Origin of the sequence: Rhodococcus sp. OK611 (assembly GCF_003050885.1) — a bacterium.
GTDB classification, from domain to species: Bacteria; Actinomycetota; Actinomycetes; order Mycobacteriales; family Mycobacteriaceae; genus Rhodococcus_G; species Rhodococcus_G oryzae.
The window spans coordinates 1-230,686 of the sequence record NZ_QAOZ01000004.1 but is presented as its reverse complement, the minus strand read 5'-3'; the positions used below and the strand labels follow the sequence as shown (position 1 = coordinate 230,686).

Here is a 230,686-nt window from a genome sequence, read left to right as displayed (position 1 = left end):
CCCACACCCACATGGTCAAGTCCGGTGTGGCCCACTACGTCGCCTCCGGCGAGCAGGACGCCCTCGACTACGTCAAGGACCTGCTCAGCTACCTGCCGAGCAACAACCAGGCCGCCGCGCCGCGACTGGCCCCGTCCGACCCGATCGTCGGCTCCATCGAGGACTCGCTGACCTCCGAGGACATCGAGCTCGACACCCTGATCCCGGACTCGCCGAACCAGCCGTACGACATGCACGAGGTCATCCGGCGCATCCTCGACGACGACGAGTTCCTCGAGGTCCAGGCCGAGCGTGCCGCGAACATCATCTGTGGCTTCGGTCGCGTCGACGGCCGCAGCGTCGGCATCGTCGCGAACCAGCCCACCCAGTTCGCCGGCTGCCTCGACATCAACGCCTCCGAGAAGGCCGCCCGCTTCGTGCGCACCTGCGACGCCTTCAACGTCCCGATCATCACCCTGGTCGACGTGCCCGGCTTCCTTCCCGGCACCGAGCAGGAGTACAACGGCATCATCCGCCGCGGCGCCAAGCTGCTCTACGCGTACGGCGAGGCCACGGTCGGAAAGATCACCGTCATCACCCGCAAGGCGTACGGCGGCGCGTACGACGTCATGGGCTCCAAGCACATGGGCGCCGACCTGAACCTCGCCTGGCCGAGCGCGCAGATCGCGGTCATGGGCGCCTCCGGCGCCGTCGGCTTCGTCTACCGCAAGCAGCTCAAGGAGGCCGAGGCCTCGGGCGCCGACGTCGACGCGCTGCGCCTCAAGCTGCAGAACGAGTACGAGGACACTCTGGTGAACCCGTACGTCGCTGCCGAGCGCGGTTACATCGACGCGGTCATCCCGCCGTCGCACACCCGCGGTCAGATCGTGGCGGCCCTTCGCCTGCTCGAACGCAAGCAGGTTTCCCTTCCGCCCAAGAAGCATGGGAACATCCCGCTATGACAGCGACGAGGGAAACGACACTCGAAGACGTCGAGGTGCTCTCCGCAGCCGCGGAGGCCATCGACTCCGCTACGGTCGAGGACGTGGCTGCCGACAGCAAGGGCTCTCAATTGCCGGTCATCACGGTGGTCAAGGGCAAACCAACCGACATCGAGGTGGCGGCACTGGTGACCGTCTTCGCCGCCGCTGCAGGCGCCGAGGAAACACCGGCCGACACTCGTCCGGCCGAGCGGTGGGGCGACCCCGCAGGCATGCACCGGGGCGCCGCCCCCCTGTCCCCGTACGCGTACTCGAACCGTCGGTGACCACGCTCGTTCTGGCCTCGGCCTCGCCGGCACGGTTGACCGTGCTGCGCAAGGCCGGGGTCGAGCCATTCGTACGGGTCTCCGGAGTCGACGAGGACGCGGTGCAGGAAGCGCTCGGCCCCTCGGCAGCGCCATCGCGGGTGGTCACCGAGCTCGCGCGGGCGAAGGCCACCGCCGTGCTCCCCGGGCTGCCGGCGGAGGTCTCCGCCGACGCGGTGGTGATCGGCTGCGATTCGATGCTGCTGATCGACGGCACCCTGCAGGGCAAGCCGCACACCGCCGACGTGGCCCGGGCCCGCTGGCGTTCGATGATGGGTCGCAGCGGCACCCTGCTCACCGGGCACTGCGTGCTGCGGGTGCGCGACGGGGTGACCGTCGGCGAGGCCGGCGCGGACAGCGCGACGATCGTGCACTTCGGGACCCCGTCCGGGGACGATCTCGAGGCCTACCTCGAGTCCGGCGAACCCATGCAGGTCGCGGGCGCGTTCACGCTCGACGGGCTCGGCGGGTGGTTCATCGACCGGATCGAGGGTGATCCCTCCAGCGTGATCGGCATCGGCCTGCCGTTGGTCCGCCGACTGCTCGGCGAGGTCGGCGTCGGCATCTCCGAGCTCTGGGCCGCGACCCCGGCCACCTGAACTCGAAGCCCCGCCCACTGAAAGTCATCGCCCACCGAGACCGCGATCGCGGTGTCGGTGGGCGACTTCATGTCCCGACCGAGGCCCGTCCCTACCGGACCCGGTTCCCGCCGGTGTGCTCCTTCAGGACGGGTCCGACGACACGCAGTGCGGCCGGCGACGTCATTCCCCAGTGGGTGCTGGCGATGCGATGGTTCTGGACATCGCCACTGACGTACGACTGCCAGCCGGTGGCCGCGAACCGACCCGTGGGGTCGTCCTCGGCAGCGGTGAAGAACAGCAGGTCGCCCTCGAACACTCCGGGCCGGTACGACGCGGTGAGGCCCGCATTGTGCTCGGCAGCCGCGAGCAGGCGCCCGACGACCTCGGCGGCCTGCTCCTCGCTCTGCCCGGTCAGCTGACCGAACATGGCCACCGCCTGGGGCAGGGTGACGTCCGCGACCAGCTGATCACCGGCTCCATCCATTCCCATGCCGCTGAGGACCTCGGCCATGGTCACCGAGCCGTTCGGCGAGGTCGGCAGGGTCTCCGCGGTGAAGCTGTCGAGCATCGCCAGCAGTTCCACCACCTCGCCCTGTTCCTGCAGTTGCACCGCGATCGCATGGCTGATCGTGCCACCGAGGGACCACCCGAGCAGGTGATACGGGCCGGAGGGCTGCACCCGACGGATCTCGCGGAGGTAGAGCTCGGCGACGGCCTCGATCGAACCGGGCAGCTCACCGTCGCCCTGTGCCGCCGGGGTCTGCAGGCCGTAGATCGGACGATCCGCATCGATGTGCTGGGCCATTCCCACGTAGCACCACGCCAGCCCGACGATCGGGTGGACGCAGAACACCGGCGGCTTCGACCCCGCCGCGCGGATCGGGAACAGCATGTCGAAGGCCTGCCCGACGACATCGTCGGCGCCACGCTCGATCTGCCGGGCCAACGCCTCCGGCGTGGCATCGGAGAACAGCCACGGCAGCTGGACCACGGTCTCGAGTTCGGTCCGCAGCCGCCCGACCACCCGCATGCCGATCAGCGAATTGCCACCGAGCTCGAAGAAGTTGTCGTCCAACCCCACTCGCTCCACACCGAGCAGCTCCGCGAACACCGCCGCGACCGCCTGCTCCGTGGCGGACACGGGGGCCCGGTACTCGCGTGCCGCGATCTCCGGAACCGGCAGCGCTCGACGCTCCAGCTTGCCGTTCGCGCTGAGCGGGAACTCGTCGAGCACCATGATCGTCTCCGGGATCATGTACGACGGCAGTGCCGCGGACAGACCCCGGCGAAGCGCCGCGGTGTCGATCTCACCCTCGCCGACCACATAGCCGATCAGCTGCTGGCCCGAGGTCCCCGAGTGCACGACGACCACCGCCGCCCGCACCGACGGGTCCGCCACCAGCGCGGCCTCGATCTCGCCTAGTTCGATCCGCAGACCGCGCAGCTTCACCTGGAAGTCGGTGCGGCCGAGGAATTCCAGCTCGCCGCCGGAGTTCCACCGGACAAGGTCGCCGGTTCGGTACAGGCGCTCGCCGGGACCACCGCACGGATCGGCGACGAACCGTTCCGCGGTCAGGTCCGCCCGGTCGTGATAGCCGCGGGCCAGCTGTGCGCCCGCCAGGTAGAGCTCACCCGGCACCCCAACCGGCACCGGCCTCAGCCGTGAGTCGAGCACATGCGCCCGGGTGTTCCACACCCCGCGACCGATGGGCACCACCGCACCGACGTCGGGCCCGATCCGATGCGCGGTCGAGGTCACGGTGACCTCGGTGGGTCCGTAGGTGTTGTCGAGCACAGCGATGGACCGGGCCGCGAAGCGACGAGCCAGCTCGGCCGGGAGTTCCTCACCACCGGCCAGGACGTAGCGAAGCGACGCAGGCAGCTGCAGCTGCGGATCGGCAAGGAAGACGTCGAGCATCGACGGCACGAACTCCATGATCGTGACCGACTGTTCCTCCGCGACGGCCACCAGGTACTCGGGGTCCCGATGTCCGCCCGGCTTCGCGATCACCGTGCGGGCACCCACCTGCAGGGGCATGAACAGCTCCCACACCGACACGTCGAAGGTGACGGGGGCCTTCTGGAGCACGGTGTCGGACGGACCCAGTGGGTACTGGCCCTTCATCCAGGCGATCTGGTTCACCACCGAACCGTGTGTGACGGTCACGCCCTTCGGTCGACCGGTGGACCCCGACGTGAACATCGCGTACGCGACGTTGGCCGGCCGCAACGGTCGGAGACGATCCGCATCCGTCAACGCGGTGTCGGCGAAGCCGGACAGGTCGAGCCCGTCGATCTCCATCACGTCGACCGAGGCCGGCAGGTCACCGGCGTCCTGTGATCTCGACAGCACCACAACCGGATTCGCGGTCGCCACGACATACTCGGTGCGCTCGTCCGGATGCTCCGGATCGATGGGCAGGTAGCCGCCGCCGGCCTTGAGGATGGCGTACATGGCCACCATCAGGTCGACCGAGCGATACATGCCGAGCCCGACCAGCGTCTCGGGCCCGACACCGATCGAGACCAGGTGGCGCGCCAGCCTGTTCGCCTCGCGGTCGAACTCCCGGTAGGTCAGCTCCTGCTCGCCGAAGATCAGCGCGGTGGCATCGGGCGTGCGTTCGACCTGTGCCTCGAAGGCATCGGCGAGCGTGAGTGCGGGTACGACGACATCGGTCTCGTTCCAGCGTTCCATCTCGGAACGTTCCGTGTCGCTGCGCAGTTCGATCGCGTCGACACTCACCGTGGCGTCCTTGGTGACCGCCTCGAGGATCGCGGTGAACTTCTCCGTGAAGCCGACCACCGTCGACTCGTCGAAGAGGTCACGCGCGTAGTTGAACACCCCCCGGATCCCGGTGCGCCGCGCCTCCTGATCGAACTCGGTCGACAGCGTCACCTGAAGGTCCAGCTTCGCCCCGTCGGGTACCGCGTCGAGCGGGGTGACAGTCAGCCCGGGCAGCGCGACCTCCGCTCGGGCGAAGTTCTGCACCACGAGCAGCACCTGGAACAGCGCCGAGTAGGCGGTCGACCGCCTCGGGTTGAGCACCTCGATCAACTGCTCGACCTGGGTGTCGGCGTGGGCGAAACCGTCGATGTCGTTCGCGCGGACCTCGTCCAGGAAGTCGGTGAACGCGGTCGCGGCCTCGACCCGGTTGCGCAGAACCAACGTGTTGCCGAACATGCCGATCAGGTCGTCGAGGGCCTCCTCACCTCGGCCGGCGACCTGCACTCCGATCACGATGTCATCGCTGCCGGAGAGCCTCGACAACAGCACCGCGAGTGCGGCGTGGGCCACCATGAAGAAGGTCGAGTTGTGTTCCCGCGCCATGCGGTCGATCCGATCCGCGAGATCCGCCGACAGCACGAAGTCGACGTAGCCGCCGCGGTTCGACGCGACCGCGGGACGCGGCCGATCGGTCGGGAGCTCCAACAGGTCGGGAGCCCCATCGAGGTGCTGTGTCCAGTAGCCGATCTGCTTGGCGGACAAGCTGTTCGGATCGTCCTGATCGCCGAGCAACGCTCGCTGCCACAGTGCATAGTCCGCGTACTGCACCGCCAATGGCGCCCAACCGGGCTCGAGGCCCATGCGTCGCGCCTCGTAGGCGACGAGTATGTCCCTCGACATGGGCGCCATGGACCCACCGTCGCTGGAGATGTGGTGCAGGACGATGGCGAGCACGAACTCGTCCTCGTCGAGCTGGAACAGGCCGGCCCGCAACGGGACCGCCGCGGCGACGTCGAACCCGCCGCCGACGATCCCGATCAGCCGAGACCACATCTGATCCTCGTCGATGCGCTCCGGCTCGAGCGGCGGCACCACGTCGGCAGCGGGCAGGATCACCTGCTGCGGTCCCTCCGCCGAGTCCGGGAAGACCGTGCGCAGCGCCTCGTGACGCTCCACCACGTCGGCGATGGCCGCGCGCAGCGCCGCGGTGTCCAGCGCGCCGCTCAGGCGCACCACGAGGGGGATGTTGAACGCGGGCGAACTGGTGTCGAACTGGTTGAAGAACCACATCCGCTGCTGTGCATGTGACAGCGGGATACGTTCCGGCCGAGGACCCGCAACCAGCGCGGGGCGCCCGCCCTCGCCTGCGTGACGCTCCACCGCAACTGCGAGCGCGCCGACCGTCGACGCCTCGAAGAGCACTCGAACCGGCACCTGCGCGTCCAGCGCAGCACCCAACCGCGAGATCACCTGGGTGGCGATCAGCGAGTTGCCACCGAGGGCGAAGAAGTCGTCGTCGACGCCGACGCGTTCGACCCCGAGCACATCGGCGAACACGCCCGCCACGATCTCCTCGATCGGCGTCGACGGCGCCCGGTATGCGACGGCCTCGAAGGCAGGCACCGGCAGCGCCTTTCGGTCGAGCTTGCCGTTGACCGTCACCGGCAGCGCGTCGAGGACCACCAACTGGGCCGGCACCATGTACGCCGGCATCGATCCCGACAGCTGGGTGCGCAGTTCCTGCGGGTCGAGTGCGATCTCCTGGTCGGCGACGACGTAGCCGAGCAGACGCTGTCCGGTGTGCGGGTCCTCGTGCACCGTCACCACGGCCTGCGCCACCCCGGCGCAGGCCAGGAGGGCGGACTCGATCTCGCCGAGCTCGATCCGCAGACCGCGAAGCTTGACCTGCGAATCGGCGCGGCCCATGAAGTCGAGCTCGCCGTCGGACGTCCAGCGCACCAGGTCGCCGGTCGCGTACATCCGCGTACCTGCCTCGCCGAACGGGTTGGCCACGAACTTGCCCGCGGTGAGCTCGGCGCGGTCGTGGTAGCCGCGCGCCAGCCCGGCGCCGGAGGTATAGAGCTCACCGACCACGCCGATCGGCACCGGCCGCAGCCGAGTGTCGAGGACCACCGCACCGACGCCGCCGATCGGCGCGCCGATGGTGATCGGGTCACCGGCGGCCAACGCCCCCGTCAGCGTGACGACGATGGTGGTCTCGGTCGGGCCGTAACCGTTGAAGAACCGTCGTCCCGGCGCCAGCCGCGCGACCAGCTCCGGCGGGCAGACGTCGCCGCCGACGCCCACCATCTCCAGGTCGGGCAGATCCTCGGCGCGCATGGTCCCCATCGCGGCGGGCGCGCTCATCAGGTGGCTGACCCGCTGCTCGCGCACCAGCCCCGCGAGTTCGTCACCACCGACGACCTCCGGCGGCGCCACCACCATCGTGGCGCCTGCGCTGAAGGAGGTCAGCATCTCGAACATCGAGGCGTCGAAGCTGGCCGAGGCCAGGCGCAGCACCCGCGACTTGGCGGTGATGACCATCTCCGGGTGGGCGTCCGCGGAGAATGCGGACAGCCCGGTGTGGGTGACCACCACGCCCTTCGGCAGGCCGGTGGAACCCGAGGTGTAGATCATGTACGCGCCGTTGCCCGCGGACAGCGGCGCCGTCCGGTCGCGGTCGGTGACCGGGGCGGACGAGAGCCCGTCGGCCGTCGCGCCGTCGAGCTCGAGCCAGTCGGTGGTGCCCGGCAGATCCTCGCGGACCCCGGCGACCGTCAGCCCCAGGACCGCGGCGGAATCGGTGAGGATGTGCTCGATCCGTGCGAGCGGCAGCGCCGGGTCCACCGGCACGAACGCGGCCCCGCTCTTGGCGACCGCCCACATCGCGACCACCGACTCGAGCGACCGCGGGAACGCCAACGCCACGAACGTCTCCGGCCCGATACCCCGCGAGATCAACAGCCGCGCAATACGGTTCGACGTCGCATCGAGCTCCGCATAGGTCATCTCGGTGCCACTCGCGGCCAGCGCGACCTTCTGCGGGTCCACTGCCGCGCCGGCGGCGAGCATCTCCGGCAGCAGTCGCGCCTGCAGCGGTCGTGCGAGCGCGCGCTGCGCCAGGGTCGCCCGCTCGCCCTCGTCGAGCAGGTCCAGCTCGCCGACCACCACGGCCGGTTCGGCCACGATCGATCCCAGCAAGCGCACCAGGCGCTCGACGAAGACTCGTGCCGTGCACTCGTCGAACAGGTCCGCCGCGTAGGTGAGCGAACCGGCCAGGCCGTCCGCGCTCTCCCGGAAGGTCAGCTCGAGGTCCATCTTCGCGACCGCGGCGTCCGCCTCGAGCGGCGACACCTCGATGCCCGGCAGCTCGAACGAGGCCAACCCCTGGTTCTGCAGCGACAGGGCCACCTGGGCCAGCGGCGGGTGCGCCTGCGATCGAGGCGGGTTCACCACCTCCACGACCCGCTCGAACGGCACGTCGGCATTGCCGAACGCGGCCAGGTCCACCGCGCGGGTGCGCGCCAGCAACTCGGCGAAGGTCAGGGTCGGGTCGACCTGCGTGCGCAGCACCAGGGTGTTGACGAACATGCCGACCACGTCGTCGAGCTCGGCATCACCCCGACCGGCGATCGGGCTGCCGATGGTGATGTCGGTGGACCCGCTCAGGCGGGCCAGCTGCACCGTCAGTGCCGCGTGCAGCACCATGAACAGCGTGGACTGACGCTCCCGAGCCAGCTCCGTCAGCTGCCCCAGCAGCTCCGCGTCGATTGTGAAGTCGGTACGCGCGCCGCGCATCGACGCCACCGGCGGCCGCGGGCGGTCCGTCGGCAGTTCCAGGAGTGCGGGCACCCCTGCCAGCTGCTCGACCCAGTAGCCGAGCTGGACTGCCGCAGGCGACTCCGGGTCGTCCTCCGACCCGAGCACCTCGTGCTGCCACAGCGCGAAGTCCGCGTACTGCACCGTCAGGGGCGCCCACGTCGGGGCCTGACCCTCGGTCCGCGCCAGGTACGCCACCATCAGATCCCGCGCCAACGGCCCCGCCGAGAATCCGTCGGACGAGATGTGGTGCACCACGAACGCGAAGACATGCTCCGTCTCCGAAACGCGGAACAGGCTTGCCCGCAACGGGATCTCCGCAGACACGTCGAAGCCCCGCAGCGCGAAACCGGTGAACGCGGCCATCAAGCCGTCCGCAGACACCGCCACCTCGTCCAGCTCCAACCGGACGTCGTCGATGCCGACGACCACCTGGGACGGGCCGTCCGCCGAGTTCGGGAACACCGTCCGCAGCGACTCGTGCCGCTCGACAACGTCACCGACGGCCGCCCGCAGGGCCGCGACGTCCAGCTCGCCCGACAGCCGCACCGCGACCGGAATGTTGTAGGCAGGCGAGGCGGTGTCGAACTGGTTGATGAACCACATCCGGGACTGCGCGGGCGAGAGCGGGATCCGCTCCGGCCGGGGGCCCGCCACCAGCGCGGGGCGCCCACCGGAGCCCGCGTGCTGTTCGAGGGCCACGGCGAGGGCCGCTACCGACGACGCCTCGAAGAGCACCCGCACCGGAACCTGGGCATCCAACTCCGCGCCCAGCCGCGAAACCACCTGTGTGGCGATCAGCGAGTTGCCACCCAACTCGAAGAAGTCGTCGTCTGCGCCGACCCGCTCCACGCCGAGCACATCCGCGAACACCCCGGCCACGATCTCCTCGATCGGCGTCGACGGCGCCCGGAAGGCCCGCACCTCGAACACCGGGGCCGGTAGCGCCGTCCGATCCACCTTGCCGTTGGCACTCAACGGAATCCGATCGAGCACCGTCACCGACGAGGGCACCATGTACGCGGGCAACCGCGTCGCCAGCGCCGACCTCAGGTCGTCTGCCGAGACGGTCTCACCCGGCACCGCCACCACATAGCCCACCAGCCGGTCACCGAGGTGTCGGTCGTGGTGCAGTACGACCACAGCCTGTCCGACCGAGCCGTGTTCGACCAGCGCGGCCTCGATCTCTCCGAGCTCGATCCTCTGACCGCGCAACTTCACCTGGAAGTCCGACCGCCCGATGTACTCCAGGTTGCCGTCACCGTTCCACCGCACCAGGTCACCGGTGCGGTACATCCGGGAACCGTTGTCCCCGAAGGGGTTGGCCACGAACCGGTCCGCCGTCAACCCGAACCGGCCACCGTAGCCGCGACCCACGCCGATGCCGCCGACGTAGAGTTCGCCCTCCACACCGGTCGGGACCGGCTGCATCCGCCGGTCCAGCACGAACAGGTCGATGTTCGCGATCGGGGATCCGATCGGTACGCCGGAGCCGTCGGAGACCGCCGCGTCGAACGCGGAGACCACGTCCGAGGCCTCGGTCGGTCCGTAGCTGTTGACCACCCGCAGACCGGAATTCATCAGCGTCTCGAACTTGCCGATCCGGATCGCCTCGCCACCGAGGAAGACCACCTCAAGGGCGGACAGGATCCCGTCGGCGTCGGTGTCGACGACCGCCTCGAACGCGCTTGGCGACATGTTCGCCACCCTGACACCCGACCCGACCGCGGCGCCGGCCTCGACAATCCGCAGGATGTCCCGCGCGTCGAAGCCGTCGGCGGCGAGATGGATCGCGCGCCCCTCCGTCAGCGCCGCCCACACGTTCTTCTGCGTCAGGTCGAAGCTCGGCGAGGAGGCGATCAACAGTCCACCGACGGCGGGCAGTTCACGTCGGTACCAGGCCAGGGTGTTCTCAATGCCTGCCATCGGCACCAGCGTCGGCTTCGGCTTGCCCGTCGACCCGGATGTCGAGATGACGTAGCCCAGCCGCAGCCCCGCCGCGGGCTCACGCCACCGGTCGACAGGACGCGCGGAAACCTCACCGGCCCCTACGAACTCGTCCATTGCGACGACCGGGATCGGCAGGTCCCTGGCCGACGCACTCACCACGCACCGCGCACCGGTGTCGTCGAGGATCGACTCGATCCGATCCGCCGGGTACGTCGGATCGATCGGCGCGTAGGCCGCACCGGCCTTCCACGCCGCCAGCATCGCGACGACCCACTCCACCGACCGCGGCAGCACCAGCGCCACCACATCGTCGACGCCGACACCCAGCCGGACCAGTTCGGCCGACAACGCCGTCGATCGTGTGTCGAGCTCCGCGTAGGTCACCGATTCGTCACCGGCCGCCACCGCGACCGCGTCGGGGAACCGGTCCACCCGGTCACCGAACAGCGACACCGGAGACGTCACCGACACCGCCGAGCGCCTGCCCCGCGACCACCCGAGCACGCGGGCGCTCTCGACCTCGTCGAGAATCTTGACGTCGCCGACGGCGACGGACATGTCGGCCGCCATCGCGGACAGGATCCGCTGAAGCATCTCGGCGAACGACGCGACCGTCGACTCGTCGAAAAGATCTGTCGCGTACTCGAACTCGGCCTGCATTCCCCCGCCCGCCGCGTCAACCTCAGACATCGTCAGCTGCAGGTCGACCTTCGCTGCCGCTGCGTCGTAGTCGACTCCCGAGATCGTCAGTCCCGGCAGCTCGAACGAGGCCTCCGCGAAGTTCTGGAACACCAGCATCACCTGGAACAACGGGTGACGGGCCTGCGAGCGAGCCGGGTTGAGCACCTCGACCAGCCGCTCGAACGGTACATCGGCATGCCCGAAGGCCTGCAGATCCGACTCCCGGGCGCGCACGAGCAGCGCTGCGAGGGACTCGGACTGGTCCAGCTCCGTCCGCAACACCAGCGTGTTGACGAACATGCCGACGAGGTCGTCGAGGGCCGCGTCGCCGCGACCCGCCACCGGGGTGCCGACAGCGATGTCGTCCGTACCGGACAGACGCGAGAGCAGGACCGCCAAGGCCGCGTGCACGACCATGAACAGCGTGACGTGGTTCTCCCGCGCCACCCGGTTCAGCCCGCGCTGCAGGTCGGCATCGAGCGAGAAGCGATGCCGCGCACCACGGTACGAGGCGACACTCGGCCGAGGCCGGTCACCCGGGAGGTTCAGCTGGTCCGGCAGACCCTCCAGCGCGTCCCGCCAGTGGGTGAGCTGACCGGCGATCAGGGACGTCGGATCGTCTTCGGAGCCGAGGACCTCACGCTGCCACAGAGCGAAGTCCGCGTACTGCACGGCCAGCGGTGCCCAGCCCGGTGCCTGTCCGCGACTGCGGGCCTCGTAGGCGACCATGACGTCGCGGGCCAGCGGCCCGACGGAGAACCCGTCGGCCGCGATGTGGTGCACGACGACGACGAGAACGTGCTCGGCGTCGGAGAGCTCGAACAGCCGCGCCCGCACCGGAGCGCCGGTCGTGACGTCGAATCCGGCCGAGGCCACCTCGGTCAGTGCCGGGATCAGCGTGTCCGGGGTGAGCGGGAGGCCGACAATGTCGATTCCGGCCTCGGAGGAGGTCAGGATCCGCTGCCGCGGGCCGTCGTCCGAGCCGGGGAAGACTGTCCGCAGGGACTCGTGCCGCTCGAGCACGTCAGCCAACGCGGCCCGCAGCGCATCGACGTCCAACTCGCCCGACAGACGCAGCGCGATCGGCACGTTGTACGCCGACGACTGCGGATCGAACCGGTTGAGGAACCACATTCGTTGCTGCGCAAGCGACAACGGGATTCGCTCCGGGCGCGGAGCCGCGACCAGCGCCGTGCGTCCGCCCGCACCGGCGTGCCGCTCGACGGCCACCGCCAGTGCCGCCACCGACGACGCCTCGAACAGGAGGCGTACCGGAACCCGGGCATCCAGCGCCGCACCCAACCGCGAAACCACCTGCGTGGCGATCAGCGAGTTGCCACCCAACTCGAAGAAGTCGTCGTCTGCGCCGACCCGCTCCACGCCGAGCACATCCGCGAACACCCCGGCCACGATCTCCTCGATCGGCGTCGACGGCGCCCGGAAGGCCCGCACCTCCAACTCCGGCACAGGCAAGGACTTCCGGTCCAACTTGCCCACCACCGTGCGCGGGAGCTCGTCGAGCACCACCACCTGCGCAGGCACCATGTACGTCGGCAGCACAGCGGACAGCCCATCGCGCAACACCTGCGGTTCGAGCGCCGAATCCGCCTCACCCACCACGTAACCGAGCAACCGCTGTCCGGTGTGCGGGTCCTCGTGCACCATCACGACCGCCTGCGCCACTCCGTCGCAGCCGGCCAGTGCCGCCTCGATCTCGCCGAGCTCGATCCGCAACCCGCGGAGCTTGACCTGCGAATCCGCACGCCCCACGAAGTCCAGTTGGCCGTCTACGGTCCAGCGAACCAGGTCGCCAGTCGCATACATCCGACTCCCAGGGGCGCCGAACGGATTCGCCAAGAACCGGCTCGCCGTCAGCGCGGAACTGCCGTGGTAACCCCGCGCCAGCCCGGCACCCGACAGGTACAGCTCTCCCACCACCCCGAGAGGGACCGGCCGCAGCCGCGCATCGAGCACCGCGGCGCCCGCTCCCCCGATGGGTGCACCGATGGTGATCCGGTCGTCCACCGACAGCGGCGCCGTCAAGGTGATGACGATGGAGGTCTCCGTCGGACCATAGCCGTTGAAGAACCGGCGCCCCGGCGCCAACCGCTCCACCAACTCCGGCGGGCACACGTCACCGCCGACGCCCACCATCTCGAGATCCGGCAGGTCCTCGCCGCGCATGGTTCCCAACGCCGCGGGCGCGCTCATCAGATGGCTCACCCGCTCGTCCCGCAACAGCACCGCGAGCTCGTCGCCACCCATGACCTCCGGCGGCGCCACCACCATGGTGGCGCCGGTGCTGAACGCGGACAGCATCTCGAACAGCGACGCGTCGAAGCTCGCCGACGACAGTCGCAGCACGCGCGACGCGGCCGTGATCGCCAGCTCCGGACGTGCCTCGGCCATGAACGTCGCGAGACCGGTGTGGGTCACCACCACGCCCTTCGGCGTGCCCGTCGACCCTGACGTGTAGATCATGTACGCGGCGGTGTTCGCGGACACCTGCGCCGTCCGGTCCCGATCCGAGACCGGGCCGTCCGGCAGCCCCTCGGCCACCTCGCCGTCCAACTCGAGCCACTCGACGAGGCCGGGCAGCCCATCACGGACCCGGGTCATCGTCAGCCCCAGCACCGCACCGGAATCGGTCAACATGTGCTCGATCCGCGCGTCCGGCAGCGCAGGATCCACCGGCACGAACGCGGCCCCGGTCTTGACGACCGCCCACATCGCGACCACCGACTCCACCGTCCGCGGGAACGCCAACGCCACAAACGTCTCCGGCCCCACACCCCGCGAGATCAAAAGCCGGGCAAGACGATTGGACGACCCGTCCAACTCCGCATAGGACATCTCGGTGCCGCTCGCGGTCAGCGCGACCGCCGCCGGGTCGACGGCCGCTCCGAAGCCGAGGATCTCCGGCAGCAGCCGCACCGGCAGCGGCGCCGCGATCGCGCGCTCCGCGAGCACCGACCGCTCCCGAGGGTCGAGCAGATCGGCCTCGCCGACCAGGACCGACGGGTCGGCCGAGACCGCACCCAGCACCCGCACCAAGCGGTCGACGAACCGCTGGGCGGTGCCGCCGTCGAACAGGTCCGCCGCGTAGATGAGCGAGCCCGACATGCCCGCCTCGCTCTCGCGGAAGGTCAACTCGAGATCGGTCTTCGCGAGGTCGGTCTCCTGGTCGAGCATCGTCACGCGGACGTCCGGCAGCTCGAGCGAGCCGACGCCCTGACTCTGCAGCGACAGCGCCACCTGGAACAACGGCGAATACGCCTGCGAGCGAGGCGGGTTGGCGACCTCGACGACGCGTTCGAACGGCACGTCTGCGTGCCCGAACGCGGCCAGGTCGACCCCGCGGGTCTGGGCCAGCAGGTCCGCGAAAGTCGCGGTCGGATCGACCTCGGTGCGCAGCACCAGGGTGTTGACGAACATTCCGACCACGTCGTCCAGCGCCGCCTCGCCGCGGCCGGCGATCGGGCTGCCGACGGTGATGTCGGTGGAGCCGCTGAGCCGAGCGAGCTGGAGCGAGAGCGCCGCGTGCAGGACCATGAACAGGGTCACGCGGTGCTCGAGCGCGAGCCCACGCAGACGATCGGTCAACTCGGCGTCGACGACGAAGTCGACGCGGGCACCGCGATAGGAGGCGACCGCAGGCCGGGGTCGGTCGGCGGGCAGGTCGAGCACGGCAGGCACGCCTGCCAGTCGCTCGGCCCAGTAGGCGAGCTGGACCGATGCCAGCGAGTCCATGCGGTCCTCGGACCCGAGTACCTCACGCTGCCACAGCGCGTAGTCCGCGTACTGGACCGCCAGTGGCGCCCAGGCCGGGCACTCGCCGCGGGTCCGGGCCGCATAGGCGGTGACCAGGTCGCGGGCCAGCGGCAGCGTCGAGAATCCGTCGGCGCTGATGTGGTGGACCACGAGCACCAACACGTAGTCGCCTGCGTCGAGGCGGAAGAGGCCGCCGCGCAGCGGGATGGCGGCGGTGACGTCGAATCCACCGGAGACGAGCTCGACGATCGCCGTCCGTAGCGCGTCCTCGCCGTCGACGTCGACGGGACTGAGGTCGACGGGCACCTCGGTCGCCGGCAGGATCCGCTGTTGCGGACCGTCAGCGGAATCCGGGAACACCGTGCGGAGGGATTCGTGCCGGTCGATCACGTCGTGCACGGCGGCGGCGAGCGCGGCGGCGTCCAACTCGCCGGTCAGGCGCACCGCCAGCGGGATGTTGTAGACCGCGGACGTGGGGTCGAATCGGTTGAGGAACCACATCCGCTGCTGTGCCAGCGACAGCGGGATCCGGTCCGGCCGGGTCCCGGCCACGAGCGGGATCCGGTCCGCGGCCTCGTGTGTGTCCACCAGGGCGGCGAGGCCTGCCACGGTCGAGCTACCGAAGATCTCCCGAACCCGCAGGCCGGTGCCCGCGGTGGCGTTGAGCCGCGCGACAACCTGGGTGGCGCTGAGCGAGTTGCCGCCGAGCGCGAAGAAGTCGTCGTCCGCGCCGACCCGCTCGCTCCCGAGCACCTCGGCGAAGATGTCGGCCACCACCTGCTCGGTGGCCGTGCGCGGCGGCAGGTACTCGCGCACCTCGAACACCGGCGCAGGCAATGCCTTCCGATCCAGCTTGCCACCCGGTGTCAACGGCACCGCCTCGAGCACCGTCACCGATGCCGGCACCATGTACTCCGGCAACCGATCGCGCACGAAGCTCGTCAACGCGGAGGTCTCCACCGGGGCGCCTGCCCGCGGCAACACATACGCGACCAGCGACCGGCCACCGGCCGGGCCGTCGAACCCGACCGTCGCCGCGAAATCGACGTCCGGATGAGCGGACAGCACGGCGTCGATCTCACCCAACTCGATCCGGTGGCCACGGATCTTCACCTGGGCATCGGTCCGTCCGAGGTACTCGAGCGTCCCCTCCCGAGACCACCGCACCAGGTCACCGGTCCGGTACAGCCGCGACCCCGCGCCTCCGAACGGGTTGGCCACGAACCGCTCCGCGGTCAGCGGCAGCCGCGCGTGGTAGCCGCGTGCCAGCCCGGCTCCCGACAGATAGAGCTCTCCCGCGACGCCGACCGGCACCGGGTGAAGCCGGGCGTCGAGCACCACGACGTCGGTGCCAACGACGGGACCGCCAAGCACCACCGGCCGACCCGCGACCATCGGGTCCGAGTGCACCGCGACAACCGTCGACTCGGTCGGCCCGTATGCGTTGAACATCCGTCGGCCCGGCGCCCACCGCTCGACCAGTGAGGCCTCGCAGGCGTCACCGCCGACGACGACGACCTCGAGCTGCTCGAGCCCGGCCGGATCGACCGTCGCCAAGGCCGCGGGGGTCACGAACGCGTGTGTCACCCGCTGCTCGCGCAGCAGGTCGGCGAGGGCTTCGCCGCCGTAGACGTGCGTCGGCGCCACCACCATCGTGGCCGCGCCGCCCGCCGCCATCATCAGTTCCAGGATCGACGCGTCGAAGCTCGGCGACGCGAAGTGCAGGGTCCGCGAATCGGTCCGCACCCCGTACCGGTCGCGCTGGTCGTCCACGAACGCACCGAGACCGGCGTGGCTCACCACCACGCCCTTCGGGACACCCGTCGACCCGGACGTGTAGATCACGTAGGCCGGGTTCTCCGGCCGCACCACGCCCGACAGCTCGCCGCCGGTGACCGCCGCCGAGCTCCGGTCCGCGACCCGAGCCGCAGCACTGGCGTCGTCGAGCACCAACCAGTGCACCGAGTCTCCCAGCGCGGGCCGGTTCTGCCCGACGGTCACACCGACCCGCGCGCCGGAGTCGGAGAGCATGTGCTCGATCCGGTCGGCCGGATACGTCGGATCCACCGGCAGGAATGCGGCACCCGTCTTCGCCACCGCCCACACCGCGGTGACGGACTCGACGGACCGTTCCAGGGCCACGGCCACGCAGGACTCGGGCCCGGCGCCCATGCCGATCAGCTCACGCGCGAGACGATTCGAGCGCACATCCAGCTCGGCGTAGGACAGAGCTGTCCCCTCGAACACGATCGCGTCCCCGCCCGGGTTGCGGTCCGCCGCCTCCGCCAGCAGCGCCGCCAGGGTCACCCCCGGCCGCTCGGACCGCGACGGCGCGCCGCCCAGCGATCGCAACGCCGTCCGTTCGGACTCGTCGAGAATCTCGACGTCACCGACGGCTCCGTCGGGCCGTTCCACCGCAGCGGCCAGGATCCGCAGGAAGCGCGCCGCGAACTCGAGCACGGTGGCCTCGTCGAACAGGTCACTCGCATAGACGAACTCGGCTGCGGCGCCCTCCCCGTCAACCAGCTCGCCGACCGTCAGCTGCAGGTCGAACTTCGCGACCCCGAAGTCGAGGGGTTCACGGTGGATCTGCAGTCCGGGCAGGGCGAAACCGTCGACCTGCAGGTCCTCGAACGCCAGCACCACCTGGAACAGCGGGTGGTACGCGGTGGATCGGGCCGGGGCCACCACCTCGACCAGTCGCTCGAACGGCACGTCCGCCTGTCCGAACGCGGCGAGGTCGACATCCCGGATCTCACGGAGCAGTTCGTCGAAGGGCAGCGCGCCGTCGACCTCGGAGCGCAGCACCAGCGTGTTGACGAACATGCCCACGACGTCGTCGAGCGCCGACTCGCCGCGGCCGGCGACCGGGGTGCCGATCGCGATGTCGGTGGACTCGCTCAGCCTGGCCAGCAGAACCGCGAGCGCGGCGTGCAGCACCATGAACGGCGTCGCGTTGGCGCGGCGGGCGAGCTCGCGGACGCCGTGGTAGACGTCGGCGTCGATGCTGAACGGCACTCCGGCGCCGCGGTAGGTCGGGGTCGCCGGACGCCGGTGGTCGTGGGGCAGGGCCAGCAGGTCCGGCAGACCCGCCAACTGCTGCGACCAGTACCCGAGCTGCCGCGCGGCCAGCGACTGCGGGTCTGACTCCGATCCGAGGATCTCCTGCTTCCACAGCGCGTAGTCGGCGTACTGGACCGGCAGCGGCTCCCATCCGGGCGCCGTGCCGTGCGCGCGAGCACTGAACGCGGACATGACATCACGCGCCAACGCCTGCATCGACCACCCGTCGATGCTGATGTGGTGCACGACCATCGACAGGACGTGCTCGTCACCGGCCACCCGGAACAGGCGCAGCCGGATCGGCAGTTCGGTGGTGACGTCGAAGCCGCCCGCGACCTCCTCGCGGAGTCGGTCCGCGAGCTCGGCCGGCGCCATCGCCGCGACCGGCAGGTCGACCGCGACCTCGCCGACCGCCAGGATCTGCTGGCTTGGACCGTCGACCGAGTCGGGGTAGCGGGTGCGCAGGGACTCGTGCCGGCCCGTCACGTCCGCGACCGCGTCCCGCAACGCCGCGACGTCGAGGGTGCCGCTCAGCCGCAGTGCCACGGCGACGTTGTAGGCGCCGGAGCTGGTGTCGAACTGGTTGAGGAACCACATCCGGGACTGCGCCGGCGAGAGCGGGACCCGGTCCGGACGGACCGCCGGCACCAGGGGCGGCCGCACGCCGGCGCCGTTGGCGTCGTCGAGCCGGGCAGCCAGTGCCCCGACCGTCGGCGACTCGAACAGATCCCGCACGCTCACCCGCACACCCAGCTCCGAGTCGAGCCGTGCGAGCAGACGGGTGGCGAGCAACGAGTTGCCGCCGAGGTCGAAGAAGTTGTCGGACGCGCCGACCTGAGGCTTCCCGAGCAACTCCGCACTGATCCGCGCGACCACGATCTCGGTGGCGGTGGCGGGGGCGACGAATTCTGCGCCCGTGAACTCGGGTTCCGGCAGCGCCTTCCGATCGAGCTTGCCGTTCGCGTTCAGCGGAAACGCGTCGAGGACGATGAGGACCGAGGGCACCATGTACGCCGGCACGTCGCGCCCGACGGACTCGAGCAACGCCGCGCGGTCGATCTCCGCGCCGGCCGCCGGCACCACGTATCCGGCGAGGAACTCGCCGCCGGCGCCGCCGCGCAGCAGCACCGCGGCCTGGCCGACCGAGTCGTCACGCGTGAGCGCCGACTCGATCTCGCCCAGCTCGATGCGTTGGCCGCGCAGCTTCACCTGGAAGTCGGTGCGCCCCAGGTACTCCAACTCACCCTGAGAGTTCCACCGGGCCAGGTCGCCGGTCCGGTACATCCGCGCGCCCGGGCGGCCGAAGGGGTCCGCCACGAAACGGTCCGCCGTCAGGTCCGGCCTCTGGACGTACCCGCGCGCCAGCTGGACGCCCGCGAGGTAGAGCTCTCCCGCGGCACCGACCGGGAGCGGACGCAGCCTGGCGTCCAGCACGTAGGTCTGGGTGTTCCACACCGGTGCGCCGATCGGGACGACCGGCTCCGCTCGGTGCGTCTCGTGGAAGGTGACGTCGACCGACGCCTCGGTCGGGCCGTACAGGTTGTGTAGCCGCGCCCGGCTGCGCCGGTGGAACTCGGCGACCGCGCTGGGCGGGAGCGCCTCGCCGCTGGCGAACACGTGGCGCAGGGACTCACACCGGGACAGGTCGGCGTCGGCGAGGAACAGTTCGAGCATCGACGGCACGAAGTGCAGCGTCGTGATCCGCTGGTCGTGGATCACCGCCTCGAGGTACCGCGGGTCGCGGTGGCCGTCGGGTTCCGCGATGACCATGCGGGCGCCGGTCTGCAACGGCCAGAACAGCTCCCACACCGAAACGTCGAAGGTGACCGGCGTCTTCTGCAGCACCGCGTCGTCGCCGCCGAGCGGGTACCTGCTCTGCATCCACAGCAGTCGGTTCACGATGCCGGCGTGCGGGACCGCGACGCCCTTGGGCCGCCCGGTCGAGCCGGACGTGTAGATCACGTAGGCGGTGTTGTGACCGCGCAACTGCGCCCGCTCGGACTCCTGCAGCGGGGCATCGCCCTGGCCGGACAGGTCCATGGTGTCCACCGCCACCGTCGTCGCGGCGTCGGGCATGGCGGCGGCGTCGGCCGAGGTGGTCAGCACCAGCACCGGCCGGGCCTGGGACAGCACGTAGTCCGTCCGCTCGGCGGGCTGGTCGGGATCGATCGGCACGTACGCGCCGCCCGCGGCGAGGACCGCGTAGATGCTCACCATCAGGTCGACGGACCGTCGCATCGACACCGCGACGAACGACTCCGGCCCCACCCCGGCGGCGAGCAGGTACCGCGCCAGTCGATTGACCCGGCGGTCGAATTCGCGGTACGAGACGCACTCGTCCCCGGCCACCAACGCGACCGCGTCCGGGGTCGAGGCGACCTGCGCGGCGAACAGGTCGACCAGGGTGGCCGGGGCCACTGGGTGGTCGGTGTCGTTCCACTCCGCGACCACGAGGTCCCGCTCGCCCGGGGCGAGGATGTCGATCTCCTCGACCGCGAGGCCGGGCTGCGCCGCCATCGTGTCCAAGATGCGGATCAGCCGGGAAGCCAACAGCGTCACGGCATCCCGATCAAAGGATTGCGGGCTGTACCGCAGGTTCAGTCGCAGCCGCGGGTCGAGGATCGACATCAGCGTCAGCGGGAAGTGCGTCGCGTCGTGTGCGTCGAGGTCGAGCACCCGCATTCCGCCGATGTCGGTGTTCTCGTCGAATCCGGACTTGTCGACCGGATACGACTCGAACACCGTCAAGGTGTCGAAGAGCTCCCCCAGACCGACCGCAGCCTGGATGTCACCGAGTCCGACGTGATGGTGATCGAGCAGGTCCGCCTGGTCGGCCTGCAGCCGGGACAGGAAGTCCGAGACCGACTCGTCCTGGTCGACGCGGACGCGGACGGGCACGGTGTTGATGAACAGGCCCAGCATGGACTCGACGCCTGCCAGCTGCGGCGGGCGTCCGGATACGGTGGCGCCGAAGGTGACGTCGTCGCGGGAGAGCAGCCGGGCAAGCAGCAGCCCCCACGCCGCCTGGATCACCGTGTTCACGGTCACCCCGAGCTCGCGGGCCATCCGGCCGATCCCGTCCTCCAGCCCGGCGGGCAGATCGACGACCAACTCCTCGGGCAGCGGTCCCTGCTCCCCCGGCAGCCGGGCAGGCGCGAGCAGGGTCGGTTCGGTGACGCCGTCGAGTGCGCGACCCCAGGCCGCGTGTGCGGCCGCGGTGTCACAATCGGCCAGCCAGGCGAGGTACTCGCGATAGGAGCGCGGCCGGGCCAGGCCCGCGATGTCGGCGCCCGCGGCATAGGAGATCAACAGTTCCCGCACCAGCAGCGGCATCGACCAACCGTCGAGCAGGATGTGGTGATTGGTGATGGCGAGCACGTACCGCTCGGGCGCCGTGCGCACCAACAGGATCCGTAGCAGCGGCGGGCTGTCCATCGGGAACCGAGCGGTCCGCTCGTCGTCCAGTAGCTTCTCCAGGCGCACGTCCCGCTCGTGCTCGGGCAGCGCCCGGACGTCCACCTCCCGCCACGGCAGGTCGACGCGCTCGACCACGATCTGCACGGCGGAACCGTCCTCCGCGTAGCCGAACGCGGTACGCAGATTCTCGTGGCGCCGAACCAGATCCGTTGCGGCGGAACGCAACCTGCTCGAATCGACGACCCCCGCCAGGTTGAGCCTCAGCTGCGCGGTGTACACGTCCACCGTCTGCTCCGACAGCTCGGCGTGGAAGAGCAGGCCACGCTGCAGCGGCGAGAGCGGCCACACGTCGGACAGCAGCGGGTACCGGCTCTCCCACCGCTCGATCTCGGCCTGACCCACCCGGACCAGCGGGAAGTCCGAGGGCGTGAACCCGCCCGCGGCGGGCAGCTCGGCGCGCGCCGCAAGCCCCACCAGTGCACGCTGCCAGAGTCCGGCGAGCTCGGCGACGTCGTCGGCGGTCAGCAGTCCGGTCGGGAAGGCGAAGATCGCCGAGAGCCGCGGCCCGTCGACTCCGTCGTCGACCACCGCGTTGACGTCCACCACCGCCCCGACGGTCAGATCGGAACCGCTGGCGGCGTTGAGGTCCGGTGCGTCCGGGTCCGGGATCCACCCGAGACCCCGCATCGACTCGGGCACCTGGGCCGCGCCGGTGCGTCCGAGATAGTTGAAACTGACCTGAGGCACGCGCAACGACGCGAGCACCGGAGAGGTCGCGTCGTCGAGGTACCGCAGCACGCCGAATCCGACACCGCGATTCGGAACCGCGTGTAGTTGCTCCTTGACGGCCTTCATCACTGCGCCCGCCGCGGTGCCCCCGTCCACGGCGTCGGCGAGATCGACCCCGGTCAGGTCCAATCGCACCGGGAACAGGCTGGTGAACCAACCCACCGTCCTCGACAGGTCCGCGCCGGCGACGGCCTCGTCCTCGCGGCCGTGACCCTCGAGGTTGAGCAGGAGCGAGGGCAACTCGAGCCCGCGATCGCGGCGCCATGCCGACACCGCCACGGCGAGTGCGGAGATCAGCCCCTCGCTGACTCCGCACCGGAAGGCAGCAGGCAGGGTGGTCAGCAGGGATTCGGTGACGGCGGTGGTCAGCTCCACCCGCACCCGGCCCGCGGTCTCCACCGTGTCCAGATCCGGGTCGAGGTCCCTGGTGCCGAGCGCCGGGTCCGGACCCGAGAGAACACCCGTCCAGTAGTCCATTTCGCCGGCGAACGTCTTCGCGGCGGCGGAATCGGCGACGCCGTGGGCCCACCTACGCAGCGAGGTCCCGATCGGCGTGAGTTCCGGCGTGGCGCCAGCGGAAGCCTGCATCCACGCCTGCGCGAGGTCGGGGACGATGGTGCGCCACGACACCCCGTCGACGACGAGGTGGTGGGCGACTATCAGGAGCCGTTCCGCCGATTCCGTTGTCAGCCATACGAACTGGATCATGATTCCGCCGGCGGGGTCGAGTCGGCCCGCGGCCGTCTCGCACTCCTCGAGCAGGGCTTCGGTCATGCCGGCCTGGGTCACGGTGACAGTGCGCAGCAGCCGTTCCGGGTCGAGCGAGTCGGCCCTGGTCTCGAAGACCCAGCCATCTCCGTCGGGCAGGAACCGCGCGCGCAGCGCGTCGTGACGATCGGTCAGCGCGGCGACGGCGGCGGTCAGCGAGGCGTGGTCGATGCCGTCGGGCAGGGTGAGGGCGATCGCCTGGAAGAACGTGCCCGGTCCTCCGCGGTCGAGCATCGAGTGCACGATCGGCGTCAGCGGCACCGCTCCGATGCCCCCGCCCGCGAGCTCCTCGAGCGCAGTGTTCTCCGCGCCCTCTGCCTGGACTGCGATCTTCGCGATCTCGGCGATTGTCTTGCGCTCGAAGACGTCCCGCGCCGAGAACCGCAGTCCACGTGCCTTGGCCCGCGCGACGAGCTGGATGGCGATGATGCTGTCGCCGCCGACCGCGAAGAAGGACTCGTCGACACCGATGCGCTGGACGCCGAGCAGCTCCGAGACCACCTCCGCGATCAGCTTCTCGGCCTCGGTGACCGGTTCGCGGTACTCCGCCGTGGCGGTGCCGAACACGGGGATGGGCAACGCGCGCCGATCCAGTTTGCCGGCGGTGGTCAGCGGGACGTGGTCGATCACCATCACCGCGGACGGCAGCATGTGACCGGGCAGGAACTCCCCGGCGCGGGTGATGACAGCGGCCGGATCCACCGCGTGACCGGTCCGGGGACGTACGTAGGACACCAGCGCGATCGCGCCGTTGCTGCGCTCGTGCGCGATGGTGACCGCGAAGTCGATCCCGTCCTGCGACGTCAACGCGGCGTCGATCTCGCCGAGCTCGATCCGGAATCCGCGGATCTTGACCTGGTGGTCGGCGCGTCCGACGAACATCAGCTCGTGATCGGGAGTCCACCTGACCTCGTCGCCGGTCCGGTACATCCGAGAACCGGGCTCCGCGAAGGGATTCGCGACGAAACGGTCGGAGGTCAGCCCCCGCCGGTCGTGGTATCCGCGGGCGAGCGCGGGGCCGGCCAGGTACAGCTCACCAATGGCCCCCACCGGCACCGGGCGGAGCAGGCGATCGAGCACAAGGGCGCTCGCACCCTGGATCGGCGCACCGATGGTGATCCGATCGTCCACCGAGAGCGGGCGGCCGGTCGTGATGACGATCGTCGTCTCGGTCGGCCCATAGCTGTTGGTGAACCTGCAGACGTCGGCGAACTTCCCGACCAGGTCCGGGGTGCAGACGTCGCCACCCACGACCACCGCCTGCAGGTCGACGAGACCCTTCGGGTCGACCGACCCGAGCACGGTCGGCGCCGAGATGATGTGGGTGACCCGCTCCGATCGCAGCAGGTCCACGAGGTCCTCGCCGCCGTACACCTCGGGCGGGGCGACCACCATCGTCGCGCCTGCGGTGAAGGCCTGCAGCATCTCGAAGACCGAGGCGTCGAAGCTGGCGGACGAGAAACGCAGCACCCGGGAGGCCGAGGTGATCCCCAGCTCCTGGCGCGCCGCAGCCGCGAAGTTGACCAGACCGGCGTGGGTGACCACCACGCCCTTGGGCAGCCCCGTCGATCCCGAGGTGTAGATGACGAACGCCGGGTTTCCGGTGCGCAGCGGACGTCGCCGGTCCGCGTCGGTGACGGGATCCGTCGGCAGCACCGAGTACCGGGCGGTCGTCTCCTCGTCGTCCGTGATCAGCCAGTCGACCGAGGACGGCAACACACCCCGCTGCGCCGCCGTGGTGAGCCCGACCAGGACGCCGGAGTCGGTGACCATGTGCAACTTGCGATCGACGGGCAGTTCCGGGTCGATGGGCAGGAAGGCCGCACCGGACTTCGCCACGGCCCACACGGCCACCAGCGCCTCGACCGACCGGGCGAAGGAGAGGGCCACGAACGACTCCGGGCCGACGCCGCTGTCGATCAGCAGCCGAGCGAGCTGGTTGGACCGGGTATCGAGTTCGCGGTAGCTGACCCGATCCTCGCCTGCGACGATCGCGAGGCCGTCCGGATTTGCCGTCGCACCGTCCGCGAACAGGTCCGGCAGGAGTCGGGCATCGGAGGCCGCGGGCCCACGCAGCGGCACCAACTCCGCGCGCTCGTCGTCGTGCAGCACGTCCAGATCGGACACCAGCGCGGCACGATCGGCCGCGGCGAACTGCGTGAGGTACTCCAGGAACCGCGCGTGGTGCCCATCCAGGTCCTCGGCGGTGTACAGGTTCGGGTTCGCCTCGAAGTCGATGTGGGGCCGGCTCCCGGCGACGCTCGGATAGATGTTGACGGACAGGTCCTCGACCGGCCCGGTGGTCAGGACCCGCATCTGCCCGGTCAGGGTGCCAAGGCGGATCTCGCTGTGGAACATCATGATGTTGATCGCGGGACCGAAGAATCCACGCTGTCCCGCACCCGAGCCGAGTCCGCGCCGGATGTCCTCGTGGCGATAGCGCTGGTGGCGCAGCGCCCCGGTCAATTCCAACTGCACCTGGGAGACGAGGTCCGAGACGGTCGTCTCGTTGCCGACCTGCACCCGCAGCGGGATCACGTTGGAGACCATGCCGCCGGATCGGCGCATCCGGGCGGTCGTCCGTGCCGACACGGGCAGGCTCAGCGCGACATCGCTCTCGCCGGTCAGCCGGGAGAGGAAGGCCGCGACCGCGGCGATGGCGGTCGGGGTGAACTGGGAGTCCTGTCCCTCCATGGCCGCCTCGGTCGCAGCGGCCATCGGCCCTCCGGCCACCAGCGAGAAGGCGCCGACCGCCGCGGTGCTGGCGGCGAGGCTGATCGGCTCGGGCAGGTCCCGGGTCCGCTCTGTCCAGTACTCGCGGTCCTTGGCGAACCGGGTGGACTCCCGGTAGCGAGCCTCGTCCTCGCAGATCTCACGGACGGGACTGGCGGTGAGCTCGGCGGCGGGCCTGCCCTCGGCGGTCGCCGTGTACAGCTCGGCCACGCGGTTCATGTACGTCATCGCGCCGAATCCGTCGAGCACGATGTGGTGGATGCGGGCGTACCAGTAGTAGTGGTCGTCCCCGAGCCGAAGGACGGCGGATTCGATCAACCGGTCCGTGAGCAGGTCGATCGGAGCGCTGTACTCGGCACGCATCCAGTCCTCGGCCGCCTGGGCCGGATCGGCCGCGGACCGCAGGTCGATGACCTTCATCTGGTCGTTGAGCGTCGCGTCGACGACCTGGGCGGGATCACCCTCGTGTTCGACGATCCGCAGCATGCCGGTGCCCATCTCCCGCGAACCAAGGGCCCCCGCGGCCCGCAGGGTCTCGACGTCGAGGTCACCGACCACCTCGACACACTGGGCGATCGTGATCGGCACATCCGGCAGCAGGTGCTGCGCGAACCAGATCCCGCGCTGCGCAGCCGACAGCGGGAACGCTTCGGCACTGCGGTCCGCATCCAGCTGCGGATGCGAGTGGCGGGGATCGGACTCACGGACAGCGTCGCGTGCAGGAACCACGGGTAGAACCTCTCGAGATGATTGCTAAGCCCGAAGAGACTCGGCGATTAGGCAAGTGTCCAGTTGATGGGGCGATGCGTGGGCAATGTGTGGTTTGCGGCGGGGTCCTTCAGTGCCGATGGCGAGTGCTGGGCACGCGAATTACGCACGCGGATCGGCGCGTGTCTGTGCGGGAGACTACGAGACACCGCGGGCATCGCGCATGCGAATGGTCCAATTGTCCGACAAATTACAAGGGAGCCCCCGGATCGATTCGACATCGAATCGATGCAGGTCAACGTGCCACAAGGCGGCTAACGACGATTCCCCTACCGGCGTTGTCCGGAGTCCGAAACCGCGAACTATACACTTCATCCCGCGCGAGGCCCGCGCCGATCGACGTCGGCGCGGGCGGCACACCCGGCGCCGTCAGCTTAGAATCGACGGCGACCCATTTGCCGCCTCGTCAGGAGATCCCCAGTGCCCGTAGCGCCCGACCCGAACCCCTCCTTCGCGGCGTACGCCCATCCCGAACGACTGGTCACCTCCGAATGGTTGGGCGCTCACATCGGCGCACCGGGCGTCAAGATCGTGGAGTCGGACGAGGACGTGCTGCTCTACGACGTGGGCCACATCCCGGGCGCGGTGAAGATCGACTGGCACCTCGACCTCAACGATCCGGTGACCCGCGACTACATCGATGGCGAGGCCTTCGCGGACCTGATGAGCCGCAAGGGCATCAGCCGCGATGACACCGTCGTGATCTACGGCGACAAGAGCAACTGGTGGGCCGCCTACGCGCTGTGGGTGTTCACCCTCTTCGGCCACGAGGACGTGCGACTGCTGGACGGCGGCCGGGACGCGTGGATCGCGGAGGACCGGGGCACCACGCTCGACGTGCCGGAGAACCCTCGCACCGACTACCCGGTGGTCGAGCGCGACGATGCCGCCATCCGCGCCTTCAAGGACGACGTCCTCGGGCACCTGGGCAAGGGACCGCTGATCGACGTCCGCTCGCCCCAGGAGTACACCGGCGAGCGCACCCACATGCCCGACTACCCGGAGGAGGGCGCCCTCCGCGGCGGCCACATCCCGACCGCGGCATCGATCCCGTGGGCAAAGGCCGCGGCGCCGGACAGCCGGTTCCGCTCCCGCACGGAGCTGGAAGAGATCTACGCCGCCTACGCGCCGACCGACGACGTGGTCGCGTACTGCCGTATCGGCGAGCGGTCGAGCCACACCTGGTTCGTGCTCACCCACCTGCTCGGCTTCGACAAGGTGCGCAACTACGACGGTTCCTGGACCGAGTGGGGCAACGCGGTGCGGGTCCCGATCGCCAAGGGTGAGGAGCCCGGAGAGGTCCCGGCGACCGCATGAGCCTGCCCGAACCGCTCGCCGAGATCGTCGACGACTTCGCCGCCGTCGACGGTCAGCAGAAGCTGCAGTTGTTGCTCGAGTTCAGCCGCGAACTCCCCGATCTGCCCGCCGAGCTCGAGCAGGCGGCGATGGAACCGGTCCCCGAGTGCCAGTCGCCGCTGTTCCTCTCGGTCGACGCCGCCGACAGGGAGCACGTGCGGTTGTACTTCAGCGCCCCACCCGAGGCGCCGACGACAAGAGGCTTCGCGTCGATCCTGCACCAGGGCCTCGACGGCCAGAGCGCCAAGGCAATTCTCGATGTCCCCGCCGACTTCTATTCGGCGCTTGGCCTCGCGGAGGCGGTGAGCCCGCTCCGGCTACGCGGGATGTCCGCGATGCTGACGCGCATCAAGCGACACCTCACGGACTGATCGAGACCTGCACACCGACCCGCCCGCCGGTAGACTCCCGGACGGGCGGGTCAGTGTTGTCCTCCCCATCCATCAGCACACCACTCGCAAGAATTGGATGTTGCCAATGGAATTCACCGAACTCTCCGATTACCCCATCTCCGCGGGCACCCTCACCGAGTGGCTCCCGTCCGCGCCCTTCGACGACGGATCGTCGCCCTGGTTCGACGATCCCCGGCCCGCGTCGTACGTGCACGAGGCTCGCCTGCGTCAGGCCACCCGCACCACCGGTCCCGAACACGGATCGTGGCTCGGGACAGCATTCGAGATCACCGGACAGCTCGACACCGCGGCCCTCGCACACGCGCTGAACGAGTGGATCGATCGGCACGAGGCGCTGCGAAGTCACGCGAGCATCAGCCCGACCACAGGCGCGGTCAGCCGTCACACGATCGAGACGGGGCGGGTTCGGGTCACCGCCCGCAGCCACGGCTACCGGACCAGCGGTGCAGAGAACCACGCCGACCTGGCCGAGCTGTTCGACGGCTGCACGTCCCCGCTGTCCTGGCCCTCGTATGCCTTCGCCACGCTGGTGCCGCCCGGCCCCGACGATCGCTTCACCGTGTTCCTCGCGGCCGACCACGCGATCATCGACGGCCTGTCCGTCGTGATCGTCGCGCAGGAGATCGAGGCGCTGTACCGGCAGGCCCGCGGCGGCATCGACGCCGACCTGTTCCCGGTGGGCAGCTACGTGGACTTCGGGGCCCGTGAACGGGACACCGCGGCCGAGCTGGACCCCGGCCACCCGGTGGTCGAACTGTGGCGGTCGACCCTCGATCACTGCGGCGGGACCCTGCCCGAGTTCCCGCTCGACATCGGCGCCGCCGACCCCGGCCCGGTGCCGCAGAGCGGCGTGTCCGCGTGGGCGCTCGACGCCGACGGCGCGGACGCGTTCACGCTCGCCTGCCGCAAGCTCGGTCACAGCTTCTTCGCGGGCACCCTCGCGTGCCTCGGCATCGTCGGAGCCGAGCTCGCGGGCGAGCCGCGATTCGAGGCGGTCACCCCGATGCACACCAGGAACGACCCGCAGCTGGCCGCGTCGGTCGGCTGGTATGTGGGACTCGGCCCGATCTGCTTCGACGTGTACGGCGCCCAGTCGTTCGGCGAACTGGCGGCGCGCGCGCAGGCGCAGATCGCGGCGGCGAAGCCCGCGGCCCGGTATCCCTACGAACGGGTCAGTGAGGTCCTCACCACCGCGGCCAGGCCGCGATTCGTCGTCTCCTACATGGATCTGCGCTTCGTTCCTGCGGCGACGCAGTGGCCGGAATGGAACGCGCGGGCCCTGCGGAGCAAGCAGTACGAGCACGACGTGCACATCTGGGTGAACCGAACCCCTCGAGGTGTGAACATCGCCGCCCGGTACCCCGACACCGGTGAGGCGGCGGCCAACGTCCACCGCTATCTCGGCCGGCTCCGGAACCTGATGGAGGAGGTCGTGGGCACCGGTACCTGCACGCTCGCGGACCAGATCACCCGGTGACCGGAAGAATTACTGGTCAGTAGGGTTTGGCCGCCCCACGGGGCCTTCGCGACGAATTCGCTATCCGATTACATAGGGCCGGTGGGCGATGCCTACACTCCGATGTGATGCCCGTAACCACCCCGCCGGGTACGACCCCCGGAAGGGGATCGAACAGCGGGTACCCCTTGCGACAAACAGGAGGCTCAGTGCCCAGTCATGCCAGCGCGCACATCACCAAGGTGCTCGTCGCCAACCGCGGCGAAATCGCCGTGCGTGTGATCCGGGCGGCAGCGGACGCAGGCCTGGCCAGCGTCGCCGTGTACGCCGAGCCGGATGCCGACGCGCCGTTCGTGCGCCTTGCCGACGAGGCCTTCGCCCTCGGCGGCCAGACATCCGCCGAGTCGTACCTCGTGTTCGACAAGATCCTCGACGCAGCGAAGCGGTCCGGTGCCGACGCGATCCACCCCGGCTACGGCTTCCTGTCCGAGAACGCCGACTTCGCCCAGGCCGTCATCGACGCCGGGCTGATCTGGATCGGTCCCTCGCCGCAGTCCATCCGCGACCTCGGAGACAAGGTCACCGCCCGGCACATCGCCGAGCGCGCCAAGGCCCCGATGGCCGCAGGCACCAAGGACCCGGTCAAGAACGCCGACGAGGTCGTGGAGTTCGCCAAGCAGTACGGCGTCCCGGTCGCGATCAAGGCCGCCTTCGGTGGCGGTGGCCGCGGCATGAAGGTCGCCCACACCATCGAGGAGATCCCCGAGCTCTTCGACTCCGCCACCCGCGAGGCGATCGCCGCCTTCGGCCGCGGCGAGTGCTTCGTCGAGCAGTACCTCGACAAGGCCCGCCACGTCGAGGCCCAGGTCATCGCCGACCAGCACGGCAACGTCATCGTCGCGGGCACCCGCGACTGCTCGCTGCAGCGCCGCTTCCAGAAGCTGGTCGAGGAGGCGCCCGCGCCGTTCCTCACCGACGACCAGCGCGCCCGCATCCACTCCAGCTCCAAGGCCATCTGCAAGGAGGCCGGCTACTACGGCGCGGGCACGGTCGAGTTCCTGGTGCAGGGCGACACCGTCTCGTTCCTCGAGGTCAACACCCGCCTGCAGGTCGAGCACCCCGTCACCGAGGAGACCGCCGGCATCGACCTCGTCCTCCAGCAGTTCAAGATCGCCAACGGCGAGGAGCTGGAGTTCACCGAGGATCCGGCACCGCGTGGCCACTCCTTCGAGTTCCGGATCAACGGCGAGGACGCGGGCCGCGGCTTCCTGCCCGCCCCCGGGCCGGTCACCAAGTTCGTCCCCCCGACCGGCCCCGGCGTCCGCATGGACTCCGGCGTCGAGTCCGGCTCCGTCATCGGCGGCCAGTTCGACTCGATGCTGGCCAAGCTGATCGTCACCGGCGCCACCCGCGACCAGGCGCTCGCCCGCGCCCGCCGCGCGCTGGCCGAGTTCCACGTCGAGGGCCTCGCGACGGTCATCCCGTTCCACCGCGCCATCGTCGAGGACCCCGCGTTCATCGGCAACGGCGAGAGCTTCGACGTCTACACCAAGTGGATCGAGAACGAGTGGAAGAACACCGTCGAGCCGTTCACCGCCGGTGAGGCGCTCGACGAGGACGAGGCGCTGCCGCGTCAGTCCGTCGTGGTCGAGGTCGGCGGACGCCGCGTCGAGGTGTCGCTGCCCGGGCAGTTCTCGCTCGGCGGCGGCGGGTCCACCAACGGTGCCACCCGCAAGAAGCCGAAGCCGCGCAAGCGTGGCGGCGGCGCGGGCGGAGCCGCGTCCGGTGACGCCGTCACGGCCCCCATGCAGGGCACTGTCGTCAAGGTCGCCGTCGAGGAGGGCCAGGAGGTCGCCGAGGGCGATCTGATCGCCGTGCTCGAGGCCATGAAGATGGAGAACCCCGTCAACGCGCACAAGGCCGGCATCGTGACCGGACTGGCCGTCGAGCCGGGCGCCGCCATCACCCAGGGCACCGTCCTGGCCGAGCTCAAGTAGCTCGCAATCCAACGACGAACGCCCCGACCGCATCAGCGGTCGGGGCGTTCGTCATTACATCGAGAGACGGGAACGGCGAGTAGATGGAACCGATCGAGGTCAACGCGGGCGCCTGGTACCTGCGCGCGCTGCGCGCCGACGAGCGGGTCGACGACCGGCCCGCCCTCGCCGACGGCGGGATCGACGACCCTGACTACGTCGCCACCCGCACCGCGCAGTGGGCGTCCGACGAGCACTACTCGTGGGCGGTGTGCCAGCCGAACACCGGAGAGCTGCTCGCCGAGGTGGGCCTGACCCTGGACGGACCCAGGGCCGTGCTGGCCGGCTGGGCCCGTCCAGGGCACGAGGATGCGCTCGGTACTGCGACGACCGTCATCCGCCGGTTCGCCGAGGGCGCGTTGGAGCTGACTGTTACGTGAGCAGGTTCGTGCGCAGCGCGTCCCGGTCGGCCGCCGAGATCCCGAGGCCGTCCGCGAAGTAGCCCTCGAAGTCGCCGAAGCCGGAGCGAACCTGCTCGATCGCGGCCTCGAGGTAGGGCCTGCGCACGCCGAGGATCGGCAGGAGGAGGTCGGGGTTGCCGCCCGCGGCACGGAACTTGTCGAAGACCGGCTCGAACGAGGGCAGCAGCTGCTCGTTGGTCAGCAGGTAGTCCGCGAACGCGTCCTCCTCGCTGACCCCGAGGAACAGCAGCAGCGACGCCGACGCCCAGCCCGTCCGGTCCTTGCCGGTGGTGCAGTGGATCAGCGCGGGCGCGCCCTCCGCGCGCGCCAGGTCCGTGAACAGCATGCGGTAGGACGAGACCGCGCTGGGCAGGGTGACGAACTCTCCGTAGACCTTGAGCAGGAATTCGTTGGTGTCGCCGGTGCCGAGCAGCTGCTCCGCCACCTTCGGGTCGGTGAGGATGTGCTGCATCATCGCCGGGGCCGCGCTCGGGTCGGTGTCCGCGAGGACGTCCAGCGCCACCTCCTTCGCGCCGCTCGGGGCCCGGTCGGGCAGCAGCTCCCGCTCGGATTCGGTCCGCAGGTCGAAGACCGTGGTGATCCCCAGGGCGTCCAACGCGGCGACGTCACCGTCGGCCACGCGCCCGAGGTCGGTCGACCGGTAGACGACGCCGGTCCTGACCCGGGCCCCTTCTGCCGCCGGGTAGCCGCCGATGTCGCGTAGGTTGGGCACCGAAGGGATGGGAATGCCGGCGCCGACCGTGGAAGAAGTGCTCATATCAGCACGGTAGACCACGATCCCGCGCCGCTCTCAGGCCCGCCCGTAATTTCGTTCGATGTTTGAACGGATTTCATGGATGCTCGCCTTCTCGGCGAGCAGACGCGCGATACCCGCGTCCAACTGGCGACTGCGCTCGTCGAGCTTGGCCAGAGCGGCCTCGCGCTCGTCGTCCGATGGGTTCGGCTCGTCGCCGCACACGATGTGCAGCATCGCGGCCGCCTCGGACAACGTCAGACCCGATGCCAGCAGGCATCGGACATCGTCGACCGTCTTCGCGTCCTCGAGCGCGTAGCGGCGATAGCCGTTGAGGTCGCGGCCGGGCGAGAGCAGGCCGGCGCTCTCGTAGTGACGAAGCATCCGGGCACTCGCGCCCGTCACGGCACTCAGCTCACTGATCCGCATCAGCCCTCCACCCTTGACATTGACGTTAATGTCATACTTTACGTTGGCCGCATGACAAACGAAACGACTCGACCGAACGTGGTTCTCGTGGTTGCCCATCCGGACAACGACTCGGCCACCTGGGCCATCGGCCGCGCAATCGAGCAGGGCATCGAGACCGACGGGAACGCGACCGTCACGACGCACGACCTCTCTCGAGCGGGATTCGATCCCGTCTTCGGCGAGCAGGATCTCGCGCACTACCGGCAGGCCGGTGCCGTCCCCGCCGACGTGCTGCGGGAGCAGCGACTCCTCGATTCCGCGGACGTGGTCGTCGTCCTCTTCCCCGTGTACTGGTGGGCCATGCCCGCCCTCGCCAAGGGCTGGATCGACCGCGTGTTCACCCGCGGCTGGGCCTACGACGACGGCCCGGACGGCGGTCCGAGCGCGATCGACCAGCTGCACTTCGTCGGGGTCGCCGCCGTCGACGGCGGAACCTACGATCGGCGCGGCTACCGCGAGGCGATGACCACCCAGCTACAGCACGGCATCGCGGGATACTCCCGAATCGAGGAGTCGTCCGTGCGGCTGCTCTTCGGAGCGGAAACCGATGACCCGCAGGTGCACGAGCACCTGATCGCCGAGGGCTACAAGATCGGCGCCGACATGGCGCAGCGTGCGCAGCTCGTCTTCGATCGGGCCGGCGAATCCTGAGCTGGGCGCCTACTACCCCCAAGCCCCCGCGACCTGCCGGGTGGCGGCGTTCACCCGATTCCAGACGTTCACCGTGGCGATCGACAGGATCAGCGACGCCAACTCCTGCTCGTCGTAGAGGTCCGCGGCCTCGTCCCACACCTGGTCCGGCACCGCGTCCGCCCGATCGCTGAGCCGGGTGACCGCCTCGGCCAGCGCCAGTGCAGCGCGTTCGGCGTCGGTGAAGTACGGAGTCTCCCGCCACGCCGCGACGGCGAACACCCGCTCGTCCGACTCGCCGCCCTTCTTCAGCTCGCGGGCGTGCATGTCGACACAGACGCTGCAGCCGTTGATCTGGCTGGCCCGCAGGTGGACCAGCTCGTGTGTGGTCTTCGGAACGGTGCCGCTCTCGCTCGCCTTGCCCAGCGCCAGCAACGCTTCCATCGCGCCTGGAACCACCATTGCCGGGTTGCCCATTCGTGCCTGCATAATGACCCCTCCAGTGTTGTCCGGGTTTTCGTCCGTCACAGTGATGACGGAACGCGACGGGAGAATGTGACAGATGGACGAGAACGACTCCTTGGCGCTGCGTTTCGAGGACCACCGCACCCATCTGCTGGCGGTGGGCTACCGAATGCTCGGCTCGTTCAGCGATGCCGACGACGCGATCCAGGAGACCTGGCTGCGACTGAGCCGGTCCGAGGCCGAGAGCCTCACGAATCTCGGCGGGTGGCTGACGACGGTCATGGGACGGGTCTGCCTGGACATGCTGCGCTCTCGCAAGGTCCGCCGCGAGGACTCCATCGACGACCAGCAGCTGCCCGATCCGATCGTCAGCGCGGTGGAGGGCACCGACCCCGAACACGAGGCGCTGCTCGGCGATTCCGTCGGCCTCGCACTGCTCGTGGTCCTGGACACCCTGACCCCCGCCGAGCGCCTCGCCTTCGTGCTGCACGACATGTTCGCGGTGCCCTTCGAGGAGGTGGCGGCCGTCGTGGGGAAGACCACCGCCACCACCCGGCAGCTCGCCAGCCGCGCCCGCCGCCGCGTCCAGGACTCGACCCCGGTACCCGATCCCGACCTCGCCCGACAGCGGGAGGTCGTGGACGCGTTCCTCGCCGCATCCAGGGGCGGCGACTTCGACGCCCTCGTCGCCGTCCTCGACCCCGACGTGGTGCTCAGGGCCGACACCGGCGTCGGAATCCTGAAGGTGGTTCGCGGGGCGGAGGCGGTGTCCGCGCAGGCGCTCAGCTTCGCGCGGTTCGCCCACTCGTCCGTGCCCGCGCTCGTCAACGGCACGGTCGGAATGGTCAACGCACCGGACGGCCTGCTGCAGTCGGTCATGGCCGTGACCATCACGAACGGCCGGATCGTCGAGATCCACATCCTCGCCGATCGCCCTCGTCTGGAGCGCCTCGAGCGGGAGGCAGCCAGGGGCTGACGCGCTACCGGCTCAGCAGCCGATCGAGCGCATCGACTGCGGCGTCGAGTTCGGCCACCGTCACCGTGAGCGGTGGCCGGAACCGGATGCCGCGCTCCCCCGTCGCCAGGATCAGAACGCGCTCGCGTTCGCGCATCTGGGTGACGAGGGCATCGCGCCTGGCGGTCGAGTCCAGGGTGCATGCGCACATCAGCCCCCGCCCGCGGGGGTCGGTCACGGTCGGGTGCCGCTCGGCCAGTTCGACGAGCCGCGAGAGCAGGTGCGCGCCGAGCAGCCGGGCCCGGTCGATCAGCCGGTCCCGTTCGATCACCTCGAGGATGCGGCGGGCCCGGACCATGTCGGCCAGGTTGCCGCCCCAGGTCGAGTTGATCCGCGAGGCCACCCGAAACACGTTGTCGGGCACCTCGTCCACGCGACCACCGGCCATGATCCCGCACACCTGCGACTTCTTCCCGAACGCGACCACGTCGGGCGCGAGCCCGAGCTGCTGGTACGCCCACGCGGTCCCGGTCAGTCCGACGCCGGTCTGCACCTCGTCGAGCAGGAAGAGGGCGTCGCGCTCGTGGCACAGCGCCGCCATCTGCTGGAGGAACTCGGGCCTGAAGTGGTGGTCCCCGCCCTCGCCCTGGATCGGCTCCGCGATGAAGCAGGCGATGTCGTCGGGATGTCGATCGAACGCCAGTCGCGCCTGTGCCAGCGCCCGCTCGTCGGCCTCGTCCGCGTCGCGGCCGGGCTCGAGGAAGGGGGCGTCGATGCGAGGCCAGTCGAACTTCGGGAACCGCGCGACCTTGTTCGGGTCGGTGTTGGTCAGCGACAGCGTGTACCCGCTCCGGCCATGGAAGGCGTGGGTCAGGTGCAGCACCCTGGTGCCGAGCGCCGGATCGAGCCCGCGGGCCTCGTTCGTCCGGCTCTTCCAGTCGAACGCCACCTTGAGCGCGTTCTCGACGGCGAGCGCCCCGCCGTCGACGAAGAACAGGTGTGGCAGTGCCGGGTCGCCGAGGACCCGGACGAAGGTGCGCACGAACTCTGCCATCGGCACGGTGTAGATGTCGGAGTTGCTCGGCTTGTTCACCGCGGCGGTGGTGAGCTCCGCCAGGAAGGTCTCGTCCGCCGCGAGGTCGGGGTGGTTCATCCCGAGCGCCGAGGACGCGAAGAAGCCGAACATGTCCAGGTAGGTGGTGCCGTCGCGCTGATCGACGAGCCGCCGCCCGTGCGATCGCTCCAGATCCAGGACCAGGTCGAAGCCGTCGACCAGCAGGCTCGCCCGCAGCACCTCGTGCACCTCGTCAGGGGCGAGGCCGGGGACGGGCCGAGAACGCCGGATCGCGGTGCTCATACCCCAAGATTATGTTAATAATCCTGTCAGAGTCACTAGTATGTGGAAAATTGTTCGGCACTTAGCTAGTCACCGTAAAATGTTTGCAGAATGATGGTGCTGCGCGTCCGTACGTTCGCGGTCGACCGGATCTCCTGCAGCAGCGCCTCGAGCGCCCGCGGCGACGCCACTCGCACCAGCAGGACGTAGCTCTCCTCCCCTGCGACCGAATGACAGGCCTCGATCCCCGGGATGTGCTCGAGGCGGGCAGGCGCGTCATCGGGACTGGACGGGTCGAGAGGGGTGATCGCGACGAACGCCGAGAGCTGGTTGCCCAGCGCTTCCGGATCGACCTTCGCGGCGTAACCCCGGATCACCTGACGGGCCTCCAGCCTGCGCACCCGGGTCTGGACGGCCGACACCGACAACCCCGCCTTCTCGGCAAGCGTCGCCAGCGTGGCCCTGCCATCGGCGATCAGTTCACGCACCAACAGGGTGTCGATCTCGTCCAGTGTGTCCGGCACCAAGGCAGGCTAACTCAGCGGACACTGGAGCAGGCACCGACAGGAGGAACACCATGGACCTTCCCGACACCGAGACCCTGCGGACGATGGCCGAGACGGCGTTGCGCGCATGCGGTGCCCGTGACGAGCACCCGTCGTCCGATGGCACCCTGCTCGCCCGCACCCCGATCACCGGCGGAGTCCTGTGCCGGCTGACGCCGTCCACACCGGCGCAGGTCGCCGACGCCATCACCGACGCGCACGACGGATTCCTCCAGTGGCGGACGGTGCCGGCACCGCAGCGTGGCGCGCTGATCCGACGGCTCGGCGAACTGCTGACCGAGCACAAGTCGGACCTCGCCACCCTCGTCACGCTCGAGGCGGGAAAGATCACCTCCGAGGCGCTCGGTGAGGTCCAGGAAATGATCGACATCTGCGAGTTCGCGGTCGGCCTGTCCCGCCAGCTGTACGGCAGGACCATGGCGTCCGAGCGCCCCGGACACCGCCTGATGGAGACCTGGCATCCGCTGGGCGTGGTCGCGGTGATCTCCGCGTTCAACTTCCCTGTGGCGGTGTGGTCCTGGAACACCGCGATCGCCCTGGTGTGCGGGGACACCGTGGTGTGGAAGCCGTCGGAGCTGACGCCGCTGACCGCGATCGCGTGTGATGCATTGCTGCGCAGGGCCGCCGAGGACGTGGGCGCGCCCGCCGGGGTCCATCGCCTTGTCCTCGGCGCCGGTCCCGTCGGTGAGCAGCTCGTCGACGACCCGCGGGTCGCCCTTGTCAGCGCGACCGGGTCGGTCCGGATGGGCAGGGAGGTCGGACCGCGGGTCGCGCAGCGCTTCGGCCGGTGCCTGCTCGAGCTCGGCGGAAACAACGCGGCCGTGATCGCGCCGTCTGCAGACCTCGACCTGGCCGTGCGGGGGATCGTGTTCTCCGCGGCAGGCACGGCAGGCCAGCGGTGCACCAGCCTGCGCAGGCTGATCGTGCACTCCTCGATCGCCGAGGAGACGATCGAGCGGGTCGCAGCCGCCTACCGGCAACTCCGCGTCGGCAACCCACTCGAGGCGGACACCCTCGTCGGTCCGTTGATCCGCGAACGATCCTGGGAGGCCATGACGGTCGCGCTGGACAAGGCCAGGGCGGACGGCGGCACCCTGGTATGGGGCGGCGAACGGGTGGAGTCGGACGGCGGCCACTACGTCTCCCCCGCGCTGGTCCGGATGCCCGCGCAGACCTCGGTGGTGCGCGAGGAGACCTTCGCCCCCATCCTCTACGTGCTCACCTACGAGGCCCTCGACGAGGCGATCGCGCTGCACAACGATGTGCCGCAGGGGCTTTCGTCCGCGATCTTCACCACCGACCAGCGCGAGGCCGAACGGTTCCTCGCGGCGGACGGCTCCGATTGCGGGATCGCCAACGTGAACATCGGCACCTCAGGAGCGGAGATCGGCGGTGCATTCGGCGGCGAGAAGGAAACCGGGGGCGGCCGCGAGTCGGGATCCGATTCGTGGAAGGCCTACATGCGGCGCGCCACCAACACCGTCAACTACTCCGATCAGCTTCCGCTCGCGCAGGGGGTGAAGTTCGGCTGATCGACTTCACCCGTTCGTCATAGTCTGCTCGCCCTGCCGGGTCGACGGACGTCACCGCCCGGTTCCCGCCGATCACCCGGCGCACCAGGGTGATCAGCGCTTCGGGGGCCAGCGCCAGGCCGACATCCAGTGCGGCCAGGTAGCCGGGCACCGGGGTCTGCGCGCGCCGCGTCGACACCGTGCGCACGACCGCCGCCGCGATGTCCTCGGGGTCGACGGTCGGCAGCCCCTTGCCGAGCGGGAGCCCAGAGGTCAACGTCGTCCGCACGGCACTGGGCAGCACCGTGGACACGCTGACGCCCGCCTCCGCGAACTCGAGGCGGGCCGTCGAGGAGAGTCCGACGGCGGCGAACTTGCTGGCGTTGTACACGGCCAGCCCCGGGATCGCGATCTTGCCCGCGAGCGAGGCGACGTTGACGATGTGGCCGCGGCCGCGTGCGACCATCGCGGGGGCCACCGTCCGCATGCCGTGGATCAGCCCCCACACGTTCACGTCGAGGGTGGTCTCGCCGATCTCGTCCGGTTCGTCCAGGAAGGCGGCCACCGGCATCACGCCTGCGTTGCCGACCAGGATGTCGATCGGGCCAAGATCGGCGATGACGCCTGCGACGCAGGCATCCCACGACGCCCGGGTCCGCACGTCGAGCGTGTAGGCCCGTGCCGCCGAACCGATCTCGGCCGCGACCTCGTCGGCCGCGCCGCGATCGAGGTCGGCGACCGCGATCAAGGCGCCGCGCGCGGCCATGGCGTGTGCGGTCGCACGGCCGATGCCACGGCCCGCTCCGGTGATGAGGACGACCGCACCGCGCAGATCGATCTCGGGATACTTCATCGCGTCTCCATCTCGTATGCACGCTCGTCGAACTCGCCGAGCCTGGTCTTCATCCGCGCCGTGGACCACGGCCAGTTGAAACTGTTGCGCCCGTTCACGTCCAGGAAGTAGCTCTGGCATCCGCCGGCGTTGTAGACGGTGGTGGCCAACGCCTGCTGCACCTCGGCATTGAAGGCCGCCTGCACCTGCTGGCGGGTCTCCATCCGGGTCCAGTTGCCGTCCTTGGCCGCGGCGATCGCCTTCGCCAGGTATCCCAGCTGCGCCTCGAGGATCATGAACGCCGAGGTGTGGCCGGTGCCGAGCGCCGGGCCCAGCAGCACATAGGCATTGGGAAAGCCGGCGATCGTGGTGCCGAGGTAGGCCTGCGGGCTGCCCTTCCAGTGCTCGTCGAGGCTGCGGCCCTCACCGTCGAAGATCTTGCCGCCGATCGGCATGTCGAGGATGTGGAAGCCGGTGCCGAAGATGATCGCGTCGACCTCCCGCTCGGCACCGTCGGCCCCGACCACGGTGTTGCCCCGGACGGAGGCGACCGCGTTGGCGTGCACCTCGACATTGGGGCGGGTCAGCGCCGGGTAGTAGGTGTTCGACAGCAGCATGCGCTTGCAGCCGAGGGTGTAGTCGGGCGTGAGTGCCTTCCGCAGCTCCGGGTCGCGCACCTGGGCACGCAGCTGCGCCTTGCCGATCTGCTGCACGATCCGCAGGATCCACGGGTGCCGGAATCCGAGCCCGAGCGCCTCCATGATCGAGTACTCGATCGCGCGCAGGGCGCGATGCGCGCCCGGGACACGGCGCATCACCCAGCGTTCAGCCTTCGGCACGTGATGGTCCGGCTTCGGCAGCACCCATTGCGCCGTGCGCTGGTAGAGGTGTAGCTCCCCCACGGTCGGTGCGATCGCGGGCACGAACTGCACCGCGGAGGCGCCGGTGCCGACGACCGCGACGCGCTTGCCTGCCAGGTCGTAGTCGTGATCCCAGCGCGAGGAGTGGAACACCTTGCCGCCGAAGGTGTCCAGGCCGGGGATCGGCGGCACCAGCGGCTCGTTCCATGGCCCGACGGCCGCGACGACGGAGTTCGCGGTGAGCGTGCCCGTCGAGGTCTGCAGCACCCAGCGGTGGGCGGGCTCGTCCCAGTCCGCGCGGATCAGCTCGGTGCCGAATCGAACGTGCGCGTCGACCCCGTGTTCAGCGGCGGTGCGGTCGATGTAGCCGCGGATCTCGTCCTGACCCGCGAACAGCCTGGTCCACTCCGGATTCGGCGCGAACGAGAACGAGTACAGGCCGGACGGGACGTCGCAGGCGCACCCGGGGTAGTCGTTGTCGCGCCAGGTGCCACCGACCGAGTCGCCCTTCTCGAGGATCGCGAAGTCCGTGATCCCCATCCGTCGCAGGGTGATCCCGGCGCCGATGCCGGAGATGCCGGCCCCGACGATGAGGACCTCGAAGTGCTGTTCCTGTGTCATGCGAGCGCCTTTCGGGTCGTGCGGAGGGCGGCCTCCAGCGTGGCCAGACGCCTGCGGTCGTCCATGAAGTTCGGGCCCATCACGGCCAGGTCCTCGGCGGTGGCGTCGAGCCGGATGACCCGGGTGCCGGCCGCCTCGACGGTGGTGATCTCCGCGTCCAGGCCCGCGCTCATCCAGCTCCGCAGGACCAGTCGTTCCGCGCGGGCGGCTCCCCTGGCGCGGACGGGGCCGGTGGAGGCCATCGGCGCCAGCACCACCAGTTCGTCGAGTTCGAGCGGGGCGAGGACGTCCGCGGACGCGGTCGAGGCGGCGCCGCCGTCGACGTAGCGGCGGCCCTTGATCCGGACGGGTGGCATCCAGCCCGGGATCGCCCAGGACGCGCGGAGCGCCTGCGACAGTGTCGCTTCCGGCGCACCGGGCGAGCCGAACGCGACGCGGGCTCCGGTGTCGTAGTCCATCGCGACGAGCCAGGTCGCGGGGTGCGGGACCCAGGAACGGTCGGGGTTCAGTCCCACCGCGAGCCGGTGCAGCCAGGACGCGTCACCCCCGCCGGGCGGCAGCAACCCGCTCAGTGCCGTCACCGGCGCCACCTCATGGCGCAGGCCCGCGCGCACCAGCTTCGGCGAGCCGAGCCCGAGTCGAGGCAGCGGCGGCACCCGGCCGGGGGCGTCCGCCAGGTGATCGCGCAGCGCCGGATGGGTCGGCTGCTCCCCCAGCTGCATGGCCAGGATCTCGTCCACGCCAACCCCGCTGCCGAGCATGGTGACCAGTTCCGCGCCCGCCGAGGTGCCGACGAGAACGTCCGCCTCGCGGGGGTCCCAGCCGAGGCTGTCGCGCACCGCCACCAGCGCGGCAACGGTCCAGGCCGCGCCGAGAGTTCCGCCGCAACCGATGACGAGGCCGCGACGGAGTTGTCTGTCACTCGAAGTCATATTCAGAAACTAGCAGTATTTGGATACGATGGGTATACCAAGAGTGAGAATATTCGAGAGGACCGCAAATGGCACGCTTGACCAGGTCGGAGAGCCAGGCCCAGACCAGGACCAATCTGATCGCGACCGCCCGCGACCTGTTCCTCGCCGACGGGTTCGCCGCGACCTCGCTCGAGAAGGTCGCCGAGGAGGCCGGCTACTCCAAGGGCGCGGTGTACTCGAACTTCCGCAACAAGAACGAGCTGTGCCTGGAGGTGCTCCAGCTGATCCACGTCACCAAGGGCGCCGAGGTGGCCGAGGTGATGTCGCGGCAGGCGCCGCTGGAGGAACGGCTGACGGCGTTCGAGGACTGGGCGCAGCGCACCCTCGGCGATGTCGGCTGGACGACGCTCGAGTTCGAGTTCATCGTGCTGGCGCGCCACGCCCCGGAGCTGCGGGCCGCGCTCGTGGCCAGTCTCGACATGGCGCGTGGCATCGTGGCGGCCCTGCTCGATGCGCTCACGGCGTCCGGGGAGGTCACGCTCCCGATGTCGGTGGACGACGCCGCGACCAGCGTGCTGAGTATGGGCGTCGGCCTCGGCATCCAGCGCGCCATCGACCCCACGATCTCGACCGGCATCGTCACCCGAAACCTCCGCGCGCTTCTCACTGCTGCCGGCCCCGCGGATCTACCCTCACAGGCGTGACGAACTGGCCCGAGCTCGCACGCGAGATCGCCGACGACGTGCTGTACCCCGCCGCCGACAGCGTCGATGCCGACGGCGAGATCCCGCTCAGTCACTTCGAGGCGCTGGCCGCGGAGGGCTTCTACGGCCTCGCCGCCCCGCCCGAGTTCGGCGGACCCGGTCTCGGTATCGACGACCTGGTGGCGGTGGTGGAGACGCTGTGCGGCGGCTGCCTCGCCACCTGTTTCACGTGGATGCAGCACCACAGCGTGGTCGCGGGGCTGGCTTCGAGCCCGAATCATGATCTGCGCGATGAATATTGGGACGGGTTGATGGACGGGTCGGTCCGGGCAGGCGTCGCCTTCGCAGGCGCCATCCCGCAGCCGCCGCTCCTGTACGCGCGCCGCGTCGAGGGCGGGTACGTGCTCGACGGCGTCGCGCCGTTCGTGACCGGCTTGGGCATCGTCGACATCCTGCAGCTGAGCGCCCGCGACGAGTTCGACGATTCGATCGTGCACGCCATCGTCGACGCGGCCCCCGGCCAGGGCGTGTCGGTGGAGGAGCTGCCGCTGATCGCCGCGCGCGGGAGCAACACCGTCCGGATGCGGTTCGACGGCTTCGAGGTGCCAGACGAGCGGGTGAGCACGGTGGTGCCCCAGGAGGAGTTCGCGGCCGGTCAGGGATTCGGGTCCTGGCTCAACGCGTGCATGGCGATGGGCGTCGCCCGGCGCTGCCTCACCGAGCTCGGCGAGCGGGGCGTGGACACCACCGGATTCGCGTCGGAGGCGACGGCGGTCCGGGCGAATCTCGATGCCGCACTCGGCGGCCGGTTCGACCTCTTCGCGGCGCGGGCCCAGGCCTCCGAGCTCGCGATCCGGGCCGCCGCCGCGCTGGTGACCGCGACGGGCAGCCCCGCGGCCGTCAGCGGCGCCACCGCCGAACGGCTGATGCGCGAGGCCACATTCACACTGGTGGCGGCGTCGAGGCCGCAGATGCGAGCGGCCTTGCTTGGCGAGCTCGGGGCTGACGCCGCCGGCGTCTGAACCGTCTCGACGCGGCGGCCGATCGCCACTACCCGCCGGTGCCGATGACGGTCCTGAGGGTGGCGAGCTGCTCGCCAGTGAGATCCACGGGCTGCAGCACCGCGTTCCATCCGTCGACGTACTCGGACGTGTACTTGTGGCCGTGACCGCCGGGAACGCCGGTGGAAAACGGCAAGTCTGCGGTGATCTGCCAGAACGTCACGAACGGTATCCAGACCATTTCCTCGAGCACGTCCCGCCCCGGCGGCTGACCGATCCAGTCCGGCTCACTCAAGATCAGGTTCGGACTCCACCAGACGATCGGGTCCGAGGGATGCATCAGGTACAGAACGCGGCTGCCGTCCCAGGGGCTCCCCTCGGGGGGAATCCCGGCCTCGGGGTCGTTGCTGAATCGCACCGTTCGCCCGTCCTTGTAGACGGGCTCGACCTCCGGGCTCCCCGGCTCACGCCGGTCGCTGAACTCGCGGAACAGCGTGTTGAAGTTGGGAGGGCCGGCGAACAACGTTCCCGAGGTCCGGTTGCGCAGGTCGTACTCACCGCTGAAGGCGGTCTCGCCGCCGAACGAGCCAAGGCTCTCCCCCGCCACGAACAGCCGGGGACGGGCATCCTGCGGCAATTTCGACCACACGTCGTAGACCGCGTCGAACAGATCGCGGCCCGCCTCCCTGGCCTTCGATTGATCGACCAGGTAGGAAATCCACGACGGCAGGTACGAGTACTGGATCGCCACGGTCGCCGCGTCGCCACCGGTGAGGTACTCGAAGCTGTCCACCAGGGCCGGATCCACCCAGCCGCTCCCGGTCGTCGTCACCACGAGCAGGTTGGCGCGCTGGAAGCCTCCGGCACGGCCGAGGTCCTCGACCGCCAACGCCGCCCTCGACTCGGAATCGTCCGACGACGCCAGACCGGCGTAGCTGCGAATCGGTTCCAGGGCCGGGTGGTCGACGAACTGGCCGATCTGATCGGTGGTCGGACCTGCGCCGATGAAGCTGCGCCCCTGCCATCCAAGCGAATCCCACGGCACCACTGAGCCGGGGCCGCCTGACCGGAGGCCGGTCGCGGGCTGCTGGACACCTTCCGGAGTCATCGTGTCGCGCAACGAGAACGCCCCGTTCGCGACGCTGACGAGGCCTCCGAGCAGCACTCCCGAGACCACCGCGTAGACGATTCCGGCAATCAGGAACCACCCGACAACGCTCGCCGCCCGCTGGCCGATCCACCGGTCGAGCCGCCGCGCGCTCCAGCGATACATGCCGCGAATGCCGCGCGCGATCGCAATGAGGAGACAGAACACCACCGCCGCGACGACGGGCGCGAGCACCACCAGCGGAACGTTGTACTCGGTGACACCCATCAACGCGCGGATCTGGTGCTGCCAGTACTGCCCTGCCGCGAACGAGACTGCGAACAGCACCACCGCACTGACGAGGAAGACCAGCCACGAGCGACGTCCCGGGCGCCGAGCAGCTCTATCCGCGAACGCGCGCCACACGAAGGCCGCGAACACGCCCAGCCCGTACCCGATCGCGGCGGTGATTCCACAGACCACCCCTTGCAGCACACCCCCGCGCGGGAGCAGCGACGGCGTGAACGACAGGCACGCGAAAACGAGTGCACCCCAGCACCCGGGCAGCGTGACATACAGCAGCTTCCTGTGCTCACCGGACTCGGGCGTATCCACGACCGTCGACACCATGGCCACCTCCGCCTACCGCAACGGCTTCTCCCAGCCGGAGCTCGGAATCCAGGTCCATACCGCCCAGATGACGAATACATCGAGGACGATGATCAGGCCGGCCCACCCCGGGGCGTAGGGAAGCCACAGGAAGTTGACCACGATCGACAGTGCCGCGATGACGATCGCCAACGTCCGCGCCCATATCCCGGCCCGGAACAAGGCGACACCCACCAGCGCGATCACCACACCGAGGGCGATGTGGATCCAGCCCCACGCGGTCAGATCGAGCTCGTAGGTGTAATCGACGCCGACGGTGAAGACCTCGTCGGTGCCGACCGCAGCCAACCCCTGAAGAACCTGGAGCACGCCGACGGCAACCAGAAGCACCGCGGCCCCGATCGAGGTGCCGGCGGCGACCTCCTGCTTGACGCTCGACTTCTCGGACACGACGGTTCACCTCTCCGGACTCGGATGCAGTACGCCTCCCTCAGTGTGCGCCCAGTGTCGGGGGCCCGAGGCACTATGGACACCATGGACACGGTGCTCGGCAGGTTCTCCGCCCCCACCCGGGAGTGGTTCGCCGGCGCCTTCCCCGCGCCCACCGCCGCCCAGCTCGGGGCCTGGGACGCCATCGCCGACGGCTCGCACGCGCTGGTCGTCGCGCCGACCGGATCCGGCAAGACACTCTCCGCGTTCCTGTGGGCGCTCGACCAGCTGGCCGCCCGCCCGCACGACGATCAGCGCCCGCCTGGCACCACCGTCCTGTACGTCTCGCCGCTCAAGGCGCTCGCGGTGGACGTCGAGCGGAACCTGCGCGCCCCGCTGGTCGGCATCACCCAGACCGCCAAGCGCCTTGGCCTGACGCCGCCGGAGATCACCGTCGGCGTCCGTTCCGGCGACACCAGCCCCGCGGATCGCCGTGCCCTGGTGCGCACACCCCCCGACATCCTCATCACCACGCCCGAGTCGCTGTTCCTCATGCTCACCTCGGCGGCCCGCGAATCGCTCGCCACCGTGCAGACCGTGATCGTCGACGAGGTGCACGCCGTCGCGGCGACCAAACGCGGTGCACACCTGGCTCTCTCGCTCGAGCGGCTCGACATGCTGCTCCCCCGTCCTGCGCAACGGATCGGGCTGTCCGCGACGGTCCGCCCGCACGAGGAGGTGGGCCGCTTCCTCACCGGGTCCGCGCCCATCCACATCGTCTGCCCACCCTCCCCGAAGACCTTCGACCTGACCGTGCGGGTACCGGTCGAGGACATGACCGAACTGGGGGTCACGACACCGGACGAGAATTCCGTTTCCCCGGCCCCACAACAGGGTTCGATCTGGCCGCATGTGGAGGAGCAGATCGTCGACCTGGTCCTCGAGCACCGGTCCTCGATCGTGTTCGCCAATTCCCGCCGGCTCGCGGAGCGGCTCACCGCCAGGCTCAACGAGGTCTATGCCGACCGCCTCGGCGCCCCGGTCGAGACCGTGCACAAGCCGGCCTCGCTGATCGGCTCCACCGCCGAGGTGGGGCACGGCGCCGAGGCGCTGCTCGCCCGCGCCCACCACGGCTCGGTGAGCAAGGACCAGCGCGCGCTCATCGAGGACGACCTCAAATCCGGGCGGCTACGCTGCGTGGTGGCCACCAGCAGCCTCGAGCTCGGAATCGACATGGGCGCGGTCGATCTCGTCGTGCAGGTGGAGGCGCCGCCCTCGGTGGCGAGCGGGCTGCAGCGGGTCGGGCGAGCCGGGCACCAGGTCGGGGAGATCTCCAGGGGGGTGCTCTTCCCCAAGCACCGCACCGACCTCATCCACTGCGCGGTCACCGTGGAACGGATGACCGCGGGCCGGATCGAGGCGCTCGCGGTCCCGGCGAACCCGCTCGACATCCTGGCCCAGCACACCGTGGCCGCCTGCGCCCTCGACCAGCTCGACGTCCAGTCCTGGTTCGACGCGGTCCGCCGCACCGGGAACTTCGCGACACTGCCCCGGTCCGCGTTCGACGCCACCCTCGACCTGCTGGCGGGCCGCTACCCGTCCGACGAGTTCGCCGAGCTGCGCCCGAGACTCGTCTGGGATCGCGACGCCGATGTCCTCACCGGCAGGCCCGGCTCACAGCGGCTGGCCGTCACCTCCGGCGGAGCGATCCCGGACCGCGGACTGTTCGCCGTGTACATGGTGGGTGAGAAGGCCTCCCGGGTCGGCGAGCTCGACGAGGAGATGGTCTACGAGTCGCGGGTGGGCGACGTCTTCGCGCTCGGCGCCACCAGCTGGCGGATCGAGGAGATCACCCACGACCGGGTCCTCGTCAGCCCCGCCTACGGCCTGCCCGGCCGGCTCCCGTTCTGGCACGGTGACGGCCTCGGCAGGCCCGCCGAGCTCGGCGCGGCTCTGGGCGAGTTCCTGCGCGAGATGTCACTCGGCGCGGACACGGATCTGCGGGCCCGCCTGGCCGACCAGGGCCTCGACACCAACGCCACCCAGAACCTGCTCGCCCTCGTCGAGGAGCAGCGCACCGCCACCGGACAGGTCCCCACCGACCGCACCCTCGTGGTCGAGCGGTTCCGCGACGAGCTCGGCGACTGGCGACTCGTGCTGCACTCGCCCTACGGGCTGCCGGTGCATGCGCCCTGGGCCCTCGCGGTCGGCGCCCGGCTGCAGGAGCGGTACGGGATCGACTCCGCGCCGACCGCATCCGACGACGGCATCATCGTCCGGCTACCGGACACCGAGGACGCCCCGCCCGGCTCGGAGCTGTTCGTCTTCGATCGCGACGAGATCGCGGACATCGTCACCGAGCAGGTCAGCAACTCCGCGCTGTTCGCGTCCCGATTCCGCGAGTGCGCCGCCCGTGCCCTGCTGCTGCCGCGGCGCAATCCGGGCAAGCGGGCGCCGCTCTGGCAGCAGCGACAGCGCTCCGCCCAGCTGCTCGACGTCGCGCGCAAGTTCCCGACCTTCCCGATCCTGCTCGAGACCGTCCGCGAATGCCTGCAGGACGTCTACGACCTGCCCTCCCTCACCGCCCTGTTCGACGGCATCGGCCGCAAGCAGATCAGGCTCGTCGAGGTCGAGACGCCGTCGCCGTCGCCCTTCGCGGGGGCGCTCCTCTTCGACTACGTCGGAGCGTTCATGTACGAGGGCGACAGCCCGCTCGCCGAGCGACGGGCCGCCGCCCTGTCCCTCGACTCCACCCTGCTCGCCGAGCTGCTCGGCCGGGTGGAGCTGCGCGAACTGCTCGATGCCGACGTCATCGACCTCACCGAACGCGAACTACAACGCCTCGTCCCCGATCGCAGGGCAAAGGATCTCGAAGGGGTCGCGGACCTGCTGCGCCTGCTCGGGCCGCTGACCGACGCGGAGATCGCGAACCGGACGCACGGTGATGCCGCGCTCTGGGTCCGCGAGCTCGAAGCGCAACGTCGGGCCATGCGGGTCGGCTTCGCCGGCGAGCAGTGGTGGGTGGCGATCGAGGACGCGAGCCGGATGCGCGACGCGCTCGGCGTGCCGCTGCCGATCGGCACCCCCGCCGCGTTCATCGAACCGGTCGACGACCCGCTCGGCGACCTCGTCGCGCGCTACGCCCGCACCCACGGACCGTTCTCCCTCGCCGACGCGGCCGCCCGCTTCGGACTCGGGACCTCCGTGGTCCGGGACGTGTTGCGCCGCCTCGCCGCCGACAAGCGCGTGCTGGAGGGCGAGTTCCGGCCCGCAGCCGCGGGCAGCGAGTGGTGTGACGCCGAGGTGCTGCGGCGGCTCCGGCGCCGCTCCCTCGCCGCCGCCCGCAAGGAGGTCGAGCCGGTCGAGCCGTCCGCGCTCGGCCGCTTCCTGCCCGACTGGCAGCACATCGGCGGCGGCCTGCGCGGAATCGACGGGGTGGCCGCGGTGATCGAACAGCTTGCGGGCGTACCGATCCCCGCCTCCGCCTGGGAACCGATGATCCTGAGTTCGCGGGTGCGCGACTACCAGCCGGCGATGCTCGACGAGCTGACCGCCACGGGCGAGGTGCTGTGGTCGGGCGCAGGCGCGATCTCCGGCAGCGACGGCTGGGTGTGCCTGCACCCGGCCGATGCGGCGCCGCTGACGCTGGCCCCGCCCGTCGACACGGAGCTGTCCGAGCAGCAACGCCAGATCCTCGACGCGCTCGCGCCGGGTGGCGCCTACTTCTTCCGGAACCTCTCGGACCTGATCGGCGGGACCGACGACGCCGGCCTCGCGGCCTCGCTGTGGGAGCTGGTGTGGGCCGGCCACCTCAGCAACGACACCTTCGCTCCCCTGCGTGCCCTGTTGTCGGGGCCCTCGCGCTCGACGCCGAGCCACCGGGCGCCGCGCCGGGCACCGCGAGCCCGGCCCTACCGCGCCCTCGCCCGTCCGGCGTTGCCGAGCCGGACCGGGCCGCCCACCGTCGGCGGACGGTGGTCGCTGCTGCCCGAACTCGAACCCGACCCGACCATCCGGGCACACGCGCGCGCGGACGTGCTGCTGGACCGGTACGGCGTGCTCACGCGGGGATCGGTGGTCAGCGAATCGGTCCCCGGTGGCTTCGCCCTGATGTACAAGGTGCTGCGGGGTTTCGAGGACAGCGGGCGGTGCAGACGTGGGTACTTCGTCAACACCCTTGGCGCCGCACAGTTCTCGACCTCCGAGGTGGTCGACCGGCTGCGGGCCTACGGCGACCGGGTCGGCCCGGCCAACGCACCAGCCGCCGTGACCCTCGCCGCGACGGACCCGGCGAACCCGTTCGGCGCCGCGCTGGCCTGGCCCGCCACCACGGGCGGGCACCGGCCCGGCCGCAAGGCGGGCGCCCTGGTGGTGCTCATCGATGGGGAGCTCGCGCTGTACGTCGAGCGCGGCGGCAAGACCGTGCTCACCTTCACCGATGATCCCGGCGCATTGCACGGTGCGGCCGGATCGCTGGCCGCCGTGGTGGACCACGGCGGCGTCGACAAGATCGTCATCGAGAAGGTCGACGGCGAGTCCGTGCACACCAGCCCCCTCTCGCCGGTCCTCGTCGAGGCCGGTTTCGCGGCGACTCCGCGCGGCCTCCGCAAGCGGGCCCTCCATGCCCGAGGGTGACACCGTCTGGCAGGTCGCGGGGCAGCTCCGCGCCGCGCTCGCGGGCCGGCCGCTCACCGTCTGCGACATCCGGGTGCCGCGCTTCGCGACCGTCGACCTCACCCCTGGACCGGTCGACGAGGTGGTCAGCAGGGGCAAGCACCTGCTGATCCGGGTGAGCGGGCAGACCGTGCACACCCATCTGAAGATGGAGGGCGCCTGGCACGTCTATCCCGAGGGCGGACGCTGGCGGAGGCCCGCGTGGCAGGCGCGGATCCTGCTGGGCACCACCGACTTCCTCGCGGTCGGGTTCCAGCTCGGCATCGTCGAGGTCCTCGCCAGGGACGAAGAGGAGCGGGCGGTCGGTCATCTCGGGCCGGACCTGCTCGGCCCCGACTGGGACCCCGACCGCGCCGCGACGAATCTCGCCGCCGACCCCGCCCGCACGATCGGCCTGGCCCTGCTGGACCAGCGCGTGATGGCGGGCATCGGCAACGTCTACCGCAACGAGCTGTGTTTCCTGCGCGGAGTGCACCCGGCGACCCCGGTGGCCGCCGCAGGTGAGCCGCACGCGTGGGCCGAACTCGCGCACCGACTACTGGTGGCGAACCGGGACCGCGTCGTGCGCATCACCACCGGAGACCGCCGGCGCGGCCGCAGCACCTGGGTGTACGGCCGTTCCGGCAGGCCCTGCCTGCGCTGCGGCACCCTCGTCAGGGGCGGGGTCCTCGGCGACGGAACCCACGTAAGCGAACGGCAGATCTTCTGGTGTCCGCGCTGCCAACCGTCCGTCTGAGCTAGTGCCTCGTGCCCGAAGTCAATTGATGGTTGCCGGGGATCCACGTGGATGCATCGCCAGGCGGAGGAGTCCCAGGTAGCGGGGTTCTACCTGGGACTTCGACAACGCAGCGAGGCGCCGCGTGGGCCCCGGCAACCGCGAGAAGACTTCGGGCGCGAGGCACTAGGGACGGCTCGCCCGGTCCAGCAGGCCGAGGCAGTGCCGGATCAGCGTCTCGCGGGGCACGGTGACCGTGCCGTCGAGGTAACCGATGAACAGACTCGTCAGGGCCCCGACGAGACCGAGCGCACGCAGGGTCCGTTCGTCGGGATCGGCGACGCCTTGCAGTTGATCCTGCACCAGCACAACGAAACTCGGGGCGAGTTCCAGGCCGCGCCCGCCCAGTGCGGGTTCCCGCAGCGGCGCCAGCAGCAGGACCCGGCCTGCTTCGGGGTGGTCGAGGACGAGGGCAACGAACGCGCGGACGGCGAGTTCCGCGATCTCCGTCGGCGTCTCGGCGCCCGCGACCGCGGACACCAACGCGTCGCGGGCCCGCTCACCGACCTCCGCGTACACACCGCGGATGTAGGCGTCGCGGTCGTCGAAGCTCTCGTAGAAATACCGCTCGGTGACCCCGGCCGCGCGGCACGCCGCGCGCACGCTCACCGCGGGCCCGCCTGCCGCACCGAGCAGATCCACCCCGACCTCGAGCAGGCGCGTCCGTCGCTGCAGACGGCGCTGATCGAGGCCGGGGCGGTCGGTGGTGCTCATCGGACCCAGTGTATTCGGGCCCGGTCGATCACATGTGGGTGCCGCCGTCGATGCGAATCTCGGTGCCGGTGACGAACTTTCCGTCGTCGGAGGCGAGCATCGCGATCACGCCTGCGACGTCCTCCGGCGGCGCGAAGCCCTCGCCGATCCACGGGTAGAGCTTGCCGATCAGAGTCGGGTCCAGGTCGTGCTCCGGGAAGCCCGGGTTGCTGGTCATGCCGGAGGCGATGCTGCCGGGCTCGACCGCGACAGCGCGCAGGCCGGCCTTGGCGTACTCGAGGGCGATGGCATGGGTGAAGGACCGGATGCCGCCCTTGGTGGCCGCGTACGCCGCCATGTACGGGTGCGCGAACGACGCCGAGGTGGAGCTGAAGTTCACCACGACACCCTGACCGTTCTCGACCAGCGCGGGCAAGGCCTCGCGGGTGACCAGGAAGGTGCCCGTGAGGTTGACGCCGATCACCTTGTTCCAGAAGTCGAGGCTGGTCTCGTGCGTGTGCGAGGCGCGCAGGATGCCCGCGGCGTTGATCAGCACCTGCAGCCCGCCGAGGTCCTTGATCGCGCCGCCGATGGCCTCCTGTACCGACGCCTCGTTCGAGATGTCGACGACGACGGTGGTCAGGCGGTCCGCGGCCCCGGCCTCCTCGGCGCGGGCGCGCGTGACCGCGAGCCCCTCCTCGGACACATCGGCGGCGGCGACCACGCCGCCCTCCGCGAGAATCCGGGCGACCGTCGCCTGACCGATGCCGGATCCGGCCCCGGTGATGAGCGTCTTGCGGCCCTCGAAGCGGTTCATGAACTGATCTCCTTCTACTGGGTAGTGGTGTGTTCCCGGTCTCAGCTGCACGTTACGCCGAGATGGCACAACGTGCCATGATGGTGTCCATGGCGGACCCCGGCGCACAAGCCCCCCTCCCTCTCACCGAGCGACGGCGACTCCAGACCCAGCTCGAGATCGCACACTGCGCGGCCGAGCTGTTCGCCGCGCGGGGCGCGTCCGCGGTCACCGCCGAGGACATCGCGACCGCCGCCGGAATCAGCTTGCGGACCTTCTACCGGTACTTCCGGACAAAGGAAGAGGCGGTCACCCCGATGCTCGCCGGCGGGGTCCGGGATTGGATCCACGACCTGGCCCGTGGCCCCCGCGACCTCCCGGCGGCCGAGGCACTCGAGCGGTCCGCGCGCCGCGCCCTCTCCCGGACCGACCGGGCAGGCGTCGATTCACTGCGGCTGACGCACGAGCTCTTCCGGGCGATTCCCGGCGACCCCGGACTCGAGTCCGTCTGGTTCCGGATCGTCCACGACACGGAGGAGTCGCTCGTCGAGGTCCTGCGCGACCTGATGGGCCCCGAGGCCGACCCGCTGGACGTGCGGCTGATGGCGGTGGCAGGCAACACCGCGATGCGCATCGCCATCCAGACCTGGGCGGATTCGGATGTGGCCGCCGGAAGCGACGGCACTCCCGCCGAGATCGTCGCGCGATGCATCCGGACGCTCACCGCCGGTCTGCGTACTCCTCAGGGATGACACGACTCTCAGCGAGTTCACACCTGGCGCTGATGTGTGTCAAGGGTTCGCTCGTGATCCTTGAGACATGATCACATTCCCGCTCGTCTTCATCGTCCTGACCGCCATGGCCGTGTCCGGCCTCGCCGCTCGTTCGGTTCCCTCGACCGTGGTCCGCACGCGTTGACCCGGACGGACGTGGAAAGCTCTACGTCCATGGAGCGAACACCCCTGGACGTCGAGGACTCGGCGAGTCGGATCAGCGCGTACGTCTACGGCAACGTCCTGGTGCTCGCCGCCCTCATCCCGTTGCACGACGCCAGCACCTCGCACGCCGCCATGGTGGTCATCGGCACCGTGCTGTCGACCTTCATCGCGCACGCCTTCGCCGAGTCGGTCGGCAGGAGCGCCCGAATCGGGCGCCCGCTGACCCGATCCGAGCATTTCGAGGAGCTCCGCGACTCGGTGCCGGTGCTGACCTCCGGGCTCGTCCCGGCGGCGGTGGTCGGGCTCGACGCCCTCGGCGTGCTCGAGGGGCAGACCGCGCTGTTGCTCGCCGAAATCTGGGTGGTCAGCCGCATCGCCGGCCTCGGCATCGTCATGACCCGCCTGCGCGGCGAGAAGCTCAGCAGGCACACCCTGGTGGCCTGCAGCCTGCTGGCCTTCGTCGCGATCGCCGTGGTCGCAGTGAAGCTCGTGCTGACGCACTGACCCCCGGCGCAACCGATCAGCGCGAGATCGGCACCGGCTCCAGGATCTCCGCCCTCGCCTCGGGCGCGGCGGCCCGCAGGGCGTCCGCCGCGGAGTCGTCGGGCTCCGCCTGCGAGTGGACCTCCGCCTCGACCCGCGCGCGATAGGTCTCCACCTCCCGGTCCACGGTGGCCGCGTCCCAGCCGAGGACCGGCGCCACCAGCTGCGCGACCTGCTCGGCGCAGTTCACCCCGCGGTGCGCGTACTCGATCGAGATCCGGGTGCGCCGCGCGAGGATGTCCTCGAGGTGCAGCGCGCCCTCGGCTGCGGCCGCGTACACCGCCTCGACCTGAAGGTAGTCGGGCGCATCGGTGATCGGTTGCAGCAGTTCCGGGGTATCCGTCGCGAGCCCGAGCACCTCGTGGATCAGCGAACCGTACCGGTCGAGCAGGTGCTTGACCCGGTACGGGTGCAGCCCGTACTGCTCACCGACCGCTGTCGTCTGGTTCACCAACGCGAAGTATCCGTCCGCCCCGACCAGCGGCACCTTCTCGGTGATCGAGGGCGCGACGCGGGCCGGAATGTCCTCGGAGGCCATGTCGACGGCGTCCTCCGCCATCACCCGGTAAGTCGTGTACTTGCCACCGGCGATCGCCACCAGTCCCGGCGCGACCCGCGCCACGGCGTGCTCACGCGAGAGCTTGGACGTCTCGTCGCTCTCCCCCGCGAGCAACGGCCGCAGCCCGGCGTACACGCCGTCGATGTCGTCGTGGGTAAGCGGCGTGACCAGCACCTTGTTCACGTGGCCCAGGATGTAGTCGATGTCCGCCTTGGTGGCGGCCGGATGGGCGAGGTCGAGATTCCAGTCGGTGTCGGTGGTTCCGATGATCCAGTGGTTTCCCCACGGGATCACGAACAGCACCGACTTCTCCGTGCGCAGGATGATCGCCGCCTCGCTGACCACCCGGTCGCGGGGCACCACGATGTGCACGCCCTTGCTCGCACGCACGCGGAACCGCCCACGCTGGTTGGAGAGCGCCTGGATCTCGTCGGTCCACACACCGGTCGCGTTGATGACGACGTGACCGCGGACCTCCGTGGTGCTGCCGTCCTCCGAATCCCGCACCCGCACACCGGAAACCCGGTCGGCCTCGCGCAGGAATCCGACCACCTGCGTCGAGGTGCGGACCACCGCGCCGTAGTGCGCGGCGGTGCGGGCCACGGTCATGGTGTGGCGGGCATCGTCGACGACGGTGTCGTAGTAGCGGATCCCACCGACCATCGAGTTCCGCTTGAGGCCGGGTGCCAGGCGGAGCGCGCCCGAGCGGGTGAGGTGCTTCTGCGCAGGCACCGACTTGGCGCCGCCCATCGTGTCGTAGAGGAAGATCCCGGCCGCCATGTACGGACGCTCCCACACCCGGTGGGTGATCGGGAACAGGAACTTCAACGGCTTGACGAGGTGCGGGGCCAGCGTCGACAGCGAGAGCTCGCGCTCGCGCAAAGCCTCACGCACCAGTCCGAATTCGAGCTGCTCGAGGTAGCGCAGGCCGCCGTGGAACATCTTCGACGACCGCGAGGAGGTGCCGGAGGCGTAGTCGCGCGCCTCGACAAGGGCGACACGCAGCCCCCGGGTGGCGGCGTCGAGCGCGATGCCCGAGCCCACGACTCCGCCACCGACGACGACGATGTCGAATTGCTCGGATCCCAGCTGGTCCCACGCATCCTTGCGCTGTTGCGGGCCCAGAAACTGTGCTCCCGATTGCTTGCTCAACGCATGCTCCTGTGAGTTGTCGACGAATCAGCACCAAGGCTAGGCCATGTCGACCGGTCTTCGCTGCCTCGAACGGGTGGTATGCAGCACCGGGACGACGCTTGGGAAGGGCGCCGTCTCACGATCGACGTGAATTGTGAGGCGCGCTTTAGTAGCTTTTAGCCGTGTATGTCGCCGCGATCGACCAGGGCACCACCTCGAGCCGATGCATGATCTTCGATCATGACGGGCTGGTGGTCGCCTCCGCTCAGAAGGAACACGAGCAGATCTTCCCTCGTGCGGGGTGGGTCGAGCACGATCCGGAGGAGATCTGGCGGGCCACCCGCGAGGTCGTCGCGGCCGCCCTGGCCAAGAAGGATCTGACCCGGCACGACATCGCCGCGGTTGGCATCACGAACCAGCGCGAGACCACCGTGGTCTGGGACCGCCGCACCGGCAAGCCGGTGTACAACGCGATCGTCTGGCAGGACACCCGCACCGACGAACTCTGCACCGAACTCGCCGGCGACGAGGGCCCGGGACGCTACCGCGAGCGCACCGGGCTGCCCCTGTCCACCTACTTCTCCGGCCCCAAGATCCGCTGGATCCTCGACAACGTCGAGGGGGCCCGCGAGCGAGCCGAGGCGGGCGAGCTCTGCTTCGGCACGATGGACACCTGGATCCTGTGGCACCTCACCGGCGGCGCGGACGGTGGGCTGCACGTCACGGATCCGACCAACGCGTCCAGGACCATGCTGATGGACCTGCGGACGCTCGAATGGGATGAACAGATCTGCGCCGAGTTCCGGATCCCGACCTCGATGCTGCCGCAGATCCGCAGCTCCTCCGAGGTGTACGCGCAGGTTCGCGAGCGCGGCATCCTGGCCGGGGTGCCGATCGCGGGCATCCTCGGCGACCAGCAGGCCGCCACCTTCGGGCAGGCCTGCCTGAGCGTCGGTGAGGCCAAGAACACGTACGGCACCGGCAACTTCCTGCTGCTCAACACCGGCACCACCCCGATGCCGAGCAGCAACGGGCTCCTCACCACCGTCTGCTACCGGATCGGCGACGCGCCCGCCGTGTACGCGCTCGAGGGTTCGGTGGCGGTCACCGGATCGCTCATCCAGTGGCTGCGCGACAACCTCGAGATCATCAACTCCGCCAAGGAGATCGAGGGACTCGCCGCCAGCGTGGAGGACAACGGTGGGGCATACTTCGTGCCCGCGTTCTCCGGTCTGTTCGCGCCGAGGTGGCGCCCCGACGCACGCGGGGCGATCGTGGGGCTGACCAGGTTCGTCAACAAGGGGCACCTCGCGCGGGCCGCGCTGGAGGCCACCGCCTTTCAGACCCGCGAGGTCCTCGAGGCGTGCCTCGCCGACTCCGGTGTCGAGCTGACCGCCCTGAAGGTGGACGGCGGCATGGTGCTCAACGAGATCCTGATGCAGTTCCAGTCCGACATCCTCGACGTCCCGGTGATCCGGCCGGTGGTCAACGAGACCACCGCCCTCGGCGCCGCCTACGCCGCGGGGCTCGCGGTCGGGTTCTGGGCGGGCGAGGACGACATCCGCAAGAACTGGGCCGTCGGGCGCACCTGGAAGCCCACCATGGCCGCGGCCGAGCGTGATCGGCTGTACCGGGAGTGGAACAAGGCCGTCGAGCGGACCTACGACTGGGTCGACTAGGCCCCCCTGCGCTCAGCGGCCTCTGTGCGCCGCCGCCAGCCGGCCGACCGCATCGCTCAGGGTCGACTCGTCGTTGGTGGTGAAGCACAACCGCGCGGTGCCCCGATGGTCACCACCGACGGCAAAGGCCGATCCGGGCACGAACGCGACGCCGTGGTCGAGTGCGGCAGGCAGCAGCAGCCCGGTGTCGGTGCCGTCGCGGAACTCGAGCCAGCAGAACATGCCGCCGCCGATCTCGGTCGCGGACACGGCGTCACCGAACGCGCCGGTGACCGCGGAGGCGAGCGCCCCGGCGCGGGCGCCGTACACGGCGCGGATCCGCGCCAGGTGCCCGGCCAGCCACGGTCCGTCGGCCAGCATGGTCGCCGCGATCTGCTGGGTCAACGCCCCGCCGCACAGGTCCGCGCCCTGCTTGACCAACTCGACGGCGTCGCAGACCGCGCGCGGGCCGCGCAGCCACCCGACCCGTAGCGCGGGTGCCAGGATCTTCGACGCGCTCGAGAGCCGGATGACCCGGTCGGAGTGGTCCGCGACCGGTGCGGGCGGCGCGCCGTCGAACCAGATCTCGCCGTACGGGTCGTCCTCGATCACCCAGAATCCGTACGCCTCGGCGAGTGCGGCGAGGTGCCGCCTGCGCGCGACGGACATCGTCGCGCTTCCGGGGTTGTGGAAGTTGCTCACCGTGTGCACCAGCGTGGGCCGTTCGCCCGCGGCGAGGAGCTCCTCCAGGTGGTCGGTGCGCATTCCGTCCGCGTCGAGCGGCACCGTCAGGATCCTCGCCTCGGCGAGGCGGAGCACCTGGAGGGCCCCCGTGTAGGCGGGTTCCTCGACGACGACCGTGGCGCCGGGGTCGAGCAGCACCTGGGCGAGCAGGCTCAGCGCCTGCTGGGACCCGTGGGTCACCACCACCTCACGCGGGTCCACCGAGCGCGATCCGACTGCGGACTCCCGCGCCGCGATCACCTCGCGCAGGCCGAACCAGCCCGCGGTCTCGGTGTACTGGACCGCGTCGGGTCGCGCGAGCACCGCCTCGCTCGCCTCGCGGATCCGCTCCCGAGGGATGAGCTCTGGGTCGGGCAGCCCGCCTGCCAGGCTGACGATCTCCGGGCGGGCGGTGATGGTGAGCAGATCCCGGATCGCCGAGCTGCGCAGCCCGTTCATGCGGCGTGCGAACACGGGGTGCGGGGACGGGGACATGAGACCTCCCGGGGCAGGCGGGGACAGGACGAGGCAGAAACACCTGGTCGTCCCGGGTCTGCGGGGCGGGAGGCGCCGAAGCGGGGGGCCGATGGTCGCGGCCGGCACCATCGACTATCGCACAGGCGGGCCCACGATATGAACCCTCTGTTTCATATCGTGGGACCAGCGAGGTCAGTCGAGGTCGTCGTGGCGCATCAACTGGCGGGCGGCCTCGGTGATGGATCCGGTCAGCGACGGGTACACCGAGAAGGTCTGCGCCAGGTCGTTCACCGACAGGTTGTTCTGGACCGCGATGGCGATCGGGAGGATCAACTCCGACGCGGTCGGGGCGACCACGACCCCGCCGATCACCACGCCGGTGGCCGGGCGGCAGAAGATCTTCACGAAGCCGCGGCGCAGTCCCGACATCTTGGCCCGCGGGTTGGTGTTCAGCGGGAGCATCACGGTGCGCGCCGGCACCTCGCCGTCGTCGATCGAGGCCTGGCTGACACCGACGGTGGCGATCTCGGGACGGGTGAACACCGCGGAGGCAACGGTCTTGAGCTTGATGGGGCTGACCCCCTCGCCCAGGGCGTGGTACATCGCGATCCGGCCCTGCATCGCCGCGACGGAGGCCAGCGGCAGCAGTCCGGTGCAGTCGCCTGCCGCATAGATCCCCGACACCGAGGTTCGCGAGACGCGGTCCACCCGCAGGTAGCCGCCCGGGTCGAGCTCGATGCCCACCCGCTCGAGTCCGAGATCGTTGGTGTTGGGGATGGAACCGACCGTCATCAGGGCGTGGCTTCCTGTGACCACCCGACCGTCGGCCAGCGTCACCGCGATGCCGTCCGCGGTGCGCTCGACGGAGTCGGCGCGGGCGTGCTTGACCAGCGTCACACCACGCTCGGACAGCGCATCCTCGAGGACGAGGGCCGCGTCCGCGTCCTCGTGCGGCAGCACCCGGTCGCGACTGGAGACCATCGTCACCTTGACGCCCATCTCGGTGTAGGCGGAGACGAACTCGGCGCCGGTGACGCCTGAACCGACCACCACCAGGTGCTCGGGCAGCGAATCGAGGTCGTAGAGCTGACGCCAGTTCAGGATGCGCTCGCCGTCCGGCTTGGCGGTCGGCAGAATGCGGGGGCTCGCGCCGGTGGCGATCAGCACCACGTCGGCGTCGAGTACCTGCTCGCCGCCGCCGTGCAGCGTCGCCTTCACCTGGTGCGCCGCCATCCCGAGCTCCTGGTCGATCAGCTCCCCGTGCCCCGCGAGCAGCTCGACGCCGACGGTCTGGAGCCGATCCCTGATGTCCGAGGACTGGGCCTGCGCGAGGCTCTTGACCCGGGAGTGGATCTGCGGCAGCGAGATGGTGGCCTGGGACGGCTCGAGGCTGATGCCCAGGTCGGTGGCCCGGCGCATGTCCGTGCGCACCCCGGTCGAGGCGATGAACGTCTTCGACGGCACACAGTCCCACAGCACGCAGGCACCGCCGACCCCGTCGCAATCGATCAGCGAAACCGACGCACCGTGCTGGGCGGCGACGAGCGCCGCCTCATACCCGGCCGGTCCGCCGCCAATGATCACGATCCGGGTCATTCATCCTCCAGTTGTTCGGGAGCTGTTACGCAGGGTGTCGGTGCGTTCCACGCTATTGCACCGGCCCCTTCCGACGCACGTTGGCACCGGTTCCCTGCGGCGAACGGGTTTCGTTTTGCTGTGTGCGGTTCTGCAGTCACCCCGACACGGTTTAGGCTTTCGCCGTGCCGATCTACGCCGCTTACGGATCCAACATGCATCCGGAGCAGATGCTCAAGCGCTGCCCGCACTCGCCGATGGCGGGAACGGGCTGGCTGCACGGTTGGCGATTGACCTTCAGCGGCGGCGACATCGGCTGGGAAGGCGCACTGGCCACCGTCGTCGAGGACCCCGACTCCAGCGTCTTCGTGGTGCTCTACGACGTCCCCGACGAGGACGAGGTGAGCCTCGACCGGTGGGAGGGCTCCGAGCTCGGCATCCACCGCAAGATACGGCTCCGCGTCGACACCGACGGCGAACCGGTGCTGGCCTGGCTCTACGTCCTCGACGCCTACGAGGGCGGGCTGCCCTCCGCGCGCTACCTCGGCGTGATGGCCGAGGCCGCCGAGATCGCGGGAGCGCCCGCCGAGTACGTCCGCGATCTGCGAACCCGCAACAGCCGCAACGTGGGCCCCGGGACTCCCGGCTACCCCAGCTAGAGAACGCCCGCCGCGGCCAGCGGCAGGTTGGCCAACACCCGGACACCGACCCCGAGCGCGCGCTCGTCCAGATCGAAGGTCGGCTGATGGATGTCGAGCTGCGGCCCGACTCCCGACCACACCCCCAGGCGGGCCATGGCGCCGGGAACCTCCTCGAGATACCAGGAGAAGTCCTCGCCGCCGCCCGACTGCGGGGTGTCCGATCTCGCGTCCGGTCCGATCGCGGCGATCGCGCTCTCGAAGATCCGGGTGGAGTCCTCGTCGTTCACCACCGGCGGCACGCCGCGCCGGTAGTTGAGCTGATAGCGCACCCCCGTCGGCGCCAGCAGACCGTCCACGATCTCGTGGACCATCGGTTCGAGCAGCGCCCAGGTGTCGTGGTCGCCGGTCCGGACGGTCCCGATCAGCCTGCCCGACTGAGGAATCGCGTTCGGTGCCTGACCCGCGGTGACCGCGCCCCACACCATCACGGTGCTCGTGCGCGGATCGATCCGCCTGCTCAGCATTCCCGGCAGTCCGGTGATGACCGTGCCGAGGGCGTACACCAGGTCGGTGGTCAGGTGCGGTCGGGACGTGTGCCCGCCCGGGGAATCGAGGATCAGTTCGACGGTGTCCGCCGCGGAGGTGATCGCACCGAGCCGGACGCCGACGCGGCCCGCCTCCAGCCGTGGGTCACAGTGCAGCGCAAAGATTCTCGACACCCCCTTGAGGGCTCCGGCGGCGACCGCCTCCAGCGCGCCGCCGGGCATCACCTCCTCGGCGGGCTGGAAGATCAGCCGCACCCCGACCGGCAGGTCCGGCGCCTGGGCGAGCGCAAGGCCCGCGCCGAGCAGGATGGTGGTGTGTGCGTCGTGGCCACACGCATGGGAGACCCCGGTGACCGTGGACGCGTAGGGCGCTCCGGTGGCCTCCTGGAGCGGCAGCGCGTCCATGTCGGCCCGAAGCGCGACCCGCGGGCCGTCCGGGCCGATGTCACAGGTCAAACCGGTTCCGCCGGGAAGGATCTCGGGTGCCAGGCCGGCCGCGATCAGGCGGGTCGCGACGAACTCGGTGGTGGCGTACTCGTGCCGGGCCAACTCCGGGTGCGCGTGGATGTGACGCCGCCACGACGAGAGGTCCGCGGTGTGGTCGGCGACCCAGCGGTCGATCCACTCGGTCATCGACCGCCCACCCCCCGCCGCTGTGCGCCGTCGAGCAGACGCGCCCGCTGTTCGGGGTCGGTCGCCGCACGGATCGCGGTGCCCGCCAGCGCGACCGCGCCGTCGGTGACCGCGCGGTCGGCGGACTCGGTCACGCACGCCGCGGCGAACGCCGGTTGATGGGTGGCCGCACCGCCCGACTCGATCCCGATCACGGGGTGGATCCCCGGCAACACGTGCGTGACGTTGCCCATATCTGTGCTGCCCAAGGGACGCGATCCTTCCAATGCCGGGGCCAACGGACTGCGCCCCATCTCCACTATCAGTTCACGATAGGACCGGACCAGCCACGGATCGGGCCGTAGTTCGGTGTAGTTCGGTGAGACGGTACGAATCTCGTGCGTGCACCCGGCCGCGAGCGCGCCGGCCTCGAAGCAGGCCAGCGCCCGTTCCGTCAGTTCGGTGAGCGAATCCGCGGTCTGCGCCCTCAGGTAGTAGTGCATCTCGGTCCTGGCGGGCACGATATTCGGCGCGATCCCGCCGTCGCTGACGATCCCGTGCATCTGCTGGCCCGCCGACAGGTGCTGACGGAGCAGTCCGAGACCCACCTGCGCGATGGTGGCCGCATCGGCCGCATTGCGCCCGAGCTGCGGCGATGCCGAGGCGTGTGCCTCGCGGCCGCTGAAGACAACGGCCAGATCGGCCATCGCGAGAGAGGTGGCACCCGCGATGTCCTCGGGGCCAGGGTGGACCATCATCGCCGCACCGAGGTCGTCGAAGACACCGCGCTCGAGCATCAGCACCTTGCCGCCGCCGCTCTCCTCCGCGGGGGTGCCGAGCACCCGGACGGTGATTCCGAGGCGGTCCGCGAGCGGCGCGAGCGCAAGGCCCGCGCCGACCGCGGACGCCGCGATGATGTTGTGCCCGCAGGCGTGTCCGATCTCCGGCAGCGCGTCGTATTCCGCGAGGATCCCGATGACCAGGTCTCCGCTGCCATAGCTGGCGGTGAACGCGGTCGGTAGTTCGGCAACCGGCGACTCGACGTCAAAACCCCGCTGCGAGAGCAGTTCCGCGACCTTTGCGGCGCTGCGATGCTCCTCGAAAGCGAGCTCCGGCTCCGCCTGGATCGAATGCGACAGCGCGACGAGGTCGGACGCCGCTGTCGCGACCGTACCGACCACTTCCGAATTCACGGCTCCAGTATCTCATCCGTGTCCGGCGTCACCCGCCGCTCGAGCCCGATGGCTACCCGAAGCTGAGGTTCGACGGATCCGTCGGCACGGCGAAGGCCTCGAGGACCGGCCGGTGGATACCGGACTTGATCCCGGCGAGGTTCGGCCCGTGCAGCGCCGTCGACGCCGCCGCCCGCGCCACCGCGGCGGCCAGCACGCCGTCGCCGTCCGCCGTCTGGTTCACGATCCCGGCCGCCAGCGCGTCCGGACCGCCGTACCTGCGGCTGGTGGTCATCGCCTCGACCGCGGTCTGGCGGGGCAGGGCGGTCGTCATCAGCGCGTTCATGCCGATGGTGAACGGCATGTTCAGTGCCGCCTCCGGCAGGCTGTAGAAGCCCCGGTCCGCGCGCATCACGCGCAGGTCCTGCGAGGTGGCGAGCATGGCGCCCGCCCCGAACGCGTGGCCCTGCACGGCGGCGACCGTGACCATCGGGAAGTTCAGCAGCCGGGTGAACACGGTGTGCACCTGGTCCAGGTACCAGTGCGACTTGTCGAGGTTGCCGAACAGCCAATCGGTGTCGAGACCATTGCTGTAGAACTTGCCGGTGGCATAGGTGACCAGGGCAGCGGGACCCTCGTGGGCCTCGACCTCGTCCAGCTTCGCGTGGATCTCGGTGATCCAGTCCGGATGGAAGCGGTTCTCGCTGTCCGTCTGACCCTCGGCACCGAGGTACAGGATGAATACGTCGCCGTCGCGCTCAAGAAATGGCATATGGGCACAATAGCGGCCATGGACGATTCCGATTTGGTCGCCGACCCGTTCGGCACCGCGGCGCGGGCCGCGAGTGTGCTCGCCGAACGCACCGGTGTAACCGCCCACGACGTGGCGGTGGTGCTCGGCTCCGGTTGGCAGGCCGCCGCGGATGCGTTCGGTGTCCCGACCGCCACGGTGCCGATGGCGGAACTGCCCGGCTTCGCCGCTCCGTCCGCGTCCGGGCACGCCGGGCAGGTGCGCTCGGTGCGCGTCGGCGACACCCGGGTGCTGCTGCTGCTCGGTCGCACCCACGCGTACGAGGGGCACGACCTGACCCGGGTGGTGCACCCGGTCCGGACGGCCTGCGCCGCGGGCGCGGGGACCGTGATCCTGACCAACGCGGCGGGTGGGATCCGGGAGGGCATGAGTGTCGGTACACCGGTCCTGATCTCCGACCATCTGAACCTGACGGCCAGGTCGCCGCTGGTCGGCGCCGAGTTCGTGAACATGGTGGACGCGTACTCCCCCGATCTGCGCGCGCTCGCCAGGCGGATCGACCCGACACTGGCCGAGGGCGTGTACGCGGGCCTGCCGGGACCGCATTACGAGACCCCCGCCGAGATCCGGATGCTGCGGGTGCTCGGCGCCGATCTGGTCGGGATGTCGACCGTGCACGAGGCGATCGCGGTCCGGGCGATCGGCGCACGGGTGCTGGGGCTGTCGCTGGTGACCAACCTGGCCGCAGGCATCACCGGCGAACCGCTCGACCACTCCGAGGTGCTCGCGGCGGGTGCCGCGTCCGCCGCCCGGATCGGCGAACTGCTCCGCGACCTGGTCGCCCGGCTGTGACGGACCAGACAGTGACGGACGAGAGCGGGACGCCGCTGACCTTCGGCACCGCCGGACTGCGCGGACCGCTGGGGCCAGGGCCGGGCGCGATGAACGTCGACACCGTCGTCCGGACCACCGCCGGGCTGGCGTCCTGGTTGCAGGCCCGCTGCCTCGGCGGGTCCACCGTGGTGGTCGGCCGGGACGCGCGGCACGGTTCGCGGGAGTTCGCCGCCGCGACCGCGGAGGTGCTCGCGGCCGCCGGATTCGACGTGGTGGTGCTGCCCCGACCGCTGCCGACGCCGGTGCTGGCGTTCGCCGTCCGCAGGCTCCGCGCCGCCGCGGGGGTCCAGATCACCGCCTCGCACAATCCCGCAACGGACAACGGATACAAGGTGTACACGGACGGCGGGGCACAGCTCATCGCGCCCGCCGACCGCGAGATCGAGCAGGCCATCGCGGCGGTCGGTCCCGCCCTCGCGGTTCGCAGGGCCCCCGCCACTCCCACCGACGACGCGCTGCTCACCGAGTACCTCGCGCGGGTGGCGGCGCTCCCACACGGGAGCAACCGGGACCTGCGCATCGCGCTGACCCCGCTGCACGGAGTCGGCGGGGACACCGCGATCGCCGCCCTGACCGCGGCCGGATTCACCGATCTGCACACCGTGACAAGCCAATTCGAACCCGACCCCGACTTTCCCACCGTGCGGTTCCCCAATCCCGAGGAGGACGGGGCCACCGACGCCCTGCTCGAGCTCGCCGAGAGCGTCGGCGCAGACCTCGCGATCGCGCTCGACCCGGACGCGGATCGGTGCGCGGTCGGCGTCCCAGGACCCGACGGGTGGCGGATGCTGCGCGGCGACGAGACCGGCGTCCTGCTGGGCGACCACGTGCTGGCCACCGCGGGGCCTGATCCCCTCCTGGCGACCACGATCGTGTCCTCGCAACTGCTCGCGAAGGTCGCGGCGGCACGAGGGGCTCGGTTCGCCGAGACGCTCACCGGCTTCAAGTGGCTGGTCCGGGCGGGCTCGGGCCTGGTCTACGCCTACGAGGAGGCGCTCGGGCACTGCGTCGACCCGGAGGCGGTCCGCGACAAGGACGGGATCTCCGCTGCCGTGCTGATGGCCGATCTGGCGGCGGGGCTCAAGGCGCGGGGCCGATCCCTGCCCGACGTCCTCGACGACTACGCGGTCGAGTTCGGGGTGCACGCGGGCGACCAGGTGTCGCGGCGGGTCGGGCACCAGGGTGAGCTCGCGGACCTGATGGCCCGCCTGCGTGCCGACCTGCCGCGGTCGCTGGCCGGCGACGTGGTCACCGCCGAGGACCTGCTGGCCCGGCGCGGCGCGCTGCGCACCGACGCGGTCGTGCTGCGCGGTGAACGCACCCGAATGGTGGTGCGGCCGTCCGGAACCGAGCCCAAGCTCAAGTGCTACCTCGAGGTCGTCGTGGACGTCGACGACCGCGCCGGCCTGGACCGAGCGCGGGCCGAGGCCGCGCGCCGACTGAGCGAGCTGCGCGACTACGCGCGCGAACTGTGACGCTCAGATCCAGCGCGGGCCGAACTGCCGGTCGCCCGCATCGCCGAGACCGGGGACGATGTACGCGTCGTCGTTGAGTCCCTCGTCGATGCTCGCGGTGACCAACCGGACCGGGAATCCCGAGTCCTTCAGGGCCGTGACGCCTTCCGGGGCGGCGACAACGCACACCGCGGTGATGTCGACCGCTCCCCTGGTGACGAGGAGTTCGATGGTGCGCACCATCGAGCCGCCGGTGGCGAGCATCGGGTCGAGCACGTACACGGGGATCCCGGACAGGTCGTCGGGCAGCGATTCGAGGTACGGCACGGGCTGATGGGTCTGCTCGTCGCGGGCCATGCCGACGAAGCCGACCTGCGACTGCGGGATCAACGAACTCGCCTGCTCGACCATGCCGAGCCCGGCACGCAGCACCGGCACCAGCAATGGCGGCGTGGCCAGCCGGACCCCGCGGGCGGGTGCGACCGGGGTCTGCACCTCGAACACCTCGATCTCGGCGTCGCGGATGGCCTCGTAGATGAGCATCTGGGTCAGCTCGCGCAGCGCGGAGCGGAAGGTCGGGTTGTCGGTGCCCGCGTCGCGCATCGTGGTCAGCAGCGAGGCGGCGAGCGGGTGATCAACCACATGGGTGTCCATGGCGAAAAGAATATGCGGGGAATTCGCGTCGATGGAACCGGAACGACGTCGGCGGCGTCCAACCATGTAACGCACAGTTCTGACCCCGGGGGAACGACATGAGTGAATTTTCGGCCGTGACCGAGGGCATCCGCGCCTACGGCGCGACGGCCTCGTCGATGGCGGCGCAGGTCGAGACCGCCGCGATGGGGACGGCGGCGGCTGGCCCCGTTCTGCTCGGACCCGCCTTCGGGCTGATCGGCGGCGATTTCGTCGCCGCCTTCGCGACGGCGCACGGCGGCCACGCGGCCGCGCTGACGAACCTCGCGCGGACACTCGGCAGCATGAGCGAGGCCGCGCACGCGTCGGCCGCGGCGTACGACTCCGCGGACCTGGGCGCGGCCACCGGCCTCGGCGCCACGGGCAACGGACTGGAGGCCTGAGCATGATCGGGATCGACCTCCTCGCCCGCCCCATCATCGAACTCGTGGAGACGTTCGGCACCGGCGTGATGCCGTCCGGCGGACCGGCCGATGCCATGAAGATCGCCTCGATCGCGCTGGACTCCGCGTACGCGGTCGGCAAACTCGGCATCGCCGAACTCGGCGGCGTGTGGACCGGTATCGCGTCCGATGCCGCCGTGGCGAAGGCGGACCAGGCCCAGGCCCAGCAGGTTCAGCTCTCCGACCGGGGCAACGAGATCGCCGGGGTCCTCACGGTCGCCTCCCGCGACGTGAACACCGGGATGGTCGAACTCGAGGACATCCTGCAATCGTTCATCTCGGTCGCCGTCGCGGCGGGCCCCACGCTCACCACCCCGCCCGGCCAGATCATGATCATCGCCGCCGCGATCGATCACCTCTCCCGTGGGCTGACGGTCGTTGCCCGCGTCCGTGCCGAGCTGACCGCGCACACCGCGAAGATGACGGCGCTGACCGCACCCGAGCACTCAACGGATCCCGCGGACCCCGGTGCCGCGCAGGCCCCGATCCGCCCCACGGCATCCGCGGGCGCCGGCACCACTCCCGCGTCCTCCCTGCAGCAGCGCGGCGACGCCTTCAGCGGCTTCGGCAACAGCTTCGGCAACGCCGCCTCGTCCGCCCCGAGCAACGCCTACTCCGGCTTCAGCGGCGCGATGGGTCAGCCCGGACGCGGGCTCGGCGGCGGCAACCCGCTCGGGCGGGGCGCGGGCACCGCTCCCCCCGAGATCGGCAAGGCCCCCACCCGCCAGCGAACCGGCAGCAGCTCGGACCCGCTGGGCAGCAGCGAGGGCGTCGAGATCTTCCTGCCCGACGGCAGCACCGCGATGGCACCGAACCGGGAGGCCGCGGACGCGGTCCGCAACGCGCTCAGCCAGCAGGGCGTGCCCTACGAGTGGGGTGGCACCACTCCCGGCCAGGGCCTGGACTGCTCCGGGCTCACCCAGTGGGCGTACGGCGAAGCAGGCGTGGAGATCCCCCGGCTCGCCCAGGAACAGAACGTGGGCGTCCCGGTGAGCCAATCCGACCTGCAGCCCGGCGACCTCGCCGTCTGGGACGGCCACGTCGCGATGGTGATCGGAAACGGTCAGATGGTCGAGGCCGGGGATCCAGTGCAGGTGAGTTCGGTCCGCACCGAGAACATCGGCATGGGCTTCCATGGCTTCTACAGGCCGACCGAATGAACGCCGACGAGGTCGCGGTCGCGACGGCCGAGGAGGTCGCTGTCGCGACGGTGGGAAACCGCGCGGGAACCGTCACCGTGCGCGCCACCGATCAGGGCATGCCCCTGGCGATCCACATCGACCAGCGCGAACTCCGTTATGGCGGAACGCAACTTGCCGCCTCGATCCTCGAGGTCTGCACGCGCGCCACGGCGGAGGCGAAGGTCCGCAGACGCGCCGACCTGACCGAGCAGGGCGTGCCCGCCGAGGTGCTCGACGCGCTCGGCCTGCCGACCAGGAACGAGTTGGCCGCCGCCGCGTACCAGGAGGACGAGGAAGAAGCCGCCCCCACGAGTTGGATGCGGCAGCTGTGAACGAACGAAGGACAACGCCGTGAACAGCGGACACCAGATGGACCTCGTGGTCGAGCGTGCCACCGGCCTGGCCAACAGCCTCGAGGACGCGCTGCACGACCTCACCCGCGCGCGGGCCCGGGTGACCCACGAATCGGGTCTGGTCAGCGTCGAGGTCGACCAGAACGGCGGGATGAGCGGCCTGTGGATCTCCGAGTCGATCGCCCATGTCGACTCCCGCGAGCTCGCGGCGATGATCACCGCCACCGCGGCAAGGGCAGCCCAGATGGTGGCCGACCGCCGGGAACGGATACTGGCGTCGCTGCAGGCCGCGTTCACCGACTAGGCTGCCAGCCATGGCAGGAGACATCGTCCCGATCCAGCTCGGTCTCACCGATGGTGACCTCGTCACGCTGTGGGCTCCCCAGTGGCGCGAGGGGGACGACGAGTGGGAGGCGTTCCTCGGTCACGACGAGGACCTCTACGCCTTCGAATCGGTCGGCGAACTGGCCGCGTTCACCCGCACCAACTCGGACAACGACCTGGTCGAGCACCCGTCCTGGTCGACGTTGTCGGCCTTGGGGGCCTCCGAGCTGGAACCCGACGAGACGCACGTCTACGACCTGGTCGGCGTGCCCGAGCTCGCCGCGGGGGATCCGGACGCCCTGACCATCGCCGAGCTCGAGGAGACCCTCGAGATGGTGCGCACCATCGGCGAGGTGTGCGAGCTCGACGCCGTCACCAAGTTCTTCGGCGGCCATCCCGTCCTCGGGGCACTGCCCGGCGGGGTGAACGCGTTCGCGGGCCGCGACGGCGAGGAGCTGTGGGTCCAGATCGGCACCGCGGTCGCGAGCGGTTGGGACGACGTGCTCGACGCGATCGATGCGATCGTCGCGACCCCAGAGGTCGACAAGGCCGCCGTCGCGGTCGCCGAGGCCGAAATCCTTGCCGCCGAGGAGAACATCGTCGACGCAGAGGACGCCGCGGAGGAATCCGACGAGGACGAGGACGACCTCGAGTTCATGACGGTCGACCTCGACGACGACACCGCCGACCCGATCGCCCTTGCCGCGGAGGACGAGTCGTTCTGGGCGTCCGTCGGCATCGACCCGATCAAGATCATCACCTCGGGCGCGGAGTACTACACGCTGCGGTGCTACCTCGACGACGATCCGATCTTCCTCGGCAGGTCGGGCCGCATCCTGGTCTTCACCTCGGAGCGCGCGCTGGCCCGCTACCTGGCCGACAACCACGACCACGACCTCGCACAGGTGAGCACCTACTCGGACGTGCAGACCGCGGCGGTCGACGGCGCGCTCGAGATCGAGGTCACCGACGAAAACGTCTACGTGTTGCCGGGCCTCGCGGACGATCTCGCGCAGGGACCCCAGTCGGTCGACGCGGACCAGCTCGACCTCGCGGTCGAACTGTTCACCGACGCAGCCGATTACGCGGACGACGACTCCACCGAGCAGGGCCTCGCCGCGTCCACGCCGCTCGGCTGGTACGTCTCGTACACGCTCAACCCCGACCCCACCCGAATGGCACCGAACCCGCCGTTCGACGCCGAGTCGGAGGCCTGGCGGGTGCTCGAGCGCGAGTTCGAGGCGCGCCTGCGGGTCGAGTGATCGACTAGCCGATCAGCACCGCGTAGCCGGGTTTGACCACCTCGTCGATCAGGCGCAGGCGCTCGGGGAACGGGATGAACGCGGACTTCATCGCGTTGATCGTGAACCGCTCCAGGTCGCTCCAGCCGTAGCCGAACGTCGTGACCAGCTTCAGCATCTCCTCACTCATGCTGGTCGCGCTCATCAGCCGGTTGTCGGTGTTCACCGTGACGCGGAAGCGCTCCCTCGCCAGCAGGTCGAAGGGGTGCTTCTCCAGGCTCTCCACCGCACCGGTCTGCACGTTCGAACTCGGGCACAGCTCCAACGGGATGCGCTTGTCCCGCACGTAGTTCGCGAGCCGGCCGAGGCTCGCGGTGCCGTCCGAGGCCACGGTGATGTCGTCCGTGATCCGCACCCCGTGGCCCAGCCGATCCGCGCCGCAGAACGCGATGGCCTCGTGGATGGACGGTAGCCCGAACGCCTCGCCCGCGTGGATGGTGAAGTGCGCGTTGCTCGTCCGCATGTACTCGAATGCGTCAAGGTGCCTGCTCGGCGGATGCCCGGCCTCGGCGCCCGCGATGTCGAATCCGACCACCCCGCGATCCCGGAACCGCACGGCCAGTTCGGCGATCTCCCGCGACCTGGCGGCGTGCCGCATGGCGGTGAGCAGACAGCCGATCCGGAGCTCGCGTCCGAGTTCGCGTGCCGCGGCCACACCCTCCTCGAACCCGAGCAGCGTGTGGTGCACCACCTCGTCCAGGCTCAGCCCCGCCTCCAGGTGCTGCTCCGGGGCGAACCTCACCTCGGCGTAGACCACCGAGTCCGCGGCCAGGTCCTCGGCACACTCCCTTGCGACCCGGGCGAGCCCCTCCTGCGTCTGCATCACCGCGACCGTGTGCTCGAAGGTCTCCAGATAGCGCACCAGGGAGCCGCTGCCCGCGGCCTCGGCGAACCACTCCGCCAGCGAGTCGGCGTCGTCGGCGGGCAGGGCGTTGTAGCCGACCTGCTGAGCCAGCTCGAGCACGGTCGCCGGCCGCAGTCCGCCGTCGAGGTGATCGTGCAGGAGTGCCTTGGGCGCGGTCCTGATGTGGGCGAGATCGAGCGGTGTCGGGCTCATGCTCCGACGCTAGACCCGCTCAGGCCGATCCGCTCGAAGACCAGCGGCGTCGACGGCGGCGTGTCGCCGACGCTCCACGCGTCCGCAAGGGCGGCCAGCGCCGGGTCGAACAGCCGCGGCGTGTCGCTGTACAGCGTGAACAGCGGCTGACCAGCGGCGACGGTCTCACCGGGTTTGGCGTGCCAGCGCACCCCCGCACCTGCCTGGACGGCCTGACCCTGACGCTCGCGGCCCGCGCCGAGCCGCCAGGCCGCGACACCGACGGCCATCGCGTCGAGCCGGCTCAGCACGCCGGACTCGGTCGCCCGCACGACCTCGTGATGGCGGGCGGTCGGCAGGGCGGCGCGTGGGTCCCCGCCCTGTGCGCGGACCATCGACCGCCAGCGATCCATCGCCCGCCCGTCGCGCAGCGCCCGCTCCGGGTCGATCCCGTCGATGCCTGCCGCCGCGAGCATCTCGCGAGCGAGTGTCAGCGTCAGTTCCACGACATCGGCGGGCCCGCCGCCCGCGAGCACCTCCAGTGACTCCGCCACCTCGAGGGCGTTGCCCGCGGTGTTGCCGAGCGGGCTGTCCATCGCGGTGAGGAGGGCGACCGTGCGGACCCCGGCATCAGCGCCGAGATCGACCATGGTGGACGCCAATTCCCGCGCGTCGTCGAGGTTCTTCATGAAGGCACCGGAGCCGACCTTCACATCGAGCACCAGCGCCCCGGTCCCCTCCGCGATCTTCTTGCTCATGATCGAGCTGGCGATCAGCGGGATGGACTCGACGGTGCCGGTCACATCGCGGAGCGCGTAGAGCTTGCGGTCGGCGGGCGCCAGGCCCGAGCCCGCGGCGCACACCACCGCGCCGACGTCGGGGTCCGACAGGATCGAGTGGATCTCCTCGGCACCGAGGTCGGCTCGCCAGCCCGGAATCGACTCAAGCTTGTCGAGGGTGCCCCCGGTGTGGCCGAGGCCGCGCCCGGACAGTTGCGGGACGGCCGCCCCGCAGGCCGCCACCAGCGGGGCCAGCGGCAGGGTGATCTTGTCGCCGACACCGCCGGTCGAGTGCTTGTCCACGGTCGGCCTGCGCAGGCGCGAGAAGTCCATCCGGCCGCCCGAGGCGACCATCGCATCCGTCCATGCGGCGGTTTCCGCCCTGGTGAGTCCACGGAAGACGATCGCCATGGCCAGCGCCGACATCTGCTCGTCCGCGACCTCGCCCCTGGTGTACGCGTCGATCACCCAGTGGATCTGCGCCGCGCTGAGCTCACCGCCGTCCCGCTTGGCTGTGATGACGGAGACGGGATCGGTCATGACCTCGCCCCTCCGTCCTGCCGCACCCGGTCCAGGTCCTGCGGCCCGAACGCCGCAGGTAAGAGCTCTGCGAGCGGCACGGCTCCGCCGGGAGCATCGACCAGGAGGTCGCCGCCACCGTGCTCGAGCAGTAGTTGCCTGCAGCGTCCGCACGGCATCAGCGTCTGCCCGCTGCCGTCCCGGCAACTGAAGGCGACGAGGGTCCCGCCGCCCGTAGAGTGCAAGTTACTGACCAGTCCACATTCGGCGCACAGGCCGAGTCCGTATGAGACATTTTCCACATTGCATCCGACGACGATTCGTCCATCGTCGACCAGCGCCGCCGCGCCCACCGGGAACCCCGAGTAGGGCGCGTAGGCGGATCTCATGGCGCGATCAGCATTGTCGCGCAACGTTTTCCAATCGATTTGGGCCACGGTGAGCCATCCTGGCACGCCCACTGAATGGATGCAGAAGATCCCCGAGATGGCCCCTCGGGCCATTGGACAGGCAAACCTAAGAAGGTCGCCACCTCGTCGTACGAACCGCCTCTCGAATTAGTTCCCCGATTGGACGGGGATTACAGTTCAGTCAGTCGGTTCAGGTACACGTCGCGCCAAGGCTGAAAACTCCAGGGTCGTCCCAGATGAAACAGCCAAACGGGGTGCGGCACGTCCACCAAAGACGTTGGAGGCACAGCACTCGATGAGTAGCACGACTGAAGCCGCTCCGGCGAAGGAGCGCACACGGTCGCTATACCGGGGCGACCCCGGCATGTGGTCCTGGGTTCTACACCGGATCACCGGAGTCGCGACATTCTTCTTTCTCTTCGTTCACGTTCTCGACACCGCACTGGTGCGAGTCAACCCGGACACCTACGACCGGGTCATCGAGACCTACAAGAACCCGCTCGTCGGGCTCATGGAGCTCGCCCTGGTCGCGATGGTTCTCTACCACGCACTCAACGGCGTCCGCGTGATGCTCGTCGATTTCTGGTCGAAGGGTCCGCAGTACCAGCGCCCGATGCTCTGGATCATCATCGCGATCTGGTTCGTCGTGATGATTCCCGGCGCCGGTCGCATCTTCTACAACATGTTTGCGGGGCACTGACATGACTGAAGCCAAGACTCTCGGCACGTCCTACGACCGTCCCGCCAGCCTGGAGAACCCGCGTTCGCCGCGCCGCGTCGCGAAGAACAACTTCGAGCTCTACGCCTGGCTGTTCATGCGCCTGTCCGGACTCGCGCTGATCGTGCTGGTCCTGGGGCACCTGTTCATCATGCTGATGGTTGACAACGGCGTGCACCGCATCAACTTCGCGTTCGTCGCGGGTCGCTGGTCCAGCCCGTTCTGGCAGTTCTGGGACCTCACCATGCTCTGGCTCGCCCAGCTGCACGGCGGCAACGGCCTGCGCACCGTGATCGCGGACTACTCGCGCAAGGATTCGACGCGCTTCTGGCTCAACACGGTTCTCGTGGTGTCGATGATCCTGATCATGGGCCTGGGCACCTACGTCATCTTCACCTTCGACCCCAATATCGTCGCGAGCTAGGGGAGCAGAAACTTCATGCAGGAACATCGTTATGACGTGGTCATCGTCGGTGCCGGCGGCGCCGGCATGCGCGCAGCCATCGAGGCCGGCCCTCGGGTGCGCACCGCGGTCCTGACCAAGCTCTACCCCACCCGCAGCCACACCGGCGCGGCCCAGGGCGGCATGTGCGCCGCGCTGGCGAACGTGGAGGAAGACAACTGGGAGTGGCACACCTTCGACACCGTCAAGGGCGGCGACTACCTCGCCGACCAGGACGCGGTCGAGATCATGGCCAAGGAAGCCATCGACGCGGTCCTCGACCTCGAGAAGATGGGTCTGCCGTTCAACCGGACCCCCGAGGGCAAGATCGACCAGCGCCGCTTCGGTGGGCACACCCGTGACCACGGCAAGGCGCCCGTGCGCCGTGCGTGTTACGCCGCGGACCGCACCGGTCACATGATCCTGCAGACGCTCTACCAGAACTGCGTCAAGCACGACGTCGAGTTCTTCAACGAGTTCTACGCGCTCGACATCGCGCTGACGGAGACCGAGGAGGGCCCCGTCGCGACGGGCGTCATCGCCTACGAGCTCTCCACCGGCGAGATCCACGTCTTCCATGCCAAGTCCATCGTGTTCGCCACCGGCGGCTCGGGACGCATGTACAAGACCACCTCCAACGCCCACACCCTCACCGGTGACGGCATGGGCATCATCTTCCGCAAGGGCCTGCCCCTGGAGGACATGGAGTTCCACCAGTTCCATCCGACAGGCCTCGCGGGCCTCGGCATCCTGATCTCGGAGGCCGTCCGAGGCGAGGGCGGCATCCTCCGCAACGCGGACGGTGAGCGCTTCATGGAGCGCTACGCCCCCACCATCAAGGACCTCGCGCCCCGCGACATCGTGGCCCGTTCCATGGTGCTCGAGGTGCTCGAGGGCCGCGGCGCAGGCCCGAACAAGGACTACGTCTACATCGACGTGACCCACCTCGGCGAGGAGGTGCTCGAGGAGAAGCTCCCCGACATCACCGAGTTCGCCCGCACCTACCTGGGCGTCGACCCGGTCACCGAGCTGGTGCCCGTGTACCCGACCTGCCACTACGTGATGGGCGGCATCCCCACCAAGATCCGCGGTGAGGTGCTGCGCAACAACGACGACATCGTTCCCGGCCTGTACGCCGCGGGCGAGTGCGCCTGCGTCTCCGTGCACGGCGCGAACCGTCTCGGCACCAACTCGCTGCTCGACATCAACGTGTTCGGCCGTCGCGCCGGCATAGCGGCCGCCGAGCACGCCGAGAACACCGACTTCGTGCCGCTGCCGGAGAACCCGGCGAAGATGGTCGAGGAGTGGCTCGCGGTCATCCTCTCCGACCACGGCAGCGAGCGGGTCGCGGACATCCGCACCGAGCTGCAGCAGACCATGGACAACAACGCGTCCGTGTTCCGCACCGAGACCACGCTGAGCAACGCACTCAAGGACGTCCGCGCCCTCAAGGAGCGGTACAACCACATCACCGTGCAGGACAAGGGCAAGCGCTACAACAGCGACCTGCTCGAGGCCGTCGAGCTCGGCTTCCTGCTGGAGATGGCGGAGGTGACCGTCGTCGGCGCGCTCAACCGCAAGGAGTCCCGCGGCGGCCACGCGCGCGAGGACTACCCGGACCGCAACGACGCCGAGTACATGCAGCACACCATGGCCTACAAGGAAGGCGACGGTCTGCTCTCCGACATCCGTCTCGACTACAAGCCGGTAGTCATGACCCGCTACGAGCCGATGGAGCGTAAGTACTGATGTCCGCACCCGTTGTAGACAAGGACGCCCCCGCGCTGCCGCCCGTTCCCGAGGGCGCCGTGATGGTGACCCTCAAGATCGCCCGTTTCAACCCCGAGGACGGCGAGGGCCAGCACTGGGACAGCTTCCAGGTCCCGACCCTGCCGACCGACCGCCTGCTGAACCTGCTGCTCTACGTGAAGGGCTACCTGGACGGCACGCTGACGTTCCGTCGCTCCTGCGCGCACGGCGTCTGCGGTTCCGATGCCATGCGCATCAACGGCGTGAACCGGCTCGCCTGCAAGGTCCTGATGCGCGACATGCTGCCGAAGGACCCCAGCAAGACCCTCACCATCACGGTCGAGCCCATCAAGGGCCTGCCGGTGGAGAAGGACCTGCTCGTGGACATGGAGCCCTTCTTCGACGCGTTCCGCGCCGTGAAGCCGTTCCTCATGACCACCGGCAACGAGCCGACCCGCGAGCGCATCCAGTCGCAGGCCGACCGCGCGCGCTTCGATGACACCACCAAGTGCATCCTCTGCGCGTGCTGCACCACCTCGTGCCCGGTGTACTGGAGCGACGGCAGCTACTTCGGCCCCGCCGCGATCGTCAACGCGCACCGGTTCATCTTCGACAGCCGCGACGAGGGTGCCTCGGAGCGTCTGGACATCCTGAACGACAAGGATGGCGTGTGGCGCTGCCGCACCACCTTCAACTGCACCGACGCGTGCCCCCGTGGCATCCAGGTGACGAAGGCGATCCAGGAAGTCAAGCGCGCTCTGCTGTTCGCGCGCTAAGCGATTCAGACACCGAAGGCGCGGTTCCCGGCAACGGGAACCGCGCCTTTTGTCATTCCCTCCCCCGGTCCGGACGGGCGAGGAGGGCGCCGCCGCCTGCCGCGTCCACCCGGGTTCCGAGGTCGCGACCGAGTCCGTCGAGGACCCCGCGTAGCCATTCGGTGTCGGCCGCGCAGGCACGGCGCAGCCGCATCCGCCGAGATTGCATCGGCACGATCCGGAACTCGCGAAGCTCGTGCGTCCCGGCATCGAGAGTGACCAGATACAGCGGCCTGAGGTCGTCGCGGAACCGTTCGTATCCACCGATCCCCTCGTAGTCGTTGATCAGGTCACCGCAGCCGTACAGGATCGGCCTGCCTCGGTAGATCTCGACGGGGCGCGGGTGGTGCGACGAATGACCGTGGACGATGTCGACGCCGCCGTCGACCAGCCGGTGTGCGAATCGCACCTGCGCCCCTGGCACACCGAAACCCCAGTTCGACCCCCAATGCACCGAGGCCACCACCAGGTCGCCTTCGCGGCGCGCCCGCAGCACCCGGTTGATCACGGCGTCGGCGCCGCTGTTCGACAAGTCCGCGAGCAGCGCCAGACCCGGGCGGCCGCCCCTCGCCGCGTCCAGGGGCGAGACACCGGCGGACTCGGCGCCCATCGACCAGATCAGCGCGCGGCCCGCCGCGGTGTGAACCGCAACCGGAGCCCACGCCTGCCGGGCCGTCCGGCCCGCGCCCGCGTGCCGGACACCCGCGCGGCGAAGCGTGCGCAGTGTCTCCTCGAGACCGCGGACGCCGAAGTCCAGGATGTGGTTGTTCGCCAGGACGCAGACATCGATGTCGGCGGCGGTGAGCACCCCGACATTCGATGGGTGCATCCGATAGTTGATCCCCTTGGGCGCGTAGTCCTCGGAGGTGGTGACGGCGGTCTCCAGGTTGATCACCCGAAGGTCGGGCCCTGACTCCTCGAGGACCTTCAGCGCCGCACCCCATGGCCAGTCGTAGTCGACCGGTGCGGCGATCGCGCCGCTCACCCGCTCGGCCAACGAGACATACTCGCGCGCGTCGCGAACGCAGCGCTCCCGCAGCGCAGGCGAGCCCGGACACGGCAGGATCTGGTCCACGCCCCTGCCGGTCATCACGTCCCCGGCGAGGAACAGCGTGATCGTCTCGGCCATTCGTCCATCACCCAGATCCACGGTAGTCACCTCGGACCACCGCGGTCGGCGGCTACCGGTCGACCACGGTCATGTCGAAGTGATACATGGTCGCGCGGTAGACGTGGCTGCCGAATTCCACCACCCGGCCCTCGTCGTCGAACGCGGTGCGGTTCATCGTCAGCAACGGCGCCCTGATCTTCTCGTCGAGCAGCGCGGCCTCGGCCCGGTCGGCGGCCTTGGCCCCGATCCGTTGCCGCGCGAGGCGGATGTGCACCCCGCGGGTGCGCAGCGACTGGTACAGCCCGTGCGTCTCCAGTTCCTCGGGGCCGGGCGCGAGGGCCGCGGGCAGGTGGTTGGTCATCAGCGCGAGCGGCTCGCCGTTGCTCAGCCGCAGCCGGCGGATGGTCGCGACCTCTTCCTGGCCGAGCAGGTTCAGCTCCCGCGCGACGTCCTCGGTCGGCGCGCCGACCCGATACTCGAGCAGCGTGGTGGTCGGGTTCTGGCCGGCCTTGGCGAGGTCGTCGAAGAGGCTGGTCAGCTCGATCGGCCGGTGTACCGGGCCCTGCACCACCTGGGTTCCGACGCCGCGCTTGCGCACCAGCAGCCCCTTGTCGACCAGTTCCGCGATGGCGCGCCTGGCGGTGGGCCGGGACAGGTTCAGCCGCTTGGCGAGATCCAGCTCGTTCTCGAACCGGTCCCCCGGCCCCAGGTCACCGACAAGGATGGCGCCCTCGATCGCCTGCGCCAGCTGGAAGTACAGCGGCACCGGACTCGACCGGTCGAGTTCAACGGCAAGCGGTGCAGCCACTCTCGGCTCCGATCATCGACGGCGACCGCGCCCGTGCGGCCACCGAAAGGCAGGCTGAGGCGAAGATTAACACCAGTCGACCGAAAGTTAGAATGTCAGGACAAATGGTTGACATTCCCCCGCGGAGTGGCGCAGAGTTTGCATCAGAGATCAGTCTCCATCAACGTCGGGAGTCCCTCTTGGCAAACACGGGAAATCGACTGTTCGACGTGCTCGCCATCGGGCGATGCGGCGTCGATCTCTACCCGATGCAGACCGGTGTCGGCCTCGAGGACGCTCAGCTCTTCGGCAAGTTCCTGGGCGGCAGCGCGGCAAACGTGGCCGTCGCGGCGGCCCGCCTCGGCCTCCGCAGCGCGCTGATCTCCGGCGTCGGCAGTGATCCGTTCGGCGCGTTCGTGCGCGCGGAACTCGCCCGCCTCGGTGTCGACAACCGGTACGTCCGCACGGATCAGGAGTACCCGACACCGATCACGTTCTGCGAGGTCTTCCCGCCCGACCGGTTCCCGCTGTACTTCTACCGCCGCCCCGCCGCGCCGGATCTGCAGCTGCGCGCGGACGAGATCGACACCGCGGCCGTCCGGTCCGTGGCGCTGTACTGGTCGACGCTGACCGGCCTGTCCGAACAGCCAAGCCGCGACGCTCATTTCGCCGCGTGGCTGGCGCGGGGCCGCTCTCGGCACACGGTGCTCGACCTCGACTACCGGCCGATGTTCTGGGACTCCCCCGCGGCGGCCACCGCCGTGGCGCGGCGGGCGCTACAACAGGTCAGCGTGGCGGTGGGAAATCTCGAGGAGTGCGAGATCGCGGTCGGCGAGTGCGATCCACGCCGGGCGGCCGACGCGCTGCTCGACCTCGGCGTCGAGCTCGCGGTCGTCAAACGCGGGCCTGCAGGCGTGCTCGCCAGGACGCGGGACGAGACGGTGACCGTGCCGCCCGTCACGGTCGAGGTGGTCAACGGGCTCGGCGCGGGTGACGGCTTCGGCGGCAGCCTCTGTCACGGCCTGCTCGCCGGCTGGCCGCTGGAGAAGACGCTGCGCCATGCCAACGCGGCGGGTGCCATCGTCGCCTCGCGCCTGGAATGCTCCACCGCGATGCCGACCTCGGACGAGGTCGCGGCCCTCGCCGAACAGTCCGCCGTGGGTGCCGTCGATGCCTGACCCGAACCACCTCCCCGCGGGCACCGCCGCCGACGGCCCGTTCGCGCTGGCCATCACCCCGGAGTCGGCGGGCTGGAGCGCGTCGAGCCTGTGGATCCTCGAGCTACCGCCGGGCGGGCGGGTCGACCTCGACTCCGGCGACGACGAGATCATCGTGCTGCCGCTGTCCGGGTCCGCCGCGGTGGGCTGCGAGAGTCGCGAGATCACCCTCGCCGGTCGGCGATCGGTGTTCGACGGACCGAGCGATTTCGGCTACGTGGGGCGGGGACGTCCGTACGCGGTGGGCAGCGTCGACGGCGGGCGCTTCGCCCTGTGCGGCGCGCGGGCGGCAACCGACCTCCCGTTCCGCCACGTCGCGGCGGCCGCGGTCCCGGTCGAGCTGCGCGGCGCCGGGCACTGCAGTCGTCAGGTGCACAACTTCGCGATGACCGACACCTTCGACGCCGATTCGATCCTCGCCTGCGAGGTGATCACCCCGGCGGGCAACTGGTCCTCGTACCCCAGCCACAAGCACGACGAGGACACCGCACACGAGTCCGCACTCGAGGAGATCTACTACTTCGAGTTCGGCGAGACCGGAGGGCGGGCGGTGGATCGGGGCCGTCGCGGGTTCGGGTTCCACCGGGTGTACGGCACGCCGGACCGACCGATCGACGTGCTGGCCGAGGTGCGTACCGGGGACGCCGTGCTGGTGCCGCACGGCTACCACGGACCGTCCGTGGCCGCGCCCGGCTACGACATGTACTACCTGAACGTGATGTCCGGGGCCGGCACCGGGCGGTCCTGGCGGATCGTCGACGATCCCGCCCATGCCTGGGTCAGGCAGACCTGGCTCGGCCAGGACGTCGACCCCCGGCTGCCCATCCCCCGGACCACAGGAGCGTGAGCGTGGCTGAGCGACAGGACGTAGCGAACACCGAAGCGACGGTGCGGCTCTCGGTCGGCCAGGCCGCCGTGCGGTTCCTGGCGAACCAGTTCACCGAGCGCGACGGCGACCGCGTCCGGCTGTTCGCTGGCTTTCTCGGGATCTTCGGCCACGGCAACGTCGCAGGACTCGGGCAGGCGCTGCTGGAGGCCGAGCTCGAGGATCCGGGCCTGATGCCGTACGTGCTCGGGCGCAATGAACAGGCGATGGTGCACACCGCCGCCGCGTACGCCCGGGCGCGCGGCCGGCTACAGACATGGGCGGTGACGACGAGCGTCGGACCGGGCGCGACGAACATGGTCACCGGCGCCGCGCTCGCCACCATCAACCGCCTGCCGGTGCTGCTGCTGCCCGCCGACACCTTCGCCACCCGGGTCGGCGGGCCGGTCCTGCAGGAGCTGGAGCTGCCGTCCAGCGGCGACGTCACGGTGAACGACGCCTTCCGGCCGGTGTCGCGGTACTTCGACCGGGTGTGGCGGCCCGAGCAGCTGCCCGCGGCACTGCTCGGCGCGATGCGGGTGCTCACCGATCCGGTCGAGACCGGCGCGGTGACGGTGGCGATCCCGCAGGACGTGCAGACCCAGGCGCACGACTGGCCCGAATCGCTTTTCGCGGAGCGGGTCTGGCACATCGGACGTACCCTGCCGCAGCGCGCCGCGCTGGCGCGCGCGGTCGAGGCCATCCGTGCCGGACACAGACCGCTCATCGTCGCCGGCGGCGGCGTCCTCTACTCGGACGCGTCCGAGTCGCTGGCCCGGTTCGCCGGGCTCACCGGGATCCCGGTGGCGGTGACCCAGTCCGGCAAGGGCGCTCTGGCGTCGGAGCACCCACAGTCCGTCGGTGCGATCGGCGCCACCGGGACCACCGCCGCGAACGAGCTCGCCGCCGCGGCGGACGTGGTGATCGGGATCGGCACCCGGTACACCGACTTCACCACCGCCTCCCGATCCGCGTTCGCCCATCCGGACGTGCGGTTCGTCAACATCAACGTCGCCTCCGCGGACACCGCCAAGCTGTCCGGCGTGAGCGTGGTCGCGGACGCCAGGGAGGCGCTCGATGCCCTCACCGCGGAACTGCACGATCACCGGGTGCCGCAGGAATACCGGATGCGGGCAACCGAATTGGTGACGATCTGGGATGCCGCCGTCGACGCGACCTATCGGTCCACGGGCGCGGGTCTCACCCAGACCGAGGTGATCGAGCTGGTGAACACGCTCTCGGACTCGACGGATGTGGTCGTGTGCGCGGCGGGCTCGCTACCCGGTGACCTGCACAAGCTGTGGCGGGTGCGCGACCGCGCGGGCTATCAGGTGGAGTACGGCTACTCCTGCATGGGATACGAGGTGGCAGGCGGTCTCGGCGTCGCGATGGCATGCCCCGGGCGCGATGTGTTCGTGATGGTCGGCGACGGTTCGTATCTGATGATGGCCACCGAACTGGTGACGGCGGTCCAGGAAGGGATCAAGGTGATCGTCGTGCTGGTCGACAACCACGGGTTCGCCTCGATCGGAGCGCTGTCGGAATCGGTTGGCTCGCAGCGCTTCGGCACCCGATACCGGTACCGGTCGCCGGACGGCCGACTCGACGGCGGCCCGCTGCCGGTCGACCTCGCGGCGAACGCCGCCAGTCTCGGCGTCGACGTCATCTCGGCCCGCACCGCGAGCGAGTTCACCGACGCCGTCAAGACCGCCAAGGCGAGCGCGCGCAGCACGGTGTTGTATGTCGAGACCGACCCGCTGGCCTCCGCGCCCGACAGCCGGTCCTGGTGGGATGTACCGGTTTCCGAGGTCTCGACCCTGCCGTCCGCCCGGCAGGCCCGCGCGGGGTACGAATCCCGCAAGCGGGCCCAGCGGCACCACCTGCGTCCGTCCGAGAGCTGAGAGAGTCGCACCGAGCGGCTGGAGAGGAGCCATGATGAGCGTGATCCGGGTCGGATCGGCGCCCGTCTCCTGGGGTGTGTGGTTCGGTGCGGACCCGCGACAGGTGCCGTACGGGCGGTTCCTGGACGAGGTGTCCGCGGCCGGCTACCGGTGGATCGAGCTGGGCCCCTTCGGGTACCTGCCCACCGACCCGCAGCGGCTCCGTGACGAACTCGGCGCCCGCGACCTCCTGCTGTCCGCCGGGACCGTCTTCGAGCGCCTGCACCAGCCGGGTTCATGGGATGCGGTGTGGGATGCGGTCCGCCGAGTGGCCGCGCTGACGGCCGGGGCCGGCGGGCGTCAGGTGGTGGTGATACCCGAGATGTGGCGCGATCCCGCGACCGGGACCGTGCGCGAGGACAGCCACCTCACCCCGGAGCAGTGGCGCGCCAAGATGTCAGGGGTCGACCGGCTCGGCCGGGCGATGTTCGAGGAGTTCGGGGTGTCGCTGCGTTACCACCCCCATGCCGACAGTCACGTCGGCAGACAGGACGAGGTGGTCCGGTTTCTCGAGGACACCGACCCGAGGTTCGTGACCCTGTGCCTGGACACCGGCCACATCAGCTACTGCGGCGGCGACAACCTCGCGATCATCGGAGACCATCCCGACCGCATCGGCTACCTGCATCTCAAGCAGGTCGATCCGGCCATCGTCGCCAAGGCCGCCGAGCAGGATCTGACGTTCGGCGAGGCCGTCATGCTCGGGGTGATGGTCGAACCGCCGCGCGGCGTCCCCGAACTGCCCCCGCTGCTCGCCGCGGTGGAGAAGCTGGACGTGGACCTGTTCGCGATCGTCGAGCAGGACCTGTATCCGTGTGCGGGCGACGTGCCGCTACCCATTGCCGCGCGCACCCAGAAGTACCTGTCGGGATGCGGTGTCCCGGCTCTCCGGTTCGACTGATCAGGAGGAGCACACCATGTCTGGTACCGAGGACCTGCGGGTGGCCGTGCTGGGAGTCGGCGTCATGGGGGCCGATCACGTGGACCGGATCAACCGGCGGATCAGCGGCGCGCGGGTCACGGTGATCAGCGACACCTCCGCCGAACGGGCCGCGGAGGTCGGTGCGAGCGCACCGGATGCGCAACTGGTGGCCGATCCGTTCGAGGCCATCGCCGTCGAGGACGTGGACGCGGTCCTGCTCACCACGCCGAGTGCCGTGCATGCAGAGCAGGCACTCGCCTGCGTGAACGCGGGCAAGCCGGTGCTCTGCGAGAAGCCGATGGCCACCGACGCGGAGGGCGCACTCGCGATCGTCAGGCGGGAAGCGGAACTCGGTCGGCGGCTCGTGCAGGTCGGGTTCATGCGCCGGTTCGATCACGAGCACCAGCGGCTCAAGTCCCTGATCGATGCGGGCGAGCTCGGCCAGCCCCTCGTGATGCACTGCGTCCATCGGAACCCGGCGGTGCCGCCGCAGTGCGACAGCGCGGCGGTGATCTGGAACTCGGTGGTGCACGAGATCGACGCGACGCGGTACCTGCTGGGCGAGGAGATCATGGCGATCACGGTGCTGCGGCCGACGCCGAGCTCCCATGCGGCGGAAGGACTTCAGGATCCACAGCTGGTGATCCTGGAGACCGAGACCGGCCGGATGGTGGACATCGAGGCCTTCGTCACCAGCGGCGTCGGCTACGAGGTGCGAACCGAGGTCGTCGGCGACCGGGGCAGCGCCATGATCGGCCTCGACGTCGGGCTGGTGCGGCGGACCGACTCCGGACGGTGGGGCGGTCAGATCACGCCCGGCTTCCGGGAGCGGTTCGGGCAGGCCTACGACAGCGAAGTCCAGCGCTGGGTGGACGCCGTCCGGGCAGGCGGCGGATCCGGCGACTGTGTCGACGGCCCCGGCGCCTGGGATGGCTATGCCTCCACCGCGGTGTGCACGGCCGGGATCCGATCGCTGGAGACCTGGGACCGGATCGAGGTGGACATGGTTCCCCGCTCGACCGTCGACGGCTTGTGAGGATCGTCGCCAGGTCAGCCGCGTGTCGCGCTGATCTGCAGCCGAACGTAATCGACGACCGGCTCGGGCAGCCGTTCGGCAACGGCGTGCACGAACGGCCTGCGTTCGTCGTCGGGTAGCTCACGCAGCTGGGCGCCGAGCAGAACGGTGGCGACGAATGCTTCCAGTTGTTCGCCGCGCTCCAGGGTCGCCGGGTCCTCGACCAGGCGGACGTCGATGTCGGTGAATCCCGCGTCCCGTAGGCGATCGGTCGTTTCGGCGGCACCGGCGAAGTTCCAGATCTCGCTGCCGTCGGCGCCGCTCACGGCTCGCAGGGCAGTACGGAATGTCGCGAGGTTGCCTGCGCCTCCCGCCTCGGCGACGAACCTCCCACCTGGCCGCAGCACCGCGGCCACAGTGCGAAACACCGCCGCGTGGTCCGGCAGCCAGTGCAGGGTGGCCACGCTCAGCGCCGCATCCGCCGGTCGCGGCAGGACCATCGGTTCGCGGACGTCCGCATGAAGGACGTCGATTCGATCCAGCTGCGATTCCAGCCGGGTGCGCAGCTCCCGCAGCATCTGCGCGGAGCCGTCCACGGCGATCACCCGGCCTTGCGGGAGCAATCCGAGAAGCCGTTCGGCATCCCGTCCCGTCCCGCAGCCGAGATCGAGAACGGTCTCGCCGCCGTCCAGCTCCAGCCGCGCGATCGCGGCGGCGCCCCACCGCTTGTGCGGCAGCGGTAGCGCGTCGTAGGTTCGGGCGTCCCACTCCAGCAGCTCCACAACAGCCCCTCCCTGTTGCCTACATTCCAACACAGTCGAGTCCATTATTTAAGAAATTGAATCCATATATTGGGATGCGATGTAGATCCATTGCACACTTGTCAGGCCCGCCGGCCTCTCAAGCCAGGATGCCGTGCAGCAGCAAGTCCGTCAGCGAGGTGGCGAGGCGTTCGAGGTCGTCGACCTCGCGGATCGACAGTGCAACGATTGCCGCACCCGCCAACGTGTCGAGCAGAGTTCCCGCGTCGATTCCCGGTCGCACCTGCCCAGCCCTTGCCCCGTCGGCGAGGGTCTGCGCGAGGCCTTCGCGGGCCCCCGCAAGCAGGCGCTCGGCCAGGACCTTCTTCAGGGCAGGATCCGACCGCATGTCGCACATCAAGCCCGGGACTGCCTCTCGGGTGACCGGGTCACCGAAAAGCGCCACCGCACCGAAAACCAGTCTCCTGACTTCATTTTCGACCTGATCGTCAGACACCCACTCAGCCGTCAACGGGGGAAACACAGCCTCGTGAACGATGTGAACCTTGGCCGGCCACCGGCGGTAGACGGCGGGTCGACCGACACCGGCGGCCGCCGCGATCGAGTTGATCGTGATATCGGAATAGCCGACTTCGACCAGCAATCGGCGAGTCGCGGAGAGTATCGCGGCGTCGACCGCCGGGTCTTGATGCGGCCCCAACTTGTGCGTAGTGCTTCCCCGCGCCACCCAACTTCCCCCTTGACGTCGATGTGACTGGCGTTACATGCTGTCACGGCTTCAGGCGATACACCATGTAACGCCTAATTGTACGGGAGGTGCTAGTTGCTGAAATCGACATGGATCACTCGCAGGTCCGCCACCGTCCTCGCCTGCGCCGCGCTTGCGGCTACGGGAGTTGGCGCACCGAACGCGGCCGCGGACACACCTGGCATCGATGCGTACTACGCGCAGACCGGCTGGGCGACCCTGCACGGCGACGCCGGCAACCGGAAATCGGTCCCGGTCTCGCCGAGTGATGAGTACAAGTCCGCATGGTCCGGGCTGGCGAACGCTTCGGTGCTCACAGCCCCCGTGGTCGGCCCGGATGGGACGACCTATGTCACCACCGGACTCGGACCGGGTCAATCCAATCTGTACGCGTACGCACCCGACGGAACGCTGAGATGGAAGTCTGCCGAGTGGCAGAACTCCGAGGACTTCGACAGCTGCGCCGTCCTTCAGAGCCCGCTGGTAGCCCGCAACGGCGAGCTCTATGTCAGCGACTGCAATCAGCTGTGGGCGTTCCGCCCGGATGGTCAGGTGAAGTGGAAGATTCCGCTGCCCGATGCGGTCCCGGGCGCCCCCTGGCAGGAACCCGCCCGGGCAACCCCGTTCCGACCACTGGTCACCGCCCAGTTCCTCGCTGACGGCTCCGTCATGGGTGTCACGACGTGGAACAAGGTGGTGGTGGTCGACCCGGCGACCGGAGCGTTGCGGGCACCCGTGACGCAGTTGCCTGCCACCGCGGCGCCGGCGGCGAGCCAACCCCAACCGCCCACTCTCCTCGGCGGCGGACTACTCGATCCCGAACTCAAAGCCCCGGCATGGGAACTGTTCTGGGGCGGCACCATGCCGCAGGCCAACACGCCGTCGGTGTCGAACAAGACCGGCCGGATCTTCACCGTCGCATCGGACATGACGAAGGGGTACGTCTACGGAATCGACTACGCCCCCGGCGCGGACGGTGCGCAGGGCACGATCACACTCGCCTTCAGCGCACCCGTCGGCAGCGGCAGCGGCTCGAGCCCGTCGATCTCGGCGGACGGAAGCGCTGCCTACGTCACCGACAACACCGGAATCCTCTACGCGGTCGGGGCCAACGACGGGGCGATCCGCTGCACCGCAGATGCCGGCAGTAACGGGGGCTCACCGACCGCAGGTCCTGACGGACACATCTACCTGCTCGGCGATCAGGGCGCGAGCCTGACCTCCTACGATGCTCAGTGCCAACGGCGTTGGAGTGGTGACTATTCGGCGCTCGCGAAAGATGTCCTCCCGGTCAGCCCGACGGTCGGGGAACCCACCTGGAGCGCGGGAGGCCCTCCGACCATCACCCGCGACGGACTGCTCGCACCGATCTCACTCGGCTACAAAGTCCCGCTGGGGCCCGGCCGCGCTCCATTCGTGGCAACAGATTTCCGGCTCGTGAAGATCGACCCAGCGAACGGCATGGTCGAGAAGGTTCTCGCAGCCGAAACCGGCGAGAGCGACGGATTCACGGTGCCGAACACGATGAACGACCTCGTCGTCGCCGGGTACGGCGCGATAGGCACCTCTGCACTCGAACCGGCCCGTGGCGCAATCGATCCGCGGTTGCCTGACGGGCACAAGATGCCCCCGCTCCGCGGTGGGATCGAGGCCTTCCTCCCCGCAGGCGCCCCAGGGGCCGGATCCTCGGGATCGAGTGGCTCCTCCAGTAGTTCAGGACAAGGCATCGGCAGCGTTTTCGGGAGCTGAGGACCGATACATACGGAAGGACTCGTCGGCGACCACAGAGGACCTCGCGGCCGGTCTGGCGCGGGGTCCTCTGCGCTGACGATGTCCTGCATCGACGACATCGTTCGTGGCTTCTGCGTCAAGAATCGGCGACTGCGGCACCCGACCCCAGACGGGGAAAGGGCTCCGTGGAGAACACGACCTCCACCGCCACCTCGAAGTACGCCGCGATCCGCAACGCCAGGTGCAGGCTGGGGCTGTATTCGCCGCGCTCGAGGTAGCCAACGGTCTGATAGTGGACCCCCAGCGCCTCGGCCAGTTCCCGCCGCGAGATGCCCCGCTCGGCGCGGAGCATCGCGATGCGGTTGTAGATGACCTCAGAAGGCACGCTGCATCGCCTTGTCCCGCCGCTCGGCCATGCTCGATCCTGATTCGTGACGCGCCATGCGTCGCAACACTACCGGCGCGATCATCAGGCCTACGACGGCCCAAACACCCAGCACCGCCGCGGTCTCGAGGTGCCGCCAGGACTGGCCGATCTCGATTGCGGCCGCCTCCTCGGGCAGCAGCGCCGAGCGCATGCCGAGGCCGAGCCAGTACATCGGGAAGGACTGGCCGACGGCCTGCAGCCAGCCCGGCAACGCGGTGATCGGGTAGAAGATGCCCGAGATGGCGATCAATCCCATCAGCGGCATCGTCAGCAGAAAGGCCGTCCGCGTGTCGAGCACGCTGCCCAGGATCGCGCCGAATGGCAGCACGGCCAGCAGCCCCAAGGCCACCACCCACACGAAAGTCACCACCGCGCCCGGTCCGGACAGCGAGGAGCCACCGATGATCACCATGCCCACCCCGAGCACGACAACCACCTGCACGATCACCGACCCGGCGGAGGCCACGATCTTGCCGACGAAGTAGCCGGTCATGCCCCGCGGCACCGCCTTGGCGCGCAACAGCGTCCCGTCCTCGCGGTCCAGCACCAGCACGTTGAGCAGGGCATACATGCCGTTGAACGCGATGATGCTGCCGAGCAGACCCGGCACGGCCAGCTCGGCGACGGACAGCCCGCTGTCGCCGTACATACGGCCACGCAACAGGAACAGTACGGCGAGCGCGATTGCGGGCGTGAGGAACTGGCCGATCAGGTCGGGGCCGTTGGTGTACAACTGCCGCAGTTCGATGCCGCCGCGGGCGAGACCGGCGCGGGTGGCAGTGGCGTTCATCGGGTGACCTCCGCGAGGGTGTGGACGGGCTCGGTCGCTTCGCCGGACTCGGCGCGCTTGACCAGGGTCATGTAGGTGTCTTCCAGCGAGGCTCGGCGCACCTCGAGGTCGGCGATGCTCTCGCCGTGCTGCTTGAACAACTCGTGCACGTACTTGGTCGACTCGGTGGTGGTGTGGACGAAGCGCCGACCGTCGACGGTCCAGCTCACCTGGGCTTCGCCTGCGATCGACCGGGAGAGTTCGTCGGGTGAGCCGTCGGCGATGATCCGGCCGCCGGCCAGGATCAGGATCCGGTCGGCCAGGATCTCGGCCTCGTCGAGGTCGTGCGTGGTCAGCAGCACGGTGGTGTCCTCGAGGTCGGCGAGCCGGTGCACCAGATCGTGGAAGTCGCGCCGTGCCGCCGGGTCGAAGCCCGCGGTCGGTTCGTCCATGAACAGCAACTCGGGCCTGCCGACGACGCCGATCGCCACGTCCAGCCTGCGCCGTTGACCGCCGGACAGCGTGGAGATCTTGGCGTCGGCCTGCTCGGCGAGGCCGACCAGCTCGATGAGTTCGTCGGTGTCCCACGGGCGTTGGACCTGGTCGGTGGAGAAGGGGCGGTAGTACGAGCCGAGATGGGCGAGCAGTTCACGCACCCGCCACTTCGCGTGATCGCGCCAGGACTGCAGCACGACGCCGATCCGAGCGCGCCACTGTTCGTCGCCCTGTTCGGGGTCGACACCCAGGACCGCGACGCGGCCGGCCGAGCGGCCACGGAAGCCCTCCAGGATTTCGATGGTGGTGGTCTTGCCCGCCCCGTTGGGGCCGAGCATGACCAGCACCTCGCCGCGCCGTGCCTGGAATGTCACGTCACGCAGAACCTCGTTCGTGTCGTACTGCATTCGCAGCGTGTCGACATCGAGAACAACCCCATTGTGCGAAGTCATGAACCCTCCCTGTCATTGGTCTTCGATGATTTGTAGCATACCTACTACATTTCAGGGCAGCAATGCTCCACCACTACGGTGTCAAACGCGTTTGGGAGGCTTCGTCCCGGAGCGACCGCTCCCTCGCCTCCTTGGCGCGTTCGACGAAGGCGGCGAAGGCCGGGATCTGCGCGGCAGGCACCCTGAACGGCAACACCTGGAACGGAATGCTCACCCCCGTGGTCTGGAGCCTCACCTTCCAGTCCTCCCCCTTGGGGACGACGTGCACCTCGAGGAGCTCCGCGTGCACGAAGAAGATCCCCGGTGCGAATCGGGGCGTCGCGATGGTGACGATGTCGCCGTCGAGCGTCAGCAGAATGTCCCCGTCGATGCGCACCCGGTGCCGGTTCGTGGTCATGACGCTCATTCGAGCACGACCACGGCCGGCACGGCCGCTCTCGACCCGATTCGATCACGGGCCGGTGTGGAAACTTGGACCCCAGCACCGGGTCGAATACCCTGCATCCTCGATGAACGCGCCCGCACGAGCCCTGACCGCACTGGCCGCCGTCGCCTCGATCGCCCTGGTCGGCGCGCCGGCGGTCGCGCAGCCCTCCCCCATGCCGCCGGATTCGAGCACGACCACCACCACGCCGTTCACCACCCCGAACACCGACCACTGCCCGCAGCGCAACTCCCCGCCGCAGGCCATCGATCTCTCCGAGGTGCCTGCCCCCGGACAGACCGCGCCCGCCGCGCTACCCGTCCCCGCCCGGCCGGTCGGCGGCGCCCGCCTCGGCGAGTGCGGCGCCATCGCTCCCGACGGCGCACCCGGTCTGCCCGCCGAGATCTCCGCGACCGGGTGGGTGCTCGCCGACCTCGACTCGGGCGCCGTGATCGCGGCCAAGGACCCACACGGGCGCTACCGCCCCGCGAGCACCATCAAGGTGCTCCTCGCGATCCTCGCCCTGCGCGAGCTCGACCTCGACACCACCGTCACCGCCACCGCCGACGACGCGAACGCCGAGGGCAGCGCGGTCGGCCTCGGCAAGGACGGGCGATACACCAACCGCCAGCTCATGCAGGGCCTGGTGATGGCCTCGGGCAACGATGCCGCGCACGCGCTCGCCGCGCAGCTCGGCGGCGACGAGCGCACCGTGGAGAAGATGAACGAGCTGGCCCGCTCGCTCGGCGCCCTCGACACCCGCACCGCCACCCCGTCCGGCCTGGACGGGCCCGGAATGTCCAGCTCCGCATACGATCTCGCCGTCATCTTCCGTGAGGCCATGCGGGACAAGACCTTCGCCGATTTCATCCATACCGAGTCGGTACCGTTCCCTGGATTCCCGAAGGACCCCACCGACCCGGAGGACAAGGACCACCCCGGGTTCACCCTCGCCAATGACAACAAGCTGCTCTACAACTACGACGGAGCACTCGGAGGCAAGACCGGGTACACCGACGATGCGCGGCAGACCTTCGTCGGTGCCGCCGAACGCAACGGCCGAACGCTCGTGGTGACCCTGATGGCGGGTGACGTCAAACCGATTCGCCCGTGGGAACAGGCCGCCCGACTCCTCGACTACGGTTTCGCGCTCCCGGCGTCGGAAACGGTCGGCACCCTCACGGACTCGACCGAGGCGCAGACAGCCGCACCGGTGACCCTGGCCGCACCACCGTCCAGTCCGGTCGGCGGTCCGATCGCCGCGGCCGCGCCTGCGGACTCCAGCCCCGGGTTGTCGAGAACAGCTGTCGCGGTGGTCGGTTCGGCAATCGTCGGCATGCTCCTCGTCGCGGCCGCGCGGCTCCGACGTCGGCGCTGACCGGGCCGAGACCGAAGGTCAGTCGCGGCGCCTGCGCCGACGAATCAATCCGCCGAGTCCGACCGCGGCCGCCGCGCCCACCCCGACCAGGGCGAGGGCCTCGGACATCGTCGGCCCCCTCGCCGGCGCCTGCTTCACCTCGATGATCGCCGGATCCGGCGGCGGCACAAACGCCTTCACCTCGTTCTCGTGCGCCGTCGCCGCCCATGCTGTGGAGAAGAGCACCAACCTCGCAGTGAAGTAGATGAACACCAGGAGGCCGATGATCGGGCCGAAGGCGGAGCCCGCCGGACCGTTGGTGACCGCCTTCAGGTAGATCGCGCCCAGCCGCTTGAACAGCTCGAACCCCACCGCCGCGAACAACGCCGCCTTTGCCGCACTGCGCAGGGTGATGGGCTCGCGGGGCAACCGTGAGATGACCCAGACGAACAGTGCCCACGTCGCCACCACTGCGAGCAGGCTCGACAGGACCCGCACCAGGGTGCCCACCCAGCCGATGTCGTCGATGCCGAGCCATCCCAGGACCCGCCCGGTGGTGCTGCCCTCACCGATCACCGACAGACCGACCGAAACGATCAGGGCCAGTACCAGACCCACCAGCTTCGCGAGGTCCTTCAGCTTGGTCCGCAGGAACCCTGCAGTGGGATGGCGCTGGTCCCACATCGCGCTGAGCGCCTCGCGCAGGTTCGCCATCCAGCCCAGGCCCGAGTACGCAGCGACGACCAGACCGATGACACCCACCGTGGTGCGTGCGGCGATCGCGGCATCGATCAGCTGGTTGATCTGGACGCCCAGGTCTCCCGGCATCGCCTTGCTGACCGCATCGTGGATCGTGGTCAGCAGCTCGGGGTGTCCGACCAGGATGAAACCGGTGACCGCGAAGCCGACCATCAACAGCGGGAACAGCGCGAACACGCTGAAATAGGTGATCCCGGCCGCGAAGTAGTCGCCCTTCTGCGCCTGGTACCGCCCGCCCGCACGGATCAGGTGATCAAGCCACGGCCGCGTCGCACGGAGACGCTCGAGAAGCGCTTTGACGTCCGGCACCGCGGATCACCCCTTGTACTTCAGGAACCCCACCTTGTCATAGACCGTCGCCAGAGTCCGCTCGGACACCTCGCGGGCCCGTTGCGCGCCCGCATCCAGGATGCGGTCCAGCTCGGCCGGGTCGGCCATGTACGCGTCGACCTTCGCGCGGAGCGGGGTCACGAACTCCACCAGTACCTCGGCGGTATCGGACTTCAGGTCGCCATAGCCCTTGCCCTCGTAGCCCTTTTCCAGGTCCTCGACGCTGGTGCCGGACAGTGCGGACTGAATGGTCAGCAGGTTGCTCACGCCCGGCTTGGTCTCCCGGTCGAAGCGGATCTCGCGCTCGTTGTCGGTGACGGCGGACTTGATCTTCTTCGCCGACACCTTCGGGTCGTCGAGCAGATTGATCAGTCCGGCGGCCGACGCCGCCGACTTGCTCATCTTCGACGTGGGGTCCTGCAGGTCGTAGATCTTGGAGGTGCCCTTGATCATCTGCGCCTCGGGGATCACGAACGCCTTGCCGAACCGCGTGTTGAACCGCTGCGCCAGGTCACGCGCCATCTCCAGGTGCTGGCGCTGGTCCTCGCCCACCGGTACCCGCTGCGGGCGGTACAGCAGGATGTCGGCGGCCATCAGCACCGGATACGTGAACAGGCCCACCGTCGCGGACTCGGTGCCCTGCTTGGCGGACTTGTCCTTGAACTGCGTCATCCGGCTGGCCTCGCCGAAGCCGGTGATGCAGTTCAGCACCCACGCGAGCTGCGCGTGCTCGGGCACCTGGCTCTGCACGAACAGCGTCGACCGATCCGGGTCGATGCCGAGCGCCAGCAGCTGGGCGGCGGCGATCTTCGTGCGGCGCCGCAGCTCCTTGGGCTCCTGCGGGACCGTGATCGCGTGCAGGTCGGGAATGAAGTAGAAGGCGTCGAAATCATCCTGCAGGGGCACCCACTGCTGCAGCGCCCCGAGAAAGTTGCCGAGATGGAACGAGTCGGCGGTGGGCTGGATGCCCGAGAGCACCCGCTGGCGGGCGGCGGTGCCGGGCGCGGCGGGGGCGGTGTTCACCGGGGCGGTGTCCGATGACGGTGCGGACGGCGACGATGCGGAACTCGACATGGCCCCGATCCTTTCATGCCCGGTCACCCACCTGGAATTCGATTACGGCTCCACCCACGCGAGCTCCCCGCCCGCCGACGTCCAGCGGCGGGCCAACGCGCTCGCCGACGGTCGATCCGCCTGCAGGATCACCCGCAGCAGACCGTCGGTCCGGTCCTTCGCGCCGTCCTCGACGGCGTCGACGAACCAGCCCAACTCGCCGGGCTCGTCGGCCAGCAGGTCCGCCGCGTCGCGGATCATCAGCACCAGTCCCGGCGACTCGCCCAGCCAGTCGTCGGCGTCGCGCAGGCACTCGTCGAACGCGTCCTTGTTGGCACCGAAGTAGTACGGGAACTGCAGGGCCGCGGCGAATTCGTCGAACAGGGCGTCGGTCGTCCGCATCTTCGGGGCTCGCACCACCCGCACGGTGTAGCCGCGCTCGGAGAGCGCGTAGGCGAGGGTGTCGCCGACCGGCGCGGTACCGGTCAGCATGCCCGCCACCGGACCGGTTCGATCGGTGATGAATCCGTCCACCGTTGTCATCAGCGCATCCTCACAAATGTCGTGTAGTGATCACCGGTGTACCAGGCCGAACCGTCACTGCCGGTGACGATGCGCTGCGCGTCCCTCGGTTTTCCGCGCTGCTTCGGGTTCACGTCCCACTCGCGGTAACCGACCGCCCGACCCGACCCATCCGTGGTGGGCAGTTGCCGCTCCCTGTTGCCGAAGCGGTCACCGCCCTTGGTGCCCGGCGCCACGGCCGAGTCCGGCCAGGTGCCCTCGTCGATCTTCTGCAGGGTCGCGACGGCTGCCGCGGGAACCCCGGTCTGCGCCGACGAGCCCGGTTTGTCCTGGCCGGTGGTCAGCAGCAGTGCCGCCACGATGGCGACCAGCACCAGCACCGCCGCGGCGATCACACCGCGGGACCTAGTGGACATTGACCCGCTCCCTCAACCGGACCATCGACGCGGGCGCCCACCAGTTGGCCTCGCCCATCAGCTTCACCAGCGCGGGCACCAGCAACATCCGGACCACGGTGGCGTCGATGATCAGCGCGACGATCATCCCGACCCCGATGAACCGCATCACGGACAGGTCGGAGAGGGTGAAGGCACCGGTCACCAAGATCAGCAGGGTCGCGGCCGCGGTCACCACCCGCCCCGTCTTGGCCGCGCCGATGCGCACCGCCTCCTCGGTGGTCGCCCCGGCCCGCCGCGCCTCGACCATCCGCGAGATCAGGAACACCTCGTAGTCGGTGGAGAGACCGAAGACCATCGCGATGATCAGTACGACCATCCCCGAGATCAACGGTCCAGGGGTGACGTTGAGCAGGCCCGCCAGGTGGCCGTCGTAGAAGATCCAGGTGAGGATGCCGAAGGTCGCGCCCAGGCTCAACGCCGCCATCAGCACGGCCTTGATCGGCAGCACGATCGACCCGAACGCGAAGAACATCAGCACCAGCGTCGCGATCACCATCACCGCGATCATCACCGGCAGATAGTGCAGGACCGAATTCACGCTGTCGACCGACAACGCGGTGATCCCGCCGAGCAGCAACTCGGTGCCCGCGGGCGCCTCGATCTCGTCGAGTCTGCGGACCGTGTCGACCGCGGCGACCGAGCGGTCCGGGTCCTCCAGAACCGCGCGGACCGCGACCATCCCATCGGCGGTACCCACGGTGATCGCCTGCTGGACGCCGTCGGTCGCCCCGATCGCCGCGATCACCTCGGTGACCGCCGCATCGTCGGGTGGCGCGCCGTCCTCGCCGCGGATCACGACGGTCGCGCCGCTGCTCGCGATCGGGAACTGCGCGGTGAGCTGCTCCACCGTCGTGCGCGTCTCGTTGCCCGGCGGCAGCGCTGTGTGGTCCACATCGCCGAAACGGGTCCCCAACAGCGGCAGCGTCAACAGCAACAGCACGGTCACGATGGTGACGGCGATGACGACCGGCCTGCGCATCACGGCGGTCGCGAGCGCGCCCCAGAAACGTTGCGCGCGAGCCTCACCCCGCTCGAACGCCCCGCGGCGCCAGGTCAGCGCGTCGATCCGAGGGCCCAGGATGGCGAGCAGCGCGGGCAGCGCCGTCAACGAGAGCACCGCGGCCAGCGCGACCGCGGCCATCGCGCCGAACCCGAGCGATTTGAGCATCTGCTGCGGGAACACCAGGGTGCCCGCGAACGCACACAGCAGCAGCACCGCGGAGAACGCGACCGTGCGGCCCGCGGAGGCCATGGTCCTGGTGACCGCCTCGTCGGTGCCCGCGCCTGCCGCCAACTCCTCGCGATAGCGGCTGACGATGAAGAGTCCGTAGTCGATCGCCATGCCGAGCCCGAGCAGCGAGGCGATGTTCACCGAGAACACGCTGACCTCGAGGAACATCGAGAGCAGGCGCAGCGCGGCCAGCGCGCCGAACATCGAGAGCGCGCCGATCGCGACCGGGATCGCCGCGCCGACCAGCCCGCCGAAGACCAGCACCAGCACCAGCAGGGTGACCGGCAACGAGACCATCTCCGCGACCACCAGGTCGCGCTTGGACTCCTTGTTGACCTCGTCCGCGATCGCGCTGAACCCGGACAGCTCGGTCGACACCCCCGGCACGGTCAGCTGCGGTTCGAGTTCCGTGAACGACTCGATCCGCTCGCTCTCGCTGCCCGCCACGAAAACCACTGCCAGCGCGGTGGATCCGTCGGCGCTGCGCAGCAACGACCGGATCGGGCCCGTCGCGCTCCAGTAGTCCTCGATCGGCTCCGCCAGCAGGCCCCGATCGACCTCGGCGAGCCGGGCCGACACCGCGGGGCCGATGTCGTCGACGGTCTTACCGTCGGGGGCACGGTAGATCGCGACGATGTCCGGGCTGCGGATCCCGAAATGGTCGGCCAGCAACTCGTCGACGAGCGCCGCCTCACTGGACGGGTCGATGTCACCGCCCTGGCTGAGCCGGTCCAGCACACCGGATCCCCACAGGCCCCCGAGGAGCATGGCGCCGACCACGACCGTCAGCACGGCCCAACGGCGCCCCAGCACGAACGATGTCCACCGCGTCACGGTGGAAGACTAGCGGTATCGGACTGGCGGTATCGGACTAGCGATACTGGACGGTGACCGGCGCGTGGTCCGACCACCGCAGGTCGTAGGACGCGGCCCGCTCGACGACGGCCTGCTTCGCCCGCTCGGCGAGCACGGGCGTCGAGACCTGGTAGTCGATCCGCCAGCCAGAGTCGTTGTCGAATGCCTTGCCGCGGTAGGACCACCAGGTGTAGGGACCCTCGAGGTCCGGGTGCAGCCGGCGCATCACGTCCACCCAGCCGAACTCGCCGAACACCGAGCCCATCCACTCGCGCTCGTTCGGCAGGAAGCCGGAGTTCTTCTTGTTTCCCTTGTGGTTCTTCAGGTCCAGCTCGGTGTGCGCGATGTTCCAGTCGCCGCACACCACCACGTGCCGGTCCGCCCGCTCGGCCGCCGCTGCCGTCGCGGCCAGATACGGTCCGAAGGATCCGAGGAACCGTTCCTTCTCCACCTGCCGCTCGGTCTCCACCTCCCCGGAGGGGAGGTACAGGCTGGCCACCGTGAGGTCGTCGAAGTCGGCCTCGATGTATCGCCCGGCCTCGGCGAACTCCTCGTCCCCGTGCCCGATCCGCACCGCGTCCGCCTGCCTACGCGACAGGATCGCCACCCCGTTGCGGCCCTTGGCCGACGGCTGGGCGGAGGCCAGGTGCCAGCCGGCCTCGAGGGCAGCGGCCAGGGTGGTGGCGAGTTGCTTGTCGTCGGCGCGGGTCTCCTGCAGGCAGATGACGTCCGCCTCGGTGGACTCGATCCACTCCAGCATGCCCTTCTTGGCTGCGGCGCGGATCCCGTTGACGTTGACGGTGGTGATGATGTGCGGCACGGGTAGGAACCGTAGCCCAACCGGCCGACAGCGCCGCTATCGCAGCGGGGCCGCCAGCGCCTCGAGTCCGCCCTGCTCGTCCACCCAGTCCTTGAAGGCGGCGAGCCCCTTGTCCCGGTCCACCACCGGCCGGTAGCCGAGGTCGCGCCTCGCGGCGCCGGTGTCGAAGGTCGCGCTGCGCGTCATCAGCGCGATCACGTACCGCGACAGCGGCGGCGACCAGCGCTTCGCGATGTAGGGCACCCGCCAGATCGCCTCCGCGATCGTCACCACGGCGGCCAGCACCCGAGGGTTGGGTCTGCGGCTGGGCGGGGCGAACCCGAACATCCGTGACACCACCCCGACGAACTCCCACACGTTGGTGGTCTCGGCGTCCGCGATGTAGTACGGCCTGCCCCCGACCTGGTCCGAGCCCGCGGCCCGCACGCACGCGTCGACGATGTTGTCGACGTGGCAGAGCGAGGCGTAGACGTCCTTGCCGCCGGAGATGTCCGGCAGGGAGCCCTCGGATGCCTTCGCGAGCAGCCGGACGATCGGACCGGACCGGTCGCCCGCACCCCAGATCGCCCGCGGCCGCAGCGCGCAGGTGATCAGGTCGGGGCCGTTCGCCTCCAGCACGAGCCGCTCGGCGGCGGCCTTCGTCTCGGAATACAGGTTGAGGTACCTGCTCGGGTACGGGACCGACTCGTCGACGTCGATCTGATCGCCGCCGTCGTACTCCATCAACGCGCTCGGGCTGGAGATGAACACGAAGCGCGACACACCGTTTCGGTGGGACGCCTCCAGCAGGTCGACGGTCGCCTGCACGTTCTCTTTCCAGAATTGTTCGCGGACACCACGTTCGTCCACCCTCGCGGCGCTGTGGAACACCACGTCCACTCCCCGCGTCGCCTCGAACAGGGAGTCACGGTCGGTGAGGTCGCCGTAGACGAGGGTCAGCTTCGAGGTGTCGCCGAGATCGGTGAGGTTGCTGCTGCGGCGCACCAACACGGAGACGTCCATCTCGCCGTCCGCGACCAGTCGACGGGCGAGTGCGCCACCGAGGAATCCGCTCGCACCGGTCACCAGTGCCCTCACTGGGTCCGCCACCAGGTCGCACCGAGCAGCATCGTCATCGCGGCGATCTTCACATCCGAATGCCCCCGTGCGCGGCCTTCCTTCAGTGCGGCCGGGATCTGCGCGGCGTGCGCTCCGACACTGAGCACCACGTCGATCCACCACAGCGCCCGCGCGACACGGTTGCCGGAGGGCCGGATGAGCCCGGCCACCAGGTAGATCCATCCCAAGACCGGGATGGCACGCAGCAGCATGACCTTCGTATTCATCGTTCCGCCTTCACCAATTGCGATGCCGCCCAGACCGTCAGCTTCTCGCGCCCGATCTTCGCGTTGTGCCGGATGTCGACCGGGAAGCCGGGATGGAAGAGGAAGTCGTGGATTCGATCGGTGGTGTGGCTCTGTCCCCCGAGCTCACGCAGTTCCTCCTCGATCCGCGCCCGTTCGCTCTTCCTGACCCCGGGCATCAGCTCGACACAGAGCACCGGGCGGGTGTCGCTGTCACCACGGACACCGACCAGCGCGGTCCGGAACACCTCCGGGACCGTGTTGAAGATCTGCTCGCACTGGACGGTGAACAGCGCTCCGTCCGCGGTGCGGACCCGCTGACTCTTGCGCCCGCAGAACCAGATCCGGCCACCCTCGTCGATCCAGCCCAGGTCACCCGTCCGGTGCCAGGTACGGTCACCGTCCCTGATCTTGCCGAGCGCGTTCGCCGCCTCCGGCCAGGCGTAGCTGGTGCTGACGTTCGGCCCGGCCACCACGATCTCGCCAATCCCACCCGCGGCCGTCTCGTCGGACCTGGTGGGGATCGGCTCGTCGGTGATGCCGACGACCCTCGCCTCGAGGCCGAGCGCCGGTCGCCCGATGCACGTTCCCGCGCCTGCGTGGGCCCGGGCGACGAACTCGCCGAGCAGCTCGCGTGACTCGATCGCCGACATCGGCAGGGCCTCCGTCGACCCGTAGCCGGCGGTCACCTCGGCCTCGGCTGGCAGGATCGCGCGGAGCGCCGCGATGGCGTGGTCCGGCACCGGTGCGCCACCGGAGTAGATAGACCGCACGGACGGCAGCCGCACGTCGTGCGTCTGCGCGTACCGCACCAGCGGAACCAGCACGGCAGGCGAGGCGAACATCGTCCGGATGTCGAACCGGTGGATCGCGTCGACCACGTGCGCGGGATCCGTCGAGCCCACCTCCCCCGGCACGATCGGCGGCAGCACGCAACGGGAGCCGAGCATCAGGTCGAGCACCCCGAAAATCGGCAACGTGATCAGGGACGTCTCGGGCGGCACCCGCTTGCGGGCGTCGTCTACCTGGTCCAGCATCGCGGCGAGGTTGCCGTGGGTGAGGTTGACGGCCTTGGCGGGGCCGGTACTGCCCGTGGTGAAGGCGATCATCATCACCTCGTCGGCCGGTGCCTCCTGGCTCGGGGCCACCGGGCGGTCCGGCGTCCGGCCCCAGGCCCGAAGGGAATGGCCGCCCCACAGCTTGCGCCCGACGGTGACCATGACCCCCACCGTCGCGAACGACGAACGGAACACCAATCGCAGCAGGTGCGCCTTCGAGATGCCGATGAACGCCTGTGGGGAAACGGATTTCAGGCAGGTGAGCATCGGGCGTAGCCCCATGCCCGGGTCGATCACAACGGGCACCGCCGCCACCTTCAGCAAACCGATCATGATGGCGTAGAACTCGGGCCCAGGGGTGACCAGCAGCAGGGTTCGCACCCCACGCCGGATCCCGATCTCCTCGAACCGCTGGGCGAGCAGATCGGACCAGTCATCGAGCTCCCGATAGGTCAGCCGACCGTACGTCGGCACACCCGCCTCGCCCTTGCCGTCCGGTGAGATCACCGCCTCCAGATCCGGGTGCGCCCGCGCGATCGCCCGGATCCGTTCCACCGATCCGCAGTGCGCCGCCGGGCGGGCGGGCACCGCGGTCGTGGTCGTCGCCCTGCTCACGCCGTCGGTGCCAGCCGGTACACGGTGGCGGCCGCGCTCGGCCCGGCGCCCGCGGCCACGAACAGCACGGTGTCGTAGCCGGCCAGGATCGCCTCGTCCACCTGGTGATACGCCGCCGTCAGCGCGGCGGTGTGCGCGTCACCCTCGACCACACCGCTGCCGAGCACCGCCTCCGGTGCGATACCGAGCTGCGCGGCCAGGGCGGCCGGGAACCCCGCGGTCGGCCGCGAGCTGATCAGCGCGGTCCGAGACAGGTCCAGCCCGCCCTCGTGCGCTCCGATCGCCTTACCCGCCGCGACACCTGCCACCTCGAGCAGACGCTCCTCGAACCCGTCCTCGCGCTCCACGGTCACCAGCGAGCGACCGTGGACACCCATCTCGGCGATATTGGCGAACCCCCTCGTCGCCGGGGTCCCCTCCAACTCCGCGACGTGCACGGGGCCGAATCCCGATGGGGTGTCGGTCTTCTCGAGCAACATCGCCGCCCCCGCCGTGACGAACGGGAAGTCCGCGGCGGGCCTGCGTCGCTGGAGCGAGGGGTGGGTGTCCCCGGAGACGACGAGAACGTACTGCGCACTGTCGGTTTCGAGAAGGGCGGTCGCCACCTGCACCGCGTTGAGCACACCACAGGCCCCGTTCATCAGGTCGAACGAGAACGACCTGCTCACGCCCTCCGGATACTCGAGGCCGATGCCCGCCGCCCGCTGGATGAGCGCCGCGATCGCCGGCTCGAACAGGTTCGAGTCGCGGTAGACGCCGGTGTTGATGAGCACGCCCACCTGCTCGGGCTCGATGCCCGCACTGCTCATGGCGCCGCGCGCCGCGCGCGCGGAATGCTCGATGGCGCTCGTCGTCGCCGTGGCCACGCTCATCCCGGTGGACTTGATCGAGATACCCATGTTGCTCAGACCTCCAGGGACGTGATCGTGGCGGACACGTAGCCGGTCACGATGCCGGATGCCGCAGGAACCATCAGGATCTTCGATCCCTTCGGGACCGCCTTGTCCTTCAGATGGTCGTGCAGCACGATGAAATGCGAAGTGCTGGAGGTGTTGCCGTACTTCTCCACCACGTTGAGCGCGGGCGGCATCGGGGTGCCAAACTCCTTCTCACCGAGCGCGTTCATGTACACGACGGCCGAGGCGCCGAACTGGTGGTGGATGACGAAGTCGAACTCCTCGTCGGCGAAGGTCTGGCCGCGGGCAGCGAGGAACTCCCGCTGCGCGTTCGTCCACAGCAGGAACCGTGATTCGTTGTGCATCTTGCGGTTGTCGGTGTACAGCGCGATGCCCGGCGACTGGTCACTCGGCATACCCATGCACAGGTCGGAGTACTCCGACGCCGTCATCAGCTCGATGTAGTCGATCTTGTCGGCGTCGTCGACGGATCGGTCCATGATCACGGCAGCGCCCGAATCGCCCACGGACAGCGAGGCGAACTGCAGGTCGTACTTCTCCGAGATCTCGCGCACCGCGGTCTCCGAGATCGGGGTGATGTGCTCGCCGCTCACGACCATCCCGTTGCGGACCGCGCCGGAGCGGATCATCCGGTCGAGCACGTAGACGCCACTGAGCATCCCCGCGCAGGCGTTGGACAGATCGAAATGGATGGCGCCCTTGACGCCCAGCTCCTTGCCGAGCATCGACGCGAAGGACGGCTCCAGGTACATGAAGTCCCTGTCCTTGCTCCGCGAGATCGAGGTCGAGATGATCACGTCGAGATCGCCCGCCTCGTAGCTCGATCGGGACAGCGCGTCACGGGCGGCGTTGCAGGCCAGCGTGAACGAATCCTCGTAGTTGTCCGCGCTGGAGTCGTACACCCGGCGGTCCACAACTCCCGTGATCGCCTGCAGATCGAAGCTCGGCGGCACGGCGAGCTTGGCGAGCAGGTCCTTCGTGCTGAGTACCGCGGACGGGAGGTACGCGCCTATCGATTCGAACCTCGACTGGGTCATCTTGGATCCTCTTGGGGGTCGGTAGATCTGGCTGGTGGTTCGGCGTTCTCTTGGTGGAGCGTCACATCAGTGCGGCGGCCTCGAGATCCGGCACGGCGCCGCCTGCCGCCGCGGCCGCGATCGCCGGGTAGCGAGGAGCAAAGACCCCGAGCGCGGTTGCCCGCTCGAAGTTCGCGTCGCCGCGGTGCCCCGGCAGCTCGCGAATGCTCGCCGCACCGTAGTAACCGCCGGGGACGACGGCTGCGGGCGCCGACGGTGCCGGCCCGGTCATCACCGCGTCCAGGCTCCGCTCGAACAACTCGTGGCAGGCGCGCAATCCGTTCATCATGACATCCTGGAAGCGGTCGTCGGGTGCGATCGCGAACCGCTCGACGTCGACCACAGCTCCGGTGTCGATGCCGGAGTCGACCCGGTGCAGCGTCGCCGCGTACTCGTCGCGGCCCTGGAGAATCGCGTGCACGATCGCGGCGGCGGGCAGTCCACGGAACTCCGGCAAGGGGCCGTTGTGGATGTTGTAGATCCGCAGGTCGGAGTTCACGAGCGCGGGACCGAAGATCATGGGGTTGTTGATCGACCACACCACCGAGTCGGTGCACGCCTCCGCAAGCACTGCTGCCTCGGCGTCGACATCCGTGGTCTCGAGGTGCGCTAGTCCCTCGAGCCCAGCAGGCGCGGCATCGCCGGGCCCGGTGCACACCAGGTCAACCGTGAAATCCGATGCGGACGCGAATCGCGCAGCGCGCCAGAGCAATGCGCCGCTTCCCACCAGGATCATCCGAGCTCCCCCGCCCGCTTCGCATAAACGGCGGCGGCGCACACCCTGCCGAGGGTGAGCTGGTGCACCAAGTCCTCGAGCTCGGCGACGAACGCCGCTTCGCCTGCGCGTCCGACCACCGTGCGCGAGACCTGCGAGAGCATCTCCACCGACGCCAGTGAATCCCCGCCGAGGGCGAAGAAATCCGAATCCGCGCGCAGGGTGCTCACATCGACCATGAGGACCTTCGCCCAGATCGCGGCGATCTCGTCCTCGATCCGCCGGTCGGGCTCGGCCGATCCGGGGCCCTTCGCGGTGTCGGTCGCCTGCTCCGGGATCACCGCGTCGGCGACGCTCAGTCCCGCGCTGTCGAGCTTCCCGTTGGCGGTCAGTGGAATCGCGTCGACGATGTGGATCTCGGCCGGGATCATGTAGGCGGGCACCTTCTGTGCCAGGAAGTCCCGGAGCTGCTGTGCATCTGGCGCGTCCGTCTCGCCAGCGCCCACCACGTACGCGGCCAGGACGTTGTCGCCGCGCTCCGCGCGCCGGACCGCCGCCACCGCGGCCCTGCCGACCAGGGGATGCTGCTCGATGGCGGCCTGGACCTCGCCGGGCTCCACGCGATTGCCCCTGATCTTCACCTGGCTGTCGACGCGACCCGCGAACTCGAGCGCACCGCCGGGAAGTCGGCGGCCGAGGTCACCGGTCCGATAGCACCGTTCGCCCGTGGACAGGGTGACGAAGCGTTCGGCGGTGACGTCCGGCCGGTTCAGGTAGCCGCGCGCCACCTGGGGGCCGCCGAAGTACAGCTCACCGATCTCTCCGTCGGGCACCGGCAGGCGATCCGGGTCGAGCAGATGAACCGTGGTGTCTGCGGCAGGCCCACCGATCGGTACCGGCTGGGGCGCGGCCGACGGCTCGTCGTCGAGGACAAGGGCGGTACACACGATCGACATCTCCGCGGGCCCGTAGCTGTTGAGCAGCCGGCAGTCCGGGCCGAACAGTTCGCGGGCACGCGCGGCCAGCGGCCCGTGCAGCGCCTCGCCTCCGATGCTGACCGCCCGCATCCCCACCGGCCGCAGCTCCAGCCGGACCATCACTTCCAGCAGGCTCGGCGTCACCATCATCGTGTTCACCGTGGAACCCTCGAGCATCTCCGACAAGACCAGGTGATTGATGTCGTCCGGCACCAACACCACCGCACCGCCGCTGAGCAGCGGGAGCAGCAGCGCCGCGCACGCCATGTCCGCCGCCTGCGTGTGATAGTGCGCGTAGCGGGTCTCGGGCCCGAGCCGGTACCAGTCGGTGGCCGAGCGCATCAGGTTCACGATGCCCCGGTGTTCGACCTGGACGCCCTTGGGCCGTCCCGTCGAGCCCGAGGTGTAGGTGACGTAGACCAGATCGTCGGCAGTGGCGAGGTCCGGCAGCTTGTCGGCGCCGGAATGGGGCAGGTCGTCGACCACCAGGACATCGGTTTCGCCGAACGCGGCCCGCCCCTTCGACGCCCGCTCGGTCACGCAGTGGCGCACACCGGAATCCGCGAGGATTCCGAGAATCCGCTCGTCCGGGTGCTTGGGGTCGAGCGAGAGAAAAGCGGCGCCCGCCTTGAGGATTCCCAGATGTCCCACCACTGCGTCGAGCGACCGACGCGCCAGCACCGCGACGACGTCGCCGTGCCGCACACCCCGGCCGCGCAGTTCCGCTGCCACCACGTCGGCACGGGCGTCGAGCTCCGCATAGCTGAGCTGACCGTCCGGGCCGATCGCGGCAGGCGCGTCCGGCGCGCTCCGGACCAGGCCGTCGAAGATGCTCGTCACCGTTCGCCCCGGCCCGGGGGCCTGTGCCCCGATCGGCCCCGGCTGCACCTGGGCTCCGAGTGCGGTGGCGATATCGTCCAGCAGTCGCTCGAGTCGAGACGCGATCCCCGCACCGTTGCGGCAGGAGACCACGAGTTCGGTTCGCCCGCGAGCCTCCAGCACCGCGATCGAGAGCGGCACCATGCCCGTGTGGACCGGCAGGCCCCACACCTCGGTGGCGGCGAATCCGGGAAAGCTCAACTCGTCGAGATCGACTGTCCCCGTATGGGAGACGATCGCCGACACCAGGTTTCCCCCGGTACGGGTGCCGATGGACATGCCGGCGCGCAGGATGGACCGTGCCATCCACACCGGCATCTGCTGCAGCCCACCGTTGTTCATCTCACCGAGCTCGCGGGACTCCACCATCCCGCGCAGCAGTTGGGCATGGATGCGCGACCAACCGTCCCCCGGCGTCGCGTCGAGGAACAGCGGCAGCGCCAGGTTGGCCGTCGACCGCAGGTCCTTGTCGTGCCGACGCAGATCGACGGGGACCATGATCCGGGTCTTACCCCCGACCGCAGCCGTGATCAGCTCGGCGATCCGGGCGACCACCGCGGGCGAGGTTCCCTCCACGGTTCGCCTGCGCCAGAGGAAGTCCGACTCGCCGGGGGCCGGGCGGGCCCGCCCGAACGGCGAACGCGCGGTGGGGATCAGCGCGGTCGGCTTGCCGTCGATCCCGAGCGACTCGACGAGGCCGTGGTCGGCGATCGCGTCCCGCGCGCCGACCGTCCGATCGCCGCGCAGCAGGCGGAACACCTCGGCAGCCCACAGATGCAGGCCCTTTCCGTCCATCACGCCATGAAAAGCCCTGAACACCAGAATATTCCGAGTGTCTCCTAGCAGCAGGACCTCACAGGTCGGTCCATGCTCCGGGTCGAGCGGACGACTCAGCATCGGATGGTCGTCGAGCGGGGTGTCCACCAACGAGTGTTCCGTTGCCACCACCACGGGGGGCGCGATGCGGCTGTCCACCCATCGCTCGCCGCGCCGCACGAGCCGGGCACCGGGGCAGGATTCGGACGCGCCCGCGACCGCGACCGCGAGGTCCCGCTCGTCGACCGAGCCCGTCCCCTGGATCACCAACTGGATGGCGAAGGGAGGGGCAAGCGTCTGCATCGCCAGATACAGACGCTCGGTGGGTGAGATCAGTCGTTCGAAAAGGGGCACAACGGAAGACAACGTCGCTCCTAGCCAGGGGGGTGCCGGAATAGTATCGGTTCGACGGTGACTCTGCATGGGGTTGCTCGAGTCGGTCCCTGACAAACAAAAAGTGGGACCCGCCCCGACCTGGGGCTGGTCCCACTTTCCGACTCCCTGCGGCCTCCGCTATCGGCTGGCCTTCTGCATGTTCTCGTCCAGCGCACCGAGGAACTCCTCGGTGGTGAGGTAGCCCTGGTCGCCGCCGACGAGGGACGCGAGGTCCTTGGTCATCTGACCACCCTCGACGGTCTTGATGACGACGTCCTCGAGCTGCTGCGCGAACGCGATCACCTCGGGGGTGTTGTCCAGCTTGCCGCGGTGCTCGAGACCCCGGGTCCACGCGAAGATGGACGCGATGGGGTTGGTCGAGGTGGGCTTGCCCTGCTGGTGCTGGCGGAAGTGCCGGGTGACGGTGCCGTGCGCGGCCTCCGCCTCACAGGTCTTTCCGTCCGGCGTCAGCAGCACCGACGTCATCAGTCCGAGCGAGCCGAAGCCCTGGGCGACGGTGTCCGACTGGACGTCGCCGTCGTAGTTCTTGCATGCCCAGACGTAGCCGCCCTCCCACTTGAGTGCGGAAGCCACCATGTCGTCGATGAGGCGGTGCTCGTAGGTCAGGCCCGCCGCGTCGAACTCGGACTTGAACTCGGTCTCGTAGACATGCTGGAAGATGTCCTTGAACGCGCCGTCGTACGCCTTGAGGATGGTGTTCTTCGTGGAGAGGTATACCGGGTAGTTCTGCTGCAGGCCGTAGTTGAGCGAGGCCCGCGCGAAGTCCGTGATGGACGAGGTGAAGTTGTACTGCCCCTGGACGACGCCGCCGCCCTCGGGGAAGTTCACCAGCTCGTGCTCGATCGGCTCGCTGCCGTCCTCGGGCGTGTAGGTGATCATCACCTTGCCGGGACCGGGCACCTTGAAGTCGGTGGCGCGGTACTGGTCACCGAACGCGTGACGGCCGATGATGATCGGCTTGGTCCAGCCCGGAACCAGTCGCGGAACGTTCGAGATGATGATCGGCGCGCGGAAGATCGTGCCGCCGAGGATGTTGCGGATGGTCCCGTTGGGGGAACGCCACATCTTCTTGAGGCCGAACTCCTCGACGCGAGCCTCGTCCGGCGTGATGGTGGCGCACTTGACGCCGACGCCGTGCTTCTTGATCGCGTTCGCGGCATCGATCGTGACCTGGTCATCGGTCTTGTCGCGGTATTCGATACCGAGGTCGTAGTACTCGAGATTCACATCCAGGTACGGATGGATCAGTTTGTCCTTGATGAACTGCCAGATAATGCGGGTCATCTCATCGCCGTCGAGTTCGACGACAGTGCCTTCAACCTTGATCTTGGACATGTGGTATTCGCGTCCTCCTAGGAAGTTTCCCCTGGTCACACGGCTCGGGCCCCGCTTTGTGAGCGAGACCACGAACGACTCAATCAGTAATCTATACAACCCGTGCGAACCGGGTCGATCCGCACCAAACAAGACGAGCGTACTGCTAAGCGACTCGGACGCAACCGCTGGCCCGGCCCCGGCGAACCTACCGATCGGTAGCTTTGCGCAGCTCAAGCGCGGATTCGGGCCGTGACCTCGGCGCCGATTCCGCCGAACTCTGGCCAACCCGGTTCCGACGGAGTGTGATGAGTGGGCGGACGTCATCGAGGGGAGATCGAGATGACCGAACGTGCCGACGCCGGTCCACGACCGGTCCGCGCCCCGCGCGGCAACACCCTGACCTGCCGGGGGTGGCAGCAGGAGGGCGCCCTCCGGATGCTGATGAACAACCTGGACCCGGAAGTGGCCGAGCGCCCCGACGACCTGGTCGTCTACGGCGGCACCGGCCGCGCCGCCCGCAACTGGGCGTGCTTCGACGCGATCGTGCGGACGCTGCGGACGCTGGCCGACGACGAGACGCTGCTGGTGCAGTCGGGCAAGCCGGTGGGGGTTCTGCGCACCCACGAATGGGCACCGAGGGTCCTGATCGCCAACTCCAACCTGGTCGGCGACTGGGCGAACTGGGAGGAGTTCCGCCGGCTCGAGGCGCTCGGCCTGATCATGTACGGCCAGATGACCGCAGGCTCCTGGATCTACATCGGCAGCCAGGGCATCCTGCAGGGCACCTACGAGACGTTCGCTGCGGTCGCCCGCAAGCTCGCGGCCTCTGGTCGGTATGAGCACAGAGGGGGCTCGCTGACAGGCACGATCACCCTGACCGCCGGGCTGGGCGGCATGGGCGGGGCGCAGCCGCTGGCGGTGACCATGAACGGCGGTGTCGCGATCTGCGTCGAGTGCGACCCGGACCGGATCAATCGCCGCATCGCGCATCACTACCTCGACGCGAAGACCGAGAGCGTCGAATCGGCGCTGGAGATGGCCGTCCTCGCCCGCCACGAGCGCCGCCCGCTGTCGATCGGACTGCTCGGCAACGCGGCCGAGGTGGTGCCGCGACTGCTCGCGATGAACGCGCCGATAAACATCGTCACCGATCAGACCTCCGCGCACGACCCGCTGAGCTATCTGCCGGTCGGGATCGCCGTCGAGGACTGGCACAGGATGGCCGAGAAGGACCCCGACTGGTTCACGACCGAGGCCCGCGAGTCCATGGCCGCGCACGTCGAGGCCATGGTCGGGTTCAAGGACGCGGGCGCCGAGGTCTTCGACTACGGCAACTCGATCCGCGACGAGGCGCGGCGCGGCGGCTACGACCGGGCGTTCGATTTCCCCGGCTTCGTGCCCGCGTACATCCGCCCCCTGTTCGAGGAGGGCCGTGGCCCGTTCCGCTGGGTCGCGCTGTCCGGCGACCCCGCCGACATCGCGGCCACCGACAGGGCCGTCGTCGACCTTTTCCCGGACGACGAACACCTGCGTCGGTGGATCACACTCGCGGGCGAGAAGGTCCGTTTCGAGGGCCTGCCCGCGCGCATCTGCTGGCTCGGCTACGGCGAACGCCACCGGGCCGGCCTGAGATTCAACGAGATGGTCGCGTCCGGCGAGGTGTCCGCGCCGCTGGCCATCGGCCGTGACCACCTCGACGCCGGCTCGGTGGCGTCCCCGTACCGGGAGACCGAGTCGATGGCCGACGGATCGGACGCCATCGCCGACTGGCCGCTGCTCAACGCGCTGGTCAACACCGCGTCCGGGGCCTCGTGGGTGTCCATCCACCAGGGCGGCGGAGTCGGTATGGGACGGTCCATCCACGCCGGCCAGGTGTGCATCGCCGACGGCACCGAACTGGCCGCGCGCAAGCTCGAGCGGGTGCTCACCAACGACCCGGCCACCGGCGTCATCCGGCACGTCGACGCCGGCTACCCCGCCGCGGCCGGGGTGGCGACCGCCCGCGGCCTGCGCGTCCCGATGTGGGAGGGCTAGTGCCGTGAGCATCAGCCCCTGGGTGGTCGTCGACAACATCGGCACCCTGGTCACCAACGACCCGGAGGCCGGCGAGGGCAGGCTCGGGCTCATCCGTGACGCCGCCGTGGTGCTGGGTGACGGCGTCGTCCAGTGGGTGGGCGCACGTGCCCACATCCCGCAGGGCAGCGCGGACGCCACCGTGGACCTCGACGGCCGGGCCGCGCTGCCCGGGTTCGTCGACAGCCACGCGCATCTTGTCTTCGGCGGCGAACGGGCCGAGGAGTTCGCCGCCCGGATGGCGGGCACCGCCTACGCCGCGGGCGGCATCCGCACCACCGTCGCGGCAACCCGCGGCGCGACGGACGCCGAGTTGAGCGCGACCGCCGCGCGACTGGTGGCCGAGTCCGTCCGCTCGGGCACCACCACGATCGAATGCAAGTCGGGATACGGGCAGTCGGTCGTCGACGAACTGCGGAGCCTCGAGGTGGCCGCGGAGGTCACGCCCGAGACGACGCTGCTGGCCGCGCACCTGACTCCGCCCGAGTTCGAAGGCGACACCGATGCGTACGTGCGGATGGTGTGCACGGAGATGATTCCGGCGTGCGCGCCGAACGCCAGGTGGATAGACGTGTTCTGCGAGACAGGGGCATTCGACGAGCACCAGTCGCGGGCGGTGCTCGAGGCGGGCATCGCCGCCGGCCTCACGGCACGGGTGCACGGCAACCAGCTCGGCCCCGGCCCCGGGGTCCGACTCGCCGTCGAGCTACGCGCCGCCTCCGTCGACCACGTGAATTTCGTGACCGGCGAGGATGTCGAGGCGCTGGCATCGGGCGAGACGGTCGCGACGCTGCTGCCGTGCGCCGACTTCTCCACCCGCAACCGGTATCCCGACGCCAGGACCCTGCTCGATGCAGGCGTCACCGTCGCGCTGGCCTCGGACTGCAACCCCGGCACGAGCTACACGACCAGCATTCCGCTGTGTATCGCCCTTGCGGTACGCGAGATGCACATGAGTCCGGACGAGGCAGTCTGGGCCGCGACGGCGGGCGGCGCCGCGGCGCTGCGGCGCAACGACATCGGACACATTCGGGTCGGGGCCAGGGCCGACCTGATCGCGCTGGACGCGCCCACGCACCTGCACCTGGCCTACCGGCCGGGTGTGCCGCTGGTCCACGAGGTGTGGAAGGACGGGTACCGACGATGACGAAGGTGGACCTCATTCCCGGCGCCTGGTCGGGACGCGACGACGGCCCCGGCCCCGAGCACCTGCGCTGGCATTCGGCGATGTCCGCTTTCCATGCCGGCATCGCGCCGGGGGCAACCGTTCTTGTCGGCTTCCGCAGCGACGAGGGCGTACGGCGGAACCGAGGCCGACCGGGGGCCGCGAGGGGTCCGACCGCCCTGCGCCACGCGCTGGCGTCGATGGCACTCGCGGCGCCGATCCGGGTGTTCGACGCGGGCGATGTGGCGGTCGCCGTCGGTCACCTCGAGGACGGGCAGCGGCGGCTCGGCGATGTGGTGGCCGGGCTGCTCGACGCAGGCCATTTCGTCGCGGTGCTCGGTGGTGGGCACGAGGTCGCCTACGGAAGCTATCTCGGGCTGTCGACCTCGGCGGCGGGCATGTCGGGCGCGCGGCTCGGGGTGCTGAACCTGGACGCGCACTTCGATCTCCGCGACGATCCCGCGCCGAACTCCGGGACACCGTTCCGGCAGATGGCCGACGCCGAGGCGGAGCGCGGTCGGCTGCTGAACTACGCGGTGCTGGGCATCGCGCAGCCGAGCAACACCGCGGCGCTGTTCACGCGCGCCGTATCACTCGGCGTGCGGTACCTGCTCGACGACGATTGCGGCACGGCGAACCTGCCCGCCGTGGAGTCGTTCGTCGACGAGTTCCTCCGGACGGCCGACCTGGTGCACCTGACCATCGACCTGGACGTCCTGCCCGCGTCCGTCGCACCCGGCGTCAGCGCCCCCGCGGCGTTCGGGGTGCCGCTCGAGGTGATCCAGCGGGTGTGCGACATCGTCGCGCGTAGCGGCAAGCTCGCAGTGCTCGACATCGCGGAGCTCAATCCGAAGCTCGACTTCGACAACCGGACCGCACGAACCGCGGCGAGGCTGATCCATCGCGTCGTCACCTGGCGGGCGCCGCCGGCCGAGGCCTAGTCGACGTCGGGTCTTCGCTCGGACCACTTGGCCATCCAGCTCGCGTTCTCCGCCGAGATCGCGCCCTCACAGTCGTCGACGAAGGCCTTCCACGCGGCCGGGTCGGTGGGCGATCCGCTTGTCCGCCACTCGTTCACGCGCCTGCCCAGCCGACCCGCACAGGCGGAATAGCTCATCGCGAGGTAGTCGTACCTGCTGCCGGCCGGTGAGCCGCAACCGCTCCCCCGAGCGTCGTCAGCACGGCCACCCACGGTGCGAGGCCGGATGACGGTTGGTCACCCGCCGAGGTGTCGGCGTCGCCGGCGAGAACCGTGACAACGGCGGCGACGCTCGCGGTCGCCACGCTCAACCCGAGCGCCACCCGTCGCAGGCGCAGGGCCCGCCCCGCGTACGCGCAGGCCCTGGGTCGGTAGTACTCGGTGATCTGACTCTGCACCCGATCCCGGACGTAGTCCCCCGGTGTCATCGGTCCAGGAACCACGGCGTCGCGGACCTCCGCGTCGTCCTCGCCGAACTCGGCGAACTCGGCGAACTCGGCGAACTCGGCGACAGAGGCCAACAGGTCCTCGACGGCCTCCTCGATCTCCGCGACCTCCGCTGCCAGTCGCGCGGGCGCGTCCGCGCCGTCGAAGGGAACCGCCCCGGCCCGAAACCTCAGCACCAGTTGCTTGATGCCCTCCGAGGCGGCCCGAGCCCTGGTCCAGCGACGGACCGCGTCGGGCGTGAGCAGGAAGGCCGTCACGACGGCCGCGATGGCCAGGCACACCGCGCCGAACGCCGCCACCGGGACCCTGGCCACGTCGGCCGTCCTCAGGAAGGTCGCGGTCGACGTCGCTGCGATCGCGCCCGCGGCGCCGAGGTAGAGCACGGCCGCGCGGGCGATGTCGATACGCCTCTTGAGACGGTCGGCCACGAGGGACCAGCGAACGCGTGTCACCCAGATCGAGGCGACCAACGCTTCCTCATCGCTCGTCGCGCGCTCGGTCGGCACGGCGCGGGAAACAGCCATGACGACCACCTCGTTCACAACGACTCGGGTCCGCCCGCATACCCATGCTGTGCCCCGGCGCCGTGCAGGTCACGGGTAGTCGGCTACCCGATCCCGGTCGACTCAGGCGAGGTCCCCGACCAGCATCTCGGCGCTGCGCAGCAGCGCACCCGAGGCCGCCAGCTCGACGGCGGCCCCGATCTCGGGGGCGAGGAACCGGTCCGGGCCGGGTCCGCCGACGCGGGCCCGGATCGCGTCCCGCACCGCGGCGGTCGCGGGCGACGGACGCAGCGGGGCCCGCAGGTCGAGCCCGCGCGCCGCGGTGAGCGCCTCGATCGCGAGCACCCGGGTCAGACCGTCGATCGAGTGGCGGAGCTTGCGCGCGGCCGACCATCCCATCGACACGTGATCCTCTTGCATGGCCGAGGACGGGATCGAGTCAACGCTCGCAGGCGACGCCAGCCGCTTGAGCTCCGAGACGATCGCGGCCTGGGTGTACTGCGCGATCATGTGCCCGCTGTCCACCCCCGGATCGTCGGCCAGGAACGGCGGCAGCCCGTGGCTGCGCGCGGTGTCGAGGAACCGATCGGTGCGGCGCTCACTCATGCTGGCCACATCCGCGACGACGATCGCGAGGAAGTCCAGCACGTATGCCACCGGCGCCCCGTGAAAGTTGCCGTTGGACTCGACCCGGCCGTCGAGGGTCACCACCGGGTTGTCGATGGCGCTCGCGAGTTCGCACGCCGCGACCCGTTCGGCGTGCGCGAGGGTGTCCCTTGCGGCGCCCGCGACCTGCGGCGCGCACCGCAGCGAGTAGGCGTCCTGGACCAAGGGGCAGTCGGGGGTGGCGTGGCTGGCGACGATCTCCGAGCCCGCCAGCAGCCGGACCATGTTCGCCGCCGCCGCGGCCTGTCCGGGATGCGGCCGCAACGCCTGGAGATCGGCGGCGAACACGCGGTCCGTGCCGAGCAGCCCCTCGACGCTCATCGCGGCGGTGATGTCGGCCAGCGGCAACAACCGGCGCAGGTCGTCGCAGGCGAGCACCAGCATGCCGAGCATCCCGTCGGTGCCGTTGATGAGCGCGAGGCCCTCCTTCTCCTCGAGGGCCAGCGGGTAGATCCCCGCCGCTGCCAGCGCATCGGCGGCAGGCAACTGCTGCCCCGCGGCGTCTCGGACCAGGCCCTCCCCGGTCACCGCGAGCGCGATGTGCGCGAGCGGTGCGAGGTCGCCCGAGCAGCCGAGGCTACCGAATTCGGGGACCACGGGCGTGATCCCGGCCGACAGCAACGCGGCGTAGGTGTGCGCCACCGCGGGTCGTGCGCCGGTGCGCCCGGTCGCCAGCGTGGCCAGGCGCAGCAGCATCATCGCGCGTACCACCTCGCGTTCGACCTCCGGACCGCTCCCCGCGGCGTGCGAACGGATCAGGCTGCGCTGTAGCTGGGCCCGCAGCTCCGGCGGGATGTGCCGGGTGGCCAGCGCGCCGAAACCGGTGGACACGCCGTACACCGGACCGAAGTCCCTCGCGAGCGCCTCGATGTGCGCCCTGGTCGCCGCCATGGCCGAGACGGCCTGATCCGACAGTCCCACCGCGGCGTCGGAACGGGCCACACGCAGCACCTGGCCTGGCGTCAGGGGGCCGACGCCGACCAAGACCGGTCCGGGACTGTCCACCGCGGGCTCCTCCGTCGGGAAGCGAGCTGCTGCTCACATCCTCCCGCCGAATCGGGCGCGGCGCGGGGGAATCGCCGTCAGGACGGCTGATGCACGAGTTCCGGCTCCGATTCCGGCTGCGGACGGACGAAGCGGAAGTAGGCGAGGGTGAGCAGGATCAGCCACACGGCCCCGACCACCAGCGCCACCCTGGTGTCCGCGGAGAAGGCGAGGACGACGATCACGAAGACCAGGAAGGCGAGCGCCAACATCTGCCCGTACGGCCAGAACGGCACCGGGAACTTCAGCTCCGCCGTCTCCTCCGCGCTCATCCGGCGCCGCGACCGGTATTGCGACAACAGGATCATCAGCCAGACGAAGATCGTGGCGAAGGTGGCGATGGAGGCGATCACGAGGAAGACGGACTCCGGGATCGCGTAGTTCAACAGCACCCCGACCAGCAGGGCCACGATCATGATGACCACCGTCATCCACGGCACGCCGTTGCGCGAGACCCGCCGCATGATCGCGGGCGCCTGCCCGCGTTGCGCCATGCCGAACATCATCCGGCCTGCGCCGAAGATGTCGCTGTTGATCGCCGACAGCGCCGCCGTGATCACCACGATGTTCAGCACGGTCGCGGCGGGGCCGATGCCGAGGCCCTCGAAGATCTGCACGAAGGGGCTGCCGTCGGTGCCGATGCTCTGCCACGGGTTGATCGCCATGATCACCGCAAGTGTGAGCACGTAGAACAGCATGATCCGGATCGGCACCGTGTTGACCGCGCGCGGGATGGTCCGCTCGGGATCCTGCGCCTCGCCCGCGGTGACACCGATGATCTCGGTCCCGCCGAAGGCGAAGACGACGATCGCGAAGCAGCCGACGAAGCCGCCGAAGCCGGTCGCGAAGAACCCGCCCTCGGACCACAGCTGGCTGATCCCCGTACTGGTGTCGTGGATCCCGAAGCCGAAGATCAGGATCGCCACACCCGCGGCGATCATCGCCACGATCGCCGCGACCTTGATCAGCGTGAACCAGAACTCGAGCTCGCCGAACACCCTGACGCTGAGCAGGTTGATCGCGCCGATGAAGAAGACGATCGCCAGCACCCAGATCCACCGCGGCACGTCGGGGAACCAGAACCCCATGTAGACGCCGAATGCGGTCACGTCCGCGAGGCAGACGACGATCATCTCGAAGGTGTACGTCCACCCCGTCATGAACCCGGCCAGTGGCCCGAGGTGCTTGCTCGCGTACTCGCCGAAGGAGCCCGACACCGGATTGCTCACGGCCATCTCGCCGAGGGCGCGGAGCACGATGTACACCGCCAGGCCACCGATCAGGTAGGCCAGCAAGACCGACGGACCGGCCTGTTGGATCGCCGCGGCGGAGCCGTAGAAGAGTCCCGTCCCGATCGCGGAGCCGAGTGCGATGAACCGGATGTGCCGGGCGGTGAGACCTCGGGTCAGCGCCGTGGCGGCGGCTTTCACTATCGGTCTCCCTGCGAGGTACTCGAAACTCGGGCGATGCCAAGAACTTGATGATGGCGACCAGGAGCCTAGCCCTGTAATGCAGGTCACCCGCCGTCGCCGTGTCTCGCAGGGGCCTCGGTCACACCGAAACGCCGCCCTAGCTGTCGACCGTTCGATCCGAGCCGCTAATATCGAGGGCGGTCATGAGTGCCAGCATCAAGCCCCGGCTAGCTGGTCGGCAACCCTCCATCCGCGGTGGGGTGCCCCGGGTGATGACCGGGTTGTCCGAGAAACAGTTCGGATGACAAGCGCGGGTCCGTCGGGACGGACCCACAAACCGGGCCACGACCCACCGGAGGTTCACCATGTGTTGTTGTCGCAGATAGGACCCACTCTTGCCCCCTGGCGCCTGAGCTGCGCCGATCTCCCCAATTTCTTGGAGTAGACAACACATGAGCGAGAACACCCCCGTCACCGACCCGACCGCGGCCTGGAGCTTCGAGACCAAGCAGATCCACGCGGGCCAGACGTCCGACGCGACCACCAACGCCCGCGCCTTGCCGATCTACCAGACCACCTCGTACACGTTCAACAACACCGATCACGCGGCGGCACTGTTCGGTCTGGCCGAACCGGGCAACATCTACACCCGGATCATGAACCCGACCCAGGACGCGGTCGAGCAGCGGATCGCCGCGCTCGAGGGCGGTGTCGCGGCACTCCTGCTGGCCTCGGGTCAGGCCGCGGAGACCTTCGCCATCCTCAACCTGGCCGAGGCAGGCGACCACATCGTCTCCAGCCCGCGCCTGTACGGCGGCACCTACAACCTCTTCCACTACACGCTGCCCAAGCTCGGCATCACGGTCAGCTTCGTGGAGGACCCCGACAACCTCGAACAGTGGCGTGCGGCCATCCAGCCGAACACCAAGGCCTTCTTCGGCGAGACCATCTCCAACCCGAAGAACGACGTCTTCGACATCCCCGGTGTCTCGGCCGTGGCGCACGAGAACGGCATCCCGCTGATCGTGGACAACACGGTCGCCACCCCGTACCTGATCCGGCCGCTCGAGCACGGCGCGGACATCGTGGTGCACTCCGCGACGAAGTACCTCGGCGGCCACGGCACGGCGATCGCGGGCGTCATCGTCGACGGCGGCAACTTCGACTGGACCCAGGGCAGGCACACGAACTTCACCACGCCCGATCCCAGCTACCACGGCGCGGTGTTCGCGGACCTCGGCGCGCCCGCGTTCGCGCTCAAGGCCCGCGTGCAGCTCCTGCGCGACGTGGGCGCAGCGGTCTCGCCGTTCAATGCCTTCCTCATCAGCCAGGGCCTGGAGACGCTGAGCCTGCGTATCGAGCGGCACGTCGAGAACGCCCAGCGGGTCGCCGAGTTCCTGCAGGCCCGGCCCGAGGTCACCTCGGTCGCCTATGCCGGCCTGCCCTCCTCGCCCTGGTACGAGCGCGGCCAGCAGCTCGCACCGAAGGGTGCGGGCGCGATCGTGGCGTTCGAGCTGGCCGGCGGGGTCGACGCGGGCAAGAATTTCGTCAACGCCCTCACCCTGCACAGCCACGTCGCCAACATCGGCGACGTGCGTTCGCTCGTCATCCACCCCGCCTCCACGACGCACTCGCAGCTGACCCCCGAGGAGCAGCTGGCATCGGGCGTGACCCCGGGCCTGGTGCGGCTCGCCGTCGGCATCGAGGGCATCGACGACATCCTGGCCGATCTCGAGGCCGGTCTCGCGGCGGCGGCATCTTGACAGTGCGCTCCGAGTCAGACGCCCGTTCGGCGCGGCCTTCGCGGGGAGCCCGACCGGCCCTCGCGGGGTTCCCGCCGCCGAACGGGCGGTTGACGGGCATCGGTATCGGCGCACTCCGACTGGAGAACGGCGTCGTCCTGCCCGATGCCACCCTCGCCGTGCAGGCCTGGGGTGAGCCGAACGCCGACCTCGACAACATCGTGCTCGTCGAACACGCCCTGACCGGCGACTCACACGTCTCCGGTCCCGTCGACGACGAGCACCCGTCGCCGGGCTGGTGGAACGGCATGATCGGCCCCGGCGCCCCCATCGACACCGACGAATGGTGCGTACTGGCCACCAACGTCCTCGGCGGCTGCCGCGGCACCACCGGTCCCGCCTCGCTCGACCCGGACGGCCGGGCCTGGGGATCACGCTTTCCGGAGATCTCCATCCGCGACCAGGTCGAGGCGGAACTCGCGCTCGCAGACGCGCTGGGCATCGACCAATTCGCGGCGGTGGTCGGCGGCTCGATGGGCGGCATGCGGACCCTCGAATGGACTGTCGGCCACCCCGACCGCGTCCGGTCCGCCCTGATTCTCGCGGTCGGGGCGCGGGCGACCGCGGACCAGATCGGCACCCAGACCACCCAGATCGCCGCGATCACCGCCGACCCCGACTGGCAGGGCGGCGACTATCACGGCACGGGACGGGTGCCACGCGCCGGACTCGGGATCGCCCGACGGATCGCGCACCTGACCTACCGCACCGAGGACGAACTCGACACCCGATTCGGCAACGCCACACAACCAGGCGAGGACACCTGGCAGGGCGGCCGCTACGCGGTGGAGAGCTACCTCGAGCACCAGGCCGACAAGCTGGTCGCCCGCTTCGACCCCGGCACCTACGTGCTGCTCACCGAGGCGATGAACCGTCACGACGTCGGCCGCGGCCGCGGCGGCATCGAGGCCGCACTGGCCTCCACCCCCGTCCCTGTCATCGTCGGCGGCGTCGACTCCGACCGGCTCTACCCACTGCGCCAGCAGGAGGAACTCGCCCAGCATCTGCCCGGGTGCGACGGGCTTCGCGTGGTGAACTCCCGCTACGGCCACGACGGCTTCCTCACCGAGGCCGAATGGGTCACCAAGCTGCTCGGCGAGACCATGGCGCTGGCCCGGGCGGGCCGTAGCTCCGCTGAATAGGGCGAATCTCGCGGGGCCGTACGGATGGACTGTCGGCCACCTCACCGAGGCCGAACGGGTCACCAAGCTACTCCGCGAGACCGCCGGCTCTGGCCAAAATCGACAGCATCGGGGCCGCGGGCGGCCAACCCGGATTCATGCCAGCGAAAAGTTTCCGGATTGCCCTCATCCTGGACGCTTGATCGATAACATTCCCGCCGTGTCAACACCAACGATCAACCTCAGCACCCCCGTCGAGCAGCTCGCGACCGACGCCACCGTGATGGCGGTCACCGCTGAGTCGGTCACCCGCAGCGTCGTCGCGTTTCCACCGACGAACGGGTGTCTGACCGAGATCCGCATCGGCACGCTCCAGCTGGAGGGCGGTGGTGTCCTCCCGGACGTCACCGTCGCCCTGCAATGCTGGGGCACCCCCAGCCCGGAGCTCGACAACATCGTGCTCGTCGAGCACGCCCTGACCGGCGACTCGCACGTCACAGGGCCCGCCGACGACGAGCACCCGTCGCCGGGCTGGTGGAACGGCATGGTCGGCGCCGGTGCCCCCATCGACACCAACGAATGGTGTGTGATGGCCACCAACGTGCTCGGCGGCTGCCGCGGCACCACCGGACCGAGCTCGCTCGCACCCGACGGAAAGCCATGGGGATCACGCTTCCCCCTGATCTCCGTCCGCGACCAGGTCGCGGCCGAGGTCGCCGTGGCCGACGCGCTCGGCATCAGGCAATTCGCCTCCGTCGTCGGCGGTTCGATGGGCGGCATGCGCGTCCTCGAATGGACGATCGGCCACCCCGACCGCATCGGCTCGGCCCTTGCCCTTGCGATCGGTCCGCGCTCCACCGCGGACCAGATCGGCGGCCAGACCACCCAGATCGACGCCATCACCACGGATCCGAACTGGCAGGGCGGCGACTACTACGGCACCGGCAGGAGCCCGGATTCCGGGCTGAGCATCGCCCGCCGGTTCGCGCATCTGTCGTACCGCGGCGAGGAGGCCCTGGACCTGCAGTTCGAGAACGCGGCACAGCAGGGCGAGGACATCTGGCGCGGCGGCCGGTTCGCGGTGCAGAGCTACCTCGAGTACTGCGCGGACAGGCTGGTGTCGAGCTTCGACGCCGGCTCCTACGTTGCGCTCAGCGAGGTCGTCTGCCGATATGACGTCGGTCGCAACCGCGGCGGGATCGCGGCCGCGCTGGCGTCGACCCCGGTCCCGGTGGTCGTCGGGGCCATCGACTCGGACCGGATCATGCCGCTGCGCCATCTCCAGGAGATGGCGGACCTGCTGCCGGGCTGCGCAGGCCTGCGGGTCGCGCGGTCCGACGCCGGGCACGACGGCTTCCTCACCGAGGTCGACTGGGTCACCTCGCTGGTCGACGAGACCTTGACGCTGGCCAGGGCCAGCAGGGTGAACACCGCAGTGGCGTGATGCGGTGCTGCCGCCGTGACGGCGGCAGCACCGCGCTCGCGGCGCCCGCAACCACGGGCGCCCCGATCAGGGCACCCCTCAGTCGGTGCCCAACGGATCGATCGAGACCGCCAGCCACACGATCGCGGCGCCGACCGCGGTCAGCGCCCCCACGTCGAAGCGCTGACCCCGGACCGCGAGCAGCCCAACCCGCTCGGTGGGCAGGCACAGCCGGAATCCGGCGGCCAGCAGCGTCGCCAGCCCGAATACGAAGGCACCGCGACGCCATCGGTCGGCGAGCACGAAGACCACCGCGACGAGCACCACAGTGAACACCGCCAACAGGGGCAGGTTCTTACGAGCGAAGCGCACCCAACGGTTCGCCGTCGGTGCGGACGTCTGAGCGGTCATCGCCGGGTTCTACTCGGAGCCCGCTGCGAGCCGCTCCGCGCGCTCCACGACGTTGGTCAGCAGGAAGGCTCGCGTCAGCGGCCCGACGCCGCCCGGGTTCGGTGAGATGAACCCCGCGACCTCGCGGACGCTGTCGTCGACGTCACCGCGCAGACCGTCGGCGGTCCGGCTGACACCCACATCGAGCACCGCGGCGCCCGGCTTGACCATGTCCGCGGTGATCAGTCCCGGAACCCCGGCCGCCGCGACGATGATGTCGGCGCGCTCGACCTCGGCCGCGAGGTCCTTGGTTCCGGTGTGGCAGAGGGTGACCGTGGCGTTCTCGCTGCGACGGGTCAGCAGCAGACCGATCGGCCGGCCGACGGTGATGCCACGGCCGACGACCACCACGTGCGCACCGTTGATCGGCACCTCGTAACGACGGAGCAGGTGCACGATGCCGCGGGGGGTGCAGGGCAGCGGTGCCTCCTTGCCCAGCACCAGCCGGCCCAGGTTCACCGGGTGCAGCCCGTCGGCGTCCTTGCCCGGGTCGATCCGCTCGAGCGCGGCGTTCTCGTCCAGGTGCTTGGGCAGCGGCAGCTGCACGATGTACCCGGTGCACTCGGGGTTGGCGTTGAGCTCGTCGATGGTGGCCTCGAGCTGGGCCTGGGTGATGTCGGCGGGCAGGTCGCGCCGGATCGAGGTGATCCCCACCTTGGCGCAGTCGTTGTGCTTACCGCGCACGTAGGCGGCGGATCCGGGGTCGTCGCCGACCAGGACGGTGCCCAGCCCGGGCGTGATGCCCTTTGCCTTGAGCGCATCCACTCGGGCTTTGAGATCGATGAAGATCTCGTCGCGGGTTGCCTTGCCATCCAGGATCGTCGCAGTCACGGCCACCATTGTTTCAGGTATGACTGGATGGCATGGCAACGACTCCCGAACAGGCACCCGATCTCGTCGGCCCGAGGGTGGTGCTGACCGCGATCCGCCCCGAACACCGCGACCGGCTGCGCGAGATCCACCGCCAGCCCGACGTCCGCAGATGGTGGCAGATTCCCGACGACGACTGGCCCGAGGTCGAGGAGCCGGACACCGTCAAGTACACCGTGCTGGAGGACGACCAGGTCATCGGCTTCGCCCAGTGGTACTGCGAACCGGACCCCGACTACCGGCACGCCGGGCTGGACCTGTTCCTCTCGTCGGGGACGCAGGGCCGGGGCCTCGGCACCGAGGTGGTGCGGGTCATCTGCGCTCATCTGATCGATGACCACGGGTTCCACCGGCTGGTCATCGACCCGAAGCTCGCCAACACCCCCGCGATCGCCTGCTACCGCAAGGTGGGCTTCAAGGACGTTGGGGTGATGCGCGAGTACGAGAAGAACAAGGAAGGCACCTGGGACGACGGGCTACTGATGGACTTGCTGGCGCGCGAGTTCGTGCGCTGAGGCGCAGGGCCCGTCAGCCCTCGGGGTACAAGACGGGCTTCAGCTCCGCCCAGGTCCGTCCGGCCGTCAGGAAGCGGGTGTCGGCGACTTCCTGCTCGTGCTGCGCGAGGCGCATTACGGCGTGACGCGATTCGATGAGATGCGGGCGGACCTCGAGATCCCCCAGGCCGCGTTGAGCTCGCGATTGAAGGGGCTCGTCGACGAGGAGCTGCTCGAGCGGCGGCCCTATCAGGAGGAGGGTTCGCGCACCAGGGACGAGGACGTGCTCACCCCCAAGGGCCGCGCACTGTTACCCGCCCTGATCGCCTTGATGCAATGGGGCGACCGCTACGCGAGCACGGGCGGCGCTCTCCGGTTCCACCATGCCAGGTGCGGCGGGACCGTGACCTCTCGTCTCGTGTGCGACTGCGGGCATCTCGCCGAACCGGCGGACCTGGTTGCCATCGCGACCGAGGACGCCGACATCGCGGCGGACGGGAGTCGCTAGGGCTCGACGATCAATCCGTGCGCGGCGGCCATCGCGATCGCCTGCGTCATCTCGATCTTCGCCTGGTCCAGCTTGGCACTCGTCCACAGCGCGGCGTCGACGTGCGCACCGCGCAGGTCCGCACCCTCGAGCCGCAGGCCGCTGGTGCGGGCGCCGAACAGGTCGACGGACTGCAGCACGGCCTGCCGCAGGTCGGCGTCGACGAGGTTGGCCTCGCGCAGTCGACAGTCGGTGAGGTTGACCCCACGAAGGTCGGCCTTGCCGAGCGAGGCGAGCGTGAAGTCCACCTCGTCGAACTCGATCGGCCGGATGCGGCAGTCCTGGAAGTTGGAACCGAGCAGGCTGGAACTCCGGAACACGCTGTGCCACAGCCGCGTCCGAGTGAAGGTGCAGGACCGGAACGCCGTCACGGTGTGATGCGAACCGGACAGGTCCGCGCCGGTGAAATCGCAGTCGGTGAACACCACCCGTTCCGTGCGCAGCTCACTCAGGTCCGCGTCACGGAAGTTGCAGCCGGTGTAGTGCCGATCCTGCCAATTCTGACGCGGCAAACGCGCGTCCGAGAAGTCCTCGCCGACGAATTCCTCGGGGTGTTCCGATGCCATGTGGCCATCCTGCCCCCACCCAGCGACGCGGCGGTGCGGCGGTGGCCGCCTGCCCGCCGCACCCGGTCTGCTACTCGGCGCCGTCAGGCCGGAGGCGTCAGGCGCACCCGGGTCGGCGTGATCCGCAGTTCGGTGCTGTAGATCCGGTCGATCTCCTCGACCGTGGTCCCCAGCTCGCCGGTGATGCTGGCCTCGTACTTGTCGAGGTAGGCACGCAGGCCGCTCGACTTCTTGTTCGGCGTCGCCGACGCGGTGCCGTTGATGACGACGATGTCGGCGCCGTGCGGGTCGGAGTTGAAATTCAGGGTGACCGTCGGTCGCTCGGCGATGTTGTGCACCTTCCGCGATCCAGGGGCGCTGAACACCACCAGATCGTCACCGTCCGGCACGAACCAGACCGGGTTCGGTGCCGGCGCTCCGCTGTCGGTAACGGTGGTCAACCAGGCGATGTGATCCTCTGCGATGTGGCGACGAGCCTCGGGCGGCATGTCCATGTCGGCCTCCAATCGGGGTCTGTCTCGACGATACGACCGATCGGCGGCCCGGGGCGCTGAACGGCCCGCCACCTGTACCCGGGATCAGTAGGGATTCGCTATGCCCCCCTATCTGACCGCTCAGATGTATTCGACCAGCATCTTCTCGATGTGGCCGGTGAACGGGAACGGCGCCCGGTCGTAGTAATCCAGAGACACCGGCGAGCCGAGACAGGTGCCGATGTCGAGGCATTCGTTGGCGGTGAAGATCAGGGGCACACTGATCGGGACGATGCCGTCGGCGACCTGTTCACCATCGACGCAGACGGTGATGTGCAGCGGCCCGCCGGGCCGCGGTTCGGTGAATTCGGTGATTGTCTCGATTGTCTTCCTGCCGGTGGTCACTGCGGTCGCCGACCGGATCTTGGTGCGCATGAGGATGAACAGGTTGTACTCAAAGCAGAGGTACCCGTCGTCGAGGTAGCAGGTCAGTCCGCCGCCGGCGCCGCCGAGCGCGTAGAGGACACCGTCCGCCTGGTCCGGGATGCTGACTTCGAGGGTGACGCGGTTGTTCTTGTTGCCCAACGCGGGGGCACAGAACTCGGGCATCCGAGTGATGGGCCCGGGGAACTCCCACCGTGTGTAGGGCGGGGTGATGCGTTGGTCCGGGTGCAGGACCGGCACCCACAGTCCGCCGCCGATCGGGAGTGCGTGGTTCTTCGCCGCTTCGATCGCGAAGATCTCCTTAAGCTGGGCGAGTTTGTCTGGGCGTTGCGCGGCGAGATCGTGGTTCTGGGTGAAGTCGTCGTCGAGGTGGTAGAGCTCCCACACGTCGTCGTCGGGGGTCCAGTCGGTGATGCCTGGCGGCAGGCCGGGCAGCCACGGCACTCGCGGGCCGAATGCCGACGCCATCCAGCCGTCGTGGTAGATGGCGCGGCTGCCCATGACCTCGAAGTATTGCGTGCGTTTGCCGCCGGGCGCGTCGCGGTCGAGGAGGGTCTCCGCGAAACCGGCTCCGTCGAGGGGGTCCTGCGGGAATCCGTCCACCACCCGGGGCGGGGCGATCCCCACGATGTCGTAGATGGTGGGGACGATGTCGTTGCAATGCAGGAAGCGGTCGCGTGGCACCGGGTCGGGGGTGATGGTCGCCGGCCAGCGGACCGCCAGCGGGTTGCGGGTGCCGCCGAGGTGTGAGGCAAGCAGCTTGAGTCCCTTGAACGGCGTGCTGCCCGCCCAGGCCCAGGCGGCGTGGTACTGATTCTCGGTCTTCGGGGACCCCAGCGCGTCGAGTCCGCCTAGTTGGTCGAGCGCGGCGATGTGCTGCGCCGCGGTGGTGGGGATGCCGTTCTGGGCGATCAGTTCGCAGATGGTCCCGTTCTGTCCCTCGCCGGAGGATCCGTTGTCGCCCCAGATGTAGAAGATCAGGGTGTTCTCGCCATATCCGAGCCGGTCCACCTCATCGACGAGGCGACCGACCTGGACGTCGCAGTGTTCTGCGAACCCCGCCGCGACCTCCATCAGCCGCCGCTGGAACGGTTTCTCGTCGTCGGGGATGTCGTCCCATCCCGCCATGTCCGGGTGCCGTTCGGTCAACTCCGCCTCGGGTGGGATCCATCCCTTATCCTTGGCCCGTGCGAAGACCCGCTGCCGGTAGGCGTCCCAGCCGTCGTCGAACTTGCCCGCGTACCTGTCGGCCCAGTCCTTCATGATGTGGTGCGGCCCGTGTAGGCAGCCGCTCGCCCAGTACAGGAAGAACGGCTTGTCTGCGTCGAACGCCTTGTGTTTGCGCAGCCAGTCGATCGCGTCGTCGGCGAGGTCCGCGCTCAGGTGGTAGCCCTGTGCGGGGGTCTTCGGGGGCGCGACGAGGGTCGTGTTGCGGACCAGGTTGGGTTCGTACTGGGAGGCCTCCCCGGCAAGAAATCCGTAGAAGTAGTCGAAGCCCAGCCCGGTCGGCCAGTTGCCGAACGGACCAGCGGCGGTGGTCTCCTCCGCGGGGGTGTTGTGCCATTTGCCGAACGCGGCGGTGCTGTAGCCGTAATGCCGCAGGACCGTCGCGGCGGTGGCGCTGGAGCCGGGAATGTGTCCGGAATAGCCGTCCCAGTCGTTGGCCAACTCGGCGATCTGGCCGTTGCCGACGCGGTGGTGATTGCGGCCGGTCAGCAGGGACGCCCTCGTCGGCGAGCACATCGCAGTCGTGTGGAATCGGTTGTAGGACACCCCCTCCGCGCAGATCCGGCTCAGGGTGTCGGTGCGGACCTCGCCACCGAAGGTGTCCGGCAGTCCTGGTCCGGCGTCGTCTATCAAGACGATCAGCACGTTGGGTGTGTCTTCGGGCAGTCGGCGCACCTTCGGTCGTGGCCGATATGTCGATTCCTGCATCGTGCGTCCGGCGATGCTGCCGGGTGGGGGTGGTGGGAACGGCAGCGTGTCGCCACCGGGGATTGGATCGGCGATGATGCCCATCGTTATGCCTTCCGAAGGCCTACCAAGATCGCCGCCGTGACCCAGCCGGCAGCGCCGTCTGACACAAACAATCACAGCACGAATCGGTCCATCCCGCGATCATCCTTTCCCGACGGAGGAACTTCGCCGGCGCGTCCCGATCATCGGCCGTTGGCGGAACTCGCTGACCAGCACCGTCCCGGTAGCCCCGTCCAGTGAAGATCTTCATCCCGGGGCGGCGATCGGGACACCTGGGTCCGTGAACGGCCCGCCACCGACGTGGCACCGACCGAACCCGAACGGTTGGTGCCACGTCCCATTTCCTCAGCTGACCGGAGTCAGTTCACCCTCACCTGCATACTCGCGGATGACGGTCCTGATCTGCTCGGCAACGTTGTAGATGTCCACGACAGATCCGATATCGTGCCGAACTCCGGCCTTGTTGCCACCCTCGAAGGTCATCACGTACTTCACGCTCTTGCCATTCAAGTACAGGCGGATGATCGGCTTCCGGTTATTGTCGTCGAGCAGGACCGCGAAGTACGTCTTGGCGTCCCGGTGGACGATCCGCTGCGGAGCGACCTCGGAAACAGCAATAGCCCGAACGATGTTGAACCCTTCGAGTTCCTCGTCGGTGGTCGTGATATCGGGATCCGGGGCACTGCCAAGTACTGCCTCGGCTTCCGCCACAACCGATTCTGCCGGCGCGGGAGCCTCTACCCCGTCAAAGCTGGGCGCATCGCCTCCGAGTGCATTCTTGAGCCGGTCATTCACCTGGTCACCGATGTACTGACTGGTGGCCTTGGTGACCAAGGGCCGGAACTGTTCCACAACCTTTTGAGTGGCCTTACCGTCGTAGGCCCGCGACACGAAGTACTTGATCCAATCGTCGCTGGGGTTCTTGACCTCACCTGCCAAGACCCGTTTGATCATGCCGATGTACTTGAGCTCCTCAGCTGCGTTGACCACCGAATCCAGGTCGAACGACTCCTTCGACAGCTTCTGCATCTCGGGGATCAGAGTGCGGTCGATGTCCAGAAGGTCGAAGACCAGGAACGGCTTCGCATCCATCACATTGGGGGCATCGCCATCGGTGTACACCTGGTACACCTGACCGTTCGTCAGGATCGCAATACGCGCCTGAGTGACCGCAAAGTACCGGAACAACTGAGACGCATGGTTCACGTTCAGCGGCTCGCCGACTTTCTTGCACTCGACCAGCATCCGAACTTCGCCGTTCTTCAGAATGGCGTAGTCGATCTTCTCGCCACGCTTCACGCCGACGTCGGCGACGAACTCCGGGACCACTTCGCTGGGGTCGAAGACGTCGTAACCGAGTACCGATGAGATGAACGGCATGATGAAGGCATTTTTCGTCGCCTCCTCGGTCTCGATACCGGCCTTCTTCTCGCGGATCTTTGTGGCTAGGGCGTTGATGCCCTCGGCGAAACTCATCCGGACTCCCCTGGTCGACGTGCAACGGGTGCTAACCCAGGGCAAGAACTTTCACTGCCGAAGCAGCACCAGACAGCGCTCTCCGCCCGCCTGCAGTTTCTATCGATACCAGCGTCCATCGCGCTCGACTCCATTCCCCACTATGCGCCACCACGAAGTGCTATCGTGCGGCCCGCCATACCGTCGGGCTGGATCCGAACTCAGTTCGAAACCATCGCGAGAACGCGGAGAGTTCGGAAAATCCAAGCAGTCCTGCGATATCCGTCAGGGAGCGCGCCTGCTGGGTGACATACTTTTGGGCCAACTCCGCCCGGGTGGTGTTCACAATCTCCGAGAATGACGTGTTCGATCGAGCAAGAAGTCGATGTACCGTGACGCGGTTGACTCCCAGGGTCTTCGCGACGTGTTGCAATGAGCACCGACCGGTCGGAAGAGTCGTCTCGATCAATTCACGGACGCGATCGAGGTCACCGACTGGGCGCGGGCTAGCGATCGTATCAATATAATCCTTCGCGAATGATTGAAATAGCGGGTCATACTGACTGTTCAGGATATCCAAATCGCACGCATGGAATTCAAACCCATTGAAATTATTGCCAAATTGGACCGAGTTGCCCAAGGTTCGAAGGTGAAGGGTCCGGGCGACCGGCGCGGCGTGCGTAAAGCAAATGGTTACCGGATTCCAATTTTTGCCGACAACGATCCTGATTAGACGGACAAGCGCCCAAACAGTCATCTCAGAAAACTGCCTGTATACGCCATCGGGGCGAACGTCGAAGCCAACCCGGACCTTCGCGATGCCGTCCGCTTCCGCGATTCGGATACTGATGGCCTCGCTGCGAATGTGCTGGTAATTGCCGAGCAGCATCAGAACGCCACGCATATCCGGTTCGCCCTGCGCGGCGACGCTGATCGGACCCAAATTGGTCATCTTGCGATTTTCAGCCAGACGAATTCCAAGATCCTCGAGGCCCGTTGCCTCCGCAGATCGCTCGAGCAGTTGAGTGGCTGCGTCGATGGCGATCCACTGATTCGGCATAGCCAGATCAGCCGCCTGGAGTCCTACAGACCTCAGCAATGGAAGTGGGTCAACTTTCCGAGACCGAATGAAATCCAGATAGCCGGTCAGAGCGGCATTGCGAACAAGCAGTGTCATCGCGGCGTCTTTCCGGTAATCGTCGAACGGCAGAGGGCCTTCGCCTTCAGTCTGATCCACGGAGTTGCCCTATTGCGGCACAATAAGAGAGTTGCCTCCTGCGATGGGATTATGCGACTTCGAAGGTTCACGTATTGGCAGTCGAGAGTACCTCGTGGATGCGATTGTGGATAGCCTTGATTTGCCGCGCCGAGCGCGTGACGGCCTGTGACCGTTGGCGGATAGGCAGATACCGGTCCCCAAGCAGTGAACCTTGCAATCGGGATCTGCCTTTCCCTCGACAGATCGGCTCCCACAGGCCGAGGCTGGACGGGATACAGCAGGCCACTGGGCTTGCCAGGACTTCGATGGCCATCAGCCATGGCATGGGACAACCACCACCTCCAGCAAGCCTGCCATGACAATCTGACCAGGATCTGAAGCTGCGATACCGCGGGCACTCAGTGAACTCGGTGTCCGTGAACTCGGTGTCCGTCGCGTTCATATCAACCTTTGGGCGCCGGAACTGCCGGCGATGCCACAGCGCTGATCCGCTAGGCCGCCCGAACCCGCCGTTCGTCGCGGGCGAGGTCCGCGCCCCGAGCAATAGCGCGTCAAGCGAGATGCAACACGAGGTCAAATTCTAATCGCGACTGACCGCTACAGTTTCGACATCTGAAGCTGCGAATCCACCCATTGTTGGCCCGCAACTGATGAGCATCCAGCCGGCGATCCCGGCATCACAGGCCAAGCTGAAAGATTATCCCGCCGCCTGAAATCGAAGGAGTCACGTCCATGCACAACGCCGTCAAAGTCGAGGAATCAGCGCAATCCGAGAAGCCCCTGATCCAAGTGAAGCAGTTGACACGTCACATCGGTGCCGAGCTGTTTGACGTACAGATCCCGGACATCACTCGCAACGATGCGCTCTTCGCCGAACTGAGGACGCTCCTCCTCAAGCACAAAGTGCTATTTCTCCGAAATCAGGAAATCACACGTGCCGAACACGTAGAGCTTGCGAAGAAGTTCGGATCGCTCGAAGACGGACACCCAAACACCGATGCTGACTCGGGTGTGGTTCTCCTGTACAAAGATAATTCAAGCGAGGGGCACTACGAGAACGCCTACCATAGCGATACCAGCTGGCGCGAGCACCCCTCCATGGGCTCCGTCCTCCGTTGCGTGGAAAAGCCAGAAGTCGGTGGCGACACCATTTGGGTCAACATGGTCGAGGCGTATCGGGAGCTTCCGGATCACGTCAAGGATGAGGTGCGGTGCTTGCGTGCCCGGCACAGTTTTGAGGCAGTCTTCGGTGCCGCTAAGCCACTGGAAGAAAGACACCAGCTGCGAGACCGCTTTCCCGATGCCGAGCATCCGGTTGTGCGCACGCATCCCGATACGGGGGAAGAGATCCTCTATGTGAATGTTTTCGCCACGCACTTCACCAATTTCCACACCCCGGACCGCGTGCGTTACGGCGCAGATTACTCACCCGGCGCGAGCGATTTGCTCAACTACCTGAAAAGTCGGGCGGCGATTCCCGAGTATCAGGTCCGTTGGACCTGGACGAAGGACAGCGTCGCGATTTGGGACAACCGATCCACGCAGCACTACGCGGTGCAGGATTACTGGCCGGCAGTCCGGAAAATGGAGCGCGCGACAATCGCGGGCGACAGGCCATTCTGAGACCTCCCCTTCTGAGGTATTCGCTGCAGGCTGGACACAACCAGAGTGCATACCCATTTTCAGCTTCTGAAAGGAATCACAATGAGCAGGTTCGACGTCACCAAGACAAATATCGCGGTCGCGCAGCTGATCGAGCGGACCGACAACCCGCGGCACAAGTACCTGCTGCATGCTTACAACCGGCACCGCAACCTCGAGGTCGCCGGCCGCTGGGAGGAGATCTTCGCGCCCGACATGATGGTCGAGAACCCTGTCTACAACTTCAACACCTTTGGACGCACGATCAGGCTCGAGGGTGCCGACGCGATCAAGAGCATCTACAGCGAATGGGCTGGCACCGGGGAGTGCATCTTCTACGTCGAGCACGAAAAGATCGCTGTCGGCGACAACCTGATCTGCACCGACTTCGTGCTCTACCAGCAGACTCCAGGATCCTCGCTGGTGGCTGAGGGTATCGACGTCGACCCGCAGGCGACCTACCTGATGAAGAACCGTCAGTACATGAACTGGCCCTACGACGACGAGGGCCGCCTCATCGGTGAGGACGTGTGGGAGGTCGACGCATCGACCCGGGAGTACATCCGACTCGCCCCTTCCGAGGTGCTCACCTGTGCACAGTCGGCGCCCCTGCTCGAACACCTGATCAAGCCGCTGCCGCACCGACCCTTCTAGGGGATTCCTCGTCTACGCCCGCCGGAGACCGTGCCGCCGCCACCGGCGTACCACTTCCTCAGGCGCCCGCGCAGACCTGCCCACACCCGGCGGCCCGGCGTTGACATGGTGACCGCCGGGCCGCTCGTGCGCCGCCGCGGGCCGACTGAAGACACCGCCGGCGGAAGCGCCAGCCAGCCAAGAGAGACGCCACATGCTGAATATGTCCATGTTTCTAGAAGATTCCGCCCGGCGGTACCCGGACCGTGACGCGATCGTCCACGGCGAACGGCGGTTCACCTACGCCCAGGTCGACGCCGCCTCGAACCAGGTAGCCAACCTGCTCGTGTCACGCGGGATCCAACCCGGCGACAAGGTGGCGCTTTCCCTCCCGAACGTGCCGTGGTTTCCGATTCTCTACTACGGAATTCTCAAGGCCGGCGCGGTTGTGGTGCCGCTGAACGTCCTGCTCAAGGGTCGTGAGATCGCTTATCACCTGGCCGATTCGGATGCCAAGGCGCATTTCTGCTTCGAGGGCACATCGGACCTGCCGATCGCCGAGTTCGCCCGGGAAGGCTACGAATGGACCCCGACCTGTGAGGATCTGTTCGTAATCAGCGCGGACGATGTGCCTGTCACCGGGGGCAGCACCACTCTGGCGCAGGCGTTGGCGGACCAACCCACTACATTCGCGAGTTCGCTACGGGAGGCCACCGATACCGCGGTGATCCTCTACACCAGCGGCACCACCGGCCGGCCCAAGGGCGCCGAGCTCACTCACTCGAACATGGTGCTCAATGCGCTGGCGTCAAACCGCCTTTTCGACTCCCAGCCAAGCCGGCACGACACGCATTTGACCGCGCTACCGCTCTTCCACACCTTCGGTCAGACCGTGAACATGAATGCGGCGTTTTCGGTGGCCGCGACGTTGATCCTGTTGCCGCGGTTCGACGCCAAGTCTGCCTTGCAGATCATGAACGAACAGACCGTGACTGTCTTCGCCGGCGTACCGACCATGTACTGGGGTTTGCTCGATATTCTCGGCACGCTCGACGACGGAACCGACGTGGAACGAATCGCGAAGAATCTGCGCAAGGCGATCTCCGGCGGAGCGTCGATGCCGGTAGAGATCCTCAAGCAGTTCAACGAGCGATTCGGGGTCCAGATCCTCGAGGGTTACGGACTCTCGGAAACGTCACCGCTTGCGGTGTTCAGCGATTCCGAGCGCGACGCCCGATCAGGGTCGATCGGCACGCCGATATGGGGCGTGCAGGTCCGATTGATCGATACCGATTGGAACGTTCTCACCGGAGCGGACGTGGTGGGAGAGGTCGCAATTCGTGGCCACAACGTGATGAAGGGCTACTACAACCGGCCCGCGGCCACCGAGGAAGTGATGCGCGACGGCTGGTTCCGGAGTGGGGACCTAGCCCGCCGCGACGAGGACGGCTTCTACTACATCGTCGACCGGGCCAAGGACATGATCGTGCGGGGTGGTTTCAACGTCTACCCCCGGGAGATCGAGGAGGTGCTCATGGCGCACGAGGCGGTTTCGCTGGCGGCGGTGGTCGGAGTACCACACGAAAGTCATGGCGAGGAGGTCAAGGCCTTCATCATCCTCGACAAGGATGCGGATATCTCCGAAGGTCAGCTGATCGACTGGACCAAGACGCAGATGGCCGCCTACAAGTACCCGCGGCAAATCCAGTTCGTGACGTCGTTGCCGATGACCGCCACAGGGAAGATTCTCAAACGCAGCCTCGCCTAGTTGCGTATTCACATCCGACTGCGCCGGCACTGGTGGCCCATCGCGAAATGCGACCCGGGACGGCAGCCAATTACCTGATGATCACTGGCCCGATGGGGCAACGCTACCTGGAGAAGACAATGCTTGAAGAGATGCAGATTGTGGTAGGAGACGTCCGGTCGCCGGTAAAGACCAACTGCCACTTGGGTTCCGAGGAGGTCGTGCTCTTCGTGCACGGAAATCCCGGTTCGGCCGGCGACTGGGATCCGATTCTGATGAAAGTCGCAACATTCGCTCGGGTGATCGCCCCCGACATGCCAGGCTTCGGCGACGCCGAGCGCCGAGCGGATCAAGCTTACGACGTGCAGTCGCAGGCAGCACACCTCGACGGCATCGTCAAGCAGTTCGGGGTCAAGCGTGCGCACCTGGTCCTCCACGATTTCGGGGGTCCGTGGGGGCTCGCCTGGGCCGCCGCTCATCCGCAGCAGGTAGCCAGTGTCACGATCATCGACACCGGGATCAACAGGGACTCGCATTGGCACGGGTTCGCTCGTCTGTGGCGAACCCCGTTCGTCGGCGAACTGGTGCAACTGCTGATGACCAGGCAGGTCAACCGGGCGATAATCGGGCGCAAGAACCCCGCCTTGCCCGAGAATTGGCTGAACCAGATTGCGGACCACGCCGCCCCGGGTGGTACCAAACAGGCAGTGCTCCAGATGTACCGGTCGATGGATCTTTCCGTCCTCGAGAGCAGTTTGACGGGCCCGCTACGAGATCTGGAAGTTCCGGCGCTCGTGGTGTGGGGCGCGGACGATCCCTTCTTCCCCGTCGACTTTGCCCGGCGGCAGTTGGAGAGCTTCCCTGGCGCGCAGGTCGCAATCGTGCCTGGGACTGGGCACTGGCCCTGGCTGGATGCGCCCGACAAGGTCAACGAAATTGTGTTGCCGTTCCTTCATGCGCAGCTCGGCGATGCCTCATCCGATGCGGCTGGCGCCACGTGCCGCGACCTGCCCGAGGCCACGATCGGCCACTAGTTTAGGAGCACCAATGGGACTGCGTGCCCAATCCCCCGAACACCTGGCCGGCGCTCCCTTCGTCGGGCCGGGCGCCCAGTCGACGAGGTATCCGTGGATCGTCTTCGCCCTCACCTTCGGTCTGCTGCTCGCGGACTACATGTCCCGGCAGGTTCTCAGCGCCGTCTTCCCGTTCTTGAAAACCGAATGGGCTCTGTCTGATTCCGAGCTCGCCTCGCTTTCCAGCATCGTGGCGCTCATGGTCGGCCTCCTCACCCTGCCGCTGTCGTTGCTGGCCGACCGGTTGGGCCGGGTCAAGAGCCTGATTCTCATGGCGGTTCTCTGGAGCATGGCGACATTGTTGTGTGCGGTGGCCACCAGCTACGAGCAGATGCTCGGCGCCAGGTTCCTCGTCGGAGTGGGCGAGGCCGCCTACACCAGCGTCGGCATCGCGGTCGTGCTCAGCGTCTTCGCCCCCCGATTGCACGCCACCCTCAGCGGGGCCTTCATGGCCGGCGGATCATTCGGGTCGGTCATCGGTGTCGCACTCGGCGGGATCATCGCCGTCCACCTGAGCTGGCGTTGGTCATTCGCTGCCATGGCGGTCTTCGGTTTGGTCCTGGTGGCGCTGTACCGGGCACTGATCACCGAACGCAAACTCGCCCAGCATGCCGCCGACGACTTGCACCAAGCCACTGCTGCGACACCGGCGAGGTACCGCGCGCCGGTCTCGAGCCTGTTCACCAATCCAGCGGTCCTGTGCGCATACATCGGCGGTGGACTGCATCTGTTCACCGCCGGAGTGTTGCTGTCATGGCTCCCAAGCTTTTTCAACCGCTATTACGGCTTCGCCCCTGCCAACGCCGGGGTGATGGCGTCGATCTTTGTGTTGCTCGTCGGCAGCGGAATGGTGATCTGCGGCATCATTACTGACCGCGTCGGTCGTATCGACACCAGCCGCAAGTGGACCGCCGCGATTGTCTTCTGCATGATCTCGCTCGTATTCCTGACGGTTGGATTTCGCGTCGGTACCGGGGCCGCTCAAATGGTCCTTGTCGGAATCGGCGCCTTCTTCTCCGGTGGGGCGTCCGGCCCATCCGCGGCGATGGTAGCCAATCTCACGCACTCCTCTGTCCGAGCCTCCGCAATGGGTACGCTCGCCGTTTCCTACAACCTGCTGGGAATGGCACTGGGACCATTCGTCGTCGGTGTCCTCGCCGACCGCGTAGGACTGCTCGGGGCTATGCAACTCACCCCGCTGGTCTACCTCGGTGCGATCGCCGCGCTGGTCGCCGGCAAGCGTCTCTACCCTGCAGGCGTGCGAAAGCTCGCCGCACTGAGCACGGAAATACCACGTCCGTGAAGTGAACTTCCCGCCCCACGTGGAGCAGACATCGTCGGCGTCGTCGGCAGATCCCGTTCGTCGTCAGCGCCCATCACCCCGGCCGGACGTCGGGCTGGCCGGCGCATGATCGGGCTATCGTCGCTACCGGCTGCGCGATGAGTTGCCCCAAGGTTCCGGGCCAGTGCGAGCAGTTGGCCACCAGAGTCTTGGGTGAGTACCTCTGTCAACCAATCCAGTCCGCGTGAAGCCCAGTCGGGCCCGCCATTGGTGATCACCGCCCTCGACTTCGAGGACGGCGTCATCACATTGGGCTCGGAATCGATCCGGCGAAAGAGACGAGATCATTCGCTGGCGACTTGGTGGCCATACGCGCGTGCCGACCCACCACTGCATGATTCTCTGTCATGGTCGATAGGTGAGGTCGACTCATCCGCGGCCCGCGACGACCGCAGCTGCCGACATCACGACCGTTGTTCATGGGCGGTGCGACATGCGAGTACCGTACCGATGTTGTGTTCCGATTGATGTTCCACGAGCCTCGCATCCCACCGAATACCGGCAACGCGATCCGACTTGTCGCGGGCACCGGGTGCGAGCTGCACCTGGTCGGTCCGCTCGGCTTCGACCTGTCCGAGCCGAAGCTGCGCCGGGCGGGCCTGGACTACCACGACCTGGCCTCGGTGACCGTGCACGAGAACCTCGAGGCGGCGTGGGCCGCGCTGGCACCCGAGCGGGTGTACGCGTTCACCGCGCACGGGCAGACCTCGTTCGCGGACGTCGAGTACCAACCGGGCGACGTGCTGCTGTTCGGCCCCGAGCCGACCGGGCTGTCGGCAGAGGTGCTCGCGGACCCGCACGTCACCGCCCAGCTGCGGATCCCGATGGTCCCGGGCAGGCGCTCGCTCAACCTGTCCAATGCCGCGGCCGTCGTCGTGTACGAGGCCTGGCGCCAGCACGGCTTCGCGGGCGGGAGCTAGCGTGGCCCGGTCGCCACGGCGAACGCCACCCGCATCTGGGTGAACCGGAACAGGCCGGGACCGCCCGAGACCTCCTCGTAGGCGCGCACCACGTCGTCGACGAACCGCGGCACCCGGTCTTCGTCCAGCCGGGCGGTCCAGGCCGCGAAACCCACCGCGCACCAGCGGGAGAACTCGTCCCGCGATCCGAAGTCCCAGTCGAGATCCGAGGTCCGCAGGTCGGTCACGACGAGGCCGGCCGACGCGGCCAGCTCCGGATAGGCGGCAGGGTCGACGTGGGTGAACGGCGCCTCGAACTCGGCGAACGAGGCGGCCCACGCCTGCTCCCGGCACACGCGCATGGCCACCGACTCGAGGCTCGGCCGCTCGCTCGCGCACACCATCTGGATGATCCCCCGCGCGCTGGGGTGCGCGGCGCGGGCGATGCCGGCCAGCGCCCGGCGCTGCTCGCTCACCCAGTGCAGCGCGTTGAACGAGACCACAACGTCGAACTCGTCCTCGAACGGCAGCTCGCGCGCGTCCGCGACGAGGAAGGTCGCGGACGCCCCATCGGGCACCGGCCTCGACCGGGCCTTGTCGATCATTTTCGCCGAGACGTCGACACCGACCACCGACCCCCGCGGCAACCGCCGGGCCAGGGCGAGCGTGATGAACCCGTCGCCGCACCCGACGTCGAGCAGACGCTCGGTGCCGGTCAGCTCGAGACCGGACAGCGACCTCTCGGCCAGCGTCCGCTGCAGGCCACTGACCTCTGCGTACCCCTCACCGTCCCATTCGGACACGGGTCAATCCTGCACCTCGAAGCGCTTGTGGCGGGAGGTTTGCCCGGATATCAGCCGCACAGACCTCTTCGGCAGGCCCAGATGCGCGGCGAGCAACTCCTCGGCGGCCTTGTTGGCCTTGCCCTCCACCGCCGGTGCGCGCACGTACAGCAGCAGGGTGCCGTCCTCGAGGACCTCGACCAGCGGCCCCTTCTTGCTGTTCGGCTTGATCTGCGCGGCGACGACGCGGGGTCCGGACACCGGCGCCCTCACCCCGCCGCGATGTCGAGGAAGTCGCGGGCGGGCCCGCGCAGGCCGCGATCAGCGGACCACACCGCGAGCAGCCGGCGCGGCAGCCGAAGGCCCTGCACCTCGACGGACACCAGTCGTCCGTCCGTCAGGTCCGCCGCCACCGCCAGCGAGGACACCACGGCGGGCGCGTTGCCCGCGACGACGGCGGCCTTGACCGCCGTGCACGAGGTGAGCTCGAGCAGCGGGTCCACGCACCCGGGTACGGCGTTCTCGAGCGTGTTCCTTGTCCCCGAACCGAACTCGCGCTGGATCAACGGTGTCCTGGCGAGTTCGATCGGGGTGATGGGCGCCGCGCTCGCCCACGGGTGCCCGGGAGGGACGACCACCACCAACTCGTCGCGCGCCACCTCCCGCGCATGGAGTCCGGCCGGCACGTCCGGCCCCTCCACGAAGCCGAGGTCCGCCTCCCCCGCCAGCACCTGTGCCGCGACGTCGGTCGAGTTCAGCAGCCGCACCGAGGTCACCACGGTCGGGTTCTTGCGCCGCATGGTCACCGTCCAGCCCGGCACCAGGTACTCGGCGATCGTCATGCTCGCCGCCACCGTCAGGTTGGCCTCGCGCTCGCCGCGCAGCGCCGAGATCCCCGACGCCAGCTCCTCGGCGGCGGCGAGCGTGCCCGCCGCCCACTCCAGCACGAGCCCGCCCTCGTAGGTCGGGGTGACGCCGGTGGTGGCGCGGTCGAACACCCTGATCCCGAGCAGCCGTTCGGCCGAGCGGATCCGGGCGCTGACGGCCTGTTGGCTGAGTCCGTGTTCGCGACCCGCGGCCCCCATGCTGCCGAGCCGGGCGACGGAGACCAGGACGTCGAGGGCGGCGAGTTCGGGGACACGCGGGGACAACGGCATACCAACAGAATAGGCCGCCACAACCAGAAGTTGTGACAAGCCAACCACAAGCCGTCTACCGGCGCCGACGTCCGGACGGCAGTCTTTAATCATGCTCACGACCGCCCCCGCCCCCGCCACAACCGCCCGCCGCAGCCCCGCGTTGGCGCACCTGACGCCGAACTGGTTCGCGGTGGTGATGGGCACCGGGATCATCGCGGTGGGCGCGGCCTCGCTCCCGGTAGATCTGCCGGGCCGCGACTCGATCGCGCGGGGGTTCTGGGTGCTGGCGACCGCCGCGTTGCTGCTGCTCTCGGTCGCATTCGCGACCCACTGGGTGCGCCATCGCGAGCAGGCACTCGGCTACGCCCGCAATCCGGCGATGGCGCCCTTCTACGGCGCACTGCCGATGGCCGTGCTGACCGTCGGCGCGGGCACCGCGGCCGTCGGCACCGAGATCTTCGGCCCGTCCGCCATCGTGGTCGCCGCGGTCCTGTGGGCGCTCGGCACCGTGGCCGGGGTCACCGCGGCCGTCGTCGTGCCGCCGCGCATGTTGTCCGGCGGCACTCCCGGTCCCGTGTGGCTGATGCCGGTGGTGCCGCCGATGGTGTCCGCCACCACCGGGGCCGCGCTCATCCCCCACCTGCCGGAGGGCCAGGCCCGGCTCGCCATGCTGATCGGCTGCTACGCCCTTTTCGCGATGGCCCTGACCGCGGCCGTCGTGACGATGGCGGTGGTGATCCGGCATCTCGCCCGCACCGGGCTGCCCGCCGTGCAGGCCATCCCGACCATGTGGATCCCGCTGGGCATCATCGGGCAGTCGATCGCCGCCGCGAACCTGCTCGGACGGGTCTCCGACACCACGGTCTCGTCCGGCGCGGCCGCCGGGCTCCGCGCGTTCGGCATCGCCTACGGCACCGCGATGGCGGGTGTGGGCGCGCTGGTCCTCGGCTACGCGTGTCTGCTCACCGCACGGGCCGCGGGCCACGGGCTCCGCTTCTCGATGAGCTGGTGGAGCTTCACCTTCCCGCTCGGTGCCTGCGCCGTCGGCGCGGGAGCGCTGGGGATCGCAACCGATTCCGTTGCCGTCCAGTGGTTTTCCGTGGCCCTGCTCGCATCGCTGCTCGCCATCTGGGCCGTGGTCGCCGCGAACACCGCGCGCGGGGTGTGGACGAGGGCACTGTTCGTCCCCGTCCCCTGAGCCCCGCCGTCGCGCGGCGTCAGAGCAGGAACACCAGCACCGCACCGATCAGGGCGACCGCCGCGATGAGCGCGAGCGCGCCGGCCAGCATCACCGGCCTGCCACCTCCCGAGGGTGCGTCCGCGTCCGCGTCGCCGTCGGGATCTGCGTCCGCGTCGCCCTCCCGAACGGCCTGGATCGCCCCGACCGCGGATGCGGTGAGCAGGCTCGAACGTTCGTGGGCGTCGGTCACCTCGCGCACCGAACCCGGGATCGCGCTGATCACCTCGGTGACGTCATACGACGGCGGCAGGCCGATCCGTCGGATCGCCATCGCCGGGGTCTGGAATCCGGCGGCCAGGATCGCCGCACCCAGCGCGGCGGCCTGCTCCGGACCCGGGCCCACCACGCTGTGCACGCCGAGCCGGTCGGTCAGCGCGGTCGCGACGCCCTTCATGGCAACCGTGTCCCGCGCCACCAGTCCGTCCCCGGTCACGATCACGGCGTCGAGGTTCGAGGGCAACCACCCGAAGGCCCCGAGCGCGGTGGAGAGCTGCGCGGTCGGCGACGTCCCGCTGCCCGCGGGGAACCGGAAGGAGCGACCGACCAGGACACCCGAGCGCACCAGGCTCACGGTCGTTCCCGCGTCGTCCGCGTGATACGTCCCGATCAGCTGGCCCGGTGTCTCCGCGACCTCGGATTCGAACCAGGCACACGTCGCCTCGGCGTCGGACACCAGCGTGATCTGCGGCATGCCGCCGTAGTCGAGCGATTCGCGGAGGTCCGCCACGGACTCGGAATCCCAGTTGGACGGGTAGGTCGCCCAGACGTGCGGCGTGCCGCCGTCCCGACCACCGTGGTCCGGCAGCGGCTCACACTCGTGCAACAGGCTGCTGATCGCCGTCGCGACCACGTCCTCCGCCCGATAGCGGGTGCCGTCGCTCGCCGCGACCCCCTCGGGGTCGCCCACTCTCGACAGGAACCCGGACAGCGTGTGCTCCGTCCCACCGTCCTGTCCGACACCGCCGAGCACGGTGCTCCCATCCGAGCCAACATGCAGCACCGTGTCGCGGACGATGACTATGGGGTCCGGGGTTCCCACGCCGTTCGACGCGATCACCGTGTGCGACACGATGCTGCCCACCCTGAGCCCAATTCCCACGGACACGCCAACACCTCATTCGGTATGAACAGATCACCGCCCGCGCGCCGAATCATTCAGCGCGCGGCCGGGTTACATCTTGCTATGCCGACGTTCAGGTGGGCGTTGCGACACGACGGCAAGAGCGCCCGGTTCCCATTTCTTTACGACGCCCGAGCGGGCGTTCGGGGTCCGGCGGACCGCCGGTGGCGCGGCCAGGCGTCAGGCCAACGCCAGGAAGAGCTTCTCGAGCTCCGCCTCGGTCATCGGCTCCTGGTTGTCCCGGTTGGTTCCGGACAGGCAATCGCGCAGGCCGGTAGCGACGATCTTGAAGCCGGCGCGGTCCAACGCACGCGAGACCGCGGCGAGCTGGGTCACCACGTCCTTGCAGTCGCGGCCGCTCTCGATCATCGAGATGACGCCCGCCAGTTGGCCCTGCGCGCGCCGCAGCCTGTTGAGCACCAACGCGATGCTCTCCTCGTCACCCGTCATTGCGCCACTCCCTGTTCTCACGTCCGGATCCGTCGACTCCAATGGTACCCGCCGGGGTATGTGAACGCGGGCGGGTGCGGCCCTGGCCTGCACGGATGCTAATGTCAGCCGTGTTGAGACACGGGGTGCTCCGCAAGTCGCGGGGCTGAGAGCAGACCCGAGAACCTGGCCAGGTAATGCTGACGAAGGGATGTCATGGTTTCGCATACGCCCACCACGGGGGGCACCGCTGGCGACTGCTTGCAGGTCGCTCGAAACAACACCGCTGGCGACTGCTTGCAGGTCGCTCGAAACAACACCGCTGGCGACTGCTTGCAGGTCGCTCGAACTGACCGCTTCACCGAACACCTCTGGGATCACACCAAGGCGCTGCGCGTCGCGATCGACGAGTTGGAGTTCCTGCGCCGTCTGGGCGACGGCAGCCTGCCGCTGGATGTCTTCCGCTTCTACGTCGAGCAGGACTCGCTGTACCTGAGCGGGTACGCCAAGGCGCTGGCCGTCCTCGCCTCGCGGGCACCCGACCCGGCGTCCGCCGCCTTCTGGGCCACCTCCGCCGCCAGCGCGGCCGTGGTCGAGACCTCGCTGCACGAGGACCTGCTGTCGGGCGGTGTGCTGCCGCCCGCCGAGCAGGAAGCCCGCCACTCCCCGACCTGCCTCGGCTACGTCTCGTACCTGATCGCGGCGGCGGCCACCGAGCCGTACCCGGTCGCGGCGGCGGCGATCCTGCCGTGCTTCTGGATCTACGCCGAGGTCGGGCGCGACCTGGCCGCGAGCGCGGCGAAGGTGCTGGCCGCCGATCCCGGACATCCCTACGCGCAGTGGGTGTCCACCTACGACGCCGAGGAGTTCCAGACGGCCGCGGCGACCGCCCGCACCCTGGTCGACGCGGCCGCGGCCGCCGCCACCCCGGGCGAGCGCGAGGCGATGGTCGAGGCGTTCACCGTCGCGACGCGGTACGAACTCCTGTTCTGGGACACCGCGCTCCACCCGCAGCCCTGGCCCGCGCCGTGAGCGCCCGGATCCGCCGCGCGCTCGCGGGCGCCGTCGTCGCGCTGTCCTCGCTGTCGTTGCTCACCGCGTGTGGCTCCGACACCGATTCCGGGGAGACCATCCGGTTCGCCCTCGACTGGACCCCGAACACCAACCACACCGGGCTCTTCGTTGCGCAGCAGCAGGGGTACTTCGCCGACGCCGGGCTGGACGTGGAGGTGTTGCCGTACAACAACACCGCGGTAGACACCCTCGTCGACGCAGGCAACGCCGAGTTCGGGATCAGCACCCACGACGCGTCGACGTTCTCCCGCGCCTCCGGCGCGCACACCATCTCTGTCCTGGCGCCGCTGCAGCACTGGGCGACCGCGATCGGCGTCCGCGCCGACCGGGCCGACATCGTCAGCCCCAAGGACCTCGACGGCAAGACCTACGCCGGGTTCGGCGATCCGGGAGAGAACGAGACGCTCCGCCAGGTGATCCGAAACGACGGCGGCACCGGCGATTTCAACTCGGTCACCCTCGGCACGTCCGCGTACGACGCCGTCTACTCGGGCAAGGCCGACTTCACCGTCTCGTACTTCGCATGGGAGGGCATCGAGGCCGAGCACGCGGGCACCCCGATGCGGTACTTCCGCTACACCGACTACGGGTTCCCCGACGCCTACGCCATCGTGGTCGACGGCAACGAGGACTGGCTCGCATCGCACCCCGAGCAGGCCCGCAAGTTCGTCCAGGCGCTACAGCGGGGCTACCAGTTCGCCGCTGACAACCCGGACGAGGCCGCGAAGATGCTCGTCGAGGCCAACCCGGGCGCCTTCAACGACGAGTCACTGGTGGTCGAGAGCCAGCGGATGCTCGCCTCGCAGTACATGAAGGACGCGGCCGGGAAGGTCGGCACCCAGACCCTGCCGCAATGGGCAGGCAACTCCGAATTCCTCTACCAGCACGGACTGCTCGCCGGCCCGGACGGCAACACGTTGACCACCGAACCCGACTGGTCGACGTACTTCACCAATGACTACCTCGGCCCTTCGTAGACTGACCCCCGCCCTGGTGGTGGTGGCGGCGCTGGTCGTCGCCTGGCAGATCTATGTCGATGTCAGCGGGATCCGTCCGCAACTGTTGCCGTCACCGGTGCGCGTCGCGCAGCAGGGCTGGGGGCACCGCGAGGAGATCGCCGTGCACGCGGGCGCCACGCTGACGGTGACCCTGATCGGGTTCTCGGTGTCGCTGGTCCTGGCGTGGGCGCTGGCGATCCTGGTGGATTTCTCGCCGTGGTTGCGCCGCGCGTTCGTGCCGTTGTTCGTGGCCTCGCAGACGCTGCCGATCATCGCGATAGCCCCACTGATGATCATCTGGTTCGGGTTCGGCCTGCTGCCGAAGGTCCTGGTGATCGCGCTGGCCACCTTCTTCCCTATGGCGATCGGGCTGATCGAGGGGTTCGCCTCGACCGAACGGGAGGCAGGCGCGTTGCTGCGCAGCATGCGCGCCACGCGCTGGCAGGTGTTCCGGTACGTCCGGCTGCCGTCCGCGCTGCCGCGGTTCTTCACCGCGCTGCGAATCGGCATCACCTACGCCGTCGTCGGGGCGGTGTTCGCCGAGTACGTCGGGGCCAGTAAGGGACTCGGCATCTACATGAGCCTGCAGAAGAACTCGTTCCGTACCGACCTGGTGCTGGCGGCGGTGCTGATCACCGCCGTCATCAGCATCGCCCTCTACCTGCTCACGTTCGCGGTGGAGCGGGTCGTTGCCCCGTGGTCCCGGATGGAGCACGGCCATGGCTGAGGCACGGGGATCGAGGATCTCGCTCGAGGCGATCACCAAGTCGTATCCGCTGCCCGGGCGCGGCGGCGGTGCCGCCCATCGACTCGGCGGCGGTGCCGCCCGTCGACACGGCACCGGTTCGCGCCTCGTGCTGGACCGGGTGTCCTTCGACGCCGCCCCAGGCGAGTTCGTCTCCGTCATCGGCCCGAGCGGCTGCGGCAAGAGCACGGTGTTCAACATCCTCGCCGGGCTGGACTCGCCGGACTCGGGCCGGGTGCTGGTCGGCGACGGGGCCGCGTCGGGAACCCCGCACAGCGCATACATGCCGCAGAAGGACCTGCTGTTCCCGTGGCGAACGGTCCTCGACAACACCGCGCTCGGGCTCGAGGTGCAGGGGATCGACAAGCGGGAGGCCAGGCGCCGCGCCCGCGAGCTGTTCCCGATCTTCGGCCTGTCCGGGTTCGAGGACGCCCGCCCGTTCCAGCTGTCGGGCGGGATGCGCCAACGAGCCGCGATGCTGCGCACGGTCGTCCAGGACCGCGAGCTGCTGCTGCTCGACGAGCCGTTCGGTGCGCTCGATTCGCTGACCCGCACCGAGATGCAGGACTGGCTGCAGCAGGTGTGGCAGCGGTACCGGTGGATGGTCCTGATGATCACGCACGACATCCGTGAGGCGGTCTACCTCTCCGATCGGGTGATCGTGCTGTCGGCCCGGCCCGCCACCGTGCGCCGGGAGGTGCGGGTGAACCTGCCGCGGCCTCGGGAGCTGTCCGTCGTCACCTCGCCGGAGTTCGTCGCTCTGGAGCAGGAGCTGCTGGAGGTGCTGCACGAGGAGTCGCGCCGCGCGCTCGCCGAACAGGAGTCCGCGCCTCGATGACCCGCGGGCCTGGCGCCACCGACGCGCTGCGGCCACACTGGAGTTGAATCCCGGGTCGACGACGAGCCGGGGCGACACCGCAGGAGAATTGCCATGGGTAGCAGGGGACCGTTCGGCATCGATCCGGAAGACATCGAGCGCATCGCCCGCGAGGCCAGTGCGGGACTGCGCGACGCGGCCGAGAAATTCGGCAGGTTCCTCGACGATGCGGGCATCCCCTACTCGCACTCGTTCAATGTGGGAACCAGCACGTCGTGGCCCCGACCGCGGCCGGAGACCACGGGTGATGCCGGCGACGGCGTGTGGGCCATCTACACCGTGGACGAGGACGGGTCCGCCCGGGTGGACCAGGTGTTCGCGACGGAGCTCGAGGCACTGCGGATTCACAAGAACAACACCGACCCGAGGCGACTGGTGCGGTTCCTGCCGTACGGGGTGACGGTGAGCGTGCTCGACGAGGACACCGCCGATGCCTCCGACTCCGCAGCCTCGGCAGACTCCACGGACGAGCCCCCGACCGGCGACACCGGCCGGGCACCCACCGACGACGAGAGCTAGCTAGACCAACTCGGCGACTGGCGTCCGCCCGGCCTGCCAGGTGCGATAGCCGCCGTCCAGGTTGCGCACCCTGCGCCCGAGCTGACGCAGCAGCTGGGTCGCCGTGTGGCCGCGCTGGCCGACCTGGCAGACCGCGATCAGCTCGCCCTCCGGCAATTCGGCTGCGCGCGAGCGCAACTGGTCTAGCTCGATGTTGACCGCGCCGGGGATCGAGCCCAACGCGAACTCGGCAGGGGTGCGCACGTCCACCAGCACCGCACCGGCCTCGACCAGCGCGGGCAGCTCGTGCCACTGCACCGTGGTGGTGGTGCCGGTGCGCAGGTTGTCGGCGACGTAGCCGAGCATGTTCACCGGGTCCTTCGCGGAACCGAACTGCGGCGCGTATGCCAGTTCGAGGTCCGCCAGTTCGGCGGCGGTGAGGCCGCCGACCATGGCGGTGGCGATCACGTCGATGCGCTTGTCCACACCGTCACCGCCGACGCCCTGGGCACCGAGGATCGCGTCGGTGTCCGGGTCGACGAGCAGCTTGAGCGACATGCCCTGCGCGCCCGGGTAATAGCCGGCGTGCGACTGCGGGTGTGTGTGGATGGCCCGATACCCGCGGCCCGCGGCGCGCAACCGCTTCTCGTTCCAGCCCACCGCGGCCACCATCAGCGAGAACACCCCGACGATCGCGGTGCCGACAACGGGACGCGCCCTCACCGGCCTGCCCGCGATCACGTCCGCGACCAGCCGGCCCTGCCGATTCGCGGGGTTCGCCAGCGGGACCAATCCGGCGCCGCCGGTGAGCGCGTCGGTCTTCTCGACCGCATCGCCGACCGCGTAGACCCCCGCCGCGGAGGTGCGCATGCTCTCGTCGACCACGATGCCGCCGCGGGGCCCGATCTCGATGCCCGCGCCGACGGCCAGCGCTGTCTCCGGCCGCACGCCGATCGCCATCACGACGATGTCGGCCGGGACCAGCCTGCCGTCGGCGAGGGTCACGGCGTCCGCGCCGATTCCGGTCACCTGGGTGCCGAGCTCGAGCCGGACGCCGTTGCCGCGCAGCTCATCCGCGACCGGCGACGCCATCTCGGGATCGAGTGGGGCCAGCACCTGGTCGGCCAGCTCGACGACGGTGACCTCGAGTCCTCGGCGTCGCAGGTTCTCGGCGAGTTCGACGCCGATGAACCCGGCCCCGACGATCACCGCGGTGCGGGCGTCGGCATCGAGCGCGCCGACCAACCGGTCCACGTCCTCGACGTCGCGCAGGACCAGCGCGCGCCCCACGCCCTCGATGTCGGGGACGATGGGGCTCGCGCCGGGGCTGAGCACCAGCGAGTCGTACGGCTCCACGGTCTCGTCGCCGGTCCGCAGATCGCGGACGGTGACCGTCCCGGCGACGGGGTCGACTGCGACCACCTCGCTGCGCACCCGGACGTCGAGCCGGAACCGGGCGGCAAGGCTCTCCGGGGTCTGCAGCAGCAGCGCCTCCCGGTCCTCGATCACCCCTCCCGCGTAGTAGGGCAGCCCGCAGTTCGCGAACGACACGTGCGCACCGCGCTCGAAGACGACGATCTCCGCCTCCTCGTCCAGGCGACGCAACCTGGTCGCGGCGGACATACCTCCGGCGACCCCACCCACGATGACGACCTTCACTGCGACTCCTCTCAGTCGACCCAAATTATACCCCCTAGGGTATCTGTTCGGCCGTGGACGTGACCGGCCACACCGGGACGCCGGGGGTCAGCGCCTGCGTACCAGCCGCACGACGGCGTACCCGACGAGGACGACCAGCGCGGCGAAGCCAATCCAGGGGACGGCCCGGCCGAGGAAGACGATCAGTCCGTGCAGCGCGGACAGCAGCGCGTGCCACCCGGCCACGACGCCGTCCAAGAAGCTGTCCGGGTCCGCGCTGTCCGGCCCGTCGGTGGTGATGTCGATCGAGATGGTCGCGAGCTCGACCTGGTCGGACAGCGCGCGCCGCTGCGCGACGAGGCTGTCGAGTTCCGCCTGCCGCTCCGCGAGCGCGTTCTCGGCTTCGATCAGATCCGCAGTGTTCGCGGCGGTCACGATCAGCCCCTGCAGTCGCGTGACCGAGGCCTGCAGGGCACCGATCCGCGCGTCGAGATCCTGGGTCTGCATGGTGACATCGCTCTTGCTGACGCTCACCCCGGTCACCTCGCCGAGGTCCGAGATCTCGTCGAGGGTGGCGGTGAGGCGGTCCGCCGGGATCCGAACCGTCAGCGAACTGCTCGGCTCGGTGTCGTCGGTCCGCGGCCGCTCGGTCCGGTCGTCGACCCGTCCGCCCGCATCCTCGACGATGCGCACGACGGCATGGCCGGTGTCGACGGGATCGGCCGAAGTGAGCGAGACCGTGCCGGTGGTGACCTCCTGACGTTCGGCGAGGCCCTCCGCGGGCGCCGGGGCGAGCTTCGCATCGGGTGCGGTGCCGGCATCGGCACCGGCCGCGAGCGACGACTGCGACTCGGACTGCGACTGCTCGGGTTCGCCGCCACTGCACCCCGCCAACAACGCGATCAGGATCAGGATCGTGGCGAGCGCGGGAGCCTTCATACCGGGATGCTAAGCCGGTGGGCGCCGGCGGACGGAACTCCGACACGCCGCTCGGCGATCACTCGGTTCGGTTCACCGGAAATCCCTCGACCTGCCCGTCATCCGCAGGTCCATCCGCTGCAGCCGGTCCGCCACCACCGTCACCGCACCCTCCGCGTTCTGCACCTTTCCTCGGACCAGCAGCGCGGGCGCGGTGTGCGCGAGCGTGCGGTATCGGGCCCACAGCCCCACCGAGCAGACCACGTTCACCATCCCCGTCTCGTCCTCGAGGTTGATGAAGGTGACTCCGCCCGCGGTGGCCGGGCGCTGGCGGTGGGTGACCGCTCCCCCGACCAGCACCCGGTCGCCGTCGGGCACCGCCAGCAATCCCGATGCCGGGGTCACGCCCAGCGCCTCGAGCTGGGGGCGCAGGAACTCGGTGGGATAGGAGTCCGGCGAGACCCCGGTCGCCCACACATCCGCGGCTGCGAGCTCGACGTCGCTCATCCCGGGCAGGGTGGGCGCGACGGTGGAGGCACCCATGCCCGGCAGCCGGCCCGGCCGCTCCCCCGCGGCCGCCCCCGCCGCCCACAGCGCCTGCCTGCGCGACCCGGAGAAACAGCCGAGCGCGCCCGCGGTGGCCAGCGACTCCGCCTGCGGGGTGGTCAGTTCCACCCGACCGGTCAGGTCGAGCAGAGAGGTGTAGGGACCGCCCTCGCACCTGGCCGCCACGATCTTCTCCGCCAGTGCCGAACCGATGTGCCGCACCTCCCCGAGACCCAGCCGGACCTCCAGTCCGTCGCCCTCGAGCGTGGCGTGCGCCAGGCTGGCGTTCACGTCCGGCCCGTGCACCCGGACCCCGTGCCTGCGGGCGTCGGCGACCAGCGACTGCGGGGAGTAGAACCCCATCGGCTGGGCCCGCAGCAGGCCTGCGCAGAAGGCCGCCGGGTGGTGCAGCTTGAACCAGGCCGAGTAGAACACCAACGCGGCGAAGCTCTGCGAATGGCTTTCCGGGAAGCCGAAATTCGCGAAGGCGTACAGCTTCTCGAAGATCCGGTCCGCCACCTCCCCTGTGACGCCGTGCAGTTCGCGCATCCCGTCGTAGAACCGGCCGCGCAGCCGTTCCATCCGCTCCGGCGACCGCTTGGACCCCATCGCCCGGCGCAACTGGTCGGCCTCGGCCGCGGTGAACCCGGCCACGTCGACCGCCATCTGCATCAGCTGTTCCTGGAACAGCGGCACCCCCAGGGTCCGCGCCAGGGCCTTCTCCAGCGACGGGTGATCGTAGGTGACCGGCTCGATCCCGTTGCGGCGCCGGATGTACGGGTGCACCGAGCCGCCCTGGATGGGCCCGGGACGGATCAGCGCCACCTCCACCACCAGGTCGTAGAAGTTGCGCGGCTTCAGTCGCGGCAGGGTGGCCATCTGGGCGCGGGATTCCACCTGGAACACGCCGACCGAATCGGCGCGCTGCAGCATCTCGTAGACCGCCTCCTCGGACAGGTCCAGCCTGGCCAGATCCACCTCGAGATTCTTGTGCTCGGCGACCAGGTCGATCATGTAGTGCAGCGCGGAGAGCATGCCGAGCCCGAGCATGTCGAACTTGACCAGCCCCACCGCCGCGCAGTCGTCCTTGTCCCACTGGAGAACGCTCCGGTTCTCCATCCGCGCCCATTCCACCGGGCACACGTCGGCGATCGGACGGTCGCAGATCACCATGCCGCCGGAGTGGATGCCGAGATGCCGGGGCAGGCCCTCGATCTGGCCCGCGAGCTCCAACACCGCGGGCGGGATGTCGGTATCGGTCTCCTGAGAGACGCCGGTCCATCGGCTGACCTGCTTGCTCCACGCGTCCTGCTGGCCCTGCGAGAAGCCAAGTGCCCGAGCCATGTCCCGCACCGCCATCTTGCCGCGGTAGGTGATGACGTTCGCGACCTGCGCCGCATAGGCGCGGCCGTAGCGGTTGTAGACGTACTGGATCGCCTCCTCACGGCGATCCGATTCGATGTCGACGTCGATGTCGGGTGGGCCGTCTCGTTCGGGCGAGAGGAACCGCTCGAACAGCAGCTTGTTCCCGACCGGGTCGACGTTGGTGATGCCGATCGCGTAGCAGACGGCCGAGTTCGCCGCCGATCCCCTGCCCTGACAGAGGATGTCGTTGCGGTGGCAGAAGGACACGATGTCGTGCACGACGAGGAAATACCCCGGGAACCCCAACTGGGCGACGATCGTCAGCTCGTGCTCGATCTGCCGATAGGCGTCTGGCCGCTGCTCGGGGGTGCCGTAGCGCCGCCGGGCGCCCACCATCGTCAGTTCGCGCAGCCAGCTGTTCTCGTCGTGCCCCTCGGGCACCTCGAACGGCGGTAGCTCGGGCGCGATCAGCCGCAGGTCGAAGGAACACTCGCGGCCCAGCTCGACCGCGCCCGGCACCGCGGTGGGATGCGCGGCGAACAGCCGGGACATCTCCGCCCCGGACCGCAGGTGCGCGCCGCCGGTCGGCCCCAGCCATCCGGCCGCCTCGTCCAGGCTCTGCCTGGCGCGGACCGCCGCCATCGCCATGGCCAGGCGTCGGCGCGGCGGACCGGCGAAATGCGCTGCGGTGGAAGCGATGACGGGCAGCCCCGCCGCCCTGGCGAGCTCGGCCAGCGCACCGTTGCGTTCATCGTCCTCGGCCACGCCGTGGTGGGTGAGCTCGACGGCGACCCGGTCCCTGCCGAACCTCTCGATCAGTCCGCGCAGCTCCGCCTCCGCCGCCGAGGCGCCCCCGGAGTCGAGCGCCATACGCACGTGCCCCTTGCGACAGCCGGTGAGAATCTGCCAGTGCCCACCCGCCGCCTCGGTCAGCGCGTCCAGGTCGTAGCGCGGCTTGCCCTTTTCGCCGCCCGCCAGGTGCGCCGCCGCGAGCTGCCGCGACAGCCGCCGGTAGCCCTCCCGCCCGCGTGCCAGCACCAACAGATGAGTGCCGCCCGGGTCCGGCGTCCCGGTCCGCGAACCGGCCGAGTCCGCATCGTGTGACGGCAGGGACAATTCGGCACCGAAGACGGTGCGCATGTTCAGCTCCTTGGCCGCCTCCGCGAACCGCACCACCCCGTAGAGCCCGTCGTGGTCGGTCAGCGCGATCGCCTCGAGCCCCAGCCGGACCGCCTCCTCTACCAGTTCCTCGGGCGGGCTCGCGCCGTCGAGAAAGCTGAAGGCCGAGTGCGCATGCAGCTCCGCGTACGGCACGGTCGGCGTCTCGTCCCGGGAGATCGGGCCGGCGCGGTACTCGCCGCGCTTGCGGGACCAGGCCGGGCTGTCGCTGCCGTCGCCGGGGTACATCGCCTCCGGCGGGTTCCGTCCCGGCCTGCCGGAGAGCACCCGCTCCATCTCCGACCATGTCGGAGGCCCGTTTCCCCAGCCCATCGCGTTCACCTTCCCTGCGCATCCGGCCGCCGGGGATTCGGCGTCGGAGCCCGAGCGGGGAAGTCGCATCGAACGTGTGTTCTATTATGGTCCGAGCCGGGCGCAGGAGTCAACCGGCTCACACGATGAGCACCGCCGCGCCGGTCACCCGACCCTCCTTCAGGTCCGACAGCGCCCGGTCGGCCTCGTCGAGCGAGTACCCCATCGCACTGACCAGCAGCCGATGCGTCCCCGCGAACTCAAGGAACTCGCGGGCGTCGGCGCGGGTGTTGGCCGTGACCGATCGCAGCGTGCGCTCCTGGAACAGGTGCCGCTGATAGTTCAGTGGCGGGATGTCGGAGAGGTGGATGCCCGCGACGGCCAGCGTGCCGCCCCGATCCAGGGCGGCCAGCGCGGTCGGGACCAGCTCACCGACCGGGGCGAAGAGGATCGCCGAGTCCAGCGGCACCGGCGGCGGATCCGCGGCACCGGATGCCGAGGAGGCGCCGAGCTCGAGCGCCAGCTCCCTGGCCCGCTCCCCCCTCGTCATCACGTGGACCTCGGCGCCCCGAGCCAGCGCGACCTGAGTCGCGAGATGGGCGCTGCCGCCGAAGCCGTAGATCCCCAGTCGCCCGCCCTCCGGGACGTCCGCACACGTCAATGCCCGGTAGCCGATGATCCCCGCGCACAGCAGGGGCGCCAGTTCCTCGTCCAGGTAGCCGTCGGGCAGCCGGTGCGCGAACGCCGCGGGCACGGTGGCGAACTCCGCGTACCCGCCGTCGACGTCCCACCCCGTGTACCGCGAGTGCGGGCAGAGGTTCTCCCGACCCCGGCGGCAGTACCGGCACTCGCCACAGGTCCGCCGGAGCCACCCGATCCCGACCCGGTCGCCGAGGCCGAAGTCCGAGCCGGCCTCGTCGCCCCACCCGACCACCTCGCCCACCACCTCGTGGCCGGGCACCACGTGGCTGCGATGGACGGGCAGATCGCCCTCGGCCACGTGCAGGTCGGTGCGGCAGACCCCGCACACGCGCACCCGCACCAGCAGCTCCGAGGGGCCCGGTTCCGGCACCGGCAACTCGGCGAGCTCCACCGGCTCGCCGCGCATCGGCCCGGGCTCGCGGACCCGCCATCCCGACATGAGATCCGGAATGCCCATGGGTCCACTCTCCGCGTTTCGACGGTCGGACACCAGGGGAAGTCCCGCGCAGGCCATCGGTAGAGTCGGGGCGCATCCGACCCCCCCCGATCCGAGAGAGTCCTACATGACGCGCTGGGCCAAATTCGTCGTCTCCCGGAAATGGTGGGTCCTGATCCTGACGGTGCTCGCCGTGCTGATCAGCGGACTCTGGGGACTCGGGGTGTTCAGCAAGCTCAGCCAGGGCGGCTATATCGACCCGAACAGCGAAGCGGCACAGGTCAGCTCGCTGGTCAACGAGAAGTTCGGCCCGCAGGCACCGGACATCGTCGCGATCTACACCGCGCCCGAGGGCAAGACCCTCGCGGACATCGGCCCCGAGGTCGAACAGAACCTGGCGGCCTTCCGCGACCAGGTACCCACCCTCGCCACCGCCTCGTACTGGTCCGTCGACCCGAACACCGCGAAGCTGATGACCTCGAACGACGGCACCAAGGCCCTCGCGACGATCTCGATCGACTGGGACGCGGGCGCGGAGTTCACCGAGCTCGACAAGATGACCGCGGCACTCACCCCGCCCGGCATCGACACCGAGTTCGCGGGCGGCACCGTCGTCGGGTACTCGTTCAACGTCCACCTGCAGCAGGACCTGGTGCGCGCGGAGGCCATCGCGCTGCCGATCACCCTGCTGCTCCTGGTGGTCGTCTTCGGCACCGTCACGGCCGCGGCCGTGCCGGTGTTCGTCGGAATGCTCGCGGTGCTCAGCGCGCTGGCGATCCTGCGGCTGCTCACCACCGTCACCGAGGTGAGTTCGTTCTCGATCAACGTCGCCTCCCTGCTCGGCCTCGGCCTGGCCATCGACTACGGCCTGTTCATCGTCAGCCGCTTCAGGGAAGAACTGGCCTCTGGCACCGAACCCGGTGCCGCGGTGCGCCGCACGGTCGACACGGCCGGCCGCACCGTGATGTTCTCCGGATTGCTGTTGGTCTGCGCCTTCGCGGGCATGCTGGTGTTCCCGCAGGCGGTCATCCGTTCGCTCGGCTTCGGTGCGATCGCCGCCGTGACCGGGGCCGCGGTGCTCTCCCTCACCGCGGTGCCCGCGCTGCTCGCGGTCCTCGGCCACCGGATCAACTCGCTCGCGTGGCGGCGCGGAACCGTCGAACGCGGCGAGGAGCGGGCCCGCAAGTTCTGGGGTGGCGTGGTCACCAAGGTGATGCGCAGGCCGGCCACGGTGGCGGTGACCATCACCGCGGGCCTGCTGCTGCTGGCCGCCCCGCTGTTCGGCGCGAGCCTCGGCGAGGTCACCTACACCGCCCTGCCGCCGAACGACCCGGCCCGCACCGCGGCAGACACGCTGTCCACCGAGTTCCCCACCACCGGTGAGGCCGCGACGGTGATGGTGCGCGGCGAGAACGGGGCGCCGCCCACCACCGCCCAGCTCAGCGAGGTCGGCGCGCAGGTGCGGGCCGTCGACGGTGTCGCCGCGGCGCGGATGGTCGCGGCGGCCGACGATTTCGCGGTCCTGTCCGCGACCTACGCCGAGGGGGCGACCCCGGGCCAGGTCGTCCGCGATGTGCGGGCCATCCCGGCCCCGGCGGGCGTCGACGTGTTGGTCGGCGGCGGCGCCGCCCTCGTCGACGACGGCAACGACGCGGTCACGGCGAAGCTGCCCCTGATGCTCGCGATCATGGTCGGCTCGACCCTCGTGCTGCTGTTCCTCGCGTTCGGGTCGGTGGTCCTGCCGATCAAGGCTGTGGCGATGGCCGGGCTGAGCATGGCCGCCACGTTCGGCGTGCTGACCTGGATCTTCCAGAACGGTCACGGCGCCGAACTGCTCGACGTGACCCCGGCTCCGCTCGAGGCGACCTTCGTGGTCCTGATCCTCGCGGTGGTGTTCGGCCTCTCCACCGACTACGAGGTGTTCCTCATGTCGAGGATGGTCGAGGCGCGGGCGAACGGGGCGACCACCGAGGAGGCCGTGCGCTTCGGCGCCGAGCGGACCGGCCGGATCGTGACCACAGCCGCGGCGCTGCTGATCATCGTGACCGGCGCCTTCACCATCTCCGGGCTGTCGATCATGCGGTTCCTCGGTGTCGGCATGATCCTGGCGCTGATCATCGACGCGACCGTGGTCCGGATGCTGCTGGTCCCGTCGCTGGTCAAGCTGATGGGCGAGGCGAACTGGTGGGCGCCGGCCTGGATGCGCAAGCTGCACGAGAAGGTCGGCATCGGGCACTGATCGGAAGGCGGGCACCGTGACCGGTACACCGGTGGTGCCCGCCGACCCGTCGACATGCGTTCAGGGCACCCGCTTGGCGAGATGAACCAACGCGTAGCCGCCAGGAGTCGGCGTGCGATGGGTTTCCTCATATCCGAACCGGGCGTAGAGCCGGAGGTTGCCCAGGCTGCGCTCCCCCGTGAACAACCGAATATCGGTCACCGACGCGGGCAGGTGCTCCTCCACGATGGTCAGCAGGCGACTGCCCAACCCTCGTCCCTGCACATCCGGGGCTACGACCAGCCTGCCCAACTCGGCGACATTCGGCTCCACCGACGAGACGCGGAAGCGAACGGCGGCCACGAGGCGATCGGCCTCATCGCGTAGACCGACTGCCGTGACACCGGGTTCGGAGAGTTCGCTCGACAACTCGCCGAATGACTGAGTCAGCGGAGGTAGATCCAGATCGTGGTGGGCCTGGGCCTCGGTCACATAGGCGGCACGCTGCAGGGTCAGCAACTCACCCGCCGCCCCCACCGTCAACCGCACCACCGATTCCATGGACTCCATGGAATCCACTTTTCCAGGTGCCGACCATCACCCCTTCCACAAGTTATTACTTCGGAGTAAGTTAACCGGCGTAGCCCTATGTAGGAGGAGAGCTGATGTCGACCTACATCGTGACCGGCGGGACCGGGTTCCTCGGCCGCAACGTGCTCGCGCTGCTACTGCGCCGCGACCCCGACGCCCAGGTGCACGTACTGGTGCGACCGGCCTCGATGGCCCGGCTCGAGCGCCTGGCCGCCGACTGGGAGGGCGGCGACCGGGTGCACCCGCTGATCGGCGACCTCACCGAGCCCGGGCTCGGCCTCGAGGCCACACCGCCCGCCGCCGACCACCTCCTGCACCTCGGCGCGATCTACGACATGACCGCGGGCGACGAGCAGGCGAGCACCAACGTCGAGGGCACCAGGTCGGTCATCGAGCTCGCCCAGCGGACCGGCGCCACCCTGCACCACGTGTCCTCGATCGCGATCGCAGGCGACTACAAGGGCACGTTCACCGAGGACGACTTCGACCTCGGCCAGGGCTTCCCCACGGCGTATCACCGGACCAAGTTCGAGGCCGAGAAGCTCGTGCGCGAGGCCCCAGGGCTGACCTGGCGGGTGTACCGCCCCGCCGCGGTCGTCGGGGATTCGACCACCGGCGAGATGGACAAGATCGACGGGCCGTACTACCTGTTCCCCGCCATCGCCGGGCTCGCCAGGCTGCCCTCGCGACTCCCGGTTGCGGTGCCCAGCCTCGGCGCCACCAACCTGGTCCCCGTCGACTTCGTGGCCAAGGCCATCGTCGCGCTGATGCAGGCACCCGGCCACGACGGCGAGGCCTTCCACCTCGTGAACCCCGAACCGCAGCCGATGCGCGAGGTGTACGCGGCCCTGGCCCAGGCCTCCGGCGCCCCGCATCCGGTGGCCGACCTGCCCGGCGTCGTCGCCGCCCCGGTGATGCGACCGCCGTTGCGCACCGTCAAGGCCGCCAGGAACGTGGTGCTGGGCCGGCTCGGCATCCCGCCGGTCATCCTCGACCACCTCACGCTGCCCACCACCTTCGACTCCGCCAAGACCCAGGAGGCGCTGCGCGGTACCGGGATCACCGTGCCGCCCTTCGGTTCCTACGCAGGCACCCTGTGGTCCTACTGGGAACGCAACCTCGACCCTGCGCGCAACCGCCGGTCCGGCCTGCTGGCAGGCAGGCACGTGATGATCACCGGCGGGTCGTCGGGGATCGGGCGCGCCTCGGCGCGCGCGGTCGCCGCCAAGGGCGCGACCGTGCTGCTGCTGGCCCGCGGTGCGGAGGAACTCGAGGCCACCGTCGCCGAGATCCGGGCCGAGGGCGGCACCGCGTTCGGGTACCCCTGCGACATCACCGACGGGGAATCGGTCGACCAGACCGTCAAGACCATCCTCGACGAGCACGAGCACGTCGACATGCTGGTCAACAACGCCGGCCGATCGATCCGACGCAGCGTGTTCGCCTCCACCGACCGGCTGCACGATTACGAACGCACCATGGCCGTCAACTACTTCGGCGCGGTCCGGCTGGTCCTGGCGCTGCTCCCCCAGATGCGCGAGCGCGGCTTCGGGCATGTCGTGAACATCTCCAGCGCCGCCGTGCAGAGCCATACGCCCCGGTTCTCCGCCTACGTCGCCAGCAAGGCCGCCCTCGACGGATTCACCGACACCATTGCCTCCGAGACGCTTTCGGCCGGCATCACCTTCACCACCATCCACATGCCGCTGGTCGAAACCCCGATGATCACGCCGTCGGGGAAGGCGAACATCGGCAAGGTCATCAGCCCGGAGAAGGCCGCGGCGATGGTGGTTCGCGGGTTGATCGAGCGCCCCAAGCGGATCGACGACCCGCTGGGCACCCTCGGCGAGTACGGGCAGCTGTTCGCGCCCGGCGTCAAGGACCGGGTGCTGCACCGGATGTACCGGGCGTTCCCGGACTCCCCCGCCGCCAAGGGTGTGACCGAGAACGGCGGCGCCGTCCCCGTCGCACCGCCCGCGGCGAAACCGAGGCATTCCACCGTCTCGAAGGTGGGACGACGGATCGCCCGCGTGGTGCCCGGCACCCACTGGTGACGCGGGGCGATCGGGCTAGCGCGGACGGATCAGCGCCTGCGCCACGATGACCCGATCGCCGTCGAAGGTGACGGCGGGCGATCCGTGCAGGTCGTAGCCGGCGTCGAGGGCGGCACTGACCCGCAGACAGAACTCGGCGTCGTCGGGCCCGGTGAGGACGCGGTATCGCGGCAGGTCACTGTTCTCGGCCATGCACCCCAGTGTCGCAGGGACCGCGGCGATCACGAGGCAAGCGGCCGGACCGATTCCGCGACCAGCGCGACGACGGCCTTCGACGCGGCGCCACAGCTCGGTGGGCGTGCCTCCAGTTCGGTCCGCGACAGCTCGACCACCCAGGCCCGGCCGTCACGGTGGCGGACCACCGGCAGCACGCCGGACTCGTCCACCGTGAGGTCCGAGGCGCTCGCCGAAACCTGCTCCCGCACCGCGATTTCTGCGACCTGGCCGGCCGAGTCCCAGCAGCTGCGGCCGCGCAGCCCGTCGAGCTGGACCTCGCCGCGACCGGCCGCGAGCACCGCCTCGACGCTCTGTCGCGCGCCGAGCCGTCCGTAGGTGTACCCCGTCGGGAGCAGGATCATCGACGGCGCGAACCGGTGACCGCCGGTGTGCGAGCACTCCCACACCGAATCCCCGAACCGCGCGGACAGTTCCGCCGCGATCGGCCTGCCGAGCACCGCGCAACACTGATCGCGCTTGCCGTGCGCACACACCAGGGTCACCGGGTCGGTCACCGGACGCCCGATCCCCGGCGCCGAGGCGGGCAGCTCGAGATCGAGGTCCAGCAGTGCGGCCGGATCGGCCACCTCCAGCCGCTCGCACCAGGCACCGGACGGATCCGACCGCCCGATCAGCACGGTGCGCCTGGCCGGCGGGGCCGTGGCCCGGCCCGGCCTGCGGATCAGCAGCAGTCGCACGCCCGCGGCCTCGGTCCGTCGTTCCAGTTCCGCGGACAGCTCGGGCCCGAGTGCCTCACCGCCGAGCACGTCGCGGCCCCAGGCGCCGGGGTGTTCGAGACACAGCCAGCCGGTGACGCGCGCCGCGGTCCCTGCAAGCGGCTCGTCCGTCGCGGAGAGCGCGGAGCAGGTCGGCGTGGGGGCTGGGGCGGTCACCCGACCATTGTGCCCGCGGCGTCACCCATGGATCTTCTTGCCCTCGGCGAACATCTGCACGAACTTCTCGATCCGGCGGGCGCGGGTCTCCGGCTTCTTCGCCTCCTGCAAGCGGTAGCAGACCGCGTAGCGGTTGACCTTGTTCAGGGTGCCGAAGAACTCCTCCGCCGCGGGGACCAGTGCCAGCGCCTCCAGGAAGTCCTGCGGCACGGTCGCGGTGGACTGCGCCTCGTAGGCCCGCTCCCAGCGGCCGTCGGCCCTGGCTGCCTCGATCTCCGCCAGCCCCGACGGCTGCATCAGGCCGTCGGCGATCAGCCGCTCGGCCTTCTCCCGGTTCCGCTTGGACCACGGGCTGCGCCTGCGCCGGGGGGTGAAACCGCGCAGCGAGAAGTCGTCGTCGCACTTGCGGGCCTGACCGTCGATCCAGCCGAAGCACAGCGCGACCTCGACGGCCTCGTCCCAACTGGGGCTGGTCTGGGCCGACCCCTTCTTCGCGAACTTGAGCCAGATGCCGGGTGAGCTGTCGTGGTGCGCGGCCAGCCACTCGCGGAAGCTCACCTGGTCCGGGAAGTGCTCGATGCTGCGTTCTGCGGGGCGAGCGGAGCGACGGGGGGTGTTTCCAGCCATGGTTCCAACGTAGGCGGCGACCACGACAGGGTCTTGAACAAACGCGCCGCTATCGGCGGCCAGTCGCCATGCCCGCCCACACCCGCACGAAGCCCTGCGACAGGTACGCGAGGGTGCCGAGGCTCAGCACCCACTTGGTGATGCTGACCGTCGACGTCGCGCGCACCACCGGGTCGGTGATGCGGTCGCGGTGGTCGAGCAGGTACAGGTCGACCACGTTCTCCACGTAGTCCGCGGCCGCGGCGACGACCGGGGCCGCGTACAGCGCGCGCCGGGTGGTCGGGGACAGATCGGAGAGCTGGCCGAGCCGCTTGGCACCGGTGCACAGGGCGACCCCGTAGATGACCGGATGGATCATGTCCGGCCCGAAATGACTGCGGAACCGGGCCGTCTCCGCCTCGTCCATGCTGTCGAGGACGGCCCGATAGGAGCCGGCGGACATCGCGGTCTGGGTCTTGAGGAGCTTGGGCCCTGCGGGGCCGAGCAACCGCGCGATGTTGGCCTGCGAGAGCAGATATGCGGCGGACCAGCCGATGAGCTTGCCGTCGAGCGCAGTCAGTGTCATATCCCGATCGTAGGATCGATGGCGATGACCGAATCGACCCCACCCCACGGCACACCGGAGGCGGTGCTGCACCCCGACGAGGCCGCCGAGCGCTTCACCGTCGCACGGCGGCACCCACGAGAGTCACTGGCGCCCTTCGTCGAGTACATCTGGATCGTGCACTGGGCGGTCGACGGCACCCACGAACAGCAGGTGCTCCCGCAGCCGAGGATCCACCTGGCCGCCGAGGAAGGCCGACTGCTCGTGCACGGGGTGAGCCGCGATCCGTTCAGCCGAAAGCTGATGGGAACCGGGCACGTGATCGGCGTGGCGTTCCGGGCGGGAGGGTTCCGTCCGTTCCTACGGTCGAGCGTCGGCGCGCTCGAGGGCACCGTGCAGCCCGCTGGGGACCTCCTCGGTCGGGGCGACGGCCCGGTCGCGGCCGCGGCGCTCGACACCGTCGACGACGACGAGATGACCGCGCTCGTCGAGGACTACCTCGAAGCCCTACGGCCGGAACGCGATCCGTCCGCTGAGCGCGTCGCCGCGCTGATGGACCGGATCGAGCACGACCCGAGCATCCACCGGGTCGACGAGGTGGCCGCGCTGGCCGGGATGAGCGTGCGCAGTCTGCAAAGGATGTTCACCGAGTACGTCGGCATCGGGCCCAAATGGGTGATCCAGCGTCACCGCCTGCTCGACGCCGCCGAGCAGGCGCACAGCGGACACCCCGTGGTGTGGGCGGAGTTGGCGGACCGGCTCGGGTACAGCGACCAGGCGCACCTGATCCGCGCGTTCACCGCGGCGGTCGGGACCCCACCCGCCACCTACGCGAGACAAGCCGGGAGCTGGCGGCCCCGCGGGTAGGCTCCGGTTCGGGTCGGGCCGACGACGGGGGGCTGCGGATGCGGCAGTGGTTGGCGACGTTCTGGGATCGGCCGCCGGGATGGTCGCTGCTGGCCACCACCGCGCTGGTGTGCGGGGCGGCGTTGTGGGCGTTCACCTTTCCTACGCCGAACAGCTGGATCCTGATCCTGTTCTGTCTCTGGCCCGCGGCGCTGATCGCGATCTGCTGGACCGCCAAGACCGCGACCTTCCTCGCGCGCCGCAATCCCTGGTCCCCTTGGATCCTCGCGGTGCCCTTGGTCGCGCTGATCAGCGCCGCGCTGCTCGTTTTCGACGCACCACTGCAGGCGCGCTGGCAGTTCTCGCAGTCGGACTTCGCGGCGTCCGTCGAGGAGATCCGGTCCGGCGCCAACCGGAGCGACTTCGACGGCGGGATCGGCGGTTACGACATCCGGGACGTGCGCACGCACGGGGACAACGTCTACTTCGTGGTCTCCGACAGCGGCTTCCTCGATGACGACGGTGTGGCCTATCTGCCGGACGGGGAGCCCACGACGCCCGACCCGGTGGGCGAGGGCGTGCAGGTCTGGCACCTGCGCGGCCCCTGGTATTCGTTCAGTGCGGGGTGGTGACCCGGCGGCAGGCGATCAGTCCGCGAGGAACGCCGTGACGGCGGCCTCGAACTGGTTCGGCCGGTCGCGGTGCACGCTGTGGCCGACCTTGATGGTGATGGCCTCGCACCGCGAGATGGCGGCCGTGGCAGCGGCCAGCCGGTCCGGATCGACCATCCCACCCGGACCGCCGCTGATCACGAGGGTCGAGGCGGTGATCCCGGGCAGATTCTGCCACCACACCGGGTTCGGTTCGCGGAACTGGGCCAGCGCGCTGCGGGTCATCGACCGGTCGAACGCGAGGACCGCACGCGGGTGTCGGACCACCCCGGTCACCGCGTGCCAGAGTTCGACCGGCGTCGGCAGCCTGCTGCTCATCCGCCCCAGCGTCTCCCCGGTCCGGAGCGGGAGGGGCGCCTCCTCGAGAACCAGCCGCCGCACCAGGTCCGGGCGCGCCTGCGCGACCAGCGAGGCCGTGTGCCCGCCGAGCGAGTGCCCGACCAGGTCCACCCGTTCGAGCCGGAGGTGGTCGCACAGATGCAGGAGGTCGTCGCCGAACTGGGGGAACAGATAGGACGGTGCGTGCGCGCTGCGGCCGTGGCCACGCAGGTCGAGGGTGACGACCCGGCGCCCACGGCCGACCAGGGTCCTGGCGAACCGGTCCCAGGTGTGACTGTCGCCGCCCATGCCGTGCACCAGGATCACCGGAACCGGGTCGGCGCCACCGGAATCGCGAAAGGAGAGCTCGACGTCGTCGGCGGTCGTGGCGGTCATCAGCATCACCGTGCGCAACCGCCCTTCGCAGCCTCGGCCATCTCGTCCGAGGCCACGTGGTGAGGTTACCCAGGCCGCTTCGCGAGGACAGCCGAGGGCCGCAGGTCCAGCCGCCGCAGCAGCTGCGCGTTGATCGCGACGACGACCGTCGAGGCCGACATCAACAGCGCCCCGACCTCCATCGGGAGGGTGAACCCCCACGGCGCGAGCACCCCGGCCGCGAGCGGCACCGAGATCAGGTTGTATCCCGCCGCCCAGCTCAGGTTCTGGATCATCTTCCGGTAGGTCGCACGGGAGAGTTCGATCACCGACAGCACCGAGCGGGGGTCGTCGCTGGCGAGCACCACACCCGCGGACGCGATGGCCACGTCGGTGCCCGCACCGATCGCGATCCCCACGTCGGCCTGCGCCAGCGCGGGCGCGTCGTTGACGCCGTCCCCCACCATCGCGACCTTGCAGCCCGCGGACTGCAGGGCCTTGACCTTGGCACCCTTGTCCTGCGGGAGGACACCGGCGAAGACCTCGTCGATTCCCAGTCGCTGCGCGACCGACTGAGCAACCGCCTCCGCGTCCCCGGTGATCATGGCGACGTGCACGCCACGCTCGTGCAGGTCGTCGATGGCCTGCTTCGATTCGGGACGGATCTCGTCGGCGAGGGCCACGGCCCCGGCGACCGCACCGTCTCGGATCACGTGCAACACGGTCGAACCCTGGCCGGACCATTCGTCGGCCTGCGTCAGGGCGGCGAGGCCGTGGCTCGCGAGCATTCCCGGTCCACCGACGCTGACCTCCGCGCCCGCGACGGTGCCGGTCACCCCCACCCCGTTGCGCGCGTGGAAGGCGGTTGCCGCCCGTACGGCGAGTCCGCGCTGCTCGGCGGCGGCGACGATGGCCCCGCCGAGGGGGTGCTCACTGTCGCGCTCGACGGCGGCGGCCAGCTCGATGACCTGGTCCTCGGTGTGCCCGGGCGTCGCCGCGACGGAGACGACGGCGGGCTCCCCCTTGGTAAGAGTGCCGGTCTTGTCGAACAGCACGGCGTCGACCGTGCGCATCGACTCGAGGGCCCTGCGGTCCGTGATCAGCACACCGGCGCGGGCCGCCCGCTCGGTGGCGATGGAGACGACCAGCGGGATCGCCAGGCCGAGCGCGTGCGGGCAGGCGATGACGAGAACGGTGATGGTGCGGGTGACCGCGGATTCGGGGGCGCCGAGGATCAGCCAGGCGACGGCGGTGAGCACCGCGGCGCCGAGCGCGAACCAGAACAGCCAGCCCGCGGCCCGGTCCGCCAGCACCTGGGCCCGCGACGACGAACTCTGCGCCTCGCTCACCAGCCGCTGGATACCTGCGAGCGCGGTGTCGTCCCCGACCGCGGTGATCTGCACGCGCAGAGCCGAATCGGTGGTGACCGTGCCCGCGACGACCCGGTCGCCCGGCGCGCGGCGGACCGCCGCCGACTCACCGGTGATCATCGACTCGTCCACGTCGGCCGCGCCGGAGACGACCGTTCCGTCGGCCGGGATCCGGCCGCCGGGCCGGACGATGACGAGGTCGCCGGCCGTCAGCTCGGAGGTCGGCACGGTGACCGGCTCGTCGCCGTCGAGCCGCTCCGCCTCGTCCGGCAGCAGTGCCGCGAGGGATTCGAGTGCGCTCGACGCCTGCCCCAGCGAGCGCATCTCGATCCAGTGCCCGAGCAGCATGATCACGATGAGGAGCGCGAGCTCCCACCAGAAGTCCAACTCGTGGTTCAGGATTCCGAGGCTCGCGCCCCAGGACGCGACGAAGGCCACGGTGATGGCCAGCGCGATCAGCAGCATCATCCCGGGCTGGCGGGCCTTGATCTCGGCGACCGCGCCCGTGAGGAAGGGTTTGCCGCCCCAGACGTACATCACCGTGCCGAGGACCGGCGAGATCCAGGTGACGGGTCCGCTGTGCGGCAGCCTGTACCCGATCAGGTCGGCGAACATCGCATTGGCGAGCACAACCGGAACGGCGATCGCGAGCATGATCCAGAACAGCCGCCGGAACTGCCCGACGTGGTCGCCGTGACCGGCGTGGCCCGCGTGACCTTCCTGGCCGCCATGGCCGCCATGGCCGCCATGACCTTCGTGGCCGTTGCGGCCGTGATCGTGCACCTTGTGGCCGCCGACGACGGTCGCCTGATCGTGTCCGCGCCCCGCATGTTCGGCGGGTGCCCGATGTCCGGCATGAGTTCCGCGACCCGAAGCCATGACCCGACGATATACCCATAGGGGGTACCCTGCAAGGTGGCGAACAGCACCCGGACCTCACTCGTACACGCCCTCCACGGTCCAGACCCCCTCGGCGCAGATCAGCAACAACGCCCTCGGCTCGTCCAGCAGCACCTGCGCCCTGGCCGCCCGCTGTGCCGCCGCCGGATCCCACCAACGCTCGTCCACCGGCCACGGCCCCGCCCAGCCCTGCAGCTCCCACTTCCGCCTGCCCCAGCGCAGCCGGACCGGCGCCGCGCTGAACGCACCGCGCTCGGTGACCAGCACGGCCGCGCCGTCCGCCCCCTCCAACGCCACCCGCGGCCGGCCCGACAGCACGGCCGAGGGCGACGGGTCGGGCAGCCGCCCAGGCCAGGGCGCGGAGGGGTCCGCGGCCGGTCTCAGCTCATCCCCGAGAGGCAGCAGGGTGACCCGCTCGAACGGCCCCCTGCCGCCGCTGAGCACCGCCACCTGAACCGCATCACCCCCGAGCAGACCCTGCACGCGCACCAGCGCCCGCCTGGCCCGCTCGTCCTCGGCGCCGACCCCGCCCCACAACCCCAGTTGCAGCGCGCCCGCCGCGACCACCTCCACGGGCTCGAGGCGCAACACCTCGATGCCCGCCGTCGGCCGCGACTCGCTGCGTCCGGTGAGCCAGCCGTCCAGCTGCCAGCGCACCCGGTCCGCCGTGCCCTCGGGCGTGAGCGGTTCCGCGCACCGCCAGGTCCGCGAAAGATGTTCCCCGTTACCAGTGCTCGCATGGACCAGCAGCCTGGTGCACGCGACCGACGCGGCGGACAGCTTGGCGTGCAGCCGCTCGGCCAGTGCCCGCCCCGCGAAGGCAGCCACGTCCACCCGCTCGATCGGTGGATCACAGCGCTGTTCGACGTCCAGGTCCGGTGGCAGCCGCCGTGCCGATGGCGGACGCTCGGGCTCCCCGCGCGCACTGCGGTGCGCCGACACCGCATCGGAACCGAACCGGGACGCCACCGCCACCGGGGTCAACGCCGCGAAGTCGCCGATGGTCCGCAGCCCCAACCGTTGCAATAGATCGACCAGGTCCGCGCGCCCCTTCGCCGCCAGGCTCGGCTCCGCGGCGAGCTCGGCCACCGGGATCGGGGCGAGGAACTCGGCACCCTCTCCCGGGGGGACCAGAGCGGCCCTGCGGGCGGCGATCACCGCGGTGGACAGCTCGTCCGCGATCCCCACCTGACACTCCACCCCCGCCGCCGAGGCCTCGTCGATCAGCCGCTCGGCGGCGGCGGGCTCGGAGCCGAAATAGCGGCTGACCCCGCGCGCGGCGAGCACCAGCAACCCAGGCCGCAACACCTCCACGCCCGGCGCCACCGCATCGATCGCCGCGGCAACCGGCTCGAACAGCCGGGCGTCCCGGCCCACGTCGACCACGAACACGTGCAGCCCCGGGCAGCGCCCCTGCGCCTCCCTCTTGCGCAATCCCCTGCGCACCCCCTCCGACCGCGCCGTCGCCGAGCAGGCCACGACACGATTTCCCAGCGTCACCGCGACGGGTTCCGTCGGGGGCAGATCAGCCGCCGCCGCGGCCGCGATCGCGGGCCAGTCGGGACACCAGAGCGCCAGCACCCGCGCGGATTCACCGGGGGTCACAGCGACACCGCTTCCTGGAACGCCCCTGGCTGCCGCACCGTCTCCGCCGTCCACTCCACCCGGCCGCGAACCGGCCGCAGATCGAGATGGGTGGTGCGGGGCTGGAACGCCCGACCCCTCGCGCTGACCGCCAGCCGCAGCGCGCGCAGCCGCCCGCGCCCCAGTTCGGCGCCCTGCCCCATCCCGTCGTAGCCGCACACCCTTGCCTCGAGCCGGACCTCCGCGCCGTCCCAGTGCCCGTCCGTCACCACCAGGGTCGAGCCCTTGCTCCGCGCCCTCGCCACCACCGCACGCGCCCGCGAGGGCGGCACCGCGAGCCCGCCGAGACCCAGCACCACCAGGTCCAGCCCGTCGAGCAGGACGGCCGCGACCTCCACCGGGTCCGGGCCCGGGTCCGGGATCAACGCGAGCCTGCCGAGCTCGGCCCCCATCTCCGTTGCGGCCAGCAGACCCAGCCGGGGCAGGCCGATCACCGCCGCGTGACCGCCGGCCTCGGTCACCGAGGCGAGCAGGCCGAGCAACAACGAGCCCGCCCCCGACACGGACACCACCGAACCCCGCGCCAGCCCCCCGCGCGGCAGCAGCGACGCCAGCGCGGGAGGAACGGGGAGGATGCCCGCGGACCCGGCGGGCTGCGGGAGCCCCTGGTCCTCGGCCGGCTGCGGCACGGGCCGGGCCGCAACCGATTCGCCCCGCGCGGGCACGGCAGCCATCCGGCGCCGGAGCTGCTCGAGCCGTTCCTGCCTCGACAACCCGGCCAGGTCCGACCGTCCCGAATCGGCCACCTCGGACATCGCACCAACCACCGACACCACCGTCTCCCACCTTTGCTCCACCGCCGTCACGGCCGGTCGATCACCCACGGGGAAGACGCGGTTATCGAACACGCATTCGAACTCTTCTCAGTAAAGACCCTCCTCCCGACATCCGTCAAGACGAGGGGAAACCGCCAGTTCAGCGTCCGCTCGAGACGTCCGGTCGCGCCCTCCACTAACCTCTCGGATGTGACGGAGCAAGAACAGTCGAAGCGGATCGCCGGACCGGATTACCTGGTGGCGGGCCGCTACCGACTGCGCTCCAAGCTGGGCAGCGGCGGCATGGGCGCGGTCTGGCTGGCACAGGACACGCTGCTGCACCGCGAGGTCGCCATCAAGCAGGTCACCTCGACGGCCGGGCTGACCGAGGAGGCCGCGCAGGAGATCCGGGCGCGGGCCATGCGCGAGGGCCGGATCGCGGCGAAGCTGTCGCACGACCACGCGATCGCCATGTACGACGTCGCACTCGAACACGGCGACCCATGGCTGGTCATGGAGTACCTGCCCTCACGCAGCATGGCCCAGGCCCTCAACGTCACCGAGACACTGCCGCCGCTCCAGGTCGCACAGATCGGGGCCCAGGTGGCCGACGCCCTTGTCGACGCGCACGAGGCGGGCATCGTGCACCGCGACATCAAGCCGGGCAACATCCTCATCGCCGATCGGGGGCGGGCGGCGGGCACGGTGAAGATCAGCGACTTCGGGATCTCCCGGGCCAAGAGCGATGCCACCCCCACCCAGTCCGGCGTGATCACCGGCACCCCGGCCTATTTCGCGCCTGAGGTCGCGCGCGGGGGCGATCCCACCGAGGCCTCGGACGTGTTCTCGCTCGGTGCAACGCTGTACACGGCCACCGAGGGACAGCCGCCGTTCGGGATCGACGAGGACTCCATCGCCCTGTTGCACCGGGTGGCGAAGGCGGAGATCATGCGGCCGGTCAAGAGCGCCGAGATCACCGACGCACTGCTGCACATGCTCGAGCCGGACCCCTCCCGCAGGCCCACCATGAGCGAGGCCCGCGATCTGCTCGCCTCGCTCGCGGCAGGCGCGGGCGGCAACCTCTCCTATGTCCTCGACTCGCCGCTGTTGGAGGCCGACGGCACGGTCCCGTTCTGGGCCAGGCGCGGCGCCGCGGGCGGGCAGGTGCGCCGCTCGAACCGGCTTCCCACCAGCACCATCGCGGGCCTGCCCGCGGTCGACCAGAACGTCCCGCTCGGCAATGTCCCCCGCCCCGGACCCCGGGTGCCCGGGCCGCCGAGCCTGGCCGTGAACCCGGCGGCCCCTGCGCCGTCGCGCCGGTCCGTCCCCACCCCGCCGATGGCGCTCGTGCTGACGCTCATCGCGATCGCCGCCATCGCCGTCGTGGTCCTGACCATCGCGCTGATCACGATGTGACCGGCCGGTCGACGGACTCGCTTCGAGTCAGTCGATCTGACGCCGGTGCGCCCACCGGGTGAGCGCGTTCCTGTTGGACTGCTGGGTCTTTCGCAGCACGTTCGAGGCGTGGGTCTCGACCGTCTTCACCGAGATCACCAGGTCCTCGGCGATCTCGCGGTAGGTGTACCCACGGGCGAGCAGCCGCAGCACCTCCAGCTCACGCGGGGTGAGCGAGTCCAGCTCGGGATCGAGCGGCGGCTCCGGGGCGGCCGACTTCCCCGTGAAGGAGTCGAGCACGAAGCCCGCCAGACGGGGTCCGAACACCGCGTCGCCACCTGCAACCCGGCGTACCCCGTCCGCGAGCTCGGATCCGGAGATGGTCTTGGTGACGTAGCCACGAGCGCCGGCCCGGATCACCGCGATGACGTCCTCCGCCGCATCGGACACGCTCAGCGCCAGGCACACCGGCCCCGCCGCGATGCCACCGAGCACGGCCACCCCGCCGCCGTCCGGCATGTGCACGTCCAGGAGCACCACATCGGGTGTCGTGGCGTTGATGCCCGCGATCGCCTCGGCCACCCCGCCCGCCTCGCCGACGACCTCGATATCCGGTTCCGATCCGAGCTCGGCCCGCACCCCGGACCTGAACACGGCATGGTCGTCGACCAGAAATACGCGATACGCGGTGGTGGGGGTGCTCACCTGGGCTGCTCCTCGGGACGGGACTGGGGATCGGACTCGGGCTGGATCTCGGGATGCGGCATCAGCTGTCGCGACCACTCTAGAACAGCGGCCTCCTCGGCCGTGGGCCCCGCGCCCTCGTCGCTCGGAGGCCCGTCGTGCCCATTGCCGTTGCGGGGCATCTGAATCCGTACCTCGGTCCCGCGTCCCACCGTGGAACGCACCTCCACCACGCCGCCACGGCGTTCGATCCGGGCCCGGATCGACTTGGCCAGGCCCTGCCGATCCTCCGGCACCGCGTCCACATCGAAACCGGTACCGCGGTCGCGCACAAACACATTCACCTCGTCGGCCTCCGCCTCGGCGAACAGGTCGACATTCGTCTCGCCGGAATGCTTGGCGGCGTTGACCAGTGCCTCGCGGGTGGCGCCCAGCAAGGCCGTGATGCTCTCCTTCGACAACCCGGACTCGGCAGGGCCGACGTCGAGCCGGACATCTCCGACGGTGACCGGGCGCACCGTGATGCCGTGCTGGTCCTCGACCTCACCCGCGATGGTCCGCAGCGCCTCGGCCAGGCTGGCGTGCGCGGCCTCCCCGCCGTCGAACAGCCACTTGCGCAGCTCGCGTTCCTGGCCGCGCGCGAGGCGTGTGACCTCCTGCGGTCGGTCGGCCTGCTTCTGGATCAGCGCCAGCGTCTGCAGCACCGAATCGTGCAGGTGCGAGGCGATCTCCTCGCGCTCCTCGTTCCGGATCCGGGCGGCCCGCTCGTCACCGAGATCCCGCCACATCCGCAGCCACAGCGGCACGGTCAGCAGCCCGGCGCCGATCAGCGTCACCAACACCGCCAGCAGCGACGACCGCAGCGAGTTCAGGTCGACCCGCGCGATCACCACCACGCCGAGGCCGATCACGATGAGGCTGGCACCGCCGAGCACCCGCGCCCAGGTCAGCACCGTCGGCCGCTGTGGCAGCCCGAGCGCCGAACGCGGCCCGCCCGAATCGAACTCGCGCCACACCAGCGCAGCACCGACGGCCACCACGATCACCGGGGCTATCACCGACGCCGCGCTGCCGCTGAACAGCCAGGCCAACGACGCGGACAGCGCCAGTCCGATCACCGCGAGCCCGAGGGCCCGGCGTCGCTCGACGGGGCTCGGCGGCTCGGTATCCGAGCCGGGAGGGGTGAAGATCCACAGCAGCCCGTAGGCGACGATGCCCGCCCCGGCCAGCGCGGCGAGGAACACGAACGCCACCCGCACCTTGAGGACGTCTATGCCGAGATGGTCGGCGATCCCGCCCGCGACACCACCGACCACCCGACCGCCGACACGGCGCTCGAGGCGGGAGTAGGGCGCCTCTCCGGTGGGGAGGGCACGCGGGACCGGCTGCACAACATCGATGGTGGCACGCCGACCGCCCGACGCGCATCAGGGTCCGACCCTGAACCGACCGCGGGCACCCCGACCTGGTCCCCGGCGAAAGATCAGGGTTTCTCCCGATGTGCACGGCGGCCTGCGCCGACGACGATTGTCATCATGAGCAATCCGAACTTCCAGGAACAGCTGCACGAGTTGTGGCGCACCCGTCCGGTGCGGTTGCCCAGGCAGGGGCCGATCGCGGGCGTCGCCGCGGGAATCGGCCACCGCTACCGCGTGGATCCCGTGCTGATCCGGGTCGCCTTCGCGGTGTCGACCGTCTTCGGCGGGGTCGGCATCGTCCTCTATCTCGCCGGCTGGCTGCTGCTCCCCCAGGCGGGCGACCAGACGTCCGCGGCGGAATCGCTCGTCGGCCGCGGGCACAGTTCGGAGTCCGGCACCAAGACGGTGGTGCTCGCTGTCGCGCTGATCATCGCGCTAAGCACGCTCGGTCCCGTCGGCGTCGGGGCGGGCGGCTCCGGCCTGATCAGCCTCGCGCTGATGCTCGGCGGCCTGTGGCTGCTCTACCAGCGCACACCGGTGCCACCGGGGCTGCCCGCGGATGCTCATCCGGCGACCGCTCACCCCGGCGCGATGTTCCCGCCGAGCCCGTTCCCGTCGACCACGTTCCCGTCGACGACGCCGTACACGGTCGGCGCGTACGCGACGCTGCCGCAGACCTACGAGCCCTCCACACCGCCCACCGCCCCGACGCCGGAGCCGGCAGCGGCAGCACCCGCCGACGCGGCCGAGGCCGCCGCAGCTCCAGCTCCCGAGGCAGCTGCTGCTCCCGAGGACATGGCCGCCGCTGCCGGCCCGGGCGCGAGCACGGACACCGGCGCGGTCACGACCGACGTCCCCCAGCCGCCGGCCTGGGACCCGCTCGGCGTCGCCCCCTTCGCGTGGGATCTCCCCGAGCCCACCCCGCCCGCACCGCCCGTGCTCCCGAAACCACCGAAGTCCCGCCTCACCACCACGGTGCTCGGCCTGGCCATCATCGCGGCCGCGGCCACATGGGCGGTCAGCTCGGCCACCAACGCGGAGTGGCTGACCCCCGCCCGGATCGGGGCCGTCGCGCTCGCCGTGATCGGCATCGGGATGCTCATCGGGGCCTTCCTGCGGAGGGGCTACGGACTGCTCGTCGTGACCGGTCCCCTGATCGGCTTCGTCCTGTTGGCCTCGCTGATCGGGCCCATCGACTGGAACGCCGAGAACATGGGCGACAAGACCTGGACACCCACGGCCGCCGACCTCCAACCCGAATACTCGGGCCGGATGGGAGATTTCACGCTCGACCTGCGTTCCGTCCAGCTCGACAAGGACAGAACGGTGGACGTGGACCTCAACTTGGGTTCGTTCACGGTTCTCGTCCCCCCGAACATGGACGTGAAGAATACGTGCTCGATGGCGTTCGGGGAGGCCAACTGCCTGCCCGAGGGCATCAACGGTGGGGCCGACGGAACCGGCGGCCCCGTACTGACACTCAACATGGACGGAACGTTCGGAGAGATGCGGGTGGATCGTGGCTGAGAACACCGAAACCACAGACAAGGCGGGGCGCCGCCCCTCGGCACTGCTCTTGCTCTCGGGACTGGCCGCGCTGCTGGTCAGCGTGTGGGCCCTGATCGGGCCGTTCCACTTCGAATCCCTCGGCGACGCCCAGTTCCGGTGGATCGTCGTGATCGCCGCGGTGGTCGCCGGATTGATCCTGGTCTTCGCCCCCGGCCGTCGTAAATAGTGCAGGCGATCCCCGACTCCTACGGCGCCCGGGTGCGTTCCTACGCCCCGGACGCCGAGGAGTGGTTGCGGCGACTGCCCGGGCTGATCGCGCGCCTGCTGAACGAGTGGGGGCTCACCAGGGACGGCTCCCAGCTCTGGCACGGCAATGTCGCCGTCGTGATCCCGGTACTGCTGCCCGACCGCACGCCTGCCGCGCTGAAGGTGTCGTACCCTGCCGCCGAGTCCGCGAGGGAGTCGGCGGCACTCGCGCGCTGGGACGGCAGCGGCGCGGTCCGCATGCTGCGCGCGGACCCCGACGAGCAGGCGATCCTGCTCGAACGCCTGGATCCGACTCGGTCGCTGCTGAGCGTGCCGGTGCCGCAGGCGATCCCGATCTGGGGCGAGCTGATGCGCGGACTGTCGATCATCGTGCCGGACGGCGAGTTCGACACCCTGCCGGACCTGGCCGCGCGCTGGGAGGAGGAACTGCCGGACCTGTGGCGCCGCCTCGGCAGGCCGTGCTCGCAGTGGCTCATCGAGGATGCCGTCGCCGTGTGCCGGGAGCCGGCGGGCAGTGCGGTACTCGTCCACACGGACCTGCATTTCGAGAACATCCTCGCGGGCCCGGACGGCTGGCGGGCCATCGACCCCAAGCCGCTGTCCGCGGTCGGTGAGTTCGCGGTCGCGCCGATGCTGTGGAATCGCTTGGCGGACTTGGACGGCAGGCGCGGCGCGGGACTGCGGACACGCTGTGACGCCCTCGCCGACTCCGCAGGGCTCGACAGGGAACTGGCCCGGCGATGGTCGATCGCGCGCGAGGTGGACAACCATCTCGACTATCTGAGCAACGGCGAGGCCGCAGACGCGCAGCGTTCGTTGTGGGTCGCGACCGCGCTGTCCGGGCGCGAGGACCCCCATGTCGACCCGGCCGCGCTGGCCGCACCCTGAGACGCCGGAGCGGAGCCTGCGCAGCGACCCTGACACGGCCCCGAGTCCTCCCGACGAAAGATCGGGGTGCTTCCCGATGGTGCGCGCCGCGGCCGGTCGACAGTATTGATCACATGATCACGAACGAGACCGCGACGCCGAAAAGCACTTTCCTCCAGGACCTTCCGCAGCGACTGCCCGATGAGGGACTGATCGCGGGCGTCGGCGCCGGGATCGCACGCCGACTGAACGTGAGCACGACGAGCGTCCGGCTGGCCCTACTGCTCTCGCTGCTGTTCGCCGGCGCGGGTGTCCCCGTCTACCTCGCCGCCTGGCTCCTCATGCGAAAGCCGGACGAGACGAGGTCGATGGGCGAGTCGCTGCTCAGCACGGATACCGGCGAGTCCAAGACCATGCCGATCGTGCTGGCCACCGCGACCGTCATCACCGCGGTCGGCTGCGCCCTCCCGGTCGGCGCGGGCCTGCTCGGTATGATCGCACTGGTCGGCGGCTACCTGTACCTGGACGGCCGGAAATGACTGTGCGCGTGTTGCACCCCGGTCGGGGTGCAACACGCGCACAGGGCGGCGGAGCCGCCTACTCCCACTCGATGGTGCCCGGCGGCTTGCTGGTCACGTCCAGCACCACCCGGTTCACCTCGGCCACCTCGTTGGTGATGCGGGTGGAGATCCGCTCGAGCACGTCGTACGGCAACCGCGTCCAGTCCGCGGTCATGGCATCCTCACTGGAGACCGGGCGCAGCACGATCGGGTGACCGTAGGTGCGGCCGTCGCCCTGCACACCGACACTGCGCACGTCGGCGAGCAACACCACCGGGCACTGCCAGATCTGCCCGTCCAGGCCCGCGGCCGTCAGCTCTTCGCGCGCAATGGAATCCGCCTGGCGCAGCGTCTCCAACCGGTCCTGGTCGACCGAGCCGACGATACGGATCGCGAGGCCGGGGCCGGGGAACGGCTGCCGGGCGACGAGCTCCTCCGGCAGGCCGAGCGCGCGGCCGACCGCACGGACCTCGTCCTTGAACAGCAGCCGCAGCGGCTCGACCAGCTTGAACTGCAGGTCCTCCGGCAGACCGCCGACGTTGTGGTGACTCTTGATGTTCGCGGTGCCGGTGCCGCCGCCGGACTCGACGACGTCCGGGTACAGGGTGCCCTGGACCAGGAAGTCGACGGTCTCGCCGTGCGCGGCGCTCTCGCCGAGCACCTCGGAGACCGCGCCCTCGAAGCTGCGGATGAACTCGCGGCCGATGATCTTGCGCTTGGTCTCCGGATCGGTGACGCCCTCGAGCTCACCGAGGAAGGTGTCGACCGCGTCGACGGTGATCAGCTTCGCGCCGGTCGCGGCCACGAAGTCCTGCTGGACCTGCTCGCGCTCGCCCGCCCGCAGCAGGCCGTGGTCGACGAACACACAGGTGAGCTTGTCGCCGATCGCGCGCTGGACGAGCGCCGCCGCCACCGCGGAATCGACGCCGCCGGACAACCCGCAGATCGCCTGTCCGTCGCCGACCTGCTCGCGGACCTGCTCGATCAGCGACTCGGCGATATTCGCGGCGGTCCAGCTGGACGGGATGCCCGCGATCTCGTGCAGGAAGCGGCTCAGCACCTGCTGGCCGTGCGGGGAATGCAGCACCTCGGGGTGGTACTGGACGCCCGCGAGGCGCCGGGCGCGGTCCTCGAACGCGGCGACGGGCGCGCCCGCGCTGGTGGCGGTCACCTCGAAGCCCTTGGGCGCATCGGTGACCGCGTCGCCGTGACTCATCCACACCGGCTGGGTGGTGGGCAGGCCCTCGTGCAGCACGCCGCCGTCCACGCTGAGCTGGGTGCGTCCGTACTCGCGGGTTCCTGTGTGGGTGACGGTGCCGCCGAGCGCGCCCGCCATCGCCTGGAATCCGTAACAGATGCCGAACACCGGGATGTCATGGTCGAAGAGCCGGGCGTCCAGCTGCGGGGCGCCTTCCTCGTACACGCTCGACGGTCCGCCGGAGAGGATCACCGCGAGCGGCTTGCGCTCGACGATCTCCTCGATGGTCGCCGTGTGCGGGACCACCTCCGAGTAGACGTTCGCCTCCCGCACCCGGCGAGCGATCAGCTGCGCGTACTGCGCCCCGAAATCGACGACGAGAACGGGCTGCTGCTGAGCTGGGCCGGAGTGCTGGGTATCTGCCACGTGGCCAGTCTAATCGGCCCAGCTCCCCCGCCCCGCGCACCCCATCACCGGCTACGCCTGCCCCGAACGCAGGAAGCCCCCGACCGCACGAGTCGGGGGCTTCCTGGAGTCGAACGGCGGTCAGGCCGCGCCGGTTCCGGTCTTCTCCTGAGCGGCACCGCCGCTGCCCTCATGAGCGGCACCGCCGCTGCGGATCTCCACGATGGGCAGCACCAGAGCCGCGGGGGCGCTCGCAGGAACCACCGGACTGTTGGGCGCGATCGGGTTGATCCGCCGGTAGCCCTCGCCCTGCGCCGGACGCAGATCCTGCTCGCCCTTGTTCGGCCACAGCGACGCCGCACGCTCGGCCTGCGCGCTGATCGTCAGCGACGGGTTCACACCCAGGTTCGCCGACACCGATGCCCCGTCGACCACGCTCAGGGTCGGGTAGCCGTACACCCGGTGATAGGGGTCGATGACCCCGTGCTCGCGGTCCGATCCGATCGCGCAGCCACCGAGGAAGTGTGCGGTCAGCGGGATGTTGAAGATCTCGCCCCAGGTGCCACCCGCGATGCCGTCGATCTTCTCCGCGATCCTTCGGGTGGCGTCGTTGCCCGCCGGGATCCAGGTCGGGTTCGGTTCGCCGTGACCCTGCCTGCTCGTGACCTTGCGGCCGAAGACACCGCGCTTGGTGTAGGTGGTGATCGAGTTGTCCAGGTTCTGCATGACCAGGGCGATGATGGTGCGCTCGCTCCAGTTCTTCACCGTGAGCATGCGCAGCATCTGCATCGGGTTCTTCGCGACCACGCCGAGGAATTTCACCCAGCGCGGAGTGGTGCCACCGCCGTCGGTCATCAGCGTCTGCAGCAGACCCATCGCGTTCGAGCCCTTGCCGTAGCGCACCGGCTCGATGTGGGTGTCCGCGGTCGGGTGGAACGAGGAGGTGATGGCGACGCCCTTGGTCAGGTCCATCGCCGGGTCAACCTTCAACTTGCCCGCGCCGACGATCGATTCGGAGTTGGTGCGGGTGAGTTCGCCGAGCTTGTCGGACAGGCGTGGCAGCGAGCCGCTGTCCTTCATCTCGTGCATCAGATGCTGGGTGCCCCAGGTGCCTGCGGCGAGCACGACATTCTGCGCGGTGTAGGTCTTGTGGTTCTTGCGGATCTTGGCGCCGGTGCGCCGGGTCACCACGTCCCAGCTGCCGTCGGAGGCCTCGTGCAGCCCGGTCACCGTGGTCATCGGGATGATCGTGGCCCCGGCCTTCTCGGCGAGGCCGAGGTAGTTCTTCACCAGGGTGTTCTTCGCGCCGTGCCGGCAGCCCGTCATGCACTCGCCGCACTCGATACACCCGGTGCGGTCCGGGCCCGCGCCACCGAAATAGGGGTCCGGGACGGTCTTGCCCGGCTCGCCGAAGAAGACGCCGACCGGGGTCTGGATGAAGGTGTCGCCGACGCCCATGTCCTCGGCCACCGACTTGATGACCTCGTCCGCGGGGGTCATGTGCGGATTCTGCACGACACCCAGCATCTTGCGGGCCTGGTCGTAGTACGGGCTGAGCTCGTCGTGCCAGTCGGTGATGTCACGCCACTGCGGGTCCTCGAAGAAAGAGGCAGGCGGCTTGTAGAGGGTGTTGGCGTAGTTCAGCGATCCGCCGCCGACGCCTGCGCCCGCGAGGATCAGCACATCGCGCAGCAGGTGCACGCGCTGGATGCCGTAGCAGCCGAGCGCGGGCGCCCAGAGGAACCGCTTGAGGTCCCAGCTGGTCTTCGCGAAGTCCGCGTCGGCGTACCGACGGCCGGCCTCGAGAATGCCGACCCGGTACCCCTTCTCCACCAACCGCAGCGCCGTCACGCTGCCTCCGAAGCCGGATCCGACGATCAGGACATCGAAGTCCGTTGCACGCTTGCCCATCTGGACACCTCCACCATGAACCTGGATTAGTTACTCGTCAGTATGCACCGGATCCCTGTGACCGATGCCACAAGGGTTGCCTAAGTGTAACGACAGGTATCAGGAACAGGCAGAATGCCGCCGATGACGGTCAGGCACGCACCGTCAGGCCGACCTTCTGGAACTCCTTGAGGTCCGAGTAGCCGGACTTCGCCATCGAGCGACGCAGTCCACCGACCAGGTTCAACGAACCGTACGGATCGGCCGACGGTCCGGTCAGAACCGTGTCGAGCGACGGGCGGTCACCGAAGGCGACCGGCAGCAGTGCGCCACGCGGCACAGACGGATGCGCGGCAGCCGAAGGCCAGTACCAGCCGCCGCCCGGCGCCTCCGCCGCGACCGCGAGGGGCGCACCGAGGACCGCGGCGTCCGCGCCACAGGCGATGGCCTTGGCCAGGTCGCCCGAGGTGGTGATGTCGCCGTCCGCGATGACGTGCACGTAGCGCCCGCCGGTCTCGTCGAGGTAATCGCGACGCGCGGCCGCGGCATCCGCGATCGCGGTGGCCATGTGCACCCCGATGCCCAGCACCTCGCCGGTGGTCGTGGCGCCCTCGGTGGAGCCGTAGCCGACGATGACACCCGCGGCACCTGTGCGCATGAGGTGCAGCGCCGTGCGGTGATCGCTCACGCCGCCCGCGATCACCGGGACGTCGAGCTCGGAGATGAACGTCTTGAGGTTCAGCGGCTCGCTCTCGCCGTGCGCGACATGCTCGGCGGAGATGATCGTGCCGTGGATCACCAGCAGGTCGATCCCGGCCTTCACCAGCTCAGGCGTCAGTGCGCGCGCGTTCTGCGGGCTGACCCGGACCGCGGTGGTGACACCGGAGTCGCGCACCTGCGCGACGGCCGCCGCGAGCAGGTGCGGCTGGATCGGCGCCGCGTGCAGCTCCTGGAGCCGGGCGATCGGTGCGTCCGGGTCCTCGTCCGTCTCGGCGAGGTGCACCAACTCGGCGAGCTTCGCGTCGACGTCGGCGTGCCGACCCCACAGGCCCTCGCCGTTGATCACGCCGAGCCCACCGCGCTTACCGAGCTCGATCGCGAACGAGGGCGAGACCAGCGCGTCGGTCGGGTGCGCGAGGACCGGGATGTCGAAGCGGTACGCATCGAGCTGCCAGGCTGTCGACACCTCCTTGGAGGACCTGGTCCGGCGGGAGGGGACGATGTCGATGTCGTCCAGCTCGTAGGTGCGACGGGCGGTTCTGCCCATGCCGATTTCAACGAGGTCGCGCACGCGCGCCCCTTTCTTCGTTGTGGCTGATGCTTGCCTGGATCTTCGCTGGAAACTATCCCGCGCGGCTACCGCGCGGCGTAGTTCGGCGCTTCCACCGTCATGGTGATGTCGTGCGGGTGGCTCTCCTTGAGACCCGCGGCGGTGATCTGCACGAACTGCGCCTCCTGCAGTTCCTCGATGGTCGCGGATCCGGTGTAGCCCATGGCCGCGCGCAGGCCGCCGGTGAGCTGGTGGATCACCTGCGTCAGCGGGCCACGGAACGGAACCCGACCCTCGATGCCCTCGGGAACCAGCTTGTCCTCGGCGAGCACGTCGTCCTGGAAGTACCGGTCCTTGGAGTAGGACTTGCCCTGCCCGCGGCTCTGCATCGCGCCGAGCGAACCCATGCCGCGGTAGCTCTTGAACTGCTTGCCACCGACCAGGACCATCTCTCCCGGGGACTCGGCGGTGCCGGCGAGGAGCGAGCCGAGCATGGCGGCGGACGCACCGGCCGCGAGCGCCTTGGCGACATCGCCGGAGAACTGCAGGCCGCCGTCGGCGATGACCGGGACGCCGAGCGCCTTGCACGCCGCGGTGGCCTCGAGGATCGCGGTGATCTGCGGGGCACCGACACCGGCGATGACGCGGGTGGTGCAGATCGAGCCGGGACCGACACCGACCTTGACGCCGTCCGCGCCCGCCTCGACCAGTGCGAGGGCACCTGCCCGGGTCGCGACGTTGCCACCGATGAGCTGGACGCGATCGCCGATCTCCGCCTTGAGCTTCGCGATCATCTGCAAGATGTTGACCTGATGGCCGTGCGCGCTGTCGACGACGAGCACGTCGGCCCCGGCGTCGGCCAGCGCCATCGCGCGGGCCCAGGCATCGTCGCCGACACCGACGGCGGCGCCGACCAACAGGCGGCCGTCCCGGTCTTTGGTGGCGTTCGGGTGCTGCTCGGTCTTGACGAAGTCCTTGACGGTGATCAGTCCGGTGAGCTTGCCCTGGCCGTCGACGATCGGCAGCTTCTCGAGCTTGTGCCTGCGCAGCAGCCCGAGCGCGGCCTCGGCAGTGACGCCCTCGCGCGCGGTGATCAGCGGGGCCTTGGTCATCACTTCGGCCACCGTGCGGTTCTGGTCGACCTCGAAGCGCATGTCGCGGTTGGTGATGATGCCGACCAGCTGACCGGCGTCGTCGGTGACCGGTAGCCCGGAGATCCGGAACCGCGCGCACGTTGCGTCGACCTCGGCGAGCGTGTCCGACGGCTTGCAGGTGACCGGGTCGGTCACCATGCCGGCCTCGGACCGCTTGACCGTCTCGACCTGACCGGCCTGCGTCTCGACCGAGGAGTTGCGGTGCAGCACGCCCATCCCGCCCGCACGCGCCATCGCGATCGCCATCCGAGACTCGGTGACAGTGTCCATCGCCGAGCTCACCAGCGGAACCTTGAGCCGGATCTCGCGGGTCAGCTGGCTCGAGGTGTCCACCTGGTTGGGAACGACGTCCGACGCGGCGGGCAGCAGCAGCACGTCGTCGAAGGTGAGTCCCAGCATGGCAACCTTGTCGGGGCGGTCCCCTCCGGTACGCACGTGCCCTCCGGAAATACTCATGCGGCTCGGGACCCTTTCCTGGAACTGTGGTGCGCCGCCGTGCGGGGCGTCGAATCCCCGCGGCGCGGTCAAGTCGTGATTGCTTCGGGACTGAGAAGAATGCTCGGTCGAGGGCGAACTATTCCCTCAGCCCGTCCACCATGGTATCGGCTGGACACGGGTGCGAGCGAACGCGGTTCGTGTGACGGCTGGCGCAGACCCGCCTGCGCTGCGTACCGTGGACCTGTGCGTGATCAATTGCCCCCCGGTCTGCCGCCGGATCCGTTCGCCGGCGACCCCTCCGATCCGTCGGCCGCGCTGGACGCGATCGAGCCGGGTCAGCCCCTCGACCCCCATGAGCGACTGGCCGTGGAAGAAGACCTCGCGGACCTCGCCGTCTACGAGGCCCTGCTCGGCCACCGCGGCATCCGCGGGCTCGTCGTGTGCTGCGACGACTGCCAGCAGGATCACTACCACGACTGGGACATGCTGCGCGCCAACCTGCTGCAGCTGCTCGTGGACGGCACCGTGCGCCCGCACGAGCCCGCCTACGACCCGGTCCCCGAGGCCTATGTCACGTGGGACTACTGCCGCGGCTACGCGGACGCGTCGATGAACGAGGCGCTGCACGGCGACGGCTTCGACGCCTGACCCACCCCCGACACGACGAAACGGCCCGACAAGGAATTCACCTTGTCGGGCCGTTTCGTGTCTGGGCTCGGATCAGCTGGGGGCCAGTTTCGACGTCAGGTCCCGCGGCGTTGGCGTGTCCTGGGTCGGTGGCTCGATCCTGGTGGTGGTCGGCGCGGGCGGGACCGTCGTCGGCACCACCGGCGGGCTGGTGATCACCGGCGGGACCGTCAGGTCGACCGGCGGGATCGTAGTCGGCGGTACCTGAGTCGTCGGCACCCCCGGCTCGACCGGCAGGATAGTCGGCAGGCTCGGGAGGTTCGGCACGGTGGTGGGCAGCACCGGCGCGGTCACCGTGGTCCCGTCCAGCGTGACACCCGGCACCACGGGCAGTCCGGGGACAGTCCCGGCCGCAGAGGGCAGCGTGGTCGTCGTCGGAGGGGTCTTGGCGGCATCGGCCACCAGTCGCTCCCGCCAGGCCGTCAGCTCGTCGTGCTTGGCCGACTCGTTCACGCCGTCGACCCGCTTGCGTGCGGACTCGAGCACCACCAGCGCCGCCTGCGGGTCGCCTGCGCGGATGAGGCGCTCGGCCTCCTCCAGGTTGGTGGTCGTGTCGATGCCCGCGACGGTCGAGTTGGCGCGCTCGGTGAACACGACCTCCTTGACCTTCCACAGCGGATCACCCGGAACGGCGTTGTAGGAGAAGACCGTCAGCCCGGCCATCACGACGGCGACGGCCGCGGCAGCGCCCGCGATGGGCCGGAGCAACCGCAGATTCGAGCGGCGGGGTGAGCCGATCGTCGCGAGTTCGCGGTCAACGGCGGCGGCCACCTGGTCGAGGTCGGGCTCCACCGGCATGGCGGGGGCGAGGATCTCGGCGCGCCATGCGGTCAGCAGGGTCGCGAGCTCGAACTCCTCGGGGCTGTTCGTCGCGATCGGGCCGTCACCGGCGATCGCGTCGATGAGGGCGTCGTCCCGCGCGATGGCGGCGAAATCGACGGCGGTCGCATCCGCGGACTCCTCGGCGTCGCCGAGGGACGACGCGTCGGTGTCACCGAGGGACGACGCGTCGGTGTCACCGAGGGACGACGCGTCCGGGGTGAGATCGGCACCGGACGTGTCCCGCTGCGTTCCCTCGTCGTCCCCACCACGCTTGCTGCCCCTAGCCATACATCTCACCCGCTTTCGCAACTTCGTTCTTCAACTTCGCGAGCGCCCTGTGCTGGGCGACCCGTACTGCTCCGGCCGTGCTGCCCACGGCAGCTGCCGTCTCCTCCGCCGACAGGCCGACAACCAAACGCAGGACCAGGATCTCCCGATGCTTCTCGGGGAGGGTTCCCAATAGTGCGCTCATCTGCCGGGTGGTCTCCGAGTCCAGAGCGAGCTTCTCGGGTCCCTCGTCGGTGGAGATGACATCTGGTACCTCGGCCATCGACTCGGCTTTGTTACGCCCGGCGTTCCGATGTGCATCTGCCACCTTGTGCGCGGCGATGCCATACACGAATGCCATGAAGGGACGGCCCTGATCCTGATACCGCGGCAATGCGGTCATCACTGCCAGGCATACCTCCTGCGCCACGTCGTCCGCGGACAGTTGTCCCCTTTCCGCGGCTCCGACCCGTGATCGGCAGTAACGCACAACCAAGGGTCGAACACTCTCGAGCACTCGAGACAAGGCAACTCGATCGCCCTGCGCTGCCGCAGCGACGGCTGAGTCCAACTCCTCGCTCGTATTAGTCATCGTCAGAGTGATTCCTGGCGTTACAGTGGCGCCCGCTCCAGAGCGCTCCCACCTGGCGGTGGAACGTTTGAAGGATAGCGACAGACACTCACAGATCCCTGAATCGGCCACCGCGGTCGGAGATTTGCCGTCGACATTCATCCCGGATCGCCACCGCGTCCGCACCGGGACGGACTCCATTGACAAGCATCGCCGCGGCCCAGCGCAGTGGCAACAGCCCGTGCTCGGCACACCGGTCCAACACCTGTTCGCCCAGATCAAGTGCCGCGGCGGGATCCGGGCCTGCGCTGTGGGCGGCCGCCAGCAGGAGGTCCGACTTCACCTGGTGCCGAACCGAGTCGACGCCCCGGGCGAGTTCGACGGCCGCGCTCGCGTGCCGACGCGCCGTGACGGGATCCCCCGACGCCAACGCGATCTCGGCGGTCACCCAGTTCAGGCGGATGCGCTGCCGCCACAGCCCTTGGTCGTTCCCGACCAGCGGCGCGCACCGCTCGAGCAGCGCGGAACCGAGTGCGAGCCGCCCGCAGCCGAGCGCGTCCGCGGCCAGCCCGGTCAATGCGTCGCATCGAGCGGCGGTCAGCGCCGACTCCTCCCCGCCCGCCGGTCCGGCGAGTGCCGCGAGCGCGCGCCCGTCGAAGCCCGCAGCCAGCCGATGCCACCCGAGTTGCCTGAGCAACGAGGCCTCCGTGCTCAGCGCGAGCGAGGCGACGACCGGGCTCGGGCGCCCCCGTGCGATGCGCAGGAGTTCGGTGCGGGCCGCGGCGTATCGCCCCTGTCCACCGAGCGTCACCGCCATGAGCCAGCGCTGTTGGTTGTCGTCAGCGGCAGGCAACGGAGCCAACCCGGGCTGGTCGCCGAATGCGGCGTTGATCAGTGTCCCCACCAGGCCAAGAGTAGGGCCGGCCCGCGCGCCCCTGCGCCGCACCCACCCTCGCCCGAATACCCATTCGCGTCGCGTTTGTCGAGAGTTACGGGCGCGTCGACGTATTTCAAGGTTGAATCAAAGATTGAATCAGGCAACTGATTCAGAGTCCGGTTTGTGGCAATTGCGTTAACCAAGAATCTCAACCCCGCTCCGCGCGCCGACAGGGCACACACCACGCCCTCCTACCGCATCGGACCAGCAAAAGTACTCGTCAGCACCCACAACAGGACACCGAGGCCGAGCCGGAGGACCGGCGCAGCGACAGCTGATCACGGCTACATGTCCTTGTCTATGAACAGAACGTTAAATTCTCGTGCGAACACTATGGAAATCCCCACTTGAAGAACTATTGACTCGTTTTCCGCAATACCTCTAACGTTGCCGAGACGAATTGATTTCAGACCTGGAGGCTCTTCAGGTGTATGGATGGACAGGAGATGGCATGCCTCAGCCGAATCACCTCCCCGGACCGAACGCCGATATCTGGGACTGGCAGATGCACGGCCTGTGCCGCGGAGTCGACTCCGCGATGTTCTTCCATCCGGACGGTGAGCGGGGCCGGGCACGCACCCAGCGTGAGACCCGCGCCAAGGAGATGTGCCGTCAGTGCCCCGTGCTCGCGCAGTGCCGCAGCCACGCCCTCAGCGTCAGCGAGCCGTACGGGATCTGGGGCGGCATGTCCGAGACCGAACGTGAGATGCACGCCCGCAGGGGCCGCCACCGCATCGCGGTGTAGACGACGTCGTCTCGGCGCGGCCCCGGCTTCCTGGGCCGCGCCGAGATGCGTGACCCATCCTCTGCACCACCCGCTCCGAATGCCTTCCCGACAGCACTCGCACAACTCGGGAAGGCAGTCCATGAGCATCAGCACCACGCGCATGCGAACCCTCGCCATCGCGGCCACCGCGTCGGTCGCCCTGATCGGCGTCTCGGCGTGTTCCTCCGCAAACAGCGACGACTCCGCGCCCTCCTCCCCCTCGTCCGGTGACGAGATGTCACCGGCGATGACGGCCGACCCCGCAGTGAATCTGGTCGGGCCCGGCTGCGCGGACTACGCCGAGGCCGTGCCGCAGGGCGACGGCTCGATCTCGGGGATGGCCCAGGATCCGGTGGCCGTCGCCGCCTCGAACAACCCCCTCCTCACCACCCTGGTGGCCGCGGTCTCGGGGCAACTCAACCCCGACGTCAACCTCGTCGACACCCTCAACGGAGGGCAGTTCACCGTGTTCGCACCCGTCGACGACGCATTCGCCAAGGTGGATCCGGCCACCATCGACACGCTGAAGACCGACGACGCGCTGCTGACGAAGGTCCTCACCTACCACGTGGTGCCCGGCCAGATCACGCCGGACGAGATCGCCGGCCGGCACCCGACGGTCGAGGGCACCGCGGTGACCGTGACCGGATCGGGGGACGCCCTCAAGGTCAACGACGCGAATGTGACCTGCGGCGGCGTGAGCACCGCGAATGCCACCGTCTACCTCATCGATTCTGTGTTGATGCCGCAGTAACGTGACTATCGATGAAGGAAAACGGACAGTCGTGACGGACCCGGGGTCCACGGATTCCGGCGCCGCGCCCGATCACGGCATCGACGAGGCGGCCTGCCCGGCTGACGTCGGGCAGGCCCTTGCCGTGCGCGCGGCCGAAGCGGCCGAGCTGGCCGCCCTGCTTACCCGCGCCGCCGACGGCGATTCGGGGTCGTTCGCCGAGCTGTACGACCGGACCTGCGCCCGCGTCTACGGAATGGTGCTGCGGGTGCTGCGCGATCCGGGCTTCGCCGAGGAGACCACCCAGGAGGTCTACCTCCAGCTCTGGCGCACCGCCGACGACTTCGACGCGACAAGGGGCTCCGCGGTGTCCTGGCTGATGACCCTCGCGCACCGCAGGGCGGTCGACCGGGTCCGGTCGGAACAGTCGCACTCGAACCGCGAGGTGGTCTACGAGTCACGCAACCGTGGCAGCGAATTCGACGAGGTCGCCGAGGAGGTCTCCGGGCGCCTGGACAGGCAGGCCGTCATCGAGTGCCTCGACACCCTCACCTCGGTGCAGCGCGAGTCGGTCTCGCTCGCCTACTACGGCGGACGCACCTACCGCGAGGTCGCCGCCCAGCTCGGGGTCGCGCTGCCGACCATCAAGACCCGGATCCGGGACGGGCTGGTCCGGCTCAGAGGATGCTTGGGGGTGGTGTGATGGACGACGACCAGATCGACCTGGCCCACGCCTACGCCCTCGATGCGCTCGACGCGGACCAACGCCGTGCGGTCGAGCAACTCCTCGCGACCTCCGACGACAACCTGCGGGTCGAATTCGAGGCGGTGGTACGCCAGGGCCGGGAGACGATGGCGGCCACCGCCGCCGCGTACGCGACCCCTCCGCCCGCACACATCCGTGAACGCCTGCTGACGCAGATCGCGCGGGAGCCCCGCCTCGGCCCGGGTCGGGCGGCGGCGCCGGTCTCGCTCACCGATCGGCGGCGCGCCACCCCCCGGTGGCGTCTGGTGGGCGCCGCGGCGGCCGCCGTCGCGCTGCTCGCGGGCGGCGTGTTCATCGGACAGCAGCTGCGCGAGACGACGCCGCCGCAGCCGGTGGCGGCCCAGGTGATGAGCGCCCCTGACGTCCGGACGTCCTCGACGGAGGTGCCAGGCGGCGGCTCGGCGACAGCCGTCTACTCCCGGTCGACCGACGCCGCGGTGCTGATGATGAACGACGTCACCCCGCCCGCTTCGGACTCGGTCTATCAGATGTGGCTCTTCGCGGGCACCGGTGCGCCGGTCTCGGCGGGCATGATGGCGCCGGATCAGGTGTCGCCCTCGACCGTGGCCGTACTCGACGACCTGGACGGCGCCTCACTGCTCGCCTTCACGGTGGAACCCGCGGGCGGCTCGGAGCAGCCGACCACGGACGTGTTCGCCTCGCTGCCACTGGGATAGAGAAAGCGACAGGCCCCGGACGAGGATCCGTCCGGGGCCTGTCGCTGCTGTCACCAGGGGGCGACGGTGGTGCTAGTGGCTGTGGCCGTGGCCGTGATCCGCATCGGCGGCCTCGACCGGCTTCTCGACGACCGTGGCCTCGGTGGTGAGCACCATCCGGGCGACCGAGGCCGCGTTGACCACCGCGGAACGGGTCACCTTGACCGGGTCCACCACACCGTCGGCGAGCAAGTCGCCGTAGGTGAGAGTGGCGGCATTGAAGCCGTGACCCTTGGGCGCCTCGGCGACCTTGCTGACCACGACCGAGCCGTCGACGCCCGCGTTCGTAGCGATCCAGAACAACGGGGCCGACAGCGCCGCGCGCACGACCTCGACGCCGGTCGCCTCGTCGCCGGAGAGCGATGCGGCCAGCGCGCCGAGCGTCTGGCCCGCCTGCACCAGTGCGGAGCCGCCGCCGGGCACGATGCCCTCCTCGACCGCGGCCTTGGCCGCGTTGACCGCGTCCTCGACGCGGAACTTGCGCTCCTTGAGCTCGGTCTCCGTTGCGGCACCGACCTTGATCACCGCGACGCCACCGGACAGCTTGGCGAGGCGCTCCTCGAGCTTCTCGCGATCCCAGTCGGAGTCGCTGTTCTCGATCTCGCGACGCAGCTGACCGACACGGGCCTCGATGTCCGCCTCGGTGCCTGCGCCGTCGACGATGGTCGTCTCGTCCTTGGTGACGACGACCCGACGGGCGCTGCCGAGCAGCTCCAGGCCGGCCTCCTTGAGGGTCAGGCCCACATCGGAGTTGATGACCGTGCCCGCGGTGACGACCGCGAGGTCGTCGAGGAACGCCTTGCGCCGGTCACCGAAGAACGGCGCCTTCACCGCGACGGCCTTGATCGTCTTGCGGATGGAGTTCACCACCAGGGTGGAGAGCACCTCGCCCTCGACGTCCTCGGCGATGATCAGCAGCGGCTTGCCCGCCTCGGCGACCTTTTCGAGCAGCGGCAGGAAGTCCGGCAGCGAGCTGATCTTCTCGCGGAAGAGCAGGATCAGCACATCCTCGAAGATCGCCTGCTGCGCATCGATGTCGGTGACGAAGTAGGGCGAAAGGTAGCCCTTGTCGAACTGCACGCCCTCGGTCACGACGAGCTCGGTCTGCAGTGTCGAGGACTCCTCGACGGTCACGACGCCGTCGACGCCGACACGCGTCATCGCCTCGCCGACCAGCTCACCGATCTCCTCGTCGCGCGAGGAGACGGTGGCGACCTGAGCGATCGCGTCCTTGCCCTCGACGGGGGTCGCGGCGGCGATGAGAGCCTCCGACACGGCATCTGCGGCCTGGCTGATGCCCACACCGAGTGCGATCGGGTTGGCGCCGGCGGCGACGTTCTTCATACCGCCGTGGATCAGCGCCTGGGCGAGCACGGTGGCGGTGGTGGTGCCGTCGCCCGCGACGTCGTTGGTCTTGGTGGCGACGCTCTTGACGAGCTGGGCGCCGAGGTTCTCGAACGGGTCCTCGAGATCGATCTCACGGGCAATGCTCACGCCGTCGTTGGTGACGGTGGGGCCGCCGAACGCCTTGGCGAGCACCACGTGTCGACCGCGGGGGCCGAGGGTGACCTTGACCGCGTCCGCCAACGTGTCGACGCCGCGCTCGAGAGCCCGGCGGGCGGTCTCGTTGAACTGGATTTCCTTGGACATTTGCTCAGCTACTCCTGGATTGGGAGGGTCCGCAACGCGATCCGCCCCGGGCCCATGTGTGGGACGCCGGGGCGGTTCGCAAGTGGCTTACTTGGAGATGACAGCCAGCACGTCACGTGCCGAGAGGATCAGGTACTCCTGGCCGGCGTACTTGATCTCGGTTCCGCCGTACTTGCTGTAGATGACGGTGTCGCCTTCCTTGACGTCGACCGGGATGCGGTTGCCCTTGTCGGTCACACGCCCTTCGCCAACGGCGACGACGGTGCCCTCCTGGGGCTTCTCCTTGGCCGTGTCGGGGATGACCAGGCCTGAGGCAGTCGTCGTCTCGGCCTCGTTGGCCTGGACGAGGATCTTGTCCTCGAGCGGCTTGATGTTCACGCTCGCCACGATGAGCCCTCCACTTTCAGGGGTTTATGCGTCCAGGGCTGTTCCCAGGACGTGATGGTGTGTTCGTACGCTTGCGGCATCTCACTCGAGCCCCGTCGTCGCGGGTGCCGAGGCTCGGTCAGCGCCAACTAGCACTCTATACATGCGAGTGCCAGCGCTCAAGGTCGGCGGGTACTTAGGTGCTCGATGCGAGATTTGTGTGGATTGGGGGGTCAGGACCGGAGTTCACCATGTTCGTCGCCACCGTCATCGTGACCGTTCTGCTCGCCGCACTCCTCGGGTACGCGGCCATCCGGAAGCTGAGCAACCGGGAGGCGGTGGTTCGGGAATACGCCGAGCTCGGTGTGCCCGAGAACCGCCTGAACTCGCTGGCGGGAGTCCTCCTCGCCGGCGCCGCCGGCCTGGCCCTCGGCCTGGCGCTGGCCCCGCTCGGCGTCGCCGCCGCGATCGGGGTGATCTGCTACTTCACCGTGGCCGTCGTCGTCCACATCCTCGCCCACGACCCGAAGCACCTCCCCGTCCCGCTCACGTACGCGGCGCTCGCCGTCGCCGCGCTCGTTCTGCGCCTCGCGTCGAGTTGATCGACCGGCCGCGCAGTCGCGGCCGATGTCGCGGGACGGCGGCGTGAACCCGAGGTGTACGGCAGGTGACCTAGAGTCGTCGCCGTGGCAAACATCAGCAGGCGCGCATTCATCGGACTGGCCGGACTCGGAGCCGCGGGAACCCTCGGGGCCGGCGCATTCGGGAGAGCGCCGTGGGGTACCTGGTACGCCGCGGCCGACACGCTGCCCGCCTCCTTCGCAGGCACCACCCTCGAGGCCGTCGCAACTCCGGTCGGCGGAACCGGCTACCGGACGCTCACCGCGGGCCCCGGGTGGCCGATGATCGTGCGGGGCGAGCTCGCCGAGGCACGGTCGGGACGCGAGGAGCGCAGGACCGCCCTCGCGTCCGTGGTGCAGCTGACCGACCTGCACATCCTCGACGCCCAGTCCCCCATGCGTTTCGAGTACGTGCATCCGCTGAACGGGTCGGCGTTCCGACCGCACGAGACGCTCACCACGCAGGGCCTGGTCTCGCTCGTGTCGCGGATCAACTCCCTGCCCGGCGGCCCGCACACCCGCCGCGCGTTCGACGCCGTGGTGACCACCGGCGACAACACCGACAACAAGGAGCACGCGGAGCTCGGCTGGCTGCTGACCGCGCTCAACGGCGGCACCTTCATCCCGAACACCGGTGCCGCGGATCGCTATGAGGGCGTACAGAACTCCGGGGCGGACCTGTACTGGAACCCCGAGTCACCGATCCGCGACATCTACAAGAAGGCTGGCTTCCCGGAGATGCCGGGACTGCTCGGCGCTGCGGCCCTCACCCCCGTCACGAGCCCGGGCCTGCGCACCCCCTGGTACAGCGTGTTCGGCAACCACGACGACTCGATCCAGGGCACCATCCCCAGCGGAATCGGACCGCTCGAGGCCATGTACACCGGCTCGATCAAGATCGAGGCGCCCGATTCCGAGCAGGCCCGCGCGATCGGCAGCGCCGCGAGCTCGGATCCGGCTGCGCTGCCAAGCATCCTCGCCGCGGTCACCACCCCGCCGCGCATCGTCACGCCCGACGGCAACCGGGCACCGTTCACCCCGCGGCAGTACATCGCCGCCCACCTCGACCCCAGGAACGCGGGCCCCGGACCCGTCGGGCACGGCTTCGCCCCCGACGCGGGCGAGACCGGCATCGGCTTCTACTCGTTCGAGATCGCGCCGGGCGTGGTCGGTATCAGCATGGACTCCACCAACCGCGCCGGTTTCGTCGACGGCTCCCTCGGCGAGGCCCAGTTCCGCTGGATCGAACAGACCCTGCAGGCGGGCAGCAGCCGCTTCTTCGACGCGGGCGGCCGCCCGGTGACGCAGTCCCGGCAGGACACCTACTTCCTGTTGTTCAGCCACCACACCAGCGGCACGATGGACAACCTGATCCCCGACCCCGAGAATCCCGGCGAGCGCCGTCACTCCGGCGCCGAGCTGCTGGACCTGCTGCACCGCTTCCCGAACGTGCTCGCCTGGGTGAACGGGCACACCCACGAGAACAAGATCACGCCGCACCCGGGTGCAACTGCCGCACAGGGCTTCTGGGAGATCAACACCGCCTCGCACATCGACTTCCCGCAGCACGCGCGGCTGATCGAGGTTGTCGACAACACCGACGGCACGCTCTCGCTGCTGACCACGCTCGTCGAGTCGGACAGCCCGTACGAGGTCCGGCACGGGGACTTCAGCCAGGAGGGCCTGGCCTCGCTGTACCGCGAGTTGTCCTTCAACGACATCCACGCCGACCCGAAGCTGCTGGGCGGATCCGTCGATCACAACACCGAACTGGTGCTGGTCTCGCCGCGCGCATGACGGTTTTGTTGCATCTCAGATGCAAGTATCATACGGTCGGTACGTGCAGCTGACGCGTTTCACCGACCTTGGGCTGCGCGTGGTGATGCGCCTGGCCGCCTCCCCTGGAGGCGGCGGCCTGACGACAAGTCAGGTGGCGGATCAGATGTCGATTCCGTACACGCACACGGCCAAGGTCGTTGTCCGGCTACGCGAACTCGGCATGGTCGAAGCCCGCCGCGGTCGGGGCGGCGGGCTCACGATCACCGAGGCGGGTCGGCACACCTCGGTGGGCACGCTCGCCCGCGCCCTCGAGGGCGACGAGGAGGTCGTGAACTGCGAGGGCGACCATCCGTGCCCGCTGCGCAGCGGCTGCCGTCTCCGCAGCGCACTGCGCCGCGCCCAGATCGCCTTCTATGACTCCCTCGACGGGGTCACCATCGACGACCTGCTCCGGGCGCCGACCGGGCTGACCCTGCTGGAGTTGTCCGCCCCCGTCAGGGCCTGACGCCGGCGCTCACGTCGCGGCGTCCTTGCGTCGCTGTCCCAGCCGCACCGCGGCCGTGATGATGCGGACACCGACCGCGAGCAGGAACAGGTTCCCCACGATCTGCGCCGAGACGACGGCCCTGGAGACCTCGGTGGTCGCGGTGATGTCCCCGAACCCGACAGTCGAGAAGCACACCAGCGTGAAGTACACCGAATCGATCTTCGTCAGCGGCTCGTTGAAGTTCTCCGGCCCCGACAGGGACATCAGGTGGTACAGCGTCGCGAACGCGAGCAGGTACCCCGGCAGCATCAGCCCGAGGCCCTCGATCGCCTGCAGCCCCGGATGCTCCGCGCGCACGATCTTCCGGATCTGCCAGGCGAAGAGCGCGCCGACGAAGACCAGCCCCAGCACCAGCCCGCCGATCGCGGAGGCGGATTCCAGGTTCTGCATCGGGATGACGAAGTACACGAACACCAGCGCGGCCGCACTCAGGAGCGTGCGGATGGCGACGCGCCGGATCAGCCTGCGCCGCTGCTCCTTCGGCAGCTTCTCGATCCGGTCATCGACCATCGCTCGCCGTCCGTGACTGGCTGACGGTCACCGAGAGGCCCGGATCCGTGGCGACCGTCAACGGAGACGGCGTGGCGCCCCCGGCGATGACGTGCGCTCCCAATGCGGCGATCATCACCCCATTGTCGGTGCACAAGCGCGGCTTGGGGATGCGAAGGGTCAAACCGGCCTCGGCGCAACGCTCCTCGGCGAGCGAACGGATACGTGAATTGGCGGTTGCCCCGCCGCCGAGCACCAGCGTGTCGACGCCGACGTCGGTCGCCGCTCGCACCGCCTTCATGGTGAGCACATCGGCCACCGCCTCCTGGAAGGACGCCGCGATGTCGGGGATCGGGAGCGTCTCCCCCGCCCGCTCCTTCGACTCCACGAAGCGCGCGACCGCCGTCTTGAGCCCGGAGAACGAGAAGTCGTAGCGGGCGTCGCGCGGTCCGGTCATGCCGCGAGGAAAGGCGATAGCCCGCGGATCCCCTTCCTGCGCGGCCGCATCCAGTGCCGGGCCGCCGGGGAACCCGAGTCCGAGCAGCCGGGCCACCTTGTCGAATGCCTCACCCGCGGCGTCGTCCACTGTGGTGCCGAGCTCGACGATCGGCCGCGCCAGGTCCTCGACGTGCAGCAGGTGGGTGTGACCGCCCGAGACCAGGAGGGCAACGCACGGCGGCATCGGGCCGTGCTCGAGGGTGTCCACCGCGACGTGCCCGCCCAGGTGGTTCAGCGCATAGAACGGCACATCCCAGGCCGCGGCGTACGCCTTCGCGGCGGCCGCGCCGACCAGCAGCGCCCCGGCAAGCCCCGGTCCGATGGTCACCGCGAGCGCGTCCGGCTTCGCGATCCCCGCCTGTGCGAGGGCCCGCCGCATGGTCGGGACGATCGCCTCGAGATGGGCACGCGAGGCCACCTCCGGCACCACGCCTCCGTAGCGGGCGTGCTGATCGACGCTCGAGGCCACCTCGTCGGCTAGGAGCTCACAGGTGCCGTCCTCGTGCCACCGGACGATGCCGACGCCCGTTTCGTCGCACGAGCTCTCGATCCCCATCACGATCATGACAGCTGCCCCTCGACCCGGGCGGCGGGCCTGCGCATGGTGTACGCGTCGGCGCCGCTGGGCTGGTAGTAGTTCCTTCGGGTCCCGACGATCTCGAAACCCGTTCCCCGGTACAGGGCGATGGCCGGCTCGTTGTCCGTGCGGACCTCGAGGAACACAGGACCGCCGTGTTCATCGGCCTCCCGCAGCAGCGCGTCGAGCAGTTGCGCGCCGAGGCCCAGTCGCTGGTGGGCGGGATCGACCCCGATGGTGTGCACCTCGGACTCGGCGTCGGCCCCACGCCCGAGCAACGCGATCCCCGCGTAGCCGAGCATGGTGCCGGACTCGGCGCGGGCGACGAAGTAGCGGTTGTGCTGCCCGGTCAGCTCCGACCGGAACGCCTCCGCGCTCCACGGGCTGTCACCGGGGAACAGCACCGTCTCCAGCTCCTCGCAGCGGGTTGCGTCGGCCGCGGTCATCCCGACGATCCGCGCGGTCATTTCTTCCGGTCCGCGATGGCGACCGCGTCGGGGCGACGCAGGTACAGCGGCACCAACGGCGCGGGCTCCGCACCGGAACGCAGTGCTGCCACGGCCACCGCGACCAGACCCGAGGGCGACGGCGTCTCGACCGGCTCCACGGGCAGGTCGAACAGGTCGACGTGACCGGCCGATCCCGCGATCGCCTGGGAAGGAGTCGGCTCGAGGTCCGCGGGCTTGTTCACCTCCGGGCCCTGCACGCGGGCACCGCCGCTGTAGCGCGCCCAGTACACCTCGCGGCGACGGGCATCGGTGACCACCAGCAGATCCCGTCCCAGCGCGGCCTCGATCGCGATCGCGTCCAGGCTGCAGACACCGTGCACGGGAATCCCGAGGGCATCGCCGAACGCGGCCGCCGTGGCCATGCCGACCCGCAGGCCGGTGAACGGGCCGGGGCCACAACCGACCACGACGGCATCGAGGTCCGACGGGGCGAAGCCCGCCTCCGCGAGGCATTCGAGGATGTGCGGGGTCAGCACCTCCGCGTGGGCCCTCGCGTTGACCGTGATCCGGGTCGCCAGGGTTCGTGGGGTGTCGCCCTCAAGGCGCACCACCCCGGCTGTTACGGCAGGCGTGGCGGTATCGACCGCGAGTACGAGCACGGTTACCGAGGATACCTAGGAGACCCAGGCCCATTGCGCCGTGCGCACGTCCGACTCCGGTTCGCGCCGCAACCGCACCAGCAGATGCCGCTCGGCCAGGTGCTCGACGACGCCCTCGCCCCACTCGACCACCACGACGGCACCCGCGAGGTCCGTGTCCAGGTCCAGGGCGTCCAGTTCGTCGAAGGTCTGTCCCGGATCGGCGCCGATGCCGAGCCGGTACGCGTCGACGTGCACCATCGCCACCGGCTCACCGCCACCGGGCCGCTCGCCGCCCGCGCGATGCTCGCGGGCGATGATGAACGTCGGCGAGCTGACCCGGCCCTGCACGCCGAGCCCGGCCGCGATCCCCCGCGAGAGCGCAGTCTTACCAGCACCGAGCGGGCCGTCGAGCACCACCAGGTCGCCCGCGTTCAGCTCCAGGGCGAGGCGCCTGCCGAACGCCTCGGTGTCCTCGGTCGTCGGCAGGTGGATCGTGCGCGGATCGTGGTCAGCCACCGACAACCGTCCGTTCGGAATCGCCCTGCTCGGCGATGGAGCGGCCGACGAGTCGGTCGATCGCGTCCGTCACCCGGATCGGGAACTCGAGCTGCACCAGGTGCCCGCCGCCGACCACGCGCACCAGCTCGGACTCCGGCAGCTCGGCCGCCATGGCCTCGGACTGGGAGAAGGGCAGGATCATGTCCGCGTCCCCGCAGAGCACCAGCGAGGGCAGCTCGGCGATGACCGGAAGCGCCGCCGATTCATCGTGCAGCTCAAGTGATTTGAGGAAGTTCACGATCGTGGTCACCGACGTCTGGTTGAGCATCCACTCGGAGAACCGCATCAGCGAAGGACTGACATCGGTGCCGTACGAGGCGGAGCGCAGGATCGGGGAGATCAGCATGCGTGCGGCGCCGCGCCCGAACTGGACCAGACCCGGCGAGGTGCGGACCGCGAGCCGGAACGCGTCGATCACGGGGTTCTGCAGGTTCCTGCTCAGCCCGGTCTTGTTCAGGCCCTCGGCCGCGGTGGAGATGAGCCCGACCCCGATCACCTTGGTGCCGAACAACTCCGGCACCTGCCTGGCCAGCGCCAGTATCGTCATACCGCCCATCGAGTGTCCGACGAGCACCACGGGGCCCCTGGGCGCGACGGCCTGGAGGATCACATCGAGATCCCGGCCCAGCTGACCGATGGTGCAGCTCGCGGATGCGGGGACCGCGGACCGGCCGTGCCCACGCTGATCGAAGAAGACCATTCGAACGGCCTTGCCCCAACGCTTCTCGAGCTGGCGCCGTTGAAAATGCCAGGACTCCATGCGCAGGCAGTAGCCGTGCACGAAGACCACCGTGAGGGGTGCGTCCGCGGGACCTACCTCCCGGACCGCGAGCGCCGTGCCGTCCTCGGCCGCGACGATGCTGCCGCGGTCGGCGCTCATCAACCGGAAGTCCTCCTTGGCGTACCGGTCTCGCCTGCCACCGCGGCGGGCGGCCGGACGGTGCCCGACGGTGACCCCCGCGAGCGCGCCGAGCGCGGCGGCGCTGACCGCACCTCCGACGAGGCCCGCCTTCCCGAACGGATTCATCGCAGGTCCTCCCTGCCGGTGAAGCCCCGGACGATTCGCCCCCGAACCCCGGTCACCACTTCGTAGTGGATGGTGTCGAGTGCGTCGGCCCAGTCCTGGGCCACCGGTTCGCCGTCGTCGCCGCTGCCGAACAGCACCGCCACGTCGCCCTCCGCGATCCCCGCAGGATCCGGTCCGAGGTCCACCACCACCTGATCCATGCACACCCGGCCGATCTGTGGGTGGCGCCGACCACCGATCTGCACCTCGAAGCGGCCGCCGAGGGCGCGCGGGATGCCGTCGGCGTAGCCGACCGGCAGCAGGGCGACCGTGGTGTCGCGGGGCGCGATCCAGGTGTGCCCGTACGACACGCCCTCGCCCGCGGCGATCTTCTTCACCAGCGCCACCCGCGCCCGCAGTGTCATGGCGGGCCGCAGTCCGAATCCGCCGAGTTCCGGCACCGGAGAGAGCCCGTAGATCGCGATGCCGGGACGGACCATGTCGAAACGCAGGTCCGGCCGGGTCAGCACGGCGGCCGAGTTCGCCAGGTGCACCAGCTCCGGACGCAGTCCCACCCGCCTGGCCTCGGCCACGGCGTGCTCGAGGCGGGCGGCCTGGGTGTCGATCATCGGGTGGTGCGGCTCGTCGGCGTGTGCCAGGTGGGAGAACATCCCGCGCAGCCGCACCGCACCCTCGGCCTCCGCCCTGGCCAGATCCCGAAGGGTGTCCTCGAGTTCGAACGGCGAGACACCGTTGCGCCCCAGTCCGGTGTCGACCTTGAGGGTGACGGTCGCCGTGGACCCGAGCGCACGGGCCGCCGCGACCACCGATCCCAGGTGCCGGGGCGAGGACACGCTCAGTTCGATTCCTGCGGCGATCGCGGCGGTGAAGTCCGTGTCGGGAGTGTGCAGCCAGGACAGGATCGGCGCGTCGATGCCCGCGGCCCGCAATTCCAGGGCCTCCTCGACCGTGGTGACCCCCAGCTCGGCGGCCCCGGATGCGAGCGCCGTGCGCGCCACCGCTGCCGCCCCGTGGTTGTAGGCGTCGGCCTTGACCACGGCCATCACCGCGGCGTCGCCCGCGTGTTCACACAACAGGCGGACGTTGTGGGCGATCGCATCGAGATCGATCAGCGCTTCCGCCTGCGGCGCGTACGGGCCAACCGCGGAAGTCATGCGCAGATCGTCCCATACGGACAAGTCGGAGGTCACGATCCACGATCCTGCCATTGACCACCGAAAGGCCAAATGATTTCCATCACTAACGAGGTCACATTTAGGGCACCGCTTGGGCACGAAGCACCCTCACCGCCGCCCTGACCTGGCACAACAGTGCATCGGCCGAGATGGGCGCGGCCGTGCCCGAGCCCTGCCCCGCGGCCAGGTTGGCGGCCAGCGAGTGTGCGCGGGCGCCCATCGCCGCGGCGGTCAGCGGCGCAAGACCGGTCGACATGAGGGCCCCGATGACGCCGGACAGCACGTCCCCGGCGCCGGCGGTCGCAGGTGCGGAGCCACCGGCCTCGTTGAGCAGGACCGATCCGTCCGGATCTGCGACCACCGTGCACCGTCCCTTGAGCAGCACGCTGATCCCCCACTCGGCCGCCAGGCCGCGGGTCGCCGCCACCCGGTCGGCCGCCAATCTCTGCGAAGCGGAGGCGTGCCCGGTGAGCCGGGCGAACTCCCCGGCATGGGGGGTCAGCAACGTCGGCGCCGACCGGTCCGTGACGAGCCCTGGCTCCGCGGCCACCAGAGTGAGTGCGTCGGCGTCCACCAACACCGGCAGGTCGGTACCGAGGACCGCGCGCAGCACCGTCAGCGCTTCCTCGTCGACCCCCATCCCCGGGCCGACCACCCAGGCCTGCACCCGGCCTGCGGCGTCGAACCCGTCCACCGCGACCACCTCCGGCCAGCGCGAGAGAACCTGCGGTGCAGCGGTTCCCGCGTACCGAACCATGCCGGACGTGGCGGTGACCGCGGCTCCCGCACACAGCACGCCCGCACCGGGATAGCGCGCGCTGCCCGCGATCACCCCGACCACGCCCTGGCTGTACTTGTCGTCCGCAGGTCCAGGCATCGGCCAGCGGGCGCCGACCTCGGCCGCGGTCGGTGTTCGCACCGAGGCGTCCGGGAGGTCGAGGCCGATGTCGACGAGTTCCACCCGGCCGCAGTGCGCGGCCGCGAGGGCGTGCACCGGCTTGAGCGCCCCGAACGCGACCGTGACCGAGGCCGTCACGGCGGGCCCCGCCGTGACCCCGGTGTCGGGATCGACCCCGCTCGGCAGGTCCACCGCGACGATCGGCACGCCGACCCTGGCCACCAGCGCGGCGGCGGGCGGCCGCAACGGCCCCCGGCCCGAGATCCCTACGATGCCGTCGACCACCAGGTCGGGGTCGCCGAGATCGGCGTCGGCGCCCACCTCGACCCGCCCGCCGACGGCGCGCAACGCCGCCAGCCCCGCTGCGTGGGCCCTGACCGGGTCGAGCAGGATCGCCTGGACCGCGACCCCGCGCCTGCGCAGCATCGCTCCCGCCCACAGCGCGTCCCCGCCGTTGTCGCCGGAGCCGACGAGCAGAGTCACCCGCCTGCCCGCCACACCTCCAGTGCGAGAACGTAGTTCGGACGCCACCACGGCGGTCAACCCGTACGCGGCGCGGCGCATCAGGGCGCCGTCGGGAAGCGCGGCGAGCAGCGGGGCCTCGGCGGCCCGCACCTGGTCGGCCGTGAAGTAGTCGCGCATCGAATCACCGTATCTCGCCACGGCCGTCGTTCGGGGCTACCCTTTATCCATGCGCGCACTCGGCGCCACCATCGCAACCGGACTGCTCGTCGCATCGGTACTCGTGGGTAGCGGCAGTCCGGCGCAGGCGCGGGACAAGACCGTCGAGATCAACAACAATGCCTTCTGGCCGTCCACCTCACGAATCCTCATCGGCGACACCGTCACCTGGGAGTTCAACGACGAGGGCACCGAACACAACGTCACCGCGACCGGGAAGGGCACCGCAGAGGGCGACTTCGCCAGCGAGACGATGTCCGAGGGCGAGTTCAGCCACACGTTCATGAGGCATGGCACCTACCCGTACGAATGCACCCTGCACCCGCAGATGAGCGGCACCGTCATCGTGCGATGACGGCGCCACGCGCATCTATTCGACGGTGACCGACTTCGCCAGGTTGCGCGGCTTGTCCACGTCGTAGCCGCGGGTCTGCGCGACCTCGGCCGCGAACACCTGCAGCGGGACCGTGGACAGCAGCGGCTGCAGCAGGCTCGGCGCCGCCGGGATCTCGATGAGGTGATCGGCGTGCGCGCGCACCGCCTCGTCGCCCTCCTCCGCGATCACGATGGTCCGTGCGCCGCGCGCCTTGATCTCCTGGATGTTGGAGACCAGCTTCGAGTGCAGGACCGCGCGGCCCTTCGGCGACGGCATCACGACGATGACCGGAAGGCCCTCCTCGATCAGCGCGATCGGCCCGTGCTTGAGCTCGCCCGCGGCGAATCCCTCGGCGTGGATGTACGCGAGTTCCTTGAGCTTGAGCGCACCCTCGAGTGCCACCGGATACCCGACGTGGCGTCCGAGGAACAGCACGGTCGGCGAGTGCGCCAGTTCCCGCGCCAGCGCCCTGACCGGTTCGACCGTCTGCAGCACGCGCGCGACCAGGTCCGGCATGGCCTCGAGATCGCGGTACTCCCTGGCCACCTCGTCCGGGTACTTGGTGCCGCGCGCCTGCGCCAGCGCCAGCCCCACCAGATAGTTCGCGGTCACCTGGGCCAGGAACGCCTTGGTGGACGCGACACCGATCTCCGGTCCGGCCCGGGTGTAGAGGACGGCGTCGGCCTCGCGCGGGATCTGGGACCCGTTGGTGTTGCACACCGCGAGCACTCGCGCCTTCTGGTCCTTCGCGTGCCGCACCGCCTCGAGGGTGTCTGCGGTCTCACCGGACTGCGAGATCGCGACGACGAGCGTCGAGCGGTCGAGAACCGGGTCGCGGTAACGGAATTCGCTCGCCAGCTCCACCTCGACCGGCAGCCTGGTCCAGTGCTCGATCGCATACTTGGCGAGCAGGCCGGAGTGGTAGGCGCTGCCGCAGGCCACGACGAACACCTTGTCCACATCGCGGAGCTCCTGATCGGAGAGCCGCTGCTCGTCGAGAACGATGCGACCGGCATCGAAATGCCCGAGCAGGGTGTCGGCCACCGCGGCCGGCTGCTCCTCGATCTCCTTGAGCATGAAGTAGTCGTGGCCGCCCTTCTCGGCGGCGGCGAGGTCCCAGTCGATCCGGAACGGACGCGTGGGGACGTCCTCGTTCCCGTCGAAGTCGGTGACCGTGTAGCCGTCGGCGGTGATGACGACGACCTGGTCCTGGCCGAGCTCGACCGCATCGCGGGTGTGCTCGATGAAGGCCGCGACGTCGGATCCGAGGAAGGTCTCGCCCTCGCCGACGCCGATCACCAGCGGGGTGGACCGGCGGGCCGCGACGATGGTGTCCGGGTGGTCGGCGTGCGTGAACACCAGGGTGAACGCGCCCTCCAGGCGGCGGATCACCGTCCTGGCGCTCTCGACGAAGTCTCCGGCGGTGTCACCGGAGGCGTAGGCCCGCGAGACCAGGTGCACCGCCACCTCGGTGTCGGTGTCGGAGGCGAACTCGACGCCGTCGTTCTCGAGCTCGGCGCGCAGCGGCGCGAAGTTCTCGATGATGCCGTTGTGCACGACCGCGACCTTGCCCTCGGCGTCCCGGTGCGGGTGCGCGTTGCGGTCGGTCGGCCTGCCGTGCGTCGCCCAGCGGGTGTGGCCCATGCCCGTGGTGCCGACGAAGCGCTCGGTGCCGGTCTCCGCGAGCTCGGCCTCGAGGTTGGCCAGCCGGCCCGCCTTACGCTCGATCGCGACGCCGCCCACACCGTCGAGGACCGCGATACCGGCCGAGTCGTAGCCGCGATACTCCATCCGGCGCAGCGCCTCCACCACGACGTCCAGCGCCTGGCGGTGGCCGACGTATCCCACGATTCCGCACATGGGTCACCAGGGTACTGGGCTGCCGAACCCCTGCCGACCGGGAGGGCGTGGGCGCCGGGTGACCTGGGTCACGGTGCGACCGGCCCGGTGCCGAACAACGCCGTGCACACCCCGTTGTGCAGTTCGACGGCGACCTGCAGAACCCTGGACCCACCCGCGACCGGCAGCAGCGGAGAGCTGTAATTCGCACAGGTCTTGTTCTTAGCGCTCGGCGCCGCCACCGGCGCCGGGATCTCGAACCAGTTGCCGGCCCCGAAGTTGTCGTTGGCGAGCAGGACCCTGCCGTTCTTCGCCGACGGCTTGCCGTCCTTGCCGACGTAGGTCTGGCCGCCGAGCACCAGTCGGGTGCCGTTCGGCCCGCCCGGCACGGACTGCAGGTACGGCGAGTGCTGGAAGTAACTGCCGTCGGCGGTGGTCACCCTGACCCCCGGGTCGGTCGTCGCACCCCAGTTGACGCCGTCGTGCGAGACCTTGACGTACGGGCTGCAGTACTCGGCGCCGAAGTTGCACATCTCGTAGGTCGAGGCGAACCGTCCGTCCGCCAGCCGGGTCACCACGGCCATGCCGGGACGCACGCGCTGCGGATCACGCGCGAGGATCACCTGCTTGTCGACCCAGTCCAGGCCGTTGACGGAGGACACCCTGCTCAGCACCTGTGAGTGCCGCGGCATCTCGGTCTCGTCGGCGTAGTACAGCCACAGGGTGCCCGCCGCGTCGACGACGAACTCGGGCTCCCAGACGCCCTCGTGGTTCGGGGACCTGGCAGCGACGCCCAGCGGCACCCAGTCCCGGCCGCCGTTCAAGCTCGCCCACACCTTGATGGCGATCCGCCTGTCACGGCCCGCCTCGTACCCGACCGTGCCCGCCCACAGCAGCGTTCCCGGAGGCAGCAGGCCGGCCTGCTGCGGCACCTCGAAGAGGGTGCTGCAGCACAGCCCCGAGTTGGCCTCGGGGTCACGGACCGCGCCGATCGGATGGAAGCTGGCGCCGTCGTCGGTGCTCTCGAGGATCGGAGAGAAGTAACCCTGCGCATCGCGGCTGGTCATCGACGCCAGGATCGTGCCCGACTGCTTGAGCCGGACCAGGCGCGGATACTCCCCCACCCCGAGCACCGAGGGACCCGGTTGCGCTATGGCGGGGGTGGGACCGGCGACCAGGAGAAACAGGAACGAGAGTGCGAGACAATATGCTGCTCTGCGCAAGGTGCACCGTCCGGATAGTCGGGAAGTCCCGCGAATTCAAACAGACCGGAACCCCCGATCGTGATGCTTTCGCGACATTCCGATTCCGGGTGCGCAACCGGCAGTTATTGTGCTGTGATATCCGGCTCGGACCTGGTCAGGAAGTCGGCCAGTGCGGGCCACATCGTCTCGCGGGCCGCGCGACCGGTGAGCACGCCGAGGTGCCCGCCGGGGAACGCACCGAAGCGGACCGATGGCGCCCCTGTGAGCAGTTCGGTGAGGTGATGGACGGCCTTCACGGGCGCGAGCCCGTCGCCCGCGCCCGCGATGACCATGGTCGGTACGTCGATCTCGCTCAGACTGACCCGCCTGCCCCCGATCTCCATGTGGCCGGTCGCGAACTCGTTCGACCGCATCACCACGTGATAGAGCTGGCCGAAGGTGCGACCCGGGTACGCATACATGCTGTTCATGAAGCGGTCCACCGCCTCGAGCTGCTCGAGGTGGTCCCTGTCGTCGAGGTTCGCGAGAACGGTGAACGGCCTGGTCAGATACTTGTCGACACTCGCCGCCTTGAAGCCGAGGCTGGTCAGCGGGGCCGGGATGTTTCCGAGCGCCCGATAGAGGGGCGCAACGGTATAGGGACCGAACAGCCGGTCGAGCGGACGCAGGGTCGCGAACAGCGGAACCTGCCGCAGGTCGAACGGGCTGGCGATCGGGGTCAGTGAGGCCAACGGCAACTCCGGATGTGCCGCGGCCGCATAGACGGCGAAGATCCCGCCCAGCGACCAGCCCGCGAGGTGCACGAGCGCGCCGCCCGCGTCGTCACTGACCACCTGCACCGCATCGGGGATCACGTCGTCCACCCAGTGCTCGAAGCCGCGGGTCCGGTCCTGGAAGTTCACCGGGCCGTAGTCCACGACATACACGTCACGACCGGTTTCCATCAGGTATTCCACGACGCTGCAGCCACGGCGCAGGTCGAAGGCGACAGAGGTGGCCGCCAGCGGCGTGACCAAGAGCAGGGGCACACCCGTCGCCGCACGGTCGGCGGAGCGGAACCGGCGGATCGTGCGCTCGGCGTTCGAGTCGACGACCTCCGACGGCGTCGGCCGCAGGTCCGCCAGCCCGTTCGACCCGAGTCGGGCGCACACGTTCTCGAACGCGCGGGTCAGATCGCGGGGCACCGGTACCGGAATGCCAAACACTTGTCGCTTCTCCCTCGTGGTTCTCGATCGGATACGGTCATCCTCGTGGCGCCGACTCCTAAGACCCTGGCCTCTCAGCTATCTAAGCGCGGTCCGCACAAGGTGCTGCGCGGCGACCTCTCCCTCGCGGGCCAGCCCGGTGTGGTGTACACACCGGCGGAAGGCTTCTCGCTGCCCGCGGTCGCGTTCGCGCACGGCTGGATGACCGGCGTCGACCGGTACGCCCAGACCCTCACCCACCTCGCGTCCTGGGGCCTGGTAGTGGCCGCACCCGCCACCCAGCGCACGCCGGTCCCCTCGCACCTGGGCCTCGCCGCGGATCTGCGGACCGCGGTCGACATCTGTGCGGGCGTGCGCCTCGGCCCCGGGAAGATCAGCGTCGACGCGACCCGGGTGGCCTACGCCGGCCACGGCATGGGGGCGGGCGCTGCGGTGATCGCGGCCGCCCAGCACGGCCCGGCCGCGGCCGTCGCCGCACTGTTCCCGGCACCGACCTCGCCGTCGGCCGAGAAAGCCGCAGCCACCCTCGCGGGTCCCGGGCTGATCATCGCGGGCGACGAGGACATCGATTCGCTGAACTGCAATGCCCGCTCGATCGCCGAGGCCTGGGGCGGACAGGCGATCCTGCGGACGGTCGACGGCGGCTCGGCCGGCGGACTCCCCGAGGGCCGCAGGATGCTCGGCGCGCTCGGACTCGGCGGTTCCGAGCGCCGGACGCAGAAGACGACGCGCGCGCTGCTGACCGGATACCTGCTCTATCACCTGCTCGGCGAGACCCGGTACGAGCAGTTCGCGCTGCCAGGCGCCCACCTCCCTGGCTCCCTGGCCGTCGAGCTGGCCGCCGATCAGACGAGCCAGCTCACCGGGTAGCCGTCGGCCGGCTCCGTCTCCGCGGCCGGTGAGTCCACTGCCGCGGAACACAATTGACGCGAACGCGCCTCGGCGGCGAGGTTCGCGTCCGCGATGGCGACCCGGATCCGCTCGAGCGCGGCGGAATGCTCGGCGAGCACCGATTCCGCCCTGAGCCGGTTCCTCACAGCGGACCGGCCTCGGCCAGTTCGGCCCCCGATTCCGGCGCCGGGTCGGCGGGGCGCTCGTCGACGGTCGACGCGGGGGCCTTGGACCTGCCGTCGCGGGCCTGCCGCGGGGTCGGTACTGGCGGCATGGGTTCGGGCGCCGGGGCATCCGACACCGGGGGTTCGGGCACCGGGTGATCCCCCTGGTCGGCGGCGGGATCGGGCGACGCAGGCGGTTCCGGCGGTTTCGTGATCGGCGCGGATTCGGTTGCCCGCGAATCGCATTCGCACAGATTCGGTTCACCGTCCGCTCCGATCTCGACACGGTAGGTTCTCGGCTCGCCATCCTCCCGCACCAGCTGCAGGGTCTGGCCCTCGGTGGTCTCGACGACGACCATCGTCACCGTCGGTTCGGCGGCCGCCACCGGCGCGACGGGCGACTGCGCGGGAGCCGCCGGGGTGAATCCGGCGACGGGATCGTCCACCCGGTCGACCGCACCGAATCCGTCCGGATCGGAGCCGGCGAGTTCCATTGCGTCCGAGACCAATCGGTGCGCGCCGTCGATCGCCCTCGCGGTCGCGTCGCACAGCTCGAGGACACATGAGAGCTGCGCCTGCACGTGCGGCACGAACACTTCACTCAGCCACGTCGAGGTGAGGTCGACGGCGACGTCGAGAAGCCGGTCGCCGACCAGCGCCCCGGAACGCACCACGGACGGGATCATCGGGGTCAGCTCGGCGAACAGACCGGACGCCTGCCGCAACAGCCCCCACGCGTTGTCGCCGGACTCGAGCCGCACGACCGCGATCATCAGGTCGATCTCCGCCGGGGTGCGCCCCGCGATCTGCGTCGCGTCGAGTTCGTCCATCACGGTGGCGTTCGCCGCGACCACCGTCGCGATGACATCGGCGGCCGCCAGCAGGGCAGCGTGCACGCCTGCCATGGCCTCGGTGCTCGCGCGGGCGCGATCGAGGTCGGCGTCGAGCGCCGCCAGCGCCGAGTCGGCCGCGACGCCCTCCCACCCGGCCGCGAGGCCGAGGATCAGCTGCTGCTGCGCGTCGCACTGCGCGCGCATCGTGTCGACCGCGGCCCCGACGACGTCCGCGTCCGCGCGCAGCGCCGCGAGATCGCTCACGGCGAGTCCGAAATACCGCTCGCTGAGCTGGTCGTAGTCGATCGTCGGCTCGGTCACGGACCCCAGCCTCGGCAGGAACCGGGCGAAGTACGCCAGTTCGTCCGAAGCGGCCGGATTCACCGGTCCGCCCCGCCGACGGTCCCGGCGTTCTCCCTTTCCTGCCACGCATACGCGGCGATCGCCGCATCCAGCCGGTGCGCGTTCGACCTCGTCGCCTCCGCCCAGGCCAGCACGGGACCGGCGAGCCGTTCGTCACGGCTCCGCAGCGCCGCCGCCGCCGCGTCCAGCGCTGCCGCGGAGGTGACGAACCCCGCCGTGACGGTTCGCAGCGCCGCCACGTCCAGTTCGAAACGCTCCCCCACCACGACTCCCCCCGCCGGATACACCTGTCAGGAGTACAGACGCAGCCGGTGCCCGTTCGGTTCCCTCCGGTGACCTAGAAGGCCTCTTCCTCCAGCTCCATGATCTCGTTGTCGATCGACTCGAGGATCACCTTCGTCGCGGCCAGGTGCGGCAGGACATTCTTGGCGAAGAACGACGCGACCGCGACCTTGCCGCGATAGAACGACCGATCCTTGGCCGGTGCGCCACCGTCGAGGGCGGTCAGCGCCACCTCGGCCTGAGCCAGCAGACGCCACGCGATGAGCAGGTCTCCCACGGCGTACAGGAAGCGCACCGAGCCGAGTCCGACCTTGTACAGCTCGGACGGCTGCTGCTGAGAGGCCATCAGGTAGCCGGTCAGGATCCCCGCCATCTCCTGCACGTCGGTCAGTGCGGTCTCGAGCAGCGCCCGTTCGGTCTTGAGGCGGCCGTTGCCCGCGGCGCTGTCGATGAACTGGCGCACCTGACCCGCCACGTGGGCGAGCGCGACCCCACGGTCGCGGGCAATCTTCCGGAAGAAGAAGTCCTGTGCCTGGATCGCCGTGGTGCCCTCGTAGAGGGTGTCGATCTTGGCATCGCGGATGTACTGCTCGATCGGGTAGTCCTGCAGGTAGCCGGAACCACCGAGGGTCTGCAGGCTCTCGGTGAGCAACTCGTAGGCCCGCTCGGAGCCGACGCCTTTGACGATCGGCAGCAGCAGATCGTTCACCCGCTCGGCGAGCTCGGCGTCGGCACCGGACACCAACTCGGCGACATCGGCGTTCTGATGCGCCGCGGTGTAGAGATACACCGCGCGCAGGCCCTCCGCGTACGCCTTCTGCATCGCCAGGCTGCGGCGCACGTCGGGATGGTGGGTGATGGTCACCCGGGGCGCGGACTTGTCCGTCATCTCGGTGAGGTCCGCGCCCTGCACGCGCTCCCTGGCGTAGGCCAAGGCGTTCAGGTATCCGGTCGACAGCGTCCCGGCAGCCTTGGTGCCCACCATCATTCGAGCGTTCTCGATCACCTGGAACATCTGGGCGATGCCATTGTGTACCTCGCCGACGAGCCAGCCGACGGCCGGTACATCGGTGGCTCCGAAGGTCAGCTCGCACGTGGGTGAGGACTTGATGCCCATCTTGTGCTCGACACCGGTGACGTACACGCCGTTGCGATCGCCGAGTTCGAGGGTGTCCGGATCGAAATGGACCTTCGGGACGTAGAACAGGCTCAGGCCCTTCGTCCCCGGGCCCGCACCCTCGGGACGGGCCAGCACCAGGTGGAACAGGTTCTCGGCGGTGTCCCCGACGTCGCCGCCCGAGATGAACCGCTTGACGCCCTCGATGTGCCAGGTGCCGTCGGTCTGCTGGATCGCCTTCGTGCGGCCCGCACCGACGTCAGACCCGGCGTCCGGTTCGGTCAGCACCATGGTGCCCGCCCACCCACGCTCGAATCCGGCCTTGGCCCAGTGCTTCTGCTGTTCGGTCCCGACGGTGTAGAGCACGCTGGCCATCAACGGCCCCATGTTGAAGAAGCTCGCCGACCCGTTCGCGGCGACCAGCATCTCGCCGATCGCCCAGACCAGGGGGGCCGGAGCGGGCACACCGCCCATGCCCTCGGGCAGGCCGAGGCGTGACCACCCGGCCTCGTTCACCGCCTCGACGGTCTTGCGCAGTGAATCGGGGACGACGATCGCGTGGTTCTGGGCGTCGAACTCGACGGGATGGCGATCCGCGTCGACGAAGGACGCGGCGACCGGCCCCTCTGCCAGCCTCGCGACCTCCGCGAGGATGTTGCGCACGGTGTCGGCGTCGAGGTCGCCGTAGGCACCACCGTCGAGCAGCTTTCCGATCCCGAGCACCTCGAACAGGTTGAACTCAATATCGCGCACGTTGCTCTTGTAGTGACCCATCTCGCCGAACCCTCCCTAGTCGTCGATTCGCAAAGAAGCCTGCCCGACAAGAGATTCAGTACGCAACCGTAGGTAGCGGGACGCCCGCTCAGAACTCGCTCTTCGGGATGAAGATCCACATCGCCAAGTAGATGAGGAACTGCGGGCCCGGCAGCAGACAGGAGGCGACGAAGAGCGCTCGCACCAGCCACGGCTTCCAGCCGAGGTACTGGGCGAGGCCGGCGCAGACGCCGCCGAAGATGTTCCCGGTGCGGGCACGAGTCAGGCGACGGCTGGTGGTCTGGGTGGTCATGGTGCTCCCTTTCGTCGGACGGTGCAGCGGCTCGCTGCGTTGTCCTCCACTATTCGGGAGTCGATGTCCTCACCGCATCGCGCTGAGGGTTGATTTCGGCATCGGGGTATCCCCTTGGAGGATGAGTCGAAACCCCTGGCCGGTTCGGGGTTCACCCCTAGTCCGCGACCACGGACGCCGCGCCCTAGACCGAGGCGACACGGTCCGCGAGCCCATCGGCCAGCTTCTGCGCGATCTCGATCTCGGTGGCCTCGACCATCACCCGCACCAGCTGCTCGGTGCCGGACGGGCGGAGCAGCACGCGGCCGGCCTCGCCGAGCATCGCCTCGGCCTCGGCAACCGCCTCGAGCACTGCGGGCGCGCAGGCGACCGCGGCCTTGTCGGTGACCTGGACGTTGACGAGCACCTGCGGCAGCGTGCGCATCACCGCGGCCAGCTCACGCAGCGACTTGCCGGTCTGGGCCATCCGGCCCATCAGCCTGAGCCCGGTGAGGACGCCGTCGCCGGTGGTCCCGAAGCCGGGCAGCACCACGTGTCCCGACTGCTCGCCGCCGAGGCTGAACGAACCGTTGCGCAGCTCCTCGAGGACGTACCGGTCGCCGACCGCCGTCGTGCGGACCTCGATACCCGCCTCACGCATCGCGATGTGCAGGCCGAGGTTGCTCATCACCGTCGCGACCAGGGTGTTCTGGGCCAGTTCGCCGGACTCGCGCATCGCGAGGGCGAGCACGCTCATGATCGCGTCACCGTCGACCACGGAGCCGGTGGCGTCGACGGCCAGGCACCTGTCCGCGTCCCCGTCGTGCGCGATGCCCAGGTCAGCGCCGTGTGCGAGCACCGCGGCCTGCAGCTCTTCGAGGTGGGTGGAACCGCAGCCGTCGTTGATGTTGAGGCCGTCGGGATCGGCGTGGATGGCGATGACCCGCGCGCCCGCCGCCCGGTAGGCCTCCGGGCCCACCGTCGAGGCGGCGCCGTTCGCGCAGTCCACCACCACGGTCAGCCCGTCGACACGGTGGGTGGTGGCGCGAGTGAGGTTCTCGAGGTACCGCTCGGCCGCGTCGGTCGCGGTGCGGACGCGACCGATGCCGGCGCCGGTCGGCCGCGGGATCAGGTCGCGGTCGGCGATGGCGGCCTCGATGCGGTCTTCCGACTCGTCGTCGAGCTTGTGACCGCCCGCCGCGAAGATCTTGATGCCGTTGTCCGGCATGGGGTTGTGCGAGGCGGAGATCATCACGCCGAGCGCGGCGTCGTAGGCGCCGGTGAGGAAGGCGACGGCAGGAGTGGGCAGCACGCCGACGTTGATGACGTCGACGCCCGCCGCGGTGAGCCCGGCGGTGACGGCCGCCTCGAGCATCTCACCGCTCGCGCGGGGGTCCCGTCCGAGGACGGCGATCGGTCGGGGCGCGCCCCGCTCGGAGAGCGCCAGCACAGAGGCTGCCGCCCCCGCGATCCGCAGCGCCAACTCGGCGTCTAGCTCCGCATTCGCCAAGCCGCGCACGCCGTCCGTACCGAACATCCGACCCATGTAAACAGACCCCTCTGTCTTTGCTACGACAAGAGCAGGCGTCCGGTACTGCTGGACGCCTGCTCTTGTTGGTGAACAGGTGCCGATGCCGACCCTCGGGGCCGGCATCGGCGACACATCAGCGCTTGGAGTACTGAGATGCCTTACGGGCCTTCTTCAGGCCGTACTTCTTGCGCTCGACGGCGCGGGCGTCACGGGTGAGGAAGCCGGCGCTCTTGAGGGCCGGGCGATCCTCGGGGGTGACCTCGATCAGGGCGCGGGCGATGGCCAGACGCAGGGCGCCTGCCTGTCCGGACGGTCCGCCGCCGTGCAGGAGGGCAACGATGTCGAAGGACTCGGTGCGCTCCACGGTGACGAGCGGGGCCTTGATGAGCTGCTGGTGCACCTTGTTGGGGAAGTAATCCTCCATGGTGCGGCCGTTGAGCTTGAACTCGCCGGTGCCGGGGACCATGCGGACGCGGACGACCGCCTCCTTACGACGGCCGACGGTCTGGATCGGACGATCGATGTAGATCGGGGCTGCGGGGGCGACTGCCGCCTCGGCCTCGAACTCCTCGACGATCTCGGGCTGATCCGCGGAGTCGAACTCCTCCACCACGGTCTCCTCGACAACGACCTCAGCGGTCTCGTTCTGCTCGGTCACTGGGCCACCTGCTTGATCTCGAACGGAACCGGCTGCTGCGCGGCGTGGGGGTGATTCGGGCCTGCGTAGACCTTCAGCTTGCCGGCGATGGCGCTGCCGAGCTTGTTCTTCGGGAGCATGCCGACGACGGCCTTCTCCACGAGGCGGTCGGGGGTCCGCTCGAGGACCTCGCCGACGGTGCGGGACCGCAGGCCACCCGGGTATCCGGAGTGGTTGTACAGGAGCTTGCCGTCGCGCTTGTTGCCGCTGATCGCGACCTTGTCGGCGTTGATGATGACGACGAAGTCGCCGCCGTCAACGTGCGGTGCAAAGGTGGGCTTGTGCTTGCCGCGGAGCAGGTTCGCTGCCTGCACGGCAAGTCGGCCGAGCACCACGTCAGTGGCGTCGATGACGTGCCACGTGCGGGTCACATCTCCGGCCTTCGGGGTGTACGTAGACACAGAACTTCCTCGTCATATCGTGTAGCTGCTGGCCACAGCGTGTGGTCCGGATGATCTCGGCGGCCAGTGGAGACCCGAGAACCCGCACTACAACGGGCACGTGAGTGCCGCGCCGTACCGCACGCCGACGTAGAACCATACCGCGCAGGTCAGGGCCTGGTCAAAGTCGGTCCCGGTGGCTCACCGATCCCGTGGCTCACCGCTGGCCGAGCGCGTCCGCCAGCTGCTCGACCGCCCAGGTGATCTCGTCGCGCTCGATGACGAGCGGCGGCGCCATCCGGATGGTCCCCTCGTGCGCGTCCTTCGCGAGTACCCGGCGGGCGAGCAAACGCTCGCAGACGACCCGGGCGCCCGGCTGACCGGCCGCCAGCTGCACGCCTGCCCACAACCCGCGCCCGCGGACCTCCGAGACCTGTTCCTGCGGCAGCTGCCCGAGCAGATCGTGCAGATGGGCGCCCAGTTCGCGGCTGCGCTGCTGGAACTCCCCCGTCTCCAGCAGCCGGACCACCTCGCTGCCGACCGCGCAGGCGAGCGGGTTCCCGCCGAAGGTGCTGCCGTGCTGACCGGGGCGGATCACCTCCATCACCGACCGGTCCGCCACCACGGCGGAGACCGGGATCAGCCCACCACCGAGCGCCTTCCCGAGGATGTAGACGTCGGGGACGACGTTCTCGTGATCGCAGGCGAAGGTGTCGCCGGTCCGGCCGAGACCGCTCTGGATCTCATCCGCGAGCATGAGGATCGAGTGCTCGTCGCACAGCGCCCGGACCGCGGCGAGGTAGCCGTCGGGCGGGACCAGCACACCTGCCTCGCCCTGGATCGGCTCGATCAGGACGGCCACGGTGTTCGGGGTGACCGCGGCCGCGAGCGCGTCGAGGTCGCCGTAGTCGACGGTGAGGAAACCGGGTGCGTACGGGCCGAAGCCGTCGTGCGCATCGGGGTCGGTGGAGAACCCGACGATGGTGATGGTCCGGCCGTGGAAGTTCCCGGCGAAGGTGATGATCTCGGCGCGGTCGGCGGCGACACCCTTGACGTCGTACCCCCAGCGCCTTGCCAGTTTCAGCGCGGTCTCGACGGCCTCGGCCCCGGTGTTCATCGGGAGCACCGCCTCCTTGCCGCACAGCCGGCTCACGTCCTCGCAGAACCCGGCGAACGCCTCGTGCTGGAACGCGCGGCTGGTGAGCGCGAGCGTGCCGAGCTGCGCACGGGCGACCTCGACCAGTCGCGGGTGCCCGTGCCCGAAGTTGAGCGCCGAGTACCCGGCCAGCATGTCGAGGTACTCGACGCCGTCGATGCCGCGCGCCCAGGCACCGCGCGCCGAGTCGATGACCACCGGCAGCGGATCGTAGTTGTGCGCGCTGTGCGCCTGGGCCCGCGCGAGTTCCGCGAGCGTGCCCGCGGTCACCGGCACCCGCGCGTTCATCGGGCCGCCTGTATCTCGCGATAGCCGCGGAGTTCGAGGGTGCAACATTTGATCCCACCGCCGGACTTGAGGAACTCCGAGAAGTCCACCGGGACCGGGGTGTACCCACGCTCGGCGAGCAGGCCGGCCAGCCGCTGCGCCTGACTGGGCAGCACCACGTTGCGGCCGTCGCTGACCAGGTTGAGGCCGAGCCACCGGGTGTCGGCCTCCTCGGCGATGACGGCGTCGGGGAACAGGTCTCGAAGGACCGCGAGGCTCTCGGGGGCGAATGCCCCCGGCAGGTAGGCGACGGTGCGATCGTCGAGGACGCCGAGCGCCGTGTTGAGGTGGTAGTACCGGGGATCGATCAGCCGCAGGGTGACCACCCGGCGGCCCAGGTGCCGGGCCACCTCGGCGTGCGCGCGCTCGTCGGTGCGGAACCCCGTTCCCGCGCAGACGATGTCGCCGACCACCAGCAGGTCGCCCTCACCCTCGTTGATGTACCGAGGACGGGTGGGCCGGAACAGTCCGTTGGCGCGGAACCAGCGCAGCACGTGGTCGGCCTCCGCGGCCCGCTGTTCGGTTCGGTACCGGGCACCGAGCGCGACCCCGTCGATGACGAGGCCGCTGTCGGTCACGAAGACCATGTCCGGGAGCCCCGGCACGGGATCGATCGTCAGGACCTCGTGTCCGAGCCGCCGATAGGTCTCGACCAGGTGCTCCCACTGCGACATCGCCAACGCGGTGTCGACGGGATCCTCGGGTCGCATCCACTCATTGATGCTGTAGACCACGTCGAAGAAGGTCGGGGGGCACATCAGGTAGCTCCGCGGCCGCGCGCGGCGGGCGTCCGTCGGGCCGGGATCGGCCCCTGCGGTCTGCGTCATCCCCTGCCCCTTTCGGCGAAGGTGCTACGAGTATCCGCGCCAGGCGAAACCGAATCAATGACCTGGCCCCGAACACGAGAATTCCCCGGTGGCTCTCCTCCACCGGGGAATTCTCATGGCATGAACGCAACCAGCGCGCCGATCTCAGGCCCAGCTGGCGGCCGCACTGTTGTTCGTCGCGTTCATGTCGTCATTACCGGCGCCGACGGCCCGACCGATGGCCTCGAGGACCTGGTTCAGCTCGTTGGCCGCGGAATCCCACTTGGCCTGCTGCGCCTGGTAGGCCTCCGACGCGGAGCCCTCCCACTCGGCGACGAGCGGCGCGAGGTAGCTCTTCAGGTCGCCCAGCTTGCCGTTGATGTTGCCGCTGGTGGCGGCGATGTCCGCCCTGGCGCCGTCGATGGCGCCGAAGTCGTAACGCATGGTCCCGCTCATGGGTCCTCCTACTGTGTGGATCGAAGCAGTCTGGTTCGAAAAAGGGTGTCGCCCACCCGGGTCCGGCCCGAGCGCGCGGGACTCAGATGTTGAGGCCGCCGCCCGCGTTGTTGATGGCGCTCGAGTGGTCGTCCTGCACCGCGGCGTAGGCGACGCCATTGGCCTTGATGTTCTCGCTGATCGCGAGCAGCGACTCGTTGAGGCGCTTGGCGCTGGAGTCCCAGCGGACCATCAGGTTGTCGAACGCGACCTTGGCTGCGCCTTCCCAGGCACCGTTGACGGCGGCGAGCCGACCCTGCAGCGAGGACAGCTGCCCCTGGATGTCCGCGTTGACATCGCCCACGTGCCGCGACGCGGTCTCCATGGTTTCGGTGGTAGTCCTCATCTGACCGCTCATGACCAGCTCCTTAGAAATCGTCCGCGTCCTGGATTTCCAGCCCCCTCTGGACTGAGACGGACCGCGCCTACAGATAGTTGGACGCGCGCGCCCAGCCGTTCGGTTCCATCGAATCCGAACCAATTTCCGCGAGCAGGCAAGCGCTCAGCGGCCGGCGATCACCGTCGAGCGAACTGCCTGCTCACACGGGTCTGCGAGGTCACGCCACCGATCCGGCGAGGTCTGGCAGCCGACACTGACCTGCAGCCCGTCCTCGACGAGGACAGACCACCGGACCTCGGTATCGGGGTCCGGTCTCTCCCGGTACAGAAGTCCCGGCCGCCCGTCGACGGCACCGCGCTCGATCGCGCTGAAGGTCTCCGGCCGCATCTCGGCGCGCCGACTCAGGGTGTGCGCCACCGCCTCGAGATCCGCCCCAGGCGTCAGTTCCTGCGCCACGACCAGGATTCGTGCGGCTGCGCCCTTCTCCGGCACCAGCTCCACCCGGGCCGCGTCGCCGCGGTCGGCGCGTTCGCGCCACCCAAGGGGAACGGTCACGCTCACCCGGCCCGCGCGTGCGGATGACTGCGCCTGCACCTCCGTGTCCGGCTCCGCCGATGCGCGAGGATCGCCGCCTCCCGCGACGACGACAACCGCGGTGATCGCCGCGACCACGAGCACACCGGCCGCGACAAGCGGGCCCCACCGGCCGACGGTGGCCCACCGCGACCGGCGCACCACCGGCGCGATCGTCTCGGGCGCGGCCGGCGTCTGAGCCACCATGTCGAGCCCACGGGCCAGCGCACCCGCCGCGACGGCGGAGCCAGAGACCACCCTCGCCACCACCGGCAGATCCCACCCCGCCTCGATCGCATCGACGATCGAGAGTCCAGCCGTTCCCGGCAGTTCGCCGGTGACGAGGATTCTCGGCGGTCGTTCGGGGCACAGTTCACGCATCGCCGCGGCGAACTCGCCTGCCACATCCGGGTTGTCACGCAGATCCGACGAGCCCAGTTCCGCCCGGTGTACGCAGTCGTCGCTCTCGGCACCGGGCACCGAGGCCGTCGTCTCGAGGAACCCGACCTCGAGCACCGCGCTTCCGGTCGGCATCGGCTCGGGCGACCACCGCGCCAGCGCCTCCGGGACACCGATCAGGAGCACCCCCTTGCCTATCCCACGGCCTGCCTTGACCAGGGCCCGCCGACGACCGCGACCCCAGTGCGCCGGGTGGGTGAGCACCACCAGATCCGGCGCGGTGCGCACCCCGAGTCCGGCCACCAGGTGCCCCAGCACGCCTGCGAGCACCTCGTCCATCGGGAACACCCGATCGCCGAGCGAGAGGTACTCGTCGTCGACATACCGGATCGGGTACGGCTCGAAGGACTCCGGATCGGCGATCCCCGCGGCGAAGGCCCGGTCCCCGAACCGCAAACCGAAGGAGTCTGCGTACACCGCCGCCGGGCAATCGAAGTGCACGCCCGCGTGGCACCCCCACACCGTCGACTCGGTGAGGTGGATGGCCAGCACCCCGTCCGCGGTCACAGCGGCGGAAGCCACGCCACCTGTACCAGGGAGGCACCCGCCCTGGTGACCAGAGTGCCTCGGCCAGGCGGCATCTCACTGGGGCGGACGGTGCCGATCAGGTTGCCCTCGTCGCGGCTTCCGCTCATCACGAGACCCGCCGGCACGAGGTCACGCAACCGCGCGATGATCGGCTCGTACAGCGCCCGGGCCGCGCCACCGGAACGGCGGGCGATGACCAGGTGCAGGCCGATGTCGTTGGCGTGCGGCAGGTACTCGAGCAGCGGGGTCAGCGGGTTCCCGCTCGAGGTGGCGACGAGGTCGTAATCGTCGACCACCACGTAGATCTCGGGTCCGGTCCACCAGTTCCGGTCGCGCATCGCCTGGATGGTGATGTCGGGCGCGGGCATCCGGGTCTCCATGATCGATGCGAGCTCGTTCATGAACTTGGTCGCCGTCACCGAGTTCGGCGCGTACCCGGCGAGATGATCGCCCTCGACGACCCCCAGCATGGTCCGCCGGTAGTCGATCTGGATGATCTTGGCCTGCGATGGGGTGTTCGATTCCATGATGCCCGCGCAGATCCCGCGCAGCAGCGTGGTCTTACCGGACGCGCTGTCGGCGAACGTGAGCATGTGCGGCTGTTCCGCGAAGTCGACGAAAGCCGGCGCCAATTCGGCCTCGTCGATGCCGATCGGGATCCGGAGACACCCGCCATCGCCCGCGGGCGGTCCGCCCGCCGCCGCCATCGCGACCAGTTCGGCGCGTGGGAATCGTTCGGGGAGCATCCGCACCGGCGGTGCGGCGCGCCCGACGGTGACCGCCGAGATCCGCGCGACGGCGTCCGCGACGCCCGCGGTGAGGTCGGCACTGGTCGGGTTCCCGTCCACTCGCGGCAACCCCGTCAGCAGGTGCAGTCCCTCCCGCGTCATGCCGCGGCCGGGTCGCCCTTCCGGCACGCGGGATGCCTTGGGCCTGCCCACGTCCGAATCCGACGGGTCGCCGAGCCGGAGCTCGATCCGGGTGCCCAACTGATCCTTGAGCGCCGGGCGGATCTCGCCCCACCGGGACGCCGTGAGGACCACATGCACGCCGAACGAGAGGCCCTGACCGGCCAGGGCACCGATCTGCGCCTCGAGGGGTTCGAAGTCCTGCCGAATACTGGGCCAGCCGTCGATCACCAGGAACACGTCGCCGAACGGGTCCCCGGACACGCCGAGCGCTCCAGGCTCTCGGGTCGCTCCGCGGGCTCCGCTCTCGTGGCCGCCGGTGGCCGGATCGAGCGAACGAAGCCGCCGGAACTCGGCCATCGAATCGATGCCCAGCTCCCGGAAGCGGTGTTCGCGCTGACGCACGATGGAGTTCATCTCGGCGACGGTGCGCCGCACCCGGTCCACGTCGAGGCGGTTCGCGACCGATCCGACATGCGGGAGTCCGGCCAGGCCTGCCAGGGTGCCGCCGCCGAAGTCGAGGCAGTAGAACTGCACCTGCTCGGGGGAATGGACAAGGGCCATCGACATGATCACGGTGCGCAGCACGGTCGACTTGCCCGACTGAGGTCCGCCGACGATCGCCATGTTGCCCTGGGAGCCGGAGAGATCCACCACCAGCTCGTCGCGCCGCTGGTCGTAGGGCCGGTCCACGATACCGATCGGCGCCCGCAGCGTGCTGACCGCGGAGACCGGCTCGACCAGAACGGATCTCGGCAACAACGAGTTCAGGGTCGGCGGGTCCTCAAGCGGGGGCAGCCACACGTTGTGGGCGGCGGGACCGCGTCCCCGGATCCGGTCCACCACCGTCTCCAGGACCGTCAACCCGCTCGGTTCGGGCGCCACGTCCGCGGCACTCGGCGGCAGCGCGGCCGGGACATCGACGATCAGGTCGGACACCGGCGCGGCGGTGAACGGGCGCGGCCTCAGGTCGATCGGGGACGCGGCGGCCTCGATCGCGGCCCGCGATCGGCCACCGAGGTAGGGACCGGAGACATAGGCGGCCGCGAACCTGACGATCTCGGCGGAGTCGCACTTGAGGTAGCCGGAGCCCGGTGTGCCCGGGAGGTGGTACGCGTCCGGCACACCGAGGACGGTGCGGGACTCGTTGGCAGAGAACGTCTTGAGGCCGATCCGGTAGGAGAGGTGACTGTCGAGCCCGCGAAGCTTGCCTTCCTCGAGCCGCTGGCTGGCCAGCAGCAGGTGCATGTGCAGTGATCGGCCCAGCCGCCCGATCGCAACGAACAGGTCCGCGAACTCCGGCTGCTGACTGAGCAGCTCGGAGAACTCGTCGACCACGATGAACAGCGCGGGCAGCGGGGCGAGGTCGGCTCCGGCGGCACGCGCCTTCTCGTAGTCGGAGACGTTCGCGAAGTTGCCCGCCGAACGCAGCAACTCCTGCCTGCGGTTCATCTCTCCCGCGAGGGCGTCCTTCATCCGGTCGACCATCGCCAACTCCTCGGAGAGGTTGGTGATGACCGCGGCGACGTGCGGTGCCCCCTCGAGTCCGAGGAAGGTGGCGCCGCCCTTGAAGTCGACGAGCACGAGGTTCAACGATTCCGGCGAGTGGGTCGCCAGCAGCCCGAGGACCAGGGTGCGGAGGAACTCCGACTTCCCCGATCCGGTCGCGCCGATGCACAGGCCGTGGGGGCCCATGCCGTTCTCGGCGGCTTCCTTGAGATCGATCTCGACCGGTGAGCCGTCCATACCGACGCCGATCGGTACGCGCAGGCGCTCGCGCGCGGTCCTCGGCGCCCACGCCACCCCCGGGTCGAGGGTGGCGACATCCGGGATACCGAGCAGGTGATGCCAGCTCGCCACCGGCTGACCGTCCTCGACCGCATCGGTCGTCTGCTGGGTCGTCGTTCGGTAGGGGGCCAGTCGCCTGGCTGCGGTCTGCGCCTGATGGGTACTGAGCTGATCCGCCACCGCGAAGATCTCGATCCCGGAACCGCTTCGTGCGCCGATGGATTCGCCATCCATCACCAGCTGGATCCCACGACTCGCCGCCAGCTTGGGGCAGTATCCGCTGAGGTCGAGCACCGTCACGGAATCGAGGCCGCCGTCGATGATGGACTCGCCGTCCAGGATCCCGCCGTCGATCACCACGATCATCTGCGCCACCCCGGGAGTGGCCGGGGCGTTGCGCGAGTACCGATTGCGGACGGCCAGCTGCGGCCCGAGCGAGGCCTCGAGCTCCATCAACGAACCGAAGAACATCCTGCTGGTGCCTGCCCCGTCCTGCGCCTCCGGATGCTGCGAATGCGGCAGCCATTTTGCCCATTCCCACTCGGGCGCGGTGTCGGGACCGCAGACGACCGCGACCTGCAGCTGATCGGGACCGTGGAAGGTGCACAGCTGCACCAGCATCGAACGCACCATCGCCCTGGCCGCCTGACGGTCACCGTCGACCCCGATGGCAGCGAAACCGCGCACCGATACCGCGGTCGGCAGCTCGTGGACCACCGAATGGGTGCGCACGAATCGTCGCAGCGACACCGCGGCGACCGGTTCGAGGTCCTCCACGGGGCCGGTCTCCGGCGCGATCAGGCGGGTCGCCAGCCGTTGGCTGCCTCGGCCGACCCGAACGTGGCAGTAATCCGGATCGGCGACCCGCCGCTCCCACATACGCGCGGTCCCCGCGAGCGTCCACAGGAACCTCGGATCCGGGTGACTCCACTCGAGCGCCGCACGCTGCTTGTCGCCGGTGTCGTAGACGTCCCGTCGCAGCTGATCGAGGTAGCGCAGATAGTCCTTGCGGTCCTCGTTCGCCTCCGCCGACCTGGCGCCCCCGCCCTTTCCGCCCCCGCCCGCGAGCATCCCCAGCATCGAGACGACCATCATCACCGGGAACAGCAGCGACATCGGGTTGGCTGCCATGCCGGAGGTGAACATCAGGGCGACCATGCCGAGCATCGCCACCACCATCACCACCGGCAGCAGCTTGGTGAGCAGGTTGCCCGGAATGATCTTCGGGATCTCGGGCGGCGCCTGCAGGCTCAACTCGCCTCCCGGCGTGCGCGGCACCTCTCGGCGCGCCCTACGTACGAATCGCACGGTACTCACGCGCGTTCACCCCCCAGATTCCGCTTTGGCAATCCCGAAATGGACCCCACTCCCCTGGGTCGACACCTCGAGCCATGAGAGGTTAGCCCATCCCGCGGGCGCCCCACGGCGCCGGGCCGAGGAGCCCGATGTCGTAGAGTGCACCCGTTAGGCGAGGATCGGTGCAGGTGGGGCCCTGCACACCGAGTTTCTTGGGGGGAAACGAACAATGACCGCTGCGCGCGTGGATGCGTCGCCGGCCGACGCACATCGGGGTGGCCGCACCGACCTGTGTCGCCTGACGATCCTGGCGGATCACACCCAGGTGGACCTCGCGGTCCCGTTCGGGGTGCCGCTGGCTCTGATCATTCCCGGCATCGTCGACATGATCGAAAGCCACAGCATCGCAAACGACTTCGCCACACCCGCCGAGCCGTTCGAGCCCACCGAGTGGGTGCTGGCACGGATCGGGCAGTCACCGCTGTCGGCCACCCTCAGCCTCGGTGAACACGGAGTTCGCGACGGCGACCTGCTGGTCCTGCAGTCCGCGCCGACGAGCGCCCCGGCACCCCTGTTCGACGACATCATGCACAATGTCGCTGCCCTGGAGGCCGACCGGTACCGGCGCTGGACCCCGCTCTCGGCACGGGTGATGGGCAGCGCCGTCGCGGTTCTCGCCACGGTGGCAGGCGCCGGGGCTCTGCTGCTGGCGCGCGCCGAATCGGACAGTCTCGTCGGCGCGTTCGCGGCCCTGTTCGTCGCCGCCCTGCTGATCACGGCGGGCACCGTGGTGAGCCGGATCTATCTCGACCGTGCCGCGGCCGCGGTGCTGTGCGCATGCGCGATGCCCCTCGCGTTCACCGCGGGCGCCCTGATGGTGCCCGGCCGACTCGGCGCGCCTGGCCTACTACTCGGGGTTGTGACCTGCGGTGCGGCCGCCGCACTCGCGCTGCGGATCAGCGGCGTCGGTCTCTCCCTGTTCACCGGGATCGCGGCCGCCGCGCTGCCGGTGTCCGCCGCCGCCGCGGTCGGCACGCTGACCGAACAGCCCACCTACGCGATCGGTGCGGTGCTCGCGGCCGTCGCCCTCGTCGGGCTCGCTGCCGCCCCGCGCATCGCGATGTTGTTGGCCAAACTCCCCCTGCCACCGGTGCCCGCACCGGGCTCGGCGGTCGATATCGAAGAGGAGGCACTGGAGCCGGACGCCGCGCTGCCCTCGTTCGCCTCCCTCGCGTTGCGAGCGGCCCGTGCGCGGCAGTACCTCACCGGCCTCGTGTGCGCGATGACCGCACTGACCGCGGTGGGCACCCTGGTCGCCGCCAGGGTCTTCGCCGATGGCGGGATCTACTGGCCCGGGACAATTCTCGCGACCGTGTGCGCGGGAGTCCTGATGCTCCGCGGCCGCACCTACGCCAGTGCCGAGCAGGCGGCACCCCTCATCGGCGGCGGTGCGGCCATCGTGCTGATGCTCCTCGTCGGCGCCGCCGTCACCAATCCCGGACAGTCCGTCGGCGTCTTCGCGCTCGCGATCGTCGTCGCGGGTCTCGCGCTCACGCTCGGTGTCATCGCGCCGAACCAGACCTTCTCGCCGGTCCTGCGTCGCTGCGTCGAACTGCTCGACTACGCGGCCATCGCCGCGGTGGTCCCGCTGGTCTGCTGGGTGTCCGGGCTGTTCACCATGATGCGCGGCCTGTGAGCGGCCAGGCACGACGGATCCCGATCGCGCTCGCCGGCGTCGCCCTCGCGGTGTCACTCGGTCAGGCGACCGCGATCGCGGTCCCCCCGCCGTCGATCGACCCCGGCCGGGTGCCGCCCAACTCGGCGCCGTCCGGACCGAAGACCGAGCTCAGGGACCCCTGCTCGACCACGCAGCCGGTCGCCGATCTGGCACAGGTCCCGCCGCCGCAGCGCGCACTGGACCTGGAGTCGGTGTGGCCGCTCAGCACCGGGCGAGGTCAGACGGTGGCGGTGATCGACACCGGGGTCGAGCGGCACAGCCGCCTGCCCGGACTGATCCCCGGCGGGGACTACGTCTCCACAGGCGACGGCACCCAGGACTGCGACGCGCACGGAACCCTGGTGGCGGGCATCATCGCCGCGAATCGCAACGGTCAGACCGGATTCGCAGGCGTCGCTCCCGATGCCCGGATCCTGAGCATCCGGCAGTCGAGCAACATCTATCGGGAAACCGACGGCCGCAAGGACGCCGAGGGCCAGAACGCGAAGGGTGTGGGGAACGTGAGCACCCTCGCCCGGGCCATCCGTCACGCCGCGGACTTCCCCGGTGTCACGGTCATCAACATCTCCGAGGTGGCGTGCGTCCCCGCAGGCGCGGGCGACAGCGCGGCGCTCGGCGCCGCCGTCGACTACGCCGCCCGCATCAAGGACATCGTCGTGGTCGCCGCGGCAGGCAACCTCGACAGCGAGGCCTGCAAGGCATCGAACCCGCCACCGGACCCCGCCACACCCCATGCGAGTCCATGGGATTCGGTGACCACCATCGCGACCCCGGCCTGGTACGACGATCAGGTGCTCGCCGTGGGCTCGGTCGACCAGGACGGCGCGCCGTCCCCCTTCACCGTCCCCGGACCCTGGGTCGACGTCGCGGCGCCCGGCACCGAGATCACCTCGCTCGACCCGCGCCGGCCGGAGCCGACCGGGCTGACTGATTCCGTCAACGGCGGCTCGGTTCAGGGCACCAGCTTCGCCGCCCCCTACGTGGCCGGCACCGCTGCCCTGATCCGGGCTCGGTTCCCGCGGTTGACCGCCCGGCAGGTCATGGACCGGATCGAACAGACGGCGCACGCGCCGGCCGACGGATGGGATCCGTTCGTCGGACACGGCGTCATCGACCCGGCGGCCGCCGTGACTGCGGAGCTTCCCGGTTCCGTACCCGCGGACGAACCCCAGTCCACCGCGATCGCCATTCCCGAAGCGCCTGCGCCGCCCGACGACCGTCCACGAAAAGTCGCCGTGGCGGGAGCGGGCGGCGTCGTTGCGCTGCTCGGGCTCGGGTTACTGGCCTCGTTCCCGTTGCGCCGCAGGCTTCACCGGGACGGCGGCGAAACGTCGACCGGCTGATCGTCGGGGGCGACCCCGTCGTGCGCCAGGAAGGCCGCTTCCCTGCCGAGCATCGGGCCCGGGGCGAGCAGTCCGACGATTGACCACGGTGCTGCGACGCTCCCGTCGGTGAACCCGAGAACCTTTGCGGCGTCCACGTTCTCGACGCCATAGCGGACACCCGTGTCCGCCACGAAGAACAGCGCACCCTTGCGTTCGCTGGACGGGTCCATACCTGCGGCCTGAACCAGCCCGCCGCTACCCGGTTTCAGGTATGCGGTGTCGACCATGGGGCCGGTGCCGTCCGCCTGCGCCAGCGAGACCATCTCGGCGTCGCGCGGGAGCGGGAGCGCGTTCCCCGTGATCACCGTGACCGTGGCGTTGAGACCCCCGTCGGATTCGTCGGCCCCCTCGATCGGCTGCCAGGACAGGCAGCTCACCGGACTGCTGTCGATGTCGACGATTTCCGGCGCCGTCTCCGGGAAGGTGGACACGGCAAGGTCGTTCACCTGTGGAGGTCGCGACACGACGTCGAGACTGACCTCGTCGGCCTCCGCGCTGCCCTGCGAGTCGGACGCCCGGATCAAGTCACTGGTGGCTTGGCTGATCCGCTGCAACCCACCGCGCAGCACCACGTAGGACTTGCTCCCCTGGGCATCCTTGGCCCGGATCACCGATCCGATCGTCTTGCCCTGCACCGGATAGTCCGGCTGCTCGCCCGCCCCACTGATCTCGGGCGGCGCGATCGCCTGCGCCTCCGGGATGGCATTGAGCAGGCCGGGGCTCACCGGCCGCGGCTCGACTCCGTCCAATCCGAAGGCGAGGGACACCGCGCGATTGTTCGGGTCGATCCGGGCTCGCTTGCCGTCGTAGACGAGAAAGGTGCCGTCCGTCCCCGTCACCAGCAGCGCTTGGCCGTCGGCCAGGGTCGAGACGTTCTCACCGAGCTCGGGATCTCCCGCGATGACGGCGGTCCTGATCGCCTTGGTGCCACCGGAGGCGATGGAATCGCACACCGTCCACGCGGTCGGCTCACCGTGCGGAAGTGCCGATGGCGCACCAGGAATGCCCATCAGGGCGCCGCGCGGACGAGTGCCGAGCTCCGACTCCTTGACGATCACCGGCGTTGCAGCGTCGCCCGCGATCAATCGGGCGGACGCCAGGTTCAGCACCGGATGGAGTGTGTCCTCCACCATCACGAACATGGCCCCGGAATCCTTGCCGACGACGATCTGCGCGTCACCGATCTTGTCCTGCGGCCGGATCAACGCCAGCGCTCCGCACCCGGCGAGCCCGATGACGGCCAAGACCGCCCCCACGGTCAGAGCCCGAGACTGGGTTCGCATCGGGTCGTGCAGCATCCGCACATCCCGGCGAACCAGGGCGTGTTCCATCCGACGAACCAAGAAGCGATACCCGTTGACCTGCCAACGCGTGGTCGGCTGTGCTGCCATGATCCCTCCCCCGTTTGGCGCGCACTACGGAGGGACACAGTACAGTTCTGTCGAAGAACCGAGCGGCGGGGACCGCACGGATCAGGGGGGATGGGGGAAGACTGTGTCTCGACGGCGGGGGCGGCGTCGGCGTGTGGTGCCGAGGGTGTCGATCCGAAATCTGGTCATCGCGCAGCTGTTGGGTGCAGGCGCGGGCGCAGCGGCGGCAGGCTTCGGTGCGACCTGGTGGCCGGCCGTGGCCGTCGGAGCGGCCGTCGCACTGCTCGGCCTGATCCCGGTCGGCGGACGCTGCGTACTCGACTGGGCGGCCACCGGATGGCGGTATCTGCTGCGGCGCGAACGCCGCCTCGGGGAGACATCCGACTTCCGCGCCCCGTCGGGTCCCGTGGTCGGGCTGCACTGGGACGACGGGTCGGTGGTCGCGGTCATCGAGGTGCTGCCGATTCCCGGCAATCTGACTCAGGTCACCCGCGACGGATTCGAATCGGTCCACCGGCTGCCGGCGCTCGCGCTCGCCGAATCGATGACACAGCACGACATCAGTCTCGGTGGCATCGACATCGTCAGTCACGGCTATCGCGCGAGCGCGGGCAGCCCCGCCACCGAGGTGTACGACCAGCTGGTGGGTCCGCTGCCCGCGATGGCCCAGCGGACGGTGTGGCTCGCGGTTCGATTCGACGCGACCGCCCAGTCCGATGCCGTCACGCGGCGCGGCGGCGGCACCACCGGTGCCGCGCGGGCCGCATCGGTCGCGGCACTGCGGATCGTCCGCGCACTGTCCGAGGCGGGCTGCCCGTCTCGGCTGCTCACCGCGGGCGAGATCACCTCCGCCGCAGCGCAGATCACCCGTGGCGTCCGGCCCGACTCGTTCGCCCGTTCCTGGTCCCACACTCCGCTGCCTGGCGTGTGCAACACCGGCTATGCGATCGATCCGCGGGTGCTGTCCGACGACTTGCTGGCCAAGCTGTGGGTACCGTCGAGCCTCGGTACCACGGTGACCGTGCGGCTGCGCCCCGGCGCACGCGCGGGCGAGGTCCGGGTCGCTGCCTCCTGCCGGATGACCACCCGCACCCTGCCGGAGCGGCTCGACCTCCCCGGACTCATCTCGATGCAGGGCAGGCAGGCCGACGGACTGATCTCCAACCTGCCGTTTGCCTCGGCCGATCTCGACTCGCTGACTCCGTTCACGGACTTCTCCGCAGCGCAGCTCGATGCTCTGGCCCTGCCGCTGTCCGGGTGCGGGCAGCTGATCGGCTCGGACAACTACGGGCACGGACTGACGGCCCGGATCGTGGGGCCCGAGATCGAGTACGTGGACGTGCTCGGCGAGTTGTACCTCGCGCAGCAGTTGGTCTTCCGCGCCATCGCGACGGGAGCCCGGATCCAGATCCACTCGGACCGTCCCCAGGTGTGGGGTTCGCTGATCGACTCCATCGCCACACCCGACCGGTTGCGGCTGATCGACGACCCCACCCGGCTCGACCCGACCTTCACGGCGGTTCTGTTCGACGGGGTGGAGCCGGTGCCGCCGCGCGCCGGGGTCACCACCATCCGGATACGCGACGTGCACGAGCCCGCGTCGGCGATCGATCCGCAGATCTCGATCGTGCAGCCCGGCGCGGGCGGCGACCGTGTCACCCTCCGAGCCGACGGCAATCAGGTCGACCTGGTGTTGGTCACCATCGCGCAGGAGACCGCGTTCATCGGCAGGCCGAGGGCCACGCGCCCGCTTCAGCCGGCCCGGTGAGCAGCGGTCAGCCGGGATACGGATCGGCGACGCGCGCGGTCCGGAGCGCCTCGGCCCACCACGCCAGCTGATCGAGCATACGGACGGAGCCGTCGATCGCGGCTCCGTCCTGGGTCTCGCCGTCCGGACCGAATCGCTTGCGCGCCTGGTGAAAACTGACGGTCTGCCGGATCGAGACCATGTGCACCTCGGCCACCACCTGACGTAACTGTTCGGTGGCGCGCAGTCCGCCCGACAGCCCGCCGTAGGAGACGAAACCGACCGGCTTGGCCCGCCACTGCTGCTTCGCGGTGTCGATCGCGTTCTTCAGTGCGCCCGGATAGCCGTGGTTGTACTCCGGGGTCACCACCACGAACGCCGCTGCGGCGTCGACCCGTTCGCGAAAGACGGCCGCTTCGGGGCCGTCGGACAGATCGGCGGGCAGCGCGATGTCGGCGAGGTCGAGCACACCGACGTCGAAGGCCCGATGCGCGCGCGCCCGACGCACGAACCAGTCGGCGACGACGGGTGCGAACCTCCCGACGCGGACGCTGCCGATGATCACCTCGAGCCGGATCGGTTCCGTTGCCACGCCTCATCGAACCACGTGCCGCGGACGTCCTCGGCACCCCCTTGCCCCAATATCCGAGCCCGTATACTCTGAGTCGAGTATTTGAGTCGGGATCCAACGGGAGGGCGACGATGGCCAGAACACGGGCGTTCTCCCGAGGCAATCCGCTGGCGCTGGCGATCCTCGGGCTCGTCTCCGAGCGGCCCATGCACCCGTACCAGATGTCCCAGACCCTCAAGGACCGCGGCAAGGACGACTCCGTCAAGCTCAACTACGGATCGCTATATTCGGTGGTCGAGTCGCTGGCCAAACAGGGAATGATCGAACCGGTCGGCACCGAGCGGGACGGAAACCGGCCACCGCGGACCGTCTACGGCATCACCGACTCCGGCGCCGCGGAGGTCGAGGCGTGGATGCGTGAACTCCTCTCGAGCCCGACCAAGGAATACACCCAGTTCCTCGCGGCGCTGTCGTTCATGCCGCTGCTGAGCCCGGACGTGTCGGTCCAGCTGCTGCGACAGCGCCTGGCCCGGCTCGACGACCGGATCGGGCAGCTCGACGCGACGATCGCCGCGACGGCGTCCTTCCTGCCCGAACTGTTCGTCGTCGAGAACCAATACGAGCTCGCGCTGCTCCGGGCCGAGCGGGACTACGTCGCGAGCCTGGCCGGGCGCATCGCGGACGGCAGCCTCGGCGGCGTACGCGGCTGGCGGTCGCTGCACGAGCGGCTGGCCCAGGGCCCAATTCCCCCCGACGAACTCGATGCGATCTTCCGATCCGAGGGGGTACCGCCGCCACAGCACTAGCGACGAAACAGCAACGGCCCGGGTGCGCCAACACCCGAGCCGTCACCGGATCCGAACCGACCGACACTCGCGCATCGATGCGTTTCGTCTGCACCGATCAGCATAGACGCGCGAGGCTCGCCGGTTCACCCACCACTCATGAGTGAGGAACCAGAGATGCACGCAGTGAACCCGGTCGCCGTCGAAGCGACCGACCTGGTCAAGACCTATCCGGGCGGCCGGAAACAACCGGACGTCAAAGCCCTTGACGGCCTGTCCTTCTCCATACCGGCGGGCACCGTGTACGGGATGCTCGGCCCGAACGGGGCCGGCAAGTCCACCACGACCAAGATCGCCGCCACGCTGTCGACCGCGACATCCGGCACCGTGCGGGTCGCCGGCTTCGATGTCGGCTCCGCCCCCGACGCGGTCCGCGGCCAGATCGGTTACGTCTCGCAGGGCACCGGTGCCGATCCCCGGCAGACCCCGTTGGAGTCGCTGATGATGGCCGCGCGGCTACGCGGGGTCCCCCGGGCAGCCGCGCGCGACCGCGCGACCGAACTCCTCGCGCAGTTCGACCTCGCCGATGCCGCCGACCGGCGGGTCGGCACGCTGTCCGGCGGGATGCGACGCAAGCTCGACGTCGCGATCGGACTGATCCATGCGCCGGCGGTGCTGTTCCTCGACGAGCCGACCACCGGGCTCGACCCGGAGGCGCGGGCCGAGATGTGGGCCGAGATCCGCAGGCTCTCGGCCGAGACCTCGCTGACCGTCGTGCTCACCACGCACTACCTCGAGGAGGCGGACGAACTCGCCGACCGCCTGGTCATCATCGATCACGGCCGTGCGGTCGTCGAGGGCACGCCAGGGAAGCTCAAGGCCACGCTCGACGGCGACACCCTGTCCGTCGATCTGATCGAACCGGACCCCACGTCGGTCCGCGCGGCGGCCGGCTCGATCGCCGCCCTGCGCGACGTGGTGGTCGAGGCGCGCGGCATCAGCGGCAGGCTCATCGCAAGGGCCGATGACGCCCCCGCGGTGATCGGCTCGGTCATCTCGGCCTTCGATTCGGCCGGAATCGGCTTCGGGGCGGTCTCGGTCTCGCGGCCGTCCCTCGACGACGTCTATCTCCACTACGTCGGCCACGCCTTCGAGGTCGACACCCAGAATGGAAAGGCAGCCCGGTCATGACCACAGCGGTGCTCACCCACTCCCCCGCCCGCACCGACCATCGTGCCCGCTGGTCGGTCGCCGCGGGGCAGATATTCCGGCGCTGGAGCGTCAACACCATGCGCGAGGCCTGGGGCGTCGGGGTCTCGCTGTTGCAGCCGGTGATCTGGATCCTGTTGTTCGGTCAGGTCTTCACCTCGATCGGGACCATCCCCGGCTTCGGCTCCGACGGCTACATCACCTTCCTGGTGCCGGGAATCCTGATGATGACGGTCCTGTACTCCGGCGCCTGGGCGGGCACCGGCTACATCGAGGACATCGACAACGGCGTGATGGACCAGCTCCTCACCGCCCCGGTCCGTCGATCCGCGCTGGTGGCCGGCCAGCTCGCGCAGCAACTGGTGGTGGGACTGCTGCAGTCCGCGATCGTGCTGGTGATCGGCTTCGCGGGCGGCGCCCGGTATCCGGGCGGAGTCGGGGGCGTCGGGCTGGCACTGGTCGCGGCGACCCTGCTGGCCGCCGCGTTCTGCTCCCTCTCGACCGCAGTCGCGCTGACGACCAGGAGTCACCTCGCACTGATCGGCATCGCCCAGATGGTGGTGATGCCGGTGACGTTCCTGTCCACCGCGATGATGCCGCGGGACCTCATGCCCGGGTGGGTGCAGGCCGTCTCTCGGTACAACCCGATGACATGGTCGGTAGAGATCGCCAGGACGGGCCTCGCCGGCACCGCGAACTGGGGCGAGATCGCCTGGCAGCTGAGCCTTCTGACCGCATTGGCCACCGCGGCGTTCGCCTGGTCGATCGCGGCGTTCAACAGTTACCGGCGCGCGCTCTAGATCCCGCTCCGCCCCCGAACACGACAGGGCCCCGCCGAGCTTCGGCGGGGCCCTGTCGCTTACGCGTCTAGGAGCCGAAAGGCAGCCCGGCCGAACCGGTTCCGCCGCCGCTACCGCCCGACACGTTCACGGACAATGTCGGCGAGGCCGACCCGAGGAATCGACCCGCGCCCGAGTACACCGCGGTGATCGGGTGACTCCCGTTCGTGTCGAAGGTGTGCGGGAGCGTCGCCTTGCCGTCCACGACGTTGACGGGTGCACCGATCGGGGCATCACCGTCCTTGAACTGCACGGTGCCTCCGGTGGGAACCGGGGCCACCGTCGCCGACAGCTCGACGGCGGTGCCCGCCGACGCCGAACCGGGCACGGTGAGCCCGGTCGTGGTCGCGGTGTCCGGCGTCTCGACGGTCGCGAAGACGCCGATCGGGTTGAACACCTGCGTCGAACCGAAGGTGTTCACATCGAACGTCAGGCCGCTGTCGAACGTGCCCGCGGGCGCGTTGTCCGGAACCTTGTACGACAGCTCCAACGACACCGTCCGGTTGACGTTCTTCGACAGCATCCACGCACTGAGCGAATTCGACACCGACACCCGGTTGTTCGCCACATCCACGCTCGGCGTCACCGCCGACGTCGACGCCGCCGACACCTTCGCACTGCCCGGCACGTACTCGAACCCGGCCGGATGCACATCGGTGATCTTGTTCAGGTACCGGTCGATGATGCTGTTCACCGAGAACTCGGTCCGATACGTCACCACCTCACCCGGGAAAACCGAACCATCACCGAGCAACGTCTTCGTCGCCACGATGTTCGTGGACGTCACCGTCGCCGACTGCTGCGCCGCCGATGCGACACCACCACCGACCCCGAGACCGAGGGCGACAACGGCCGCCGCGCTGATCGCGGCCGCCGCGCGGCGCATCACCGTCTGAGACATGAGAATTCCTCCAAGGTGCTTGTGTGGAACTGAATGCGACCGGGCCCTGGTGATCAGGAGCCGAACCCGAGCGACCCGGTGCCGCCGGTGTTCGCCCCGGTGACCTTGAGTGCGGTGGCCGCGGAGGTCGACGCCTTGAAGCCGGGCGCACCCGAGTACACGCCGGTGATCTGATGATCACCCGCGGTGTTGAACGTGAACCACAGCGTGGCCTTGCCGTCCACCACGCCCACCGGGCCGCCGATCGGGGTGTCGCCGTCCTTGAACTGCACCGTGCCGCCTGCCGGGGCGGGGGTCACTGCGGCGACCAGGCTCACCTGGACGCCGGTCTGCGCGTCGTTCGCGAGGCTGAGCAACGTCGAGGTCGCGACGTCGGGCATCGACACCGCCACCGTCGAAGGCGCAGAGGTCGAACCCGCGAATCCCGGCACGCCCGAGTAGACCGCGGTGATGCTGCGCGGGCCCGCCGTGGCGAACGCATGCGACAACGTCGCGGTGCCGTTCACGACATTGGCAGGCGTACCGATGTTCACGTCGCCGTCCTTGAACTGCACGGTACCGCCCGCGACAGACGGGGACACCGAGGCCGACAGGTCAACCGCGACACCCACGGTCGCGGCCGCAGGAGCCGTCAGCTGCGTGGTGGTCGAGGCCGGGCCCTGCACGTCGATCGTCACGCCGATCGGGTTGAACACCTGCGTCGAACCGAAGGTGTTCACATCGAACGTCAGGCCGCTGTCGAACGTGCCCGCGGGCGCGTTGTCCGGAACCTTGTACGACAGCTCCAACGACACCGTCCGGTTGACGTTCTTCGACAGCATCCACGCACTGAGCGAATTCGACACCGACACCCGGTTGTTCGCCACATCCACGCTCGGCGTCACCGCCGACGTCGACGCCGCCGACACCTTCGCACTGCCCGGCACGTACTCGAACCCGGCCGGATGCACATCGGTGATCTTGTTCAGGTACCGGTCGATGATGCTGTTCACCGAGAACTCGGTCCGATACGTCACCACCTCACCCGGGAAAACCGAACCATCACCGAGCAACGTCTTCGTCGCCACGATGTTCGTGGACGTCACCGTCGCCGACTGCTGCGCCGCCGATGCGACACCACCACCGACCCCGAGACCGAGGGCGACAACGGCCGCCGCGCTGATCGCGGCCGCCGCGCGGCGCATCACCGTCTGAGACATGAAAGTTCCTCCATTTGCAGCACAAAGCATTGTTGGATCGAAACAGAACTGAAGACTCAGGAACCGAACTGGCTGGAACCGAACGACCCGTCGCCACCGGCACCGGCCACCGTCACCGTGCTCGCCTGAGAACCCGCACCCGAGAAACCTGCGAACCCGGAGTACGTCACCGAGATCGAATGAGCACCCGGCGAATCGAAGGTGTGCGACAGCTTCGCCTTACCGTCGACCACATTCACCGGACCACCGATCGGGGTCGCACCATCCTTGAACTGCACCGTGCCACCATTCGGAGTCGGCGACACAA

197 protein-coding genes and 1 riboswitch (1 of these 198 cut by a window edge) are annotated in these 230,686 nt (G+C 69.5%); of the genes, 82 read left to right on the top strand and 115 right to left on the bottom strand.

Annotated elements, in window-relative coordinates; genetic code table 11:
• The 3 genes in view from C8K38_RS06675 to C8K38_RS06665 are tightly spaced (each overlapping or abutting the next) and all read left to right on the top strand, a layout consistent with a single transcriptional unit that may run on beyond the window.
• Window positions 1–941, top strand: partial view of an acyl-CoA carboxylase subunit beta gene (locus C8K38_RS06675; RefSeq protein ID WP_097210516.1) — the 3' portion only. Its footprint begins 700 nt before the window's first position; only the last 941 of its 1,641 coding nucleotides appear in the window; its start codon lies off the left edge, out of view; the stop codon is at window positions 939–941.
• The gene (locus C8K38_RS06670; protein WP_097210515.1) at window positions 938–1,246 is read left to right on the top strand and encodes an acyl-CoA carboxylase subunit epsilon; all 309 of its coding nucleotides are present in this window, start codon (window positions 938–940) and stop codon (window positions 1,244–1,246) included. The genes C8K38_RS06675 and C8K38_RS06670 overlap by 4 nt, the downstream gene beginning before the upstream one ends.
• Entirely contained in the window at window positions 1,243–1,884 is a 642-nt protein-coding gene (locus C8K38_RS06665) for a Maf family protein (protein ID WP_097210514.1), read from the top strand. Before C8K38_RS06670 ends, C8K38_RS06665 begins: the two co-directional genes overlap by 4 nt.
• Window positions 1,885–1,975: 91 nt before the next feature.
• Here the strand turns inward: C8K38_RS06665 and C8K38_RS06660 are convergent, their stop codons facing one another.
• Window positions 1,976–26,311, bottom strand: coding sequence for a non-ribosomal peptide synthase/polyketide synthase (locus C8K38_RS06660; RefSeq protein WP_108168803.1), 24,336 nt, complete (start codon window positions 26,309–26,311; stop codon window positions 1,976–1,978).
• 459 nt (window positions 26,312–26,770) lie between these two features.
• On the opposite strand from C8K38_RS06660, the gene C8K38_RS06655 reads away from it, so the two are divergent.
• From C8K38_RS06655 to C8K38_RS06635, 5 genes are all read left to right on the top strand, one after another.
• Window positions 26,771–27,667, top strand: a complete 897-nt coding sequence (locus C8K38_RS06655) for a sulfurtransferase (RefSeq protein WP_097210513.1) — start codon at window positions 26,771–26,773, stop codon at window positions 27,665–27,667.
• Entirely contained in the window at window positions 27,664–28,077 is a 414-nt protein-coding gene (locus tag C8K38_RS06650; protein WP_097210512.1) for a SufE family protein, read from the top strand. Before C8K38_RS06655 ends, C8K38_RS06650 begins: the two co-directional genes overlap by 4 nt.
• 106 nt (window positions 28,078–28,183) lie before the next feature.
• Window positions 28,184–29,596: a condensation domain-containing protein gene (locus tag C8K38_RS06645; protein ID WP_097210511.1), complete on the top strand. Its 1,413-nt coding sequence runs from the start codon at window positions 28,184–28,186 to the stop codon at window positions 29,594–29,596.
• A 188-nt stretch (window positions 29,597–29,784) separates the two neighbouring features.
• Entirely contained in the window at window positions 29,785–31,572 is a 1,788-nt protein-coding gene (locus C8K38_RS06640; RefSeq protein WP_097210510.1) for an acetyl/propionyl/methylcrotonyl-CoA carboxylase subunit alpha, read from the top strand.
• Between the two features lie 83 nt (window positions 31,573–31,655).
• The gene (locus tag C8K38_RS06635; RefSeq protein ID WP_097210509.1) at window positions 31,656–31,991 is read left to right on the top strand and encodes a hypothetical protein; all 336 of its coding nucleotides are present in this window, start codon (window positions 31,656–31,658) and stop codon (window positions 31,989–31,991) included.
• Here C8K38_RS06635 and C8K38_RS06630 read toward each other — a convergent pair.
• Both C8K38_RS06630 and C8K38_RS06625 read right to left on the bottom strand, forming a co-directional pair.
• A complete protein-coding gene (locus C8K38_RS06630; RefSeq protein ID WP_097210508.1) occupies window positions 31,984–32,790 on the bottom strand; it encodes a tyrosine-protein phosphatase in 807 nt (268 codons plus the stop codon). The genes C8K38_RS06635 and C8K38_RS06630 overlap by 8 nt on opposite strands.
• Before the next feature lie 33 nt (window positions 32,791–32,823).
• A complete protein-coding gene (locus C8K38_RS06625) occupies window positions 32,824–33,195 on the bottom strand; it encodes a MerR family transcriptional regulator (protein ID WP_179800465.1) in 372 nt (123 codons plus the stop codon).
• A gap of 51 nt (window positions 33,196–33,246) precedes the next feature.
• Between C8K38_RS06625 and C8K38_RS06620 the strand changes: the two genes are divergently transcribed.
• Window positions 33,247–33,888: an NAD(P)H-dependent oxidoreductase gene (locus tag C8K38_RS06620; RefSeq protein WP_097210507.1), complete on the top strand. Its 642-nt coding sequence runs from the start codon at window positions 33,247–33,249 to the stop codon at window positions 33,886–33,888.
• Window positions 33,889–33,900: 12 nt separating this feature from the next.
• Here C8K38_RS06620 and C8K38_RS06615 read toward each other — a convergent pair whose 3' ends face one another.
• A complete protein-coding gene (locus C8K38_RS06615) occupies window positions 33,901–34,356 on the bottom strand; it encodes a carboxymuconolactone decarboxylase family protein (RefSeq protein WP_097210506.1) in 456 nt (151 codons plus the stop codon).
• A 73-nt stretch (window positions 34,357–34,429) separates the two neighbouring features.
• Here C8K38_RS06615 and C8K38_RS06610 point away from each other — a divergent pair, with 73 nt between their 5' ends.
• Window positions 34,430–35,308: a sigma-70 family RNA polymerase sigma factor gene (locus C8K38_RS06610; RefSeq protein WP_097210505.1), complete on the top strand. Its 879-nt coding sequence runs from the start codon at window positions 34,430–34,432 to the stop codon at window positions 35,306–35,308.
• A gap of 4 nt (window positions 35,309–35,312) precedes the next feature.
• On the opposite strand, the gene lat is transcribed toward C8K38_RS06610, so the two are convergent.
• Both lat and C8K38_RS06600 read right to left on the bottom strand, forming a co-directional pair.
• Window positions 35,313–36,644, bottom strand: coding sequence for an L-lysine 6-transaminase (gene lat, locus C8K38_RS06605; RefSeq protein WP_097210504.1), 1,332 nt, complete (start codon window positions 36,642–36,644; stop codon window positions 35,313–35,315).
• A 65-nt stretch (window positions 36,645–36,709) separates the two neighbouring features.
• Entirely contained in the window at window positions 36,710–37,150 is a 441-nt protein-coding gene (locus C8K38_RS06600) for an Lrp/AsnC family transcriptional regulator (protein WP_097210503.1), read from the bottom strand.
• Between the two features lie 50 nt (window positions 37,151–37,200).
• Here C8K38_RS06600 and amaB point away from each other — a divergent pair, with 50 nt between their 5' ends.
• Window positions 37,201–38,721 carry an L-piperidine-6-carboxylate dehydrogenase gene (amaB, locus tag C8K38_RS06595; protein WP_097210502.1) on the top strand — a complete coding sequence of 507 codons (1,521 nt, stop codon included), beginning with the start codon at window positions 37,201–37,203 and terminating at the stop codon, window positions 38,719–38,721.
• Here the strand turns inward: amaB and C8K38_RS06590 are convergent.
• From C8K38_RS06590 to C8K38_RS06580, 3 genes are read right to left on the bottom strand one after another with little or no spacing between them, the layout of a single operon-like run.
• Window positions 38,672–39,553, bottom strand: a complete 882-nt coding sequence (locus tag C8K38_RS06590) for an SDR family oxidoreductase (protein ID WP_097210501.1) — start codon at window positions 39,551–39,553, stop codon at window positions 38,672–38,674. The genes amaB and C8K38_RS06590 overlap by 50 nt on opposite strands.
• Window positions 39,550–41,013 (bottom strand): flavin-containing monooxygenase, encoded by a 1,464-nt coding sequence (locus tag C8K38_RS06585; RefSeq protein ID WP_097210500.1) that lies wholly within the window; start codon window positions 41,011–41,013, stop codon window positions 39,550–39,552. Before C8K38_RS06585 ends, C8K38_RS06590 begins: the two co-directional genes overlap by 4 nt.
• On the bottom strand, window positions 41,010–41,945 hold the full coding sequence (locus tag C8K38_RS06580) for a patatin-like phospholipase family protein (RefSeq protein WP_097210499.1): 936 nt from the start codon (window positions 41,943–41,945) through the stop codon (window positions 41,010–41,012). Before C8K38_RS06580 ends, C8K38_RS06585 begins: the two co-directional genes overlap by 4 nt.
• A gap of 68 nt (window positions 41,946–42,013) precedes the next feature.
• Between C8K38_RS06580 and C8K38_RS06575 the strand changes: the two genes are divergently transcribed.
• Window positions 42,014–42,631: a TetR/AcrR family transcriptional regulator gene (locus C8K38_RS06575; protein ID WP_097210498.1), complete on the top strand. Its 618-nt coding sequence runs from the start codon at window positions 42,014–42,016 to the stop codon at window positions 42,629–42,631.
• Window positions 42,628–43,653: an acyl-CoA dehydrogenase family protein gene (locus C8K38_RS06570; protein ID WP_097210497.1), complete on the top strand. Its 1,026-nt coding sequence runs from the start codon at window positions 42,628–42,630 to the stop codon at window positions 43,651–43,653. The genes C8K38_RS06575 and C8K38_RS06570 overlap by 4 nt, the downstream gene beginning before the upstream one ends.
• A 28-nt stretch (window positions 43,654–43,681) precedes the next feature.
• Here the strand turns inward: C8K38_RS06570 and C8K38_RS06565 are convergent, their stop codons facing one another.
• Both C8K38_RS06565 and C8K38_RS06560 read right to left on the bottom strand, forming a co-directional pair.
• Window positions 43,682–45,349, bottom strand: coding sequence for an alpha/beta hydrolase (locus tag C8K38_RS06565; protein WP_097210663.1), 1,668 nt, complete (start codon window positions 45,347–45,349; stop codon window positions 43,682–43,684).
• A 12-nt stretch (window positions 45,350–45,361) separates the two neighbouring features.
• The gene (locus C8K38_RS06560) at window positions 45,362–45,778 is read right to left on the bottom strand and encodes a DUF7144 family membrane protein (protein WP_097210496.1); all 417 of its coding nucleotides are present in this window, start codon (window positions 45,776–45,778) and stop codon (window positions 45,362–45,364) included.
• 75 nt (window positions 45,779–45,853) lie between these two features.
• On the opposite strand from C8K38_RS06560, the gene C8K38_RS06555 reads away from it, so the two are divergent.
• Window positions 45,854–50,392 carry an ATP-dependent helicase gene (locus C8K38_RS06555; protein ID WP_097210495.1) on the top strand — a complete coding sequence of 1,513 codons (4,539 nt, stop codon included), beginning with the start codon at window positions 45,854–45,856 and terminating at the stop codon, window positions 50,390–50,392.
• Window positions 50,379–51,167, top strand: coding sequence for a DNA-formamidopyrimidine glycosylase family protein (locus C8K38_RS06550; RefSeq protein WP_097210494.1), 789 nt, complete (start codon window positions 50,379–50,381; stop codon window positions 51,165–51,167). Before C8K38_RS06555 ends, C8K38_RS06550 begins: the two co-directional genes overlap by 14 nt.
• 165 nt (window positions 51,168–51,332) lie before the next feature.
• Here C8K38_RS06550 and C8K38_RS06545 read toward each other — a convergent pair whose 3' ends face one another.
• On the bottom strand, window positions 51,333–51,920 hold the full coding sequence (locus C8K38_RS06545) for a TetR/AcrR family transcriptional regulator (RefSeq protein WP_097210493.1): 588 nt from the start codon (window positions 51,918–51,920) through the stop codon (window positions 51,333–51,335).
• 28 nt (window positions 51,921–51,948) lie between these two features.
• Window positions 51,949–52,716, bottom strand: coding sequence for an SDR family NAD(P)-dependent oxidoreductase (locus C8K38_RS06540; protein WP_097210492.1), 768 nt, complete (start codon window positions 52,714–52,716; stop codon window positions 51,949–51,951).
• Between the two features lie 62 nt (window positions 52,717–52,778).
• Between C8K38_RS06540 and C8K38_RS06535 the strand changes: the two genes are divergently transcribed.
• Both C8K38_RS06535 and C8K38_RS06530 read left to right on the top strand, forming a co-directional pair.
• Entirely contained in the window at window positions 52,779–53,447 is a 669-nt protein-coding gene (locus tag C8K38_RS06535; protein ID WP_245221173.1) for a TetR family transcriptional regulator, read from the top strand.
• A 195-nt stretch (window positions 53,448–53,642) separates the two neighbouring features.
• The gene (locus tag C8K38_RS06530) at window positions 53,643–54,137 is read left to right on the top strand and encodes a hypothetical protein (protein WP_097210491.1); all 495 of its coding nucleotides are present in this window, start codon (window positions 53,643–53,645) and stop codon (window positions 54,135–54,137) included.
• A 16-nt stretch (window positions 54,138–54,153) separates the two neighbouring features.
• On the opposite strand, the gene glpD is transcribed toward C8K38_RS06530, so the two are convergent.
• Window positions 54,154–55,887: a glycerol-3-phosphate dehydrogenase gene (gene glpD / locus C8K38_RS06525; protein WP_097210490.1), complete on the bottom strand. Its 1,734-nt coding sequence runs from the start codon at window positions 55,885–55,887 to the stop codon at window positions 54,154–54,156.
• A 164-nt stretch (window positions 55,888–56,051) separates the two neighbouring features.
• Between glpD and glpK the strand changes: the two genes are divergently transcribed.
• Window positions 56,052–57,548, top strand: a complete 1,497-nt coding sequence (gene glpK, locus C8K38_RS06520) for a glycerol kinase GlpK (RefSeq protein WP_257017090.1) — start codon at window positions 56,052–56,054, stop codon at window positions 57,546–57,548.
• A 12-nt stretch (window positions 57,549–57,560) separates the two neighbouring features.
• On the opposite strand, the gene C8K38_RS06515 is transcribed toward glpK, so the two are convergent.
• Together C8K38_RS06515 and C8K38_RS06510 are read right to left on the bottom strand one after the other, a co-directional pair.
• Entirely contained in the window at window positions 57,561–58,745 is a 1,185-nt protein-coding gene (locus tag C8K38_RS06515; RefSeq protein WP_257017089.1) for an aminotransferase-like domain-containing protein, read from the bottom strand.
• 174 nt (window positions 58,746–58,919) lie between these two features.
• Window positions 58,920–60,323 carry an NAD(P)H-quinone dehydrogenase gene (locus C8K38_RS06510; protein ID WP_097210489.1) on the bottom strand — a complete coding sequence of 468 codons (1,404 nt, stop codon included), beginning with the start codon at window positions 60,321–60,323 and terminating at the stop codon, window positions 58,920–58,922.
• A 164-nt stretch (window positions 60,324–60,487) separates the two neighbouring features.
• Here C8K38_RS06510 and C8K38_RS06505 point away from each other — a divergent pair, with 164 nt between their 5' ends.
• Entirely contained in the window at window positions 60,488–60,961 is a 474-nt protein-coding gene (locus C8K38_RS06505) for a gamma-glutamylcyclotransferase (RefSeq protein ID WP_027500255.1), read from the top strand.
• On the opposite strand, the gene C8K38_RS06500 is transcribed toward C8K38_RS06505, so the two are convergent.
• The 3 genes from C8K38_RS06500 to C8K38_RS06490 are packed head-to-tail and all read right to left on the bottom strand — an operon-like array spanning window position 60,958 to window position 64,044.
• Window positions 60,958–62,121 (bottom strand): M20 family metallopeptidase, encoded by a 1,164-nt coding sequence (locus tag C8K38_RS06500; RefSeq protein ID WP_097210488.1) that lies wholly within the window; start codon window positions 62,119–62,121, stop codon window positions 60,958–60,960. The genes C8K38_RS06505 and C8K38_RS06500 overlap by 4 nt on opposite strands.
• Window positions 62,118–63,293: a M20 family metallopeptidase gene (locus tag C8K38_RS06495; RefSeq protein WP_097210487.1), complete on the bottom strand. Its 1,176-nt coding sequence runs from the start codon at window positions 63,291–63,293 to the stop codon at window positions 62,118–62,120. Before C8K38_RS06495 ends, C8K38_RS06500 begins: the two co-directional genes overlap by 4 nt.
• A gap of 52 nt (window positions 63,294–63,345) precedes the next feature.
• Window positions 63,346–64,044 carry an enoyl-CoA hydratase/isomerase family protein gene (locus tag C8K38_RS06490; protein ID WP_097210486.1) on the bottom strand — a complete coding sequence of 233 codons (699 nt, stop codon included), beginning with the start codon at window positions 64,042–64,044 and terminating at the stop codon, window positions 63,346–63,348.
• An 18-nt stretch (window positions 64,045–64,062) separates the two neighbouring features.
• Here C8K38_RS06490 and C8K38_RS06485 point away from each other — a divergent pair, with 18 nt between their 5' ends.
• Window positions 64,063–64,875, top strand: a complete 813-nt coding sequence (locus C8K38_RS06485) for a purine-nucleoside phosphorylase (protein ID WP_179800463.1) — start codon at window positions 64,063–64,065, stop codon at window positions 64,873–64,875.
• Window positions 64,876–64,886: 11 nt separating this feature from the next.
• The gene (locus C8K38_RS06480) at window positions 64,887–66,392 is read left to right on the top strand and encodes a phospho-sugar mutase (protein WP_373560229.1); all 1,506 of its coding nucleotides are present in this window, start codon (window positions 64,887–64,889) and stop codon (window positions 66,390–66,392) included.
• Between the two features lie 3 nt (window positions 66,393–66,395).
• On the opposite strand, the gene upp is transcribed toward C8K38_RS06480, so the two are convergent.
• Entirely contained in the window at window positions 66,396–67,025 is a 630-nt protein-coding gene (upp, locus tag C8K38_RS06475) for a uracil phosphoribosyltransferase (protein WP_097210483.1), read from the bottom strand.
• Between the two features lie 98 nt (window positions 67,026–67,123).
• On the opposite strand from upp, the gene C8K38_RS06470 reads away from it, so the two are divergent.
• The 5 genes from C8K38_RS06470 to C8K38_RS06450 are packed head-to-tail and all read left to right on the top strand — an operon-like array spanning window position 67,124 to window position 70,627.
• Entirely contained in the window at window positions 67,124–67,447 is a 324-nt protein-coding gene (locus tag C8K38_RS06470) for a type VII secretion target (RefSeq protein ID WP_097210482.1), read from the top strand.
• 2 nt (window positions 67,448–67,449) lie between these two features.
• Window positions 67,450–68,667 carry a C40 family peptidase gene (locus tag C8K38_RS06465; protein ID WP_097210481.1) on the top strand — a complete coding sequence of 406 codons (1,218 nt, stop codon included), beginning with the start codon at window positions 67,450–67,452 and terminating at the stop codon, window positions 68,665–68,667.
• On the top strand, window positions 68,664–69,020 hold the full coding sequence (locus tag C8K38_RS06460) for a hypothetical protein (protein WP_097210480.1): 357 nt from the start codon (window positions 68,664–68,666) through the stop codon (window positions 69,018–69,020). The genes C8K38_RS06465 and C8K38_RS06460 overlap by 4 nt, the downstream gene beginning before the upstream one ends.
• Before the next feature lie 19 nt (window positions 69,021–69,039).
• Window positions 69,040–69,345: a YbaB/EbfC family nucleoid-associated protein gene (locus tag C8K38_RS06455; RefSeq protein ID WP_097210479.1), complete on the top strand. Its 306-nt coding sequence runs from the start codon at window positions 69,040–69,042 to the stop codon at window positions 69,343–69,345.
• A 10-nt stretch (window positions 69,346–69,355) separates the two neighbouring features.
• Window positions 69,356–70,627: a primosomal protein gene (locus C8K38_RS06450; RefSeq protein ID WP_097210478.1), complete on the top strand. Its 1,272-nt coding sequence runs from the start codon at window positions 69,356–69,358 to the stop codon at window positions 70,625–70,627.
• A gap of 4 nt (window positions 70,628–70,631) precedes the next feature.
• Here the strand turns inward: C8K38_RS06450 and C8K38_RS06445 are convergent, their stop codons facing one another.
• The 3 genes from C8K38_RS06445 to C8K38_RS06435 are packed head-to-tail and all read right to left on the bottom strand — an operon-like array spanning window position 70,632 to window position 73,437.
• On the bottom strand, window positions 70,632–71,723 hold the full coding sequence (locus C8K38_RS06445; RefSeq protein ID WP_097210477.1) for an adenosine deaminase: 1,092 nt from the start codon (window positions 71,721–71,723) through the stop codon (window positions 70,632–70,634).
• The gene (locus C8K38_RS06440; RefSeq protein ID WP_097210476.1) at window positions 71,720–73,021 is read right to left on the bottom strand and encodes a thymidine phosphorylase; all 1,302 of its coding nucleotides are present in this window, start codon (window positions 73,019–73,021) and stop codon (window positions 71,720–71,722) included. Before C8K38_RS06440 ends, C8K38_RS06445 begins: the two co-directional genes overlap by 4 nt.
• Window positions 73,018–73,437: a cytidine deaminase gene (locus C8K38_RS06435; RefSeq protein ID WP_097210659.1), complete on the bottom strand. Its 420-nt coding sequence runs from the start codon at window positions 73,435–73,437 to the stop codon at window positions 73,018–73,020. Before C8K38_RS06435 ends, C8K38_RS06440 begins: the two co-directional genes overlap by 4 nt.
• A 268-nt stretch (window positions 73,438–73,705) precedes the next feature.
• Here C8K38_RS06435 and sdhC point away from each other — a divergent pair, with 268 nt between their 5' ends.
• The 4 genes from sdhC to C8K38_RS06415 are packed head-to-tail and all read left to right on the top strand — an operon-like array spanning window position 73,706 to window position 77,095.
• Window positions 73,706–74,110 (top strand): succinate dehydrogenase, cytochrome b556 subunit, encoded by a 405-nt coding sequence (gene sdhC / locus C8K38_RS06430; RefSeq protein ID WP_072753666.1) that lies wholly within the window; start codon window positions 73,706–73,708, stop codon window positions 74,108–74,110.
• A 1-nt stretch (window position 74,111) separates the two neighbouring features.
• Complete coding sequence (locus tag C8K38_RS06425; protein ID WP_077040953.1) at window positions 74,112–74,552, top strand: succinate dehydrogenase hydrophobic membrane anchor subunit; 441 nt, start codon at window positions 74,112–74,114, stop codon at window positions 74,550–74,552.
• A 15-nt stretch (window positions 74,553–74,567) separates the two neighbouring features.
• Window positions 74,568–76,319, top strand: coding sequence for a succinate dehydrogenase flavoprotein subunit (gene sdhA / locus C8K38_RS06420; RefSeq protein ID WP_077040952.1), 1,752 nt, complete (start codon window positions 74,568–74,570; stop codon window positions 76,317–76,319).
• Complete coding sequence (locus C8K38_RS06415) at window positions 76,319–77,095, top strand: succinate dehydrogenase iron-sulfur subunit (protein ID WP_077040951.1); 777 nt, start codon at window positions 76,319–76,321, stop codon at window positions 77,093–77,095. The genes sdhA and C8K38_RS06415 overlap by 1 nt, the downstream gene beginning before the upstream one ends.
• A gap of 52 nt (window positions 77,096–77,147) precedes the next feature.
• Here C8K38_RS06415 and C8K38_RS06410 read toward each other — a convergent pair whose 3' ends face one another.
• Together C8K38_RS06410 and C8K38_RS06405 are read right to left on the bottom strand one after the other, a co-directional pair.
• Window positions 77,148–78,263: a CapA family protein gene (locus C8K38_RS06410; RefSeq protein WP_097210475.1), complete on the bottom strand. Its 1,116-nt coding sequence runs from the start codon at window positions 78,261–78,263 to the stop codon at window positions 77,148–77,150.
• A 52-nt stretch (window positions 78,264–78,315) separates the two neighbouring features.
• Window positions 78,316–79,053 (bottom strand): GntR family transcriptional regulator, encoded by a 738-nt coding sequence (locus C8K38_RS06405; protein ID WP_097210474.1) that lies wholly within the window; start codon window positions 79,051–79,053, stop codon window positions 78,316–78,318.
• Window positions 79,054–79,232: 179 nt separating this feature from the next.
• On the opposite strand from C8K38_RS06405, the gene iolC reads away from it, so the two are divergent.
• From iolC to C8K38_RS06380, 5 genes are read left to right on the top strand one after another with little or no spacing between them, the layout of a single operon-like run.
• On the top strand, window positions 79,233–80,210 hold the full coding sequence (gene iolC / locus C8K38_RS06400; protein ID WP_257017085.1) for a 5-dehydro-2-deoxygluconokinase: 978 nt from the start codon (window positions 79,233–79,235) through the stop codon (window positions 80,208–80,210).
• Window positions 80,203–81,096, top strand: a complete 894-nt coding sequence (gene iolB, locus C8K38_RS06395; RefSeq protein ID WP_097210658.1) for a 5-deoxy-glucuronate isomerase — start codon at window positions 80,203–80,205, stop codon at window positions 81,094–81,096. Before iolC ends, iolB begins: the two co-directional genes overlap by 8 nt.
• Window positions 81,097–81,098: 2 nt before the next feature.
• Window positions 81,099–83,015: a 3D-(3,5/4)-trihydroxycyclohexane-1,2-dione acylhydrolase (decyclizing) gene (iolD, locus tag C8K38_RS06390; protein WP_373560228.1), complete on the top strand. Its 1,917-nt coding sequence runs from the start codon at window positions 81,099–81,101 to the stop codon at window positions 83,013–83,015.
• Between the two features lie 34 nt (window positions 83,016–83,049).
• On the top strand, window positions 83,050–83,955 hold the full coding sequence (locus C8K38_RS06385) for a sugar phosphate isomerase/epimerase family protein (protein ID WP_097210657.1): 906 nt from the start codon (window positions 83,050–83,052) through the stop codon (window positions 83,953–83,955).
• Between the two features lie 16 nt (window positions 83,956–83,971).
• A complete protein-coding gene (locus tag C8K38_RS06380) occupies window positions 83,972–85,012 on the top strand; it encodes a Gfo/Idh/MocA family protein (protein WP_097210471.1) in 1,041 nt (346 codons plus the stop codon).
• Window positions 85,013–85,026: 14 nt separating this feature from the next.
• Here the strand turns inward: C8K38_RS06380 and C8K38_RS06375 are convergent, their stop codons facing one another.
• Complete coding sequence (locus C8K38_RS06375; RefSeq protein WP_209928792.1) at window positions 85,027–85,773, bottom strand: class I SAM-dependent methyltransferase; 747 nt, start codon at window positions 85,771–85,773, stop codon at window positions 85,027–85,029.
• A gap of 118 nt (window positions 85,774–85,891) precedes the next feature.
• Window positions 85,892–86,479 (bottom strand): TetR/AcrR family transcriptional regulator, encoded by a 588-nt coding sequence (locus C8K38_RS06370; protein ID WP_097210469.1) that lies wholly within the window; start codon window positions 86,477–86,479, stop codon window positions 85,892–85,894.
• A 96-nt stretch (window positions 86,480–86,575) separates the two neighbouring features.
• On the opposite strand from C8K38_RS06370, the gene C8K38_RS06365 reads away from it, so the two are divergent.
• Entirely contained in the window at window positions 86,576–88,249 is a 1,674-nt protein-coding gene (locus tag C8K38_RS06365; protein ID WP_097210468.1) for an outer membrane protein assembly factor BamB family protein, read from the top strand.
• A 118-nt stretch (window positions 88,250–88,367) separates the two neighbouring features.
• Here C8K38_RS06365 and C8K38_RS06360 read toward each other — a convergent pair whose 3' ends face one another.
• The 4 genes from C8K38_RS06360 to C8K38_RS06345 form a co-directional block, all read right to left on the bottom strand.
• The gene (locus C8K38_RS06360; RefSeq protein ID WP_097210467.1) at window positions 88,368–88,616 is read right to left on the bottom strand and encodes a helix-turn-helix transcriptional regulator; all 249 of its coding nucleotides are present in this window, start codon (window positions 88,614–88,616) and stop codon (window positions 88,368–88,370) included.
• Entirely contained in the window at window positions 88,606–89,448 is an 843-nt protein-coding gene (locus C8K38_RS06355; protein WP_097210466.1) for an ABC transporter permease, read from the bottom strand. Before C8K38_RS06355 ends, C8K38_RS06360 begins: the two co-directional genes overlap by 11 nt.
• Entirely contained in the window at window positions 89,445–90,374 is a 930-nt protein-coding gene (locus tag C8K38_RS06350; RefSeq protein WP_097210465.1) for an ABC transporter ATP-binding protein, read from the bottom strand. The genes C8K38_RS06355 and C8K38_RS06350 overlap by 4 nt, the downstream gene beginning before the upstream one ends.
• A 73-nt stretch (window positions 90,375–90,447) precedes the next feature.
• Complete coding sequence (locus C8K38_RS06345; protein ID WP_143548387.1) at window positions 90,448–90,771, bottom strand: hypothetical protein; 324 nt, start codon at window positions 90,769–90,771, stop codon at window positions 90,448–90,450.
• Window positions 90,772–90,883: 112 nt separating this feature from the next.
• Here C8K38_RS06345 and C8K38_RS06340 point away from each other — a divergent pair, with 112 nt between their 5' ends.
• A complete protein-coding gene (locus C8K38_RS06340) occupies window positions 90,884–92,176 on the top strand; it encodes a D-alanyl-D-alanine carboxypeptidase family protein (RefSeq protein WP_097210463.1) in 1,293 nt (430 codons plus the stop codon).
• A gap of 18 nt (window positions 92,177–92,194) precedes the next feature.
• Here C8K38_RS06340 and yhjD read toward each other — a convergent pair whose 3' ends face one another.
• From yhjD to C8K38_RS06270, 14 genes are all read right to left on the bottom strand, one after another.
• Window positions 92,195–93,223, bottom strand: coding sequence for an inner membrane protein YhjD (gene yhjD / locus C8K38_RS06335; RefSeq protein WP_097210462.1), 1,029 nt, complete (start codon window positions 93,221–93,223; stop codon window positions 92,195–92,197).
• A gap of 6 nt (window positions 93,224–93,229) precedes the next feature.
• Window positions 93,230–94,318 (bottom strand): tryptophan--tRNA ligase, encoded by a 1,089-nt coding sequence (gene trpS / locus C8K38_RS06330; RefSeq protein WP_245221169.1) that lies wholly within the window; start codon window positions 94,316–94,318, stop codon window positions 93,230–93,232.
• Window positions 94,319–94,360: 42 nt separating this feature from the next.
• Window positions 94,361–94,840 (bottom strand): barstar family protein, encoded by a 480-nt coding sequence (locus tag C8K38_RS06325; protein WP_097210461.1) that lies wholly within the window; start codon window positions 94,838–94,840, stop codon window positions 94,361–94,363.
• Window positions 94,840–95,235 (bottom strand): ribonuclease domain-containing protein, encoded by a 396-nt coding sequence (locus tag C8K38_RS06320; RefSeq protein ID WP_097210460.1) that lies wholly within the window; start codon window positions 95,233–95,235, stop codon window positions 94,840–94,842. The genes C8K38_RS06325 and C8K38_RS06320 overlap by 1 nt, the downstream gene beginning before the upstream one ends.
• Window positions 95,225–97,342: an MMPL family transporter gene (locus C8K38_RS06315; protein WP_097210459.1), complete on the bottom strand. Its 2,118-nt coding sequence runs from the start codon at window positions 97,340–97,342 to the stop codon at window positions 95,225–95,227. The genes C8K38_RS06320 and C8K38_RS06315 overlap by 11 nt, the downstream gene beginning before the upstream one ends.
• 37 nt (window positions 97,343–97,379) lie before the next feature.
• Window positions 97,380–98,183 carry an exodeoxyribonuclease III gene (locus C8K38_RS06310; RefSeq protein ID WP_097210458.1) on the bottom strand — a complete coding sequence of 268 codons (804 nt, stop codon included), beginning with the start codon at window positions 98,181–98,183 and terminating at the stop codon, window positions 97,380–97,382.
• 36 nt (window positions 98,184–98,219) lie between these two features.
• Window positions 98,220–99,272: an NAD-dependent epimerase/dehydratase family protein gene (locus C8K38_RS06305; protein WP_257017083.1), complete on the bottom strand. Its 1,053-nt coding sequence runs from the start codon at window positions 99,270–99,272 to the stop codon at window positions 98,220–98,222.
• Window positions 99,257–99,508, bottom strand: coding sequence for a hypothetical protein (locus tag C8K38_RS27365; protein ID WP_218840949.1), 252 nt, complete (start codon window positions 99,506–99,508; stop codon window positions 99,257–99,259). Before C8K38_RS27365 ends, C8K38_RS06305 begins: the two co-directional genes overlap by 16 nt.
• Window positions 99,505–101,199, bottom strand: a complete 1,695-nt coding sequence (locus C8K38_RS06300; protein WP_257017082.1) for a fatty acid CoA ligase family protein — start codon at window positions 101,197–101,199, stop codon at window positions 99,505–99,507. Before C8K38_RS06300 ends, C8K38_RS27365 begins: the two co-directional genes overlap by 4 nt.
• Window positions 101,196–102,098: a hypothetical protein gene (locus C8K38_RS06295; RefSeq protein ID WP_097210456.1), complete on the bottom strand. Its 903-nt coding sequence runs from the start codon at window positions 102,096–102,098 to the stop codon at window positions 101,196–101,198. Before C8K38_RS06295 ends, C8K38_RS06300 begins: the two co-directional genes overlap by 4 nt.
• Before the next feature lie 5 nt (window positions 102,099–102,103).
• Window positions 102,104–103,153 carry a 3-oxoacyl-ACP synthase III family protein gene (locus C8K38_RS06290; protein ID WP_077040928.1) on the bottom strand — a complete coding sequence of 350 codons (1,050 nt, stop codon included), beginning with the start codon at window positions 103,151–103,153 and terminating at the stop codon, window positions 102,104–102,106.
• 61 nt (window positions 103,154–103,214) lie between these two features.
• Window positions 103,215–103,928 (bottom strand): formyltransferase family protein, encoded by a 714-nt coding sequence (locus C8K38_RS06285; RefSeq protein WP_097210455.1) that lies wholly within the window; start codon window positions 103,926–103,928, stop codon window positions 103,215–103,217.
• Window positions 103,925–106,945 (bottom strand): non-ribosomal peptide synthetase, encoded by a 3,021-nt coding sequence (locus C8K38_RS06280; RefSeq protein WP_179800461.1) that lies wholly within the window; start codon window positions 106,943–106,945, stop codon window positions 103,925–103,927. Before C8K38_RS06280 ends, C8K38_RS06285 begins: the two co-directional genes overlap by 4 nt.
• Before the next feature lie 147 nt (window positions 106,946–107,092).
• Window positions 107,093–108,310, bottom strand: a complete 1,218-nt coding sequence (locus C8K38_RS06270) for an NADP-dependent isocitrate dehydrogenase (protein WP_097210453.1) — start codon at window positions 108,308–108,310, stop codon at window positions 107,093–107,095.
• A 321-nt stretch (window positions 108,311–108,631) separates the two neighbouring features.
• Between C8K38_RS06270 and hutU the strand changes: the two genes are divergently transcribed.
• Genes hutU through hutG form a run of 3 tightly spaced genes read left to right on the top strand, consistent with a single transcriptional unit; the run spans window position 108,632 to window position 112,471 of the window.
• Window positions 108,632–110,326, top strand: coding sequence for a urocanate hydratase (gene hutU, locus C8K38_RS06265; RefSeq protein ID WP_097210452.1), 1,695 nt, complete (start codon window positions 108,632–108,634; stop codon window positions 110,324–110,326).
• Between the two features lie 10 nt (window positions 110,327–110,336).
• Window positions 110,337–111,512, top strand: a complete 1,176-nt coding sequence (gene hutI, locus C8K38_RS06260) for an imidazolonepropionase (protein ID WP_097210654.1) — start codon at window positions 110,337–110,339, stop codon at window positions 111,510–111,512.
• Entirely contained in the window at window positions 111,509–112,471 is a 963-nt protein-coding gene (hutG, locus tag C8K38_RS06255) for a formimidoylglutamase (protein WP_097210451.1), read from the top strand. Before hutI ends, hutG begins: the two co-directional genes overlap by 4 nt.
• On the opposite strand, the gene C8K38_RS06250 is transcribed toward hutG, so the two are convergent.
• From C8K38_RS06250 to C8K38_RS06235, 4 genes are all read right to left on the bottom strand, one after another.
• Window positions 112,468–112,647: a hypothetical protein gene (locus tag C8K38_RS06250; protein ID WP_097210450.1), complete on the bottom strand. Its 180-nt coding sequence runs from the start codon at window positions 112,645–112,647 to the stop codon at window positions 112,468–112,470. The two genes, hutG and C8K38_RS06250, sit on opposite strands and share 4 nt — an antisense overlap.
• Complete coding sequence (locus C8K38_RS06245; RefSeq protein ID WP_143548385.1) at window positions 112,644–113,480, bottom strand: DUF4231 domain-containing protein; 837 nt, start codon at window positions 113,478–113,480, stop codon at window positions 112,644–112,646. The genes C8K38_RS06250 and C8K38_RS06245 overlap by 4 nt, the downstream gene beginning before the upstream one ends.
• A 102-nt stretch (window positions 113,481–113,582) precedes the next feature.
• Window positions 113,583–115,130 carry a histidine ammonia-lyase gene (gene hutH / locus C8K38_RS06240; RefSeq protein WP_097210448.1) on the bottom strand — a complete coding sequence of 516 codons (1,548 nt, stop codon included), beginning with the start codon at window positions 115,128–115,130 and terminating at the stop codon, window positions 113,583–113,585.
• Window positions 115,131–115,207: 77 nt separating this feature from the next.
• Window positions 115,208–116,599: an amino acid permease gene (locus C8K38_RS06235; protein ID WP_097210447.1), complete on the bottom strand. Its 1,392-nt coding sequence runs from the start codon at window positions 116,597–116,599 to the stop codon at window positions 115,208–115,210.
• A gap of 181 nt (window positions 116,600–116,780) precedes the next feature.
• A riboswitch (SAM riboswitch) is annotated at window positions 116,781–116,898 on the top strand.
• A gap of 135 nt (window positions 116,899–117,033) precedes the next feature.
• Here C8K38_RS06235 and C8K38_RS06230 point away from each other — a divergent pair.
• The 3 genes from C8K38_RS06230 to metX (C8K38_RS06220) all read left to right on the top strand — a co-directional run bounded on the left by C8K38_RS06230 (window position 117,034) and on the right by metX (C8K38_RS06220) (window position 120,948).
• Window positions 117,034–118,344 carry a bifunctional o-acetylhomoserine/o-acetylserine sulfhydrylase gene (locus tag C8K38_RS06230; RefSeq protein WP_097210446.1) on the top strand — a complete coding sequence of 437 codons (1,311 nt, stop codon included), beginning with the start codon at window positions 117,034–117,036 and terminating at the stop codon, window positions 118,342–118,344.
• Window positions 118,341–119,525, top strand: a complete 1,185-nt coding sequence (gene metX / locus C8K38_RS06225; RefSeq protein ID WP_441346759.1) for a homoserine O-acetyltransferase MetX — start codon at window positions 118,341–118,343, stop codon at window positions 119,523–119,525. The genes C8K38_RS06230 and metX (C8K38_RS06225) overlap by 4 nt, the downstream gene beginning before the upstream one ends.
• Before the next feature lie 262 nt (window positions 119,526–119,787).
• Window positions 119,788–120,948 carry a homoserine O-acetyltransferase MetX gene (gene metX / locus C8K38_RS06220; protein ID WP_097210653.1) on the top strand — a complete coding sequence of 387 codons (1,161 nt, stop codon included), beginning with the start codon at window positions 119,788–119,790 and terminating at the stop codon, window positions 120,946–120,948.
• A 78-nt stretch (window positions 120,949–121,026) separates the two neighbouring features.
• Here metX (C8K38_RS06220) and C8K38_RS06215 read toward each other — a convergent pair whose 3' ends face one another.
• Complete coding sequence (locus C8K38_RS06215; protein ID WP_097210444.1) at window positions 121,027–121,338, bottom strand: DUF3017 domain-containing protein; 312 nt, start codon at window positions 121,336–121,338, stop codon at window positions 121,027–121,029.
• A 9-nt stretch (window positions 121,339–121,347) separates the two neighbouring features.
• Window positions 121,348–122,208, bottom strand: a complete 861-nt coding sequence (locus C8K38_RS06210; protein WP_179800460.1) for a bifunctional methylenetetrahydrofolate dehydrogenase/methenyltetrahydrofolate cyclohydrolase — start codon at window positions 122,206–122,208, stop codon at window positions 121,348–121,350.
• A 32-nt stretch (window positions 122,209–122,240) separates the two neighbouring features.
• Here C8K38_RS06210 and C8K38_RS06205 point away from each other — a divergent pair, with 32 nt between their 5' ends.
• Together C8K38_RS06205 and C8K38_RS06200 are read left to right on the top strand one after the other, a co-directional pair.
• A complete protein-coding gene (locus C8K38_RS06205; RefSeq protein WP_179800459.1) occupies window positions 122,241–122,762 on the top strand; it encodes a GNAT family N-acetyltransferase in 522 nt (173 codons plus the stop codon).
• Between the two features lie 121 nt (window positions 122,763–122,883).
• Entirely contained in the window at window positions 122,884–123,249 is a 366-nt protein-coding gene (locus tag C8K38_RS06200) for a winged helix-turn-helix transcriptional regulator (protein WP_179800458.1), read from the top strand.
• Here C8K38_RS06200 and C8K38_RS06195 read toward each other — a convergent pair.
• From C8K38_RS06195 to C8K38_RS06175, 5 genes are all read right to left on the bottom strand, one after another.
• The gene (locus C8K38_RS06195; RefSeq protein ID WP_097210441.1) at window positions 123,246–123,854 is read right to left on the bottom strand and encodes a pentapeptide repeat-containing protein; all 609 of its coding nucleotides are present in this window, start codon (window positions 123,852–123,854) and stop codon (window positions 123,246–123,248) included. The two genes, C8K38_RS06200 and C8K38_RS06195, sit on opposite strands and share 4 nt — an antisense overlap.
• An 83-nt stretch (window positions 123,855–123,937) precedes the next feature.
• Window positions 123,938–124,348, bottom strand: a complete 411-nt coding sequence (locus tag C8K38_RS06190) for a pyridoxamine 5'-phosphate oxidase family protein (protein ID WP_143548384.1) — start codon at window positions 124,346–124,348, stop codon at window positions 123,938–123,940.
• A 120-nt stretch (window positions 124,349–124,468) separates the two neighbouring features.
• Window positions 124,469–126,790 carry an arylsulfatase gene (locus C8K38_RS06185; protein ID WP_257017078.1) on the bottom strand — a complete coding sequence of 774 codons (2,322 nt, stop codon included), beginning with the start codon at window positions 126,788–126,790 and terminating at the stop codon, window positions 124,469–124,471.
• A 303-nt stretch (window positions 126,791–127,093) separates the two neighbouring features.
• Entirely contained in the window at window positions 127,094–128,224 is a 1,131-nt protein-coding gene (locus tag C8K38_RS06180) for a type I restriction endonuclease (protein WP_097210439.1), read from the bottom strand.
• A gap of 160 nt (window positions 128,225–128,384) precedes the next feature.
• Window positions 128,385–129,440, bottom strand: a complete 1,056-nt coding sequence (locus tag C8K38_RS06175; RefSeq protein WP_143548383.1) for an AraC family transcriptional regulator — start codon at window positions 129,438–129,440, stop codon at window positions 128,385–128,387.
• A 714-nt stretch (window positions 129,441–130,154) separates the two neighbouring features.
• Between C8K38_RS06175 and C8K38_RS06170 the strand changes: the two genes are divergently transcribed.
• The 6 genes from C8K38_RS06170 (at window position 130,155) to C8K38_RS06145 (ending at window position 136,778) form a co-directional block, all read left to right on the top strand.
• Window positions 130,155–131,045, top strand: a complete 891-nt coding sequence (locus C8K38_RS06170; RefSeq protein WP_097210437.1) for a TauD/TfdA dioxygenase family protein — start codon at window positions 130,155–130,157, stop codon at window positions 131,043–131,045.
• 81 nt (window positions 131,046–131,126) lie between these two features.
• Window positions 131,127–131,717: a hypothetical protein gene (locus C8K38_RS06165; RefSeq protein WP_097210436.1), complete on the top strand. Its 591-nt coding sequence runs from the start codon at window positions 131,127–131,129 to the stop codon at window positions 131,715–131,717.
• A 193-nt stretch (window positions 131,718–131,910) separates the two neighbouring features.
• Complete coding sequence (locus C8K38_RS06160) at window positions 131,911–133,464, top strand: long-chain-fatty-acid--CoA ligase (RefSeq protein ID WP_097210435.1); 1,554 nt, start codon at window positions 131,911–131,913, stop codon at window positions 133,462–133,464.
• Between the two features lie 77 nt (window positions 133,465–133,541).
• Window positions 133,542–134,477 carry an alpha/beta fold hydrolase gene (locus tag C8K38_RS06155; RefSeq protein ID WP_179800457.1) on the top strand — a complete coding sequence of 312 codons (936 nt, stop codon included), beginning with the start codon at window positions 133,542–133,544 and terminating at the stop codon, window positions 134,475–134,477.
• A gap of 13 nt (window positions 134,478–134,490) precedes the next feature.
• On the top strand, window positions 134,491–135,819 hold the full coding sequence (locus C8K38_RS06150) for an MFS transporter (RefSeq protein ID WP_097210433.1): 1,329 nt from the start codon (window positions 134,491–134,493) through the stop codon (window positions 135,817–135,819).
• Window positions 135,820–136,313: 494 nt separating this feature from the next.
• Window positions 136,314–136,778, top strand: a complete 465-nt coding sequence (locus tag C8K38_RS06145) for a tRNA (cytidine(34)-2'-O)-methyltransferase (RefSeq protein WP_097210650.1) — start codon at window positions 136,314–136,316, stop codon at window positions 136,776–136,778.
• Here C8K38_RS06145 and C8K38_RS06140 read toward each other — a convergent pair.
• Genes C8K38_RS06140 through C8K38_RS06130 form a run of 3 tightly spaced genes read right to left on the bottom strand, consistent with a single transcriptional unit; the run spans window position 136,775 to window position 138,696 of the window.
• A complete protein-coding gene (locus C8K38_RS06140) occupies window positions 136,775–137,560 on the bottom strand; it encodes a class I SAM-dependent methyltransferase (protein ID WP_097210432.1) in 786 nt (261 codons plus the stop codon). The genes C8K38_RS06145 and C8K38_RS06140 overlap by 4 nt on opposite strands.
• A 3-nt stretch (window positions 137,561–137,563) precedes the next feature.
• Complete coding sequence (locus C8K38_RS06135) at window positions 137,564–137,800, bottom strand: DUF167 domain-containing protein (protein WP_097210649.1); 237 nt, start codon at window positions 137,798–137,800, stop codon at window positions 137,564–137,566.
• Between the two features lie 8 nt (window positions 137,801–137,808).
• Entirely contained in the window at window positions 137,809–138,696 is an 888-nt protein-coding gene (locus C8K38_RS06130) for a LysR family transcriptional regulator (protein ID WP_077040915.1), read from the bottom strand.
• A 91-nt stretch (window positions 138,697–138,787) separates the two neighbouring features.
• Between C8K38_RS06130 and C8K38_RS06125 the strand changes: the two genes are divergently transcribed.
• Window positions 138,788–139,876 (top strand): TDT family transporter, encoded by a 1,089-nt coding sequence (locus tag C8K38_RS06125; RefSeq protein WP_097210431.1) that lies wholly within the window; start codon window positions 138,788–138,790, stop codon window positions 139,874–139,876.
• A 19-nt stretch (window positions 139,877–139,895) separates the two neighbouring features.
• Here C8K38_RS06125 and C8K38_RS06120 read toward each other — a convergent pair whose 3' ends face one another.
• Window positions 139,896–141,023 (bottom strand): hypothetical protein, encoded by a 1,128-nt coding sequence (locus tag C8K38_RS06120; RefSeq protein ID WP_257017076.1) that lies wholly within the window; start codon window positions 141,021–141,023, stop codon window positions 139,896–139,898.
• Between the two features lie 195 nt (window positions 141,024–141,218).
• Window positions 141,219–141,488, bottom strand: coding sequence for a metal-sensitive transcriptional regulator (locus tag C8K38_RS06115; protein ID WP_027501746.1), 270 nt, complete (start codon window positions 141,486–141,488; stop codon window positions 141,219–141,221).
• Window positions 141,489–141,800: 312 nt separating this feature from the next.
• Here C8K38_RS06115 and C8K38_RS06110 point away from each other — a divergent pair, with 312 nt between their 5' ends.
• From C8K38_RS06110 to C8K38_RS06090, 5 genes are all read left to right on the top strand, one after another.
• Window positions 141,801–142,499, top strand: coding sequence for a TenA family protein (locus C8K38_RS06110; RefSeq protein WP_245221167.1), 699 nt, complete (start codon window positions 141,801–141,803; stop codon window positions 142,497–142,499).
• On the top strand, window positions 142,496–143,518 hold the full coding sequence (locus C8K38_RS06105; protein ID WP_373560227.1) for an ABC transporter substrate-binding protein: 1,023 nt from the start codon (window positions 142,496–142,498) through the stop codon (window positions 143,516–143,518). Before C8K38_RS06110 ends, C8K38_RS06105 begins: the two co-directional genes overlap by 4 nt.
• Window positions 143,496–144,266: an ABC transporter permease gene (locus tag C8K38_RS06100; protein WP_097210429.1), complete on the top strand. Its 771-nt coding sequence runs from the start codon at window positions 143,496–143,498 to the stop codon at window positions 144,264–144,266. The genes C8K38_RS06105 and C8K38_RS06100 overlap by 23 nt, the downstream gene beginning before the upstream one ends.
• The gene (locus C8K38_RS06095; protein WP_097210428.1) at window positions 144,259–145,122 is read left to right on the top strand and encodes an ABC transporter ATP-binding protein; all 864 of its coding nucleotides are present in this window, start codon (window positions 144,259–144,261) and stop codon (window positions 145,120–145,122) included. The genes C8K38_RS06100 and C8K38_RS06095 overlap by 8 nt, the downstream gene beginning before the upstream one ends.
• A 93-nt stretch (window positions 145,123–145,215) precedes the next feature.
• A complete protein-coding gene (locus C8K38_RS06090; RefSeq protein ID WP_245221166.1) occupies window positions 145,216–145,680 on the top strand; it encodes a hypothetical protein in 465 nt (154 codons plus the stop codon).
• On the opposite strand, the gene C8K38_RS06085 is transcribed toward C8K38_RS06090, so the two are convergent.
• From C8K38_RS06085 to C8K38_RS06070, 4 genes are all read right to left on the bottom strand, one after another.
• Window positions 145,681–147,318 carry an FAD-dependent oxidoreductase gene (locus C8K38_RS06085; RefSeq protein WP_097210427.1) on the bottom strand — a complete coding sequence of 546 codons (1,638 nt, stop codon included), beginning with the start codon at window positions 147,316–147,318 and terminating at the stop codon, window positions 145,681–145,683.
• An 87-nt stretch (window positions 147,319–147,405) separates the two neighbouring features.
• Window positions 147,406–148,236 (bottom strand): DUF4349 domain-containing protein, encoded by an 831-nt coding sequence (locus tag C8K38_RS06080; RefSeq protein WP_097210426.1) that lies wholly within the window; start codon window positions 148,234–148,236, stop codon window positions 147,406–147,408.
• Between the two features lie 72 nt (window positions 148,237–148,308).
• Window positions 148,309–151,617 carry an error-prone DNA polymerase gene (locus tag C8K38_RS06075; protein ID WP_097210646.1) on the bottom strand — a complete coding sequence of 1,103 codons (3,309 nt, stop codon included), beginning with the start codon at window positions 151,615–151,617 and terminating at the stop codon, window positions 148,309–148,311.
• A gap of 118 nt (window positions 151,618–151,735) precedes the next feature.
• Window positions 151,736–152,737, bottom strand: coding sequence for a zinc-binding alcohol dehydrogenase family protein (locus C8K38_RS06070; RefSeq protein WP_097210645.1), 1,002 nt, complete (start codon window positions 152,735–152,737; stop codon window positions 151,736–151,738).
• Between the two features lie 124 nt (window positions 152,738–152,861).
• Between C8K38_RS06070 and C8K38_RS06065 the strand changes: the two genes are divergently transcribed.
• Window positions 152,862–154,973, top strand: coding sequence for an MMPL family transporter (locus tag C8K38_RS06065; RefSeq protein ID WP_097210425.1), 2,112 nt, complete (start codon window positions 152,862–152,864; stop codon window positions 154,971–154,973).
• Between the two features lie 60 nt (window positions 154,974–155,033).
• Here C8K38_RS06065 and C8K38_RS06060 read toward each other — a convergent pair whose 3' ends face one another.
• Window positions 155,034–155,522: a GNAT family N-acetyltransferase gene (locus C8K38_RS06060; RefSeq protein WP_245221165.1), complete on the bottom strand. Its 489-nt coding sequence runs from the start codon at window positions 155,520–155,522 to the stop codon at window positions 155,034–155,036.
• 95 nt (window positions 155,523–155,617) lie between these two features.
• Between C8K38_RS06060 and C8K38_RS06055 the strand changes: the two genes are divergently transcribed.
• Window positions 155,618–157,597: an SDR family oxidoreductase gene (locus tag C8K38_RS06055; protein ID WP_097210424.1), complete on the top strand. Its 1,980-nt coding sequence runs from the start codon at window positions 155,618–155,620 to the stop codon at window positions 157,595–157,597.
• Window positions 157,598–157,612: 15 nt separating this feature from the next.
• On the opposite strand, the gene C8K38_RS06050 is transcribed toward C8K38_RS06055, so the two are convergent.
• The 4 genes from C8K38_RS06050 to C8K38_RS06035 are packed head-to-tail and all read right to left on the bottom strand — an operon-like array spanning window position 157,613 to window position 159,898.
• Window positions 157,613–157,789, bottom strand: a complete 177-nt coding sequence (locus C8K38_RS06050; RefSeq protein WP_097210643.1) for a DUF1737 domain-containing protein — start codon at window positions 157,787–157,789, stop codon at window positions 157,613–157,615.
• Between the two features lie 29 nt (window positions 157,790–157,818).
• Complete coding sequence (locus C8K38_RS06045) at window positions 157,819–158,706, bottom strand: sucrase ferredoxin (RefSeq protein WP_097210423.1); 888 nt, start codon at window positions 158,704–158,706, stop codon at window positions 157,819–157,821.
• A 21-nt stretch (window positions 158,707–158,727) separates the two neighbouring features.
• On the bottom strand, window positions 158,728–159,333 hold the full coding sequence (locus tag C8K38_RS06040) for a YdeI/OmpD-associated family protein (RefSeq protein ID WP_097210642.1): 606 nt from the start codon (window positions 159,331–159,333) through the stop codon (window positions 158,728–158,730).
• Between the two features lie 49 nt (window positions 159,334–159,382).
• On the bottom strand, window positions 159,383–159,898 hold the full coding sequence (locus C8K38_RS06035) for a hypothetical protein (RefSeq protein ID WP_097210422.1): 516 nt from the start codon (window positions 159,896–159,898) through the stop codon (window positions 159,383–159,385).
• Window positions 159,899–159,922: 24 nt separating this feature from the next.
• On the opposite strand from C8K38_RS06035, the gene C8K38_RS06030 reads away from it, so the two are divergent.
• Together C8K38_RS06030 and C8K38_RS06025 are read left to right on the top strand one after the other, a co-directional pair.
• Window positions 159,923–160,744: a helix-turn-helix domain-containing protein gene (locus C8K38_RS06030; RefSeq protein ID WP_097210641.1), complete on the top strand. Its 822-nt coding sequence runs from the start codon at window positions 159,923–159,925 to the stop codon at window positions 160,742–160,744.
• A 38-nt stretch (window positions 160,745–160,782) separates the two neighbouring features.
• Entirely contained in the window at window positions 160,783–161,355 is a 573-nt protein-coding gene (locus C8K38_RS06025) for a hypothetical protein (protein ID WP_097210421.1), read from the top strand.
• A 15-nt stretch (window positions 161,356–161,370) separates the two neighbouring features.
• Here the strand turns inward: C8K38_RS06025 and C8K38_RS06020 are convergent, their stop codons facing one another.
• Genes C8K38_RS06020 through C8K38_RS06005 form a run of 4 tightly spaced genes read right to left on the bottom strand, consistent with a single transcriptional unit; the run spans window position 161,371 to window position 166,756 of the window.
• Window positions 161,371–162,114, bottom strand: coding sequence for an alpha/beta fold hydrolase (locus C8K38_RS06020; RefSeq protein WP_097210420.1), 744 nt, complete (start codon window positions 162,112–162,114; stop codon window positions 161,371–161,373).
• 59 nt (window positions 162,115–162,173) lie between these two features.
• Complete coding sequence (locus C8K38_RS06015) at window positions 162,174–164,336, bottom strand: copper-translocating P-type ATPase (protein ID WP_097210419.1); 2,163 nt, start codon at window positions 164,334–164,336, stop codon at window positions 162,174–162,176.
• Between the two features lie 57 nt (window positions 164,337–164,393).
• Window positions 164,394–165,962, bottom strand: coding sequence for a DNA polymerase Y family protein (locus C8K38_RS06010; protein WP_257017072.1), 1,569 nt, complete (start codon window positions 165,960–165,962; stop codon window positions 164,394–164,396).
• On the bottom strand, window positions 165,959–166,756 hold the full coding sequence (locus C8K38_RS06005) for a hypothetical protein (RefSeq protein ID WP_097210639.1): 798 nt from the start codon (window positions 166,754–166,756) through the stop codon (window positions 165,959–165,961). The genes C8K38_RS06010 and C8K38_RS06005 overlap by 4 nt, the downstream gene beginning before the upstream one ends.
• Before the next feature lie 210 nt (window positions 166,757–166,966).
• Here C8K38_RS06005 and C8K38_RS06000 point away from each other — a divergent pair, with 210 nt between their 5' ends.
• A complete protein-coding gene (locus tag C8K38_RS06000) occupies window positions 166,967–168,172 on the top strand; it encodes a serine/threonine-protein kinase (RefSeq protein ID WP_179800456.1) in 1,206 nt (401 codons plus the stop codon).
• Between the two features lie 27 nt (window positions 168,173–168,199).
• On the opposite strand, the gene C8K38_RS05995 is transcribed toward C8K38_RS06000, so the two are convergent.
• Both C8K38_RS05995 and C8K38_RS05990 read right to left on the bottom strand, forming a co-directional pair.
• Window positions 168,200–168,856, bottom strand: coding sequence for a response regulator (locus tag C8K38_RS05995; protein WP_097210418.1), 657 nt, complete (start codon window positions 168,854–168,856; stop codon window positions 168,200–168,202).
• On the bottom strand, window positions 168,853–170,226 hold the full coding sequence (locus tag C8K38_RS05990; protein ID WP_097210417.1) for an ATP-binding protein: 1,374 nt from the start codon (window positions 170,224–170,226) through the stop codon (window positions 168,853–168,855). The genes C8K38_RS05995 and C8K38_RS05990 overlap by 4 nt, the downstream gene beginning before the upstream one ends.
• A 144-nt stretch (window positions 170,227–170,370) precedes the next feature.
• On the opposite strand from C8K38_RS05990, the gene C8K38_RS05985 reads away from it, so the two are divergent.
• From C8K38_RS05985 to C8K38_RS27060, 4 genes are all read left to right on the top strand, one after another.
• The gene (locus C8K38_RS05985; protein WP_097210416.1) at window positions 170,371–171,780 is read left to right on the top strand and encodes a PspC domain-containing protein; all 1,410 of its coding nucleotides are present in this window, start codon (window positions 170,371–170,373) and stop codon (window positions 171,778–171,780) included.
• Window positions 171,773–171,988: a hypothetical protein gene (locus C8K38_RS05980; protein WP_097210415.1), complete on the top strand. Its 216-nt coding sequence runs from the start codon at window positions 171,773–171,775 to the stop codon at window positions 171,986–171,988. The genes C8K38_RS05985 and C8K38_RS05980 overlap by 8 nt, the downstream gene beginning before the upstream one ends.
• Window positions 171,989–172,020: 32 nt before the next feature.
• The gene (locus C8K38_RS05975; RefSeq protein ID WP_179800455.1) at window positions 172,021–172,917 is read left to right on the top strand and encodes an aminoglycoside phosphotransferase family protein; all 897 of its coding nucleotides are present in this window, start codon (window positions 172,021–172,023) and stop codon (window positions 172,915–172,917) included.
• A 113-nt stretch (window positions 172,918–173,030) separates the two neighbouring features.
• Entirely contained in the window at window positions 173,031–173,435 is a 405-nt protein-coding gene (locus tag C8K38_RS27060; protein ID WP_179800454.1) for a PspC domain-containing protein, read from the top strand.
• Between the two features lie 58 nt (window positions 173,436–173,493).
• Here the strand turns inward: C8K38_RS27060 and guaA are convergent, their stop codons facing one another.
• The 4 genes from guaA to guaB form a co-directional block, all read right to left on the bottom strand.
• A complete protein-coding gene (guaA, locus tag C8K38_RS05965; protein ID WP_097210412.1) occupies window positions 173,494–175,080 on the bottom strand; it encodes a glutamine-hydrolyzing GMP synthase in 1,587 nt (528 codons plus the stop codon).
• 120 nt (window positions 175,081–175,200) lie between these two features.
• The gene (locus C8K38_RS05960) at window positions 175,201–176,970 is read right to left on the bottom strand and encodes a GMC family oxidoreductase N-terminal domain-containing protein (RefSeq protein ID WP_097210411.1); all 1,770 of its coding nucleotides are present in this window, start codon (window positions 176,968–176,970) and stop codon (window positions 175,201–175,203) included.
• Window positions 176,971–177,100: 130 nt separating this feature from the next.
• Complete coding sequence (locus C8K38_RS05955) at window positions 177,101–178,240, bottom strand: GuaB3 family IMP dehydrogenase-related protein (RefSeq protein ID WP_097210410.1); 1,140 nt, start codon at window positions 178,238–178,240, stop codon at window positions 177,101–177,103.
• A 65-nt stretch (window positions 178,241–178,305) separates the two neighbouring features.
• Window positions 178,306–179,829 (bottom strand): IMP dehydrogenase, encoded by a 1,524-nt coding sequence (gene guaB / locus C8K38_RS05950; RefSeq protein WP_097210637.1) that lies wholly within the window; start codon window positions 179,827–179,829, stop codon window positions 178,306–178,308.
• Window positions 179,830–180,054: 225 nt separating this feature from the next.
• On the opposite strand from guaB, the gene C8K38_RS05945 reads away from it, so the two are divergent.
• Window positions 180,055–180,459, top strand: a complete 405-nt coding sequence (locus C8K38_RS05945) for a DUF5319 domain-containing protein (RefSeq protein WP_027501780.1) — start codon at window positions 180,055–180,057, stop codon at window positions 180,457–180,459.
• Between the two features lie 72 nt (window positions 180,460–180,531).
• Here C8K38_RS05945 and C8K38_RS05940 read toward each other — a convergent pair whose 3' ends face one another.
• The 3 genes from C8K38_RS05940 to C8K38_RS05930 all read right to left on the bottom strand — a co-directional run bounded on the left by C8K38_RS05940 (window position 180,532) and on the right by C8K38_RS05930 (window position 183,062).
• Window positions 180,532–181,608: an anti-sigma-D factor RsdA gene (locus tag C8K38_RS05940; protein WP_097210409.1), complete on the bottom strand. Its 1,077-nt coding sequence runs from the start codon at window positions 181,606–181,608 to the stop codon at window positions 180,532–180,534.
• Complete coding sequence (locus C8K38_RS05935; RefSeq protein ID WP_097210408.1) at window positions 181,601–182,179, bottom strand: sigma-70 family RNA polymerase sigma factor; 579 nt, start codon at window positions 182,177–182,179, stop codon at window positions 181,601–181,603. The genes C8K38_RS05940 and C8K38_RS05935 overlap by 8 nt, the downstream gene beginning before the upstream one ends.
• 88 nt (window positions 182,180–182,267) lie before the next feature.
• A complete protein-coding gene (locus C8K38_RS05930) occupies window positions 182,268–183,062 on the bottom strand; it encodes a hypothetical protein (RefSeq protein WP_257017070.1) in 795 nt (264 codons plus the stop codon).
• Between the two features lie 484 nt (window positions 183,063–183,546).
• On the opposite strand from C8K38_RS05930, the gene C8K38_RS05925 reads away from it, so the two are divergent.
• From C8K38_RS05925 to C8K38_RS05910, 4 genes are all read left to right on the top strand, one after another.
• Window positions 183,547–183,840 (top strand): WhiB family transcriptional regulator, encoded by a 294-nt coding sequence (locus tag C8K38_RS05925; RefSeq protein ID WP_027501783.1) that lies wholly within the window; start codon window positions 183,547–183,549, stop codon window positions 183,838–183,840.
• 121 nt (window positions 183,841–183,961) lie between these two features.
• A complete protein-coding gene (locus tag C8K38_RS05920; protein WP_097210407.1) occupies window positions 183,962–184,615 on the top strand; it encodes a fasciclin domain-containing protein in 654 nt (217 codons plus the stop codon).
• A 31-nt stretch (window positions 184,616–184,646) separates the two neighbouring features.
• Entirely contained in the window at window positions 184,647–185,297 is a 651-nt protein-coding gene (gene sigK / locus C8K38_RS05915; RefSeq protein WP_097210406.1) for an ECF RNA polymerase sigma factor SigK, read from the top strand.
• Window positions 185,297–186,037: an anti-sigma factor gene (locus tag C8K38_RS05910; RefSeq protein ID WP_097210405.1), complete on the top strand. Its 741-nt coding sequence runs from the start codon at window positions 185,297–185,299 to the stop codon at window positions 186,035–186,037. Before sigK ends, C8K38_RS05910 begins: the two co-directional genes overlap by 1 nt.
• A gap of 72 nt (window positions 186,038–186,109) precedes the next feature.
• Here the strand turns inward: C8K38_RS05910 and groL are convergent, their stop codons facing one another.
• The gene (gene groL, locus C8K38_RS05905) at window positions 186,110–187,726 is read right to left on the bottom strand and encodes a chaperonin GroEL (protein WP_097210404.1); all 1,617 of its coding nucleotides are present in this window, start codon (window positions 187,724–187,726) and stop codon (window positions 186,110–186,112) included.
• Between the two features lie 87 nt (window positions 187,727–187,813).
• Window positions 187,814–188,113: a co-chaperone GroES gene (groES, locus tag C8K38_RS05900; protein ID WP_027501788.1), complete on the bottom strand. Its 300-nt coding sequence runs from the start codon at window positions 188,111–188,113 to the stop codon at window positions 187,814–187,816.
• Window positions 188,114–188,343: 230 nt separating this feature from the next.
• Between groES and C8K38_RS05895 the strand changes: the two genes are divergently transcribed.
• The 3 genes from C8K38_RS05895 to C8K38_RS05885 all read left to right on the top strand — a co-directional run bounded on the left by C8K38_RS05895 (window position 188,344) and on the right by C8K38_RS05885 (window position 190,996).
• On the top strand, window positions 188,344–188,694 hold the full coding sequence (locus C8K38_RS05895) for a DoxX family protein (protein WP_097210403.1): 351 nt from the start codon (window positions 188,344–188,346) through the stop codon (window positions 188,692–188,694).
• Window positions 188,695–188,778: 84 nt separating this feature from the next.
• Window positions 188,779–190,509: a TIGR03767 family metallophosphoesterase gene (locus C8K38_RS05890; protein WP_097210402.1), complete on the top strand. Its 1,731-nt coding sequence runs from the start codon at window positions 188,779–188,781 to the stop codon at window positions 190,507–190,509.
• Between the two features lie 43 nt (window positions 190,510–190,552).
• Complete coding sequence (locus tag C8K38_RS05885) at window positions 190,553–190,996, top strand: RrF2 family transcriptional regulator (protein WP_097210401.1); 444 nt, start codon at window positions 190,553–190,555, stop codon at window positions 190,994–190,996.
• Window positions 190,997–191,005: 9 nt separating this feature from the next.
• Here C8K38_RS05885 and C8K38_RS05880 read toward each other — a convergent pair whose 3' ends face one another.
• The 8 genes from C8K38_RS05880 to C8K38_RS05845 all read right to left on the bottom strand — a co-directional run bounded on the left by C8K38_RS05880 (window position 191,006) and on the right by C8K38_RS05845 (window position 197,992).
• Window positions 191,006–191,548 (bottom strand): potassium channel family protein, encoded by a 543-nt coding sequence (locus C8K38_RS05880; RefSeq protein ID WP_097210400.1) that lies wholly within the window; start codon window positions 191,546–191,548, stop codon window positions 191,006–191,008.
• Window positions 191,538–192,590 (bottom strand): tRNA (adenosine(37)-N6)-threonylcarbamoyltransferase complex transferase subunit TsaD, encoded by a 1,053-nt coding sequence (tsaD, locus tag C8K38_RS05875; protein ID WP_097210399.1) that lies wholly within the window; start codon window positions 192,588–192,590, stop codon window positions 191,538–191,540. Before tsaD ends, C8K38_RS05880 begins: the two co-directional genes overlap by 11 nt.
• A complete protein-coding gene (rimI, locus tag C8K38_RS05870; protein WP_097210398.1) occupies window positions 192,587–193,069 on the bottom strand; it encodes a ribosomal protein S18-alanine N-acetyltransferase in 483 nt (160 codons plus the stop codon). Before rimI ends, tsaD begins: the two co-directional genes overlap by 4 nt.
• On the bottom strand, window positions 193,066–193,710 hold the full coding sequence (gene tsaB / locus C8K38_RS05865) for a tRNA (adenosine(37)-N6)-threonylcarbamoyltransferase complex dimerization subunit type 1 TsaB (RefSeq protein ID WP_097210397.1): 645 nt from the start codon (window positions 193,708–193,710) through the stop codon (window positions 193,066–193,068). Before tsaB ends, rimI begins: the two co-directional genes overlap by 4 nt.
• 15 nt (window positions 193,711–193,725) lie before the next feature.
• Window positions 193,726–194,208 (bottom strand): tRNA (adenosine(37)-N6)-threonylcarbamoyltransferase complex ATPase subunit type 1 TsaE, encoded by a 483-nt coding sequence (gene tsaE / locus C8K38_RS05860; RefSeq protein WP_097210396.1) that lies wholly within the window; start codon window positions 194,206–194,208, stop codon window positions 193,726–193,728.
• Window positions 194,201–195,277: an alpha/beta fold hydrolase gene (locus tag C8K38_RS05855; protein ID WP_097210395.1), complete on the bottom strand. Its 1,077-nt coding sequence runs from the start codon at window positions 195,275–195,277 to the stop codon at window positions 194,201–194,203. Before C8K38_RS05855 ends, tsaE begins: the two co-directional genes overlap by 8 nt.
• Window positions 195,274–196,431 (bottom strand): alanine racemase, encoded by a 1,158-nt coding sequence (gene alr / locus C8K38_RS05850; RefSeq protein WP_097210635.1) that lies wholly within the window; start codon window positions 196,429–196,431, stop codon window positions 195,274–195,276. The genes C8K38_RS05855 and alr overlap by 4 nt, the downstream gene beginning before the upstream one ends.
• A 100-nt stretch (window positions 196,432–196,531) precedes the next feature.
• Complete coding sequence (locus tag C8K38_RS05845) at window positions 196,532–197,992, bottom strand: NAD(P)H-hydrate dehydratase (protein WP_097210394.1); 1,461 nt, start codon at window positions 197,990–197,992, stop codon at window positions 196,532–196,534.
• A 49-nt stretch (window positions 197,993–198,041) separates the two neighbouring features.
• Between C8K38_RS05845 and C8K38_RS05840 the strand changes: the two genes are divergently transcribed.
• On the top strand, window positions 198,042–198,386 hold the full coding sequence (locus C8K38_RS05840; RefSeq protein ID WP_097210393.1) for a cupredoxin domain-containing protein: 345 nt from the start codon (window positions 198,042–198,044) through the stop codon (window positions 198,384–198,386).
• Between the two features lie 15 nt (window positions 198,387–198,401).
• Here the strand turns inward: C8K38_RS05840 and glmS are convergent, their stop codons facing one another.
• From glmS to C8K38_RS05825, 3 genes are all read right to left on the bottom strand, one after another.
• Entirely contained in the window at window positions 198,402–200,267 is a 1,866-nt protein-coding gene (gene glmS, locus C8K38_RS05835) for a glutamine--fructose-6-phosphate transaminase (isomerizing) (protein WP_097210392.1), read from the bottom strand.
• 68 nt (window positions 200,268–200,335) lie between these two features.
• Window positions 200,336–201,469 carry a sialidase family protein gene (locus C8K38_RS05830; protein WP_097210391.1) on the bottom strand — a complete coding sequence of 378 codons (1,134 nt, stop codon included), beginning with the start codon at window positions 201,467–201,469 and terminating at the stop codon, window positions 200,336–200,338.
• A gap of 104 nt (window positions 201,470–201,573) precedes the next feature.
• Window positions 201,574–202,656: an alpha/beta fold hydrolase gene (locus tag C8K38_RS05825; protein WP_097210390.1), complete on the bottom strand. Its 1,083-nt coding sequence runs from the start codon at window positions 202,654–202,656 to the stop codon at window positions 201,574–201,576.
• A 45-nt stretch (window positions 202,657–202,701) separates the two neighbouring features.
• On the opposite strand from C8K38_RS05825, the gene C8K38_RS05820 reads away from it, so the two are divergent.
• Window positions 202,702–203,526, top strand: coding sequence for a poly(ethylene terephthalate) hydrolase family protein (locus C8K38_RS05820; RefSeq protein WP_097210389.1), 825 nt, complete (start codon window positions 202,702–202,704; stop codon window positions 203,524–203,526).
• Here the strand turns inward: C8K38_RS05820 and C8K38_RS05815 are convergent.
• The 14 genes from C8K38_RS05815 to eccCa form a co-directional block, all read right to left on the bottom strand.
• Complete coding sequence (locus tag C8K38_RS05815; RefSeq protein ID WP_097210388.1) at window positions 203,502–203,693, bottom strand: hypothetical protein; 192 nt, start codon at window positions 203,691–203,693, stop codon at window positions 203,502–203,504. The two genes, C8K38_RS05820 and C8K38_RS05815, sit on opposite strands and share 25 nt — an antisense overlap.
• Window positions 203,690–204,928, bottom strand: coding sequence for a hypothetical protein (locus tag C8K38_RS05810; RefSeq protein WP_097210387.1), 1,239 nt, complete (start codon window positions 204,926–204,928; stop codon window positions 203,690–203,692). Before C8K38_RS05810 ends, C8K38_RS05815 begins: the two co-directional genes overlap by 4 nt.
• Complete coding sequence (locus C8K38_RS05805) at window positions 204,925–205,170, bottom strand: hypothetical protein (protein ID WP_143548381.1); 246 nt, start codon at window positions 205,168–205,170, stop codon at window positions 204,925–204,927. The genes C8K38_RS05810 and C8K38_RS05805 overlap by 4 nt, the downstream gene beginning before the upstream one ends.
• 74 nt (window positions 205,171–205,244) lie before the next feature.
• Window positions 205,245–207,080 (bottom strand): acyl-CoA dehydrogenase, encoded by a 1,836-nt coding sequence (locus C8K38_RS05800; RefSeq protein WP_097210385.1) that lies wholly within the window; start codon window positions 207,078–207,080, stop codon window positions 205,245–205,247.
• 88 nt (window positions 207,081–207,168) lie between these two features.
• Window positions 207,169–207,372, bottom strand: coding sequence for a PspC domain-containing protein (locus C8K38_RS05795; protein ID WP_077040870.1), 204 nt, complete (start codon window positions 207,370–207,372; stop codon window positions 207,169–207,171).
• Between the two features lie 184 nt (window positions 207,373–207,556).
• Entirely contained in the window at window positions 207,557–208,897 is a 1,341-nt protein-coding gene (gene glmM / locus C8K38_RS05790) for a phosphoglucosamine mutase (protein ID WP_097210384.1), read from the bottom strand.
• Between the two features lie 118 nt (window positions 208,898–209,015).
• On the bottom strand, window positions 209,016–209,540 hold the full coding sequence (gene rpsI, locus C8K38_RS05785) for a 30S ribosomal protein S9 (protein WP_097210383.1): 525 nt from the start codon (window positions 209,538–209,540) through the stop codon (window positions 209,016–209,018).
• Window positions 209,537–209,980, bottom strand: a complete 444-nt coding sequence (rplM, locus tag C8K38_RS05780) for a 50S ribosomal protein L13 (protein WP_097210382.1) — start codon at window positions 209,978–209,980, stop codon at window positions 209,537–209,539. Before rplM ends, rpsI begins: the two co-directional genes overlap by 4 nt.
• A gap of 196 nt (window positions 209,981–210,176) precedes the next feature.
• Window positions 210,177–211,403: an ornithine--oxo-acid transaminase gene (gene rocD, locus C8K38_RS05775; protein ID WP_097210381.1), complete on the bottom strand. Its 1,227-nt coding sequence runs from the start codon at window positions 211,401–211,403 to the stop codon at window positions 210,177–210,179.
• Window positions 211,400–212,269 (bottom strand): dimethylargininase, encoded by an 870-nt coding sequence (gene ddaH / locus C8K38_RS05770; RefSeq protein ID WP_245221164.1) that lies wholly within the window; start codon window positions 212,267–212,269, stop codon window positions 211,400–211,402. The genes rocD and ddaH overlap by 4 nt, the downstream gene beginning before the upstream one ends.
• A gap of 144 nt (window positions 212,270–212,413) precedes the next feature.
• Window positions 212,414–212,704 (bottom strand): WXG100 family type VII secretion target, encoded by a 291-nt coding sequence (locus C8K38_RS05765; protein WP_077040866.1) that lies wholly within the window; start codon window positions 212,702–212,704, stop codon window positions 212,414–212,416.
• Between the two features lie 82 nt (window positions 212,705–212,786).
• Window positions 212,787–213,101 carry a WXG100 family type VII secretion target gene (locus tag C8K38_RS05760; protein WP_097210380.1) on the bottom strand — a complete coding sequence of 105 codons (315 nt, stop codon included), beginning with the start codon at window positions 213,099–213,101 and terminating at the stop codon, window positions 212,787–212,789.
• A gap of 144 nt (window positions 213,102–213,245) precedes the next feature.
• A complete protein-coding gene (locus C8K38_RS05755) occupies window positions 213,246–214,637 on the bottom strand; it encodes a type VII secretion-associated protein (protein ID WP_143548380.1) in 1,392 nt (463 codons plus the stop codon).
• Window positions 214,619–218,656 carry a type VII secretion protein EccCa gene (gene eccCa / locus C8K38_RS05750; protein WP_097210378.1) on the bottom strand — a complete coding sequence of 1,346 codons (4,038 nt, stop codon included), beginning with the start codon at window positions 218,654–218,656 and terminating at the stop codon, window positions 214,619–214,621. The genes C8K38_RS05755 and eccCa overlap by 19 nt, the downstream gene beginning before the upstream one ends.
• Before the next feature lie 208 nt (window positions 218,657–218,864).
• Between eccCa and eccD the strand changes: the two genes are divergently transcribed.
• Together eccD and mycP are read left to right on the top strand one after the other, a co-directional pair.
• Window positions 218,865–220,331: a type VII secretion integral membrane protein EccD gene (eccD, locus tag C8K38_RS27535; protein WP_097210377.1), complete on the top strand. Its 1,467-nt coding sequence runs from the start codon at window positions 218,865–218,867 to the stop codon at window positions 220,329–220,331.
• Window positions 220,328–221,716, top strand: a complete 1,389-nt coding sequence (mycP, locus tag C8K38_RS27530) for a type VII secretion-associated serine protease mycosin (RefSeq protein ID WP_257017064.1) — start codon at window positions 220,328–220,330, stop codon at window positions 221,714–221,716. The genes eccD and mycP overlap by 4 nt, the downstream gene beginning before the upstream one ends.
• Here the strand turns inward: mycP and eccB are convergent.
• Window positions 221,683–223,149: a type VII secretion protein EccB gene (eccB, locus tag C8K38_RS05735; protein WP_097210376.1), complete on the bottom strand. Its 1,467-nt coding sequence runs from the start codon at window positions 223,147–223,149 to the stop codon at window positions 221,683–221,685. The two genes, mycP and eccB, sit on opposite strands and share 34 nt — an antisense overlap.
• 145 nt (window positions 223,150–223,294) lie before the next feature.
• Between eccB and eccE the strand changes: the two genes are divergently transcribed.
• The gene (eccE, locus tag C8K38_RS05730) at window positions 223,295–224,896 is read left to right on the top strand and encodes a type VII secretion protein EccE (RefSeq protein ID WP_257017063.1); all 1,602 of its coding nucleotides are present in this window, start codon (window positions 223,295–223,297) and stop codon (window positions 224,894–224,896) included.
• A gap of 7 nt (window positions 224,897–224,903) precedes the next feature.
• On the opposite strand, the gene C8K38_RS05725 is transcribed toward eccE, so the two are convergent.
• Window positions 224,904–225,467: an NADPH-dependent FMN reductase gene (locus tag C8K38_RS05725; RefSeq protein ID WP_097210374.1), complete on the bottom strand. Its 564-nt coding sequence runs from the start codon at window positions 225,465–225,467 to the stop codon at window positions 224,904–224,906.
• A gap of 110 nt (window positions 225,468–225,577) precedes the next feature.
• On the opposite strand from C8K38_RS05725, the gene C8K38_RS05720 reads away from it, so the two are divergent.
• The 3 genes from C8K38_RS05720 to C8K38_RS05710 all read left to right on the top strand — a co-directional run bounded on the left by C8K38_RS05720 (window position 225,578) and on the right by C8K38_RS05710 (window position 228,240).
• Window positions 225,578–226,252: a PadR family transcriptional regulator gene (locus tag C8K38_RS05720; RefSeq protein WP_097210373.1), complete on the top strand. Its 675-nt coding sequence runs from the start codon at window positions 225,578–225,580 to the stop codon at window positions 226,250–226,252.
• Between the two features lie 138 nt (window positions 226,253–226,390).
• On the top strand, window positions 226,391–227,422 hold the full coding sequence (locus tag C8K38_RS05715; protein WP_257017062.1) for an ABC transporter ATP-binding protein: 1,032 nt from the start codon (window positions 226,391–226,393) through the stop codon (window positions 227,420–227,422).
• Window positions 227,419–228,240 (top strand): ABC transporter permease, encoded by an 822-nt coding sequence (locus C8K38_RS05710; protein ID WP_097210371.1) that lies wholly within the window; start codon window positions 227,419–227,421, stop codon window positions 228,238–228,240. Before C8K38_RS05715 ends, C8K38_RS05710 begins: the two co-directional genes overlap by 4 nt.
• A gap of 67 nt (window positions 228,241–228,307) precedes the next feature.
• On the opposite strand, the gene C8K38_RS05705 is transcribed toward C8K38_RS05710, so the two are convergent.
• From C8K38_RS05705 to C8K38_RS05695, 3 genes are all read right to left on the bottom strand, one after another.
• Window positions 228,308–229,180: an Ig-like domain-containing protein gene (locus tag C8K38_RS05705; protein ID WP_097210370.1), complete on the bottom strand. Its 873-nt coding sequence runs from the start codon at window positions 229,178–229,180 to the stop codon at window positions 228,308–228,310.
• A gap of 53 nt (window positions 229,181–229,233) precedes the next feature.
• A complete protein-coding gene (locus C8K38_RS05700) occupies window positions 229,234–230,379 on the bottom strand; it encodes an Ig-like domain-containing protein (protein ID WP_179800453.1) in 1,146 nt (381 codons plus the stop codon).
• Window positions 230,380–230,435: 56 nt separating this feature from the next.
• Window positions 230,436–230,686, bottom strand: a 251-nt coding sequence (locus C8K38_RS05695; protein ID WP_146179113.1) for an Ig-like domain-containing protein, incomplete at its 5' end; no start/stop codon positions are given.

What these genes read in the sequence shown, in the direction of transcription:
- C8K38_RS06670 (WP_097210515.1), top strand. Translation starts at nt 938, where the DNA reads ATGACAGCGACGAGGGAAACGACACTCGAAGACGTCGAGGTGCTCTCC.
- C8K38_RS06650 (WP_097210512.1), top strand. Translation starts at nt 27,664, where the DNA reads ATGAGCCTGCCCGAACCGCTCGCCGAGATCGTCGACGACTTCGCCGCC.
- C8K38_RS06645 (WP_097210511.1), top strand. Translation starts at nt 28,184, where the DNA reads ATGGAATTCACCGAACTCTCCGATTACCCCATCTCCGCGGGCACCCTC.
- C8K38_RS06635 (WP_097210509.1), top strand. Translation starts at nt 31,656, where the DNA reads ATGGAACCGATCGAGGTCAACGCGGGCGCCTGGTACCTGCGCGCGCTG.
- C8K38_RS06630 (WP_097210508.1), bottom strand. Translation starts at nt 32,790, where the DNA reads ATGAGCACTTCTTCCACGGTCGGCGCCGGCATTCCCATCCCTTCGGTG.
- C8K38_RS06625 (WP_179800465.1), bottom strand. Translation starts at nt 33,195, where the DNA reads ATGCGGATCAGTGAGCTGAGTGCCGTGACGGGCGCGAGTGCCCGGATG.
- C8K38_RS06620 (WP_097210507.1), top strand. Translation starts at nt 33,247, where the DNA reads ATGACAAACGAAACGACTCGACCGAACGTGGTTCTCGTGGTTGCCCAT.
- C8K38_RS06615 (WP_097210506.1), bottom strand. Translation starts at nt 34,356, where the DNA reads ATGCAGGCACGAATGGGCAACCCGGCAATGGTGGTTCCAGGCGCGATG.
- C8K38_RS06610 (WP_097210505.1), top strand. Translation starts at nt 34,430, where the DNA reads ATGGACGAGAACGACTCCTTGGCGCTGCGTTTCGAGGACCACCGCACC.
- lat (WP_097210504.1), bottom strand. Translation starts at nt 36,644, where the DNA reads ATGAGCACCGCGATCCGGCGTTCTCGGCCCGTCCCCGGCCTCGCCCCT.
- amaB (WP_097210502.1), top strand. Translation starts at nt 37,201, where the DNA reads ATGGACCTTCCCGACACCGAGACCCTGCGGACGATGGCCGAGACGGCG.
- C8K38_RS06590 (WP_097210501.1), bottom strand. Translation starts at nt 39,553, where the DNA reads ATGAAGTATCCCGAGATCGATCTGCGCGGTGCGGTCGTCCTCATCACC.
- C8K38_RS06585 (WP_097210500.1), bottom strand. Translation starts at nt 41,013, where the DNA reads ATGACACAGGAACAGCACTTCGAGGTCCTCATCGTCGGGGCCGGCATC.
- C8K38_RS06580 (WP_097210499.1), bottom strand. Translation starts at nt 41,945, where the DNA reads ATGACTTCGAGTGACAGACAACTCCGTCGCGGCCTCGTCATCGGTTGC.
- C8K38_RS06575 (WP_097210498.1), top strand. Translation starts at nt 42,014, where the DNA reads ATGGCACGCTTGACCAGGTCGGAGAGCCAGGCCCAGACCAGGACCAAT.
- C8K38_RS06565 (WP_097210663.1), bottom strand. Translation starts at nt 45,349, where the DNA reads ATGGTGTCGACGGTCGTGGATACGCCCGAGTCCGGTGAGCACAGGAAG.
- C8K38_RS06555 (WP_097210495.1), top strand. Translation starts at nt 45,854, where the DNA reads ATGGACACCATGGACACGGTGCTCGGCAGGTTCTCCGCCCCCACCCGG.
- C8K38_RS06550 (WP_097210494.1), top strand. Translation starts at nt 50,379, where the DNA reads ATGCCCGAGGGTGACACCGTCTGGCAGGTCGCGGGGCAGCTCCGCGCC.
- C8K38_RS06545 (WP_097210493.1), bottom strand. Translation starts at nt 51,920, where the DNA reads ATGAGCACCACCGACCGCCCCGGCCTCGATCAGCGCCGTCTGCAGCGA.
- C8K38_RS06540 (WP_097210492.1), bottom strand. Translation starts at nt 52,716, where the DNA reads ATGAACCGCTTCGAGGGCCGCAAGACGCTCATCACCGGGGCCGGATCC.
- C8K38_RS06535 (WP_245221173.1), top strand. Translation starts at nt 52,779, where the DNA reads ATGGCACAACGTGCCATGATGGTGTCCATGGCGGACCCCGGCGCACAA.
- C8K38_RS06530 (WP_097210491.1), top strand. Translation starts at nt 53,643, where the DNA reads ATGGAGCGAACACCCCTGGACGTCGAGGACTCGGCGAGTCGGATCAGC.
- C8K38_RS06515 (WP_257017089.1), bottom strand. Translation starts at nt 58,745, where the DNA reads ATGTCCCCGTCCCCGCACCCCGTGTTCGCACGCCGCATGAACGGGCTG.
- C8K38_RS06510 (WP_097210489.1), bottom strand. Translation starts at nt 60,323, where the DNA reads ATGACCCGGATCGTGATCATTGGCGGCGGACCGGCCGGGTATGAGGCG.
- C8K38_RS06500 (WP_097210488.1), bottom strand. Translation starts at nt 62,121, where the DNA reads ATGACCGAGTGGATCGACCGCTGGGTCGCCGACCACACCGCGGACCTC.
- C8K38_RS06490 (WP_097210486.1), bottom strand. Translation starts at nt 64,044, where the DNA reads ATGCCATTTCTTGAGCGCGACGGCGACGTATTCATCCTGTACCTCGGT.
- C8K38_RS06485 (WP_179800463.1), top strand. Translation starts at nt 64,063, where the DNA reads ATGGACGATTCCGATTTGGTCGCCGACCCGTTCGGCACCGCGGCGCGG.
- upp (WP_097210483.1), bottom strand. Translation starts at nt 67,025, where the DNA reads ATGGACACCCATGTGGTTGATCACCCGCTCGCCGCCTCGCTGCTGACC.
- C8K38_RS06470 (WP_097210482.1), top strand. Translation starts at nt 67,124, where the DNA reads ATGAGTGAATTTTCGGCCGTGACCGAGGGCATCCGCGCCTACGGCGCG.
- C8K38_RS06465 (WP_097210481.1), top strand. Translation starts at nt 67,450, where the DNA reads ATGATCGGGATCGACCTCCTCGCCCGCCCCATCATCGAACTCGTGGAG.
- C8K38_RS06460 (WP_097210480.1), top strand. Translation starts at nt 68,664, where the DNA reads ATGAACGCCGACGAGGTCGCGGTCGCGACGGCCGAGGAGGTCGCTGTC.
- C8K38_RS06450 (WP_097210478.1), top strand. Translation starts at nt 69,356, where the DNA reads ATGGCAGGAGACATCGTCCCGATCCAGCTCGGTCTCACCGATGGTGAC.
- C8K38_RS06445 (WP_097210477.1), bottom strand. Translation starts at nt 71,723, where the DNA reads ATGAGCCCGACACCGCTCGATCTCGCCCACATCAGGACCGCGCCCAAG.
- C8K38_RS06440 (WP_097210476.1), bottom strand. Translation starts at nt 73,021, where the DNA reads ATGACCGATCCCGTCTCCGTCATCACAGCCAAGCGGGACGGCGGTGAG.
- sdhC (WP_072753666.1), top strand. Translation starts at nt 73,706, where the DNA reads ATGAGTAGCACGACTGAAGCCGCTCCGGCGAAGGAGCGCACACGGTCG.
- C8K38_RS06425 (WP_077040953.1), top strand. Translation starts at nt 74,112, where the DNA reads ATGACTGAAGCCAAGACTCTCGGCACGTCCTACGACCGTCCCGCCAGC.
- sdhA (WP_077040952.1), top strand. Translation starts at nt 74,568, where the DNA reads ATGCAGGAACATCGTTATGACGTGGTCATCGTCGGTGCCGGCGGCGCC.
- C8K38_RS06415 (WP_077040951.1), top strand. Translation starts at nt 76,319, where the DNA reads ATGTCCGCACCCGTTGTAGACAAGGACGCCCCCGCGCTGCCGCCCGTT.
- C8K38_RS06410 (WP_097210475.1), bottom strand. Translation starts at nt 78,263, where the DNA reads ATGGCCGAGACGATCACGCTGTTCCTCGCCGGGGACGTGATGACCGGC.
- iolB (WP_097210658.1), top strand. Translation starts at nt 80,203, where the DNA reads ATGCCTGACCCGAACCACCTCCCCGCGGGCACCGCCGCCGACGGCCCG.
- C8K38_RS06385 (WP_097210657.1), top strand. Translation starts at nt 83,050, where the DNA reads ATGAGCGTGATCCGGGTCGGATCGGCGCCCGTCTCCTGGGGTGTGTGG.
- C8K38_RS06380 (WP_097210471.1), top strand. Translation starts at nt 83,972, where the DNA reads ATGTCTGGTACCGAGGACCTGCGGGTGGCCGTGCTGGGAGTCGGCGTC.
- C8K38_RS06355 (WP_097210466.1), bottom strand. Translation starts at nt 89,448, where the DNA reads ATGAACGCCACTGCCACCCGCGCCGGTCTCGCCCGCGGCGGCATCGAA.
- C8K38_RS06350 (WP_097210465.1), bottom strand. Translation starts at nt 90,374, where the DNA reads ATGACTTCGCACAATGGGGTTGTTCTCGATGTCGACACGCTGCGAATG.
- C8K38_RS06345 (WP_143548387.1), bottom strand. Translation starts at nt 90,771, where the DNA reads ATGACCACGAACCGGCACCGGGTGCGCATCGACGGGGACATTCTGCTG.
- C8K38_RS06340 (WP_097210463.1), top strand. Translation starts at nt 90,884, where the DNA reads ATGAACGCGCCCGCACGAGCCCTGACCGCACTGGCCGCCGTCGCCTCG.
- trpS (WP_245221169.1), bottom strand. Translation starts at nt 94,318, where the DNA reads ATGTCGAGTTCCGCATCGTCGCCGTCCGCACCGTCATCGGACACCGCC.
- C8K38_RS06325 (WP_097210461.1), bottom strand. Translation starts at nt 94,840, where the DNA reads ATGACAACGGTGGACGGATTCATCACCGATCGAACCGGTCCGGTGGCG.
- C8K38_RS06320 (WP_097210460.1), bottom strand. Translation starts at nt 95,235, where the DNA reads ATGTCCACTAGGTCCCGCGGTGTGATCGCCGCGGCGGTGCTGGTGCTG.
- C8K38_RS27365 (WP_218840949.1), bottom strand. Translation starts at nt 99,508, where the DNA reads ATGAATACGAAGGTCATGCTGCTGCGTGCCATCCCGGTCTTGGGATGG.
- C8K38_RS06295 (WP_097210456.1), bottom strand. Translation starts at nt 102,098, where the DNA reads ATGGGTATCTCGATCAAGTCCACCGGGATGAGCGTGGCCACGGCGACG.
- C8K38_RS06290 (WP_077040928.1), bottom strand. Translation starts at nt 103,153, where the DNA reads ATGACCCAGTCGAGGTTCGAATCGATAGGCGCGTACCTCCCGTCCGCG.
- C8K38_RS06285 (WP_097210455.1), bottom strand. Translation starts at nt 103,928, where the DNA reads ATGATCCTGGTGGGAAGCGGCGCATTGCTCTGGCGCGCTGCGCGATTC.
- C8K38_RS06270 (WP_097210453.1), bottom strand. Translation starts at nt 108,310, where the DNA reads ATGTCCAAGATCAAGGTTGAAGGCACTGTCGTCGAACTCGACGGCGAT.
- hutU (WP_097210452.1), top strand. Translation starts at nt 108,632, where the DNA reads ATGACCGAACGTGCCGACGCCGGTCCACGACCGGTCCGCGCCCCGCGC.
- hutG (WP_097210451.1), top strand. Translation starts at nt 111,509, where the DNA reads ATGACGAAGGTGGACCTCATTCCCGGCGCCTGGTCGGGACGCGACGAC.
- C8K38_RS06250 (WP_097210450.1), bottom strand. Translation starts at nt 112,647, where the DNA reads ATGAGCTATTCCGCCTGTGCGGGTCGGCTGGGCAGGCGCGTGAACGAG.
- C8K38_RS06245 (WP_143548385.1), bottom strand. Translation starts at nt 113,480, where the DNA reads ATGGCTGTTTCCCGCGCCGTGCCGACCGAGCGCGCGACGAGCGATGAG.
- C8K38_RS06230 (WP_097210446.1), top strand. Translation starts at nt 117,034, where the DNA reads ATGAGCGAGAACACCCCCGTCACCGACCCGACCGCGGCCTGGAGCTTC.
- metX (WP_097210653.1), top strand. Translation starts at nt 119,788, where the DNA reads ATGGCGGTCACCGCTGAGTCGGTCACCCGCAGCGTCGTCGCGTTTCCA.
- C8K38_RS06215 (WP_097210444.1), bottom strand. Translation starts at nt 121,338, where the DNA reads ATGACCGCTCAGACGTCCGCACCGACGGCGAACCGTTGGGTGCGCTTC.
- C8K38_RS06205 (WP_179800459.1), top strand. Translation starts at nt 122,241, where the DNA reads ATGGCAACGACTCCCGAACAGGCACCCGATCTCGTCGGCCCGAGGGTG.
- C8K38_RS06195 (WP_097210441.1), bottom strand. Translation starts at nt 123,854, where the DNA reads ATGGCATCGGAACACCCCGAGGAATTCGTCGGCGAGGACTTCTCGGAC.
- C8K38_RS06190 (WP_143548384.1), bottom strand. Translation starts at nt 124,348, where the DNA reads ATGGACATGCCGCCCGAGGCTCGTCGCCACATCGCAGAGGATCACATC.
- C8K38_RS06185 (WP_257017078.1), bottom strand. Translation starts at nt 126,790, where the DNA reads ATGGGCATCATCGCCGATCCAATCCCCGGTGGCGACACGCTGCCGTTC.
- C8K38_RS06180 (WP_097210439.1), bottom strand. Translation starts at nt 128,224, where the DNA reads ATGAGTTTCGCCGAGGGCATCAACGCCCTAGCCACAAAGATCCGCGAG.
- C8K38_RS06170 (WP_097210437.1), top strand. Translation starts at nt 130,155, where the DNA reads ATGCACAACGCCGTCAAAGTCGAGGAATCAGCGCAATCCGAGAAGCCC.
- C8K38_RS06165 (WP_097210436.1), top strand. Translation starts at nt 131,127, where the DNA reads ATGAGCAGGTTCGACGTCACCAAGACAAATATCGCGGTCGCGCAGCTG.
- C8K38_RS06160 (WP_097210435.1), top strand. Translation starts at nt 131,911, where the DNA reads ATGCTGAATATGTCCATGTTTCTAGAAGATTCCGCCCGGCGGTACCCG.
- C8K38_RS06155 (WP_179800457.1), top strand. Translation starts at nt 133,542, where the DNA reads ATGATCACTGGCCCGATGGGGCAACGCTACCTGGAGAAGACAATGCTT.
- C8K38_RS06150 (WP_097210433.1), top strand. Translation starts at nt 134,491, where the DNA reads ATGGGACTGCGTGCCCAATCCCCCGAACACCTGGCCGGCGCTCCCTTC.
- C8K38_RS06130 (WP_077040915.1), bottom strand. Translation starts at nt 138,696, where the DNA reads ATGCCGTTGTCCCCGCGTGTCCCCGAACTCGCCGCCCTCGACGTCCTG.
- C8K38_RS06125 (WP_097210431.1), top strand. Translation starts at nt 138,788, where the DNA reads ATGCTCACGACCGCCCCCGCCCCCGCCACAACCGCCCGCCGCAGCCCC.
- C8K38_RS06115 (WP_027501746.1), bottom strand. Translation starts at nt 141,488, where the DNA reads ATGACGGGTGACGAGGAGAGCATCGCGTTGGTGCTCAACAGGCTGCGG.
- C8K38_RS06100 (WP_097210429.1), top strand. Translation starts at nt 143,496, where the DNA reads ATGACTACCTCGGCCCTTCGTAGACTGACCCCCGCCCTGGTGGTGGTG.
- C8K38_RS06095 (WP_097210428.1), top strand. Translation starts at nt 144,259, where the DNA reads ATGGCTGAGGCACGGGGATCGAGGATCTCGCTCGAGGCGATCACCAAG.
- C8K38_RS06090 (WP_245221166.1), top strand. Translation starts at nt 145,216, where the DNA reads ATGGGTAGCAGGGGACCGTTCGGCATCGATCCGGAAGACATCGAGCGC.
- C8K38_RS06080 (WP_097210426.1), bottom strand. Translation starts at nt 148,236, where the DNA reads ATGAAGGCTCCCGCGCTCGCCACGATCCTGATCCTGATCGCGTTGTTG.
- C8K38_RS06075 (WP_097210646.1), bottom strand. Translation starts at nt 151,617, where the DNA reads ATGGGCTGGGGAAACGGGCCTCCGACATGGTCGGAGATGGAGCGGGTG.
- C8K38_RS06070 (WP_097210645.1), bottom strand. Translation starts at nt 152,737, where the DNA reads ATGTCGGGATGGCGGGTCCGCGAGCCCGGGCCGATGCGCGGCGAGCCG.
- C8K38_RS06065 (WP_097210425.1), top strand. Translation starts at nt 152,862, where the DNA reads ATGACGCGCTGGGCCAAATTCGTCGTCTCCCGGAAATGGTGGGTCCTG.
- C8K38_RS06060 (WP_245221165.1), bottom strand. Translation starts at nt 155,522, where the DNA reads ATGGAGTCCATGGAATCGGTGGTGCGGTTGACGGTGGGGGCGGCGGGT.
- C8K38_RS06055 (WP_097210424.1), top strand. Translation starts at nt 155,618, where the DNA reads ATGTCGACCTACATCGTGACCGGCGGGACCGGGTTCCTCGGCCGCAAC.
- C8K38_RS06050 (WP_097210643.1), bottom strand. Translation starts at nt 157,789, where the DNA reads ATGGCCGAGAACAGTGACCTGCCGCGATACCGCGTCCTCACCGGGCCC.
- C8K38_RS06040 (WP_097210642.1), bottom strand. Translation starts at nt 159,333, where the DNA reads ATGGCTGGAAACACCCCCCGTCGCTCCGCTCGCCCCGCAGAACGCAGC.
- C8K38_RS06035 (WP_097210422.1), bottom strand. Translation starts at nt 159,898, where the DNA reads ATGACACTGACTGCGCTCGACGGCAAGCTCATCGGCTGGTCCGCCGCA.
- C8K38_RS06030 (WP_097210641.1), top strand. Translation starts at nt 159,923, where the DNA reads ATGACCGAATCGACCCCACCCCACGGCACACCGGAGGCGGTGCTGCAC.
- C8K38_RS06025 (WP_097210421.1), top strand. Translation starts at nt 160,783, where the DNA reads ATGCGGCAGTGGTTGGCGACGTTCTGGGATCGGCCGCCGGGATGGTCG.
- C8K38_RS06020 (WP_097210420.1), bottom strand. Translation starts at nt 162,114, where the DNA reads ATGCTGATGACCGCCACGACCGCCGACGACGTCGAGCTCTCCTTTCGC.
- C8K38_RS06015 (WP_097210419.1), bottom strand. Translation starts at nt 164,336, where the DNA reads ATGGCTTCGGGTCGCGGAACTCATGCCGGACATCGGGCACCCGCCGAA.
- C8K38_RS06005 (WP_097210639.1), bottom strand. Translation starts at nt 166,756, where the DNA reads ATGTCCGAGGTGGCCGATTCGGGACGGTCGGACCTGGCCGGGTTGTCG.
- C8K38_RS05985 (WP_097210416.1), top strand. Translation starts at nt 170,371, where the DNA reads ATGAGCAATCCGAACTTCCAGGAACAGCTGCACGAGTTGTGGCGCACC.
- C8K38_RS27060 (WP_179800454.1), top strand. Translation starts at nt 173,031, where the DNA reads ATGATCACGAACGAGACCGCGACGCCGAAAAGCACTTTCCTCCAGGAC.
- C8K38_RS05960 (WP_097210411.1), bottom strand. Translation starts at nt 176,970, where the DNA reads ATGGGCAAGCGTGCAACGGACTTCGATGTCCTGATCGTCGGATCCGGC.
- guaB (WP_097210637.1), bottom strand. Translation starts at nt 179,829, where the DNA reads ATGAGTATTTCCGGAGGGCACGTGCGTACCGGAGGGGACCGCCCCGAC.
- C8K38_RS05940 (WP_097210409.1), bottom strand. Translation starts at nt 181,608, where the DNA reads ATGGCTAGGGGCAGCAAGCGTGGTGGGGACGACGAGGGAACGCAGCGG.
- C8K38_RS05935 (WP_097210408.1), bottom strand. Translation starts at nt 182,179, where the DNA reads ATGACTAATACGAGCGAGGAGTTGGACTCAGCCGTCGCTGCGGCAGCG.
- C8K38_RS05925 (WP_027501783.1), top strand. Translation starts at nt 183,547, where the DNA reads ATGCCTCAGCCGAATCACCTCCCCGGACCGAACGCCGATATCTGGGAC.
- C8K38_RS05920 (WP_097210407.1), top strand. Translation starts at nt 183,962, where the DNA reads ATGAGCATCAGCACCACGCGCATGCGAACCCTCGCCATCGCGGCCACC.
- C8K38_RS05910 (WP_097210405.1), top strand. Translation starts at nt 185,297, where the DNA reads ATGGACGACGACCAGATCGACCTGGCCCACGCCTACGCCCTCGATGCG.
- groL (WP_097210404.1), bottom strand. Translation starts at nt 187,726, where the DNA reads ATGTCCAAGGAAATCCAGTTCAACGAGACCGCCCGCCGGGCTCTCGAG.
- C8K38_RS05895 (WP_097210403.1), top strand. Translation starts at nt 188,344, where the DNA reads ATGTTCGTCGCCACCGTCATCGTGACCGTTCTGCTCGCCGCACTCCTC.
- C8K38_RS05880 (WP_097210400.1), bottom strand. Translation starts at nt 191,548, where the DNA reads ATGGTCGATGACCGGATCGAGAAGCTGCCGAAGGAGCAGCGGCGCAGG.
- tsaD (WP_097210399.1), bottom strand. Translation starts at nt 192,590, where the DNA reads ATGATCGTGATGGGGATCGAGAGCTCGTGCGACGAAACGGGCGTCGGC.
- rimI (WP_097210398.1), bottom strand. Translation starts at nt 193,069, where the DNA reads ATGACCGCGCGGATCGTCGGGATGACCGCGGCCGACGCAACCCGCTGC.
- C8K38_RS05855 (WP_097210395.1), bottom strand. Translation starts at nt 195,277, where the DNA reads ATGAATCCGTTCGGGAAGGCGGGCCTCGTCGGAGGTGCGGTCAGCGCC.
- alr (WP_097210635.1), bottom strand. Translation starts at nt 196,431, where the DNA reads ATGACTTCCGCGGTTGGCCCGTACGCGCCGCAGGCGGAAGCGCTGATC.
- C8K38_RS05845 (WP_097210394.1), bottom strand. Translation starts at nt 197,992, where the DNA reads ATGCGCGACTACTTCACGGCCGACCAGGTGCGGGCCGCCGAGGCCCCG.
- C8K38_RS05840 (WP_097210393.1), top strand. Translation starts at nt 198,042, where the DNA reads ATGCGCGCACTCGGCGCCACCATCGCAACCGGACTGCTCGTCGCATCG.
- glmS (WP_097210392.1), bottom strand. Translation starts at nt 200,267, where the DNA reads ATGTGCGGAATCGTGGGATACGTCGGCCACCGCCAGGCGCTGGACGTC.
- C8K38_RS05800 (WP_097210385.1), bottom strand. Translation starts at nt 207,080, where the DNA reads ATGGGTCACTACAAGAGCAACGTGCGCGATATTGAGTTCAACCTGTTC.
- C8K38_RS05795 (WP_077040870.1), bottom strand. Translation starts at nt 207,372, where the DNA reads ATGACCACCCAGACCACCAGCCGTCGCCTGACTCGTGCCCGCACCGGG.
- glmM (WP_097210384.1), bottom strand. Translation starts at nt 208,897, where the DNA reads ATGGGTCGGATGTTCGGTACGGACGGCGTGCGCGGCTTGGCGAATGCG.
- rocD (WP_097210381.1), bottom strand. Translation starts at nt 211,403, where the DNA reads ATGAACGCGCGGGTGCCGGTGACCGCGGGCACGCTCGCGGAACTCGCG.
- ddaH (WP_245221164.1), bottom strand. Translation starts at nt 212,269, where the DNA reads ATGACGCAGACCGCAGGGGCCGATCCCGGCCCGACGGACGCCCGCCGC.
- C8K38_RS05765 (WP_077040866.1), bottom strand. Translation starts at nt 212,704, where the DNA reads ATGAGCGGGACCATGCGTTACGACTTCGGCGCCATCGACGGCGCCAGG.
- C8K38_RS05760 (WP_097210380.1), bottom strand. Translation starts at nt 213,101, where the DNA reads ATGAGCGGTCAGATGAGGACTACCACCGAAACCATGGAGACCGCGTCG.
- eccD (WP_097210377.1), top strand. Translation starts at nt 218,865, where the DNA reads ATGACCGCTGCGCGCGTGGATGCGTCGCCGGCCGACGCACATCGGGGT.
- eccB (WP_097210376.1), bottom strand. Translation starts at nt 223,149, where the DNA reads ATGGCAGCACAGCCGACCACGCGTTGGCAGGTCAACGGGTATCGCTTC.
- C8K38_RS05720 (WP_097210373.1), top strand. Translation starts at nt 225,578, where the DNA reads ATGGCCAGAACACGGGCGTTCTCCCGAGGCAATCCGCTGGCGCTGGCG.
- C8K38_RS05715 (WP_257017062.1), top strand. Translation starts at nt 226,391, where the DNA reads ATGAGTGAGGAACCAGAGATGCACGCAGTGAACCCGGTCGCCGTCGAA.
- C8K38_RS05710 (WP_097210371.1), top strand. Translation starts at nt 227,419, where the DNA reads ATGACCACAGCGGTGCTCACCCACTCCCCCGCCCGCACCGACCATCGT.
- C8K38_RS05705 (WP_097210370.1), bottom strand. Translation starts at nt 229,180, where the DNA reads ATGTCTCAGACGGTGATGCGCCGCGCGGCGGCCGCGATCAGCGCGGCG.
- C8K38_RS05700 (WP_179800453.1), bottom strand. Translation starts at nt 230,379, where the DNA reads ATGTCTCAGACGGTGATGCGCCGCGCGGCGGCCGCGATCAGCGCGGCG.